This window comes from Microbulbifer echini, from assembly GCF_041447225.1.
Taxonomy (GTDB): domain Bacteria; phylum Pseudomonadota; class Gammaproteobacteria; order Pseudomonadales; family Cellvibrionaceae; genus Microbulbifer; species Microbulbifer echini.
The window spans coordinates 1-176,139 of sequence record NZ_JBGMEL010000012.1; the positions used below are offsets into that span (position 1 = coordinate 1).

Here is a 176,139-nt window from a genome sequence, read left to right on the forward strand (position 1 = left end):
TATTGGTACAGATGACACTCTCGGGCTCATACATAGTATCGATACAACAGCCGCTAATGAGCATGACATTACTGCAACAGGTCAATTGCTGCATGGCGAAGAAAAGCGAGTCTGGGGGGATTCTGGTTACACCGGGGCAGAAAAGCGCGAAGAACTGAAGTCTAAAGATGTGGAATGGCACATTGCAGAGAAGCCAAGTCGCTTAAGACATCGTCCAGGCCAGAATGCGTTACGAAAGGTGGAAAAGATTAAGGCGCAGATTAGGGCAAAAGTAGAGCACCCATTCCGTTATATAAAAAACATTTTTGGATATGGAAAAGTCCGCTATCGAGGTTTAAAGAAAAACACCCAGCGTCTGTGTATGCTGGCCGGCTTTACCAACTTATTGATTGGAAAAAAATATCTGCCGCACTAGGATCAGTGCATCTGAAATCTGCAAAACACAGATTTCAGGGAATGAAAATGAGGATAAATGCCTATGGAAACCTGACTTTTGACTAAAAAACAGTCATTTTTTTATTGTGTGATACCTAATTTAGAGCTAGAAAGCTATTTTTCAGAGCTTCCCTAGATAAAATGAAGAAGGGGAATGAGAGGCTTATTTCTACTAATGATTCAAAGAAGTAGCTGGCCGGATTTTATGTTTCTCATTATCCAGTTTTAGGGCTGAAAGTTGGGGGAGTACTTTATCCTCCCCCATAAAATCGAGAACCCTTTAAAAACTTTACAAAAACTGTAAATAATTAAAAGGTTTTCTTTTTAATAGTGCCCTTTAGACCGGCATCTAGCCCCCTTACGCGCCGCATTAAAGCGATCACGCAAACGCTCAATCATCGCTGTACGAGCGGCATTGTGATTGATGCCCATAACCACATTCACTTCCAGGCCCTCGCCACTTTCAGCAAAGGTAGTTTTGCCTACGGTGGGGTCGAAGGTAATGGGATCGTAGGGGGTCATGCTATCGGCCAGGCCAGCATTTAGCTGGTCTACGGCGATATAGCCGGGGACCAGATCCATTTCCAAGGTTTCAGGTTCCAGTAGCACCAGTGCGGCGATAATGTCCCACAGGCGAATGACCGCATCCATCGCGAAGTCACCATTACCCTGGAAATCCCCACCCTCAAATTCACGTATGGAGCTGAGGAGTTGGGAGGTGTAGCAGGCTTCCGGGGTTGCGCGACGCTCTGCGAGGGCTTCGATGGTGCTGCCCTGTACTTTGGCCATATCGGTGGAGTTGGTGGGTACCAGATAGGTTTCGATATTATTTTTGCTCAGAGCATCGAAAGTCCACTGTGCGCTCAAGGGGTCGAGTAGGATATTGAATTCTTGGTGGGTGCTGAAGTCGCTGTCACAGCCGAAGCTTGGGTGAGAGAATATATTACCACCCAGGTTACGTGATTTATCACCGAAGCAGGCCGCTTCGTGATCTGCGGTAAACGGTTGGTAATTTTCAAAGCCACCGCCCATCATAATTACACGGTCAATTTTCGCTAGCTGTTCTTCACTTGCCTTGCCGAGTACGCGGGCCAGGGTGGTCAGTTTACCAGTATTGAAAACTACTGGGCGTTGCTCCAGGTTATCCAGGGTTTCCAGGATAATGTCTTCGGCCAGTTCGAAATTAAAGGAAACGCCATTATTACCTTGATAGCGATAGTGATTTTGCTTTGCGCGGGGAATTAGGTGGTCGGTTCCATATAGGGTGGAGCCATTATCGCGCCAGGGGCCGGGTACATACTGGCCGTATAGGTTAATGCCCATGGCATTGCGGCGTTCCAGGTTCCAGGTGCCGGTACCAAAATCGGAGGAATTGGGCAGCTGGTAGTCGGGACGGTTGGCAATGGCCTTGTCATCAATGACCGGGCTGCCGGTAACATTACCGTTTGCACCATAGGCGACTTCCTCTGTGGCGAAGTAGGCACCGCGGATTACTTTGGTATTGTTATTTCCCAGCCATTCAAGGATGTTGTAAACCGTATTAGCTCCGTGGGCGACGGTATTAAAGGAATCTTCCACTACCGCTAGCTCCAAGGTGTAGCGCGGGTCCTTGGCGATTAGCATGAGGGCGACGGCATCGTCAAAGTTGTTGAAGTCACCGACCCAGATAATTGGTTGGGCGTCTTCGTTTTTGCTGGCTTGGTGTAGCCGCTTGCCGTGATGGCCACTGTCTGCGTGACAGGAGGCGAGAGTGGCAAAACTGCCCAATACCAGAGCCCCGGCAGAAAACCAGTGTTTTAATTTCATGCATACTTCCCTAATGTTCGAATGTTTTAAACCCGGCAATCCAAGAGCTCTTCCCTGATCTACTTGATTGCCACTTTTGTTATGCCTCTTTATTGGTGATTGAGAGGATAACAAAAGCCTGCGTCGGCAGATGGCCGACTGAGTAACATCCCTGTAGTGTGTATTAACCCGGCCGTCATGACGGCCGAATAAAAAACTATCGTTACCAGCGAATTTATCTTCTGGTAACTGTTTATAAAAGCTATTTAAATCAATTAGATTGGGTTTCAAGTAATAAATGGTTTTAAATTTCGGGCCAGCTGATGTTGAAGGGGCTCATGGCCTACAATACCCAATTCGGTAAGCCGGCATTTATCCAGCTGGCAATTATAGGGGCGCGGTACGGCAAAGTCGGGCTCAGTGTTCGCGCTTATGTGCGCAGCAATTAGGCCACAGGTGTTGGCGATAAGTTGTGCAAGTTCATAACGGGTGCAGGCGGTATCGCCGCTCCAGTGATAAACACCCTCAAAATTTGTGCCGTTAATAATTTTTAGCAGGCATTGTTCCAAAATTTCTGCCACTTCCTCGACGCTGGTGGGAAATCGAATTGCCCAGTGATCCAGTGTGATGGATTTTTGTTCCCGCAGTGTCTCTAGAAGGGCGGTGATGCCGGACTCTCCCAGATAGGCGACAGGCCCAAACAGCCAGGGTAATCTTAATACCCAATGGTTACTGTTTTTCAATACCGCTTTCTCTCCGGCCAGTTTGCTGCGGCCATAAAAGTTCACGGGGTTGGGGCTGTCATCTACGGCGTAGGGTGGAGCTGTACCATCGAAGACATAGTCGGTGCTGATATACACCAGCTGTGCGCCGATTGCGCTACAGTGATTTGCCAGGAATTCGGTGCTGCTGACATTGAGTTGCCAGGCGCTATCGGGATTGTCGGCACAGCGATCAGGCCATCGTTCGGCGGCGCAGTGAATGACAATATCGGGTTGCTCTGTCTGCAAACAGGCCTTTACGACTTCGCGATCGGATAAATCCAGGTGAATTAAATTATCTCCCGCGCGAGAAAAGGCCGTGCCGGTAACGGAAAAGATCGGATTGCCAGAAAGTTGTTTGAATACGCTGCGACCCAGCAGGCCGGAGGCGCCGGTAATCAGAATTTTCACAGGTTATTTTCCTTTGGTCAGGCCGGTGGGGGAAATGTGGCCTGTTTGGGCAAGAGCGGGGGCAGGATGGTTGAGCAGACGGCTAGGAGAGCCCGCCTGCTCGGATGCCGCCCGGCTCGCCAGCCTGCAAGTGTGCTGGAGGTGGCGCCGGGCAGAAGCAATTTACATCTGCTCCATCACTTCAATGCCGAGCAGGTCGAGGCCGGTTGCGATAGTGCTGGCCACAAGGTTACACAATTGCAAACGACTGTGCTTCTGTTGCTCGCTTACACCTTCTTTCAATACCGGGCAGGCTTCGTAGAAGCTCATATAGGCACTGGCCAGCTCATACAGGTAGGTGCAGAGCACGTGTGGGAAGGTGTCTTTGGCTACCTGATCCAGCACTTCGCCAAACTGGCTTAATTTAATGGCTAGGGCGCGCTCCTGCGGGCTTTCCAGTTGGATATTGCCTTTCAGTTCGCTGGGCTCAATACCGGCTTTACGGAAAATACTGCGTACGCGGGTATAAGCATACTGTAGGTAAGGGGCGGTGTTGCCCTCAAAGCTCAGCATGGATTCCCAGCTGAAGATGTAATCGTTAGTGCGGGTTTTGCTTAGGTCTGCATATTTCACTGCGCCGATGCCCACCTTGCGCGCGATTTCTGCACAGGTTTTTGTATCCAGCTCCGGGTTTTTCTCGGCTACCAGTTTTTCCGCGCGCTCTACCGCTTCGTTCAGCAGGGCGGCCAGTTTTACAGTACCACCGCTGCGGGTTTTAAAGGGCTTTCCGTCGTCGCCCATCATGGTGCCAAAAGTGCAGTGTTCCAGGGCGGTAGATTCTGGAGTAAAGCCCGCTTTGCGCGAGGCGACAAAGGTCTGCTGCAAGTGTAGGGATTGGCGCGCATCCACTACGTAGAGGATGCGGTCGGCATTGAGCTGGTTGGTGCGGTAGCGGATAGCGGCCAGATCGGTGGTGGCGTACAGGTAGCCGCCGCCTTTCTTCTGGATAATCATCGGGCTGGGGTTGCCCTCTTTATCGGCCATCTCTTCCAGGAAGATTACGATCGCCCCCTGGTCCTCTACGGCGATGCCACTATCCAGCAGCTCTTTAACCAGTACCGGCAGATCGTCGTTGTAGCGACTCTCGGCATAGATGTCGCCCTGCTCAAGGGTAACATTCAGTTTGGAATAGATTTCTTCACAGTGACTGATGGAGATATCGATAAACTGTTTCCACAGTTTCAGGCACTGCTCGTCGCCACCTTGCAGTTTTACCACGTAGCCGCGAGCGCGGTCGGCGAAGCCTTCCTCGTCGTCGAAGCGCACCTTGGCTTCGCGATAGAACACTTCCAGGTCGGCCAGCGCCACCTCTGCATCGCTGTCTGCCAGCTTATCGGACAGGTGCGCCAGCAGCATGCCGAATTGGGTGCCCCAGTCGCCCATATGGTTTTGGCGAACCACCTTGTGACCCTGGAACTCCAGCAGACGCGCCAGGGCATCACCGATAATGGTGGTGCGCAGGTGGCCTACGTGCATTTCTTTGGCGAGGTTGGGGGAGGAGTAGTCGATGACTACGGTCTTTGGTTCTTGCGCTGCGGCGACATTCAGGCGTTTGTTACTCTGGGCGGCCCACAGTTGCTGGCCCAGCCACTGCTCACTCAGGTGGATATTGAGGAAGCCCGGACCGGCGATCTCGACCTTTTCGATCATATCGCCCTTATCCAGTTGCTCCAGGATCTTGCCAGCCAGCTCGCGGGGGTTGGTGCTCATGCGCTTGGCGGCGCCCATAGCGCCGTTGGCTTGGTAGTCGCCAAATCCGGCTTTTTTCGCAGGTGCCACGACGGGGCCGCATTCTTCGGGGATACCGGCGGCGAGCATGGCGGCCTGGAATTTGTCGGAGAGGAGTTGGCGAATATTCATAGAGTGAAGCGCTGTCTTAAATTCGTGGAAACGCCGAATTTTAATGGGCGGTGGCGGCTTTGCAACCAACGTTTTCGGACTGAGGTGGTTGGCTGTGGTCCAAATCTGTGCCCAGGTGTCCAGATAGCGTGGCGCTCGGTGGTATGATGCCGCCAAATTATGGAGGTACCGTGAGTTCAAGCACACTTTATTGGCACGATTATGAAACCTGGGGCACAAATCCTGGTGCCGACAAGCCGGCGCAGTTTGCCGGTATCAGGACCGATGAAGCACTGAATATCGTCGGTGAGCCACTGATGATTTACTGCCGCCCCTCGGTAGACTGTCTGCCGCAGCCGATGGCGAGCCTGGTGACCGGCATCAGTCCGCAAAAAGCCCTGGCCAATGGCGTGCCGGAGATTGAGTTTATTCAGCGCGTTCTCGCCGAACTCGGTGCGCCGGGCACCTGTGGAGTGGGTTACAACAGTTTACGTTTTGACGATGAAGTCACCCGCTACGCCCTATATCGCAACCTACTCGATCCCTATGAGCGCGAGTGGCGCTCCGGCAACAGCCGCTGGGATATTATCGATATGGTGCGTCTCACCTATGCCCTGCGCCCCGAGGGCATTCAGTGGCCGACTCGCGAAGACGGTGCGCCGTCCTTCCGCCTGGAAGAGTTGACCGCCGCGAATAATATTGCCCACGAGGGTGCCCACGATGCGCTCTCGGATGTTCACGCCACTATCGATATGGCGCGGTTGATTCGCAAACAACAACCGAAGCTTTACGATTATGTGTTCCGCCTGCGCCGCAAGCAGGAAGTGGCCAAGATGATCGATATGCGCGAGCGTCGCCCACTGCTGCATATCTCCGGTAAAGTCTCCGCCAATCATGGGCATCTGACTTATGTCATGCCCCTGGCCAGCCATCCGGTTAACCGCAATGCGGTGATCGTCGCCAACTTGGCGATGGACCCCGAACCCTTGCTCAACCTGGATGCCGATAGCCTGCGCGAGCGCCTCTACACATCCCGCGACAAGCTCGGTGAGGGCGAATTGCCTGTGGGTCTGAAATTGGTGCATTTGAATAAGTGCCCGGTGCTGGCGCCGGCGAATATGCTTGACGACAAGCGCGCCGCTGAGCTGGGCATCGACCGTGCTGTCTGCGAAGCCAATTGGCAGAAACTCAAAGATATCGACTTGACCGAGAAATTGCACAATGTGTTCCTGGACCGGGAGTTTCCACCGAAAGATGTTGAGGCTGACCTGTATGGCGGTTTCCTCAATGATGCGGATCGGGATATCTGCCGTGAGCTGCACCGGGGCTTGGCTACCCGCGGGCCGGAAGCGCTGGCTGGAGAAATACCTTTTAGTGACAAGCGCCTGCCGGAGCTTCTATTCCGTATGCGCGCGCGCAACTTCCCAGAGACGTTGTCGGAAGAGGAGCAACAGCGTTGGCAGATTTGGTGTTTCCAGCGTTTAACCGATTCCACCGCTGGAGCTTCCATCACCCTGGAGGATTACTTCCGCCAGTTGTCTGAGCTGCGGGTGCAGCACCCGCAACGGGCGACTCTGCTTACCGAATTGGAAAACTGGGGTGATAGCCTGTTGGCTTGATTCCGGCTTTTCTACCCCGTTAGCGGTGTATCTGGACTGGGTTCTGTAACTGGGGCCGAGTAGAATGCCGCTCGCGAAGAACCGGCGCCCACAAGGCGCAACCACTGGAGTAACCATGGACTTTATCGGAGCCAATATCCTGTCCGTCAGCCAGTTTGAGCGTGCCGACATTGAGCGCGTCTTTAATGTTGCTGACGCCATGACCCCCTATGCCCAGCGTGAAAAAGTAACACGTGTGCTCGAGGGGGCGATTCTCGGCAATATGTTTATGGAGCCGAGTACGCGCACTCGCCTGAGCTTTGGCGCTGCTTTTAACTTGCTGGGCGGTACCGTGCGTGAAACTGTGGGAATTACCGCCAGTGCAATGGCCAAGGGGGAGTCTCTCTACGATACGGCGCGGGTACTGTCGGGTTACAGCGATGTGATCTGTATGCGCCACCCCAAAGAGGGTTCGGTGGCTGAGTTTGCCGAGGCGAGTCGTGTTCCGGTGGTCAACGGCGGTGACGGCGCCAATGAGCATCCAACCCAGGCGCTGCTGGACCTCTACACTATCCGCAAGGAGCTGGCGGGGCACAACCGTACTCTGGACGATTTTCGTATCGCCATGATCGGCGACCTCAAGCACGGTCGTACAGTGCACTCCCTATGCAAGTTACTGTGCTTGTTCGGCAAGGTACACATTACCCTGGTATCGCCGCCGGAACTGGCGATGCCCGAGGAAATCGTGGAGAAGTTGCGTGCGGTAGGGCACGAGGTGACCGTCACCGATCAGCTGGAGACCTCGATCGCCCATGTGGATATTGTGTACTCCACACGTATTCAGGAAGAGCGTTTTTCTTCTCAGGATGAGGCCAACCGCTACCGCGGGCGCTTCCGTTTAAACCGGGCGATTTTTACCCGCTATGCGGAGCCCAATACGGTGATCATGCACCCTCTGCCAAGGGATTCTCGCGCCGAAGCGAATGAATTGGATACCGATCTGAACGAACACCCCAGTCTGGCAATCTTCCGACAGACGGATAACGGCCTGCTGGTGCGTATGGCACTGTTTGCGCTGCTGCTGGGGGTGGAAGGTCAAGTGGACGAGTATGCCCGTGAGGTTCACTGGCACAGTCGCCGCAACCAGGTATAACGCCAGCAGAGCTTGTTTACGGATAGGACCGCACTTTTCTGTTAATCTGATTGGGTTGCCTGGCCATAACCGTTGAGGTTGGCCTGGGCACCTCCGCAATCGCATCAGGGAAAGATGCATGTCGAACTCGATAACGCCTGCGGTTTTCTTGCGCGGCGCGCTTATGTTGGCGCTGCTCTTTATCGTTTTAATGTCGAAAAGTGCCGCTCAGGAGGATACCTCTCCCCATGTAGCACTGCTGTCTATTGATGGTGCTATAGGTCCGGCCACGACGGATTATTTTAAGCGCGCTACCGAGGAGGCCGGAGAGCGCGGTGCAGCCTTAATCATTGTGCATATCGACACCCCTGGGGGGCTCGATGCCGCGTCTCGCGATATTATCCAGCACATTCTCGCCTCCCCGATCCCGATTGCCACTTTTGTCTATCCCTCCGGTGCCCGTGCTGCTAGTGCCGGTACCTATATCCTCTATGCCAGCCAAATAGCCGCTATGGCGCCGGCCACCACCCTCGGTGCCGCTACACCGGTGCAGATCGGTGGGCCACCGGGAACTCCGGGTCCGGGCAGCAAGCCACAAGAGAGTGAAGAAAAAGAGAAAAAAGAAAAGCAAGACGGTGAGGGAGAAAGCGAAGAGGGCAAGAAGGAAGAATCGCTGTCCGGCACGGCCATGGAGCGCAAGGTCGTTAATGATTCCATTGCTTTTATTCGCGGTTTGGCCCAGCGCCATGGGCGCAATGCAGATTGGGCAGAAAAGGCTGTGCGGGAAGCTGCGACCCTCACGGCTGCGGAAGCACTCGAGCTGAATGTGGTCGATATCGTCGCCAAGAATGACCAGGATCTGCTCAAGCAGATTGCTGGGCGCAAGGTTTCTCTTGATTCTGGGGAGATTACCATTTCAGCAGAAATTGCACAGCTGCCTATAAAAGAGTACGAGCCGGATTGGCGCAATGAATTGCTGGCACTGATTACCAATCCGCAAGTGGCTTATATTCTTTTGCTGATAGGTATTTACGGCCTGATTTTTGAAGGCTATAGCCCCGGTGCTTTTGTCCCTGGAATAGTCGGGGTTATCTGTTTGCTATTGGCATTTTATGCCCTGCAAGTTTTGCCAATTAATTACGTCGGTCTGGCGCTGATTATTGTTGGGGCACTATTGATTGTGGCAGAAGTATTCATGCCCAGTTTTGGCGCTTTGGGAATCGGCGGGATTATCGCCTTAGTGATTGGTTCGGTCATGTTGATCGATACTGATGTGCCTGGAATGCAGGTGTCGCGCAAACTGATCGCGGCTATTGCCGGAGTGAGTGGAATCTTTCTCCTGGGTCTGCTGCTGGCTGTGGGCAGGAGTTTGCGTAAACCACGACTCGCCTCAGATCAAGCCCTGGTAGGGCGTACGGCGCTTGTCAGTAATGTGCACGAAAGTGAAGTATTAGTGCATCTCGATGGAGAAATATGGCGTGCTCATTGTGAAACGCCTCTCGAGCCTGGGCAGCGGGTGCGAATTGTCGCCCAGCGCGGTTTGTTGCTTTATGTGGAGCCCGGATAGAAATAAGGTTTAGTCTTCAATAAGAGCATTTTTGCTCTATCAAATTTTGCAGGTGGTTACAGGGAGAGAGAAACATGGTCGGTTATTTTGTTGGGCTGTTAGTGCTCGCGATATTGTTGCTGCTGATGTATGCCATCCGCGTCTTGCGCGAATATGAGCGTGCGGTGGTATTTTTTCTGGGACGTTTCCAAACTGTTAAAGGCCCTGGCCTGATTATTATCATCCCTATCATTCAGACGATGGAGCGGGTGGATTTGCGCACGATCGTGATGGATGTGCCTTCCCAGGATGTGATTAGCCGCGATAACGTCTCAGTAAAGGTCAATGCTGTGGTTTATTATCGGGTGATTAATTCACAGTCGGCGATTATTAATGTCGAGTTTTATCACGAGGCGGTCAGTCAGTTGGCGCAGACTACCTTGCGTTCAGTACTGGGTAAGCATGAATTGGATGAAATGCTTTCCGAGCGGGACAAGCTTAATGTAGATATTCAGAAAATTCTCGATGAGCAGACTGATGCTTGGGGTGTTAAAGTCACCAATGTTGAAATAAAACATATCGACCTGGATGAGAGTATGGTGCGCGCGATTGCTCAGCAGGCTGAGGCGGAGCGGGCCCGACGTGCCAAAGTGATTCATGCGGAGGGTGAGGCGCAAGCGGCATTGAAATTGACTGAGGCGGCTAACCAATTATCGCAAAATCCGAATGCTATTACCCTGCGTTATATGCAAACGATGGTTGATATTTCCAGTGCCAATAACAGCTCAACAATTGTGTTTCCGCTACCTTTGGATCTGGTTGAGCCATTACTTAAAAATCGTATCGACGCCAAATAAACCATTTCATGGGTTATTGCTCAGTGAACAAGAATAAATTGGCATGCCAGTATTTGGTAAGCTGGTTGTGGGGGTAGCTATTGAGTGTGGCCGGTTACTCAGCCATTGAATAAGTGAATGGATTGTTTCCAGGAGAGTTTTGCAAAAAAAGGCCGCATTTTAAATACGGCCTTACTAGCTTTGAAAAATACCTTCTTACAGCAGTTTTTCCATCAGGCTGCGAGTAGAACTATCCCAATTTTCGGGTATCGCGGCTTCGGCAGATTGATAAATTTGGGAACTCAATTGCTTGCCCAGCTCTACACCCCATTGATCAAAAGGGTTGATTCCCAGCAGACATCCACTTGAGAAAACTTTATGTTCGTAAAGAGCGAGTAGAGCGCCCAGGTGGTGAGGATCGAGTTTTTCCAGGATCAAGGTGTTACTGGGACGGTTGCCGGGGATGGCTTTGTGCGGAGCCAGTGAATGAGCCTCGCGGTGTGTATAGCCGGCCTCTTCAAGTTCCTGGCGGGCATCGTGTAAGGATTTTCCACGCAATAAGGCTTGGCTCTGGCTAATACAGCAGGCCAATAACCAGCGATGCTGCTCGTGTAATTCGGAAGTGGGTTGCTTAATGGCGATAAAATCTGCGGGAATCAGGTCGGTGCCCTGGTGCAATAGTTGGTGGAAGGAGTGCTGTCCGTTGGTGCCCTCCGCGCCCCAGACCACACCGCCACTGGGGTATCCCAGCGGCTTGCCGTCTCTATCCACGCTTTTGCCCAAACTTTCCATATCGAGCTGCTGCATCCAGGCGGGAAATTTGGACAAGCGCTGTGCGTAGGGCAGGACCACTTGGCTTTTGGTGCTCCAGCACTGACGGTACCAGAACTGGATAAGAGCCAGCAGTACCGGCAGGTTTTCCTGCAGGGGAGCCTGGGCAAAATGGTTGTCCATACTGTGGGCGCCGGCCAATAACGCCTTATAAACGCTGTAGCCACAAGCGAGGATAATCGGCAGACCGATAGCGGACCACAGGGAGTAGCGGCCCCCCACCCAATCCCAGATAGGAAAAATATTTTCTGGAGTAATGCCGAAGTCCTGTGCTGCAACTATGTTGCTGCTAACCGCAACAAAGTGTTGGGCCAGTTGCTTCTCATTTGAGCCGGCGGCCAGTATCCAGCGGCGTGCGCTCAGAGCGTTTTCCCGTGTCTCCAGGGTGGAAAATGACTTGGAAGCAATAATAAACAGGGTTTCTTCCGGGTTCAGGTCCTCTAGGGTGTCACTCAGGTCGGCGCCATCAATATTCGCCACAAAATGTACGTGAATGCTATCCCTATGCCAGGGTGTCAGGGCTTCGACCACCATGCGTGGGCCGAGATCGGAGCCGCCAATACCGATATTGACAATATGGCGGATGGGTTTTCCGTTAAATCCCAGCCATTCTTTACTGTGTACCTTATTGGCAAATCGCTGCATTTGTACGCGGCAATCAGCTACGGCGCGTTCGTGTTCAGTCTTTGCGTCTCCTTGAAAGCGCAGTGCTGTGTGCAGCGCAGGGCGACGCTCAGTGTTGTTGATACTGGCTCCGCTGAGGAGGGCCGAAATTTTGCTGTTTAGATTCTGCTCTTCGGCATAGTCGATCAATAATTGCAAAGTATCCTGGCGCAGGTGGTTTTTACTGAAGTCCAAGTAGATACCCGCGGCCTCACAGCTGAAATTTTCTACGCGTTGCGGATCGGTAGCGAAAAGTTCACGCAGGGACCACTTTTGTTCTTCGAAATGTGCTTGCAGTTGTCGAATAGCTGCGGCGCGACTTAGGGCCAGGGTTTCACTTGTCATGGTGATCTTTGATTCGCTCTCTTGTGAGGAGTTTTTTTTGCAGTTTTGTGCGCGTTTACTGGTACTTGCTTTCAAAAGGTTGGCAATGCTATCGCATTCCCTGTGCCGGGCTGATACCTAAGGCGTTACAGTGTATTACAAGGGGGGAGTATTCGTTAAGAATGAGCTACCAAAAAAACAAATGCCGCTCGTTAAAGCGGCATTTGGTGGTGATTCATACTAAATAATGCTTAGTTATTTGTGTACCTACTAGGGCAAATTTTATCAAAACCTCATTTAGTATGAATCACCACGCTGTTCTGCTTGAAATGATTCTACTTCACCACTTTCATGCAGCGTACTCTGTCTGAAGCCATCCAGCAGTCAGCATCTGCAGGACAAGCCATAGAAGTTGGAATTTGTTCAGCGCCTGGTGGGCAGTAAGCTGGCGGTGCCGGAGGGCTACAGCAACCTGCTAGAACCAGTGCACTGATAATTCCGATTAAGTACTTGGCTGGAGTGAAATTCATCCCCTAACTCCTTTCCGTTGATGTTAGCCATTAGCATAGCCAATAAAACGTCACCTGTTGGTCAGCTTTGTAAAATGTGCTTTACAAAGATACCGCCTAATTGAGTGTAATAGGCGCAGGGAGAAAATAACGGTCAGAGGTTAAGTCAAGAAGAAAGCGATGCCAGTTTATTTGTTTTTGCGCTGTAAAAACTGTGTTTTCTGGGTATCTCGTTTTTTTTGGAACGGAATTGTCTTTCCAATATTGTTTTAGTGGTTTGCCTTTTGGGTTGGAGTATAAATTTTAGATGCTTTTCTTTTTTGCTGGGCAAAAGGTCCAAAAAATTGGCGGCTCTTTACCTATCGAAAAGCGGCTGAATGGGTCAGAAGAAAAGAGGCGCTGAGGAATTTCTGAGAGGACGATTATGCCGGTAAGGTAATGAAATAGATGGAGCCCCATCTATTTCATTGTTCACGCGTTAGTGGGTAGGCTTTGGACCGTGCAGGAAATTACCGAATGCCTGCGCCAGAGCCTCCTCCCGTGCTGGATTGCGCAATACGCCCAATAAAGAGGCGCGGACCAGGGGGAGAAACATCAAGTCGGAGAGCAGTAAGTTGAATGTGCTCTGGTTGTTACTGTGTGCCAGCGTATTCAACCACAACTTGGCCAATTCTTGCTCCTGAAGATCCTGTGGGCAGCGGCTGCCGATGGCAGCGAGCAACTCGATAGGGGGCGAAGTGGATTCGGGCCGTTGTTGCGTTTGTTGTTGTAACAGTTCCTGTAGCAGGGTGCGGCGCAGGCCCTGTGCGGGGGAGTGGGAAATACCGCGCACGGCCGCGGCGATTATCGTGTAGTCCGGGATGTCACTGTGCAAGGACGCACGTGCACACATGGCGATGGCCTCCGCCAACTGGTGATCAATCGATTCATTTTCCAAGCAGTGGCACAGGTTGATCAACACTGGTGCGGCAATGTGGGGTAACTGGCGCAGAAGGAGAGCTTTATTGTTCTTCCAGTGTACGGCGAGGTCGGCAATGCCCTGTAGTGCCAAGTTGTCCCAGCGGGATTCTTGCGGATTGTGCAAATAGCCGAGCGTAGCGGCATAGTGAGCGCTGGGCTCACGTTTCAGAAGCAGCCCTGTGTGGGCGTGAAAGGTGGCCTGTCGTTCAGTCGAGGGGGTGAACAGGAGGCCGCTTTGCTGCAGCAACTGGTCTAACTGTGCGGCAGATTCCGAAGCGGATCCCTGTTTAAGTTCTTGTGCCAGTGCGCGCAACAGGTTGTCGCGAGCGGACAATTGCAGCTTGCCCTGTTCATCGAGGGGGAAGCGCAGGAACCAGACAATCGGCTCCCCGCCCTCTGCGGGTTGTAGCAGAAGTCCGCACCAGGCCTGGCGTAAGTAAGGGTGGGGCCAAACCTGTTGCCCCGCCTCGAAGGCCTCAGCGGTGGACTTGGATACAGGCTGCAGGCGCCGGCCCATATCAAACCAATGCAATTTAAAATCCGCCTCTTGTATCAGGGCGCTCAGGGTACCGCTTTCACTCATGGGGGCTTGTCGATTTCCTTTTTCTTAAGTTGCCGTAGCCGCCACAGAGATGGGCTTTTGCTTAAAGTGCAACCAGCCGTAGGCGATTGCCAGCAGTGGGCAAATAATGTTGAACAGGGCGTAGGGCAGATAGTAAATAGTTTGGATGCCGAGGGTGGCGGCCATAAAGGCTCCACAAGTGTTCCAGGGAATCAGTACCGAAGTAATAGTGCCGGAGTCCTCCAGAGTGCGGGACAGATTCAGCCCGTGCAGGCCTTTTTCGGCAAAGGCCTCACGGAACATGCGGCCGGGAATAATGATGGCCATGTACTGGTCGCCGGCGGCGAGGTTCATGCCAAAACAGGTGAGTACTGTGGACGTGACCAAGCCACCGACTGTTTTGATTTGGGCTAGTGTCCAGTTGACGATTACCTGAAGGAAGCCAGCGCGCTCCATGGCGCCGCCGAAAGCCATGGCGGAGGTGATCAACCATACGGTATTGAGCATGCTGCTCATACCACCTTTAGATAAGAGTTCGGCCACATTTTCATTGGCGGAGGTGGACTTGTAGCCATCGAACAGGCTGTACCAAGCGCCTTTCAATGGGGCTAAAAAGCCCTCTCCGCCACCGAGGCGGCGAGCGCTTTCTGGTTCGATAATTAGGGCGATTACGCAGCCAACGAGGGAGCCAATGATCAGCGTCGGAAAGGCGGGGACTTTGCGCCAAGCCATGGCCAGTAGCAAGACTAGCGGTAACAGGCTCACCATAGAGATATTGAATTCACTTTTTAACGCGTTTAGTAGCGACTCGATATCGGTGGCGGAGGCAGTGCTGGTTTCGGTGGTAAAACCGAGGAAAGCAAAAACCGCCAGGGCAATGACGAAGGCTGGAATCGCGGTCGACATCATGTGGCGGATATGCTGGAACAGGTCGTTTGAGGTTACCGCTGCGGCCACGTTGGTGGTGTCGGATAGCGGGGACATCTTATCGCCGAAGTAGGCGCCGGAAATCACAGCGCCAGCGGTGACTTCCAGGGAGAGGCCCAGGGCACCGGCAATACCCATTAGTGCGACACCGAGTGTGCCAGCGGTGGTCCAGCTGGAACCGATACTGAGGCCCACCACCGCACAGATAATACAGCTGGCGGCATAGAACCACTGGGGCGACAGTATCTGTACGCCGTAATAAATCATGGATGGCACAGTGCCGGCCAGAATCCAGCTGCCGATCAGAGCACCCACTGCCAGTAGTATGAGGATCGCACCGAATACCAGACCGATGCCGTGTAACATACCGCCTTCCATATTACTCCAGCTATGGCCATTCTTCATGCCCATCAGAGCAACCACACAGGCGCATAACAGCAGTGCGATTTGGTTCGGACCGTAGGAAGAGTCGGCGCCGTAGAAGTAGACCGACAGCGAGAGGAGCGCGATCAGGACGCCCAAGGGGATCAGCGCATCCAGTAGGCTGGGTGTACGCGGTTCGTTATTGGGGCTGGCTTGAGACAAGGTGGACTCCTGCTTGACTGCGTGGCATGTGCCGTATTCGTTATTTTTGTCGTCGGCGACGGTTAATCCTCCTATTCTCTCGGCTTGGGGCGGTGAAGTCTACTTTCAATAACGAATAGAGCGGGAGGACCTTTTGGCTGACTGATTCGTCTAAGAGGGATTCCTACACTTCGGTCAGGTATCTGGTCAGGTGAGGTGCTGGCAGTTCGGCGAGGCTTCCGGTATGTTCTGCGCCGATTTCTTATCCCGGCCATCCTGTGGCCGCACAATAAAATGAGCCCGGGCCGCTAGTCGTAGGTCCGGCAGGTAGTGATTTCATGAGAGCAAGTGAGTTAGACCCCGCTCAATTTGAGGATATGCGCCCCTATCGCGATGAGGAAGTGCGCGATGTTCTGGACCGGTTGATTGCCGATCCGGAGATGTCCCACGCCGTAGCCCATTTCCTCATCCCCAAACTGGCGCGTTTGGAAGGGCCATTGGCCTGGCTGGTACGCCAATTCCTACGCTTTGAGTTTCGTAAAGTACACGACGTGCGCGGTGTGCAGGCGGTTGTAGAAAAGTACATCGACAAGGTTGTGAATCGCACCACCTCCGGGCTGACGATCAGCGGGCTGGATACTCTGCCGCGGGATCGCGCCTGCCTGTTTGTGAGCAATCACCGGGATATCGCCATGGACCCGGCCTTCGCGATTGTCTCTATGTACAAAGAGGGGCATGAGACTTCGCGTATCGCCATTGGCGACAACCTGCTCAGCAAGCAGTTTGCCAGCGATATCATGAAGCTCAATAAGTGTTTTACGGTCAAACGCAGCTCGGGCAGCCGCCGCGAAAAACTGCAGTCGGCCTCCAAGTTATCCAATTACATCTATCACTCCATTGTGAACGACAACGAGCATGTGTGGATCGCACAGCGCTCTGGGCGTGCGAAGGACGGCATGGATCGGACGAATCCAGCCTTGGCGGCTATGTTCGCGATGACTAAGGATCGAGATACCCCTTTTGCCGATTTCTGGCGCAAGCTGCACATCGTGCCGCTGTCCATTTCTTACGAGTGGGACCCCTGCGACGGTCAGAAAGCCAAGGAGCTCTACGTCACCGAGCACAAGGAAGAGTATAAGAAGGCGAAGAACGAGGACCTCGCCTCTATTGGCAAGGGTGTTATCGGCTTCAAAGGGCGTGTGCACACCGCTTTTGGCACGCCCATCGAGGCGGACTTCAATGATGTTAACAGCGTCGCCGAGGAGATCGATCGGCAGGTCGTCGGTAATTACACCCTGCACCCCACCAACCTGATCGCCTATGAGAAGATCTATGGTGAGGTGTCCGGGTTGCCGGTGGGTTACCCCCACAAGCCTTGGGATGCTGGGGAGCACCGGGAAACCTGCGAGAAGTTTGAGGCACGCATGGCCAAGATCGATGAGCGCTGGCGCGACAAGGCTATCCAGGCTTATGCCAATCCGGTGGTTTCGCGTTTGGCGTTTGAGTGATTGCCCCCCGGCAGTGATACTGCGGCGGCGCTGGTGGCGAGGGGACGCTTAGTAGATAATAGCGCCCCCTGCGCCACTCACTAGCGAATAGACCTCACTCCCCGTGCTCAATGACAAACACAAAAGTGCCATCCAGGCCGCCTACAGCCAATTCCTGTCCAGCCGTGGGCTAACAGCCCGCTATGGGCAAAAGCTTATGGTGGCGGCTATTGCCCGCACCCTCGGCGCTATTACCCAGAATGCCAGTGGCGAGCGCGATAGCGAAAAAACCGATGGGAAGCATATCTGTGTGGTGGAAGCCGGCACAGGCACCGGTAAGACGGTCTCCTACCTACTCGCCGCGATTCCCCTGGCCCAGGCCCAGGATAAAACCCTGGTGATTTCCACCGCGACGGTGGCTCTGCAGGAACAGATTATCCACAAAGATCTGCCCGAGGTAGCCCGCCACAGTGGTCTCAAATTTGAGTTCACCCTGGCCAAAGGGCGCGGTCGCTATCTGTGTTTGTCGAAGCTGGATCAATTGCTTTCCAGCTTTTCCGCCAGTGGCACCGGCCTCTCTCTCGGGCTCTATGAAGATGAGCTTCCCCAGGTCGAGGCGGAGAGTGTCGCCCTCTACCAAAAAATGACTGACAATTTGGCTTCGGGGCGCTGGGATGGCGACCGCGACAACTGGCCGGAGACCATCGAGGCCGAAGACTGGGGTCGGGTGACCACCGATCACCGCCAGTGCAGTGGCCGTCGCTGCCCCCATGTCACCAATTGCAGTTTCTTCCGCGCGCGGGAGAGCCTGAGTAAGACTCAGGTGATTGTCGCCAACCACGACCTGTTACTGGCGGACTTGGCCCTGGGGGGCGGCGCAATTCTGCCGCCCCCCGAGGAGACGATTTACGTCCTCGACGAAGCTCATCACCTGCCGGACAAGGCCCTAAATCATTTCTCGCATCACAGCCGTGTCGGCGCCTCCACGGGCTGGTTGGATCAAGCCAATAAGGCCCTCGGCCAGATGCTCGGCGAGATCGGCGACGGCGCTGAGCTGGATCGTTGTGGCGAACAATTGCCGGCGGCACTCACTTCCGCCAAGCAGGGGTTGGAGCAGATGTGGCCGCTGATCGAAGAACTCTGTGACTTTGAGGATGAGCGCGGCAATACCAGCCGCCACCGTTTTGAGGGCGGTGTCGTGCCGGAGTCCATGATGCAGTTGGCGGAAAAGCTGCGCGAGGACTTTGATGAGTTGGAAGGCTTGCTGGGCAAAATGTTGCAAACAGCCCAGCGCATGCTGGAGGACGCGCACTCGCCGGTACCCATTGTGGACCTGGAGCGCTGGTACCCACAGCTGGGTAGCTGGTATGGGCGCGCCGAGGCCAATTTGCTCTTGTGGGCTAATTACGCCCGCGCCGATGCCGATGGGGCCCTACCGCAAGCGCGCTGGATTACCCTGGTAGATTGGGGTGGCTCCACTGATTTTGAAGTGTGCAGTTCGCCGATCCTGGCGGGCAAAACACTGGAGTACAGCCTGTGGCGGCGCTGTTATGGCGCGGTACTTACCTCGGCGACGCTCACAGCTCTGGGTAAGTTTGACCGCCTGCGCATGCGCGCCGGCACCCCGGAGAATGCCAGTTACCAGGTGGTGCCGAGTCCCTTTGATTTTTCCCGCGCCACGCTGCAAGTGCCCGCCTGCGCGGTGGATGCGGGCAAGGCAGATCAACACACCGATGCGGTGATCGATGCCCTGCCGGAGTTGCTCAAAGAGGGGGGCGGTTCCCTGGTGTTGTTCTCCTCCCGCCGCCAGATGGAAACCGTGTACGAGGCGTTGCCGGGTACCTGGCGCAACCGTATCCTGATGCAGGGTCAGCAGTCCCGACAGCTGCTGCTGGACAGCCATCGTGAGATTGTCGATGGTGGCGGCAGCAGTGTGCTGTTCGGTCTTGCCAGTTTTGCTGAGGGCCTCGACCTGCCGGGGGATTACTGTAAGCATGTGGTGATAGCTAAGCTGCCGTTTGCTGTGCCCGATGACCCTATCGAGGCGGCCCTGGCAGAGTGGATTGAGGCCAAGGGCGGCAATCCCTTTATGCAGATCACGGTGCCCGATGCAGCCCTCAAGCTGGTACAGGCTTGCGGCCGCCTGCTGCGTGCGGAGGGCGATAGCGGCACCGTCACACTGCTGGATCGCCGGGTTGTGAGTCGCCGTTACGGCCAGGCGATTCTCAATTCACTGCCGCCTTTTAATCGCCGGATTGAGTAATGTCTATATTGGCATCCCGGTTTTTACCAGCAGGCCCGGCCTGTTTATCCGGGATGCCGGAGTCTTTTGCCGCCCAGAAAGGGTGGCCCCAGGTGCTGGATTTTATGCAAGCTATCTACTCTGAAGTCGCCGATCAATTGTTACAGCTCGAAGCGGAATTGCGCCTTATGGCCCTGTGGCAGGAGGAGATGCCGCCGGCGGAGGCCCTGGCCAGCAGCGAACCTTTCTGTGTCGATACCCTGACTCTGCCCCAGTGGCTGCAGTTCATCTTCCTGCCGCGTATGCGCCAGTTGGTCGAGGGGGAGATGCCGTTGCCGCAGCGGTGCGGTATCGCTCCTATTGCCGAGGAGTATTTCAAAAACCGCGGTGGTGCTGAGCCGCTGGTGGTTATCCTCAAAGGAATCGACGAGCGTCTGCAGCGCGGCTGAATCAGATTTTTCCGGCGCTCAAAGGGGCGCCCTTCCTGTGGCTCATCTACCTTCAATGCTGTAACGGTTCACGCGTAATATTCAAATTCTCAAGACTTGGCGCGCGTCACATTGTGGCGCTTGCATAGGTCGAGAGTAGGAACATCCCTGTTCACTGGGCTCTTTCATAGGCTAATATCGACCTTTTGCCTGGTGTGGGAAGGAATTTCTGCGCTTGCTACTGTGAACGCTGCGAAGACGGTGTGGTCGGACTGGAATGCTAATGGGGCTAGAGGTAATCGTTAGGATGCAGAAATTTTCCCTTCTGTGGTTATTGGTGACGGTGCAGTTGATGCTGGGCTGTCAATCGCTGATGTATCCCGAACAGAGCGGGCAGGGGGCTGCGCCCGCTGCTGCACCAGTGGGGCAGCCACAGGGCCAAATAGCGCAGTGCCCCGAGCTTGCAGAAGTGATTTGTGCGGAGCCGGAAATCCGGGTTGTTGAAAAAGTCATCGAACGAAGAGTTGAAAAAATAGTCGAAGTGCCCGTTGCTGAGGACAAGCTGGTGCTCGGGGCTGTGGAGGAAATCTCCATCGAACCCTCCGGCCTGATTATTGAGTCTATCGTAGATACCGGTGCGCCGACGACCACTCTGCGCGCCCAGACACTGACACGCTTTGAGCGCGATGGTGAAGACTGGATCAGGGTACAGCTGTTACCGCCGCAGGCAGATAGCAAAGCCAAGCCCGCTTCTATCGAGCTGCCGATAAAACGCCATATCCGCACGACACGTGTCGGATTTCCAAGCCAGCGGCGCCCGGTGGTGGAAATGAACCTGACCGTAGGGGAGGTCACCCATCTGGTCGAAGTCAGCCTCACCGATGAGGGTGGTACCGATGTAGTGATGCTGCTGGGACGCAATTTCCTAAAAGATGCTGCGGTTGTCGATGTGAGCCGACGCAATATCCAGGGGCAACCCCGGGTATTCGGAGTTAAATAGGCCGCTTATAAAGTTAGGTTCCCTTTTGGAACCATAGATTTACGGGGAATGGCGAATGTCGCCGCGCGTTCAAGTTTATGTAATTGCGGCACTGCTCGCATTGATCGGAGCGGGTCTCACCGCTTACAAACATTTCGAATTGGGTTTCCCGCTGCTGCCGGGTGAATACCGTACCGTGTGGACTATTGAAGCCAAAGTGGGATTCGATGCCGAGGGTGGTCCGGTGAAGGCGGCATTGACGCTGCCGCGCGAGCAGCGCAATATGGAAATTCTCGGAGAAACCTTCAGTTCTTCCGGTTTTGGCTTTTTTATTGCCCGCGAAAATGACGAGTATCGGGCAGTCTGGACGCGCCGCTCCGCCGAGGGTTCCCAGTCCCTGTTCTACCAGCTCGATGTGTATCAGACACCCGGTGCGGCGCTGGAGCAGCCACTGAACCTTAGTACCAAAGTGAAGAAGCCCTTCCTCGGTGCGCGGGAGCAGGAGGCCGTGCGCCTGGCCATCAATTCCCTGGTGAAGCAGGCCCGCGAGCGCTCTTCCGATGTGGAGTCCTTCACCACCCAGTTGCTGTTTGAACTCAATGACGACGGCAATCAGGACCGCAACCTTATCTTTCGCCACTATGCCGACAAGTCCCTAGTGGATGTGGCCCTGTTGATGCTTGCCACTGCCGATATACCGGCCCACCGTATTCGCGGCCTCTACTTGGAAGATGATCGCCGCCGCCTCGATCCCGAGGATCTGCTCGAAGTGTATGACGGTAAGCGTTGGATCGTATTCGAGCCCGGTAGTGGCTTGCCCGGTGTTCCCGACAATTTCTTTATCTGGCAGCGCGGTGGCAAGAGCCTGCTCGATCTGGAAGGTGGACGCAATTCCCAGGTGACCTTCTCGGTGATTGCCAATGACGTGCCTGCGCGGGATGTCTCCATGCGCAGTAGTCGGGATGAGAAAGACGCGCTGGTGGATTTCTCCATCTACAGTCTGCCTATCGAGCAGCAGAGCATTTTTAAATTGATTCTGCTGGTGCCGGTGGGTGCTTTGGTGGTGGTGCTATTACGCGTGTTTGTTGGCTTGCGCACCTCCGGTACCTTTATGCCGGTACTGCTGGCGATTGCTTTTATTGAAACCCAGTTGCTCACCGGTCTGTCAATTTTTGTGTTGATCCTGGTGTTGGGACTTTGGGTGAGGTTCTATTTAAGCCGGCTCAACCTGCTCCTTGTGTCGAGGATCGCCGCCGTGGTGGTCACGGTGGTGATCATTATGGGGGTGATCAGTGTGGTTAGTTACAAACTCGGCATCGAACAGGCGCTGACAGTGACGTTCTTCCCGATGATTATCCTGGCCTGGACAATTGAGCGCATGTCCATCGTTTGGGAGGAAGACGGCCCCTACGAAGTGGTCGTGCAGGCCGGCGGCAGTCTGTTGGTTGCGGTGCTGGCTTGGTGGGTGATGACCAACCGCTATGTAGAGCATTGGACATTTAACTTCCCTGAACTGCTGTTGGTATTGCTGGCGTTTATTCTGGTTGTGGGCAACTACACCGGTTATCGTCTCAGCGAGCTCATGCGTTTCCGGCCTCTGGTTAAGTAGGGGGATTGCGATGCTGCAGTTTTCTTTCCGGCACCTGATCAACAAAGTGCGCGGTGGAATAGTTTCGCCACTGGCGCTGAGTGAGATGGGCATACTCGGTATGAATGCACGCAATATCAATTACATTGCGCGCTATAACGACCGGGAAAAATTTCCCATCGTCGATGATAAGCTCAATACCAAGCACGCGGCCAAGCGTGTAGGGATTCCGGTACCGGAGTTGATTGCGGCGTTTGAAACTCCGGCTAGCCGCAAGCGCGTGATGGAGGTGATCGAACCTCTATGGAAGTTTGTGATCAAGCCGGCGCGGGGCTCCGGAGGAAAGGGCATTCTGGTGATCGCCGGGCGCGAGGGCGAAAAATACAAAAAGATTTCCGGTTCGGAAATTGAAGCCCTGGATATCTTGCGCCACGTCAACAATATTCACAGTGGCCTCTACAGTCTCGGCGGCAAGCCCGACCGGGTGATGGTAGAGGCCCTGGTGGATTTCGATCCGGTCTTTCAAGATTACTCGTTTGAGGGCGTGCCGGATATCCGCGTCATCGTGTTCCGCGGCTATCCGGTAATGGCGATGCTGCGCTGCTCAACGCACGATTCCGACGGTAAGGCCAATTTGCACCAGGGAGCCGTGGGTGTGGGAGTCGACCTGGCTACGGGCCGGAGCTGTCATGCGGTCCAGCGCGGGCTGCGGATTCAACACCATCCAGATACGGAGATGTCTTTTGGCGAGCTCAAGGTGCCCGGTTGGTACGACCTGGTGCGCCTGGCGGCAAGTTGCTACGAAATGACCGGTCTCGGTTATCTTGGCTGTGACATAGTACTGGACCGCGAGAGAGGCCCGCTGTTGCTCGAAGCCAATGCCCGCCCCGGCCTTGCAATCCAGGTGGCCAATGGGGTGGGTTTGCGTCAGCGCCTGGGCTTTATCGAGGGGCTGGAGCAGGAGATGTTCGAAAAAGGCGTGGACGAGCGGGTGGCATTTTCCATGCGCGAATTTGCTGTGGAAAAAACTCTTTGATTCGCCTTGCGGCAGTCATCCGGGAATTTACGTTATAGCTTTGCAGTAGCCCTTGCAGAGCGCTGCGTCAGGTGGCCGCCGTCGTGTCCGCCTGGCACTGTTTTATCAGTAGACCCAGGCGCTTGCTTTGCATTTTCAGGCTGTACTCCACCTCTTTAACCTTACTTTGAATGGTCATCCGGTTCCATTTCTCTGTGAGTTGCTCCCCGTGGCACTGGGTATTTTGTAATTGCAGCTTTTTCCAGTTGTCCAAGGTTTTAGAGAACTGTGCGGACTCATTTCTCAGGAGTTGCAGCCATTCCTCCTTACGCTTGCCAATCGCAAGTTTTCTCTCGGCCTGTCTGAATTGTACGCTGAGTTTTGCCTTTTGAATCTGTATTGGGGATGCAACTTTCAGATTGTAGGTAATCCGCAACCAGCTCAATAATTTGATTACCCATTTGGTCGGGTCGTAGTGGTACAAGTGAATGCCATTGCGATAGTCAGTTTGAAAAGTGTGGTGGTAATTGTGATACCCCTCTCCACATAAAAAAAAGTTGACAAGGTAGTTGTCCCTAGCGCTGATATCGTCTTTATAGGGACGTGGGCCCCACATGTGGGCGAGCGAATTGATCATAAAAGTTGTGTGGTGATTAACTACCAGACGAAGAACTCCGGCGAGCAGAAGCATGCCAATAACATCACCGGTGAGCAGACCCAGGACTAAGAGAATCCCCAGGTTCATCGAGATGATGATGGGGATGTAGTAGTTGTGTTGCCACATTACAATCTTATCCTGCTTTAAGTCTGCGACATTCTTGTAGTCGAGATGACTGCTCGGGTATTCGTGCATCATCCAGTCGATGTGAGAAAACCAGAAGCCGCGCCTCGCCGAATAGGGGTCGCGGTCATTGTCATCGGTATAACGGTGGTGATTTCGGTGGCCGGCACACCAATTTAGTATGCTGCCTTGTATGGCGGCTGCACTGAACAGGGCGAAAAACAGGCGTAGAGACCAGTGTGCATCATAACTGCGGTGCGACCACATACGGTGGGTTCCCGCTGATATAGAGAAAGCGCACAGGCCACCGAAAATGGCAAATGCTAACCACTGGTACCAGTGATAACCGTACACAACACCATAAATAGGCACGGCAGTCAGTGCCAGTATACCGGTGATGGCAAACAGTAATGTAGAAGGCCAGAAGCGCTTTAGTTTGGTGATGGTCGCTGGTGGCGTTGTGCGCATATTTCTAGCCTGGCTGCGAAATGGCTTTGAGGAAACCCGTGAACTAGCGGCGTAATTTTTCTGGGTGGTATTTGGCGGTAAAAGCCAGATACATAGAAAATATAGATAATGATTGGGTGGGGGTGCGTCCTGACTCCAAAGTTGCGCCTTTTACCTTGCCAGGAAAGGTGAATCTGATTTGTATGTCATAGGCCCAGGCCATTCCGTAGTTTTATTTACCGAAGCCTATTGAGCTGGCGGTGGCAGCGTTTAAGCGGGATTGCCGCACTAATAATCGCAGACGCCGGCTCTGCATTTTGAGGCGAAATTTCAAATCGCGGATTTTTGTCTGGATGGCCGCCAACTTCCATTTTTTGGCGGGACCGTCTTGAGCAATCTTACGGCGCTCTGCCAGTAGTACCCGCCACTCCTCCATGGTTTTACAAAAGTCCGCTCGCTCCCGATCTAATAGAGACCGCCAATTCTCCTGATCCCCCGCTTCCAGTTCTTTTAATTGCTGTTCTGTGTGTTCAAATTTTACTTCCTGTACGGTTTTCTGAACCTGCATATCCGTGGCGGTTCTCAGTTGCCGGGTGATGCCGAACCAACTGAGCACCTTTATCAGCCATTTGCTCGGATCGTAGGCAAGCCAACCAACGCCATTGCGAAAGTCTCCAGGAAAGGCGTGGTGGTAATTGTGGTAGCCCTCGCCGAAAGCAAAAATATTAATCAGTGGATTATCCCGAGCAGAGATATCGCTTTTGTATTTTCTGTGCCCCCAGCGATGCCCGAAGGAATTGAGGGCAAATGCGGCGTGGTGATTGATCACCATACGCAATACGACCGCGAGCAGGAACATGGCGATAATGTCACCGGTAATCCAACCGAATACCAAGCAGATAGCAAGATTCATCGCGATGGCGATCGGCAGGTAGTTACGGTGCTGCCACATCACAATCTTATCTCGTTGTAGGTCCCGCACATTGTCGTGACTTTTCATGCCGGAGGGGTATTCGCGCATCATCCAGTCCAGATGTGAAAACCAAAGTCCCCGCGCCGAGGAGTGGGGGTCCAGGTCGTTGTTGTCGGTATAGCGGTGATGCGCGCGGTGCGCCGCGCACCAGTTCAATGTGGTGTTTTGTAGGGTTGCTGCGCTAAAAAGGGCAAAAAGTAAGCGCATCAGCCAGTGGGTCTTGTATGTTTTATGGGTCCACAGGCGGTGGTTGCCCGCCGAAATAGAAATGCCGCACAGTCCGGTCACCAGCAGGAAGGCAAGCCACTGTTGCCAGGAGTAGCCGTACTCGAATCCATATAGGGGCACGGCGGTCAGAGCCAGTAAACCGGTGCTGGCAAAGAGAATCGTGGGGGCCCAATAGCGCTTTCTCTTCTCTGCGGCGTTTGCCGAAACTGTACTCATCCGCGTTACCCCGAAGATCAGCGAAGGATTTACCTGGGGCTGCCACATAGCCCTTCCGGTCTGTATCCAGAGGAGCCCCCAACAGATCTGTAAAAATTGTGGCACAAATTTTCGAATTGGCCTGATCTGTGGGTGTAGGTAAGATTGCGAGGCCTGGCTCTTGGCGCCTCTTTGTGGTGCAAAAAATAGGGAGGTTGGCATTTGTTGGGTCGTATAACTTGGGAAAAGAGGCTCTGGGGCAGGGGGCTTCCCGGTGAGGACCTCAAAAGCTGGCATAGCGCTTGCATTATTTAAAGCGTGTGGGACGCATGACCTGCACTTCGGGGAGTTTGCATGGGGTTATGGCAAACCGTTTCCACTGAGAAACTTCCCGTTTTCTCTCATCATCGCTGATTATGGCCCCGCAATGCGGGGCCTTTTTTATGCTTTCGCCTTCCCATACATTTCACAATGTCTGAAATAAATTTTATTTTTGTGACTCCGTGTGGAATTCTGCTTGGTACTAATGCCCAGTAAATAGACGCTCTATATCGGGCTGGGTATAAATGCCCCTTACGACTGCCAGCAAATGCCAACGAATCGAGTTAAGCGTGTCCGAATCACTAAATCCCGCTCCGCCCCATATTCCTTTTCTGCTGGCCACTCCCGAGGAGTTGCACTCCCTGTCTGGGGTGGAGCTCGCCCACCAGGTTGGTCACCTGCAGGGGTTGATGATGGATGTGGACTGCGGTCTGTGGGAGTGGCACTTAAACAGCGGTGTACAGCGTGCTCAGGGGGATATTTGGCATTTGTTTGCTGACAGTGCCGAGCGGGCCCTCGAAGCCCTGTGGAGTGGCAGCGAGTTGCACCCGGTGCACTCCGACGAACGCCACCGCCTCTTCGCCCTGCGCCATCGCATCGTCAGCCAGGGGGGCTATTTTGATATTACCTTCCGCGCCTATGATATTACCGGCCAGCTGCGCTGGCTGCGTTTTTGTGGGCGCGCAACCACCAGTGCCGATGGCACTGAGGTCATCGTTATCGGTCACTGTGCGGATTATAGCGAGGCCCTGTCCCAGCGCTACTTGACAAGCTTGCCCAGCGAGCGGCCACTGCAGGCACTTTCCGGGGTTGGGGACGGTTTGTGGGAGTGGGATTTACGCGCTGATGAGATGGTCCTCGATGATGCCTGTTGGGGGATTCTCGGCTACGAAGTGAGCCCGATTCGCAGTATTGGGCGCTCTGCCGCGGAGCAGTGGAAGGCCCGCATTCTCACCGAGGATATTTCCCGGGTGGAGCAATCCATGCTGGACCATGTGCGCGATCGCCTGCCGCTGGATGTAGAGTTTCGCCTGTGGCGCTCCGATGGCAGCCTGGTGTGGGTGCGTTGCCGCGGCAAAGCGCAACTGGATAGCCGCGGCCAGCCGGTGCGGGTACTCGGCACTTTGCAGGATATCAGCGCCAGTCGCGAAGCCCTGGCACGGCTGGAGCGGGAGTTACATCAGCAACGTGAGGAAAACGCCCACCGGGCCGATCTGTTGTTTAGCCTGAGTCACGAGCTGCGTACCCCGCTCAATGCCATTTTGGGATATAGCCAGATGGTGGAGCTGGATCAGAGCCTGAATTCGGAACAGCGCCAGCGCCTGGGGGAAATTCGCCGTGCTGGTCAGCATTTGTTGCACCTGGTGGGAGATGTCTTGGAGCTCGCTCGAATTGATAGCCGGCGACTCGGCCCCTCGATGGAATCGGTGCGCCCGGCGGAGTTGGTGGCTGAGTGTAAGCGCCTTTTGGAGCCGCTGGCGGAAACTCGGCGGGTGAGTTTGGTCTTCGAGCCTCTCGGCTGGGAGTCCGCCTATATCTGTGCCGACCCGGTGCGCTACAAGCAAGTGGTACTGAATCTCGCCGGTAACGCGATTAAGTACAACCGGGAGAGCGGTCGGGTCATTATTAATTTCACGCCGCAGGCGGAAGGGTGGCTGCGCTTGAGTATTCTCGATACCGGCAAAGGTATCCCGCCGAACCGGCGCGGTGAGGTATTCGAACCCTTCAACCGCCTGGGGGAGGAAAAGGGCCATATCGAGGGCACCGGTGTGGGCCTGGCGATTGCCAGGCGCCTCACGCAGGCTATGGGCGGGCGTATTAATTTTGACAGCCAAGAGGGGCAGGGCTCGGTTTTCTGGATCGAATTTCCCATGATTGATGCCCCCGATGCTCTAATGAGTTTCTCTGCCAATCCACAAGATCCGCCGCATTTACCCGAGGGGCGTTTGCTGCTTGTGGATAACCGTCCCTCGGCGGTGAGCCGTGTCAAAGGGATGCTGAAAGATACCCCTCAGGTTCAGTGCCTGGTGGCCACCGATGTGGTGGAGGCTATTTTTATGGCGCGTACCCAGCATCCGGATGTATTGCTGTTTCACAGTGAGGTGCCGGGGATGTCCGCCTCTGATCTGGTGGACATCTTGGGGGAAGATATTTCCACGAGAGCGATGCGTTTTGTACTGGTGGGGGAAAATCGCAGTGGTGAAAGCCACCCGGCCCTGCCGGCTCAGTTTGATTTTATGCAGCTCTCGAGAGTGTTGGCGGAAACGCTTGGGCGGGGCGGGAGGGCGGTTTAATCGCGGTGTAACAGAGCACTGGTCCGGCTACCGCCGGACCAGTGCGCGTGGATGGCTTAGCGTATGCTGCCCAGGTGTTTGCCCACGATTTGCACCAGCGGCTTGAAGACTCTGGGGGTGGCACATACCAGATTGCCGGAGTCCAGGTAATCTTCGCCACCGCGGAAGTCGCTGATCAGGCCGCCGGCCTCTTTAACCAACAGGGAGCCCGCGGCGATATCCCAGGTGTTCAAGTACATCTCCCAGAAGCCGTCGAAGCGTCCGGCGGCAACATAGGCCAGGTCCAGTGCGGCGGCGCCGGGACGGCGGATACCGGCGGTCTGTCCGGCGATTTCTTTTAGTGCGCGCAAATAAGGGTCGATATTTTCCAGTGCCGGACCGTTAAAGGGCAGGCCGGTACCGATCAGAGCGCCGCGTAAACCTTGGCGCGGGGAGACTCGGATGCGGCGACCGTTCAGCGCCGCGCCGCGGCCGCGGCTCGCGGTAAATTCTTCGCGTTTGATGGGGTCCAGCACCACCGCGTGTTCAATGCGGCCGCGGTAGCGACAGGCGATGGATACCGCAAACTGCGGTACGCCGTGGATAAAATTGGTGGTGCCATCAAGGGGGTCGATAATCCACTCGTAGTCGGGCTCGGCGCCTTCGATCAGGCCGCTTTCTTCCGCGCGAATGCTGTGCTTGGGGTAGGCTTTGCGCAGGTGGTAAATGATTTCCTGTTCGCTGGCCTTATCCACTTCGGTGACGAAATCGTTGCGCGATTTTTCCTCGAATTTCATCAGGTCGCCGCGCTCCCAGGCCCGTTCGATCAATTCTCCAGCCTTGCGCGCTGCGCGCAGGGCAATATTTAGCATGGGTTCCATAACTATTCCGCACTGAGTGGTTGAAGTGGTTAAAAAGCAGACTGCGGGTTAACCGCAGCGGACGCGATTGTAGGGATTCCCGCTCCTTTTTGCTACACTCGCGCGCCCCCATGACATCGAATTATTACTTTCAGTATGGCCAAGCCCCCTTTAGATACGACTCCGCCCAATGCGCTCGACAATGTGCGCGTGGTTCTGGTTAACAGCGCCCACCCCGGAAATATCGGTGGCGCCGCACGCGCTTTGAAGAATATGGGCCTGAGTCAGCTCTATCTGGTGGCGCCGCGCGAATTCCCCGCGGCCAATGCCGTGTGGCGCGCCGCCGGCGCAGCGGAGCTGCTCGACCGTGCCGTTGTGGTGGATACTTTGGAGGAGGCGGTGGCGGACTGCGGTTTGGTAGTGGCCACCAGTGCCCGCGAGCGGCGTATTCCCTGGCCCCTGCTCACGCCGCGCCAGTGCGGTGAACGCGCCGTGGCCGAAGCCTCGAGCCATCCGGTGGCGCTGGTATTCGGCCGCGAGGATCGCGGTTTGACCAATGAGGAGTTACAGGCCTGCAATTTCCACGTACATATTCCTGCGAACCCCGAATACAGCTCTTTGAATCTGGCTACTGCGGTGCAGGTACTGGCCTACGAGGTACGTATGGCGGCACTGGAGGCGGATAGAGGCGAGCCCTTGAGCTACGCCGATTGGGACCGCCCGCCGGCCAAGGCCAGCGATATGGAGCTCTATTTTGCGCACTTGCAACAGGCTCTTGGTGAACTCGGATTTATCGACCCCGATAACCCCCGTCAGACGATGACCCGCCTGCGCAGACTGTTTAGTCGGGTGCGTCCGGACGATATGGAGCTGGGCATCCTGCGCGGCATGTTGACCGCCATCCAAAACCATATACACCGCTCTGGTGGTAAGGGGCGCCCGGACTAGTTGAGTACCCGAGTACTGCGCTTGGTTATATACTTGACTAAGGTGCTGGGTTATTTCATACTCGCGCCCCATCGGAAAAGGCTGTACATCAGTTTGGAGCTGGTATGCGTTTGACAACCAAGGGCCGCTACGCGGTAACCGCCATGCTGGATCTGGCGTTGCATGCCGAGCGCGGACCGATCAGCTTGGCAGATATTTCCAAGCGACAGGGGATTTCTCTGTCTTATCTGGAACAGCTATTTTCACGCCTGCGGCAATCTGGGCTGGTGTCCAGTGTGCGCGGTCCCGGCGGTGGTTATCGCCTGGCTCGCGATGGCGAGGAAATTTTTGTGGCGCAGATCATTGATGCGGTCAATGAATCGGTGGATGCCACCAGCTGTGGCGGTAATGCCGATTGTGCCAATGGCGAGCAGTGCCTGACCCATTATCTCTGGTCCGATCTGAGTGACCAGATTCACGGATTCCTGAGCGGTATCAGCCTGGCGAACCTGGTGTCTCGCGCCGAGGTACAGGAAGTGGCGCGCCGCCAGGATATGCGCGAAGCACCGGAACAGCGGGTCGCCTTACTCGGCGGTCTGTAAGCATCGGCCACCTGAGTGGCCAAAGCGGAATATTTGAGAATTATTGAGCGGAAACGGTATGACTATGAAGCTTCCCATCTACCTGGATTATTCAGCTACCTGTCCGGTTGACCCGCGTGTCGCTGCAAAGATGGCAGAGCAGTTGACGATGGAAGGCAACTTCGGCAACCCGGCTTCTCGGTCCCACCTGTATGGCTGGAAGGCCGAAGAGGCGGTGGAAAATGCCCGTCGCCAGGTGGCCGAGCTGATAAATGCCGACCCCCGTGAGATTGTCTGGACCAGTGGTGCCACCGAGTCCGACAACCTGGGCATCAAGGGTGCCGCCCACTTTTATCAGGGGCGCGGCAAGCACATCATCACATCCAAGATCGAGCACAAAGCGGTTCTGGATACCTGTCGCCAGCTGGAGCGCGAAGGCTTTGAGGTGACTTACCTCAACCCCGGCAAAGACGGCATCGTGACGCCACAGCAGCTCGAGGAAGCGCTGCGCGAGGACACCATTCTGGTGAGCCTGATGCATGTGAACAACGAGATCGGCGTCATTAACGATATCGCCGCTATCGGTGAGCTGTGCCGCTCGCGCAAGGTGATCTTTCATGTGGATGCGGCGCAGAGCGCCGGTAAGCTGGCTATCGACCTGCAGGAAATGAAGGTCGATTTGATGTCTTTCTCCGCCCACAAAATTTACGGTCCCAAGGGCATCGGCGCCCTGTATGTACGCCGCAAGCCCCGCGTGCGCCTGGAAGCACAGATGCACGGTGGCGGTCACGAGCGCGGAATGCGTTCCGGAACCCTGCCCACCCACCAGATCGTCGGCATGGGTGAGGCTTTCCGCATCGCCAAAGAGGAAATGGCCGAGGAAAATACGCGCCTGGTGGCGCTGCGTAACCGCTTCTGGGATCTGATCAAGGATATGGAAGAGGTGCACATCAACGGTTCCGCCGAACAGCGTATACCGGGCAACCTGAATGTCAGTTTTGCCTTTGTTGAGGGTGAGAGCCTGATCATGTCTCTGCGCGATCTGGCGATTTCGTCTGGTTCCGCATGCACTTCGGCGAGTCTCGAGCCCAGCTATGTATTGCGTGCTCTGGGTGTGAACGACGAGCTTGCACACAGCTCCCTGCGTTTTAGCTTTGGTCGTTTCACCAGCGAGCAGGACGTGGATACCGCAGCGGCTGCCGTGCGCAAGGCGGTGGAAAAACTGCGCGAATTATCGCCGCTTTGGGATATGTACAAAGACGGTGTCGACCTAAACAAGATTGAATGGGCCGCTCACTAAGCGCGCGCATGAGTTAGGAGAAAAGTCATGGCCTATAGCGATAAAGTAATTGACCACTACGAGCACCCCCGCAATGTCGGTCGTATGGACGACAAGTCGGACAACGTGGGTACTGGAATGGTGGGCGCGCCCGCCTGTGGCGACGTAATGCGTCTGCAGATTCAGGTGAGCGATGAGGGTGTGATTGAAGACGCCAAGTTCAAAACCTACGGCTGTGGTTCCGCTATCGCCTCCAGCTCCCTGCTGACCGAGTGGGTGAAGGGCAAGACCATCGATGAGGCGGAGCAGATCAAAAATACTGCCATCGCCGAAGAGTTGGCCCTGCCGCCGGTGAAGATTCACTGTTCGGTGCTCGCGGAAGACGCGATCAAGGCGGCAGTGCGCAATATCCGCGAGAAGCGTGGCGAATCCGTTGAAGCTGGCGACACGCAGGAATCCGCTGCGGGTTAATCTACCGGGCCCCGAGCCCAACAGTAGTGAAGGTATTGTTTTGGCTATTACCATGACCGAGGCCGCCCAGGCTCATATTAAGAGTCAGCTGGCCAAGCGCGGCAAAGGTATCGGCATTCGTGTGGGGGTTAAAACCGCCGGGTGTTCGGGCCTTGCCTATGTTCTGGAATTTGTCGATTCGGCAGAAGCCGAAGACGAGGTGTTTGAGTACGGCGGCGTACAGCTGATCGTAGACCCCAAGAGCTTGGTTTACCTGGATGGTACCCAGCTTGATTTCGTCAAGGAAGGGCTCAATGAGGGCTTTACCTTCTCTAACCCCAACGTTAAAAACGAGTGTGGCTGCGGCGAGAGTTTTCACGTCTGACCGGGGCCCGCTACAGTGAGGCCGGGTGCGTTGCGCATGCCGGCCTTTTTATTGGCCCGGCAACCCATGCCGGGTGGGGGCGCCGCCGCCCAGTTTTTAAGGCCTAGTGCCGGCAGGTGAACTGAGATGGCAACCAATCTGACCCATTTCGAAATATTCGGGCTCGAACCCGCCTTTGAACTCGATCGCAGTGCGTTGGCCGTGCGTTATCGGGAATTACAGCGGGAATTTCACCCGGATAAATACGCTTCCAAATCCGAGCGCGAACAGCTGCTGGCTATATCTATGGCTGCACAGATCAATGAAGCTCACACGGTGCTGCGCGATCCAGTACAGCGCGCGGCCTATCTGCTCAAGCTCGCCGGTGTGGAAGTGCCGCCGGAGCAGACCACCGCCGATACGCAATTTCTCATGCAGCAGATGCTGTTGCGTGAGCGCCTCGAGGAAGTGCGCGAAGAGCCAAACCCCACCGCCGCGCTGGAAGAGCTCGCCGAAGAGGTCGATGGCCTCTGTCGCGGGGAGCAGAGGCGATTTGCCGAGACCTATGCGGCGGGCAAGCTCAGCGAAGCCGAGGATTCCCTGCGCAAACAGCAGTTCCTGGTGAAATTACAGTCACAAGTGGAAGAGCTGGAAGCCGACCTGTTCGGCGATTAAATAAGCGGTATCAGAATATAAACCGGGAGCTGGCACAGGCTGTGCCAGCGCGATTAATCCCGATGACAGAAGAGACAAGCAATGGCATTACTGCAGATTTCCGAACCGGGACAGAGCCCCGACCCCCATCAGCGCAAGCACGCAGTGGGTATCGACCTGGGCACCACCAACTCGCTGGTGGCCACGGTGCGCAGCGGCTCGGCAGAGGCCATTGCCGCTGAAGATGGCAGTGTCATTCTGCCCTCGGCGGTACATTACGCCAGCGAGGGGATTACCGTCGGTGCCCAGGCGCGCGCGCGCGCTGCCGCAGACCCCTACAACACTATGTTGTCGATTAAGCGCCTGATGGGGCGCGGAGTGGCCGACGTCAAAAGTCTGGGCGAACAGTTGCCCTACCACTTTTCCGATAGCGATGGCGGTATGCCCACGATTGAAACTGCCGCGGGTCCGGTGAATCCGGTGCAGGTGTCGGCGGAGATCCTTAAAAAGCTGGCCCAGCGCGGTCGTCAGGCACTCTACGGCGCAGAGGGCGGGGAACTCGACGGTGCGGTAATCACGGTCCCAGCCTATTTTGATGACGCCCAGCGTCAGGCCACCAAGGATGCGGCCAAACTGGCTGGCCTCAAGGTATTGCGTCTGCTCAATGAGCCGACCGCCGCTGCCGTGGCCTACGGCCTGGATCAGGGGGAGGAGGGCGTGATTGCCGTCTATGACCTCGGTGGCGGGACCTTTGATATCTCTATTATGCGCCTTTCCCGCGGTGTCTTTGAGGTGATGGCCACCGGTGGCGATACCGCTTTGGGTGGTGACGACTTCGATCGCACCATTGCCGCCTGGATTGCCGATCAGGCGGGACTGGGTACCAACCTGGACGCCATGACTCAGCGGGTATTGCTGGATAGTGCCTGCGCCGCCAAGGAATCCCTGTCCAGGTTTGAACAGGTGGAGGTACGCCACGGGGATTGGCAGGGCGTGCTCGACCGGGAAACGATGGCCTCGCTACTGGACCCGTTGATCGATAAGACTTTGCGCGCCTGTAAAAGGGCCTTGCGCGATGCCGATATTGGTGTTGACGAAGTACAGGAAGTGGTTTTGGTGGGGGGCTCCACTCGCACCCTGCGTGTGCGCGAACGGGTCGAGGGTTACTTTGCTCGTCCTCCCCATGCGGAAATTGACCCGGACCAAGTGGTTGCCATCGGCGCTGCCTTGCAGGCGGATGTGTTGGTGGGCAACAAGTCGGGTGACGATCTGCTGCTGCTGGATGTGATCCCGCTGTCGCTGGGTCTCGAGATCATGGGCGGGTTGACTGAGAAGCTGATCGCGCGCAATACCACTATCCCGGTGGCCAAGGCCCAGGAATTCACCACCTTCAAAGATGGCCAGACCGCGATGGCGATCCATGTGGTGCAGGGGGAGCGGGAACTGGTAAGCGACTGCCGTTCGCTGGCCCGTTTCGAGTTGCGCGGTATTCCTGCGATGGTGGCGGGCGCGGCTCATATCCGCGTCACCTTCCAGGTGGATGCAGACGGTTTGCTGTCTGTGAGCGCTATGGAGAAGAGCAGTGGAGTGAGCGCAGATATTACCGTGAAGCCCTCCTATGGCCTTGAAGACAAAGATATTGCGCGCATGTTGCAGGAGTCCTACACCCACGCAAAGGAAGATATTGCCCTGCGCGCTCTACGCGAGGCCCAGGTGGAGGCGGAGCGCACGCTCGAGAGCTTGCTGATTGCTCTGCGTGAAAACGGCGCCCAGCTGCTTGAAGAGCGTGAGTTGAGTGAACTGGAGCATGCCATGGAAGCCCTGCGCTTGGCGCATAACGGCGGCGATGCCGAGGAAATCCGTTTGCGAATGGAGTCACTCAACAAACTGTCCGAGCCCTTTGCCGCGAGGCGTATGGATGCCTCGATCAAGCGTGCCATGCGGGGGCACAGCCTGGACGAATTTGATAAATAAGAGGTGGGCGCATAGCCTGCACAACCTGCGGCCGGGGCTCGCCCCCGTCGGATTGAGACCATAGAGAGTCAGTACCTATGCCGAAGATAGTATTTTTACCCCATCCAGAAATGTGCCCCGAGGGTAAAGTGGTGGAAGCGAAGAGCGGCGTCAGTGTGATCGACGCGGCGCTCGCCAATGATATCGAGATTGAACACGCCTGCGAAAAGGCTTGCGCCTGTACCACCTGCCACGTGATTGTGCGGGAGGGCTTCTACTCTCTGGAAGAGCCCGATGAGCTGGAAGAGGATTTACTGGATAAGGCCTGGGGACTGGAACCCGAGTCGCGTCTATCCTGCCAGGCAATCGTAGAAGATGAGGACCTGGTGGTTGAGATTCCCAAGTACACCATCAATCAGGTGTCTGAAAAGCACTGATAACAGCGGGTGAGGAAGCCAAGCCGATGAAGTGGACAGATATTCACGATATTGCCATTGAACTCTGTGAAACGCATGAAGATGTAGATCCGCTCACGGTCAATTTTGTTGACCTGCGCAACTGGGTGGTGGCCCTGCCGGGTTTTGACGACGACCCCGGCCGCTGCGGTGAGAAGATCCTTGAGGCGATTCAGGCCGCCTGGATCGAGGAGCGCGAATAGCCAGACCGGGTTCAGTAGGGTATTGGTATTGGAGTACAAAAGTCGATCAATACCCCGTATAATCCGCCGGCCGCGAAAAGCGGTGATTAAAAATTGAGTACCCCGCGGTGGGTATGAAAGGAATATCACGGAAGAGCAACTGAGCAGGTTGCTCTTTCTATATGTAAGTTCAGTTACAAAAATTAATTTGGAGATAACCATGGCCCTGGAGCGTACTCTTTCTATCATTAAGCCGGACGCAGTAGCCAAAAATGTCATCGGTGAAATCGAGAGCCGTTTTGAAAAAGCCGGTCTGAGCATTGTTGCCATGAAAATGGTTCACCTGTCCCAGGAGAAGGCCGAAGGCTTTTACGCTGAGCACAAAGAACGCCCTTTCTTCAAAGACTTGGTTGACTTCATGACCTCCGGTCCGGTTGTTGTACAGGTTCTGGAAGGTGAAAACGCCATCCTGGCTAACCGCGATCTGATGGGGGCTACTAATCCGAAAGAAGCGACCGCCGGCACCATCCGCGCCGACTTCGCGGACAGCATCGACGCCAACGCCGTACACGGTTCCGATTCCGCTGAATCTGCTGCTCGCGAAGTGAGCTACTTCTTCGCAGATGACGAAATCTGCCCGCGCGCTTAATTCGCGTACTGCAATCGCATCGGCCCGCTCGGGCCGGTGCAATTCTTCCCCCGAGGTGAACCGAATGACCACTGAGAAAACCAACCTGCTCGGCCTTTCCGTTGAAAAGCTGGCCGCCTTTTTTGACTCATTGGGCGAGAAGCGCTTCCGCGCTGTTCAGGTTTTAAAGTGGATACACCAGAATGGGGTGGACGATTTTGCTGAGATGACCAATGTCAGCAAGACCCTGCGTCAGAAATTGACGGAAGTGGCTGAGGTTCGCGCACCAAAAGTGTTGAATCAGTGGGACTCCGCCGATGGCACGCGCAAGTGGTTGATCGAAGTCGAAGGTGGCAATGCCATCGAGACCGTTTATATCCCCGATGGTGAGCGGGGCACTCTATGTGTTTCTTCCCAGGTGGGGTGCTCCCTGGATTGCAGCTTCTGCGCGACCGGTAAGCAAGGTTTTAACCGCGATTTGACCGCGGCAGAAATTATTGGACAGGTGTGGATCGCCTGTAAATCTTTCGGCCAACTGGACCCGAAAGGTCCGCGCAAAGTCACCAACGTGGTGATGATGGGGATGGGCGAGCCGCTGCTCAACTTCGACAATGTGGTCGATGCCATGAACCTGATGATGGAAGACAACGCTTACGGTATCTCCAAGCGCCGCGTGACCCTGTCTACCTCCGGAGTAGTGCCGGCACTGGACCGCCTCGCCGATGTGACCGATGTAAGCCTGGCGATCTCTCTGCACGCGCCCAACGACGAACTGCGCAACGAGCTGGTGCCGATCAATAAAAAATACCCGATAGCGGTATTGCTGGATTCCGCCAAGCGCTATATCGAGAAGATGCCGGATACCCACCGCAAGATGACCATCGAATATACCCTGATGCGCGAGATCAACGACCGTCCGGAGCACGCCGAAGAATTGGCAGAATTGCTGCGGGAGATTCCGGTAAAGATCAACTTGATCCCTTTCAATCCGTTCGAACTCTCCGATTACCAGCGCGTGAGTAACAACGCTCTGCGTCGGTTCCAACAGATTTTGCTCGACAAGGGCTATACCGTTACCGTGCGCACCACCCGCGGCGACGATATCGACGCGGCCTGTGGGCAGCTGGCCGGCAGTGTGAATGATCGCACCCGCCGTTCCGAGCGCTATCGCAATGCCGAACGTCCGGTGCGTATCGTTGGCTGAATATCAACGCCTTTTCTAAGCCTGTGAAGCCGGTCCGTGGTTATTTTTCTGGCCGGCTCGTGAATATCCCTCCCGGTCTGGCCCCTTCTATTGGTGGCTTTTTCTGGCTGCGCTAAGTCAGAACTAAAAATATCCGATTCCCCGAATAGCTCTTCCCTGGCGACTGCCAACTTTGCCTACAATTTTGTTTTTAACTTTGACTTCTAACTGAGATTGATCCTGTCCAGTTGCCTGTGAGTCTGATTGCGCGGCAGTTGGCGATCTGGATGTGTGGAAGATCCTCTCCGTTTGTGTAGGAACTTCTCATTGCTGAAGCCCAATATGAGCCCTGCAGCGCTTTGCGACAGTTTCAACAGATTGTGGCAAAGAAACACTTTAGGGTAGCGTCAAACGCATTTAGCGGTAGTCGTCGGTCTTTCTTGATCTACGGTTACCCTTTGGTGTCAACCTGGGCACTTATCCCTGCGTTGATGGTCCAGATTTTTCTGATAATAATTCAATCGACGGGGTTAGCTGGGGTCTATGCAGGCTGCAACATTCCATTTCAAATTATCCACTTCATTACTACTCAGAGTATTGGTCTTGCCACTGTTTCTGTTGGCGGTTGGCTGTAGTTCCGGTTCCTCCGATGGAGGTGACAGCAGTGATGCGGAAACTGTGGAGGGCGATACGGGCTCCGGTGGCAATACCGGCACAGATTCTGATGATAATACGGGCACCGATACCGATACGGATACAGAAACTGGGCAGAGCAGTGCCCCGCAGGAGCTGATCGCCAACGCCTTTTCCGGGACCAGTATCGGCCTATCCTGGCAGCGCGACGGTGTGACTTACCGTATTTATCGCGGCGGTGAAAAAATTGCCGAAACCAGCAGCGCTTTCTATGTGGACCAAGGGTTGTCGGTCAATACCGAGTACAGCTACGCGGTGACCAGCGGTGATCTGGACAACGACGAACAGACGGCGCGGGCCAGCGCAAAAACCCTGATCAATAACAGCAATAGCGGTCTTAACAATGGTGCGGTAACGGTACCGGTCCTCGAGCGCCTGGTGAACTTAGACGAATGTAAAAATGTTCGCAGTGCCCTGGATTTATTGGATGAGGATCTGGATACCTGTCTGGAGGCTATGTTGGAATTGAATAACATGGCGGGGCACTTGCAGGATATGCGCGCTTTTGCCGCCAGGGTCCGCAGTGAACAGGACCCGGCCATGATCGAGCTGGGTATGCGCCTGTTTTACAGTAAATCCCTCAGTGCCAATGACGATGTGGCCTGTGCCTCCTGCCACCACGCCGCAGTTGGCTGTAGCGGTGACAATCTCTCTATGCCCGTTGGTGTGAATCCAGTGGATTCCGCACTGATTGGTCCCGGTCGCTCGGACGGTATCAACGAAGTGCCCATCGTTCCCAGAAACGCCCAGCCTATTTGTAACGTGGGGTTGTGGAGCCAGGGGCTCTTCTGGGATAACCGGGTTGCGCTCACCGATCGCGGAGTGCGCACCGATTCGCGGGATGTCAGCCTCAATACCGAAGCGGCGGTAGGCACAGGTACTCTGGCGCTGATGATGGCACAGGCACACTTTCCAATAACCAATCCAGCGGAGATGGGCGATGTCACCCAGTTCGGTTATGACGCGAGCAGCGATAGTGGCAACACCAATTATCGCGAGGATATAGTGGCGGCCAATCTGGGACGGGAGTCCTGGAGTGCATTGTTTAGCGCAGCTTTTGGTGATGACCAAATTACTTTCAGCCGCATAGCGCAGGCTATCGCGGCGTTTGAAGCGGTGCAGCTTTTTATAGATAACCCATTTTTCGATTATGTGGATGGTGACTCGAGCGCCCTCGACAGTGATGAGAAGCGTGGTGCGATTACTTTTATGTCGGGGAATTCCGGCTGTACTAATTGTCACGCGGGGGCATTTTTCACCTCGGAAGGCCCGCGTCCCGCAAACTATCCACAAATTGGTATAGGTACCGATGAGAATGGCAGTGGGGCAGATCTGGGGGCAAATGGTGCGGGTGCTTTCCGGCCGCCAACACTGCTGAATGTGGCGATCACAGGTCCCTGGGGGCACAGTGGTCAATTCGCTACCCTGCGCAGAAATGTCGAGCACTATCGTGATCGCGCGGCCTCCATTAACCAATACTACGCCAATAGTGAAATGTGTGATTTGGCGCAATTTGAGCATCTGGCAAACTGCGCCACTAAAGTGGCACCCAATGGCCTTGCGCTCTCCCAGGCCATTCTCGCGGCCAATGGTGGTGATGCGGGCAATAACCTCAGCGACACGGAGATCGATCTGGTCGTGCGCTTTTTGGGAACATTGACAGATCCAGATGCCGCCAACAGCGCATCCAACTCCATCCGCACATTGATCCCCCCCCGCGATGGTGGACCCGACGGCCGGCAGCTGGATGCAAAAGATGGGGCGGGCAACGCATTGTAGTACTGGAGTCCTACTTCAAAAGTTATTGATTTTTCTGGTGAGCCTGGGGCTCATCGGATTGTCATTTGTGGGGCTAGTCCACGATTTTCTTGATTTTCCAGTGGCTGGGGGCTGGGCTAACTGGAATTTATTAGGGGTACACTGCTGAAACTAACAGTACTTTGCGGCACTATAGATAAAGGGATCGGATTAAAGGACCGCTGGCCTAGACAGCATCGTGATTCAGCGAGTGGGTGACTCTGAAGCCCCCCTTTGCCGGTGAGGTATCATCATGGCTTCTATTCGGGCTTGCCCCGATTGTGATTGGAACCGGTCTTTTCTTGATCCCCAAACGGATAGATAAAAAATAAATTTACGGGTGATGTTGTGTCTGCAAAATTTTTTGGCCTGCCTTTGCTTGGGCTGATACTCGCCGCTTTGCTGGGGGGATGTGTGACCACCGGGATGCCTGAACGCCGGGAAGTTAATCTGGAGAATGCACTGGAAACCCACGTTCAGCTCGGTATTCGCTATCTGCAGAGCGATGAGAATCGCGAGCTGGCCCGCCGCCATTTCAATAAGGCTCTGGAATTGGGCAGAAAGAACCCCATGGCCCACCACGGCCTGGCTCTGTTGTATCAAGCTGATGGTGAACTGAAAGTGGCGGAATCCCACTTTAAAAAGGCCCTGCGCTACGATGATGACTTCTCAATGGCGCGTACCAATTATGGTGTTTTCCTCTATCAGCAGGAGCGATACGAGGCTGCGCTGGAGCAGTTTCGCCAGGCCTCTGCCGACCTGACCTATAACCGCCGCTTTTTTGCCCTGGTTAATTACGGCCGTACAGCCGGCCGTTTGGGTATGGTGGAGGAGGCCGAGAGGGCCTACACCCGTGCGTTGGCTCTCAATGGAAATCTGCCGGTTGCCTTATTGGAGCTGGCGGAGCTCAAATATGGGTCCGGCGATTATGCCGTGGCCAAGCAGTATCTCGATAAATACAGTGAGAGCAGCCGCCAGACACCGCAGTCCCTGTGGTTGGGAGTCCGGATCGAGAAGGTGTTTGGCAACCGCGACAAGGAGCTCAGTTACGCCCTTGCGCTGAAAAATTTGTACCCGTACTCTGCGGAAACACTGAAATATCAGGAGTTGAGTGGTAATGACGGATAGCAGTTCCGTGCACCGCGACAGCGGCCAAAGCGAATCCAATACACAGCTGTCTCCCGGCACTATGCTGCGCGCAGCGCGCGAGGCGGCCGGGTTATCCCGCGAGGAGCTTTCCCAGCGCCTGTGTATTATTGATAACACCGTGGAGTGGCTCGAAAGCGATCTCTATGAACGCCAGCCGGAGGCTGTTTATGCGCGGGGTTATATCCGCAATATCTGCCGGGAGCTGAGTATTGATTCTGTACCTGTGCTCTCTGCTTATGATGCTGCGCGTCCGAAGCGGCCGACGCGCAAAGATTCGAGTCGTATCGAAATCAAAGCCGATGCTCTGCGTCCGGCGCGCAAACGTGGGCAGGGCTTTTTGGCACTGCTGCCGCTAGTAGCGGTGGGCGGCGTTTTCTGGTGGCTCTACGGGGGCCCGGTGACTATTCCCGCTCTGCAGAACTCTGCCGAGCAAAGTGCGCCGGTTGCGCAAACCAATCAAATACGCTCCGTGCCCAGGGAAACCAGCCAAGAGGAGCCCACTTCGATTGACGTGTCTCTGGCCGAGGCTCCCGAATTGCAGCACCAGGCTGCACCGCAACCGGCGGTAGAGGCGGTGGCGGCTACAGAGGAATCGGCACCTTCTACTGCGGAGATCACCGAGCAATCGATAGAGTCGGCGGAGCAGCTTCCCGCAGAAGTCGCCCAGCTGGACAAACAGCTGCAAGGGGCTCTGTTGCTCAGTTTTGATGAGGACTCCTGGATTGAAGTGAAGGACGCCGAGGGCGTTGTACTACTTGCCGGCGTGCAGGCCGCAGGCAGCTCCAAGACCCTGGACGGACGCGCGCCCTTTGAATTGATGCTCGGTAACGCCGGCGCCACCAAGGTGGTTTACCGCGAGCAAACCATCGATAGTGGCCCCATCGGCAACCGCCGGACCCGCCGCCTGATCGTAGGCGATTAAAGGGATCTTCGCGGTTTGGGCGCGAACCCTGTAGGTTTGCGCCCAATCTCTCTATAATCTCTCCCTCGATTTTTTAGCAGCAATACTGCCAGGTCAGCCTATGCAATTTGAATCTCCCATTGTCCGCCGCAAGTCGCGCCAGATCATGGTAGGTAATGTGCCGGTTGGGGGCGATGCCCCAATCTCGGTGCAGAGCATGACCAATACCGAAACCTGTGATGTGCCCGCCACTGTGGGCCAGATTCAGCGCTTAGAGAACGCCGGTGCCGATATTGTGCGGGTCTCCGTGCCCAGCATGGAGGCCGCCGAGGCTTTCGGGGAAATAAAAAAACAGGTGAATGTCCCGTTGGTAGCGGATATTCATTTCGATTACCGCATCGCCTTGCGCGTGGCCGATTTGGGTGTAGATTGCCTGCGCATCAACCCCGGTAATATCGGCCGTGAAAAGCGCATTCGCGCGGTGGTAGATAAAGCTCGCGACCTGAATATTCCGATTCGTATCGGCGTGAACGCGGGTTCCCTGGAAAAAGACCTTCAGAAAAAATACGGCGAGCCCACTCCCGATGCCCTGGTGGAGTCCGCCCTGCGCCATGTCGATATCCTCGACAGCCTGAACTTTCAGGACTTCAAGGTCAGCGTAAAGGCCTCAGATATCTTTATGGCCACCGCCGCCTATCGCAAACTGGCGCAGCAGATTGAGCAGCCCTTGCACTTGGGGATTACCGAAGCTGGCGGCCTGCGTGCCGGCACGGTCAAATCCGCAATCGGTCTCGGTGCTCTGCTGCTCGATGGCATTGGCGATACCTTGCGCGTCTCCCTAGCGGCGGACCCGGTGGAAGAGGTCAAGGTGGGCTGGGACTTACTCAAGAGCCTGCGTCTGCGCAACAAGGGCATCAACTTTATTGCCTGCCCCAGCTGCTCGCGCCAGAATTTCGATGTGGTAAAAACCATGAACGAGCTGGAGACGCGCCTGGAGGATGTCACCACACCGTTGGATGTGGCGGTGATCGGCTGTATCGTCAATGGTCCCGGCGAAGCGAAGGAGGTGGATATCGGCCTTACCGGTGGTACCCCGAGTCACGCCGTCTATGTAGACGGACAGCCGGACCGAAAATTCAAGAATGAGAATCTGGTGGATGACCTGGAGCGCCTGATCCGTGAAAAAGCGGCAGCCAAGGCTGAGCGCGAAGCGGACATTATTGCCAAGGCGTAACGGGCCCAGCCTGGGGCGTCGCATCCGAATCGTTGTATTGAGAAATTAGATATTAAGGAACAGCGTTGAAACAACTTCGCGCAATTCGCGGCATGAACGACCTGCTGCCGGAACAGTCCCCGGCTTGGCAGTATGTGGAAGCCACCCTGAGTGAACTCTTTGGTCGCTACGGTTATAGCGAGATCCGCACGCCTACCCTGGAGGCGACCCAGCTGTTCAGCCGCGCGGTAGGCGAGGCCACCGATATTGTCGAAAAGGAGATGTACACCTTCGAGGACAAGAGCGGTGACAGTGTCACCCTGCGCCCCGAGGGAACCGCCGGCACCGTGCGCGCGGCGATCCAGAGCAATCTGCTGATCCAGCCCCAGCGCCTATGGTATTTCGGTCCCATGTTCCGCTATGAGCGCCCGCAGAAGGGGCGTCTGCGCCAATTTCACCAATTTGGTGTGGAAGTATTCGGCATTGAAGGCCCGGATATCGACGCGGAAATTCTGATTATGACTGCCCGTTTGTGGCGTCAGCTGGGTATCAGTGAACAGGTCATCCTGCAGTTGAACTCTCTGGGTAACTCCGACAGCCGCGCCGCCTACCGCGATGCCCTGGTGGTCTACCTGAGCGAACGCCGCGAGCTGCTGGATGAAGACAGTCAGCGCCGTCTGGAGCGCAATCCCCTGCGGATTCTCGATAGTAAAAATGCGCAAACCCAGGAACTGCTTGCTGATGCGCCCTGTCTACTGGACTTCCTCGACGAGGAATCCGCCGCCCATTTCACCCAGCTGCGCGCGTTGCTGGATGCGGCGGGAGTGAAGTACGAGATCAATTCCAAGTTGGTGCGCGGTCTCGACTACTACGGCAAAACCGTTTTCGAATGGGTTACAGACAGCCTCGGTGCCCAGGGTACCGTCTGTGCCGGCGGCCGCTATGATGGTTTGGTGGAACAGATGGGGGGTAAACCCACGCCAGCGGTGGGCTTTGGCCTCGGTGCCGAACGCCTGGTTCTGATGCTGGAGACCCTGAATGTGCTGCCCGAGAGCTTGGTGCAACAGGTAGATGCCTACCTGGTGGCTGTGGGTGATGTACAATCAGCCGCCTTGGCCGCTGCAGAGCAATTGCGCGACGATCTGCCCTGGCTGCGCCTGCAGGCGCACTGTGGTGGTGGGAGCTTTAAGAGCCAAATGAAGAAAGCCGATAAAAGCGGTGCCGATTACGCACTGATTATTGGCGAAGATGAGGCTGCAAACGGTCAGATAACCGTGAAGTATCTGCGTTCCGACCAACAGCAGCAGACTCTCGCACTGACAGAGCTGGCGGCATTGCTGCAGGGCTGATTCAAATACTCAGGGTGGCGGAGATCCCCCCGCCGGGAAAGTTAGAAAACCACAGGAAAGGCGATTTACCCAATGTCTGAGCATCTTACCGAACAAGAACAAATAGAAACGCTGAAGCGCTGGTGGGCGGAAAACGGCAGAGGCATCGTTACCGGTGTGGTCCTGGCTCTGGTTGGCTATTTTGGCTACCAGTGGTGGCAGGGCGACCAGCGCGCCAAGGCAGAGGCGGCTTCCGACCTCTACCAGGGCTTTATCGAAGCGGTTTCCGCCAACAATGGTCAGCCGGACAACAAGCAGCTGACCACCGCGAAATCCCTCGCCGAGCAGCTGAAAAATGAATTTGGCCGCCGCATTTATGCCAGTCAGGCTTCCCTGCGCCTGGCTGCCATCGCCGCCGACAACAATGATCTGGAGGCGGCACAAGCGCAGCTGGAGTGGGTACTCGATAATACCAAGGAAAGCGCCCTGGAGCTGCTGGCCAAGCGCCGCCTAGCCACCGTGATTGCCGCGCGCGGCAACCCGGATGAAGCGTTAAAAATGATCGGGGGCAGCGTGCCTCCGGCTTTTGCCGCCCTATACTCCGAGACTCGCGGCGATATTCTCAGGCAGAAAGGCGATGACGCCGGTGCGCGCAGCGCCTATGAGCAGGCGCTCTCTGAGCTACTGCCAGAGCAGGCGGGTAGTACTCAGCTGCTGCGGCTCAAAGTTGATAGTCTGGCCGTAGCCAGTGGTGATGAGCAGGAACAGAAGCAAAGCGAACCAGCACCTGAGGGAGACGAGTGATGGGATTTCTGAATCGCGCAGCGGGGCGCACGGCCGCGGTTGCCCTGGCGGTAGCCCTGGGTGCCTGCGCCTCCAATGAGAGCAAGGAAGATGTTGAGCCGGTGGAACTGGCGGATATCACCACCAGTGTTGAGCTACGCGAAGTCTGGTCCGCTGATGTGGGCAGTATCGATGAGAAACGCTACGCCATGCTGCAGCCCGGACTGGCCGATGGCAAGTTGGTAGCCGCTAGCAGCGATGGTGAGATCACCGCTTTCGATCGCAGTAGTGGTAGACCTCACTGGGAAACCGACCTGGATATTGAGTTGAGCGGTGGCGTTGGTGTCGGCCTGGGCCTTGCCGTGGTGGTGGACTACCGCGGTCGCGCTGTGGCTCTGGACCTGAACAACGGCGCAGAGCTGTGGAAATATCAGGTATCTGGTGAAGTGGTCTCCGCCCCTGCGGTTGGCTCCGGTGTTGTCGTTTTGCAAACCGTTGACGGCAAGCTGGTAGGGCTCGATGCGAGCAATGGTGAGGAGTTGTGGAGTCACAACACCACCTTGCCGGTTCTTACCCTGCGCGGCACCGCGGCGCCCGTAATCAGCGGTGGCCTGGTGATCGCCGGTCTCGACAACGGCAAATTGGTTGCCCTGGATGCGCGCGACGGTATTCCCCGCTGGGAGCAACGTGTCGCCATTCCCCAGGGTTCCGCCGAGCTGGAGCGGGTTGTGGATATTGATGGATCGCCGGTAGTACGCGGTGACCTGGTATTTGCTGCCAGTTACCAGGGGCGCGTTGTCGCTCTATCCAAGGAAAACGGACGTGGTCTCTGGGCGCGCGATGCCTCTACGCACCACGGGTTGGCTGTCGGTGGTGGTCACGTCTTCCTGAGCGGAGCCTCAGGCAGTGTGTACGCTTACAATGTGGGCGCGGGCCAGATTACTTGGAGCAACAACGAACTGTTGCGGCGTGAGTTGAGCGGCCCGGCTTACTTTCAGGATGTTGTTGTTGTCGGCGACCTCGAAGGTTACCTACATGTTCTCGATCCCAACTCCGGCCAGTTCATCGGCCGTGAAGAGGTCGATGGCGACGCGATTCGAATCCCCATGCTGGTGGATGGCGACCTGCTGTTTGTCCTCTCGGACGACGGTAAACTGGTTGCCCTGCGCCTCGCACAGAGTTAATCGCACAGTATTGACTTGGCGGGCGTGAGTCCGCCACCGGGCTGAGGCCCGCAAAAGGAGCCTGCACTGCAGGCGAATTGAAATCGCCCGCCCCGTGCGGGCGTTTGTATTTATTTATTAGGCTAAAGCCAGAATTCTATGCTGCCAGTTATCGCCCTGGTCGGGCGCCCCAACGTGGGCAAATCCACACTGTTCAATCGTCTTACCAAGAGCCGCGACGCCTTGGTGGCCAACTACGCCGGTTTGACCCGCGATCGCAAATACGGCGAGGCCGAAGTCGATGGGCACAAGCTACTCCTCGTCGACACCGGCGGTATTTCCGGCGGTGAAGAGGGTATCGATGCGGCCATGGCGCAGCAATCCATGCAGGCCATTGAAGAGGCCGATATCGTCCTGTTCCTGGTGGATAGCCGCGATGGCCTGACACCAGCGGATCAAATGATTGCCGAGCGGTTGCGCACCCGCTCTAAGCCGACCCTCCTGGTTGCCAACAAGGTCGATGGGGTCAACCCGGATATTGCCCTTGCGCCCTTCTATGAACTGGGTATTGGCGAACTATTCCCAACCACGGCCACTCACGGCCGCGGTGTACGCAGCCTGATGCAGCGTGTGGTGGAGGATCTGCCTGAACCGGCAGTGGAAGAGGAGGCCGAAGAGGCCACCGGTATTAAAATCGCCATTGTCGGGCGCCCCAATGTGGGTAAATCCACCCTGGTTAACCGTCTGCTCGGCGAGGACCGCGTGGTGGTTTACGACCAGCCGGGCACCACTCGCGACAGTGTCTATATCAATTACGAGCGAGACGAGAAGCCCTACACGCTGATCGATACCGCGGGTATTCGCCGCCGCAAGAATATCAAAGAGACCGTCGAGAAGTTCTCTATCGTCAAAACCCTTCAGGCGGTGGAAGACGCCAATGTAGTGGTTTTGGTGGTCGATGCCGGCGAAGGCCTGGTGGATCAGGATATGCACCTGATGGGCAGTGTGATTCAGGCCGGACGCGCTTTGGTGGTGGCCCTGAACAAGTGGGATGGCTTGGAGGCCGATCACCGCGACTATGTGAAAGCGGAATTGGAGCGCCGCCTGCGCTTTGTTGAATTTGCCGATGTGCACTTTATTTCCGCGCTGCACGGTACCGGTGTCGGACACCTGTACGAGTCTATCGAGGCCGCCTACCAGAGCGCTACGGACAAGCTTTCCACCAACCACCTCACACGTATCCTGCAATGGGCGGTTAGTGAGCACCAACCACCTTTGGTGCACGGACACCGTATTAAGCTGCGCTATGCGCACGCTGGGGGTCAGAATCCGCCAGTGATCGTGATCCACGGAAACCAGACCGAGCAGGTGCCGGCGCACTATGTGCGCTACCTGGAAAAGACTTTCCGCAAGGCCCTGGATCTGCATGGCACGCCGGTGAAAATCGAGTTCCGCACCGGAAGTAACCCCTATGCGGGCAATAAAAATAAACTGACCGACCGACAAAAGGCCAAAAAGCGTCGTTTGATGAAGTTTGTGAAAAAGAAAAAATAATGCTGTAAACGTCAGTCAGTCATAGTGTCGTCAATCCCCCCCTAGTGTTGCACTGCGGGGGGCACATTACGGGTTACTATCCTTAGCGGTTGATCGCGGTGTTGACCGGGATCAGGGAAGAGACCATAAGGAGATGGCGATGCTGGAGCTGAATAACCCCGCGCTGCTGCGCACCCAGTCTTATATTAATGGCCAGTGGATCGATGCTGATTCCGGCAACACTTTCGATGTTACCGACCCCGCTACCGGCAAGGTGGTTGCCAGCGTAGCTAACCTCGGTGCCGAGGAAACCCGCCGTGCTATCGAGGCGGCCAATGCTGCCTGGCCCGCCTGGGCCGCGACTCCGGTCAAGGAACGGGCCAAGTTGCTGCGGCGCTGGTACAACCTGATTATCGACAATACCGAAGACCTGGCTAAAATTCTCACCGCGGAACAGGGCAAGCCACTATCCGAATCGCGTACTGAGATTGTCTATGGTGCCAACTATATCGAGTGGTTTGCCGAAGAGGCCAAGCGCGCTTACGGGGACGTCATAGCCCCACCTGCCAACGACCGCCGTATCGTGGTGATCAAGCAGCCGGTGGGAGTCACCTGCTCAATCACTCCGTGGAATTTCCCCAATGCCATGATTGCCCGCAAAGTGGCTCCGGCACTAGCTGCCGGTTGCCCGTTTATCGCCAAGCCGGCTCATGAGACACCGCTGTCAGCCCTGGCGTTGGCGGTGTTGGCGGAAGAAGCGGGTATTCCCTCCGGTATTTTCAATATTGTGGCAGGAGAGTCTGCCAAAGATATCGGTATCGAGATGACCAGGAATCCCCTGGTACGCAAGTTCACTTTTACTGGTTCCACGGGGGTAGGCAAGCAGCTGCAGGCACAATGTGCCGAAACCATGAAGAAAACCTCCATGGAGTTGGGCGGTAATGCGCCGTTTATTGTCTTTGATGATGCGGATCTGGATGAGGCGGTGAAAGGCGCCATCATCTGTAAATATCGCAATGCCGGACAAACCTGTGTGTGCGCAAACCGTATTTTTGTTCAGGCAGGGGTCTATGAAGCATTTGCAGAGAAGTTTATCCAGGCGGTGAATAAGCTCACCATGGGTAATGGTTTTACCGATGGCACAGATATCGGGCCTATGATTACTGTCAAAGCGGTACAAAAAGTCGAGAGCTTGGTAGAAGACGCCTTACAAAAAGGCGCTAAGACTTTGGTTGCCGGCGGCCCAGCTTCACTGGGTGAACAGTTCTATGCGCCTATGGTGCTGGGCGATGCCAATGAAAAAATGCAGTTGTTTAAAGAAGAAATTTTTGGTCCGGTTGCGCCTTTGTTCAAATTCTCGACTGAAGAAGACGTAATCCGCATGGCCAATGATACTGAGTTCGGTCTCGCGTCTTATTTTTACTCGCGCGATATTGGGCGAATTTGCCGGGTGTCTGAGGCACTGGAGTACGGCATGGTGGGCGTAAACGAGGGGATTATTTCTAATGAAATGGCTCCATTCGGTGGTGTGAAGGCGTCCGGCCAAGGGCGAGAAGGCTCTAAATACGGTATAGAGGATTACCTGGAAATAAAATATCTGTGTCTTGGTGGTATTGATCAGTAAACCCCGGTAACTGGTTTAAAATGCCCGGCTCATTACTGCTTGCCTGGAAGTTTTATGGTTGTTGAGCCTATTGCGCGCGTGCACTCTTGTTTTGGTGAAAAATTTGGCGTTCCCCGGCAGCCCCAGCTTGCCGATGCCAGTCGCGCCTGTATCGAACTGCTGCCTCCGCTGAATATCGCGGAAGCAGTTGCCGGCCTTGAGGAAAACAGCCATATTTGGGTGGTTTTCCAATTTCACCAAGCCGCTGGGCAGTGGTCCGCCAAGGTGCGCCCCCCGCGCCTCGGCGGCAACAAAAAACTTGGCGTTCTCGCCACACGCTCCCCTTTTCGTCCAAATAACATAGGCCTCTCAGTAGTTCGTCTACTGGAGGTGCGCATCTCTCCAAAAGTAGAGTTGATCGTGGGTGGTGCCGATCTGGTAGATGGCACACCGGTGTTGGATATCAAGCCCTACGTGCCTTACGCCGATGCCCTGCACCATGCGGAAAGTGCTTTTGCTGATGCCGCCCCCACATTAACCGCAGTAAATATCCCAGAAGCGATTCTTCACCAAGCCAAAGCTTATAAAGATGACTGGGGTACCAATCTGCCGAGGTTAATTGAGCAGGTACTAGCTCAGGACCCCAGGCCTGCCTATCAGAAAAACGATCCACAGCGTATTTATGGTATGGCACTGTGCGGTTTCAATTTGTGTTGGCGTTATACAGAGAACGAAATAGAAGTAGTTTCTTTAGACGTGCTGTCAATAAGTTGAGGCTAACGAGCATCAGACTCTGCGTGACCAAAGTTTAAAGCCAATGAATAGAAATACAGTGATACACAACCAGTAGACATAGATCAGTAAATAGTGCTCTTTCACATACCGTAATAGGTTAATTAATGAAGGAGACAGATAGATGGTTAGTGCACTGACAGCTATACCTAAAAGAAGGCCGGCCAAAGCATCGCTGGGGTGATGAACACCCAGATAAGGACGTAGAAATAGTATTGCAGGAATTAGCCAGCCCAATACTAGCACCGACACCCAGCCTAATTGGCTGCAGATAACAATTACGCTGACTGATGTCCATAGTACATGGCCGGAGGGAAAGCTTTCTGACTCTTTAGAGCCGGTACTCAGATCTCTGTTGGTGATTTGAATGCCGAGTTTTTTTTGCAGGTCCTTGTTGGCGTAAGGACGTAACCTTTTAAAGTGAATTTTTATTGGATTAAATATAATATTGCTGACAATCAGGGCAAACATTAACAGGATGGAGATGTTTTCCAGGCGCATATTGCCAAACAGCTCACCGGCGGCGGCAAAAAAAACTACTGAAAGTATCCAGAAAGGTGCATCTCCAATTCGGATTAGTAGTTTTATAAGTTGGGGATTTCTAAAGTCGTGTTGATGAGCCCACTTAAGTAGACTTCGATCTAAGTGGGCTAAATAATTTCCCATTTGCTTAAAGGTACTTTTCATGAAGCTGAAATCTGACTGATGAGAAGTTTAATGGGGTACCTCTGCTTAATTGCTGTATAAAGACCATTGCCTATTGTAGGTTGCTTTTACTCCATGTCATGCATATCAATAGTGAATGTATGGGAATTGTTTTTAGGTGGAATAAATAATAATCAGACTGTTTGGGCATATAGCTAGCAGGAATTAATTCACAAAGGCTCAAAGCCCACATCAAACGAGGTGGAGTATTAATATGTCACTCAATTTCAAGGGAATTGCAATACCATCCGCTCTGTAATCGCATAAGAATAGCGTCCACTGATTTAGAGGGTACCCCATGTCTGTACGTGAATCTTTTCGCTACCAGGATCTCGATGCGCTGCGGGTTGGGCGCTTTAATCTGGGGGTCAATACCACATTTATTGTCTATAGGCTCAAAGGTACGGTTATCGATACTGGCCCCAGTAACCAATGGAAATATGTCAAGCCATTTATTCAAAGTGCGCCTCTTAGGCAGTTGCTGCTTACCCACCACCACGAGGATCACAGCGGAAACGCTGGCGCGATTCAAAAAATCACCGGTGTACAGGCTTATGCTCCAGAGTTGACGATAGATATATTAAAAAGAGGTTTCCGCATTCCCCCGATGCAAAAACTCTTCTGGGGTAGCGCCGGAAAAGCCGACGTTGCGCTTTTGCCTAGAGATATAAGCATTGGCCCAGATAAAGTGGAGCCCCTGTTTAGCCCCGGACATGCCAAAGACATGACCTGCTACCTTTTACCGGAACGAGGTTGGCTATTCAGCGCAGATCTGTTTATTGCCAATTACCTAAAGTTTTTGCGCATCGATGAAAATATTCCCACATTACTAAACAGTATTAAGAGTGTGCTGGAACACCCCTTCGACGTTATTCTCTGCCCACACCGGGGGGTTGTGGAAGATGGTTGGCAGCAATTGAATAAAAAGTATGAATATATTTTGAGCCTTTCCGCAGACGCCCAAGAGTTTGAAAAGCAGGGCCTACCATTAGACCAGATTACTTTCCGTTTATTAGGAAAAGAGGGGCTGCTCAGTATTATGACTGGTTATAATTTCTGCAAGAGAAATCTGATTGCCTCGTGTTTGAAGGTGGACTTAAATACAATGGCCCGTTTCTAACTTTCCTGCCCGGTGGGCTATAGATAATAAAAGTAAAATATATCCTGCCCTGATGTGCCTGGTTTTGCCTATCTGATCGGCAATGTTGATCAATTAGATGCGCAAGCAATCATTGACAGTGTCAAATATATGTAGGTTTTTTTATATATGCTGAATATCAATATCTTTGCGGGAACGAGCTAAAGTATTTTATGCATCGGCTTTAATAATAAATCGCTTAATTCGTACTCCCGCCTGTTCGCGCATCTGCGGATGAATTTTTTGATAGTAGGCATCCATCACCTGCTGGGAAAACTCCTGTCTTTGTGGCTTGTGCAGATGCCGAAATTGAGGCACCCAAGATAAGAAGAATGTGGTGAGTGTTTCTCGGGTGCCAAAGTTTTCCACATGGTGGATTTCATCAATTCTGGGGAGGTAAAAACCGGCCTCCTCAATAACATTACGTATTTCGCTGAGTGTATAGTGGTTGTAGGGATCGGAAAAATTCTCAAAATAAGGTTGCCACTGTTGACTGTTTTGGAATTCGTACACTGTATCCCAGAAATGTTCATGATCAACCTGAAAGCCGGCCACAACCTGGCCACCTTTTTTTAAGTGCTTGTAGAAACCATCCCAGACTTTTTTCTGGTCAGCCACCCAGTGTAAGCAGCTGAAAGAAAAAATAATATCGAATGGCTCGTCAAACTGAATGTCATCGGCACTCATCTGCTCAAAGGATAGATTGAGTAGCCCGTCGTGAGCAGTGCGTGCGTAGCGAATCATATCCTCAGTGAGATCTACACCGATAATCCTGCCATTGTTGAGGCGTTCGGCCAGGTAACGGGTGATTTTACCATCGCCACAACCCACATCGAGAATCATTGATGCATCTTGATAGTTACAGCGCTGAATGGCCTCCATAGCCTGGCGCCATTGCATGGTGGAGGACTTTACATACTCTTGAGCTTCCCATTTATCGTGTCTGACGGTTTTATCGATAGGCATGGCGGCATAAACCTTGATTATGGGACCGCTAACCAGTCTAGCCTAAATACAGGAAGGTCTTTGAACCGGGAGATTTGACCGTGAAACTCAATGGTTCCTGTCACTGTCAGGCGGTGCGCTTTAGTCTTGAGTGCCGACAGCCTTATCCCTTTTGCCGCTGTTACTGTTCGATTTGCCGTAAGACCGCCGGGGGCGGCGGTTATGCGGTAAACCTTGGCGGGGATTACCAATCGATGACGGTGAGGGGAGAAGAGTATATATCGGTCTATCAGGCTCGGCTTGAAAATGCCTCAGACGGCATTCACACCAGTCCGGCACGACGCCATTTTTGTTCAAAATGTGGCAGTGCCCTCTGGCTGTGGGACCCGCGCTGGCCCGAGTTGGTGCACCCATTGGCCTCTGCAATCGATACCGCCTTACCCGTCCCCCCCGAGCGAACTCATCTATTGCTGGCCTTTGCCAAAGAATGGGTGGAGCCGGATATTCGAGCAGGGGATAAGTTGTTCGATGGCTATCCAGATGAGTCGCTGGAGGAGTGGCATTGCCGCCACAACTTATAGGCAGGTGCTAAGGTTTGCGGGGCCGAAGTAAAGTCAGCGTCGATACAAATAAGCGGGGCAGGCCAGCTGGCCTGCCCCGCTTGCAGAGCGGATTTTTTGTGACTTATTCTGGAGCCAGGTAGAGCACCAGGTTATCCAGGAAACTTAAGAGATCGGCTTTGTCCGCATCGCTAAGGGCTTCAAACTGCTCCTTACTGGATCGTGCATCACCGCCGTGATACAGGATGGCTTCTGTCATGGTGGTGGCGCGGCCATCGTGTAGGTAGGGCGCAGTAGAACCTACCCCCCAAAGGTTTTCGGTGAGAAAGACAGAGGCTCCCACGTTCCCTTCATCAAACTCCTCGGCGAGAAATCTGCCCATATCGTGGCGTTTTAGGTCTCCATAGAGGCGTACGATTGCCCCACCACTTTCGGTTTCTTCAAATTGTCCCAGCGTTTGACCAGAGGGTAGTTCCTGGGGGTTATCGAGAATATCGGTAAGCAGGTTGAACTGCAGGGAGGTGCTGGGCAGCCCGGCGATATTCCCGGCGGGATAAGTTTCGTCACGATAACTGGCGTGCTTTGACGGTTCGTAGAAAACCGGAGAGGCTACTTCCATTTCCGGGGAGTGGCAGGAGGCGCAGTCAATAGAATTGAAAACTTCTTCACCATTTTGAATGCTGGCGATATCTGCCTCGCTGAGTGGGAGTCCGTAGGTCGCTTGTTCTTCTTCGTTGAGGGTATTGACAACAGTGTTGAGTTCCAGCTTAGTGACAGGGCGCGGTTGGGCTGCGTTATAGATCGCCAGTGCAGTGATATCCCCAATGCTCAGCTCATTGGTAATAGAATCGAAATCACTGTCGGCATCGCCCACTAGCTCGGTGGCTTGCATGCCAAGTTCCTGGTGTGCGGCACCCCGTACAAAAGCGCGCACAAAGCCGGTTAAGCCCTTCCACTCAAAGGGGCGTACAACGAGGTCTGTGTTGATGCCGACGAGGTTGTCATAGTTAACCTCTTCACAGGAGACGGCGATTTCACCAAAGTTTACCCCTTTAGCCACCATTTCCACAGTGGCGTCATTGCCAGAGGTACAGCTGTCTGCCACGGCTTGGTCTCTTAAAGAGTGCAGCTCTGTAGTCATTTCTTCGGCGACCAACTGTACCGCGCCCATACCAAACAGGTGGGGGGAATTCCGCTCAATGAAGCCCTTCTGTTTGCGCTCCGGATCCATACGGATCACATTGTCACTCACGCCACCGCCACCATCGGCGACAGGAACATTGTGGCAACTGATACAGGAGTCACCATTGGGGCCGGTTGCCCGGTGCGGTAGGATGTTAGCCCAGGCTTTTGGGCCCCTGAGGTCAGGGCGCGGGAAGCTGGTAAAGCGTTTGCCGTTGCCGACATTCACTCCCACGCCATCTAGGGCGTTGTAGTTCATTTCAAACAATTCATCACCTTCCTCAAAGGCGTGCACATAGGCTTCGATAGGGTCCATGGCCTCCAGCTCAGCCTGATCTATGTGGCCACCGAGATGAATTTCTACCGCGCCAGCCTCGAGAATCTGTACGGTGTTAAAGATGGCACTGAAATCAAAAGGTTGCTGTCTTTGCGGTCGCGGGCCTTTTCTCGCACTTTTAGGCACCCTGTGTTTATCGTGTTTGGAACCAAAATCCGCAAATGTCGGCGGTGCGGTAAATGTTAGGGCAGATATTGCCAGGGAAATAGGCAATAGGTGTCTTTTGGAAATCATCAGCGATATCTCCCGGTACTCAATAGATACATATGGAGTAGAATTCTTATTGAGATGCCCAGGTAGTCAGCATAAAAATTCTTCCTGTAGCTGCCCAGCCAGTCGCAGGAAAAAATGCTAAAGAGGCGGAAAGTGTAAACCTCTTTAATCTCACAAGGAGCATCTCGATAAAGTTAAAATGCATCCCTGCACGACACTAACGGTTTATTCGAAAGTGTTGTTAGGCACAAAAAATGGGAGATTTAGTGAGGGCGCCCTTTTCAGGTGGCGACTGCACTATGCTAGGGCTAATGCCCCGCGAACGACCCCGATTATTTATTTTTGCCCATAACCCTCTGCGCACTTGCACAGACCTGTTGTATTTTTCTTACATGTCTTAGTTGTCGTATCTGTATTTGGAGTTCCCAATTTTGAAGAAAATAAAAAAGTTGTTTTTCGGTGACAGGGAGGTCTGGTAAAGCTGCCTCGAGGCTGCCCCATCAGCAATGAGTCTCTTATCCAAGTGGAGATTAATTTGTGTTAAAAATCCTGGAGCAAGTTTCCCAAAATTAGTTTGCAAGGTTGTTCCGCTTATCGGGAGCCTTCCCAAAGGAGAGCTTGCCTGGGGACTAATGGTTCAGGCGGTAGAGTGGTTGTGTAACTATTGTTATATCAATTGCCATAATCAAAAATGATTGCCTGTCTTTAATAGAGGTTACGTTATCGAATAGCGCCCCCATTGGCGTATACCGCCGAAATGCGTGGCGTTCATTTTCAGAATGTCGGGCTTAATCCTTTGTCAGTTAATGGAAAATAAAAAATTGGCGTCATATTCCTTTCATTGGCGCAATTTCATTCTTTGTCGCCATATATTTCACACGGCAAAGAGTGAGATAGTTCTATTAGATTTAGCTGTCATGTTTGGCGGGGTAAACCGGTGCAAAGGCAGTCAATGAGAGTCACCAATAGGCGAATGGATTTTGCTCTTGGATTGGAAGCCGTAACAGTAGGGGAGATCAGGTCATAAATCCCTACTTACGGTGATAGCCGGAGGCCAGGTCAATTATTGATATAAAGCCGTATCGAGTATCTGGGGATTATCTGGGGCTGGTTAGGTGTTGGGGCCCACTCCGGGTATAAAGTCATTTCTTGTCAAAGGGAAGAGGTTAGGGTGAGAAAGGTACTAGTTCTTGGTGGGGACGGATTCTGTGGGTGGCCGACATCTCTCCATCTTTCTGAAGCGGGATATGAAGTAATTATTGTCGATGACTTTTCCAGAAGAAAAACAGATATAGAGTTGGAGGTTGAATCGCTGACACCTATTCGGCCTCTCGGTGAGCGACTTAAAGTTTGGCGGGACGTGTCGGGCAATAAGATTCGGCATATTACTATCTCAATTGGTAAAGAGTATCGCAGGCTTTTAGAATTACTGATTACGGAAAAACCAGAGGCTATAGTACATTTCGCTGAACAGCGATCAGCGCCTTATTCTATGAAGTCATCCGGCCACAGGCGTTTGACTGTTAATAAAAACCTAAGTGCAACAAACGATATTCTTGCGGCGATTGTCGAAAGTAAATTGGACATACATCTTGTTCATTTAGGCACAATGGGTGTCTATGGATACGGTACAGCGGGTATAAAAATTCCGGAAGGCTACCTTAAAGTACAGGTTGAAGAGGGTGGAAAAGTTACTGATGGAGAAATACTGTATCCCTCTAATCCTGGCTCTATCTATCACATGACCAAAGCTCAGGATCAGTTACTTTTTTCTTTTTATAATAAAAATGATGAACTGCGTATCACGGATTTACATCAGGGAATTGTTTGGGGTACTCAAACACCACAAACCCGGAGAGATGAGTATCTAATCAATCGATTTGATTACGATGGTGACTACGGTACCGTATTGAATCGCTTTCTCATGCAGGCGGCCATTAATTATCCGCTTACGGTACATGGAACAGGTGGTCAGAAACGTGCTTTTATCCATATACAGGATACGTGCCGCTGTATTCAGTTAGCGATTGAACATCCACCAGAAAAGAAAGACCGAGTAAAAATATTAAATCAGATGACAGAGATTCACCGGGTCAGGGACTTAGCTCAATTGATCGCAGAGAAAACCGGTGTAGGTATTGCTTATCTGGATAATCCAAGAAAGGAGTCCGCTGAGAATGATCTACTGGTAATTAATGATCAGTTGCTGGAGATGGGCTTAAAACCGACAACACTAAATAAAGAGCTTATGACAGAGGTAGAGCAGGTCGCAAGGAAATATTCCAGTCGATGTGATCAGGATAAAATTCCGTGTCTTTCAGAATGGTAGGTGTTAACTGACCTCAGGTTTTGGATTAGAGGTGTTAGATTGAATTGTCATTTTATCTAAGTGGATAGAGATTTCCAGGTATGAAGATATTGATTGCTACAGATACCTATCCAAAGCAGCTGAATGGTGTGTCAAGGGTTCTTGAGAAAACGATGAAAGAACTAGCTGTGCGGGGGCACCAGGTTAAACTTGTATCAGTAGATGAATTTTTCTCTATTCCCTTGCCGGGCTATCGAGAGATTCGTGTTGCCATATTTCCAGGATCACGGCTCACACGTATTGTTGATGATTTTGCCCCAGATGCGATTCATATTATGACAGAGGGGCCTATTGGCTTTGCAATGCAAGGCTATTGTAAAAAGCGGGAGTTGAAATTCACCACCTCCTGGCTTTCCAGGTTGTCGGAGTATGCTTCCCTTCGCTATAAAATCCCGGTCAATTGGTTGCACAAGCTATTGGTTAAGTTTCATCAGGCTGCATCTCAAACCATGGTGACAACAAAGAGTATGGAGAATGAAGCAAGAGCTCTCGGTATTGAAAGGGTTGTTCGTTGGCGGCGAGGGGTCGAGTTAGATAAATTTCATCCTATTAAAACAGATGTTTTTTCCGGTTTGCCTAGACCGATCATGTTGAACGTTGGTCGCGTTGCTGTAGAAAAATCTCTGGATAGATTTTTATCGATCAATACTCCTGGCACCAAAGTAATTGTTGGCGATGGACCTCAGTTGGGTGATCTGAAGAATAAATTTCCAGAGGTGATTTACCTTGGTGTCAAAGAGGGTAAGGCGCTGACCGAGTGCTATAGCGGAGCTGATGTATTTGTTTTTCCATCATTAACCGATACTTTCGGTTTGGTGAATTTAGAAGCGCTTGCTTGTGGGCTACCTATAGCCGCCTATCCCGTAACGGGGCCTAGGGATATTATTGGTGATGCCCCTGTAGGCGCTATGGATAAGAATTTAGCCGTAGCTATTCAGCGAGCTCTTTTGTACAACTCGGATGACTGCATTGCTCGAGCAAAAACATTTTCCTGGGATATAGCCACTGATGACTTTCTTTCTAATTTGGTGCCCATCAGCGTGGGGCAACCAGTCTCAGCTGAATATTAGGTATGCTGGGGCTAGAGGGGAGAGATGGATCCAGAAGTAACTCTTATATTACTGAGCTTAGTAGCTCGGACCAGTTATCCCGATTTAGGAATCCATAGTGGCCGGCTTTAGGCCAAGTATGTGTAGTACAGAGTGGGAGCATCTTGGCAAGATGCAGGGGCATTTTATAATCAAGGATATCGTCAGCATCTCCAAAAAAAATTTCAACCGGAATCTGGATGGCGTTAGGCTCAAAACCCCAATCCCAAAGCGCCATAATCATCTCGTAAAGTCCTTCTCCCTTTTGGTTCATGCCGGTGCTGAAAGATGCTTTGAACATTGCTGTGAAACTGGGGTCTCCCAATAGAGTAGCGGCATCCGAGGGATCTTCACGCGCAGTTTGCTGAATAAAGCGATTAATATCATTTCTGGCGCTTTTGGAGGCTACTTTACAAATCCAATTGATCAGAAAGGGAATTCTGTGCAGTCTTGCTATCAGTTTTAGATCGCGGTTCTTCAATAAAGCGGCAACTCCCGCTTTGCCCAATGGAGCAACAGGGGAAGCAAGGGATATCTTATGAACTCTATCAGGCAAATGGTAAGCCACAGAAAGCGCGTGGGGTGCTCCGCCAGAGTGTCCTAGCAAAGAGAAATAATCCAGCGCTAGGTGATTTGCTAATTCTTCCATATCCTTACCCCAGTCAACCATTTTTCGCCCCCTTTTTGGGGATGAACCGCCGACTCCGGGTTGATCGGCAGCTATCATTTTAACGCCAAGAGCCGTAGTGAGTGTGTTGTCGGGATTTCGTATTAATCTTGAATCAGAGAAGCCATGATTAAATATCACCGGAAATCCAGTGGGATCGCCGTAGATGTCGTATCGGAGATGGCGTCCATCTTTAAGTGTCAGCGTGGGCATACGGAAGATAATATTTGATTATATATTAATGATCTAAAGTGGTTATCTCGGAGTATAGTGTTGATATCTCCCTGGTAATAAATTCTTGGTTTACAGCGTTTAGGCATCGCAGGAGGTTCTAGGTATCTCGAAATTGCGCAAAGGTTCTTCAGCCTCAAGGAAAATCATGTGTATAACATCAAGTTTTTCTTGAAGATAGCCTTTACATTGTTGGCTTTTTACTGGACCTCCTTCACTTATGCACAGGAGGTGGTAACTGCCGATCATATGCAGATACGCTGGTTGGCGCCTTCCAGTTTTGCACGAGAATCTACTGAAAAAATTGGCCTCTATTTTATCTTAGAGTCAGGGTGGCATGTATATTGGCGAAACCCAGGCGATTCGGGTGCGGCACCCCAGTTTGTAATTGAGGAAGTGGGGGCAAGCGCTGGGCCAATAGAGTGGCCCTTCCCCACTCGAATTAAAATAGAGCACCTCACTAATTTGGGTTATGAGGGAAATGTAGCTTATCTGTTTGATTTGACGCCCAAGCCGGGTAGGGAACAAGTCTTACTGAGCGTTGATATTGAATGGTTGGTGTGCAAAATCGAATGCATACCTGGTTTTGGGTCAATGACATTGGCGCGCCCTGTAGGAGGTCAGTCTGAATGGTCTCCCGAAGACTTGAAGGTACGGAATTATTTTGCGCAACGAGTGCCATCCTCGGAAGAAAGTAGTCCCTGGAGGCTTGGCAATCTGGCAGCTCAAGGAAACAAACGCATCCGGTTGTTCATCGAGTCTGTAGAGTTAGATAAGCCAGCGGAAGTTTTTCCTGTCGATGGAAAAGTATTCTCGGCTGCCAAGCCGGTCCTGCAAAGAGATGATAAGTCTTTGATCTATGTCTTTGCGCGCCTACCGGACTCAACCTTACCAAAGGCGGCTAGCTTCGTATTAAGTGATGGAAATCGCGCCTGGCAATTAAATCAAGTACCGTTTTCAAGCCCTTTATCCGAGGCACAGTGGAGGCCATTGTGGTTAATTATTCTTACGGCATTCGCTGGAGGCGTGCTTTTAAATCTGATGCCTTGTGTTTTCCCTGTACTCTCTATCAAGTTGCTAGGACTGATCGGCGAGGGGGGGAATACCGGAACGCGACTGCGTGAAGGGATGTTATATGCCTCTGGAGTTATTTTTACCTTTACGCTCCTAGGTTTAATACTCTTAATCCTGCGTGCGGGAGGGGCCTCTATTGGCTGGGGGTTTCAATTGCAGTCACCCGCAGTGGTAATGAGTCTGATTGTATTGTTCTGGGTGATGGCCATGTCTTTTCACGGTGTCTTTGAATTTGGTAATCACCTGGTAAAAGTAGCCGGCCTTAGTCGAGGAGGAACCTTCGGCACCGGAGCGCTAGCGGTGTTCGTTGCGGCGCCCTGTACCGGGCCATTTATGGGGGTCGCTCTTGGCAGTGCAACTGTATTGCCCCCCATAGAGGCAATACTTATTTTTATTTGCATGGGGCTAGGTTTGGCGGCCCCATTTGTTATTCTTTGCGCAAGTCCCCCTCTCCTGGATCGGCTCCCATCACCAGGACCATGGATGGACAAACTTCGCCAACTATTGGCATTTCCCCTCTACGCCACAGTCATTTGGCTTCTTTGGATTTTTGGGCGCATGGAAGGGGAAGAGGGTTGGCTGCTGGGCACCTCCATGGTACTGCTGGTAACCGTCGCACTCTGGATGATCCGTAATTACACAGGTTTTGTTAGGGCCATTTCATGGGCGCTCTTGTTACTTAGCCTACCTGCTGGATTTTTGATCTTAGAAAGAAATGAACAGCAAACTATATCGGCCTCTATCGGCTGGCAGAAGTATGATCCGGCATTACTCAAACAAGCGCAAAAGGAAAAACGCTCTGTTTTTATCGACTATACAGCGGCTTGGTGTGTTACCTGCCAGGTAAATAAGCGGCGAGTACTGGATAAGGAAACCGTTTTACAGCTCTTTAAAGATAATAACGTTTTGCTCTTGCGAGCCGATTGGACTCGTGACGACCCACAAATTACCGAGTCTCTAGCCGCCTTGGGGAGAAATTCAATACCGGTTTATGCCTGGTATCCTGGTGGAGCCAAAGATCCGGAAATATTGCCGCAGATATTACAGGAATACATGATAGCTGATTTATTTGATGGTAGAAATGCGCCAAAGAAAGAGTAGGGGTTCGGTAATGAAAAGCTTGCAGGGATACTATTTTTGATAAGATTTTCAGGGTTAAATGCAATATAAAGGGAGGAGGTGTTAGTGGTGCAAATCCACTGGTATCGGATGTCAGTAAAAATATTGGTATTTACTATGCTGGCTATTATGGTGATGGCATCGGTCGCCTATTATCAGCAACGGGATGTTCCAAAAGAAAAGGCTCCAGGGTTAAAAGGCCATACATTAAATGGCAATTTTCTGGATCTTAAGCAGATGATTAAACAGGGACCTGTCCTTATATATTTTTGGGGGTCCTGGTGTCCTTACTGCCGGATAGTATCACCTAAAATATCTGAGCTGGCACGGGATTATCAGGTAATAGGAGTCGCTATGCAGTCGGGAGAAGAGCGGGTAGTGAAGGAGTATATGCAAAAGCATAATTTGAAGTTCCCAACCATTAATGATCCCCAGAGTAGAATCAGTGGACTTTGGGGAGTTAGAGTCACACCAACAATGATTATTGTCGGCAGCGATGGAAGGGTCGCATGGGTTACGAGTGGTGCCACGTCTAAAATTGGGTTAAAAATGCGCCTGGAGTTGACAGAATAGAGTATTCATTGAGCTGGAAGTTTTCAGGTTGCTTGACCTTGGGTACGAATGTTGTCGGCGCCAGTTATAGACCTTTCGACCTACCCTATTAATAAAGCTCTGTGTACTATGCCGAGAATGTCACTTTATTTATCGGAATGAACAGATATTTATGGTCGCTGATCCTGGGAGCTAACTATCTTAGAGCTTTAGTCTTATTGATTATTCGATTTTAAGTGTTGGAGGATGTGTGTCGGTCATTGACTCATTTGACTATAAAGATCTCGATGCGCAGAGGGTTGGTAGGTTTGATTTTGGAATCAACACTACATTTATTGTTTATCGTTTAAAAGACACTATTGTTGATACCGGTCCTAGTAATCAGTGGAAATACATCAAGTGGTTTGTAAGAAATAAGCCCTTTAAGCAGCTTTTACTGACGCATCACCATGAAGACCATAGTGGTAATGCCGGTTCCATTTATAAGTTAACGGGTATTCAACCCCGGGCCCCGAAAGCAACAGTTGAAATTCTTAAACGGGGCTTCCATATATCGCCATTGCAGCGCTTGATATGGGGTGCGGCGGGTCTGGCCGAAGCTGCGGTATTACCCAAGGATTTACGTATTGCCGGTGAAAAAGTGATCGCCATTTCTGCTCCAGGGCATGCTAAAGATATGACCTGTTACTTAATGGAGAACAGAGGTTGGATTTTTACAGCAGATCTCTATGTTGCCAGCCATCTGAAAATGCTGCGTAAAGATGAGAGTATTCCAATCTTAATGCAGAGTATACGTAGGGTACTTGAGTATGATTTTGAACTTATCCTTTGTCCACACCGGGGCATGGTGGAGAATGGAAAAAAGCGGCTTCAGGATAAGTACGATTACCTACTTAATTTATCCAGCTCCGCTCAGGAGTTAGGGAGGCAGGGAATTTCCCTTAAGGAAATTACTCGTCGTCTGCTCGGTAGAGAGAATATGATGGCGCTCCTTTCAGGCTATAACTTTAGTAAAAAAAATCTGATTGCATCCTGTATGGCCCTAGATTCCACTGAATCGATTGAGTAAGCATATGCTCTCGATTGTCGATCGTTTAAGGAAGGTTGTATCCCTCCATAAATTGACATAGCTTAAGTGCTCATTTTTTGAAGTCATGTGAGGGATCCATGAAAAAGGTGGGATTATTGGGGGGGATGAGTTGGGAGAGTACACAACTTTATTATAAGTTGATTAACCAGGGAGTTAATCGCTATCTCGGTGGTCTCCATTCTGCAGAGATTATTTTATACAGTGTAGACTTTGCCCGTGTGGAAAAGCTGCAGAAAAATGGCGACTGGCAAGAGGCTGGGCAGCTTCTGGCTGAGGCGGCCAGGTGCCTGGAATCGGCCGGTGCGGACTGTATTCTCATCTGCACAAATACTATGCATAAAGTGGCTAAATCAGTAGTTATGTCAGTAGATATCCCTCTCCTACATATCGCCGACGCTGTAGCAGAAATTTTGTTAAATAAAAAAATTACTAAAGTTGGCTTATTGGGAACCGCTTTCACAATGGAACAAGACTTCTATCGGGAGTACATACAGGATAAATATGGGGTAACCGTTATCGTGCCCGATTCCCCTGATAGGGCCGCTGTTCATAAAATAATCTTTGAGGAGTTATGTAAGGGGGTATTGCTGGATTCATCCAGGGAGTTGTATTTACAGGTTATTGATCGACTTTCAGCACAAGGAGCAGAGGCGGTAATCTTGGGGTGCACAGAGATTGGTTTGTTGGTTTCTCAAGACAATGTGACGGTTCCACTTCTGGATACAACCCAAATACATGCGAGTAAAGCTGTGGAATATGCGCTTAGCGACAGTCAGACGTTTTCTACTTGATCCTCATTGTGCAATGTGGATGAGGTTCAAAATTAGCTGGTAGAGGCTCCTTTCTATAATGCCGCTTATTTAGGATGAACTGTTTTATTTTGAGTGAAACTTCAGTTAGTATTCATTATATAGCCGGATTTATTGAGTTATATTTATTCCGGCTTCCTTCCTCTCTATTCACTTTTTTTCTGGTTTGGTCCAAGTTGCCTTAGTGTCACAAATGGCATTATTTTCTAGTTAGACATGATTTAAATTATCAATATCTGTTATTTAGGTATTTTAATTTTTCATTTTTAGTGGCATTTTCTACCTGTGTCACGCTTCTTGCAGTGATTGTGAACGAGGATAATCTTCATTCGAATTCTTCAACTCAAAGAGTGAATTATTCGAACTATAACGATCAATTATTGGGTGGGTACTTGTGTGTGTTACATAGGTTTTCCACACTGATAGAACTTGGTCTATTTGGCTTTGAAGATAAAACCAATAATCAACAGGGTAGCTATTTCATGACAGAAAATAAGAAGCGCTGGCTCGCGGCCTGTGGCGCTCCATCGCTATTGGCGATGACCATTGCCGCTGTATCCAGCCCTGCGGTTGCTGAGGATGCACTTCTGGAGGAAGTCATCACCATCGGTACCCGTGTCGAAGGGCGCTCTGCTACAGACTCCTCAGCGCCGATCGACATTGTTACCGGTGACGAATTTGTCAATCAGGGCGATGGTGATCTCAACAATTTGCTGCGCAATGTCGTGCCTTCCTACAATGTGAATGCTAAACCGATTTCGGATGCAGCATCGATTGTGCGCCCGGCGAACCTACGTGGCCTGCCACCTGATAGCACTCTGGTTCTGGTAAACGGCAAGCGCCGTCACCGTGCTTCAGTGATCTCTTTCCTGGGTAGTGGTGTTTCGGATGGTGCCCAGGGGCCGGATATTTCCGCTATCCCAGCGATAGCGTTGAAGCAGGTTGAAGTCCTTCGCGATGGCGCCGCAGCACAGTACGGCTCCGATGCGATCGCCGGTGTCATTAACTTCCAGCTCAAAGATGCCGCCGAGGGTGGCACTGTCGAAGTGAAGCATGCCACCACTGCCGAGGGCGATGGTGACCAGAGTATGGTTGCCGCCAACTTTGGCCTGCCGCTGACCGATTCCGGCTTCATCAACTTCAGCATGGAGTATCGTGAACAGGACTCCACCAGCCGCAGTACCCAACGGGATGACGCCGCGCAGTTGATTGCCGATGGTAATAGCTCTATTGCCAGTCCCGCTCAAGTTTGGGGTCAGCCGGAAGTGAATGATGACACCAAGTTCTTTGTCAACAGTGCCATTGAACTGAGCGATGCCCTTGAGCTATATGCTTTTGGTAACTATGCCAGCCGCTCTACCGATGGGGGATTCTATTTCCGTAACCCTGAAGATAGGGCAGGGGTCTTTACCTATGAGGAGAAGTATGATTCAAATGGAGATGGGGTTAAGGATAAAAAACTGATCTACCCCCTGATTGGTGATTTAGATCCCAGTAATGGTATTGATAATTGCAAGAACGTCAGTGTCTCAGAAGCTCGCGATCTCGATGAGTGTTTCTCCTTCACCGAAATGTTTCCCGGCGGCTTTACCCCTCGCTTTGGTGGTGATCTGGAAGACTACTCCCTATTTTTCGGTTTGCGTGGTGAGCTTTCCAATGGTATTGGCTACGATGTGAGCGCCAGTAGAGGGCAGAACAAGGTAGATTTCCATATCTACAATACTGTAAATGCCACTATGGGCCCGAATACGCCTACCAGCTTTAGTCCTGGTGGTTATGCGCAAACCGAAACCAATTTTAATATTGACCTGACCAAGGCTACTGAGATTTCCGGCAAGACATTGTATATGGCCGGTGGTTTCGAGTGGCGAGAGGAAGAGTTCGAAATCAATATGGGGGATGAGGCCTCCTGGACGCTTGGGCCTTTGACTGAGCAGGGCTTTATTATTGGCTCTAATGGTTTCGCGGGATTTGGACCGGAAGTCGTCGGTACTTTTGATCGCGATAATATTGCCCTCTATACCGATTTTGAGTTGGAAGCGACCGATAATTTGCGCTTGGGTGCAGCAATTCGTTGGGAAGACTTCTCCGATTTTGGTGATACCTCTAACTTTAAGTTATCGGGTCACTATGTAGTAAACGATAGGTTGGCTCTGCGCTCCACAATCAGCACAGGTTTCCGCGCACCCACGCCAGCTCAGTCAAATATTAGTAATGTGACGACAGCCTTTACCAATGGTCAGCTGGAAAATCTCGGTACTATCCCACCAACTAACCCAATTGCCCAGTTGAAAGGTGGTAAGCAATTACAGCCTGAAGAGTCAGAAAGCTTTACTATTGGTGCCATCATTGCTGCTGGAGATTGGGATATTACCCTCGACTACTTCCAGATTGCGGTAAGCGATCGAATTACCCAGTCAGCGGATCAGCTACTGAGTGATGCCGAGCGCGCGCAGTTGGTGGCTGATGGTATCAGTGGGGCGGATTCTCTGTCGTACTTCCGGTTCTACACCAATGATTTCGACACTAAAACTCAAGGAATCGATTTGGTCGCAACCTATCCATTGGGTGATGCTACAGACCTGAGTTTCGCTGCCAACTGGACAGATACCGAGGTTACGGACTTTAATCCAGACACCATGGATGATATGCGTCATCAACAACTGGAGGATGGTCTTCCCAATATTCGCGGCAATGCCACGGTCTCCCATGCCGGTGATGGCTGGCGCGGGTTAGTGCGTCTGAACTATTACGGTAGTTACTGGGAAGCGCACCTGGACGATTACAGCTTGCCTATCGATGCTGGTGATGAGTGGACAGTGGACATTGAAGGGGCTTACGACTTTAGTGATTCCTTGTCACTGATCGCTGGGGCTGAGAACCTGTTTAATAACTACCCAGACAAAAACCCCTGGTCCGGTGTTGCAGGCGCTGAATACCCAGAGACTGCACCCATGGGCTTTAATGGTGCGCTCTACTATCTCCGTGCACAATATGAGTTTTGACGGTTAAAGTAGCATCTGGGCATGATGTTTGGTTTTGAGTGACTTTGTCACCTGAAGCCAGGGCCCCAAGAAAAGCCCGCAAATTATGCGGGCTTTTCTTTTACATGTCCCAAAGGGAGTTGGTGGCCATTGATAAAGTAATACGCTCTTTGTCCTGAATTTGCTTCAGATCCTCGAAGACTTCTTTGACTTCCATAGACTCTATCGCACCATATACGGCTTCATACAGGCTTGAAAAGTAGCGGTCTACTTCACGTCCTAATTTGTTGATTTCTTTGATCGTGGGAGGATTGCTTAGCGATAGCTTCCGAATAAAGTCATCAGCACTTTCTTCATGAGTATATTGTAACCAGGTCCCCATGACCTTTTGCCGGACAATTTCTCCGTAGTTTGATAAATTTCTTGCCATCCGACGTTCGTGTTCCAACATATGTTGTAAGAGTAGCTGAGTTCGGTAATCCTCAGACTCATCATGTAAATCCTCATAAAGGTCAGCCATATCGAGATGAAATTTTTTTGCATCTCGAATGATTTCAAATGCCTGCTTGAAGGTTTTCATATTTTGCCCTTTGGTACCCAGTAAATGTAATTGGGCAGAAAAACAGGTCGTATATTTTGCGGCCATACCCTAATTTATCTTTATAGTGCATTTATCCAGTTGATCAAGATTTGAGGGAATATTCCAAATAATAATAGTGCTCCAGTCAAGGTTGCTATTAAAAATTGTCCAGAGGTTGCAATTACTAGAGTGCCATTACTGTTGGTTTCGGCAGTTTCATTGCGCTGTACCATGATAAGTAGCAGGCGCAGGTAGTAAAAAAGACCCAGTGCACTCCCGACCACAACACCACCTAAAAGTATCCACATTTGCCCTTCGACCCCCGCTGTGAACACATAAAATTTACCAATAAAACCTATAGTTAATGGAATTCCTGCAAGTGAAAGAAGCATGGCGGCAAAACAGCTAGCTAGCCAGGGTGAGCGCCATAGAAGTCCGCGGTAAAATTCACGGTGGTAGGGGTTTTTTGCGTCTATTAGAAATTCTTGAGGATGTTTTCCGCTAAGAATATTCTCTTCGGTTGCATCAGCTACTAACCCTACAACTGCGAAACCCCCTAACGTAGTAACAATATAAGCTACCAAGTAATAGATGACAGCCTCCGTACCAAAGGTACTTTTACCAATAAGAAACGCCACAATCAAATAACCAATATGACTAATAGACGAGTAGGCTAAAAGACGCTTTATATTGGCCTGCATTAGTGCTAAAAGATTTCCCACTAACATGCTGGCTATCGCTGCGATAGCCAGCATATCAATTAACACTTCGCTCCCAAAGAGATCCAGTGTGTTAAAAAATCGGAGCAAAAATCCTATCACTGCTCCTTTGCCGACAGTTGCAATCAAGGCGGTTGTAGGTGTTGGCGCCCCTTGGTAAACATCTGGAGTCCATATATGAAAGGGAACTAGAGATAATTTAAAGGCAACAGAAATTAGCAGTAAAGTGATTCCGGTTGCAAATAAAGTAGAGCTTTGAGAAAGCTCTGTCATCCTCGAAGCTATGGCATTAAAGTCGAGCGATCCGCTTGCACTATAGATTAGTGCAATACCAAACAAACCAAGGGCTGTGGATAATGCCGAGAGGATCAAATATTTAATGGCGGATTCAAGGGACTGTAACTGCTCCGACTTGGATGAAATTTCCCCAGTCACTGCAAACCCCAGCATTGGGTAAAGCGCTAAGCTGATTAGCTCTAATCCAAGAAAAAAAGTAGCAAAGTGGTTGGCGAAAATAAGTGTGCTAGCCCCCAGCATTGCGAGTAACAATAGGATATAAAATTCCTCGGGATAACTAGCTGAGACTCCTCTCGGATCGCAGCGCAGGCGTAGATAGTTGAATCCCATGATGCTGATGGAAACGGCAGTTAGAAAAAGTAATAGACAGAAGAATAAAGAGGTATGGTCAACAAGTAATAAGGCTGTGACTTGTATAGAGCTAACGTCTCCTAGCAAGTTACCTGTTACCCAGAAGCAAGAGATAATTGCTAACAATAAAGTCAGTATAGTGGTTGCCAATGCTCCGCGATGGCCTCTCCAAAAAGATACCTGTAATAACAAAATAACAATGCCGGCACTTATTATCAGTAGTGGCAGTATTGCTAAGAGTTCCTGCGCGCTCATGGAGTATTATCCTCTATAGAGGTGGGCTCAACCCTGGATGAGTGGACCTGTAAAGGTGAAATCTTGGGGGGGAACTTCTGAAAGCTCAATGCAGACTCAATTTTATTAACGGACATTTGAACGGTCTTATCAGAAATATTGAAAATGGGTTGTGGGTGTAACCCGATAAGTACGAGCAATGCGGCAACCACAAGCAGTGCGCCTGTTTCCCGCACGTTGAGATCTGCTGTGTTGCTCTCTTGGATAGGCTTCTCCAATCGTTTGTTAAGCTTACCAAAGAAGACTCTTTGCATCATAATAAGAGCATAGAGCGCAGCTCCAATAAGGCCGATAGCCGCGAGAGCTGTAAGCCAATGATTGCTGCGGAAACTTCCGACGAGCACCGTAAACTCGGCAACAAAATTACCGAGTCCAGGCAGGCCGAGGGATGCCACTGCAAAAAAAAGAGCGACGGCCGATAGCTTGGGTAGCTTGGACCAAACCCCTCCCAGTTGTTGCATGTCTCTGGTATGGAGGCGGTGCTGTAAAGCACCTACGAGTGCAAATAAAGCGGCAGTACTCAGTCCGTGCGCAATCATTTGCATAACAGCACCCTGTATGGCAATTGTGTCCAGCGCATAGAGGCCAAGTAATACAAATCCCATATGACTAACACTGGAGTAAGCTACCAGGCGCTTCATGTCATTTTGTGCAAAGGCTAGCATTGCACCGTAAATAACACTGAGTGCGCCAATGGTCATTGCAACGGGGGCGAATAATATGGAACTCTCAGGAAATAGCGGTAAATTGAAACGTAATAGGCCGTAAGCCCCTGTTTTAAGAAGAATTGCCGCGAGTAGGATACTGCCCGCTGTTGGAGCCTGTGTGTGAGCATCTGGTAACCAGGTATGGAAAGGTAATGCTGGGAGTTTGACAATAAATGCGATAAAGAAACCAAGCATTAACCAGTAGGCAATGTCAGAGGGTACCTGGGCCTCTAATAATATATTGTAATTGAAGGTCAACTGTCCGGAATTTATGTAGTGAATATAGGCTAAGCCCACAATTGCGATAAGCATCAACAGACTACTTGCCTGTGTGAAAATGAAGAACTTGATTGCAGCGTAGATACGTCGTTCATAGCCCCAAACGGCAATAAGAAAAAGCATGGGAATTAGCATGACTTCCCAGAAAAAGAAAAATAAAAAAAGATCGATAGCGGTAAAAACCCCTGCAACTCCAGCCAGAGTCCATAAGTAATTGAAGTAGAAAAATCCTCGGCGAAACTGGATGTCATTCCAGGTCATAATAAGCCCGAAAATTCCCATCGCAATGGTCAAAGAAAGCATTAAAAAGCTTAGCCCGTCAATAGCGAGATAAAAATCGATGCCAAACCTGGGGATCCATGGTATTTTCAAGCTATCCCACCAAGTATTATCAGTTATAGCTTCTGTTGAAGTGATAAATGAGGAATAGTTTGTGAGAAGTACAGTTGTAAATAAAAGGCTAATTAGGCTTATCCAGCGCCCCCCGGCTTGAAAGTAACGCTCTGCTAGCCAAGCGAGTAGGCCGCCTGCAAACAGTATAATAATGATTGCTAGAAGGGTCATAGAGCCACCAGAAGTGCCAGGAATAGGACGGAACCTACGGCAAAAGTAGCCAGATACCAGCGCACCTGACCATTTTGTGAGGAGCTGAGTAGAGCGTTCAACTGCCGGCTCAGCGTAGCAGTACCTTTGTAGAGGCTGTCAATAATATCGTTGTGATTAATCTTGGCCAGTGATTTAAAAGGTTTTACCAAAAGATGCTCGTAGAGCCAGTCAAAGCCCCATCCGGAGAACCAAAATTGCATAATGGACGAACGTTTCTCGCCAGATTTTTTTTGGTAAATAAATAGCTTCCAGGCGATGGCAAGACCAATTAATGGCATCGCAATAGCGACACCCTCAATCCAGGCTGAGTGATCCTCATCGGGGCGACTGCCAAATACTGCCTGTAGCGGTGGTGCTAATAGGCCACCAATCATTGCCAGTAACGCGAGAATACAAAGAGGTATAGTCATCACAGGTGTATTGGCATCGTTACAGTGTGATGAGGCTGATCCCTCTCGGCCTAGAAACACCAAAAATAATACACGGAAACTATAAATTCCAGTGACTAACGCCCCGAGTATTCCAGCGAGCCATAAAATGTTGACACCCTGGTGAAATTCCCAGGCGCTCAATAAGATATGATCTTTACTATAAAAGCCCGATGTAAAGGGTAGGGCTGCCAAGCAGGCGCAGCCAATGGTAAAGCATATAAAGGTCAGTGGAATTTTTCGGTAGAGCCCGCCCATTGAAAAAATATTCTGCTCGTGATGCAGACTCAAGATGACAGAGCCGGCTGAAAGAAAGAGTAGGGCCTTAAAAAATGCATGGGTTATTAAATGAAAGATTGCTCCAGACCATGCACCCACCCCTAAAGCCAGAAACATATAGCCGATTTGGCTGATTGTGGAATATGCGAGAACCCTTTTAATATCGCTCTGCGCTATTGCACTAAAACCAGCCAATAATAGTGTGAGAGCGCCCACAAATGCCACCGTGGTCATAGCCGTTTCTGATAAAAGATACAAGGGGTGCATACGTGCAATTAGGTATACGCCTGCGGTGACCATGGTAGCAGCATGAATCAAGGCGCTTACTGGTGTTGGGCCTGCCATAGCATCTGGAAGCCAGGTCTGTAGAGGTAGTTGTGCTGATTTTCCTACGGCCCCACCGAGTAATAGTAGGCAGGCGACTGTGACTACTTCGTTATTAATATCAGGACCATCGATCGCAGCGGTAAGTTGTGGAATATTCAGGGTGGAAAATTCATAGAAAAGTAAGAACAGACCTATGGCCATCGCGGTATCGCCAATACGGGTGACGATAAACGCTTTTTGAGCAGCAGCACCATTGGCTGGTTCTTTATACCAGAAACCAATTAATAAGTAGCTGCAAAGTCCAACACCCTCCCAGCCCAAATAAAGTAAGACAAGATTATCAGCCATCACCAGAATTAACATGGCGCATACAAATAGATTGAGATAGGCAAAATATCGGCGAAAATCCGCATCTTCTCGCATATACCCCACTGAATATAAGTGAATCAGGAAGCCGACTCCGGTGATGACCATCAGCATTACCAGAGTCAGCCAGTCAATATAAAAATTAAAGCCCAGCTCTAGGTTATCTACGAGCATCCACTGCCAGAGTGCGATATTGACAATCTCAGATGGGTTTTTCCAGAAAACAGATATTGCCACAATTGCGGTAAATAGGGCGGCAATACCGATGCTGCCTACACCAATGCAGGCGACTGTTCTTTGTGATGGTTCGTGCCGATTAAAGAGTGGAAAAGCAACCAATGTCAGGAAGCCAATCAGCGGTAGAAGCGGTACCCAAGCCAAAAGCCCCTGCATATCAACCTCTCAATTCATTTAGTTGATCAATATCGACAGTGTGTTTACGATGATAGAATTGCAGAACCAGAGCAAGCGCAATGGCTACTTCCGCGGCGGCAAGGGTTACAACAAATATAAACATAACCTGACCATCCGCATTCCCCCAGTGGGCGCCCGCCACTACAAACATGAGTGCTGCAGCATTTGTACAAATTTCCACACTCATCAGCATAAATATGACATTGCGCCGCATCATCAAGCCGGCCAACCCTAAGCAGAAGAGTATGGATGCTAGTAAGACGCCGGCCTCAAGGCCCGGTGCAGTTTCAATTGGCATTGCTCGACTCCCCTGGATTAATTTTTTTGCGTCGAGCAAGGTGGAAGGCCCCCACTAGCCCTGCAAGTAATAACATTGAGGCTAGTTCTACAGCGAGGACATAGTGGCTGAAGAGTGCAATCCCAACTTGTTTGGGGCCTATGTAGTGAAATGTTTGGGTGGAAGAAATTTGTCCATTACTCACTAATAAAATCAGTTGAACGAGTAATAATGCTGAAAGTAGTGCAGGACCAATCCATGTTCTGGGTTGTAGCCAGGCCTGCTCTTGTACAACTGTGGAATCTCCTTGATTAAGCATCATAATCACGAAAATAATCAGCACCATAATAGCTCCGGCATAAATAATCACTTCCAATGCGGCGGCGAGTGGCGCTCCAAATTGGTAGAAAATTACAGCAATCGCTAACAGCGAGGTGACAAGATAAAGAAGGGCATGCACAGCATTGCGATGAAAAATTACCATAGTGGTGGCTGCCACCGCTATAGCTGCTGTGATATAGAAAATGAAGTTCATATGGGCTCCCTCTTATGTATAGCTGTTATTGGTTTGAGAGGTTGCTGCACTACATGATCAGAACTTATGATCAAAAACTACAACCCTTATGCAAGATTCGGACTGTTGGTTGTATTTTTATTGATTTCTATAAGAGGCTATCTTTTTATGGTTAAATGGCTGACTGAAAAAGTGTCCCTGTTTCTTGGGGGTTGCATTTTTTTCGGCTATACAATCTGTCTCTATAAGTTAAGGCTCTTTATGTTAATTGGCTCTGCTTCATTATCAGCCTCTCCCTTATCTTTTCCGGCTATTGCCTTTCCGGCCACCTGGTAGAAACTATAGTCGTGATATTTTCCTGGTCCGTCGATCAAAAGGTCCTCTTTTTCATAAACCATATTTTGCCGATCGTATTCGCACATTTCGAAGTCTGGAGTGAGCTGGATGGCATAAGTGGGGCATGCGTCTTCACAAAGACCGCACATTATGCAGCGGGAAAAATTGATACGGAAATATTCCGGCCGCCACCGGCCATCTGGATCCTCAGTTTTTTGAAGTGAAATACAGTCAGGAGGGCAAGCTACCGCACAGAGATTGCAGGCAACACAACGTTCATCCCCATTGGGGTCGCGACTTAATATAATTCTTCCCCGGTAGCGGGGTGCCAAGTAGGGCTTTTCCTCAGGGTATTGAACCGTTACGTTGCGCCGAAAAAGGTGCTTGAAAACTAGCCACATGCTTCTAATTTGGCTTGCGATCATTTTTCCTCTCCGGTGTTTTTAAGGAAAAACGTAGAAGCTTCTAGGCAGTCCATAGTAGTACTCCAGCAGTTGCTAGCAGATTGGCTAGTGACAAGGGGAGCATGACTTTCCAGCCAAATTTCATCAGCTGATCGTATCTTGGGCGTGGCAATGATGCGCGTAACAGGATGAAAATGGCTACTAATAACGCAGTCTTCAGGCAAAACCAAATAATGGGTGGCAACCAGGGTCCATGCCATCCGCCGAGAAATAAAGTAGTGATTAATGCGGCGATCAGAATAACGGCGAGATATTCACCGACAAAGAACATTCCGAATTTCATGCCTGAGTATTCTGTATGAAAACCTGCTGTCAATTCATGTTCAGCTTCAGGCAGGTCAAAGGGGGTTCTGCGGCTCTCCGCGATACCAGCAATAAAGAAAACAAAAAAGCCTAGAAATTGAGGAACAATAAACCAGAGTTCTGCCTGCGCATTGACAATGTCTCGCAGGTTAAAGCTGCCGGACATCATCACAACCCCCATTAAGCTCAATCCCATAAATACTTCGTAGGATACCGTTTGTGCCGCGGCGCGTAGCCCACCGAGTAGAGCGTATTTATTGTTGGATGCGTAACCACCGAGAATGATGCTGTAAACCGCGATGGAGCTCATTGCCAGTACAAACAGTAGTCCAATATTGAGATCCGCTACACCAATATTTGGTGACATGGGCACAACCCCAAAGGCGATCAACATGGTTGCCATGACTACGGTTGGTGCAAGAACAAAAACTGGGATATCAGCAAAACGCGGAATAAAGTCCTCTTTGAAGAAAAGCTTGATCATATCGGCCATGACCTGCATTGTGCCGAAGGGCCCCACCCGATTTGGCCCTGGTCTATCTTGCCAGAAACCGAGAAGGCGCCGCTCCCCCCAGGTGAGTATTGCAGCCAGTAGTACCGTTACGATAAGTACGCCAAAAATATTTAGTAGTGTGATCCAAATTGATGTACTCATTAGTTCTCAACTCCAGCAATTGAATGAGTCGCGGCAGGCCTTAGAGTGGCATAACCGGGCATCAATGCTGCTAGGGTTTCAAGTCCTGGTAACCCGTACGGTACTCCAATACAACCTTCTGGGGTGGTATTGCACCTTCGTATCTCCGTACGATAGATGCCACTGCTTGTTTCAATATCCACCAGCTCCCCTTCGTTCACGCCGTGTTGCGTCATCTCTTTTGGGTTTATCAATACAAACGGCGCTTCAATAAGTTCAGAAATAGCCATTGACTGATTGCTGAGTTCCTCTGAACCGAACAGACGATAGATGGGCAGCATTTGCATAGAATTGGGTGATTGTGGTGATTTTTCTAAAGTGTTTGTCCAATCCGGTATAGGGTGCCTAGGTCGCTCGATCATTTTTCCTGAAGGACCACCCTTTCGTTCGCCACCAACTTGTTCCTGAAATTTAAAGATTGATTGGTTGGAATTCCAACCTGGTGACCAGATGTTGGCTTGCAGTTGGGTTTTATTTGGATTATGAATGCCTTCCATACTGAAGCTCATCGGAGCGTCAGGATCATTGATTGGCGGTGTTTCAGAAACATGCTCTTGGGCGTGGATCGCAGTGCGACCACTATAGCGGGAACTTTGACGAGCAATCCTAAGTCCATCAATGCGAAAGTTCTCATCTGGACCGAGTTCATCTAGTACGCGCAAAACCCGGAATTCTCTGGCAATGGCGTCGCTGATATCTGTACTGTGTTTCCATTCTTTGAGCACAGAAAGGTTTTCACATGTCTCTGTACAAAAATCCACAGCATTCACCAACCAACGCCAACTTTCCTGAATAAACCCTTTGCCTTCGTAGACGGCATAAAAGCGCTGAGCCAAGCCATTATTGTTTACAAAGGTTCCCTGGGACTCTGCTGTTGCCGATGCGGGAAAAATGCAGTTAGCGCGTTTCGCGGTAGGTGTCAGCAAGGTATCTAATAGAGTAACTTCATCCACTAGTGAAAATAATTTTTCAACGGATTGTTTATTCAATCGCCGATAGAGATCATTTTCCAATATGATCAGACTTGTGGGTATATTCGCCGATCTCTGATCAGTAAGCGTTTGCACAAGTTGTTGTAGATTTCCTTCTGTCCCATTAAAGAGCTGTGTAAGTCCCAGGCTGTTCGCTTCACTGCAAGCCAAATACAGTTTTGTTGGCGTCTTCTTGTCATCACTCAACGCGCGGGATAATTCCGCTACCGCCTGCAGAATGCCTGGATGTTTTCCGGATGTTCCAGAAATTATAAGTGGCTTACCGGCTTTGAGAAGTATCGCTGCTGTGCGTTTCACCATTTCCTGCAGGTGCGGGGGCATCTTCAGATCCGGTACTTTGTAACCGGAGATTTCCTGGGCGAGGGCATGGGTAAACAGTGCAGTTTTTTGCGGTGACTCAAACAGTGTGGCATCGGCAATATCATCGAGATTACTAAGGGCTGTTCCAATAAAGATGATTGGACTGTGCTCTTCCTCCAGCTGTCTTACCGAGGCATCCTGCCACAGGGGAATCTTTAATGATTGCGCAGCTTGTTTTTGACGATTGCGCGCTGCCTGGCGCACGGCAAGGGCAATGCGTGGTGCCGTGTTGTAAATATCTTCACCAATAATTAAAACTGCATCGGAGGTCTCTATTTCTGGTGTGCTGGGGCTTAGAATTCTGTCATCGCTTTGTAAGCTGTTGACCAACTGAAGCACTTCCTGGTCGAGATAATTCAGTCCAGAGTAAAAGTGATCTGCCCCCACTAACTGTCGGAGGGTAAAATTATTTTCTAGTGATGACCGTGGTGAGCCAATACCGATAATTCGCCGTAGTTGACGTTGTGCTGCCGTAATTTGTACCGATAAATTCAAGACAGCATCCCGTGGATTAATTTCCTTGTGTAAGATGTCTTTATTATCGGCGGTAGAACCGATGAGATCTTCATCTCGCACACTAAGCACTTTATCAATGCGTGTGGCGCTATTGACGTACTCATATCCAAAACGCCCACGGTCGCATAGGAAGTAACCGTTGATATCGTGATGGTAGAGATTGGTGATACGCCTCAGAATTGGATCAAGATTATTGCTGGATTCTCGTGCCCCAGGTGCGGTATTGCAGCCCACAGCGCAGTGTTCACAAATTGAGGGAGCGGTTTGCAGGTCCCATTTCCGCACGAAATGTGCACTGAAGGTTTTATCAGTAAACACTCCTGTGGGGCAGACCTCAACCAAGTTACCACTAAAACCGTTCTCAAGCCGCCCATCTTCTTGTCGACCAAAATAAATTTGATGATTTCTCCCAAGGGCCTGTAAATCGTTCCCCCCGGCGTAGTCATTGTAAAATCTGACGCAACGATAACAGGTGATACAGCGGTTCATTTCATGATTGATAAATGGTCCGAGATATTGATTGCGATGTGTGCGTTTGCTACCTCGATAACGGCGCATAGTGTGGCCTGACATTTCTGTCATGTCCTGCAGGTGACACTCTCCCCCCTCTTCACACACGGGACAATCGTGGGGATGGTTGGTCATCAAGTCTTCGATAATTCCTCCACGAAACTCCTTGGCCATCTCGGCATTCACGCTATAAATACCCCCATCCCGGATTGGGGTCATGCAGCTCATGATCAAACGGCCCGATTGATCTTCACTGTCTTTGTATTCGATCATGGCGCATTGTCGACAGGCGCCTATAGAGCCCATTTCGGGGTGCCAACAAAAATAGGGAATATTTAATCCTAGCGTCAGGCAGCTACTGAGTAGATTCTGATCACCATCTACTTGGTATTTTTCGCCGTCTATCGTAATGGTTGGCATCGCTAGTCCATTATTTTTGTACCGGTGTTGTCAGGTTTTATCGCAAACCCTGTGAGTACTATTTGTACGGACAGCACCGGTTGGTAATATGATCAATAAAATCCTGTTCGAACAGTTTCAATGCACTTTGTAGCGGTTCCGCCGCACCAGGGGCCAGAGCACAGAAGGTTTTTCCAGGACCAATCCTTTGACACTGTTCACGTAATAGATCTAGGTCCTCGGGTAAGCCCTCGCCATCTTCAATTCGCTGCAATACTTTGACAATCCATGGAAGACCATCGCGACAGGGGGTGCACCAACCACAGGATTCGCGAGCAAAGAACTGGGATAGGTTTAGTACCAGCCCGACAGGACAAGTTTTATCGTCCAGGACTATGATGGTACCTGTGCCCATACGACTACCAGCTTTGCCGATTACATCGTAATCCATGGGTAGATCCAGATGATCCGGTCCCAAGAAATCCGTGGAGCCGCCACCTGGTAGAAAGCCTTTAAGTCTCAGTCCGTCGCGCATGCCACCGGCATGCTGCTCAATGATTTCCCTGATCGGGGTGCCCATGGGCAGTTCCCAGGCACCTGGGTTCTTAACTTTACCGCTTACCCCAAAAATTTTGCTGCCAGCATCTTGCTCCAGTCCAAGTCCTCGATACCAGTCGATCCCGAGAGCAACCAAGTGGGGGATATTACAGAAGGTCTCTACATTGTTTACCACCGTGGGTTTGCCCCACAAACCGCTCACCTGCGGAAATGGTGGTTTAGCCCTGGGGATTGCACGGCGCCCTTCCAGGGCGTTAAGAAGCGCCGTTTCTTCTCCACAGATGTAATTACCAGCACTGCGGTGAATAAAAATATCCAGGGAAAAACCACTGTCGAGAATATTGATGCCGAGAAGACCTTGGGATTTAGCTTCATTGATAGCCAATTCCAAGCGCTCTGCCGCCAGGTGGTATTCGCCGCGAATAAAAATATAACCAATCGACGCCCCTATGGCATAGGCAGCAATGGCCATACCTTCAAGCAATAGGTGAGGATCCCTTTCCATTAGGAGTCTGTCTTTGAAAGTACCGGGTTCCATTTCATCGGCATTACAGACTATAAATTTTTGCTTCGGTGCGTCCTCACCATGGGGAACAAAACTCCATTTGAGACCGGTGTTAAATCCCGCACCGCCACGTCCGCGAAGCCCGCCATCCTTTACGAGAGTGACAATGTTATTCGGCTCCATGGTGAGTGCTTTACGCCACCCCGCATAGCCATCATTCGCCAAATAACTGGCGATGTCAGCTGCGATATTTTTCCCAGTGATATTTTTAGTCAGTGGATTTGTCAGCATGAAGTTGTTTCTTTTTATCGATTAACGTGTCGATAGTGTCTTCATCGAGATTTCTGTACATCTCCTCGCCCAACATCAATACCGGTGCTTTGTCGCAGTCCCCAAGACAGGGCATTTCCAACAGGGTAAATATCCCGTCCTTAGAGGTTTCACCGGGCTTTATTTCCAGACTCTGGCAAATATGTTTTTGAAGTTGGTCGCACCCCATTACCCAACAACTTGCGCTTTTACATAAGTAAATGACCTCCTTACCGACTGGCTGGCGAAATATCAGTTGAAAATAGGTCGCCACACTTTCCAGTTGGGTTACAGGAATCTTCAGATAGTTTGCAATGGCGTGAATGCTGTTGTCCGAAATCCAGCCCCGATGTTTTTGGACGATTCTGAGTGCTTCTAAACCCACGGAGGATTTTCCTTCATAGTGTTTGGCCTCCTCGTCAATTTCCAATTTTTCCTCATCGGTGAGGATTGCGGAGATTTTGTCTGGATCGCTGTTACTATGCTCCATTACTTCAATTGGTTCCGGTTCTAATAAGCTGGACATTTGCGCCTCCTCTGGCGATAACGTGGAGGCATTGAGAAAATTCTATTGCCGCCCGCTGGTTTCGCGGCCTTATGACATAGAACTGTGAGCTTCACTGGTCCTCTCCGCTTATGTGAGCTTTGGTCACTTTTTTATTAGCGGTCAACGTCAGCCATGACAAAGTCAATACTGGCAATAATCGCAATCAAATCGGCGATTAGCAGTCCCCGAGACATCAATGGAATCATTTGCAAGTGTGGAAATGAGGGCGTGCGTATTCTGGTCCTGTATGAAGTTGTTCCCCCATCACTCACAATTTGATAACTATTTAATCCCTTAGTGGCCTCAATAGGAAAGCACACTTCACCGGCTGGCATTACCGGACCCCAGCTATTGTTTACAAAGTGTTGGATGAGAGTTTCTATGTCCTGCATGGTCCGCCCCTTTCGTGGCGGCGTGGTGAGTGGGTGGTCGGATTTATACGGTCCCGCAGGCATATTTTCCAGACACTGGCGAATAATACGCAAGCTTTGCCACATCTCATCGACCCTCACCCGGCAGCGGTCGAAACAGTCACCTCCATCATAACTGGGAATATCAAATTCAAATTGTTCATAACTACTGTAGGGACGCTTTTTACGTAGATCCCATTCAAGCCCGGTGGCACGTAAGCCGGGACCTGTAACCCCCCACTCCATGGCTTCAGCGGTATTGTAGACACCTATCCCGCGAGTGCGTTTTTGTAGCAGTTTATTCTTGATCACCATGCCGTCGTAGTCGCGTAATCGTGCGGGCATGTAATCAAGAAATTCCCGTACCATTTTATCCCAACCTTCCGGAAGGTCCTGGGCCACGCCACCAATGCGAAACCATGCGGGGTGCATGCGCCCGCCAGTGATCGCCTCAACAATACCAAAGAGTTTCTCCCGGTCGATAAACATATAAAAGACCGGTGACATCTGCCCAACATCCTGGGCAAAGGTGCCAAAAAATACCAGATGGCTGGAGATTCGGAAAAACTCGCACAACATCACTCGGATAATCTGCGCGCGTTCGGGAACCTGAATCCCAGCGAGTTGTTCCAGGGCCATTACGTAGGGCAGGTTATTCATCACCCCACCCAGGTAGTCGATACGGTCTGTATATGGGACGTAAGTGTGCCAGGCCTGACGCTCAGCCATTTTTTCGGCGCCACGGTGGTGGTAGCCAATATCTGGTACGGCATCCACAATCTGCTCACCGTCAAGTTGCAGGGCTATACGAAAAACGCCGTGCACGCTGGGGTGATTGGGCCCAAGATTGAGAAACATAAACTCCGCATCTTCACTGGCACGGGCCATGCCCCAGTCTTCAGGGCGGAACAGCAAAGCCTCCTGCTCCTTGCGTTCCTTTTCTTCAGACAGGCTAAAGGGGTCTACCTCTGTGGCGCGGGCATGGTGATCTTTGCGCAGGGGATGCCCTTTCCAAGTTGTTGGCATCATGATCCGGCACAGATTTGGATGGCCGTCAAAGTGGATTCCAAAGAGGTCCCAGACCTCTCGCTCATACCAGTTGGCGTTTTCCCACTCAGCAGAAATTGATGGGAGTGAGAGGTTGGCTTCGGGCAGTGCTATCTTGATGCGAATAAACAAATTTCGGGTAAAAGACAGGAGTTGATAGACCACCGTGAAGTCGCTACTGGGTTGTTTTTCCGGTCCTTCGCCCCGGTTTACTCGCAGCCGCTCATCGATGGCGCTGATGTCGTAGAGCATGGCGAATGGGCGAGAAATTTCCAGCTTAAGGAAGCGCAAAAGAGGAATTAAGGATTGGGTATCAACCCACAGGGTTGGCATGTCCCCGCTGTCGGGCTGCAGCCAGTAGTTATGGAAACGATACTCCTGGTCGAGATTCCGTAGGAATACACCAGCCTCCTTGCTATAGGCCGTTTCACGATGCACGCTCTTCGCTATAACGCCAGTCATCGGTTTTCCCGTTGTTATTGTTTTGTATGAACAGTTAAAGTGCAGTTAGACCGTATCTGGCGCACGCAATATTTCTGTGCGCATCCGTTCCTCCCGGTGTAAATCACGCTGGCTCTGTTTAGGAATCTGCCTGGTACCCTGTTCATCTACAACCCAGCTGAGACTTCTGCGCTCAGCTGCGACCGATTTTTGTAGAAGGGTGAGGCCTTGCAACAACGCCTCGGGCCGGGGGGGGCAGCCAGGGACGTATACATCGACGGGGAGGAATTTATCGACGCCCTGTACAACGCTATAAATATCGTACATGCCCCCTGAGTTGGCGCAGGAACCCATGGAAATTACCCAGCGAGGCTCAATCATTTGTTCATAGAGGCGCTGGATTACCGGGGCCATTTTCAAAAATACCGTACCGGAGATAACAATCAGGTCTGCCTGTCGTGGTGTTGCACGGATAACCTCAGCACCGAATCGAGAAATATCGTGTCGGCTGGTAAACGCAGTGGCCATTTCTACGTAGCAGCAGGAGAGCCCAAAATTAAATGGCCAAAGTGAATTGGATCGGCCCCAGGCGACCAGCTCTTCCAGCTTACCGAGTAAGATATTTTTCTGCAGTTCCTCTCCCAGATCTTCGCTTTTCTCCTGGTGGGAGTCGGTGGCGATTACCTTTTCGGCTTTACTCAGCTGCCAGCGCATGATTTTTTCCAGTCAGTCTTTTATTGATGATTTTTATGGTCGCTCAGGCTCTTCTGATGACCACCCCATTCCAGGGCGCCCAAGCGCCAAAGGTAGATCAATCCCACCAACAGAATCACGATAAAAATAGTGGCTTCTATAAAACCGAGTAGCCCGGTTTCGTAGAACGCAATAGACCAGCTAAAGAGATAGATAGCCTCCAGATCAAAAACAATGAATAAAATGGCAACAAGATAGTAGGCGACTGAAATACGTAGGCGTGCGCTACCCTGTGAGATAATCCCCGACTCGAAGGGCTCATCGGTTGCAGGATCTCGGCGTTTTTGCCCGAGGAAATAAGATAGGCTGAGCATCAATACGATGAGAGCGATTACAGCGGCACAGTAAACGATGAGTGGCCACACTTCTGGATTGAGTTGCTCTGGGTAGTTCAACTTCCTTTTCCCCGCTGTTCTGCCGGGCCCTGGCCCGAGTGGATCATCGATACCGCAGTGAAAATCACTGAGTTAATTTTGATGGGAAACGTTTCTGGAAAATGAAAATAGATTGAATAAGGAATTTTTATTTTTTGGCTCTGCATCTGTTGTAGGGAAAACACTGTAATCCCAACGCGCTTGTCTGGCCGTTTACTGTTTATAAGACCTTGCGGCAGATTGCGCCAGTTTTGCGTTGGACCGTTTATTTATTACGGTTTATGTTTTTATGAGGGGAGATTCTGTAAAAATTAACGACAGTGAGATTGGTGGTCTAGGTATGGAGTTGAGATAAAATGGACGAGACAAAAAACTGAAGGAAAAAAGTAGCCGAAGCTAAACAGGCCAAACTAAAAAACTGGCAGGATGGAACAGGGAGTTGAGCCCCCTGTTCCGGTGTCATCCGGTTAATGGAATGAACCTTGGTTACAGATTGCTGATTTCCACTAACTGTTGCTACAGGCGATCCTAGGCATTTTTCATTTCTGTGAGTCTGTCTTTTTCTTTGGCAACGACGTCGGTCGGCACCTTGTCGACAACCTTTGGATTGTTCAGTTTGCCCTCGACCCGTGACAGATCTTTTACGAGCTTGTTGATTTCCTTTTGCAGGCGTGCGCTTTCGGCCTTGACATCGATTAGGCTGGCCATGGGTACCAGCAGTTCCATATCGCTCACCAGGGCGGTGGCGGAGGCTGGAGCGTTCTCACCGGCTTCCAGCCAAGTGATATTTTCCAGACTAGCCAGTTTGGTCAGAAGACTTTGCGCTTGGTTCAGCAACTCGTTATCTCGTGAGGAGCCGCCACGTAAAATCAGAGGGATTTTCTTAGCGGGGGAAATATTCATTTCTCTAGGGATATTACGCACCCCTTCGATCACCTGCTTCGACCAGGCAATGGCCGCTTCCGCCTCTTTATCGACTTTGTTGGCGTTGGACTCCGGGTGGTGCAGCAGCCTGATGTTTTCGCCCTCGGCGCCAGCCAGGGTTTTTACGCGCTGCCAGATTCCCTCGGTGATATAGGTCATCAGCGGGTGCGCCAAGCACAAAATGGTTTCCAGTACGCGGATCAGGGTGCGGCGGGCGCCTTTCTTAACTGCGTAGGAGGCGTTCTCGACCCAGACAAAGTCACATAGCACCCAGATCATGCTTCTCGCGCACAGCCTCTTCCTGCGGTTGCTTTCGCTGTCGTACTAGGCGGGGATGTGGTGGACCCACCACAGCTGACGGGAAATACCCCAGTCCTGGATATCGCGTATCCAGGAGAAATCCATGTTTTCGTAGTTTTCGGGATGAACTCAACGCGGCCATCTTCAATTGCGACGATGGCCTCACAGGTCAGGGGCTGGGTTTTTACATACTGCCTCAATAACTTGCAGCTGCAACGCTGCGAAGTGTAAGTTGTCGGGCGCCGAAGGCGCGTAGTTGGTTGGGTTGATACGCCCATAAGGCTTAGCCTGGAGGCGAGGTGACCAAGGGCACCGAAGCCGGGTGATCTAACGGGCGGAGTCAATGAGGCAGTTGTGTAGTGAAAGCTCACGTTCTTATCTGGGGAGATCTGTTTAACTTACTGCTATGAAGCTGTCAGAGTGGCCGCTGACTCAGAAGTAGCGCATTGCCATGATACTCTACTCAAGTGAAGAGCTGCTCGGCACAATCGTTGGGTAGAGATTCATACCTAATAGGAGCCGCCCATTGCGGACCCGTATGATGGGTGGCGTAGGGGCCGGTAGCTAGAAACCACCGGCCCCCCGATTTAGGACATTAAATACCCTCTCATTACTCTTCTTTCTCTAAGTGCCTACGAGCTACGCCTATAAAAAAGCGCTTCCATATTTTGGTTGATTCATCGAACGTTAGAAACTCCTTCACTACCGAACCATCGGCTTGCCGTGAATAAACTCCCCTTATGGCAGATACAGGTTCACCATTATTCGGATAGATGCGACCCTCTAATACAAAATCACCGTTTTCAACTAAACCACCAGAGTAATCTATATGATAGCGAGGGCTCATCCATACTTGTCGCCACTTTCCGGTAGCAGGATCCACAAAATTCATCCCTGTCCCAGTACCACCGAATAATGTCGACCAGTCTTCATGGATAAGGCAGCCTTGCTCTTTTTTAGAATAAACTTGATCAGCGATTTTTTTTCCATCCATCGTAAAAAAATCCCAGCGGCCAACCAAAAAATCCAGGTCGCGGTATGGTGAACGATTTTCACTGCAGACGGGTGTCTGAGATTGAATTTTCGATTTAGGGAGAGAGTTGCCGAATACTATAGTTGTATATAGAAAAAGAAATATTGAAATTACAATGCTTGCTGTTCGAGCTAATTTATTCATTATACCCTCATATTTATGCCCTAATGCCTCAACAACCGGCTGGCGGTATGCCGGTCCGACGCCAAAGGCACGTAGTTGATTGAATTGGTACGCTTAGTATGGGCGTGGACTAATGGGGTAAAAGTCTCCTATAGGTGGATCACTATTTAATGGATTCCATTAAATGCTAACTACTAGTGAATGGCAACTGCAATGTCGCGAGGTCTTGTGGGGAGGAAGCCGCTAGCAAAGCTACGAGCTGGCGAATAGAAAAATTCTATAAAGCTTAGCCTGGAGGCGAGGTGGTCAGGGATACCGAAGCCGGGTGATCTAACAGGTAGAGTCAAAGATGCAGTTGTGTAGTGAAAGTTCATGCTCTTAACTGGGGAGGTCTGTTTAATTTACTACGGTGAAGCTGTCAGGGCGATAACAGACTCATATATAGGCTTAACCAGTTCGAGACTATCGTTAAGTATATGGATAGGGAGCGGCCTATTACGCACCCCCGCGATGGCTGGTGTAGTAGCCGGTAACTAGAAACTGCCGGCTACTCGATTTGAGCTGCTCAACAACATTGCCAGAGGAACTTACCAATCGTTCCCTCTTTATTTATGAATGCGTATGAAACACCGGAGTCTCCAAAATTGATACTAAATGGAACTGCACAGGAATCTAGCTGCATAAGAAGTGACCAGTCGTCCGCATTTCCGGGAAATTCGTCACCTTGTAGAAAGCTAGGTGTCCCACTAATTTTATTTCCTCCCAGTTTATTACAGTATTTTTCATAGTCCTCGTCAGCTAGGGCTAAGCGTTCTGCTTCTGGAATGAACTCTGGGTCTTTTGAGGCTGAAAGATCAACAGCTAATTCGATGTCTATTGGGTAAAGACCAGTTTTCCCCTTTACTTCAACATAGTTCTGTAAAGTTGGTCCAGTGGTGATATTTCGTACCTTAATTTGAGGCTTACCACCCGGTTGAATAATTACTGCATTCTCGCCACCATCTGGTTCCCATGTTCCATCAACGTACTCATCATCATCTGTCATGAAGATATAGGCCATTTTTCCCTCACAGCCTGGAAATAGATCATTTGTAAGTTTGATCTGACAAATAAAGCGCATGGGAGAATCCATTTCAGAGCTTATTGGCCATTGAGCTTCCTCAAGCCAATTGGGCTGACCGCCAAATTTTGTAACAACATCAGAAATCGGTAATTCAGTTACTTTGAATTTTATTGTATTCCGAGTAATCATACTTATCCTTGTGTACTCTAAACCCTTGCTAATAGGCAGCTGAAATTCAATGTAGGCTGTCTCGTGGAAGCGGAACGGAGTGTACTTGAGCAACTTGGTACGCCCGACGTGGGCGTGAACTAATGGGGTGAAAGTCCCCTGTAGGAAGATCACCGTTTAATGGGCGCCATTAAATGCTAACTACTAGCGAATGGCAACTGCAACACCGTGAGGTCTTGTGGGGAGGAAGCTGCTAGTAAAACTACGAGCTGAAGAATAGGAACATCCTATAAGGCTTAGCCTGGAGACGAGGTGGCTAAGGACACCGGAGCCGGGTGATCTAACGGGTAGGGTAAATGATTCGATTGTGTAGTGAAAGTTCACGTTCTCATCTGAGGAGATTTGTTTATCTTAGTGGTGTGTCCGTTGTTGATGGGTAGGATCACTCCGCTAGCCACCATCGTGGGGGTAGAGTAAAAAGTGGTGGAACACAGCAGCGCCTCGGTCAGTAATGACCAAGATGATTAAATAGAAGTTAGCCGACGGTATACTAGCCAAATGCCAAGATTAATACCTTGGAAACGGCGAAGGTCTGAACCCTAAATCCACGAGTTAAAAGACAGGACTAGCCTACCGATATGTTTCCAGTCCGATAAAGTTGAGGTAGCGCACTGCCATGACACTCAACTCAAATGTAGAGATGCTCGATACTATCGTTGGGCAGAGATTCATAACGGATAGGGTGTCGCACATTGTGGACTCGCTGATGGGCGGTGTGGGGGTCGGTAGCTAAAAACTACCGGTTACCCGATTTAAATGCCTCAATCTGTGCCGCCGCCATCCATACCATGTGAACCGCCACCAAAGTCAGAGCCAACAGATACAACATCGTTACTACTAAAGTTTGCATTTACGTAAAAATGAAGATTTCCTACTTCTCCACGCATTGCACCGTAATCACACACCTCACCAATTTGATGATGATATGCATCAAATTCCTTCTTTGAGCAAAAAATTGAAATCGCGTAACAGGTATAAATAATTGAGAGCCCTGACCTCTCAATCGTAGCCCTTACTTGTTTTGGGCGATACCTTTTAGATTTCCCATAATCTTTCGCTAGTAACCTAGGCAATTTCCGCAAGTACGATTTTATCGCTCTATTTCGTTTTATTCTTCGGATGAACTGCATTTCGTCTTCCTTGTGCGCATTTAACGCCTTGCCAAGCGGCGGCCCTGTAGGGTCGTCGCGTTTGGGCAACTTGTTATGTATTGTATTATCTGTATTGTAGGCACGATTTTAATTTTTATTGAAATCAATGTTTACCCTTAATCTTGGTAACTATCTCGTTAATTAATTCAGCAGGTAATAACGATTTAGACAAGTACTGCTGCCCCCCAGATTTGGCCACCAAAATAAGCCCTAAATCGGTTTCAATAATACGCTCGATATCTGCCCACAACAGAGCTGTTATCGTATAAGAATTCTGTGTTTGGATTCCATCCTTATCTATGGTTAATTTCACTTCACTACCGGCACTTTTCCCAAGCATCTGCCGTGCTAACCACCAAGCTCGTCGAAATCGAATGTGAATCAGTTCCAGCACGCCTAATGCAATTAACATGCAACTTGCGATCTTAGGTTGCTCAGTAAATAACAGTAATCCCGCACCAGAAGATAATAATAATGTAGGAAGAAGATAATTGGGCTTAACGTTTTTCCCATAGGGTAGAGACTGATCATAGCATTCGGCAAGGTAATTTCTAGATAAGGTAAATTGAGTGTTAAAAGGCTGCATAAAAACAACTTATTGTATCTGGTAAATTTGTCGTATCACTACAGTGAGTGTCAGGATGATTCTTTAAGCTAATGTCAATTACTCCACATCTCTCAATAAGACCTCGACTTAGCCCCACATAATTCCTTTAGCAACGGCAAATTACGGAATCGAAGGCGTAGTAATTTGTCCGCTTGCCTAAATTTGGTACGCCCAGCATGGACGTGAACTAATGGGGTGAAAGTCCCGTGTAGGAAGATCATCGTTTAATGGGCGCCATTAAATGCTAACTACCTGCGAATGGCAACTGCAATACCGTGAGATCTTGTGGGGAGGAAGCGGCTAGCAAAGCTACGAGTTTACGGACAGAAACATCCTATGTGGCATAGCCTGAAGGCGAGGTGGCCAAGGTCACCGAAGCCATATGATCTAACGGGTAGGGTCAATGATGCAGCTGTGTAGTGAAAGTTTACGTTCTTATCTGGGGAGATCTATTTAGCTTGCTGCTGTGAAGCTGTCAGCGTGGCTGCTGACTTATAAGTAGGCCCAACCCATTAGCCACCATCGTGGGGTAGACAAAAATGGTGAGACATAGCAGCGCCTCGGTCAGTAATGGCCGAGGTGATTAAGCTGAATTCAGCCGACGGCATAGCAGCCAAATGCCAAGACTAACACCTTGGACAGGGTGAAGACCTGAACCTAAATCCACGAGTTGTAAGACAGGGTTAGCCTGCCGATATGTTTCCGGTTGGATAAAGTTGAGGTATCCCACTGCCATGACACTCAGCCCAAATGAAGAGCTGTTCGATACTATCGTTGGGTAGATATGTATAAAGGGTAGGGAACCTCCCATTGCGGACCCGCACGATGGGTGGTGTGGGGGCCGGTAGCTAGAAACTACCGGCTACCCGATTTATGCTGTTAACTATCTTACAGCGACTTTACATTGTTGGCGCACGGCCCTTTTTGGCCTTGCCCCACAACATATTCTACTTTTTGCCCCTCCTCCAGAGATTTGAAACCACTCATTTGAATTTCTGAATGGTGAACAAATAGATCTTTGCTTCCATCATCCGGAGTAATAAAACCAAAACCTTTGTCACCATTGAACCACTTTACCGTACCTGTACTCATACTAAATATGACTCTTTTTAGGTGATTGCTATTACCTATTTTCGTTATCACCATCACGAAAAAGGTGTCTTAACTATATTTACACATTCACCCAGCACACGGGTGGCCGAAACAGAGCGAAGCGACGTGTAGGCCTTCCTGCCCGTTTTTTTGCTTGGCTAACGTGCTGCTGCTTGGTTCTCCCAGTATGGGCGGGAACTAATGGGGCCCATTAAATGCTAACTACTAGCGAATGGCAACTACAATACCGCGAGGCCTTGTGGGGAGGAAGCCGCTAGCAAAGCTACGAGCTGACGTACAGAAATATCATACAAGGCCTAGCCTGGAGGTGAGGTGGCCAAAGACACCGAAGCCATGTGATCTAACGGGTAGGGTCAATGATGCAGCTGTGCAGTGAAAGTTCACGTTATTATCTGGGGAGATCTGTTTAGCTTGCTGCTGTGAAGCTGTCAGCGTGGCCGCTGACTCATAAATAGTCCCAACTCGCTAGCCACCATCGCGGGGATAGAAAATAAGTGGTGGAACACAGCAGCGCCTCGGTCAGTAATGGCCGAGGTGATTAAGCTGAAGTCAGCAGACGGCATATTAGCCAAATGTCAAGATGAATACCTTGGACAGGATGAAGGCCTGAACCTAAAATCCACGGGTTAAAAGACAGAGCTAGCCTACCGATGTGTTTTCAGTCGGATAAAGTTTAGGTAGTGCGCTGCCATGATACTCAACTCAAATGAAGACCTGCTCGAGATTATCGTTGGGTAGAGATTTATTACGGATAGTGTAAGGGTCGGTAGTTAGAAGCTACTAAGGCATTAGCCAAAATTGGTGTCCATCATCTCTCCATCGTAGTCGAGAAGGTATGAGTTAAATTTCTTGTATAGCTGAGACAGTATGGCCTTGTTGCCAATAATGTCCATGCCTCGAACATCATAAGGCCAAACTTCAACTCCTTTAGTTAGTTCAAAGAGGTAGATGTTTACTAGCGGACATGGCTTGATGCCTAAGCCTTGCGCCATGCTACACCAAAGTAGCTTCTTCAGACTTGATTTGGGTAGCTTTATCGCAATTGTATGCCAGTAATCTTCACTTTCCCCCTCAATACAGCCTTCATCTACCGCTACATGCTCAAGCCAGTGCTCTTTCTCTTTCTCGGGAAATAATCCAATATCTCTAAGTTCACGAAAAGTGGAGATAGAAGAAACTAGGGGTTTGTCACTAAAGATACGGTAACAGGCAACAATCTCTTTATCGAACACTTCTTCACATATCTCGTGAGATTTACGTAATGCTAAGTCAAATTGATCGAGCCAATCTCCACCTAAGGAGAGCTCAAAACGAAGACCTCCTTCGTGGATATAGAACAAAGGTCTTTCGAAAGCTTTTCCGGAAAATTGAGACTGGATAGATTCTCGAATATTCATTGTAGCCTTAACGCCGTCATAACCGGCCGGAGCACACAGTGTGGAGGTCCAGGCAGCTTTGCTGGCAATGGTTGATGGCCCTGGTAGGCCCAGCATGGGCGTGGACTAATGGGGTGAAAGTCCCCTGTAGGAAGATCACCATTTAATGGGTGCCATTAAATGCTAACTATTCGCGAATGGCAACTGCAATACTGCGAGGTCTTGTAGGGGGAAGCGGCTAGTAAAGCTACGAGCTGATGAACAGAAGCATCTTATATGGCTTGGCCTGGAGGCTAGGTGGCCAAGGACACCGAAGCCGGGTGATCTAACGGGTAGAGTCAATAATACCGTTATGTAGTGAAAGTTCACGATCTTATCTGAGCAGATCTGTTTAGCTTGTTGCTGTGAAGTTGTCGGTGTGGCCGTTGATTCAGAAGTAGCGCACTGCCATGACACTCAACTCAACTCAACTCAACTCAACTCAAGTGAAGCGCTGCTCGACACTATCGTTGGGCAGAGATTACGGATAGGAACCGCCCATTGCAGACCCGCACGATGGCGGGTGTGGGGGCCGGTGGCTAGAAACTACCGGCTACCCGGTTTATATGACTGTAAGCGTCATTTGGTAAAATTTATCATCTTCATTTTCTGTGAAAAACCCTAGGCGACCATAAAGTCTATATGCTGGACTACGTTTAAATACTCGTAGATCAATGAACCCTAGATTTTTTTGCCTTGCAAGCTCGGTTACTTTAGAGATAACTAAAGCGCCTAACCCATTGTTTTGTTGATTAGATACAATTTGAATATCTCGTAGTTGACAGCGATTGTTTTCAAATGAGAGTCTAACAATCCCAAAAACTCCATCATCATTCACTACATCATAATTCTCAAGATTTTCAATTGCACTGCGTACATCTGATAAAGTCCAGTCAACGCCATACATGCCATAGTACTCCTGCATGTTGGCAAGAGTAAGTTTTGCAGATTTATCCAAGTCTTTGGTTTTAATAAATTGTATCATTGGTCAAGTCATAACGTCTCAAACACCGGGCGTCGCGACAGTGGCGTCCGAATGATTTAACTTATTAGAAGTGAAGTGGTCAGCAATTTGAGCTTCCACTTCTTTTCTACAAATCTCAATTACTTTATCGCCCACCTCGTCATTGAATGAAGATTTAAATATGCATTGAATAAATACGCCTTTTTCACCAGAACTAAAAGACACATTTTTGTAGCGAAGACCTAAAAATTTACTTAAATCTTGATCTTGGAGCTCTACAACTTCTTTTTGAATTTGATGATGTAAATTGCCATTCCAGACAAGGTTAGCTATGACAGGGGCGGCCTTGAGGTTCTCCTCATGATTCTGACCTCCCTCAACTTGAATAGTATAATTCTTTGAAGTGGATACTTCGCAAGCACCAAGAAAAAGAACGGTTATTAATAAAATGGCTCTCATTTGAAACTCCTTACCTCTAACGCCTAAAGCATCTGTGGCAAAACCAGAGCGAAGCAGCGGTTTTGACATCGGGTGCCTTTACTTGATGAGCCCAACATGGGTGTGGACTAATTAGGGTGAAAGTCCTGTGTAGGAAGATCACCGTTTAATGGGCGCCATTAAATGCTAACTACTAGCGAATGGCAACTGCAATACCGTGAGGTTTGTGGGGAGGAAGTTGCTAGCAAAACTACGAGCTGACGTACAGAAACATCCTATAAGGCTTAGCCTGGAGGGGAGGTGGCTAGGGACAGCGAAGCCGTGTGATCTAACGGGTAGAGTCAATGATGCAGCTGTGTAGTGAAAGTTCACGTTCTTATCTGGGGAGATCTGTTTAGCTTGAAGCTGTCTGTGTGGCCGCTGATTCAAAAGTAGGCCCACCCTGCTAGCTACCATCGTGGGGTGGACAAAAGTGGTGGGGCATAGCAGCGCCTCGGTCAGTAATGATCAAGGTGATTAAACAGAAGTTAGCCGACGGCATAGTGGCCAAATGCCAAGATTAATAACTTGGACACGATGGAGGCCTGAACGTAAATTTATGAGTTAAAAGACTGGGCAGCTTACTGATATATTTCCAGTCGGATAAAGTTGAGTTGGTTCTCTGCTATGTCACTCAACTCAAATGAAGAGTAGCCGGTAGCTAGAAACTATCGGCTACCCGATTTAGCTATGTTTTCATGCATCAGTGTAAATATCAAAAAAAGATCCAAAAATTTGAAGAACAAATCCAATTAGTAAAAAAACGACACCAAGTATCTTTAGACGTTTTTCGGGCGTGTATGAAACACCAGCTACTGGCTCGAATACAAGGCTACCAAACAACCATGTAATAGGAATTATTGTTACTGCTACATATACGTACAAGTAGTATTTGATGGCATTGAAAGAGTTCGAGTCAAATAGACTATTAGCATCTTCTGCACCAATATTTACGATCATGAAAGCCATAATGTAACCGCCAGTTAGAGCTGCAGGAAATACGCCCGAAAAAACTATTATAAATAGTGAAAGTTTATGGGCTATATGATATTGAATCTCTCTAGGAGCAAGAATAGCGTATGACAATATTGATACAGAAATTATATCGTACAGTAGCCCAGTAAGATTCAGTAGTTTATGGGCTTGTAAATTCTCAAGGCTGTTAAAACTATAGCCTACGGCTAAACCCACAGAGATGCTTACGCCGTATACAAAATTCACCAAGTTGTTGATTGTGAACATCCGCTTCACTCCCCTGACATAGCTAACACTTAAAGCACCGACGCAGCTTTACCACGTCCGGTGCCTTTATTTGGTACGCCAAGCATGGACGCGGACTAATGGGTGAAAGTCCTCTGTAGGAAGATCACCGTTTAATGGACGCCATTAAATGCGAACTACTAGCGAATGGCAACTGCAATACCGTAAGGTCTTGTGGGGGGAAGCCGCTAGCAAAACTGCGAGCTGGCGAACAGAAACATCTCATAAGAGTTAGCCTGGAGGCGAGGTAGCCAGGGGCACCGAAGCCGGGTGATCTAACGGATAGAGTCAATGATGCAGTTGTGTAGTGAAAGTTCACGTTCTTATCTAGGGAGATCTGTTTAGCTTGCTGCTGTGAAGCTGTTAGTGTGGCCGCTGACTCATAAGTAGGCCCAACCCACTAGCCACCATCGTGGGGTAAACAAAAATGGTGGGACATAGCAGCGCCTCGGTCAGTAATGACCAAGGTGGTTAAACAGAAGTCAGCCGACGGCATAGTAGCCTAATGCCAAGATGAATACCTTGGACAGGGTGAAGACCTGAACCTAAATCCACGAGTTAAAAGACAGGGGTAGCCTAATATGTTTCCAGTCGTATAAAGTTGAGGTGGCGCACTGTCATGACACTCAGCTCAAATGAAGAGCTGCTCGATACTATCGTTGGGTAGAGATTCATTATGGATCGGGAGCCGCCCATTGCGGACCCGCACGATGGGTGGTGTGGGGGCCGGTAGCTAGAAACTACCGGCTATCCGATTTAGGTGGGGAAACTAAATGCGAAGCGCTACCTTTTTTTGATAGCGATAGATTGAATTTGTTTTAAATCCACAGATTGCTTCTCAGATTTCTGAAAGGTATACAGAAGTTTTTCATAAAACAGTAAATCTTCTTGAAGATCCATTCTTTCATCATCATCTGTTTCTTCAGATTCAATATCTAGCTTCAAAAGACCAATATAGCCTTCCAAGGCTGATCGGATATATGATATTTCTTTATAAGATAATTCTCTTAACTCACTCATACCTTTCTCATCTGTGTTCCGATTTCACTTAGTTTATCAGTGAATTCTGATAATTTCATGCTGTATGCAGGCTGGAAGGCATAGTGAAAATGCCCATGTGCGTCAGGCTCAACATCCTTGGCGATAAGAATTCCCTCTGGTATAACGACATTCTTTGGCACATAATACCAACAGTCATTTTTTCCCATTTTAAGTTTTGGGCTCATAGCATCAAATAAAGAGACACCACCTGATTTTTCTAATACATAAAGCTCATCGTTTTCTTTGAAGGTGATTATTTCATTCCTCTTCGAGGTTTCAATCCCCGTTCTTTTATTAACACTCTTCATTGGGCGGCTATCTTCATGATGCCTTAATCTAGTTATTCTTGTAGTATCATTTTTTCCCATTCGATAAATCATTCGTTTATCAAGTTGCTTTAGATAAACAACCGGTTTAGCTATCCGATGTTGCTCCCTAAATTTAGACATAGCTTCATGTCTAGTTAGTGTAGTTTCCAATATCACTATTTTTTCCTTGTTATATTGTTGATGACGTGATTGCCTAACGAGCCGGCGGCAAAGTCGTCAGATTGTGCGCTTTGGTACGTCCAGTATGGGCGCGGACTAATGGGACGGAAGTACCCTGTAGGAAAATCGCCATTTAATGGATTCTATTAAATGCTAACTACTAGCGAATGGCAACTGCAATACCGTGATGTCTTGTGGGGAGGAAGCCGCTAGTAAACTACGAGCTGACGAACAGAAACATCCTATAAGCCTTAGTCTGGAGGCGAAGTGGCCACGAACCCTGAAGCTGGGTGGTTTAACGGGTAGAGTCAATGATGCAGATGTGTAGTGAAAGTTTACTCTCCTATCCGGGGAGATCTGTTTAGCTTGCTGCTGTGAAGCCGTCAGTGTGGCCGGTGACCGATAAGTAGGCCCAACCAGCTAGCCACCATTGCGGGGATAGATGAAAGTGGTGAGACACAGCAGCGCCTCGGTCAGTAATGGCTGAGGTTATTAAGCTGAAGTCAGCCGACGGCATAGTAGACAAGTGCCAGGATTAATATCTTGGACATGGTGAAGACTTGAGCCTAAATCCATGAGTTAGAAAACAGGGTTAGCCTACCGGTATATGTCCAGTCGGATATAGTTGAGGTAGCGCACCGCCATGACATTAAACTCAAATGAAGAGCTGCTCGACACTATCGTTGGGTAGAGATTTATTACGGATAGGGAATCGCCCATTGCGGACTAGCAAAATGGTTGGCAGCTTAAAGCTGCCAACTACTCGATATGTCTTATTTCTTGACTTTGTGTTCCCTTATTATCTCACCTGTTTCAGAATTCTTTATAATAAATTTTATAGGCTCAAATTTTTTCTCTTCTCGCATACATTCAATATATTTCTCCTGAAGGCTATTAATAGTCTTAATCTCAGTCGGTTTCTCCAGAGTCATATATTCTTTCGAATAATCTTCATATGTTTTGGGGTTACCCTTAGACTGATAAGAGGGGGTATCACTTTCAATTGGGATAGATAAAGCCGCACTGGCCAAATTAAATGATCCATTAATGCCTAAACGCAGAGATAATCTATTTTTAATATATTCAGACATGTGTTTGGTGGATATTCCGTTTAGCTTTGATCGATCATGTACAAATATGTCATTAATTTTGACCCCGTCAGCGTAAACAGTATTTTCACACTCCTTCTGGGCCTTTAAATATTCTGGATGTTTACTAGTCACCTCGCCAAATACAGGATTGAATTGTATACTTTCATATGTATTTTTTACTGGCTTAAATGATTTTTTCAACTCGGTTGAAGCACACCCAGCTAGCCCCAGAAAGGATATTACTAACACCACATTCCTAATAATCACAACTCTTCAATCTCCTGAGATATCATGCCCTGTACAAGGGTAGGCAGATAAGCGGTAGCGTGGCTGTACCAGCGACCAAGTAGAGTGGTTGGTGCAGTTTGGTATGCCTAGCATGGACGCGGACTAATGGGGAAATTCCCCTCTAGGAAAATCACCATATGATGGGCGCCATTAAATGCTAACTATTAGCGAATGGCAACTGCAACATTGTGAGATTTTGTGGGGAGGAAGCCGCTGGCAAACTACGAGCTGACGAACAGATACACCCTATAAGGCTTAGCCTGGAGGCGAGGTGGCCAAGGGCACCGAAGCCGGGTGATCTAATAGGGAGAGTCGATGATGTAGTTGTGTAGTGAAGGCTCACTTCTTATTTGGGGAGATCTGTTTAGCTTGCTGCTGTGAAGCTGTCAGCGTGGCTGTTGACTCATAAATAGGCCCAGCCCGCTAGCCATCATCGTGGGGATAGGCAAAAGTGGTGGGACATAGCAGCGCTGCAGTCGGTAATGGCCAAGGTGATTAAACAGAAGTCAGCCAACAGCATAGTAGCCAAATTCCAGGATTTAAAAGACGGGGCTAGCCAACCGATATGTTTCCAGTCGGTTAAAGTTGGGGGCGCGCATTGCCGTGACAATCAACCCAAGACTTGCTCGACAACTTCGTTGGGTAGAGATTTATTACGGAAAGGGAGCCGCCCAATAACGACTCGCGCGATGGGTGGTGTCAGGAGCGGTAGCTAGAAACTATCGGCTATCCGATTTAGTGCATTTATTCCTCATCTGACATGTCGTAACACGATATAGCAAAATCTACATCAAGTTTTGCTATTGACGACAACTCCTCCCTGCTAAAGCCAAAATTGCATTGATCTTTATAGAAGTAACCTGCATAAATTCTTGTCTCTTCAGCACCACATTCATATAGCTGTTTAAGGTTTACTTCGAGGGCTCGAATTATCCACATCAACCTATCTTCATATGGTATTTCGGCGGGAACTTCTAGCTGAGCAGTACCATAGGGTACAGGCTTACCTCGATAGCGCCCCCTCGGAGAAATCTCACCAAGCTCTAATTTGTCTTGAAGTCTAAGCCCTGTGACATTCTCTGCTTCCTTTGGAGAAAACTTTTCTCCTCGAAGTAGAACACTCAATCTAAGTTCTGAGATCATTAATTCAAAACTCCTATCAAAAAAGACCGCAAATGGGTAGGCAAATAACCAGAGTCCACTGCCATGACACTATCGCTGGGTAGAGATTCATTAAGGATAGGGAACCGGCCATTACTGGCCCGAACGATGGGTGGTCTAAGGGCCGGTAGCTAGAAACTACCGGTTACCCAATTTACATTTATTTACTTGAAAAATAAGTCTTAAGTCTTGCCTCTCTAAACGCCTTTAGAATTTCTTGAGATTTCTCAAGTGGCACAAGGATTAATGGCAAGGAATCAGAATCTTCATCAATAGCAAGAAGCTTAAAGCCTGCTTCGTTTGCGCATTTAAACAAAGAGGGCCATTCACCATCCTGTAGGAAAGTTGCAATGCCATACTTACTTGATCTATAGGAATCCATGATCTCATTGTATGAGTCTGCTGTCTGTAGTTTTTCCTTTGAAAGGATGTTTAATTGTAACAATGCATCATTTGGTTCATGAGCGCCATCTACGTATATAAGAAATTTATTCTTCAGTAAAATTTCTACTACAACGACGGAATCAGACATCTCATCTACTGATTCAATATCTCTCTCTCTGAGTTCGAGCTCATATTTTTTTAAGAATGATTCAGGTGAATTTAAATACAGATTTATATCGGTACTTACCTTCTCACTAGAGTTAGAAATTAATGATACCAAGCTACTTAATGGATGTGTTGGTTTACCAGCCTTCTTCATGCTGGAATAGAGAACATAAGAAGCTAAGAATATGCCAATGATTATGAGTAGTTTCAATGTTGTACCTCATTGTATATATAACACCTCAATCAGCCGAGGCTTTTGCGGTCGGCTGATTGGTACGCCCAGCATGGGCGTTAACTAATGGGGTGAAATTCCTCTGTAGGAGGATCACCATTTGATGGGTTCCATTAAATGCTAACTACTAGCGAATGGCAACTGCAATACCGTGAGGTCTTGTGGGGAGGAAGCCGCTAGCAAAACTATGAGCTGACGAACAGAGCATCCTATAATGCTTAGCCTGGAAGTGAGGTGGCCAAGGGCACCGAAGCTGGTTGATCTAACGGGTAGAGTCAATGATGCAGTTGTGTAGTGAAAGTTCACGTTCTTATCTGGGGAGATCTGTTTAGCTTACCGCTGTGAAGCTGTCAGCGTGGCCGCTGACTCATAGGTAGGTCCAACCCGCTAGCCACTATAGCAGGGATAAACAAAAGTGCTGGGACACAGCAGCGCTTCGGACAGTAATCACCACGATGATTAAACAGAAGTCTGCCGACGGCATAGTAGCTTAATGCCAAGATTAATACCTTGGACAAGGTGAAGGCCTAAGCCCCAGATCCACAAGTTAAACGACAGGACTAGCCTACTGACTGATATGTTTCCAGCCGGATAAAGTTGAGGCAGTGTACTGCAATGACACTCAACTCAAATGAAGAGCTGCTCGACACTTTCGTTGGGTAGAGATTTATTACGGATAGTGAACCGCCTATTGCGGACCCGCATGATGGGTGGTGTGGGGGGCGGTAGCTAGAAACTACCGGCTACCCGATTTATACGCTTTTCGCTAACAGTTAAGCACAGGTGCATATTTATTTTGATCTATTCTAAAGGTAATTAGTGGGATTCGAATCTCTTCCCCATTCACATATACAGTTGGAAATTTAACTGTGAACGCCTCAAGCTTTTCTGTAGATATCACGACTTCCGGCCCCCAGATTCCATAATATTCACTCGTTGAGTAATTATAAGGTTGAGAAAAAAATGGAAGTTCAACTTCAGTCTCAATCCCATCAGAGAAAATAATGGTAGCCAATGAGCTAGAAAAAGTTATTTCTATGGTTTGAGACTTATGCTCAGCAGCCAGCTTCTGCATAAACAATTTTTCATCTTTTGACCTAAAGAGAGGTCGAGAGTAATTTGGATCTGGATGTTTGTAAATTAAAGGGTGTACATAAGCAATCAGTTTAGTTCCTTCTGGGTGACGTTTTGTTGGATGTTTGGCTAAAACTCTAAATACCAGCCAATCGTAATCACCAAGACTAAACTCCAGAACCTGCATTGCTCCAGGACATGCTGGATTCTCTGTACTGTACCATCCAATTGGTGCGTGGGGCTTAAGGTACGGACCAGTACTGCAACCTGATATCACAAAAAACGTGCACAGAATTAGTAATAAATACTTAGTTTTCAAATGTACTCCTGTGTATAACGCTTTTAGCACCAGCACCAGCACCAGCACCAGCACCAGCACCAGCACCAGCACCAGCACCAGCACCAGCACCGCCGGCGTCGGGTGCCTAAACTTGGTACGCTCAGCATGGGCGTGAACTAATGGCGTGAAAGTCTTCTGCAGGAAGATCACCGATTAATGGTTTCCATTAAATGCTAACTACTAGTGAAAGGCAACTGTAACACCACGAGGTCTTGTGGGGAGGAAACTGCAAGCAAACTACGAGCTGATGGGCAGAAACATCCTATAAGGCTTAGCCTGTAGGCGAGGTGGCCAAGGACATCGAAGCCGAGTGATCTAATGGGTAGAGTAAATGGTGTAGTTGGGTAGTGAAAGTTCACGTTCTTATTTGGGGAGATCTGTTTAGCTTGCTGCTGTATTGCTGACCCACACGATGGGTGGTGTGGGGGCCGGTGGCTAGAAACTACCGGCTATCCGATTTATATGTGTACTACTCAATTCTTTGACCTATTGTGACGGGTAACTCAAGTAAAACCTCCCAAAAACAATACGGAAATGGTCCTTGTTGTCCTTTCCAGTAGGCGTGCGCAAATTGGGAGCAAACCAATGATGTTTGGTCATTATTGAGTAAGTTAATATTACCTCTAAAATGCCTATTTTCAGTATACACCTCGAATATGCCTCCTTCTCCACCGCCAAAATTATTTTTAAATAGGCGGGCATCTTCAATACTCTCACAGGCAAAGAAACTTTCGAAGCGAGAGAATAACTCAGGGAAGTGGGCTTGTCTTACATACTCGAAGAGTAGCTCAATCGTTGGGCTAGCAAAACCACCTCTGCTGCGTAGTTTATCGCTTAAGAGAGTGTCCGTCGTTGGTGGGTAGGATCATTAAATCAACATGACCCTATAAGAATGCCGGATTGATATCGTTGTGTTTGGTAAGGGAAATCTCCATTCCCGTAGTCAATCTGTTTAAACGATTTACTGTAAAAAATGTGACCATGTTAGCTCCATGCTGGTGTGAACATATATCGCTCGTACTGTGTTTTATACACATCTTTTAACACTATTCGAAACCTATGTAGAAAAATAGTCCAATCCCCCAGTTAAAGTGTATAAAGTTAAGCCAGTTGGGCTACTTGTTAGCCTGAAATCCCTTGAATTTTACGATAAACCTAGAAGCTTCCATGGTGTAGTGTGCACATTGATTAGATAATCGCCAACAACTCTCGCTGCTTATGTATCTGAGCTTGACTATAATAGATAGTGTCGAAATTCTAGATACTCTTGTAGTGCTTATTGGAGTTGTGATTTATATAGCAATATTTGTGTATAAAACTTAGCTGAGCATTTTGTTATGTATTTTCATTGTGCCCAATCATTGGATTAGGAGAATTGCTCGGAAGTTCTTCTGTACGAGCCTGTGTTTTCCAAACTATTTCTGCTACTTCCTTCACGCGATCAACTATCGGCTTGGCATCTTTACCAAGCTTACCTAAAACAACACCGGCATCTCCAACCATACCCCAGAATCTATCAAGATCTGATACTCGCTTATGCAGCTCACCCTGTAGGTTTTCTAGGCGCCTTAAAAGTCTCTGCTTATGATCTTGCTCTAAATGGTTATTTGCCACAATGTGATCACGAATTTCGTTGATAAGGCTTTGTATGCGATCAAAGTCTCCTTGTGAAAACTCATAAGCAAATGCAGCTTTGAATGCTGTTTGATAGCGTCCTTTATAAGAATCAATTTTTAACTTTATTGAGTGTCCTTCAAAGTGCTCTTTTACCATATTGACATAGCTGCTAAGATTCTTACAGTTTGTATCAATTTCACCTGTCGCTTCTGGAAAAACTATATCTATATAGAGCTGGTTCGTTTCAATTACTAATTCTAAAAAAGAAGCTACCTCCCATAAAAGCTCGTGCTCACTCTCATTCCAGCCGTCATGGCTTTCTAGTTCTCGTAGACGCTGATTTCCCATATTGCAGGCTTCCACAATACCCACAATTGGATTTTCCTCGACTGACCTTATGAACTCTTCACTGAAAAACATTCGTACTCCTTATTAGGGCTGAGACATAACAGTGTATTCAAAAGCGGCTGCATTATATCACCACTCAATATATCCCAAGAGTAGTAAACGCCTCTAGCTAGAAGAGTACATTTGAATTAGCATTCTAGTTAGAGTTGACTAAAAATTACTCTAGTGGATAAATTGCGGATGCATTATATCCAAAAATTTTCCACTCGTGACCTTCGATGTTGACAGTGGAAGAAAACAACAAGATGTATATAAAATCAGCAAAATGAAGCCGCTAGGGATGATCTATTGTTTCTGGGCTCTAAAGTGAAAGGCGAGGGAAGAGTACCAGTCTTAACGGCTATTTTTATACACAACCGAAATTTTCAAAGCGTAAGCCGCGAAAAATATAGGCACGAAAATAATCTTATTGGATTTTATTCAGTTTGTTTCAGTGTCAAAGCTGCGTAAAATCGGTGGATATTTATCGATATTTGGGTCGACATTAAGCAGCCTTCTAAAGGCCGATGCCCAAAGAGCTTCATGAAACCCAAGAATTTTCTAAAAACCATTTCTTCAAAGGAGAACGGTAGCGTGACGTAAGAGTAAGTAAAAGGCGCTGACCCAAGGTGGTGGAACACCCGGGGCCAGCTAACCAAATTGATAATCGACCTATCAAAATGGCTATATGGATCATACGCTAGAAACCCGCTCGTCTTCAATAAAGTGGAGTCCATTCAGTAGTTTGGGGTGTGTCCCCTGGCTCTGGAAGCGTTGCGTCTGCCTTTTCTACCTCTATGCCTACCGTTCTCGCGCTCCACCTGATACTCCCTTAACAGTTACTTTCAAATCCTTCCAATAAGGGAGGTCTACGCATGGTTTGAGTATTCATAGGAAGCAATTATGTTGATCTTAAAGCGCCGGATGGGTGAAAACTTACGGATTGGATCGAGCGTCTCAATTACGGTATTGGAAGTTAAGGGTAATCAGGTAAAGATAGGCATACGTGCTCCCAAATCTCTACCCGTTCACCGTGAGGAAATCTATAGACGTGTCTAAAAGGAGAGGGTGCTGGGGGATGGAGGTGGTTGAGATTACGGGGCGCCCTAAGCAAGGGCGCACGTTGGCGTGTTCAGTTCGCCGGGTGATAGGGTTAACGCCCCTCTTGCCTTGCGTTATTATTGGCCGCGCTTTCATGGCAGATCGCCCTTTATCTTGAGCCAATCACTGTAAACACTTGGCAAAAGAACACCCTGACCAGACAACAATTCGATAGGACCAAGCAGGTTTTTGATAACACGTAAATTTTGCATTGAGCCCATTACAGATTTACCATTACCAAAAGCCATAGCGCTTTTAACAGAAATTGCTTCTTCCCTCGCTGATTTGGGCGTATACGCACCGGCACCAGATCTGAACAATTCGAATATTCTATTAATTGCACGATCACGATCTATCTCATCACCCTGTCTAGACTTTATTGCACGCACCAAAAGATACATTTCCTGCGTGGCAAATGAGCGGCTTTCATTTGGATAGTTTGATTGCAAATGTCGAAGCAACAAAAGTGCGCTGTTTAAAAAATTTAAGCTTACTTTTTCTTCTGGAAATATTCTTGAATATATTGCTGCATAGAGGAAAAGGAAATCGTTTACACCACGACTCAAGTGATTATCTGATACAAGCATAGCTTTAACATAACTATCGACTTGATCAGCCATACCCGCTTCCAACAGTCTAATAATTTCTTTATCCATATTTAGGCAGGATGGGCTTGCGTATAATGCCCACAACAGCGGCGATTGAAGCGGCGGGAGCTTTGCAGGAGCAAAGTGTCCGGTGGGTCAAGTGTACGATGCTTGTGCTGGATATAGGAATTCACATCCTTCCCCCCGCCAAAAAATAGACCAACCACACACCGATGTAGCCAATACAAAGCAAGCCAAAAAAAATCACCGTTGAGAATAGAACTGATCGTTTAACATCGGCAGCACCTTTCACCCAAATAGCGCTAACAACGAATACAATCATCTGGACCGGAGCTGAATACAAATAGTAAACAGTGGCCCATGAATCATGTTCGTCGGCACTTGAAAGAAAGAATTGAGTAGCTACGGCGACTAGGAAAACCGGTAGCCAAATAAGTGCTACGAGCCTGATTGGAGTCAAGATCATGATACTGCGAAAGCCCTATAACACCCGTAGCATGGGCGAGGAGCGCAGCGACGAGTCCAGCCGGAAGGGCGTTTATGGCTGCGTTGGTTATATGATTTATGCCACACTTTCTCGTTCCTTATTTGTGATCAGACCACCTGTGTTACTGATAAGTTTTTGTTTTATCTCATCAGATGATGTTTCTTTTGCAGCCTCTAATTCTGATGGTGTGATACCCACAACCTGAATAAGATCGACTGCCCCAGATTTAATGGCAAAGTTTTCTGGGAAATTCACAGGGTGAGTAAACATCATCGTTTTTATGGAAGTAGAAAGTGCAAGGGGAACACGGTGCCCATAATAAAGGGGTGGAAAATCGCCCATCTGACCGGAAATGAGAAGTAAATTATAAGCCATTAAGGTTTGTAAGACTCCAATTGCCCAATCCGCCTCTTCGTCTGTTTCCAGGACAAACTCTACGCCCAATCCAGAAAACTCTTCTGGTTCCTCAGTCTCCCAAGGGTTGGACATACCAGATGTTACATAAGCCCAGGTATTCCTTGTTTCGGATGGCTGACTCTTGAAAACTCCATGCGTTAACCAGCGAGGATCAACAGCCTTAGCATTCATGCGATCAAAGGTTTCGTTTGATAAAGTATAAATTCCGGGTCCTAGGTCACCAAATATTCCCCTGTATATTGTTTCTTCTCGATCTTTCCAGGAGTCTTCAAGGAAGCTCATACTTTTTCCTTCATATAACAATTATATAGTAATCAATCTGATCACTATTATCATGATTACCATACTGGAATCAATCTAACGAGGAGGTGCGTAAGACCCTGAGGAATCAGAAAACTACATAAAAGCCTGAACTCTCGTCCCAAATGCAAAATGATCACTTTGCCTACTATCCCCAATGAATAGACTTTCTCTAACTCACTGTTAGACCTAGAGCTTCAATTAATCAGGATCTTTATAAAAAATAACAGCCAACAAGCCGATTGAAAATCATGTTGATTTCTTATCAGGTACTTTGGAGGGTTGAAAAATGGAGCGGTGCCTGAAGCGTTTTCGCGGGCTTTAGGTCGTATACCATTTCGGTAAAGCTGACAAATTCATAAGCGATGCAGGTACATTGAGCACATACTCGGGTTCTGAAGTTGATAGAAAATCGAAAGGCACTAGGGCTAGAAGGGGTTGTTTGATTTATATCAAAAAAAGAAAAGGGGGCAGAGCCCCCTTTTTTAAATCAGATCCGCTCTTTAATGGAGCGGATTACCAGAACCATTAAAGGTTACTGATTTCTTCAAGTTGCTGTTGCAGACGCTCGTGAGCACCTTTCATTTCCGCGAGTTTGTCCTTTTCCTTGGCAACAACGGCTTCGGGGGCTTTGTCCACAAACTTGGGATTGTTGAGCTTGCCTTCGACCCGTGCGAGTTCTTTGGAAAGTTTATCAATCTCTTTTTGTAGACGGGCGCTTTCGGCTTTAACGTCGATCAGGCCGGCCATGGGCACTAGCAGCTCCAACTCCCCTACCAGGGCGGTAGCGGAAGCGGGTGCGGATTCGCCGCTTTCCAGCCAGGTTATCCCCTCAAGGTTTGACAGTTTGATTAGAAGATTGCGAGACTGCTCTAGTAGTTCTTGATCTCTCGGAGAGCCATTTTTGAAGAAGAGAGGAATATTCTTTTTCTCTGCGATCTTCATTTCACCACGGATATTACGGATGCCGTCAGTTACCTGCTTCAACCAGGCAACAGCCGCTTCCGCTTCTTCGTCGATCTTGCTGTTATCGGCTTCCGGGTACTGCTGCAGCATAATGGTGTCACCGTTGGAACCGGCGAGGGTTTTTACACGCTGCCAGATTTCTTCAGTGATAAACGGCATCAGTGGGTGAGCCAGACGCAAAATGGTTTCCAGTACGCGGATCAGGGTGCGGCGGGTGCCTTTCTTCACTGCGTCGGAGGCGTTGTCGTCCCACAGTACCGGCTTGGATAGTTCCAGGTACCAGCTGCAGTACTCACTCCAGATAAAGTCGTACAGTGCCTGGGAGGCGAGGTCGAAGCGGTAGGTGTCCATGGCTTCGCGCACGGTGATTTCGGTGCGCTGCAGTTGGGAAATAATCCAGCGGTCGGCAACAGTCAGCTCGAAGTCGCTACTGTTGTCCTGGCCACAGTCCTGTCCTTCACAGTTTTGCAGAACGTAGCGGGAGGCGTTCCAGATCTTGTTACAGAAATTGCGGAAGCCTTCGATACGGCCCACGTCAAACTTGATGTCACGGCCGGTGGATGCCAGTGAGTAGTAGGTGTAGCGCAGGGCATCGGTACCAAAAGCAGAGAAACCTTCGGGGAAGTCCTTGCGGGTTTGCTTTTCGATCTTCTCGCGCAGGTGAGGTTGCATCAGACCAGAGGTACGCTTCTCTACCAGGGGCTCCAGGTCGATACCGTCGATCAGGTCGATGGGGTCGATCACGTTGCCCTTGGATTTGGACATCTTCTGGCCGTGGTTGTCGCGCACCAGGCCGTGTACGTACACGGTGTTAAACGGTACTTCTTTCTTGAAGTAGAGGGTCAGCATCATCATGCGCGCGACCCAGAAGAAAATAATATCGAAGCCGGTGACCAGTACGGAGCTGGGGTGGAAGGCTTTCAGTTCTTCGGTATCTTCTGGCCAGCCCAGGGTGCCGAAGGTCCACAGGCCGGAGGAGAACCAGGTGTCGAGTACGTCGTCGTCCTGGCGCAGGCTGATATCGGCGCCCAGGTTGTGCTTCTCGCGCACTTCCTCTTCGCTGCGGCCAACGTAGACTTTGCCGTCGTTGTCGTACCAGGCGGGGATGCGGTGGCCCCACCACAGCTGACGGGAAATACACCAGTCCTGGATATCGCGCATCCAGGAGAAGTACATGTTTTCGTAGTTTTTCGGTACGAACTCAACGCGGCCATCTTCAACGGCGGCGATGGCTTCATCGGCCAGAGGTTGGGTTTTTACATACCACTGGTCGGTAAGCCAGGGCTCGATCACGGCGCCGGAGCGGTCCCCGTGGGGTACCTTGAGGGTGTGGGGCTCTACTTTTTCCAGCAGGCCGAGGGCGTCCAGGTCATCGACAATTTGGGTGCGCGCGGCAAAGCGCTCCATGCCCCGGTATTTTTCTGGTACCGCATCGTTCAGGTTGGCGTCGGCATCGAGAATATTAATCATCTCGAGATTGTGACGCTGTCCCATTTCGTAGTCGTTAAAGTCGTGTGCCGGAGTGATTTTTACACAACCGGTGCCGAATTCGCGATCGACATAATCGTCGGCGATGATGGGGATTTCACGGTCGGTCAGAGGCAACTTGATGGTTTTGCCGATGAGCTTTTTGTAGCGCTCGTCTTCGGGGTGTACCGCTACAGCGGTGTCGCCGAGCATGGTTTCCGGGCGGGTGGTGGCCACCACCAAATGGCCGGAGCCATCGGAAAGCGGGTAGCGGAAGTGCCACAGGTGGCCCTGCTTTTCTTCATTGAGCACTTCCAGGTCGGAAATGGCTGTATGGAACTTGGGGTCCCAATTGACCAGGCGCTTACCGCGATAGATCAGGCCGTCTTCATACAGTTTGACAAAGACTTCCTGGACCGCTTTGTAGAAGCCGTCGTCCATGGTGAAACGCTCGCGGGACCAGTCGGGACTGGCGCCGAGTCGGCGCAACTGGCGGGTGATGGTGCCGCCAGATTTTTCTTTCCACTCCCACACTTTTTCAATGAACTTGTCACGGCCCAGGTCGTGGCGGGAGACTCCCTCTGCCGCCAGTAATCTTTCTACAACCATTTGCGTGGCGATACCGGCGTGGTCGGTGCCCACTTGCCACAGGGTGTTGTCCCCCTGCATGCGGTGGTAGCGGATCAGGGCATCCATGATGGACTCCTGGAAACCGTGCCCCATATGCAGACTGCCGGTGACGTTTGGCGGTGGGATCATAATGGAGTAGGGCTTGGCCTCAGTATCCCCGGAAGGCTTAAAGTAGCCGCTCTCCTCCCAGGTCTTGTACCACTGCTGTTCTATGGCGTTGGGCTGGTATGTTTTGTCCATGCGGGTGGGAAACCTTGTGTTGACTGACTGCGGGCGCAGCATTTTGGCTCAGGGTAGCCTGGCGATTGCTTTGTCTGCGCGGAAAAGGCGGCAATTATACCGCTGGGAATATGGTGGGCAAAAGGCGGGTTTGAGGCTAAATCGCAATCAGTCCCAGATCTCCAGGCCGTCGACGACTTTTTCAATCTGCGCGCGCAGCTTTCGTTCCAGCGGTGGGAGCTGTTGTGCCACCAATTCTTCGATCAGGGCATCTCGCTGGCGTTCTTTCTCCGAGGGCTCCAGTTTCTCAGCGGGGCCTTCCCGCTCCGCCAGGGCCTGCGCCATCACCAGTGCCTGGGTGCGGGTGCCGGCACTGGTGGCGTCGATGGCCTCGGGCTTGTCTGGGACTTGCTTTTCGCTCGCGGGGATACGGCCGCCGGTTAAGCGTGAGCGTATGTGGGCTGGCAAAAAGGGATTCTCGGGAGCAGGTTTGGCGCTCTCCTGGGAGGCCGCTTCGGCGGAGGCGGCATCTTGTTCAGTTTGCCCATTGGTCGACTGGGGGGCACTCTCCGGATGCTGATCGTCTTCAATAGATGGGTTGCCGGAGGGAGCTTGTGCCTGGGGCTTTTCTGCTTCACTCGAGAGGTTTTGCAGGGGGCGCAATAGAGCCAGGTCGGATTCCGCCAGCTGAACATCGCGATTCTCGGGAAGCTGCTCATCAATCGGGGCGAATAAAATCGGTAGATCTGTCTGTTCTAGAGGCACTTCTTCCTCCCCCCCTTTTTCCACGGCCTCTTCCTTCACCGAGGGGAGAGATGCCTCGGAGCCAGCCTGTAGCTGTGGCTCAGCGGAAAGAAAAGCCATATCTGCAGGAGAGGTCGGTTTTTGTACTTGCGGCTTGGCCGAGCCGGCTATCTGATTGAGCAGGGGGATTTCCTCGAGGTCATCACTGTTGAGGAGATCGTGCAGTGAATTCAGCTCATCGAGAAGTTCGCTGGACTGCTTGCGAGGTTGTCCGCGTTGCTTGTGCTTGTTCTTTCGACCGGACATGGGGTAGTCAGTGATTACAGGCTTTGGTTGATCTTATGGGATTGTAACGGATATCCGCGATCGCGAAAGTGACTAAATCGTGATCGTGAGCGCTGCAGGGAGTGGGTTTCCTGTACAACGATTTCGGCATGGCGCTCAAAGCGGCTGAACCAGTTGGGGACTTTGCGGCAAAGGTTGATGAGTAAACCGTGGTGAACACCTGGATCCTCACCGCAGTTAACCTCAATGGCGGCTTGCTCTCCCTTTGCCTGGCTGGCGTGGGGCAGGAAACTATCCTCGCGAAAGGTCCACAGCAGTTGATCGAGCTGTTCTGCGCGCTCCTGGTTGTCGACCGCCAGCAAAACTCGTAAGCCACTGCGATAGGCCTTTTCCGCCAGGCGGCAGGCGAAGAGATCCGCTTGCTGGGCTTGGTCGGAGGCGAGGATGTAAAAATCGATTCGGGTCATGCTGGTTTACATTTGTACTGTGACGACAACGGCCCACAAGGGGCCGTTTCGTCAGCCACTCGGGGGCGGCTATTGTGCGCTCTTAGCACTTATTTTCCCAGCAGGTATTCCACCAGAAGGGGGACTGGACGGCCTGTGGCACCTTTGGCTGCGCCGGATTTCCACGCACTGCCGGCGATATCCATATGTGCCCAGTTGTATTCTTTGGCAAAACGGGACAGGAAGCATGCCGCGGTAATAGAGCCAGCTTCGCGGCCACCGATATTTTGCATGTCGGCAAAGTTGGAATCCAGGGAGGGCTGGTACTCGTCCCACAGGGGCATTTGCCAAGCGCGGTCACCGCTGGTCTCGCCGGCTTTGAGTAGGTCCTGAGCGAGCGCTTCATTGTTGGCGTAGAGGCCGGTGGCATGGTGGCCCAGTGCGATCACACAGGCTCCGGTGAGGGTGGCGATGTCGATCACCGCGCGGGGCTTGTACTTGCCCGCATAGGTGAGAGCATCACAGAGTACCAGGCGACCCTCGGCATCGGTATTGAGGATCTCAATCGTCTTGCCGGACATAGAGGTGACGATATCACCGGGCTTGCTGGCGCGGCCGCTGGGCATATTCTCTGCGGCGGCCACCAGGCCCACCACATTGATGGCCGGCTGCAGCTCAACCAATGCGTTGATCACACCGAAGACGCTGGCGGCGCCGCCCATGTCGTATTTCATCTCGTCCATGGCCTGGCCGGGTTTGATGCTGATGCCGCCACTGTCGAAGGTGATGCCCTTGCCCACGAGCACGATGGGTTTCTCGCTGGTTTTGCCGCCTTTGTAGTGCATGGCGATCAGGGCTGGGGGTTCGTCGCTGCCCTTGGCTACGCTGAGTAATGCACCCATGCCCAGGGTCTTCATTTTTTTCTCGTCGAGAATGGTGGTTGTCAGCTTGGTGTGTTTTTTGGCCAGTGCGCGGGCCTCGGAAGCCAGATAGTTCGGGGTGCAAATATTTCCAGGCAGGTCGCCCAGTTCACGTGCCACGTTGCTGCCCACTGCCTGGCCCGCGCCGATCTCCATGCCCTTTTGGATGGCTTTGAGTTGCTTGCGTTCAGGGGCGTGCAGGGTGAACTTTGTCAGCGGGTAGGGCTTGGCATCGGTGAGACACTGGGTGAAACGATAGGTGGCCAATCCCGCGGCCAGGGCAATTTGCTGGGCTTGCCAGGTTTTATCGGCACCTTCCACTTCCAGTTCACACAGATAGCTGGTGGCATCTTTGAACCTTTTAACCGCCGTGGCGCTGGTACTGGCCAGTTTGCGAAATTCCACCTGGGTGATATCGCCCTTGCCGGTGCGCACAACCAACACGCGTTCACTGGGGCCATCCAGCAGGTCGATCAACTGGGTGCTGCCGGGTTTTACGCCCAGGTCGCCGCGCTTGAGAATTTTGCTGATAACGCCCTTGCTAAGCTGGTCGAGAGCTTTTCCGCTAGGGCTTAAGCCGTTTTTGGCATCCGCTGAAATAATGGAACAGGCTGCGCGCTGCTTGGCGATATCCGAGACCTTTGCGGAGAACTGCATTTTTCGCTTTCCTTAAAATCTGACAATAGATTGCATGGCTCTGGGCCGAGACATAGCAAGAATTTTTAGTGATAATGCGTCGCACAAGTTTAACCTGCTCGCTTATGGATTGCTGTAGCCAATGGGAAACTTGTTCAGTTTGAGTCCAGATTTCGTCACACCGCTGTCACCAAGGAATTCGTTCGCACTGTGATTATTTTCCGCTATCTCTGCCGTGAGCTGCTGTTTGCCACGCTGGCAGTCAGCGCAGTTCTGCTGTTAATGGTGATGAGTGGCCGATTTGTGAAATACCTTGCGGAGGCTGCTGCAGGGGATATTTCGGCTAATATCCTTTTTTCCCTGATGGCATTCCGCCTGCCGGGGTTCCTTGAATTAATCTTGCCGCTGGGATTATTTGTGGGAATCCTGCTGGCCTATGGGCGTCTCTATGTAGAGAGCGAAATGACGGTGCTGCACGCTTGTGGTTTCAGCGAGTGGCGCCTGTTGTTTTATACCATGGCGCCGGCTATGGCCGTGGCTTTGTTCGTGGCCTCTATGAGTTTGTACCTTACTCCCGCCGGTGCAGAGCGCTCCAACCTCATGCTCAATGCGGAAAAGGCTCGCAACGAGTTTGATCACCTGGTACCTAAGAAATTTATATCCACCAGCGGTGGCCAGGCGGTGTATTACGCCGAGGCCCTGAGCGAAGATAAGTCCACCATGTTGGGGGTGTTTCTCGCTGAGCTGGGAGCCACCGATGCGGAGACAGAAGCGAATCACCAGGTGGTGATTCGCGCTCGTGAGGGCGTGCAGCAAGTCGATCAAGAAACAGGACTGCGCTACCTGGTATTACGTGATGGGTATCGTTATGAAGGTATTCCAGGGCAGCGGGAATACCGGCAGATGGCATTTTCCAGCTACGAAGTCTTGATGGAGGCGCCTCAGCTGCGCAACCGTTGGCGCGACCAAATGGAGTCGGCACCTACTCTACAGCTGGTCGGTAGCGATGACCCGAAGGAAACGGCCTTTCTTTACTGGCGCCTGAGCTTGCCGGTGTTGGTGCTTGTGGTTGCCGTATTGGCGGTGCCACTGTCGCGCACCAACCCTCGTCAGGGGCGCTTTATCAAAATGTTTCCCGCCATACTCTTGTATCTCATTTACCTGGTAATTTTACAGGGGGTTCGCGGGGCTATTGAGGATGGCAAGTACACCAACCCAGCGGTGATCTGGCTGGTACATCCGCCGTTCCTTCTTATCGGACTTTTGCTCCTGGCGATGAGGAATTGGCGTCGCAAACCCAGACCGTTGCCGGAAGGTGTTAAGGAGTCGGCCGATGCTTAAATTGGATTTGTACATTGGTCGTACCATTGCCCTGGCGGTTTTTGTGGTACTGCTTATCATTCTCGGCCTCGATATTATCTCTGCTATCGTGGACCAGCTGGGCGATCTCAAGAAAGACTATGGCTTTGCTGAGGCCGTGCAGTACGTTCTGTGGAAGCTGCCCGCGCGCATCTACGAGCAGCTGGGTTTCTCGGCTTTGGTAGGCTGTATGGTGGGGCTCGGGACACTTGCCGGAACCAGTGAGCTCACGGTGATGCGCGCTGCCGGTGTATCTATAGGCCGAATTGCCTGGGCGGTGATGAAGCCGATTATCCTGCTTATTTTTATCGGCTTGGCCCTGGCTGAATTTGTGATTCCCAAGACCAATATCATCGCTGAGAGCAATAAAGCGCGGGCCCTGGGTGAACTCGAGGCGAGCGGTCTGGAAAGTGGATTATGGCTAAAAGACAGCGGTGAATTTGTACACTTCAATGCCGCCCTGCCGGATGGCGAACTCTATGGTGTCACGCGCTACAATTTTGCCGACAACCGCGAACTTAAGTGGGTGGAGTTTTCTGAAAGGGGGCACTTCCAAAGAAAGCAGTGGCAACTGGAGAACAGCCGCAGCACCAGGTTCCAGGAGGAAAATACACAAAGTGAAGTGCTGCCAACAAGCGTTTGGAAGGCGGAAATTTCCCCGGAGCTGTTTGCGCTCATAGTGCCTCTACCCTCGGATCTGTCGCCGCGTAGCCTTTGGGCTTACGGTACGTTCCTAGACCGCAAAGGTGAGGACTCCGGTCGCTACTGGCTGGAGTTTTGGAAGAAGCTGTTGCAGCCGCTGACCATTGCCAGCTTGGTGATGGTGGCAATTTCCTTCATTTTTGGTCCGCTTCGTGAAGTCACCACAGGCCTCAGAGTCTTCACCGGTATCATGGTAGGGATCATTTTCCAGACGGTACAGGGGATGCTTGGTCCCTCATCACTGGTGTTTGGCTTCCCTCCGCTGCTCGCTGTTTTGGCCCCCGTGTTGCTGTGCTTTGCTGCGGGCTGGCTGTTACTCAGGCGAGCCCGCTGAAGCGCTTACTTTTTCCTCTTGGGCAGCACACGTACCTGCGATTCAGAAATCAGGTCGTGCCAGCTGGCTTTGTCCGACCGGGCCCAGGCGGAAAAATAGCCGAGCCCCAGGCAGGCAATAGATAGCGGAGCGACGATGGCTCGCAGGATACATTGGCGCCAAGTGAGCTGTACCCCGTCCGGGTTGGCTAAAATCAGGCGCCAAGCACGCATGCCAACCGTCTGCCCGGCTACACGCCAGGACCAGAAAAAATAGCCGGCGATGACCGCCACAGCCCCCAACTGATAGATCGGACCGCCCACGCAGGGGCGGTAATCCATGGCTTCCGGCTGACAATTCAATCCACCCAGCACTGACGCGATGGGCAGGGCAATAAAGCCGTAAACCATCATCAATCCCATCAGGATCAATAAGTCGTACATCAGTGCTGCTAAGCGCCGGCCAATACTGGCAATCGGCAGCTCTGGAAATGAGGAAGGGGTCTTCGAGGTGCTCACGGCTATCTCCGCCAAATTCAATTGGCGGAGATTCTAACAAACCTGGAGGAGGGCAAGGATAAGTCGTCTGCCAGAGTTAAAATTCGTACTCGAAGGAAACCTTGAACTTATCGTCAGATAGGCTGATCCCGTAATCGACCGAATTGCCTATCTTGCCGCTATTAGTGGTATAGCGCAGCAGGCTCCGCTGAACCGTGCGCTTGTTGCGCTGCTTGTAGGTTTCCCAGCCTATCTTGAGGATTTTTGATAGCGCTCTACCGCCCGAGGTTGGGCGATACTCACTGGGGTAAGTATGCATTTGCAGCCATTGGTAATTGAGGCGCCGCTGTGTACTGTTCATGGAATTATTGCGGAGAAAGTCTGCGGCCTGAAACAGTGCGGCATTGTCCATAGCGAATGCACTGTCGCTAAAAAACAAATTCACCGATTGTGTATTCAGAGCTTGCTGGGAATCGGGAATAAATAATTCATCGGCGGTGCAGAAGCAGCAGGTGGGTAATAAGAGCAATCCAGTGGCCTTGGCTAAGGCATTGCTCGGTCTGATTCTGAAACTGCAGAGTGCCATTATTTCTACCCCAGGGTGTTACATCTCATTTGGATAGCCGCAAGCGGTCGTTAAATTTATTATGGGACACCCAAATCAAAGCGTTGCCCCATAGAAAATAGGCGGCTTCTACTACTTCACTTACTGGACAGTCGGAAATTAAGAGGTATTTCCCGGAAAGCCGCATGGATTGGATGCTTTTCTATTTTTGTCCAAGCAGTCGGGCCTGTGAGTAGCGGGACGACAATGTTTTTTTATTATTATTTTGATATGGCCACACAAAAGTTAATGAAAAATTAGTATTGAAGTGAAGCCTATTTAATTAAGTCGGTAGCGGATTCGACGGGACCTAAATACTGGGGTGTCGCTGGAAATATCTATACTGCATATTTGGCGCCACGCATTTATTCAATCAGTGTTGTGTGGCAAAGGGCGAAATTGCCCGATCAGTATCAGTGAGGCGGGTTTGTTTGTTACGGGGTTGATGGGTTCGCGTAATGAAGAAAGCGTCAAACCGTTTTCACAAAACAGGTTGACCCAGCTGGCGAGAGTGCGGAAATACCAGGGCGCCGCTTCCTGAAAATTGCCGTCTATTCCCTCCCAGCTACCGGGTCGCCAACCATCGTGGTAGCCCTCGTCACCACAGGAGGTGAGTGGATGCAGGGTTTGCACAAGAAAATAGCCCTGCGGATTTAGCAGAGAGCGGGCTCTGCTGAAGACAGCATTTGTGGCTTCCCGGCCGATGAGTGAGAAGTTGCATACGAGTACATCGAATTTATGCCCAAAGGCTTGTGGTTGGAGATCTTCGTAGCGCAGAGTGCAAAAGTGTTGTCGTACTTGCCCGCGACGTTTGGCTTCAGCGATTAATTCTGCGACGCCATCGATACCACAGACCTCTATCCCCTCTGCCGCCAGGCAGCGGGCGAGCCAGCCTTCACCACAGCCAATATCAAGCACATTGGTGGGGTTGTGTGTCAGGATGGCCTCCATAATGGCGCGGTCGGTGGCTAGCCTACGGCTGGGTATCTCCGCTCGATCTATAACCTTGACCCACGCCTTTGCATTGCTGTGCCAACTTTGCAGGACTTTAATGTCGCTGAATTCGTAATCCTTCACCTTTACCATTGCAGATCCCTGTAATTTTATTCGTGTTGAGTGTACCGTCGTGTGAAATCCAGCTGCAAAGGTGCTGAGGTCCCATGTCCACTCAAATGGTGTTTGATTATGTGATCGTAGGTGCCGGCTCTGCCGGCTGTGTATTGGCCAACCGGTTAAGCGCTGATGAGCAGCACCGGGTTTGTCTATTGGAGGCGGGGCCACCGGATCGTAGCCCACTGATCTCCATGCCCCTGGGGATAGGAATGCTGCTCTCGGGCACTAACTATAATCTCCACCACTTCACTGAACCACAGCAACACCTGCATAAGCGGCGCCTGTTTTGGCCGCGAGGCCGGACTCTCGGTGGTAGTAGCTCTATTAATGCAATGGTTTACATTCGTGGTCAAGGTGAGGACTATGATGCCTGGGAAGCCACCGGTAATCCGGGCTGGGGATGGCGCGATATCCTGCCTTATTTCTTAATGGCCGAGGGCAATGAGCGTGGTAGCGATGCTCACCATAGTGGCTATGGCCCACTTACCGTTAGCGACCTGAAGTGGAAGACCGAGTCTGGCCATGCATTCTTGCGTGCAGCGCTGTCTGCGGGACACCGAGCAAATAGTGATTTTAACGGCGGTCATCAGAGTGGCGTTGGTTTTTACCAGGTCACTCAGCGAAGAGGGCGGCGATGCTCGGCAGCCGCAGCCTATTTACACCCGATAAAGAAGCGCCCTAATTTACGTGTGCTAACTCGCAGTCCTGTGGCACGCCTGATACTGAAAGGTGATAGGGCAGTGGGGGTGGAGTTACTCAATGGCAAAAAAATCCTGGCCAATAAGGAAGTATTGCTCAGCGCCGGAGCAATCCAGACTCCGCACCTACTACTGCTCTCGGGCATTGGTCCTCAAGAGGAGTTACGCAAATTTAATATTCTGCTACAGAATCACCTGCCGGGAGTGGGTAAAAACCTCCAGGACCATTTGGATATCACTCAGGTGGTGGAAACTTCGGCTCCAGTTACTTTTGCCAATGACTTGTGGGCGAAACTGAAGCATGCGGTGCGTGCGCCTGAATGGTTCTTCCTGAATCGTGGTCCAATTACCAGTAATGTCGCTGAAGCTGGTGGCTTCGCCAGTTCAACCTTGGCTCATGGCCGCCCAGATGTACAGTTCCACTTCTCTGCAGTGCCAACTTTTGATCATGGTTTCAATAAGCAATCGGGGTATGGTTACTCGCTGCACGCATGTGCATTGCGTCCCAAAAGCCGCGGTGAAGTAACGCTCAATACCGAGGATCCAAAGACACTGCCGAGTATCCAGCCCAATTATCTGAGTGATCCAGAGGATATGCAGGTGATGCTTGAGTCGTTCGAAATGGCTCGGGACATCATCCATCAGGAAGATCTACAGCGTTACCAGAAGCGCCTCTGGTTACCGGAACAGAAGCTCACCAGCAAGGCTTCCATCAAGCACTACATTCGTCAGCATGCCGAGACGATTTATCACCCGGTGGGAACTTGTAAGATGGGCAATGATGATCTCGCTGTTGTCGATGCGGAGCTAAAAGTACACGGTGTGGATGGACTGAGGGTTGTAGACGCCTCCATAATGCCGGCCTTGATCAGTGGCAATACCAATGCGCCGGTGATCGCCATTGCGGAGAAGGCGGCAGATCTTATCTTGCGGCGCACTCCACCATCGTTGATGAAGAATACACAAGTTCAGGAAGTTGAATGATCTGGCAATGTCCCCTCTGCGCAAAGCCATTGACGCTGGGTAAAGATGCCTGGCTCTGCAGTAACCGGCACAGTTTTGATCGCGCTCGGGAAGGTTACGTAAATTTATTACCCGTTTATCGCAAGCGCCGCAAAGATCCTGGGGATTCCACCGAGATGTTGCATGCGCGTCGCCGTTTCCTCAAGGCGGGCTACTATCGTCCTTTGGTCGAGGCGATTACCGCACTACTGCCGTACCGGCCGGGGCGCCGGCTTTTGGATATCGGTTGTGGGGAGGGCTACTATTTACGCCAGCTGGAGTCTGCCGGCTGGCATGGGCACGCCCTGGCCGGGGTGGATATCTCCAAGTCCGGAGTGCGCATGGCGGCGAAATCGGATAGCGCGGCCCAGTTTGTCGTGTCCAGTAATGCCAATTTGCCGGTTGCCTCAAACAGTGTGGATCATTTGCTGCGTATTTTTGCGCCGGCACCGGATACTGAGATGCTGCGGGTAATAAAGGAAGGGGGGCATTTACTGGATGTCTCTCCCGGACCGGATCATCTGTGGACCCTGAAAGGGCATCTCTACCGGGAAGCACGCAAGCATCCCGCGCCTAAGCTGGTGGAAGGTTTATACCCGGAAGTCGACTTACGCTGCTGTTTTCCCTTCGAGCTGCGTGGGCACGCAGCGATTTCGGACTTTCTTGCGATGACGCCTTTTGCCTGGAAGGGTAACCGGGAGGCGCGAGCGGAACTGGAGCAGCAGGAGAGTCTGATACTTGAGGCGGACTTTATTGTGCGCCGCTTTATCAAGCGCAATTAACTTGGCAGCGATTGGCGTACGCTGTATGCGCGCGCTGGCATTTTGTGTCGTAGAGGTATAAGAAAGATTTATGGCAACACCGAAAGACTATGCATTTATGCGCAGAGCGCTGGAGTTAGCACAGCTTGCTGCAGAAAGGGGAGAGGTGCCGGTCGGGGCGGTACTGGTGCGCGAAGGCCAGGTCATCGGTGAGGGCAGCAACCGGCCTATTGGCAATTGCGATCCCAGTGCCCATGCGGAAATTGTCGCACTGCGCCGTGCCGCTGACGCTGAGCAAAACTATCGTCTGCCAAACACTACGCTTTACGTCACTATTGAGCCCTGCACTATGTGTTTTGGCGCTCTTATGCATGCGCGGGTTGGGCGTTTGGTCTTTGGCGCCAATGAGCCTCGTGCAGGTGTGGTTGAGAGTCAGCTGAAATTGAGCGAGGCCGGCTTCTTCAATCATAAAATTTCGGTGGAGTCGGGTGTAATGGCAGAGGAGGCCGGTAGGCTGGTTCGCGAGTTTTTCCATGATCGACGCTGAAATGTCTTTTGCATTTGCGGTGAACTGCATCCTCGTTGCCACCGTTGTGCTCATCCATCACGAGGTGCTCAACGCCCTGGTACACCTTGGGCGCTGGCTGCATGTGCGGCATAACCTGGCCATTGTGGTGGGTGTGTTTGGCGCACTCTTGGCGCATATCGCCGAGATCTGGCTTTTTGCCTATGGTTATTACTTTATGGTCAACTCGCCTTATTTCGGCACCCTGGAAGGGAATTTTAGCGGCAGCCTGCTCGACTGCGCCTATTTCTCTTTCACGACCTACACATCACTGGGTTTTGGCGATATTGAACCCCTGGGACATCTGCGCTTTACCGCTGGACTCGAGGCCTTGACCGGACTGGTGATGATCACCTGGACCGCCTCTTTTATGTTCCTGAAGATGCAGCGATTTTGGGATATTTAAGCGCGCCCAAACTCAGGATAACAATTAGAGCTTCATTCGTGCGGTACGCCCTGGGCGCTGCTTGGGCTTGCTCGCCGGGTAGAACTCTTTTTTGTAGCGATACAGGTAGACATGACGCTCAATACTGCGCCACAGCTTGCCAAAGGGGTGTAGCCAGTAGAGCCAGCGGGCAACTTTAGCCCTAGCGATATTGGATTTTTCGATACTGGACGTGTGTGCGGTTTCCCACAATATATGGGGTTCCACCCCATAGAGCTTCAGATCAAACTGCCAGAAGTGATCAAAGACCTTATCGATAGGTTCGAACAGTTGGCTGGCATGCCCAAGCACTTTTTCCATACCTCTGCGGTTCACCAGGTAACCCTGGGCACCACACCAACCCCGTTCCGGACGTACGAGTTTGTGTATACCGTCGTTTAGGACGCGGATGACTTTGCGTTTTCTTACCTTTAAGCCCATTAACCGCACCATCTCCACCTCTGGGGGCAAGCGTTCGAGTTCGGCCAATACCCTGCCGAAGTCCTCTTCCAGTTGGACGTCGTCCTCGAGAATACAAACTCGCTGAAGACCAGCTTGGTACGCTTGGCGAATAGCCCGTAGGTGGGCCAGGTAGCAGCCGATTTCGGAGTTTTTTAATTCACAGAGGTGCCGCCAACGGGTGGTGGCATTGGCTAGGGTCTCGCCGGTTTCGAACCTGGGTATACCATTGCGTCCATCGACACCAGCGACCTGATTGGCACGTAAGCGCTGAGATTTGAGTGAGCCTAATAACTCGTGCACATCGCCCCCCTCCGGGTACAGAGTGATCACCCAACAGGGCGTGTGGGCAATAAGAAAAGGGGTTTTTTGTTGTCTGCGCTCAAGGGGTGAGCGGGTGCGTAGCGGAAGCCTCGCGGCCAAGCGTTGACGAGGGCGCGGTTGCAGTCTCTCAACCTTTAACTTTGCTAATGACCTGGCCGGTGTACTCTTACTCCTGTGAGTTTTCCCCTGTGTCATAGTCTGCCGCCAATTTGTAAGCGGTAGGAGCTTCTGTTGAGATCGGCCTGCTCAAGAGGTGAGATATTGCGTCGGTGCATATTCACAGTCTCATAGAGAAATAGAGCTAAATGAGTACAGGAGTTGATAGCATAATTGCCTTGGGCGAAGGGTTTTCATGTTTTTGTGCCCAGTTTTCGACCTGTGGGCACTACTCTCCTGTACCAAGCCTGTTGAAATTGTTGCTAATGGTGGATCTTAGTGTCCGACTTTTGGGTCGGCACGGATGTTGGTTGGTCTGTGGTCAGGATGCTTGGCGGAAAACATTTTTGAGGGGGCTGGAGAGTTTTGTACCCCTGAGTAAGGGCCGGCAAGGGGCATGGGTACCCAGGCTAAGAAATTGGGCAGTTTGGGCCGGAGGCCTATGAGGCATGACGGAGAATTAAGGCGTATAGACGTGTATTCGCAGTAGCTCGCAAGAGAAGGGTATTCTCTAGAGTTCCTACGTGAGCGAGAAAATAAGCTGTTGTTACATTTAGGCTCGGAATTTTCTCTAGTGGGGAAAGTATATTCTCTGGGCGTTTTACGCTGGGCGTTATGTTAAGTTTTTGGAACCTGGTATTGGGAACCTGATATGAAGTTGGATTTTTTTAAGATGGCCCTCATTCTTGGGCTGCTGAGCTGCGTTGGCCCTATTGCCATCGATATGTACTTGCCGGCTCTGCCCGATATTGCCCTGGGGCTAGGTGCACCGGTGGAGGCTGCGCAGTACACCCTGATGTCCTATTTTATTGCCTTTGGAGTGTGTCAGCTATTTTATGGCCCTGCATCGGATATGTTCGGGCGAAAACCGCCACTCTATTTCGGTTTGGTACTTTTTACACTGGCGTCTGTTGGCTGTGCTTTAGCGCCCACGATAGAGTCGCTGATTGTACTGCGATTTTTACAGGGGGTTGGTGCCGCTTCAGTGATGTCGATCCCAAGGGCGGTAATTCGTGATTACTACACTGGCACCCAGGCCACCCGATTGATGACAACTGTGATGTTGGTGATCTCTATATCGCCGATGCTTGCCCCACTGATAGGGAGTGCTTTGATTATTCCTTTTGGCTGGCGTAGCGTGTTTTTACTTATTGCCCTGCTAACCCTTGCCAGTTTAATACTGGCGATAACCAGCCTGCCCGAAACCCTGCAACGAGAACACCGGGTGCCTTTTCGCTTAAATGCCATGTTCGGTGCTTTTTCCACATTGCTACGCGATCCTGTTTATGTGGGCTTGACTTGCATTGGTGGTCTGGGTATCGCCAGCTTTTTCTCTTTCCTGGCTACGGCCTCTTTTTTATACACAGACTTTTACGGACTGACACCAACGGAATTTAGCCTTGCCTTTGCCTTAAATGCGCTGGGGTTTTTTACCTCAAGCCAGTTTGCCGCAAACCTTGGTGTTCGCTATGGCTCTGTGGCAGTGGTTAAGTGGGCCACCGCTGGCTTTGCCGTCAGTTCCCTGGGAATGTGCATGGTGGTTTTTTCAGGCTTCGACCAATTTATCTTGCTGGTGGCGATGTTACTGACCTGCAATATTTTTCTGGGGTTAGTGATTCCCACGTCCATGGTTTTATCCCTTGAAGAACATGGCCCTATTGCCGGTACTGCGGCCGCTTTGGGGGGCGCCCTGCAAATGTTACTCGGCGCACTGGCTATAGTTGTGACCAGCTTGGTATTTGATGGCACACCCCTGCCGCTGACTGCAGCCATAGCCGTTTGCGGTATTAGTGCACTGGCTATATCCCGCTTAACTTTGCGGGGCATTGCTCACTTGGCGGTGCCATACTAGAAGCCGATTTTGGGCCCTGGTGGCAAGGGGCCAGATTTGAAGCTTCTTTTCAGAACAGGCTGAGGTTCGGCTAGATGGAAAATATTCTGGTTTATTCCGATAGTGTCTCCTGGGGAATCATTCCCGGTACCCGCAAACGCTTGCCATTTAGTCAGCGCTGGCCGGGTGTTTTGGAATCTTGCCTAAATAGAGACGGCCGCAAGGTGCGGGTGATTGAAAACTGCCTCAATGGACGTAGGACCGTTTGGGAGGACCCGTTCCGGGCAGGCAGGCGGGCGGTGGACGGCCTGGCGCAAGTGATTGAAATGCACTCTCCGCTGGATTGTGTGCTTTTAATGCTGGGCACCAACGATTTCCAGGATACCCACGATAACCGGGCCTGGATGTCCGCTCAGGGAGTGGCAAAATTAGTGTCAATAATCCGGGAGGCCCCCACAGAACCTGGTATGCCAGTTCCTCAGATTCTAATTATTGCTCCCCTTGCGATTGTTGATCCCAAAGGTATGATCGGGAATAAATTTACCGGTGCTGAACAGCGCTGCAGAGGGTTTCCCCAAGAATTGGACAATGTTTCCCGTGATTTGAACACTTTATTCTTGGATGCAAACGCCTGGGTAAAAGTCAGTGAACGGGATGGTGTGCACCTGGATGAAGATCAACACGAGATACTCGGAAAGGTGATTGGCGACTTCCTAGTGAAAAGTCCTGTTTTTGATAGGAAGAAATAACACACCGGGTGGGACATCTCTTCATGGGCACCGGATCTACCGGTGCCAGATACCGCCGGGGTTAACTGTAGGCACCACTACTGTAAACCAGCTCGTAACTATGGCTGTAGAGCTCCAGGATGTTGCCAAACGGATCTTCCATATACATCATTCGGTAGGGCTTTTCTCCAGGGTAGTAATAGCGGGGTTTAGACATGCGTTTTTTGCCCCCCGCAGCCACGATACGCTCGGCTAGCTCTTCCAGGTTGGGGTCCTGCACACAAAAATGGAATATGCCGGTCTTCCAGTATTCAAAATTATTCTCGGGATTTTCCTGTTGAGGGAATTGAAATAATTCGACCCCGATGCGGTCTCCTGTCGATAAATGCGCTATACGAAAACTGCCCCAGCCCCCGCCAAAAACATCCGTACACATATCACCGATGGCACTGTGATCTTCCTGAATCTCCGTGGGAGACATGATTAGGTACCAGCCCATCACTTCGGTGTAAAACTTCACTGCGGCCTCTAAGTCCGGAACCGAAATACCAAGATGGGAAAAATTCCGCGGGTAAATGCCTTTCATAAGCTTATCTCCAGTGTTTGTGGTGGGGATAAAGTTACACTGTAGAGTCAATTACATATAATTATGATTGTTAATCATTTTAAGTAACTATTGTAATGATAAATCCGGTATGGCTGCGTAGCTTTTGTACTCTGGTAGAGCTGGGCCACTTCACACGCGCTGCCGAGCGCTTGCATATGACACAGTCTGGCATCAGTCAGCATTTACGTCGGCTGGAGGACTTTCTAGGATTGGCATTGATCCAGCGTCAGGGGAAGCAATTCACACTGACCGAGGCCGGTGAAAAGCTCTATCGCGAGGCCCAGGATCTCGTTGATTCCCTCTCGACACTGGGGCAACGCCTTGGCGAAGACCCCGCTTATGAAGGATTGGTGAGAATCCACTCTCCTGGCAGTGTCGGCCTTAAGCTCTACCCCAAATTACTGCGTGTGCAGAGAGAACATCCGAAACTGGCCGTAGACTATCGTTTTGCGCCTAACCAGGGAGTAGAAGAATCCATACTTAGATACAAGGCGGATATTGGGTTTATGACTATGCCTTCAACACTCACAGAAATCGCGAGCCAGCCTGTGGGTAGTGAAGAGCTCCTATTGGTGACTCCTGCGTCAGTCAAGCGGGTCGATTGGAGAGCGCTGTTGCAGCTGGGTTATATCGGTCACCCGGATGGCGCCCATCAGGCGGGGTTGCTACTAGGCGCGAATTTTCCCGAATTTCAACATGTAGATATGTTTAGGCTAAAAGGGTTTTGTAACCAAATTAGCTTGATCCTAGAACCTGTCAGCTTGGGGTTGGGTTTTACAGTGTTACCTGCTCATGCCGTAAATGCTTTTCACAATTTTGAGCAGATTAAGTTCCATCGTATGGAGTATTCTATCAGTGAAACACTATTTCTGATTACCCGTCGTCACAAGGTTATACCGGCACGGGTAAAAACTGTGATTTCTTTAGCCAGGGAGTGGCTTTAATCAACTGAAATGCTTCGGGCGTTGTATGTTGCGTTTTATTTTCGTTTTATATTTTACTGTGCTTGCCTTGGGGGCTCGGGCTGAAGTACCGCCTAACTCTCCTATACAACAGGAAAAAGACGAGATACTCATGTTGCTTGCCTACTCGGTTGCTTATCTGGGCTGGGTAGATCCAAAAGACAAGCCAAAGCGCGGTTACAATATTGCGGCAGTCCTCTATGACAATACTCAGGAAAAAATCGTAGGTGTGCAACGCAATGCTGTAGGTTTGTGCCGAGATAAAACTCAGCATGCCGAGGTGCGGCTAATGCAGCAGTGTATCCATAGTAAGTGTCGTGGAAAAGATACTGATTACCTGGGCAATGCCACGATTTATAGCACTCTGGAACCATGCATGATGTGTGGGGGTATGATGATTTTTCTCGGTGTCTCCAGGGTTATTTATGGTCAGTCCGATCCGGATTTTGGTAAAAATATAGAAAGACTACAGCAGGATTTTAGATCTGATTGTAAATATAAGGCAGAGTCAGTAATAGGTATAGAAAGAGTTTGCAAAATAGATGTCCCGGCTAATTATAGATCCAGAAAGATAATTTCAGAGCCTTCCACCTTGTTGCAGAGAGCCCAGTTGGATGGGGCATTTGCCAGCTACCGTTTAATATTTGGCAGTATAATTACAGAGTTTTTGATGGGTGATGAGGCTGAGAATATTTATCGAGTTGCCCACCAGCGTTTGTTGGAGTACAAGCCTGATTACCAAGAAAATAGTGCCGTACTGTTAGAAAGTCAAATGCAATTGAAGAAATTAAAAGGTAATGTGGGAGACCTTGATCGCTGTTTAATAGGAGGTCAGCACAAACATTAATGTTGTAAAGTGTTTGTCTTTAGGGGGGGCTTAATGGTTGATTTTCTGAGAGTGAATATTGGATTTGTGGGCAGCCTAATTACTAGTTACATTTCGAGAGATGCGTCTTTATTTTTTTAAATTTTGGAGAAGGTCAAATTCTCAATGTTTCCATAGCAGAAATTTAGCCTATAACGCCATTAAAGCTCTTAGATAAAATACCAAGCCTATAAGGGTGCCAGTTGATAGTCATGGAATATGTGTTCCAGGTTGATCGGAAAATCTATGGGGCGGGCTGAAGATAAAACAATTCATAGTCGTATATCTCGCTATCATCCAGGGGCATACTACTCGATTTTATGGGGGGGCACCTTGGCAAATAAATTATCTTTCAGGAATAATTTCTCCCTATTAACTTTGAGTTTAATTTTTTGGTTTGTCAGGCTAAGTAATATTCCAGCGTTTGCGGGAGTCTTCAAGCGCTATAGTTGTTGAAAATCCTAAGGCTTTTGCAATTTGCGTTGCATCCATAGATTGGACATCTAGTGAATTAAATTTCTCCCTTCGAGCTGCATCTAGTATGCGCCTGAAAGATGTATTTTGTTCATTAAGGCGTATCTGCAAGGAGCGCTTATGCACCTGAAGGATGTCTGCTAGGAAGTCCAGGCTAGTAGCGCCCTCAGGTAAATAATTTTTTATGATGTCTTTGCAGCGATCAGGTAAAGATTCATCAGACTTCATTTCTTTAAGCTGTTTTTTAGCAGTCAGTTTATTCAGGTCGAGAGAGGGTTTTCCGGGGCTGCATAATTCTTTGTTGAGAATCGTGTTTTCAAAACTGATGCAGTTTTTGTTGTGTCCGAAAGCAATGGGAACATTAATCAATGAGGCAGCACGACTCATCAAATCGGGATTATGGTGAGTGAAGTGAATCATTGGATGACAGCTTTCATAATCGACAATAATATCAGAAATCAGCTTGAAGATAACTCCAATATTCAATTCGACTTGGCATGTGGTGAATGGCGAAAAGCTGGGGATTAAAATATCAAAGCTGGAGCGCACGGTCCCCTTGCTAAATAATCCTTGATAACCTTGTGTGCCAAGTTGCTGGAATTGGGTGCCCAGGCTAACAAGATGACGAACGGTAGGACAAGTCATCAAGACATGTGCAAAGGCCTGAATGCTGGAGATTGAAACATCCAGACCGGTACGAAATGCTATAGTGTTATCACAGAAATAGTTGGATACTTCCTGAAGCGCCTGCCCTGTCAGTCTAACCGGTACACGATGTTGTAGGTTTTTTAGCTTGGGGTAATGCTCACCATATATTTTTTCTAGCCTGTCTTTTGGGAACCCCAGATGTTGCCAGTACAATACATGACGATAAGTGGAAGTTGCCAATCCTGTTGGCTCAGAGCTATACAGTTCCTGGATATTGATGGCCATATTAAAATTATTTTTTCACGTCATTAACAATCTATTTCATCGGTTGATGAATATAAAATTATGTATATCGATTTCTTGAGTTAAGTTATTTATAGCATGAAGTTAGCGTCAAAAATGTGAAGTTGAACCGATTTTTGCCGGATAACCATTTACGTTATGATAAGATCAGAGTCTTTCTGCTTGTGCGGCTGATAACACATCAATGTGCTGTCGAGCTATTCCCTGTTTTAGGGGGGAGGCAAAAATTTATGTTTCAACTGGCTGCTGTAAGGGGGAGGATAGTGTCTACTTACTTTTAGTAGTCTAATGAATTTATCTATTGAAGTTTTACCGCAGAAATTATAATAATAAACCAAGTCTTGAGTTATACGATAAAGCCATCATTGATACCAAATTAGATGTGTTTACTTCTGAGTAGATTGTTTTAAGCGAAGTATAATACCGTTCAATTTTTTTCCGATTCCTGGTCGCTGTAGATGCCTTTACCGTCCTTATGATATCAAGCTATCTAATATGACTCATTTAATTCTTCTTTGATAATTGGATTTTATTGTTGGAGTGAGGTCGTACTAATATGAGTCAGTAAAGATATAAATGTTGTTGCCGGCAAGAATTGATTTTTTGTTTCCAGTTTAACTGGGGGGATACAGGCTCATTATACAGGGAGCCTAGGCTGCTGCATTTATTCTCTTAGGATCGTTTGATTAATACTATGTCCCCATCAGTTTCTAAGTCGTTTTAGGCCTCTAGAGCTTGTATGGGTAGTAGGTCTGCACACCCGTGTATGGTAATCTGGCAGATATTTTGAAAAATTATTGGTTGTAATCTAAGTGCTATCGCAACAGAAAAGATAATATTCCTTCCTTTTTGAAAGTATGAAAAAAAATAATTTTTTTCGTTAATCTTTATACTGTGTCATCAGTCCAGGATACATGTGATTAACTTCACGGCCAGTATATTCCTATTCAGTTTAGTATCTATGCAGTGCTGCGAGTTGTAGCCGTTTCTGCATGATTATTAAATTCTGTAATTAGTAAACCATTGTGTGTTTTTAAACTAGAGAATACTGGAAATGAATAACAGTAGCTTGCCTTTGGCAATTCTGATTACCGCCACATTGGCTGGTTGTGGTGGCGATTCGTCATCTGGGGAGTCTGATAATGAGAGCCCGCCTCCTTCGACAGGTTCTGATATAGCGGACCCTGGGAATGGATTAGAAATATCGTCTTTCACTCTGGTCAATTCACAGGGCAACTCGGATATTTTTTCACTTACCGATGGTGCAGAGATATATCTAAGCCAGGTTGGAAGCCAGTTAAATATTAGAGCCAATAGTGATCAGGCAGAGAGTGTAATATTTGAGTTGGCAGGGGCTCAGACGCACAATATGACTGAAAATGTCTCGCCCTATGCTCTATTTGGTGATGATCAGGGCGATTTTAATCATTGGACCCCCGCAGTTGGAACCTACACCCTTACCGCAACACCTTATTCCCTGGATGATGGGGCAGGCACTGCTGGAACCAGTGCCTCAATTACATTTACTGTAAAGCAGAATGATGGAACCGATCCGACAGATCCAGATCCGACGGATCCTCCGGGTCCAGTTGACCCGGATGATATCGGCCATAGTGAACATTGTACTGTTTCCGGGACACTGGAAAAGTGGCACCGTATAACGATCACTTGTGATGATGTGTATGCATCAGAAAATGATGATACTACATTTACCGATTATCGATATAACGTGATATTTACACAAGGTGACTTGTCTTACACAGTGCCTGGACATTTCGCCGCTGATGGCAATTCAGCAAAAACAGGTGCAACTGAAGGAACTAAGTGGCGTGCCTACTTTTCACCGCCAACTTCAGGTAAATGGTTCTTCGATATATCTATGAGACAAGGGAGCCAGGTTGCGGTTGATCTAGATACAAATGCAGGCAATGCTATTTCATTTGATGGTGAAAATGGTTATTTCCCGGTATTGCAATCCTCAGCCCCTGAACTTGATATGAGGAGTAAGGGGTTACTGGTACATAAAAAAGGAACCCGCTACTTGCAGCATCTGGGGGATAAGTCAGTATATATAGAAGGTGGAATGGATAGCCCTGAAAACATTTTTGGTTATTCAGGCTTTGATAATACAGAAAAACACTATAACGTAAATTCCTGCAAAGGCATATTACACAGTTTTGAGCCCCACCTTGGTGATTGGAATAATGGAGATCCCACCTGGAAAGACGGTAAAGGAAAAAGTCTTATTGGTTTAGTGAACTATATAGCTGAAAAAAACGTCAACGCAATTTATATCATGGCAAACACCGAGAGTGGTGATGGTTGCGATGCCCATCCTTGGACGGTATATGATGGTAACCATCGGGCTTTTGATGTCAGCAAATTAGACCAGTGGGAAGTCGCAATGGATCACATGACCAGTAAAGGCATGCTGATTCACTTTATGACGCAGGAAACAGAGAATAATAAAGTTCTGAATAACGGTGATTTAGGGCTTGAACGTAAACTATATTATCGAGAGATGATTTCCCGCTTTGGGCATCACCCGGCACTGCAATGGAATATGGGTGAAGAGACCACTCTTAGCCAAGAGCAACACAAGGCAATCGCTAAATATTTAAAAGACGTAGATCCCTACGATCATCCCACTCTACTCCATACGTATGGCGGCCAATGGGATCAGCACTATCGGCCATTGTTGGGAAATAGTCACTTTGATGGACCGAGTATTCAAATTTATGATATTCCTAGCGATGCAAACCATCGCAACGCCCCTTATCAAATGAGTAGAAAGTGGCTGACAGAATCCCAGAATAATAACCATCTTTGGTATGTTACTTTCACTGAAGCTTCTGGCGGGCAAGCGCCTGTGCCCCATTCTGAGGTTACCCAAGTTCAGAGGATCAACTGGATGTGGGGCAGTGTTATGGGAGGCGGTGCAGGATTTGAGTGGTATTTAAAAAACCCTAATTCCGGCCATGCGTATGACTTAGCAGTAGAGAACTTAAGGGAGTTTGATAACCATTGGGAGCAAACAGGCCACTTTGTTAAATTTTTTAATGATATTTTGCAAAACCAAATTGAAGTTAATCTACACAGTCTGAATGTAGATAATGAGGTAACTTCAACCAATAACGATTGGGTACTTTCAGATAGCGGGAATGTTTATCTAATTTACTTGCGTGAAGGTGGCACAACGAATATAGAGATTCCAAATGAGGATACCTATAAGGTTTACTGGTTCAATCCAAGAAGTGGCCAGTTGACATCGGGCAATCAACTTGACGGAATAGGTACTCATAGTATTGGCACTGCCCCAACAGAAGCTAATCAGGACTGGGCAGTAGTGATCAAAGCGGAAGGTAGAAATAGCAATGTTCACCCAGATATTGTAAAAGTTCTTCCAATTAACCCTAATGATGTTTTACTCGAACCTCAAACTAATTGGATGGATAGCTATTCTATTGGCGATCAATGTTTTTGTGAGTCAAACTTTGACCACAATATTGCCGATATTATGGTTTCGACCGACCATGGAACAATAACGGTTAAAGAAGCTTGTGACCTAATTGGCCCGGGCCCAGGATCGGCTGGCCGTCCCAAATACAATGATATTCAGTGCGGTAACGGCCCGGCAAATGATGCCGGTGATGAGGATTACTGTCCAGGTCGTGTGGATATAGGTAAAGAAGGGTGTGGCCATATTGGCCCGAGGTGGAATTTTGATAAGTTAAACCCAGATCAACCTGAAGGTGACTACACGGAAAAAAACGGTCTGGTAATTATGGAGGCTGAAAATACCTACTCAAATCTAGATGAATGGACCAAGAAAAATGATATTGGCGGGCATACAGGGAGCGGTTATCTTGAGTTTAATGGTAATACGCCACTAAACGGTCCACCTAAATCTCCCTTGGAGTACACGTTCAATATAACAAGAAGTGGTTTGTACTATTTACATCTGCACGCTGCGAAAGAAAACCTAGTGTATGAGGGTGAGTTTCGTACAGACCTAGCAAATGACGCTTACTTTCGACTTGAAGGAAACTATGAGGCGGGACCCAATGCGGGAGATAGTCACGGTAAAGATGCTACTCTGGAACTATTGAAAAAAGATACAAAGTTCTTTGGTGGAGAGCATAATAAATTCATCTGGGAATCTGGTAATAAATTAGATCCTGGTGGTCATAACAATAAACGCGTCGCCATTTATAAGCTAAAATCAGGTGAAACGTATAAACTGGTGATGTCAGGTCGCTCGCAGAAATTTAAGGTAGACAGAATAGTTTTTCGGCACATTGATGTGCCTGAATCTGATGCAGTGAATATAAATAATCCAGAAACCGTAAAGTAGTAACTGTTGAAGTAAGAGCCATGGATGGCTCTTACGATTGGATGAGTATAATTAATTCAATTGTGGTCTACTTCACTGCTAAAGGCAGTAAGTAAGGCTGTATGAGGTTTGGGCCCACATGGATCATTAGATTGTTAAATTACACGATTGGTGGATAATGAAATTTCAGATAATAAAAAACCTATTTTGGTTGTCGATTGCTTTTAATTCTGACCAGACTCAAGCTTTTAAGCCGAAGTCGGATTTTTCGGTGAATTTGGAGCGGGTCCGGTATTGCCAGGAATTTTGGTGTCTCCAGCAAGACACTCCATCTGAGTATCAAGCTTGGGAGGTAGAGGGCGTCAGTAATAGCCGTCAGCTTCATACTCAGATTGCTAGAGTGCAAAGCCCAGAACGCGATAATGTAAAAAACTTGGTATTTGTTGCTGCGGGACAACAGCCACCAGGAAATGGTGCAGAAAATTCTGTGACAGGCCAGAGGGCTGGCTATAAAAAGGACTGTGGAGTTTTAAAGAAATCTTGCTCTCGCAGTATAGATGGACGCTCACTTGCTCGACAGTTGCTAGATTCAGAGCATTTCCCAACAGATGAGACCTTTCTGGCGATTGCTTTTGATACGCAATTTAATCAGATGATTAGTGGTAATGAGAAGTCTCGTATAGAAAAGGCATACCTCAGTTGGCTAAAGTCAAAGGCTTATGCCTCCAATCTTGAGACTATTTACTTGGCGGGTTCTTCTCGTGGTGGTTGTCTCGTTATGAGATTGGCGAAAGCTATGCGAGCTGATCCGGATTTTCGTAATATACGAACTGTTGTTCACAGTTTTGATGGTGTTTGTAAATGGACCCAAAATGAGTTGGGGGTAACTTCTTCATTCCATCGTAATCCCATGAATTCTAGATACTTAAGCTATTATACTGATCTCCATACCCAGTTTCCTTATAAAGATAATTTATATCTTCGGCAGTTGACTGGTGGGGCTGAGGTCATTGAGTTATCTGGGGTTCACTCTTTTGCCTATACAGCTCAAGATACTGACTTAGGATGGTATTCACAGAGATGGGTAAATTTAGATCATACTAGCATCGGTCGAGATATGAGTCAGGATGTGAGGAATCAAACAGTAGTACCCTTCTTACAGCACTTAGATGATGTGCTTTAGTTTAAGAATTTTCTTTCCCTTATCTTAAGCTGTTAGTAGGTATTAAACCCCTACCATGATAACTACATTGAGGTAGTTATCATGGAGGCTGCCTTCTTTTCTAAGGAACCTCTGAATAGTTCGGATCAAATCTAGCAGTATTCAGTATTCAGTATTCAGTTATTAGTCAAAATTACGATAGATCATACATCAAGTCACTCCTGCCGAAGCAGAATACAGCCTTGAGTGCCGTAAAATCCACTGGGAAAATTTCTTTCAAATAGATGACCTCCCATGGCCTAGGCTCGAAGCTCGTATAGCTCCCTATTACCATCGGGTAAGCGTGGGTGACAACCTTATCCACTTAGAGTCATGCTAAGAATTCACCGCATGCAGCTTTCAAAAACCTTAGTGATCCAGCCATGGAAGACGCGCTCTACGAAATTAAAACTAGACGAAACAACTATTCTTAATTTTCGTCACTTACTGGAGGGAAATCATCTGGGCTCTGGACTTTTTGAGGAAATCAATAAATATCTTTCTGAGAAGAACATGTTATTGCGTGAAGGCACCATTGTATATGCAATCATTATCTGTGCTCCAAGTCACATATAGAATAGGAAGAGAGAGCGAGATCCTGAAATGTACCATACCAATAAAGGAAGTCAGTGGCACTTTTGAATGAAAATACATATTGGAACAGATGACGGGCTTGGATTGATTCACCATATCGACACAACAGCGGCCAATGCCTATGATTATTACCGTGACAAAAAACCTCTCAGAGGGCGATGAGAAAAGAGTTTGAGGTGATTCCGGTTATACAGGAGTGAAAAGACGCAAAGAGCTGGATGATAAAGAAATAGATTGGCATATCGCGATTTTTCTAATTAAAAGCGGGGTAGGGAAATTATGCTGTATTCTCAAGAGGTTCCTTAGAGCCGTTCTAGTGGATTCCGACTATAGAAAGGCTAAATTTATGATTTACCATGACGAGTAAAATAGTTATCCGCGGGTAAAGGTCGATAAACTAATGAGCCAGATCATAAAGGTACGTATTGAGCTACAGTTTTTATTACGAAGAGCAACACTTGAGACTCTTACTTGGGCCTACCTACACTAATTATTCTATCTGTGATAATTGAAGTAGATAGGCCCTAATAACGTCCTTATTTCTTGAGGAATCAAACGCCCTATTAGGGCCTTGTAAAATTAATCAACAACTATATCCAGATATGCTGGCTGACTTCTTTGATCAGCATGATCCACTGCAATTATTTTATATCTATATAATTTTTTCTGACCTATATCAGAGTCACTGTAGGTCAAGTGGCGAGTTTTCCCTACAAACTCCTCGTCGCGGAATATCTTATAGTGATGTGTGCCACCATTTTTAATGGCTTCATTCCATGACAATATTACTTTCCCATCAGAAAGTTTATATTTGAACCCTATTACCTGGGGTGGAACACCCTCATTATCATAAAAGCTACAAGGTACAATATCTCTGCCCAAGCCATCGGTACACTGATCTACATCTTTATTTCTTTTTTCTGAGGCATTCCAATTTTTGGCTATCCCTCCAGTACACATGTTATCAACACAGTAGGGAAGGTCGTAGTTTTGGCATGTTCTACAGGTTTCATATCCCCAGCCGTTAGTGAAAGGTATACGTCGGCCCTTATCTAATGAAGGAAAGTAATTACATACCACCACATGTGCGCCATCGTTATAGGCGGGGTTACTAGAACCAATAATACTATCGCATTCCGCTACAGCACAGCCGACATAACGGGTTTCCCCATGGCATACTTGGGCCCAATGGCCACATGTTTCCGCATGACAGTATTCATTACCCCAGTCATATCCATAGCTTTCATCATACCAGGATTTTACTGAGCCAGCCCAGGTCTCGGCATCATACTGCGATGCAGGTGGGTTAAAAATATTAATTGAAACATTTTCTCCGATTTCAATATTGCCTGCGGGCAATACAAAAGATATTTCACCTTTAACTTTTTCAAATGCTTCTCTAATACCGGTTGCCTCATTTAAGTGACCGAAATAGCAGGCTGATGCTCTTTCTTTGGCCATTTTGGCCAAAGCATCGTCCCAGAAAAGGGTCTGCATATTTCCGGCAGATTCTGGGCCGTTACCTTCTCCAGATTCACCCTTCGCACATCTCTCACGGTACTCATTATGAGTGTCTAACATGATGCGTTTTTGTTTCAAAGAGAGTTCAAAGGAACCATCTTCACTTGGATCGGGATCGGGATCGGGATCGGGATCGGGATCGGGATCGGGATCTGGATCGGGACCAAGACCAGGAATGGGGTTTTGGCTCATCTCACCACCATCACTAACCTCAGGAATGCCTTTATTGTCATTGACGGAATCACCCCCGCCACCTGAACAGGCTGCCAGGAGGGCGGATAAACAGATAACTGTTATTAGCTTGAAGGAATCATTCATATCAGACTCAATTTATGCGTTGTACTTTTATAAAATCGAGCGAATTATAGAGAGGCATTTTCGTTATTCTGTGAAGTGTGGCATGTATTTTATTGCAATATGATCGGTGGTTAATGGGCTGTTAAGAAAGTTAATTAATTAGTGAAATTATTTTTTAATTTTCGTTTTTTAATTTTTATACTTGACTTTTGTAAGGTTGGCAGTTGAGTCAATGTGATATTAACTGAATGGCTTCATAGAGTTATTTTACATTAACCAGTCCAGGTTTATTTTGAGGCCTGGGGTCGAAATCTCAAGGTGAGTACTAGCTGCTATTAAATCAAGTATGGATTAATGGCGAGTACCCAGTGAAAATTCCAATCTGTTTTTAATGAATGTTGCCCTAGTTCTTTGGGAGGTTAATTTTAATCAATGGATGTATGTCAAACGTTTGTTTGTTGGTAAAGGTCCGGTTGATGTCCCATTATTGTGAAAAGGATTCATAAAGTGATCTGAGCTTAATTAATTTTAATGTTGCCATTCTTAAAGATATTGATTTGTTAATTGATGTATTTTACTTGAGCGGTAGTCTAAATAAGCAGCCTTTATTTATGTGGATTGGATCTCCAATTAAAGATGCTTAGTGGTGGGAGGTGATTTGTACCATGCTTGTCTATGTAGGGTGTGGAACAATATGTCACCCTATGGATATGTTTACTGTATTTTATCAATGGCAATGCTGTCAGGTGGCAACAAGTGAGAATGCGAGCTGAATACCTGCAGTAAGCTTTTAATAGTGTTTGTGTTGATTTAAATGACTTTTTTAAGAATAAAATTACAAAGTATTGTGTGTTAGGCCTAGCTCTGTAATATTACACAAAAGGTATCTCAAAACTAATGACGTAATATTCACTATGTATCAGTTTACCTATGAGCCTACCCCCAAAAATATTCTATTGGATTTGATGGGAGTTAATAAACGACATGAACTGGCAACCAGTCAGCTGGGTTTCATATCTGATGCATTTGATGTTTCCACTAATAACCTACGGGTGACACTAAATAGGTTGGTGGGTAATGGCCTGATCACTCAAAATCGGCGTGGCATCTACAGTTTGACGGAAAAAGCACTGTCCAAACGTGCTTTTATAAACCGCTGGAAAAACAACACGTTTCAATACAATAACTGGGATTTCAGGTGGCTAGCCTGCCACTTACCTAAAAGAACAGCACGTGCAGTTCGCAAGAAATCATTAACAGTACTTGAGTGGTATGGATTTGCTGCAGGTTTAGATCACCTGTTGGTAAGACCCAATAATCTAACACTGAGTCATACGAAATTAACGGACATGCTGATTAAACTAGGTCTTGAAGCCAATGCGCACTGCTTTGTCTTGCAGGATGTATCGGACACCCTGGTTAATCAATGGGGGCTCCATTTGTGGGATATTGCACGTTTAGATAGAGAGTATGATGCCTTGATACATACTCTTGAGAGCAGTCTTACAAACCTGGCATCAAAGCCTGTTAAAGTCTCGTTATCTGAAACATGCCGCTTGGGTGGCGAGGCTATCCATCGTTTAGCGACCGATCCTTTACTACCAAAAATAATCAGGCCACAAAATAAATATCAGGAACTTAAAAATATTGTACGCAAGTATGACCATACAGGTCGCAATATTTGGTTGGAACAGTTGCAGAAGTTAGGCGTTGACACATAATCACAAAATGGTGACTTGCAATGAATATCCCCCTTAGTAAAGAAGAGGTTAAGCCGTTCCTACAGCGCAGTGATGCCAAGGCCTGGTGGATAGTGGTTAGTAATTGGCTCGGTATAATAGGAATTTTTACCATGGCAGCGCTATTGCCACACTGGGCAACTTATGTTCTTGCTGTATTTTTGCTTGCTGGGCGGCAGCAGGCTCTGGCAGCCATTATGCACGAAACCGGGCATAAAACACTTTTCGCAACTCGAGCCTATAACAATTTCGTTTGTAAGTGGTTGTCTTCACCGTTTTTGTTAATGGATGGAGAAACCTATATAAAAAGTCACATGATGCATCACCGCAAAGCAGGCACAGATCAAGATCCAGACCTGCAAAACTATAAGGATTATCCCGTCAGCAAGATGAGTTTGGTTAGGAAGTTTTCCAGAGATTTTTTGGGGTTAACTGGTTTAAAAGCGAATTTATATTTATTTCTGAGTGGACGAGACTTACTCAGCCGAAAAAAGCGAGTGAATTTTCAGTTAACACGAGGTTTATTCGTTAATAGTGTTATGTTTGCCATATTGTGGGCTTTTGGTATCCCACAGCTATATTTATTGTGGATTGTGGCATATCTAACCGTGTATATGGCTATTATTCGGATGCGTCAGATCGCCGAACATGCTGGAGTCAAAGATCTTTACCACTTGGAACCAAAATACAACACGCGTTCGATTCCCAGGGGTATTTTGGGACTCCTGTTTGTCAGCCCCACCGAAGGCTTGAGTTACCACTGTGAACATCATGCCTTTATGGCAGTACCCACTTATAACCTCAGGGCTTTGCATAAGTTGTTAAAGAATCGTGGTTACTACGATGATGTTGAGTTGGCCAGTAACTACTTCGGTGTTTTGAAACAGGTAGTGAGATGAGGCGTTACTAAGGTCAAGCATTTATTTGCACCAGTGCTGCTTACTGGTGCAATGCTTTATGGGCATATTCAGCTAAAGTATGAGTAATTTCTTTAATTAATTTGGATTTCAAATTCCAAACATGCCAGTACAAGGGGATTTTCAGGTGCTGATCTGGAGTCAGCTTGATCAGTTTCTCTTGTCTTAATAAATCCTCCACTTGTATATCTGGTGCCATTCCCCAGCCCAATCCCAGCGTCAAGAAATTAAGAAATCCTTTCGATGAGGGAATCTCATGGGACGGATATTGTCCGGCCTCAATCCCCCAATACTGTTTCAGGTAGCGACTTTGCAGTTGGTCTTTGTAATTGAATTCAACAGCAGGTGCGTAGCGGAATTCGTCCACATTGACGGGGTTGGAGAAGTAGTGCTCCTTAAAGGCCGGCGTACATACCGGATAGTAGGCCATGTGCCCCAGTAAGAGTGACTGGCAGCCCTGCAGGTTGCTGGTGACCGAACTGATGCAGCCTATGACTTCACCGTTCTTCAGCAGCTCCAAGGTCGCATCCTGGTCGTCTACTTTCAGGTCTACCAGCAGATGGTGAGAGCGGATGATCGGTGTTACTGCTTTTAGAAACCAGGTATCCAGGCTGTCTGAGTTAAGGGCGATACGCACCTTGTTTTGATTGCTGTAGCGGGTCTTGCTGCCTTCTGGGTCAATATCGGCCAGTAGCTCGTGCTGTAAGAGGTGCATCTGCTGAAAGTAGCCCAGCACCTTGAGCCCGGCGTCTGTAGGTCGTAGAGGCGTGGAGCGAATCAGCAGAGCCTGACCCACTTGTCCCTCTAGGGCCTTAATTCGCTGGGATACCGCCGATTGACTGACGTGGAGTAATGCGGCGGCTTTATCAAAACTTTGCTCCTCCACTACGAAAGCAAAGGCCTGGAGCTGTTTCAAATCAAGCATAAGTAAATCTTATGGGGTATCAAAATAATTAAATTTACTTATTTTAGCTTGCCTCTTAATCTCCTGCCACTTTCTCGACCCGCTCACCGCGGGCAGACCCCAAAGACCACAGGAGGCAACGTGATTTCGGGTTTGCTACTAGCTCCTTTCACCAAGGGCTTTATCACCACAATCAGCTTGATTATGGCTATTGGCGCACAGAATGCGTACCTGCTGACACAGAGTATACGCCGCCAGTACCACTACAGCATCGCCGCGCTGTGTATCTTGATGGATGTTGTCCTAATCAGCAGTGGTGTTTACCTGGTGGCGCACCTGGCCCAGGCTGGCGGCAATTGGATGCTCTGGCTGACTTGGCTCGGAGTGGCTTTCCTGTTTGGTTACGGTGCTATGGCATTCCGTTCCGCTTTCACGAATAAGGGACTGGAGGACAGTAAGGAGTGGGTGAAGTCCAGGCGTTCGGCCCTGATTACCGCAGTGGCCCTGACCCTGTTAAACCCCCATGCCTATGTGGATACCGTAGTCCTGATCGGCTCGGTCGGCGCACAATACGCGGGTGAAAGCACCCTGTTCTTCGTGCTTGGGGCCTGCAGCGCCTCGGTACTCTGGTTTGCCCTGTTATCCGTTGGCGGCAGCATGATGCAACCATTGTTTAAGAATCCAAAGACCTGGCGTGTCCTGGATGTTTTGGTGGGCATTATGATGTGGTCGATTGCTATTAGCCTGCTGTGGGCGCAGTAAGGCATCCTGCCTAGTAACAGGCCTGGATAACAGGGAATTTCCAGGCCTGATCAACACTCCCTAGTTTCTGTATCTCAGCGTTTGTATCTCTCCTAGGCTATAGCCATTTCTCTGCGCTCAGCTCCGCTACTTAAACGTCGCCCCAGTGTGATAGCCGGTTTCTCGATGAATTTATATATCAGGATGCTTAGAGCAATACTGACAAGCGTTGTAGCCAGAATATAGATCTCTACAGGATAGGCCGAAACCGGCTGAGCCCAGGCCTGCTGTATTATCCAGTTCAGCCCACGCATCACTGCTGGGTGGAAAAGGTAAACTGAATAGCTAATGGTCCCTAAAGATACCAGGCTGCGCCATGGTTTAAAGGGCAACAGTAAGACTATAAAGAAAACAGCCAAAGCAATGAGGTGAGGTAATGCAAAACGCAGAGGGTCTTCAGTTACTGGTTTACCTAAGAAAAAGAGAAATAGCACCATCAATGGAATAGAGAAGGTGGCAGCCACAGCGAGAATGGCATACCAATAGTTTGCTTTCCTAACATAGCAATGCCTGATGAGTGTTCCGCAAAACATAACAGCGATACAGAAAGGAATGTAAGTGATGCTTGGGGCCAGCTCTGGCAAAGTAATTGGTAGCTTCTCAAGCAATTGCCAGCCAATAAAGAAGGATAACCCACCCCAGCAAAAGAGTAGCAGGACCATGGGGTTGGCGAGTTGCCGCTTGGCAAAAATGAGTGCGCAAAGGCAGTAGAAAATTAATTCTACGGTTAGTGTCCAGTAAAGTCCCTGAACATTATCAACACCCATTAGGCCCTGCAGCATGGTTGCATTTGCGGCAATGGTCGCCATGGGATACATCCAATCACTGATTAGCCAAGTCAATCCTACCGCTATAAATAGTGATGACCAATAGGCTGGATAAAGCCGAAAGAAGCGGCGAATGGCAAATTTTTTTAGGGAGCTTCGTGTGCCGGAAAGGCTAAAAGGGATAACAAAACCGGATATTAAGAAGAAACAGATTACCCCAATTCTGCCGAAATCCACCTGACTGATAAAGCTTGCTAGCTCGGTGCCATGTTGGGCAACACTGGCGTTGTGTATAAATACTTCACTACTGTGTTGCCATACAACAAGAATTGCTGCAAGGCCACGTAGAGCATCTAGGTTAAGTAAACGACTATTCATCTGGCGACTGTAATCCTTTAACCAGCGGTGATAAGCCTTTGGGCCCATTATCTTCCGGGGGGTTGTTCTAAGAGTTAAGTTAGTAGCTATTCACTAGCTCGAAAGCTGCGTTATATCTTATATATAAGAGGCACAAATTGTCTGCTACTTATAAATGAAAGGGAACTGAGGCAAGGCTCACTGTTATTAGGTGTAAATTTTCTATTACCGATGGTCCCACAGATTCCTGTCTCACCCGAAGGACTCTACCATAATTTAATCAACAAGTGGCTAATGCCCCTCAGCTTTACTCCACCAAGTGCGCTATGTGATCAGTTGATAGCTAAAATCTTATAGGAAAAATATGATTGGTTAAAAATAGTGTAAATAGAAGAAACAGAATGGTGCCGACTACCCAGGCGCTAGAGGTCGCCAAAGGTAAAGAGCTCATTTCCATTTGGTGTTCATTGTGGCTTTTAGCCTGTGAATGCCCTGCTAAAGAATCCGTCAACAAGTTCGTACCTCCTGAAGGCTTCTCTGGTGAGCAGAACCCCAAACAGGGCGCTGGCCTATCCCGCCCTGGTAAGGTCATACAGCCATGTTTAAGGTGGTTCTTTACCAGCCAATAGTTAATGGGGTAGGCAATAATGCCACCAACGATAGCGGCAAGGCTCATGCGGAACCAAAATGTAGCTCTTGTAGGATCTTCCGACTCAGGCCAAAGTGAAGCCAGTATCACCATGGTCGGAATCATCCCAGCCATCACCATATTCATTGAAACGGTTTCCGCAAAAAAAGTTTTGCGTACGGCTTTCAGATAGTTGCCTTGGTACATGTTAAGCATCATCAATGCCTGGAAAATAAAGAGTCCGCAGATAAATCCTGAAATATACTCAATAATGGCATCCCACCCATTGGTAAGCCCCAAGAGGGGTACGATGGAAGCTGCAATTACAATGCCGGTCGCATCACCTGCAAGGCAATGCATCTCGCTGTTAACACTCTGCTTCCAGGTGGCACGGGTAAAGGTATCGTGACCACCGGGAAAGGGGCGTCTACAGGTAATTAGATAAAGTAATAGCCCAACAACACCCGTATATACAACCACCAAAATCCATGCCAAGCGCTGTACCCAACTGGTCGGTGTATTGGTGAAAGAGTCCCAAGTAACAAAGATCACACTAATAGCCGCGAATATAAACCAGACCAGCATTGCCCCATCTAGCATAATAATTTACCTGGAAAAGGAGAGGTATGCATATATCGCTAACAATTTAGCCGCTGGTAATTGAGTAGTATGTCGCAGTAATTAACTTATCGATATTTTGAGATGAAAAATGATTAACGTGAAAAAATCAGGAATTTCAGTCGTCAAATTTTTGATATGTTATTATATTTAGTGTAGAGGATTTTAGAGTGATTCATAAAGAAGCGTACCTTCTTGGCACGATAGCATTCTTGGAACCAAGGATGTTTCAAGAATAAATTGAGGACAAATGATTCTTTACCCTCAGTTTTATTTACCGCAGACTCCTTACTTTACCCACAATGCTCAAAATAATCTTCAAGCGTTCACCTCTAGAAAGGCTTGATATTAGCGTAATTTTTTACTCATTATCAATAATCACAGCTAACTTGCTGTTTAAATAACGTTGAGCCCCCAAGGCTTCTATCTAGAAGGGCATAAAATAATTAAGAGCCAGATCACGCAATACCAGCAGTGGCAAACTAAGCGTAATGGGACTCCGGAAACCTCTGGTCACTTCTGTGACTGATGTTGGGGGTTTCCGGCTTGAAGATTTTTAGTGAGAGCAGAGCTGACATAAAAGCCAAAACAAACAAGGCGCTAAATAGCATTCCTCCAGTAATTACCGTAGCCAGCCCTCTATAGATAGCTGCGCTACTTCCAGGATTAAGAACGAGAGGTAGGTTGCCAAAAATACAGGTAATCGTTGTTAGCATTATTGGGCGTATTCGTAATCTGGCTGCCGTTTGGATTGCCTCAAATTGGCCGGCACCATTTTGTAAAGTTAGCTGGAATTGATTTACGAGTAATATTGAATTGTTCACTACGAGCCCCATTAAAATTACGAACCCAATCATGGTTATCACATCAAGGCTTTGAGGGGTGAAAACATTTAATATCTGTAAACTGAGCATACCCCCTGTAAAGGCTAGTGGGATTGCACAAAGCACAGCGGCAGCCAGCTTTGCTGACCTTAGTGCGAAGTACATAAGTAGGCTAAGGACTACCAATGCTGCCAAAAATATCCTCAAGAATTCACCTAAGAATAGGTTGAGCTCATTAGCGCTCCCCCTAAACTGGGTGTGTAAGTCATTATAAGGGCTCGTTGCCAAAAAGGATTTTACTGATTGATCTACATCTTCAGTAAATGACTTCATTGCTACCCCTTCTGGGGGCGTAAGATTTAATGAGGCACTTACTTCCTGCCCAACTCGTAAAATGCTGCCAGGTGCTTGGGTTATTTGAGCCTCGGTTAGCTCACGCACGGGGATCATGCCGTGGCTCTCAATAAAAATTTCAGTATCTAGAAGTGTCTGCAGGTTTTGGGGCTCTTTTGCTTTGAGGTAAAAAGGTAGGGTATTAGTTCCTGTATAGAAGTGTCCAATATAGATTCCATCGGTCAAAGCCATCAAGTGACGATTTAATTCTGAGATTGTAATACCTAGGTGAGTTAGTTGGTCTAGACGAGGCTGAAACTCTATCCTCACGGCTCGATTTTGAAGCGCACTACCCTCCCGTATTTGTGCTTCTGGAAATTCTGAATGTAAATAGTTCATAAGCTCAACTCCGGCCTCTTGCAGCCTGGAAAGTTCAGCCCCCTTAATATCCAGTTGGCTGATACGGTTGTTGGGCATGGCAAATCGCAACAAGCCATTGTGGCTGAAGTGAACTTGTGTACCTATTAATCCATAGAGCACCTTTTTGTTCAGCCATTCCTGTAGCGTTTTAAAACTCCAATCTCCATGGGTATATAAGTAGAGATTGCAGTTGTTTGGATTGCAGATAATGCCGTAAGTAGAGACGTGGTCTTCAATTTCCTTCATGTTGGTAGTTATTCTATTAACCACCCTTTCTCCAATTTCTGTTTTAATGATTTCTGTGGATAATGGGTTTTCAAAATTTATATAAACAGAAACCATATTCTGTTTGGGGTCAGGTAGAACATCTATGGACGGTGTGGAAAGGTAGGTGGCAATAAGTGCGATAGGTAACCCTAAAATGATGACGGCGATAGATCGTTTAGGGTCGCTTGCTGCCCTCATTGAAAGGTCAACCCATTTTCTAAGCACGGTATCGATTGTTGCACTGTTTGAATTTTTTTTAAGAGTAGTGGATTTTCCCAGTAAATACCTTGCTAGTGAGGGAAGTATAATTAAGGCGAATAGCAGTGAGGCGAGTAAGGCGCTTGAAATTGTAAAGGCGAGATCTCGAAAAAGTTGTCCTGTTGCAGATTGCATTGTAATGATTGGTACAAAAACAATGACACTTGATATTGTAGATGATGCCAAAGACCCAGTAACTTCTCGAGTTCCATTTATAATGCTGTCTTGAATACTAAAACCCTTAAATCGTAATCTTTGAATATTTTCCATCACAATAATCGCAGCATCGACCATTAATCCAATGGAAAGCGCAATCCCGGCAAGTGATACAACATTCATACTTCTACCCCCTAGATACATGCCTAAAACCACGAGGGATATACACACGGGAATGCTGAGAAATATTAGAGTTAAAGTTCTAAAATTACGCAAAAACCAAAAAAGTACTAGGCAGGCTAGTAGAGAGCCGAGTAGAAGGCTACCATATACTAAATTGAGGGAACTTCGAATTCCCTTTGAGTCATCGCGACTGATAGCCAGCTCCATTCCTAAGCGTCTCAATTCTCCGCTGTTCAGTTCACCCATCGTTGATTTAAGCTGTGTAATGGTTTCAAGAACATTGACATTTTCAGTAGGCAGCAAATAAAAATAAAAGGATCGATTTCCTTCAAGTGCAAAATACGCCCAATCTGAAGCGGTACGAGCTTTTACAGAGGCAATATCGGAGAGCCGAATAATCTGATTTCCCCGTGAAGTGATGGGTATTTGTGAAAGTTCTCCCAAGGGAATCTGACCCTTAAAGTGTAAAGCATAATCTTTCGAGCCTATTTTTAGGTTTCCACCTGAACGATCCACCAGGTTACTCAGCTGTGCGGTTACTTCGGCAATACTTAAAGAGTTCTGAGCCATCTTTTCTGGGTCGAATTCAATATCAACGCGCCGGGCAATTGGTGTACCAGCCTCTTCAATGGATGAAACACCGGGGACTTTACTAAAAGCTGGTTTTATATGATTGATAAAGGCATCAATTAACTCTAATTCACTTGCGGATTTCTTGGAATAGAGAAAAAATGAGGCCAATGTAGCACCTGCGCCATTGGAAAAATTGAAAACTTGAGGTGTTCGGACTTGTGTTGGCCAGTTTGGTACTTGATTAATTCTGGAGAGAACCTCAATATACATCTGTTCCATATCTGCTTCTGAATGGAAGTCAACTGTGGTCCAAGCTAAACCACTGTTGATATTAGTTTGTACCTCTTTAAGATAGCTAAGGCCTGAAAGCTCCTGCTCCAGTGGCGCAATAAGTATTTGTTCAATTTCTTCTGCTGTTTTCCCTGGCCAGGAAGTTGCGAGTGCAATTTGTGGGCGTTTGATAGTGGGGAGTAAGGCGTTTGGTAAATTTAGGCCGGCGATAATTCCGGCAATGATTAGACTGAAAGTACAGCTTATAATTATTGAGCTGTATTTCTCCAGGGTTTTCATGTGCTCTCCCTCTCTGTCGGAGTAACAGTCTCATTGGGTTGTAATCCCTCATGGCCCAGTACCACTAAAAGATCTCCAGGTTCAATAGTTGAACTCACGATAAAGTGATCTCCCAGGGTGTCTATTATTTGCACATCTACACGAACAGCCCTTTGATCGCTATCTAAAGTCCAAACTTTATATTGACCGTCCTCAAGTCTTACCGCATCACTTGGTACTTTGGTGATAAGTTCCTGTTTATTGTTGCTCGAGAATGGAGTCAGCATAGTGATTTCGAATCGTTGCCCAACTAGCAAAGGCTTAAATTTTTCCCTACTCGCTTCAAAATAGAGGTTAAGATTTTGTGTTTCTGGAATGACGGTATAGCTGATATTTCTAAGGTGGATATCTCGATTTTTTAATTTAAAAGTGCTATTGCTAAGCAAGTTTTCACTATCTAAATGTTCTTCAGGCAAGCTGCATTCAATTTGATTCTCTGTAAGGGGGAGCAGCTGCATAACCCTTTGCCCTGGGTTAAGTCTCTCTCCAGGATTTGCGTCAATATTTAATACTTGGCTATCCGTTTTTGCGAAGTGTTGTAGTCGCTCATGGCGGTATTCAGCAGTTTTAAGCTGTTGCTCGAGCCTTTGCCTGTTTAATCGGTGGGTATCTACATTCAGTTTAAGATGGTTTAGGTGTGACGGGGATACCATGTCGGCAGCACGCAGCTTTGTTAGTCTGCTCAGCTCTTCTTCTGCATAGGTCAGCTGACTCTGTGTAATTTCTAAATCCGTTCGAATAATTTCTATTTCCTGAGAGAGGTAAAAGCCATCTTGTTCAGCTACCAATTCTCCCGCTTTAATAATAGATCCTACTGGTTTTACTTGTGTGAGTTCGGCTTCGGTATGGCTTGAAATCTGGTGAAGAGGCGGAGATGATACGGAGCAATAAAGTTTTGTACTGACCGCTTGATTCCAGGGATATGCAGGTTCCACTAATACTATGGGGCTATCATTAGAATAAGTATTACAGCTAAGAAGTAAGGCTATGGAAGAAATGCTATTGGCAATGAAATTTCTAATTTGACGGTTTCTCATCCTGAGACTCGGCTCGATGTTGCGCTTGGTTTATTGGTGAGGAGGGAGCTAATTTTTTGAGAATGCTTAAGTGTCTTTGTTGTTATACTTCTAAAAAAGATATGTTGATGATGGAGTTCCTGCAATCTGTATGCGATAAGTTGATGTTTGCAGGGGGTGAATGGTTTTTGACCTGAAAGCGCAGTCTCTATTATTCCAGTGGGATCGTTGAATATCAGGTATGTACTTATCGATTAGACTTCAAAAATATGCTGTTCAACCATGTTAATTCTGGAAGTTGGCCTATATCGAAAATCAATGAAAAATGCGAGCGCCTATGAGAACATAGGATTACTGTGTTTTTTCGATGATATATGGCTTTAGTCACTTGCGTAGCTAAGGTTTGCGGAGAAATACCTACAGTCTTCAGGCCTTTATTTATAGTGGTTAGGCATTTATATGGCAGGGTTGCTATAAAAACTACCTACTACCTGACCTAATTTTAGATAACTAACCATTATGTTGCCTAGAGCTTGTGGGTATTCTCCCAATATAGAAACCTATGCTTTATTCGTAATTAGTCGAGTAGTAGCCTGCCTTCAATTGGAGTGAATTCACTCGCCGCATTCATCAATGTGGCAGCTGTTAAATCTGGTACGCCATATACTTCAACTCTCTTACCTCTGTCTAATCTGAGTTTCTGAGCAAGAATATCAAAGTCACCATCTCCTGAAACTAAAACTACGGTATCTACTAAGTTTGAATATTCCATTGCATCTATAGTGATCCCCACATCCCAGTCACCTTTGGCAGAGCCATCAGATCTTTGCGTAAAGGGTTTTAACTTTACTTCAAAGCCAATAGATCTCAAGATATTCTGAAATTCATGCTGTTTTCTATCACCGCGGTCGATGGCATAAGCCATTGCTTTTATTACTTCTCTTCCACCTGTAGCTTGCCGCCAAAATTTATTGTAATCAAAGTTTCTTTTGTAGATTTGCCTACATGTGTAATAGACATTTTGCACATCAATAAATACGGCAATTTTTTCCATTTGATAATCCATTCATGTTATAAAACCTAATGCTTAAAGCAGCGATAGAACCTGCTAATACTAGTGTGAACACTTTATGTTGTTAGTTTTTCATATTCAAGCAACGATTGATAGCTAATGGTGTGAAGTAAATCCTGGTTATTGTGGAGGCTTGCGGAAGGGTTCGATTCCCAGAAATAGCGAACAAATTCTATTTTCTAGTAAAGGCAAGAGCGATGGCGATTAATACTCCAATGGAGAGACCGGAACTCGCGGAAGCCTTGCGCGCCTGTTATGTGGTGGGCGTATGGGTACTCTCACTCGAAGGTAAAGTGGATAATTGGTAGTCCATATTACGTAGTGCACTGTTACTCCTTCGATTACCAAAAGTGAGTACGGGATCGTTGGTTTCTTAAGTCGAGCACAGATGTGAATTGGGCGGTTGCTATGGATAACCTGGCCAGCCATTTTTCGCTCAATCCTCCCGCGCTGATTAGGGGCCCCGGCTCTCGACCGTGAGAATTTAATTTTGCAGTAAAGCGAGTCAGTACGGTAAATAGTGAATGTCGGAGCAGAATGAATCAGGGATATTCACGCCGATATATGCGAGAAAGAATTGCTCAGATTTAGGGAGGCTGCCGAAATATTGCTCACATTGACGGGGAATAGCAACAAGTGTGGAAATCACTTTCTCAAAAAGGTTCCCAGGATAAAAAATAGAGACCCTCATTGTATTTTACCTGGTGAAGAATTTTTCATGGATACCAGTCACATTCCCACAAACCATCTAACTCCAGAATCAAAAATCCTCATATTTACTACCCAATAGGAAGTGACAAACGACCCTGCCGTTACTCCCAGTGCCACTTTGAGTTGATTGAATCCCCACTGCTCTCGAACCCCCAAATACACCAATATTCCTATGGTAATCATCATCATTGGTTCGTAAAAATATCTAATTGGCGCATCGAAGGGAAATAGGAATACGCCGTAGATTAATCTACCTAGACCTGGGGGAAGTATGGTGACTAAGCTTAACATCATACAGAGCATATGTTTTTTGGGGGATTTGCGGTGCAGAAAGCCAGAGAATAGAAAAAATACGAAGAGTGGTAACAAGAATAAATCAACCCAGTATACAAGTCGGAATATATCGCTCTTAGCCAGAGTTGACTCAATCGTACTAAATAATAGCCATGACGAGGTGCCTATGAAGAGTATTGCTACAGGTAGAGATAGCCAGCCTAGATATTTGTGAAGAGATCTGTTGCCTTTGAGCATTAAGTATGGCTGACCACACATGAGCGTGATCCAAAGAAAGGAAGCTAGTCCATGTATATGATGCAGCGAAGATAAGCTTTTATAAGCTATAAAATAGCTGGGAGCAAAGCCAAGAATAATTACTACGGATAGACTACACATCCAAAAGAAAAGAGATCTGGGGCTCAAATATTAGTCCTTTTGTTTTAAATACTTAAGTTTTTTGTTACTGCTTACTATGTGACTCACGGTAGAGGAGTCTTGTCGGTCCATGTCTTATAATACTGGTTCGATTATCATGAGGCATGGCCTTGCCGATCTATCTAGACTTGAATTGAGGGGGAAGTTGATCGACTCGACAGTCATACTGCTTGACTCTGGTCTAATTAATTCTGAAGGGATATGTTATCGGAGCTTCGATGATAATGCCAATTTTGATAAAGTTATCAAAGTGCTTGGTGGGAATATGAGGGCTGATCGAGAAGCTCTAGGAATCTTATTAAAGGAGGTCATATTAAGAGAGGCATCTAGCAGTTAGTATCATGCTAGGGATGGATGAGAGTTATCGGCTCGAATTTACCGGCTGTTCTGGGAGCGGCGCCACAAGCACATAATTTTTGTTCGCTGAATTTTATGTAGCTTGGTTTCAAGTAATAACGTCTGAATCAGAGTTTTTGATGATTACCTATTGTATTGCTGATACTCATGGCTGCCGTGAGTGTTTACCAATGTGAACGCAATTTCATCTAATTCATGATCAAAATCCTTTGCATTCTGTTGTCCCGATTTTTTTAATTTCCTTAGGTTTTCTGCTGAGGCATTATCCATTGCGGGATCAGCATTATATAGGTTGGGCTGAAGCCTATAATACTCAGTGTTTTCTACCGTAGATGTAATTTGTTTTAGGTAGTAGTGGGTCATCTGGGCCCCTCCGTTCAGTGCAATATCAATGGTAGGTCTGGTCCAGTTAAAAATGCCCCAATCTTTTACTTCTTTGTATTTGTAGCTTTTTAATTGTTTGCCAGTCCCAAGGGAAACAATGATCATATCCTTAATTCCGGAGATGCCAGTAAACTTAATGGCTTCTGAATAGGCGCATAAAGCTGGATCACTGGCTACCATGCCGCCATCGACCAGGGCATATTTTTTATTTAGTGGCGGTAGTGAATAAATGCGTGCGGGTTCAAAGTAGGTTGGTGCAGCGGTACTACCTCTCAGAAGGTCTCTTACCAGAAAGTCTTCCTTCCTTACTATGGCACAGTGCTGCCTGAATATGATTTGTTCACGCTTGTTGATGTCATAGGAAACAAAACAGGTGGGTTTTAACAATTTGCTTAGCGTTGTTTTACCAAAATACTTCTTTAATACTCTTTCGAGCTCATGGGTAGAGTATTTTTCTCCCCTTAAAAGTTTCAATTTATCGAAATAAGGCCAGGTTCCACTTTCAAAAACCTTATCACCTTCTTTCAGGTAGATATTGACTGCCTCCTGAGCTGTAAATTTTGGCTTTCCTTTCTTATTGGGGCATACATATGCGGCGCCCAATACTGCGCCGGTGCTTGTTCCGGCTATCAAGTCAAAATATTCCCCTATTCTGGCGTCAGGGTTTCCTGATTTCACTTTGAGCTTATGTTCTAGTGAGACCAATATCTCTCCAGGTAATATACCCCGGATACCCCCTCCATCAATAGATAGAATTCTTATCGCCACTGTTTTCTCTCCTCGACACCATTGATTGAGTACGATTCCAGAAAGATAGCACTAGGATCAATAGCTAATACTGTATTTGTCTGCATGCTAAATATGTGTCGAAAAGTTTGTTTAGATCAATAGTATATATTTAACAGTAGTATTTTATTAATGAAGTGGCTGTATAAACATCAACTCTATGGGGAAATTACTCAGTGCAGAAGATAGTTGATCTGCACATAGTATGGAACAGGGGGTGGCTATGAGTCTATTGTGAAAATATAATAGACTTTCCCTACTTTTTTCTAAGCAGACTACAAGCCCAACACATCAAGCTCGCCGAGGTAAAATTCATTCTCATCTTATGGCCGAAATAGGAAACGGATATAATTCCTTTTTATCCCAGAGATATGAACAGTCGACAATCCTATCCACACAGCGCCATGTTGGTGGATAGGTTCAGTCCATAATAATAAAGAGAGAAAATATTGATATCCAAGGTGCTGATTAAGTTAGTGCCTCTTCGCGATGACAGAAGGCTGAAGGATATCGCTCAGACGCCTATTTAGCCTTATGAATAGGTCAGAATAGATAAGCCAACATAATATCTATCAAAGGTCGAACTACAATGATCATGGTCTGGAAGCGTCGCAGGAGGCGTTTCCCAACTTAAGGCGTTTCACTTAAGGGTATCCATTATGGCTATGAATCTCGCGCAGAAACTGATCCAGAGCCATCTCGTGAATGGCTCATTAGAGCCCGGCAGCCCAATAGAGATAACGATAGATCAAACGCTGGCACAGGATGGTACCGGTACTCTGGTCATGTTAGAGCTAGAGGCGCTTGGTTTATCACAAATCAAGACTGAGCTTTCCGCACAGTATGTAGACCATAACCTTCTACAAACGGACTACAAAAACGCCGATGATCACCTGTTCCTGCAAAGCGCCTGTCGCAAGTTTGGACTTTGGTTTTCACGTCCTGGTAATGGCGTAAGCCACCCGGTGCATATGGCTTGCTTTGATATTCCCGGAAAGACGTTACTTGGCGCCGATAGCCATACCTGTGCAGCGGGTTCTATGGGCATGCTGGCCATTGGTGCTGGTGGCCTACAGGTGGCCATGGCCATCGCTGGGGTCCCCTTCGCGCTGAAAATGCCGAAAGTACTCGGCGTAAAGCTTGAAGGTACATTACCGCCATGGGTTAGTGCCAAGGACATTATCCTGGAAATGTTACGCCGGCAAACGGTCAAGGGCTGTGTGAATAAGATTGTTGAGTACTACGGCCCAGGCCTCGCCAATTTGACCGCGATGGACCGCCATGTGATCGCTAATATGGGGCAGGAGATGGGTACCACTGCCAGTGTGTTTCCTGCCGATGAAGCTGTCAAAGCCTTCCTCAAACAGCAGCATAGAGAAAGCGATTATGTAGAAATGAAAGCCGATGAGGGTGCGAGCTATGACGAAGAGGATACTATCAATTTATCTGATCTTGAGCCGCTAATCGCCTGCCCATCCAGTCCAGACAAAGTGGTAACCGTACGTGAGGTGGCGGGCCGTCCTATTTACCAGAGCTATATTGGCTCTTCTGCTAACCCGGGGCTGAGGGACTTCGCTATACCGGCGCGTATTGTCGCAGGTCGTCGTTTAGCCGACGATGTCTCTTTTGATATCAACCCAACCTCGCGCCAATTACTCGAAGAGCTTAGCCGGAGTGGCGATCTCACAAAACTACTTGAAGTTGGTGCGCGCTTGCACCAGACAGGCTGCGGCGGCTGTATTGGCATGGGGCAAGCCCCCGCCACTGGCCGTATCAGCCTACGTACTGTGCCACGTAACTTCCCTGGTCGATCCGGCACAGCAGATGACCAAGTCTATTTATGCAGCCCTGAAACCGCCACTGCTAGTGCACTGAAGGGCGTGATTACCGATCCTCGTGATCTGGACATGGACTATCCCAGCTTTAGTGAGCCGGAGTATCTGCCAGATATAAGACCTTTACTTCAGCCACCCCAAGAAATCCCTGTAGCAGTTGAGCTGATTAAAGGTCCAAATATCAAGCCGTTGCCAAACTTTGAAAAGCTTCCAAAGACCTTAACGGGCCCGCTATTACTGAAAGCGGGTGACAATGTTTCGACAGATGAAATACTGCCTGCCGGAGCTGAAATTTTACCTTTGCGCTCAAACATCCCCGCCATTAGTCGCTATACATTTTCACGTATCGATGAAACATTTTACCAGCGGGCGATAAAACTGAATGGTGACTGTTTTGTTGTTGGTGGTGAAAATTATGGGCAAGGCTCCAGCCGTGAACATGCAGCGGTATCATCACGATTTCTTGGCGTAAGGTGCATAATTGCAAAAAGCATGGCTCGTATCCACCGCCGTAATCTCATTAACTTTGGTGTGCTGCCACTACTTTTTGAGAGCTTTGATGATTACGATCGACTTGAGCAGGATTCAATCCTTGAGATTGATAAGCCAATAACACAACTTAAATCAAACAATTCTGTAAAGCTTTTGATTAAGTCATCTGGCGAGAGCATTACTCTGCGGAGTGATTTGTCAATAGATGAACTCGAAGTGCTAGAGGCTGGTGGCATGATTAATCAGGTGCGAGAAAAGTATCTGAGTAATGGAAAATAGTAGATTTTAAGCGATCGAAATTTCTATTGGTTCATGCTATATCCCGATAGAATCCTCTGTAGAAAACCGGTTACTGTCAGATAAAGTTAAAACTACTTTACGAGTAAGTATTTGTTGCCTGATACACCTGCGACTAAAAAGTTAGGGTTTGCGCTGATTTATCTCTTCAAGAATTGTGCTGGGTTCTACAAAAATTCTTGATTTTTTCTTGATAAGTTTTTGATGTGCAAATTCAAAATGCAATAGAGATTAAAGTGTGCTTCTGTACTCAATTATTTAGACGTAAGAATTGTATTTTATACGTAAAAATAATTTTATTGCCATACAGCCTTTTCACAAGAATAACTATTCCTCACCGTCTGGAGCGCGATTTCTCGTTTCCATCAAAGAAGTGGTACCATGGTATTATAAATTTGATCGATATTTACTTTCCAGTCAGACTTGTAGGAGAAATACATGGCGGTAACAAAAGAGGTGGAGCAGGGGCAGGCTGTTTACTCCAAGCCCGTGCTCTGGTTATATGATCTTTGGGTTCTAGGATTATCCAATCGATACATCTGGCGGTGTCCTACTGCAGATATTCTCAAGCACTTCAATCGGCATATTACGTCAAACCATTTGGATGTTGGTGTTGGAACAGGGTATTTTCTCGACAAGTGCCAATTCCCTCCCGGTGATGTAAGGCTGGGTTTGATGGATTTGAACCAAAATAGCTTGGATGTTACTGCCGCTAGGGTTGCTCGGTATAATCCGCTTCAATTTCGCTGTAACGTGCTAGATGAAATAGACATAGCCGCTGGAAAATTTGAGTCAATTTCTCTAAATTACTTGTTGCATTGTCTTCCTGGAAAATTATCTGATAAGCTGTCTGCCTTAGATCACGTTAGTACACTGCTTGCTGAATCAGGTGTTGTATTTGGCTCAACTATTTTATCAGCGGGTGTGCCTAGAAATACTGTGGCGAAGAAATTAATGCACATCTATAACCAAAAGGGTATTTTTTCAAATGTTGAAGATTGCCAGGGAGATCTTCAAACCTATCTTGCGAATAGGTTTGAAGAGTATCAAATAGAAATAAAAGGCTGTGTCGCGCTATTCAGTGGAAAAAGAAAAATCTAATTTGAGTTAGTTCAAAGCCGAACTGACAAGTCACCATTTTAAAACAGGTAACTTTCATATCAGGTCTGAACGACCAAAATGTAACTTTGCTCGATAGTTGTCGCTATTTAGGCCGGCATCCACCTGTGGTCTCTATGACATATTGGTTAATTTCAAGATTAGTTTTAAAGGTTGTGCTTGGTAATAATTGGGGCAGTGTAATATTAGTTAATTAACACATCTATAATCTTGTACGCTTAAAATTTACACTACCCTCTAAGAATTATTGCTATTCGCATTAGATGGTATCCTATTGTTCTAACCACTTTAAAATTACTTGATTTGTTTCTTCTGGCTCCTCCTGTTGAATCCAATGGCCACAATCTAGGCTGACAACATCAACATTAGGAACGAATTCTTTTAGATTGGCAGACTTCGAGATCAAATCACGATCGCCGTAAATCATCAGTGTTGGCTTTTGAATGATTGGCTTTACATCCGCCAAGATCTGCCAATTGCGGTCAAGGTTTCTATACCAATTAATGCTACTCATGAACCCTGTTTTCTCAAATGCAGAAATAAAAACAGCCAGTTCGTTATCACCCATTAAGGGCTCGCCAACTGGCGCTTCTGCTCTGGCGAGATCGATCACTATCATTCCAGGTTCTGGTGGTGCTGGAGGCATATTCTTACGGAATATATTGCGAAGGAATTGGGTAGTATTTGCGTCTAACACAGCGTCCGCGATGCCTGGCTGTCGGTTAAAGTGAACGATGTAATAGTCGTTTCCTAGAAATTCTTCCATAAACTCGATCCAAGGTTTTTCTGTTCGGGCTTGATAGGGCAGTGCTAGGTTTATAATTTGTTTAATACGGTTTGGATGTAATAGCGCTATGCCCCAAACCACCATTGCACCCCAATCATGACCGATAAAGGCGGCATCTTGGTATCCGTAATGATCGAGAAGTGCGACAAGATCGCCGGTTAAGTGTTCAATGTCATAGCTGGTTACTTCCGTTGGGCAGGATGAGTTGCCATAGCCACGCTGATTGGGAACGATAACGTGGTAGCCCGCTGTGGCGAGAGCGGGTATTTGGTGGCGCCAGGAAAAGGCATGTTCTGGCCATCCGTGACAAAGCACAATGGGGTTTCCTATGTTCTGTTGGCCTGCTTCAAAGACCTCTAGCTCAATGCCATTGACTGAGATAAGAGTAGGTTTGGGGAAATCGGGTATTCTAGACAATTTACTTTCTCTTTTTTGGCGAGGCCCAGAGAGCTGCTATTTACCAGCAGGCTCCGCTTTCTATCCTTGAGGGTTGTTTCAACTTCAACATCCCTTTGCTGGATCGTTAGTGCATAGGCTAGAATCTAATGGTGCCAAAAACTGTCACCATTAATTGATGTCCATGTAAAATGAATGTACGTCTCCGACAAGACGCCATAGTGCGGAGCCTTCGCCGAAAGGGCACTTTAACGATTGCCGATTTAGCCGCTGAAGTTGGCGCATCCAGGCGCACAGTGCTGCGTGATATCAGCTCATTGCGGGATGAGGGCTTTGTTATCCATTCTGAGCCTGGCCCGGGGGGCGGCCTGCAACTTGATCCGCAATCGGTTCAAACCACAGCTCGGCTCTCGGTCGCCGAGATTTTTGCGCTGCTCATTAGTGTTGCATCCGTGCGTGCAGCAGGGAGTTTGCCCTTTTCGGATCTTGCGGATGCCGGGCTTGCAAAAATAGAGAAGGCTTTGCCTGTGGATAAAGTACGTGACCTACGCAGGTTTATGGATTGCCTGTACATCGGTAAGCTATCACCGGAGGTAGACATATCTAATGTCGGAGAGATGTCGCCCTTACTACTGCCTATATTTGAAACAGCTTTTCTCCAGCGACTATACCTGAGCTTCCAATATCGTGATGCGAAAGGGGCAGTAACTAACCGGGTTGTTGAACCGCAAGCTATGTTGATCTTGCCACCCTTATGGTATCTGGTAGCTTGGGACCCTGCTCGTAATGGCTTTCGTCATTTTCGAATGGATCGGATTAGTCAACCGGAATACATTCAGGATAAAAAATTTCGAAGACGACATATAGTCTTCGAAGATAGCGTATCTCCAATTCGTAATAATCGCTGAGTTTCAAGCTGATTGAGCTTTTGGCGGTAAGTATGATCGCTCGCGCGAAAGGCCAATAATTGGTGGCAGTGTACCCCTCAGCTTACTCGACTCTGCCCCCAATAATTGGTCCACGTAATAAGGTGAGTTTTCCGCTCACAGAGTTTACTTGCCGATCTTGTGTTCCTTCTGGATACGTTTATAAATTTCTTCCCGATGAACGGCTAAAGATTTGGGGGCCTTTATTCCTACTTGTACTTGATTGCCTTTAACATTCAATACAGTGATTGAGACATTAGCCCCAATTATGAGGTTTTGCCCAATTCGGCGAGTCAAAATCAACATATGTTATTCCCTTATGATACTCAAACTATGGGTGGCCTTTCCGCAATGGGAGAGCTTTGAAAGAAAGTTGAAGAGTGGTTGCGGGGTGGGGCACGGGAACGGTAGGCATAAAAGTAGAAAAGACGGACACAACGCTGCCAGAACTTGAGAAAGTGCCTCAAGTTACTGAATGTGCTCCACTTTATTGAAGACGAGCGGGTTTCTAGCGTATCATCCATACAGCCATCTTGATAGGTTGCTTATCAATTTGGTTAGCTGGCCCCTGGTGTTGGTAGCACCTTGGGTCAGCGACTTTTACTTACTTTTATCTCACGCTACTGTTCTCCTTTGAGGGAATAGGCTATTTATAAAGTTCTTCAATATTTTGAATTCGACTTGCTCACAAATAACGCCGCTCAGCAGCGATCAAAATATCGAGAAATATTCACTTACCCTACGCAGTTTTGTTACTGAAAACAATCTGAATAAATTCCAATAAGATAATTTCTGCGCCTATCTTTTTAGCTGTATTTATGTTTTTAAAATGTATTAGCTATTGTTCGAGGATAATATTCTTGGGAACATATTCGGCGAGATAAAATTTTTCAGAATAGCTTAAATAATCGGTATAAATCGCAAATATCTCCTTTGATTGTTGTAAACAAGTAGCCGCCTAAGTTCAAGGATGGTTTTTATCTTTCTGTTTTATGTGTGGGACTTCTGATCGCAATAAATATAGTCGCGAATTGAGATTAACGAAATGGCGCAAATTGAAGTGGTCTCTTTCATCGTAAGGTTACAGCGGGGCAGGATGTGGAGGAGGTACTTCAGTCCTTGAGTTAAAAGTTATAATCTAGGCAACAATATAATTTATAAATGTTTAAAAAATAGACGATATGGGTATGCAAGATATAGAAAGCCGGCTTCTGAGCATCAAACAACAACTTAAACAGCTGAGACGTTTGGATAAGGATTACTCTCTCTTTGGTGCAGAGCGCTGGAAATACAACTTCCGTCGGTTTTCGGAACAAGAAGTTAACGGTATCGAGAAGTAGTACAACATTTCTCTGCCGCAGGAATTTCGAGCCTTTCTTCTTGAGATTGGCTTTGGGGCTGCGGATTCTTATGGTGCTAACGTAGAGGGTATTCCGTACTACTACCAGGATGACGAAGATGAATATCCGATGTCAGCAGGCACCATTGATATTGCAGAAATAGGCTGTGGCATTGAATTTATGTTAGTTATTAACGGTGCTCATAGGGGAGAAGTATGGGTTACTCAGAGTTACCGGGAACCACAGCCGTGGTCTAGTAGCTATCTGGACTGGTATGAAGGCTGGCTCGTTAAAAGCCTCCAGAGCTTAGAGATACCGCAGCATACCCCCAAAGACTGACCGCCAAAGCCTCCCATAAACCACTACCGATAGCAACTTGCTACACATGTCCAGGCATATTCTTTCTGCTATTTCCTAGGGTGGGTTGATCCATGCACCCATATATTCCTTATCGTCACTTCTTCACTTAATCAGGTTTTAATCAATACAGCAGGCCGTTGATCATTTGTTGTTCGGTATGCACTAAGAGCCTTGACTGTGGTGTACAAAGCGATTGCCAGTACTGCGGAAGTCTACATCCGTGGCTATAGCAAAACAGTTAACTTCCACCCCAACTGCTTGATAAGACAGGTAATTTTTATTCGGAGAAGGGTGATACCGACGAAGTGGATTCTGAACTGGCGCCGATGTTGACTTGACAGTTCCCGACCCTCTTACCGTATACTGTATGTATGTACAGTAAAAAGGGGGTGAATATGAGGGCCAGAAATATCGTCATCGACGGAGATCCGATTCAGATATGCCGTTACCGATCGGGTTATAACAACCGGCCAATGTACGCTATCTGTATCCTTAACTATACAAAATATGTACGCAGCTTTTCGGTATCAGTAGATATGGATCTACGTAAGGAGTTAGAGCTGACTTTAGTGCAAATGCGGAGAGTTGAGCGCAGTATCAATTATATGGCAGTCCCAGCTTAAGGATGTAAGACCTTAAGCTGTTTTTACTGAAAGGGAGAAATATTATGGGAAGAAAAATCAATCAGTTCGCAATTTTTGCCGAGCGGATACATTTAATGAACGGTGGAGCAAAAAGCTTTAGGGATTCTGCACCCACAGAAGAAGCCGCAAAGGAACTGGCAGAAGAAATTGCTAAATCTGACAAAGCGCTATTTTATTCTTGGTTACAAATTCTCGATATAATGACCGGGAGTTATACAGAATACTCAATCAAGAGAGGTGGGGTATTGGAAGAAAGGGAGTGCCAAGAAAAATAGGAGCCTGGTAACTAAGATAGACTTAATGAAGGAAGACAAAGGATAGGAAAAGTAAGTAATAGTTACATGTATAGCGTGAGTAATTTAAGGTTCAGGTTAAGGTAGGTTGTGGTTTGATAATCTCCCGAGTGACCAGAGCTATTTGCAGGTGGTAAAATTGAGTAGCTCTGGCTGCAGCACCGCTAGAGAAGTCCAAAGCTGAAATTGATTAAAATCAATTTTCTGAAAAATATCGTTAAAATAAAGCCCCTTTGTACATAATCAGGCTCAGTAGTGGTAGAGTCTAGTTCTAACAGAAATAGAACACTGGCGGTCAGTACCTAACTGACCCATCTACTCAATTTTACGAACGAATCGATGGTTATTAACAACTAACTGGGTGGTTGGCACATAAAGTTAATTTCACGCTCGACTTTCTAAGCCCAGGAAGTTTCAATCCAATAACTTTTTAAGCAGAAAAGGCATGACAACGATAACGTTGTGCCGTTGGCAGTATTTATAGGGAGCCTCAAAATGGCAAATCGTTCTTATCTTTATAGCCTTAGTAATCAACCTAAATCCTATTCAGACCGCCCCGAGAGTATCTCAGGCTTATCTGAATGGCCATATAGTATTCCCTTCACTTATCGCGTGCTAATGTCTGGGAATCCCAAACTGTGCGCGTCACTGGTCTCGGATGGCTTTGAGGACGATTCACCCGATAATAAAACTCAACTTTATGCTATTAGTAGTGACTTTGAGGCAGGATTTGCGCGGTTAAAGAAATTTGTTGAAATTCTACGATTTATCAGCAAAGACATTACGGATCTGCCGGATTCAATGCTAAATGAAACGTTAGAATTCCTTCAAAAACATAAAAATAGGTATCTACTGCTTGAGACTATCGAGCTGGACTGTATGGATGAATCTGAAGAGTCAGTCCTGCGTGGCTACGTTGAATCCGAAATTATCGCTTGCCGTGAAGCTGGAGCTGCTATTGATGCACTTCCTGAAGACCCAAAGGTTTCGGCTGATATCGTAAAGAGGGTAGCAGAAAACAATTCAGAATCTACTTTAAGTCCATTTTATGGGCTCCAGTTCAATGGTAAATTTGACAACGTTGAGAGTGAGCCTCCGCTGGGTTTGTATTGGAGTGATGTTCTTTATTACGAATTAGAGAGCAAAAAGGAATTTGAAGAGTCTCTTGAATAATTGAATATCGAGACTCTTGTTTCCACTTAAAGAAATGCTGATCCGGTTTAAAAGACTTGTATATCTTTACCAAGGTAATGAATTGGGCCAGCGCTACATCTTTGTCCATATAAAGTACGATATGGAAATGGTTGCTTGATACTACCTATGAGGTGGTATCAAGAACTAACTTTCCAACATCCCATACTAAACTCAGCCCAGTTATCATTTATGGTAGAAAAAAGAATGAATAGTGTAAGAATAAAGAAATACATCTTCTTCACAGTTGGATTCTAGCCTCTATAGGTTTAGGGTTGAGGTGGCCACAATTGACTGTAATAAGGAATGACCTCTAGTGATATTATGGCACTGTGAGGAAGAGGCATTGGTTGCCTCCCCCTATTTATCAGGCTGTTTATACAGTGCGCGTCCTGTATTTATGTGGTGTCGATATGAGGACGTTTGTTGTTACTGTTCTTGTGGATATGTAGAATTGTTATTTTATACACCATTCAGTTTGTTAATGATCGCTTGGGCTAGTTTTTTGGCAGATGCGGGGTTTTGTCCGGTAATAAGTCGATCAGATACAACGACATTTTCTTTCCATGCTTCGCCGTTTACATGAATAGCACCTTGCTCTACTAGCTTGTCTTGTAATAAAAAAGGAATAATATCAGTTGTACCCAGGGAAGCTTCTTCTTCATTGGTAAAAGCAGCAATTCTTCTATCTTTAATTAAGAGACTTCCGTCAGATAGCGTAATATTTATCAGCGCTGCATTGCCGTGACATATGGCGGAGACAATACCTTTACTTTCATAGATGGCTGAAGAGATTCGGTTAATGTCGGGGTTGTTGGGAAAATCCCACATAGGACCTGAGCCGCCACTAAACAAAACTGCCTGATATTCACTGGCGTTGATATCGGCCAGTGCAATGCTTCGTATTACCTTTGACATTAAAACCGCATCATTTAGAAAAATCTCGTGATAGTCGTCGTGCTCCTCAAAAGCGTTGCTGTCTATGGGTGCCACGCCGCCATCAATGCTGGCCACATCTACCTTGATACCTGCGTTGACAAATTCATAATAGGGGTGAGTAAGTTCCGGCAACCAGAATCCAGTTTTCTTGCCAGTATTGCCGAGGTCACTATGGCTAGTTAATACAATGAGTACTTTCTTTTGTTCATCTGCCTGGTTATACCCGCACATCAAAATTAGTAACATTAACGCGCTTAAATTAATGATTTTCTTCATGACATATTCCTATTAAATTGGCCTTTATATGTTAGGTGTTGCTCCAACAGAGGGTTCTAGTATACGAAGCCCGGAAGGGAATCTAATTAACCTAGGTTTATTGCGCTAAAATCTACAGAAGATAAGAGATCTGACGGGATTAGATGTGCGATTGGCCTGTCAATTTGGGCTTGATCCATGTATGTAAATGAGTAAGTGATTGTCCACTGCATATATTGATTCACTTATAGTTAATGAACGTGATTTAAAGGCAGTGTAGGAATTTTGTTGGCAAAATCAGGCTCTTGTTGACAAGTGTGAGCTAGCTGCCTACTAAATCTGGAGACCAATTCCTGGGGAAAGTTACCACTTGAGACAGCGGTACTTGATGAGTGGGCGAGGCAGTGAGAGCCCAGTCAAAACTTCTCGTGCCGAAGCAGGAGAAAATAAAAGAGCTTGAGGACCGGAATTAGCAGCTGGCGCGGGAGATGGAGAGGCAAAAAAAGCCACCGCCCTGTTGATATCCAAGGGGCCTTTCACCGTTGCCAAGTAACCAAATCATGTTTGGTGGTGTGGTGAAACTTCATTTAGCTTGATTCATTTACGCTGGTGCTATCGCGCAGCCTGTTTACGTATCCCTTGTTGCGTAGGCAATCACAGAATGGCTGGGTTTAGCGTCGATGCTAAAGGCCTCGGAAATGACCTGGTGGAGTGTAGTCATCTTGTATAGCGTTCACTGTGATCAAGATAGTTGGTACACAATCCGCAAGTTGCAGCAGTATTGGATACCATCACTTGGATTGGCTTCCATCGCCAGGCAACTAGGGGGGCCTCGATATCTAATCTTCTAATACGCTATGGCAGGTCTCTATCCACACAATGCCGGTATACCGCCCGCAAAGGTGGGGACGTACCAAGCCAGCTGCTAGGAAACAGGTAATCAATACATGCTGTACTAAACCTAGGTTAAGGATGGTGAGCCATGGGTACATTATTATGGCTTAAAACTGAAGTAATGAGGAAAAAAATGACAGGCATCAATTATTCACGCCAACAAATAACCTCTAAATACCTTGCAGATCTTGGGTTGTCTCTCGAAATTAGAGATATAGATTTTCTCGCTAAGCTTCAAAGTAAGCATATTGCACGTTACAGCTTCAATAGCTTAGCCGTTGTTTTAGGCCAAAAAATCTCTTTAGACCTCCCGATGATCTTTGACAAAATTGTTGAAAGGAAACGTGGAGGGTATTGCTTTGAGCATAACAAGTTGGTATTTAACATATTGGAAGAGCTTGGGTTTGAAGTTCGACTACTGTTGGCAAAAGTCGTTAACGGCAAATCTCTAGATGTACCCAGAACACACAGAGTCAATTTACTGAACTTCCAAGGAGATAAGTATATTGTTGATGCCGGTTTTGGGTTCCAAGGCCCTTTTTATCCTATAAAGCTGGAAGTGGGCTTAGAACAGAGGCAGGGCGATACTTGTTACCGTGTACTAGCCCACGAAAATGGTGACTATTGCTTTCAGATATTAAAGGATAATGAATTTCTGACTCTGTATACATTCGATCTTCGCAATTATAGTGAGGCTGAGTGTTTGCCTGCACATTTTTATTCTTGTAACTATCCAAGTGCTGTTTTTGTCCAAAATCTAGTGGTCAGCCGCAAATGCTTTGATGATGTGAAATCGCTGCGCAATGGTGATTTTTATAGAAGGCATAAAGGTAAAGCGCAAATAACAAAAGTATCAAGTTCTAAAATTTTGCATCGAATTCTTTCTGAGGATTTTGAATTGGATCTGGATTTTGCAGTGGCTGAGTTTCTATATTCCAAGTTTATAGATGAGTAACTGTTTATTTTCAGGAAATTTAAGTTTAACATTTAAATGAGTTAGATAAGCTGTAAGTAGTGCTAAGGGCTCTCTAAATAATTCGATCCTATTTTTTGGTATTCAGTTAACCTTCAACATGACGAAATACTAACTCACTCTGAGAGTGTGGCTGGCATGATTGCTGTATTTATGGCATTGTGCCGACTATCCGCCAGTAGAGATGTAGTACTATGAATATACAAAAACAGATGAATAATTTTATTGACTATTTTTGTAGCCCTGGTAGTAGCTTGGAAGCTTCTGATTTCAGGAAGTATGGTTTAAGTGGTGAACTAAGACATTTAAAAAAGGGGCAGTATCTAATCAGGCAAGGGCAGCCAGCGCCGAAAATATATTTTATGCTAAGTGGATATGCTCGATATATGAGTGTTTCCTCGGAAGGAAAAGAGTTTACACAGTCTTTTGCCTGTGCTCCTTGTGTAGCAGGGTCAACTCGCGCCATGGCCAGGCAGGCCAAAGCGTTGTTCAGTATTGAGGCTTTGGACGATGTACTCTGTTTGGGCTTCGAATGGCCTGATTTTTTTGAGAAAATGAAAGATCAACCTGGCTTTTTGTTGGCTCATAGCACTTTGCTAGAAAGTATGTTTATTAAAAAGGAAGAGCGAGAATATTCATTCGTTCAGCTAAGTGCTGAACAGCGATATCTTGATTTTCTGGAACAGAATCCTCAGTTACGTGAAAGGCTTCCGCTAAAAATGATAGCGTCTTACATCGGTATTACACCTATTGCATTAAGCCGTATCCGTAAAAAGATCAATGGCTAAAGATATTTTCTTGGTGCCATCATACTATTCTAGTCTGTGGTGAGGAAGTTATATCCTAGCTTTATGGTAGGATATTCAGGGAAGCTATAGATCAAGTTACCTTTTATTTGGTGAGCTATTGATACAGTATTTGATCCAGTATCAATATGGGTGACGATTGAAACTACTACTTTTATGGGTGCCCCAAATTATTATTGTCGCTCTTGTAGGTTTGGGGTACGATTTCTCTAATTATTAGTTTAATAAGTATATTTGGATGAAATTTAGGAGGGTCCTTGATAATAATTTCAAGCCCAGGCAGTTTAGTGAGTTTGCTTTCCTAGCTTCCCTGTTCGAATATCATTTTCAATCGGTCGGCTCCGGATCGGCTAGATATTAAAATAGTTTTATGCTCATCATCAAGAATCACCGCCAATTTTCCGTTTAAATAACGCTGAATTTCCGAGACTCTGTCCAGGTTAATCAGATAGCTGCGATGTAGGCGCAGGAATTGATCTGGGTTAAGCTTTTGCTCCAGTTGATCTAAGCCCATTTGTAAGGGTTTGATGCCTTTCTCTGTATGAGCAATAATTGAACCTTGTTCAGATTTAATATAAGAAATATCGTTCAGATCAATAAAGGTCATACGATCATCGCACTTACTTACGAGACGCTTCAGTGCTATCGAATCCCCCCTAACTTGAGTACTGTTATAAATAAGGTTGATTCGCTTCTCAGCTTTTTCGATGGCAGCTTTTAAGCGTTGCAATGGGAAGGGTTTAAGCAAGTAATCAATTGTATCGTGGTTAAAAGCATCAATTGCAAATTTTGAATACGCTGTTGTAAAAATAATATAGGGTTGGTAAGTTAGGGCATCTAGTACATCCAATCCACTAAGATGAGGCATTTCAATGTCCATCAGTAGTAGTTGTGGTTGATGCTCCTCAATCAATGTTAATGCTTCCAGTCCAGATTTTGCTTCTGCAACCAATTCAATAGATTTGATAGTTGCCAGTTGAGCTTTTAACTTATGTCTTGCCGGTGCTTCATCTTCGGCAATAATGACCCTTAAATTCATACAGACATCTCAACTTTAACGTGGGCACCGCTTTGATTGCTTAGAGTTAGTTTTCCATTTGGTTGTAGCTCAATGCGCTGGCGTAAATTATGGATTCCAGTTCCCTGTGAGTGGATAAAACTAAGAACACTTTCCTGAAATCCATATCCGTTATCTACGACTTCAATAATTACCTTGTCATTCTTTAAGTAGATACGACATTGAATATGCAAGCTTTCTATGATACGGCAATGTTTGAAGCAGTTTTCAAAAATTGGCTGTAATAATAGGGGAGGGATAGAGATATTACTGGCTCTTGGGTCTACCGTAATCTCTACTTTCAAGTGATCACCAAAACGTATTTTTTCTATTTCTAAATACTTATTAATCAGTTCAATTTCTTCTTTGATTGTTGTTTCTTCTAGCTCGCCAGTGTCGAGAGAATACCTCAAAATATCCGCCAGTTTATGTAAAACTTCATCAGCGAGGTGTGGATCGCTATGAATATAGGAGGAGATAGTATTAAGACTGTTAAACATAAAATGTGGATTTAGCTGATAGCGTAATGTTTGTAATTTTGCCTTCTGCATGGCGAGCTTTTGCTCAGAGGCTTTATGGCGGTATTCCAGCATGGCGTAAGAACAGTATAAACAGGTAGCCCACATTAGCCCATTAAAGATAATTCCCAGTCCCATATTCAAGCCGCCTTCGACATTAAAGGCGTACTCTATAAACCAGCTAACGCATTGGTTGCCAATAGTCATATGGACTACCAGAATCATCCACTCTATTAACAATGAATGATACCCTCTGCGTCTAAGGCGCAATACAATGAGAGCGGTGGACCAGGTGGGTAGCCAATAAAAGAAAACAAACCATATCGGAGCACCAGTGAGAGCACTGCTAATCGAGCTTATATCTCCTGATTCAAAAAAGACAAATACGCAAGCTATGTCTAGTAATAGAACGACGACAAATGATTTCGCAAAGAAAGGATGCTTAAGATCTTTTAGTATTGACATAAAATAGTGATGAGCAATAGCTATCATAACTTATTCTAGAATGGCCAATTATATTGCGAATAAATAAGATAAGATAGTTTTAATTCGGCCCTGTTTGATATGTTTTCTTATTTTCTAAAGGTGAGTGTCAGCACCCATAGTCACAACTTAAATGGGTGCTGATGCTATGAGGTTCTTTTATATTCTGTGGCCTTAGTTCTCCGATGAAGATTCACAACTAAAACCGATAGGGGTAGTGGCGTAATTCTTCTCGATGAGCTTTGTTCTCTTTACCGCTGAACCTGCAAGATAGATTTTTTCTGGGTTTGTAATTGCTTGTATGTTCTCAATAGGGTTTTTATTTAGCAGGATGAAGTCTGCACGTTTCCCCTGGGATATTGACCCCATATCCTCACTTGCATTTAGAGTTTGAGCTGCAAAATATGTCGTGGCGAGTAAAACTTGTTGATTGGATAGACCCGCTTTGTGCAAGGCTAATATCTCGCTGATTAAACCCAGTCCGTGTGGTGAATAGGGGTTGCCGGAGTCAGAGCCTGCGCTAATTCTAATACCAGCTTTAGCTAGCTTAATCACGTTATTATAGGCTATGGATTTTTTCTGCCAGGCTAGTGCTCTAATGGTCTTTGGTGCTTTGACTTCACTAAATAAACAGGCTTTCATTTTTGGGTGTATGGGCGCCAGGTCTAATTGGCCGATCGATTGATTTTCATGTTCATCACCCTGATTATGATACACCGATAGAGTGGGTATATAGGTAACCTTGTTTTGTTGCATAAGCTTTATAAATTCATTGTCCACCGGTTCAAAATTAATACCGTGGGCTAAAGCAGTAGCACCAGCCCTGATTGCTCGTTTCCCATCTTCCAGGGTGGAGACATGAACAAAAAACGGCAAGTTGGCGCTTTGGGAGCGTTTTCCAATCTCTTTTAGTACATCATCTGAGAGCGGGATGGCAGTACCATCAAATGTCTCTATGATGGCTTTGGTTAACTTTGGCTGATAACTTAAATGTGCATCCCAGCTCGCGCTGATTTGCTCGATACTATCAATCTCATGAACTTTTACCCCGAATTGGGTACCGTGACCTTTGGGGTTGGTGAAGGCGGGACCGGATGCAAATACTCGTGGGGCCGAATTGGTCAGTTGGAGTACAGACCGCATCATATCGCTCGACATCAGAAGATCTGTGACAGTGGTAACGCCATAATAGAGGTGATTATTTAAATTGGCTTCTAGTGGAAGATGCTGATAATTCTCATAAGTTGACCCTGATGCACTCAGGTGTACATGCAAATCGATTAGGCCCGGTATCGCATATTTGCCCTGTGCGTCGTGGGTATTCTCGGCAGGTAGGGCTGTCCTGGTCATTGGAGTGATTCTGGCTATACGGTCACCTTGAATGTAGATACGGCTTTTCTCACTGAAGCCTTCCGCATTGCGGGTCAATATTTGTACATTGTCGATTCTCAAATCATAGTCATTCTTTTTTGTTTCAAGAGCGAAGCTAATGCTTGAGGCTAATAGTAAACTAGAGGCAATGGCTGTAGCTTTCATGAAAGCTTCCTTTCCTGTTGAGTTTTGACCTAGCTTATAGCGACAGTAATCTCGGTGTTATAAAAAAGGGCCAATCGACATATTCGTAGATGAACGAACAGTTTAAGCCTGTGAGTGGTGTGGTATTGAGTTGAGTTGTGGCAGCTCCTCCCGAACTTTCAGTGCTAACCATTTGGGGGGGGGCAGCTAGACCGATACAAGTGGCTATATGATATCGCTGCTTATTACCGTACAAATAGCGATATCCAGGGAAAATTGCCACTCGAATTTTGTTAGCTCACTTGAGGCGATGCTCATAGTTTTACCTGGCGCTATTTCTTTACCACACAGAAATGTTCTTCGCATACAGCTGGAGACGCTATGGTAATAGGGGGGTGCCTCTAGTAAGACTTGAGTACTACATGGAAGAGGCATTGCTTACCCCCTACCTCTCTGTCTCAATAATAACTCACCTGTAGTCGTTGACTAACTACCCATTTGATGACGCCTTGATTTGAGGGTGTTCGTCATCAATTTCGTAAAAATTAGATTTCTCGCCAGTGAAAATATGCCCCATCGTTTTCAACCTGGTTGGGCCATCTAGTGATCCTGCAATAATACCAGTTGCATCGAGATTAAATGGCTCCCAGAAGAGGCTTGGGCCAAATTTTCTGGCAATGAGCGTGGGGCCTTTGGCTTTCCACAACCGTGCACGGTGGTTGAATTGCCTTTTGCCTTTTGTCTATGGCCAACCGGACCAGCCTTTTATTCGTACTGTACTATCGCGCGGGGTAGGGGTTCCGACACTCGGCCGTGAGGATTTACTTTGGCAGCAAAGCGACTCAGTACGGCAAAAGATGGACGCCAGCGCAGAGTGGAGAAGGGAAACACACGGATATATTCGCGAGAAATCATTACGCAGGATCACAGAGGCCGCAGAAATTCAATCGAGCTGCGACAGTGAACACCGCCAAGTACGTGAACATTCTGTGGAAGAAGTAGCCGGCGTAAAAATAATTGAAGCCCTTGGAGCTTTACGTTTCTTATCTGCTGGTGGCCTGAACTTGTCAGCCCTAGACAATCTAAATATTACAAGCGGCATTGATATTAATATTTCAGCGGGCCGTGACATAAAGGAACAAATCGGAAATATTCGCGAATCAGTGGCCAAGGTCCGCCAAACCATCGAGTAAAAGACGGCGGCAAGGTTTGGTTAGGTAGTGAATCTTTAAACGTGCTGAAAGTGCTAGAGGATTTAATCGGCGTAGTGTCTGCCCTGGCCGCCACCCTGGCGACGCACTCACACCCAGGGAATGGCCAGAAGCCAACCCAAGAGGCGGCCATTAATGGGCACAAGAGCAGTGCGAACAGTTTGAAATCTCAGCTTAGCGCGGTGCGGGCTTAAGCTGGTTATACACTTAAAAGGAGAGAAGTTATGAAAAATAAGGTAAACAGATTTGCAATTTTCGCTGAGAGGGTCCACCTGATGAATGGTGGTGCGAAAAGCTATAGAGACTCTGCGCCAACTCAAGAGGCAGCAAAGGAGCTGGCGGAAGAAATTGCTAAATCCAAAAAAGCGCAGTTTTATTCCTGGCTGCAAATTCTGGATATTGTGACAGGCAAGTTTACTGAATACTCGATTGAGCGGGGCGGGGTACTGGTGGAACGATGCCCGGATACTGAACACCAGATCAAAATTTAACCTACCCTGGTTGGGGTTGACAGCTCTTGGTTACTGTAAACTATACTGTATAGGTATACAGTGATCAGGGGGCCACTATGGGCACTAGAAATATTTTTTTTGATGGAGAGCCAGTACAGATCAATCGTTATCGGTCGAGCTATGACAATAGACCGATGTACGCTATTAGCATCTTGAACTATAAAAAATACGTTGGAAGCTTTTCTGTTGCCGTGGGCGTGAATCTGCGAAAGGAGTTAGAACTAACGCTTACGCAGATGCGGGGGATTGAGCGCAGTATGGATTGGTTGGCAACCCATACTGAGAGGACTAGCTCAAAGTAATATTATTCTAATATAGAAAATGTTTGCAAAATTGGTAAGGTGTAGTTACCTAAAACGTATTTTTGAAAGAGCTACTTCGAAGCTTGATGAAGTCTGAAGTTTGTACTCGTACAGTGCTGAATAATTTTGCTCAAAGTCACCTAGTGGTCCAACTATTATTTCTCCTATGCATTTTTTAATACCTTTCAATTTTATGTAAGGTACAAGTCTTCCTTGAGATGGTCTGAAGCAAACTTCATTTAAATTATTAGCCAAGGATAGGTTTTTATATAGTCGGATTTCTTTTTCTTCATGGTAACCGGCGTCTTTAGCTGTGAGCCTTAAGTGGCTTCCGGTAACTGCTAGGTTGAAGCTGTCTTCGAAGCCCTTCGAACCTAACAGTTCGCTAACGCTAAGTTTATAGCCTTCTTTGAAGAAGTTGTTATATTTCCCTGCAAGTTCTTTCCACCTTGATACTATTTGGTCGGCATCATATATACATTCTGTGAATTCGAATGTGGATGCAAGCTGGCGAAGTTCCTGAAGCTTAAAGCCTATGCAATAGCCCTCATTTTTTGAGCAATACCCGCGCCACTGACTTAATTGGTCTGCGGCATTTGAGAATGATCCTACATAGGCACGAGAAAGACCTGGATCACTGCCTATATATGTACTTTTTAGGCCACGATAAATTTTTTCATGTTCTGTGGGGTCGCAGTCACTAAGGATTGTATCCTTGTTTTTCTCAAGTAGCTCTTCAGCATAAATGGCCTCTGAGGGATCGTTAAGAAATCGATAGTCAGTTAGCCAGAATTCATCTTTATCTAATACTCCAAAAAGTCCATGTATGTCAGTATAGTGGTAGATGGTTTTCATGCTGGAAATTCCATTGCCGAAAAAGTAAATATTTAGCCTTTAGTGGTTTTAGGTTTTTTTGAGCTTCTGTGTTTATAGGGATTGTTTGTTTCTTTAGGAGTTAAAGTTCATGATGTCAGTTAGTTTTGATGTTACCTTGGGCTTGTACTCTTTTGATCTGGATAGCAAATTACACATTTGTTTTTCTGTGATTACTAGATCTTAGTAGCAAATTGCAGCTCCAATATAAATCCAGTCGTTGAGATCCGATTGCTTGGGTTTAAGTTGGCCGTTTTTTGCCCACTGCTCTCTTAAGTGCATGTCCACTTTTCTTGTTGGCATTGCATTTAATAAAAAATATGCACCTTTGTCACCAATGTTTTCTAGTTTCTTTAATGGTATTTTAAGCTGGTATACCGCTTCGCAAAGCGGTTTGTAGATGTCTGTGAATGTTATGGAGTATATTTTTCTTTGTAGTTCATTTGCAGTCATGGATGAGGCGCAGCCTTTCCATTCCTCTAGGTGGGCTTTGAACTTATTTTCTGGGGAAAAGTCTATTTTCTTGTGGAAAGGGTATTTATTGTTGCCTATCTTTAGAACGCCACTCAGAAAAGCTTCCTCTAGAATGTTCCAGAGATCATTTTCAATTTTTAATCTTACGTCTTCTGGTATAAGTTCTGGGGTTGGCCAACTTAAACTCCACCCAAATGACTTCCCTAATGCGTGCTCAAATCCTTTCCCCAAAAAGTTAAATTCTTGATCTGAATAGTCAATCTTTATCAGTTTGGCCAAAGCTTTTCGACATTCGTGAGCTACAATTTTTTCGGTGCTGGCAATAGTGAAGTTATGAGACAGCAACTTCATTGTTTCAGCGAGGCGTTTTCTGTTTTCATGATTAAGATGTTTTAAGGTTTCATAATAGTGAGATAGGGATAGGGGAAATACAGCTTTTTTAGATGAACTCAATTCTTTCATGTATGAAAGTGCTTCTCTAGTTCCGGGTTTGCAGCTGGCACCATTGATATGTTTAGCAACTTCTATCCAATGTAGTTGATCTAAATAAACTATTTTCATCTCTCTATTATTCCGTTTGGGGTTGTGTAATTGCTAGTTTCGTCGCAAATGTATACTTGCTCAAAATATTGCTATCACTTCGTGTTCATCTTCCATAATTGTGGTGCAATTACTCTTGATTTCGATTGGGTCATCTATCGTTGAAAAGATTTCATTTCTTTTCAATGAATCCTGACGGTCGAAAATATAGGCAAACACACACCAGTCTTTAAAAACCCCTTGAAAATTCGCATAACCAACTCCTTCTGATTGTCCGTGATCAATAATTGTGCAGTAAAAAGGGGCGCCGGTCACTCCTCCCCACGCCTGCCGATTTTGGGCGCTCTTTTAGTTGATGAAATGAGTCTGGCGGGCCTGGCTTGAGATGGTGCGGGGTTTGGGGATGCTCGGGATTTCACACTTTGAAGAGTTGCGAAGAGAAGTGAAAGGATATTGCACAGCCGGAAGGTTTACGGGATAGCAAAGTGTCAACGTGATTTTGCGTTGACACTTTGGCGCTGAAACCAACAAATGAGTCTTTTACAAAGTTGTCTGTGCAGAAATAAAAAACCCGCGAAAGCTAGCGCTGGCGCGGGTTTGAGAGATGGTACAGAGGCCGGACTCGGAAAACGGCTGGAAAGCTAGTGATTCCAGGGCCTCTGGATACAATCCTGAAAAAAGTAGCACCAAATGTAGCACCACTTTGAATTCCTGCTCCTCAATTAAAGGCACTCAACAATAGGGCATACCACTAAAAAGAGCCTCTATACACACCCTGCCATTTCATCTGATTTGACCTTAGTCTTGGCCAGTATCCATATACCTCAAACCGCGAATCTGGCGGTTTGGCTAGCATTCGACAGGGGATCGGCTTGAGCAGGAACGGCTTCTTGAGCGCATAAGATGGAGCCGCGAATCGCGACGTCACCTCAGCATTCAGGTCGCCTATGTTTCATCACCTCCAAAACCACAGGGCTGGTGGTTTTGAGAGTTAAACCAAAACCGGCAAATCACCGGTTTTCACTGCCAGACCAAAACCGACGCTTTGTCGGTTTGAAACGCCCAGAACAACTACCTAATTATCACTCCCCCCTACCTGAATTAAGCCATTGTGAAATCTAAGCTAGGACGGCAGTGCCGGATACAAGGCTGCCAGATATCCAACCTACCCCCCGTGGGTTCAGCTGGTCAGAACACCAAACCCCGAACTAGGGGTTTGCCCCTAACTGGCTCTAAGGAGGGTATAACCCCCCTAGGAAAAATCAGATATCTGTTAACAGAGCGGGGTCCGAATTACCCGTGTGTTAGCCTCTCAGGAGGACCCGTTGAACCCTAAGCTTGGCTTAGAGTTCAGCCATAGCCATCAAGCCAACTAGTGGGCGGTTAATCTACACGCTGTCCCAGAAGTAGAGATATCGGATGCCCTGGCCCGCCAAAGACTCAGCCATAAACGGGAGCTACCCCATTACGCCAGGTAGATATTCACAGCCTGAGCCACCATGTATGGAAGTGAATTAAACCCACACCTTTACCGTCCAGGGTACGCACAATCTGCGTACTCTAAACGAGAAGTAAGCACAGTCGAATAGATTCCCCACGCCGTCACGGATAGAGACCATGAAACAATTCAGTAATGCCCTCTCAATATTCTGCTGAGATATACCGCCCCCACATCTCACACGTTGATGATATCCCCCTGGTCCGCAGTCTCAGCCCAGTCAAAGGGGCGAGGGGAAGGCGAACTTCCACCACTTAAAATAAAGGTGTTACAGGTGTACAGGTGTTACAGATTCGCTGTAAGCCGCATGGTTATTGGCTTTGTACTGTCACACCTTTCTGTTACCCCTAATGTTTCACAGCCCAAAGGTGTTACAACATACTTCTAAAGTGCGGCAATTGTGGCTACGTACAACTAGTAATCTTTTGACCAAACATCTAGGCACGCGATAGCGTCTTACAGCAAATCAATCAATAGAAAACAGAGTACTTGAGGCAAGCCAGCCCTCACTATGGTCAAACCACTGAGGCAGGCAGATTTTGAGCAGGGCCAAATTAAGAAAGGAGAGTAAGAATCCACGCGAAGCGAGTCCATGATCCCAGTAGCTGCATGACCGCAATAATTGCCAGCCCGACAGCAATACTGAAAGCAATATGCAATGGATGAAATGACTTGTTCTGCGCAGGTTGACCACGATACATACCTTTACTGCAATCTTGACACTCAACAAGGGGGTACCCCCTTCATTTCAACTTAGCCCCTTTACTTTTCATCCGGCCCTTAATCTGAGCCGCAAAGATAGTAGCCTTAGTACGGGCATCTTCCGGGGATACTTCCCCCTTTTGGGGGGTGAACTGCTTCTCCGTATCAGACAGAGGCTTAGTCGTCTTTGTCGTCATCCTTGCATATCTCTTCGATGGTTTTTTGGGTGCCAGAGGCGAGGTGATCAGGCTCCTCAGTATCCTCGGAAATTTTCTTTAGTTCATGGCTGCGGCGCTTGGCAAATTCTTCGATCTCCTTTTGCGTCCAGCCTTTCTTTTGTCTGGCCTCAGCCAGGCGTTTCACTTTATCTTTATCAGTCATCACAATATATCTCTTGTCAGGTAGTTGCCCTTGGCGATGTACTGATATCCGTATCTCTCGTAGAAGGCTCTCACCGTTTCATTAACCGGATTCATGATCCTAATATGATTGGCATTGATCATCCGCGCATAGATTTCATACGCTAGGATAATTGTATCGAATACATTGGAGCGTTCGCCTAGGTCGCGCGGCATGGCTTCCACCACGTCCAGGCGCATCCCTGTGGCGTGGTAGGTGGGGCGGCCTATGGAGATAGCGATTAAGGTGCTGTTTTCCCATAGTGCTATCTCAAAACGCTTGGGGTAGCTCTTCTTGTAGTAGCTGTAGTTTTGCGGCCAGTCCCAGTTGTACTGCCGAAGCCTTGAGGATTCCCAGCTTTGGGTGGCCTCTAGGGCCCGAGGGGTTATCTGAGTTAGTTTCAAATTACCCGTTAGTGAATTCTGTGTAACTTCCAAAGCGAGTGCGCGCAGCTTTTCGTAGCGCTGCTCTGCCTCGATCCTTGAGGGTAGTGACATTGTGTTACCTCACTCCTTGAAGCTGTTAATCCTTTTTTCCACGATACCACAGGCTTGCCGTACGACTCAGTGGGCCTTGCGCTGGGTAGTGAATCATCTTGGGATTTCATGTATTCGGCAAGCCCGTATTGGTAGGAAAATTACTATTACTCCCAATAGATGTCAGCCTTCAAAAGGCTGAACAAACACACCAGTTTCCCCTTCAAAGCGAACACGACCAGTAGCAAGTAGAGCCCGCTCAATAGCTACAAGATTCTGAATACGCACAGAAGGGATTCCATCCTCTCGATCAATCTTGTTAACGGTCGAAAGACCCACTCCACTTTTTTCTGCTAGATCTTGGGCGCTCCATTTCAGGCCACTTCTAGCCATCCGTACCTGTATTCCCGTAATCACTTGTTTATTCATCCTGTCTCATGATTCCAAGATGGTAACAATAAAAGTTAACAAGTTAATAATTTTTGTTGACATTATAATATAAACAACCAATACTGTTAGAAAGTTAACAAAAATTATTACTTTCGATGGATTCAGGGGGAGCTATGGGAAATCTTCTAGCGGATTATTCAACAGTACCTACTCAAGTTTTTCTATCTCAATTACAAGAGTTGGAGGCACTCTGCCTTGCCCGAGAGTTAATCATGGAGTGGCCCCAACCAGGACCTCGTGAAGTAGCCCTTAAGGCTATCACCCAGGAGGAAAAGGCCATCCTCCTAGGGCTAATCTTTCCACTTAAACGCTCTCTACAGGAAAATGAATCATCCTAGCTCAATACTAAGAGGAAGATGTATACAGGAAGGCTAATGGGAAACATCAAACAAGAAAATGAGTCAATTATCAAAATTGAATCACCAGCAGACACCGCCTAGTTGTTCCTAGATTCCCATAACAACCGGCACACTTGGCAATAGCGAGAGAGGCCAGCTGGCTGTAGGCTAGTAAGCTTCCACACAAACAAG

Annotated in this window: 147 protein-coding genes; 69 read left to right on the forward strand and 78 right to left on the reverse strand. The window is 48.4% G+C overall.

Features of this window, described 5'->3' with window-relative positions:
* Window positions 1-415 (forward strand): transposase (locus tag ACCI51_RS12730; protein WP_371843889.1); only part of this gene is annotated, 415 nt, incomplete at its 5' end.
* Between the two features lie 344 nt (window positions 416-759).
* Here the strand turns inward: ACCI51_RS12730 and ACCI51_RS12735 are convergent.
* The 3 genes from ACCI51_RS12735 to argS all read right to left on the reverse strand — a co-directional run bounded on the left by ACCI51_RS12735 (window position 760) and on the right by argS (window position 5,291).
* Window positions 760-2,241, reverse strand: coding sequence for a nucleoside hydrolase (locus ACCI51_RS12735; RefSeq protein WP_371843890.1), 1,482 nt, complete (start codon window positions 2,239-2,241; stop codon window positions 760-762).
* Window positions 2,242-2,507: 266 nt separating this feature from the next.
* Entirely contained in the window at window positions 2,508-3,392 is an 885-nt protein-coding gene (locus ACCI51_RS12740) for a dTDP-4-dehydrorhamnose reductase family protein (RefSeq protein ID WP_371843891.1), read from the reverse strand.
* Window positions 3,393-3,554: 162 nt separating this feature from the next.
* Complete coding sequence (gene argS / locus ACCI51_RS12745) at window positions 3,555-5,291, reverse strand: arginine--tRNA ligase (protein ID WP_371843893.1); 1,737 nt, start codon at window positions 5,289-5,291, stop codon at window positions 3,555-3,557.
* Window positions 5,292-5,437: 146 nt separating this feature from the next.
* On the opposite strand from argS, the gene sbcB reads away from it, so the two are divergent.
* The 4 genes from sbcB (at window position 5,438) to ACCI51_RS12765 (ending at window position 10,403) form a co-directional block, all read left to right on the forward strand.
* Complete coding sequence (sbcB, locus tag ACCI51_RS12750) at window positions 5,438-6,889, forward strand: exodeoxyribonuclease I (RefSeq protein WP_371844025.1); 1,452 nt, start codon at window positions 5,438-5,440, stop codon at window positions 6,887-6,889.
* A gap of 115 nt (window positions 6,890-7,004) precedes the next feature.
* Entirely contained in the window at window positions 7,005-8,021 is a 1,017-nt protein-coding gene (locus ACCI51_RS12755; RefSeq protein ID WP_299581985.1) for an aspartate carbamoyltransferase, read from the forward strand.
* Between the two features lie 118 nt (window positions 8,022-8,139).
* Entirely contained in the window at window positions 8,140-9,567 is a 1,428-nt protein-coding gene (locus ACCI51_RS12760) for an NfeD family protein (protein WP_371843895.1), read from the forward strand.
* Window positions 9,568-9,641: 74 nt separating this feature from the next.
* Window positions 9,642-10,403 carry a slipin family protein gene (locus ACCI51_RS12765; RefSeq protein WP_299581670.1) on the forward strand — a complete coding sequence of 254 codons (762 nt, stop codon included), beginning with the start codon at window positions 9,642-9,644 and terminating at the stop codon, window positions 10,401-10,403.
* Window positions 10,404-10,598: 195 nt separating this feature from the next.
* On the opposite strand, the gene pgi is transcribed toward ACCI51_RS12765, so the two are convergent.
* From pgi to nhaC, 3 genes are all read right to left on the reverse strand, one after another.
* Complete coding sequence (gene pgi / locus ACCI51_RS12770) at window positions 10,599-12,221, reverse strand: glucose-6-phosphate isomerase (protein WP_371843896.1); 1,623 nt, start codon at window positions 12,219-12,221, stop codon at window positions 10,599-10,601.
* Between the two features lie 966 nt (window positions 12,222-13,187).
* Window positions 13,188-14,252, reverse strand: coding sequence for a DUF3549 family protein (locus ACCI51_RS12775; protein WP_371843898.1), 1,065 nt, complete (start codon window positions 14,250-14,252; stop codon window positions 13,188-13,190).
* A 24-nt stretch (window positions 14,253-14,276) separates the two neighbouring features.
* A complete protein-coding gene (gene nhaC, locus ACCI51_RS12780; RefSeq protein ID WP_299581679.1) occupies window positions 14,277-15,743 on the reverse strand; it encodes a Na+/H+ antiporter NhaC in 1,467 nt (488 codons plus the stop codon).
* Between the two features lie 317 nt (window positions 15,744-16,060).
* Here nhaC and ACCI51_RS12785 point away from each other — a divergent pair, with 317 nt between their 5' ends.
* From ACCI51_RS12785 to ACCI51_RS12810, 6 genes are all read left to right on the forward strand, one after another.
* A complete protein-coding gene (locus ACCI51_RS12785) occupies window positions 16,061-17,230 on the forward strand; it encodes a 1-acyl-sn-glycerol-3-phosphate acyltransferase (protein ID WP_299581682.1) in 1,170 nt (389 codons plus the stop codon).
* A gap of 103 nt (window positions 17,231-17,333) precedes the next feature.
* Window positions 17,334-19,472, forward strand: coding sequence for an ATP-dependent DNA helicase DinG (dinG, locus tag ACCI51_RS12790; RefSeq protein WP_371843899.1), 2,139 nt, complete (start codon window positions 17,334-17,336; stop codon window positions 19,470-19,472).
* Window positions 19,472-19,900, forward strand: coding sequence for a YqcC family protein (locus ACCI51_RS12795; RefSeq protein WP_371843900.1), 429 nt, complete (start codon window positions 19,472-19,474; stop codon window positions 19,898-19,900). Before dinG ends, ACCI51_RS12795 begins: the two co-directional genes overlap by 1 nt.
* Before the next feature lie 286 nt (window positions 19,901-20,186).
* On the forward strand, window positions 20,187-20,879 hold the full coding sequence (locus ACCI51_RS12800) for an ATP-dependent zinc protease family protein (RefSeq protein ID WP_371843901.1): 693 nt from the start codon (window positions 20,187-20,189) through the stop codon (window positions 20,877-20,879).
* Between the two features lie 55 nt (window positions 20,880-20,934).
* On the forward strand, window positions 20,935-22,467 hold the full coding sequence (locus tag ACCI51_RS12805) for an inactive transglutaminase family protein (protein ID WP_299581694.1): 1,533 nt from the start codon (window positions 20,935-20,937) through the stop codon (window positions 22,465-22,467).
* 10 nt (window positions 22,468-22,477) lie between these two features.
* Window positions 22,478-23,482, forward strand: a complete 1,005-nt coding sequence (locus ACCI51_RS12810; RefSeq protein ID WP_299581698.1) for an alpha-L-glutamate ligase-like protein — start codon at window positions 22,478-22,480, stop codon at window positions 23,480-23,482.
* A gap of 67 nt (window positions 23,483-23,549) precedes the next feature.
* Here the strand turns inward: ACCI51_RS12810 and ACCI51_RS12815 are convergent, their stop codons facing one another.
* Both ACCI51_RS12815 and ACCI51_RS12820 read right to left on the reverse strand, forming a co-directional pair.
* Window positions 23,550-24,710 (reverse strand): acyl-CoA desaturase, encoded by a 1,161-nt coding sequence (locus ACCI51_RS12815; RefSeq protein ID WP_371843903.1) that lies wholly within the window; start codon window positions 24,708-24,710, stop codon window positions 23,550-23,552.
* A gap of 211 nt (window positions 24,711-24,921) precedes the next feature.
* Window positions 24,922-26,106, reverse strand: a complete 1,185-nt coding sequence (locus tag ACCI51_RS12820; protein WP_371843904.1) for an acyl-CoA desaturase — start codon at window positions 26,104-26,106, stop codon at window positions 24,922-24,924.
* Window positions 26,107-26,696: 590 nt separating this feature from the next.
* Between ACCI51_RS12820 and ACCI51_RS12825 the strand changes: the two genes are divergently transcribed.
* Window positions 26,697-28,700, forward strand: coding sequence for an ATP-binding response regulator (locus ACCI51_RS12825; protein ID WP_371843906.1), 2,004 nt, complete (start codon window positions 26,697-26,699; stop codon window positions 28,698-28,700).
* Between the two features lie 56 nt (window positions 28,701-28,756).
* Here the strand turns inward: ACCI51_RS12825 and ACCI51_RS12830 are convergent, their stop codons facing one another.
* The gene (locus tag ACCI51_RS12830; protein ID WP_299581712.1) at window positions 28,757-29,560 is read right to left on the reverse strand and encodes an inositol monophosphatase family protein; all 804 of its coding nucleotides are present in this window, start codon (window positions 29,558-29,560) and stop codon (window positions 28,757-28,759) included.
* Between the two features lie 135 nt (window positions 29,561-29,695).
* Here ACCI51_RS12830 and trmJ point away from each other — a divergent pair, with 135 nt between their 5' ends.
* The 21 genes from trmJ to tsaA all read left to right on the forward strand — a co-directional run bounded on the left by trmJ (window position 29,696) and on the right by tsaA (window position 51,132).
* Window positions 29,696-30,487 (forward strand): tRNA (cytosine(32)/uridine(32)-2'-O)-methyltransferase TrmJ, encoded by a 792-nt coding sequence (gene trmJ / locus ACCI51_RS12835; protein ID WP_299581715.1) that lies wholly within the window; start codon window positions 29,696-29,698, stop codon window positions 30,485-30,487.
* Window positions 30,488-30,591: 104 nt separating this feature from the next.
* Window positions 30,592-31,068: a Fe-S cluster assembly transcriptional regulator IscR gene (gene iscR / locus ACCI51_RS12840; protein WP_299581718.1), complete on the forward strand. Its 477-nt coding sequence runs from the start codon at window positions 30,592-30,594 to the stop codon at window positions 31,066-31,068.
* Between the two features lie 64 nt (window positions 31,069-31,132).
* Window positions 31,133-32,347: an IscS subfamily cysteine desulfurase gene (locus ACCI51_RS12845; RefSeq protein WP_371844026.1), complete on the forward strand. Its 1,215-nt coding sequence runs from the start codon at window positions 31,133-31,135 to the stop codon at window positions 32,345-32,347.
* Window positions 32,348-32,374: 27 nt separating this feature from the next.
* Window positions 32,375-32,797: a Fe-S cluster assembly scaffold IscU gene (iscU, locus tag ACCI51_RS12850; RefSeq protein ID WP_299581721.1), complete on the forward strand. Its 423-nt coding sequence runs from the start codon at window positions 32,375-32,377 to the stop codon at window positions 32,795-32,797.
* A complete protein-coding gene (iscA, locus tag ACCI51_RS12855) occupies window positions 32,760-33,161 on the forward strand; it encodes an iron-sulfur cluster assembly protein IscA (RefSeq protein WP_455363779.1) in 402 nt (133 codons plus the stop codon). Before iscU ends, iscA begins: the two co-directional genes overlap by 38 nt.
* Before the next feature lie 126 nt (window positions 33,162-33,287).
* Window positions 33,288-33,815, forward strand: coding sequence for a Fe-S protein assembly co-chaperone HscB (gene hscB, locus ACCI51_RS12860; protein WP_299581723.1), 528 nt, complete (start codon window positions 33,288-33,290; stop codon window positions 33,813-33,815).
* A gap of 81 nt (window positions 33,816-33,896) precedes the next feature.
* A complete protein-coding gene (hscA, locus tag ACCI51_RS12865; protein WP_371843908.1) occupies window positions 33,897-35,768 on the forward strand; it encodes a Fe-S protein assembly chaperone HscA in 1,872 nt (623 codons plus the stop codon).
* 77 nt (window positions 35,769-35,845) lie between these two features.
* Window positions 35,846-36,184: an ISC system 2Fe-2S type ferredoxin gene (gene fdx / locus ACCI51_RS12870; RefSeq protein ID WP_299581730.1), complete on the forward strand. Its 339-nt coding sequence runs from the start codon at window positions 35,846-35,848 to the stop codon at window positions 36,182-36,184.
* Between the two features lie 26 nt (window positions 36,185-36,210).
* On the forward strand, window positions 36,211-36,405 hold the full coding sequence (iscX, locus tag ACCI51_RS12875) for a Fe-S cluster assembly protein IscX (RefSeq protein WP_299581733.1): 195 nt from the start codon (window positions 36,211-36,213) through the stop codon (window positions 36,403-36,405).
* A gap of 199 nt (window positions 36,406-36,604) precedes the next feature.
* A complete protein-coding gene (gene ndk / locus ACCI51_RS12880) occupies window positions 36,605-37,033 on the forward strand; it encodes a nucleoside-diphosphate kinase (RefSeq protein WP_299581736.1) in 429 nt (142 codons plus the stop codon).
* A gap of 64 nt (window positions 37,034-37,097) precedes the next feature.
* A complete protein-coding gene (rlmN, locus tag ACCI51_RS12885; RefSeq protein WP_371843910.1) occupies window positions 37,098-38,216 on the forward strand; it encodes a 23S rRNA (adenine(2503)-C(2))-methyltransferase RlmN in 1,119 nt (372 codons plus the stop codon).
* Between the two features lie 582 nt (window positions 38,217-38,798).
* Window positions 38,799-40,667: a cytochrome-c peroxidase gene (locus ACCI51_RS12890; RefSeq protein ID WP_371843911.1), complete on the forward strand. Its 1,869-nt coding sequence runs from the start codon at window positions 38,799-38,801 to the stop codon at window positions 40,665-40,667.
* A gap of 366 nt (window positions 40,668-41,033) precedes the next feature.
* Window positions 41,034-41,813, forward strand: coding sequence for a type IV pilus biogenesis/stability protein PilW (gene pilW, locus ACCI51_RS12895; RefSeq protein ID WP_371843912.1), 780 nt, complete (start codon window positions 41,034-41,036; stop codon window positions 41,811-41,813).
* The gene (locus tag ACCI51_RS12900; protein ID WP_371843913.1) at window positions 41,803-42,756 is read left to right on the forward strand and encodes a RodZ domain-containing protein; all 954 of its coding nucleotides are present in this window, start codon (window positions 41,803-41,805) and stop codon (window positions 42,754-42,756) included. Before pilW ends, ACCI51_RS12900 begins: the two co-directional genes overlap by 11 nt.
* Window positions 42,757-42,856: 100 nt before the next feature.
* Window positions 42,857-43,969 carry a flavodoxin-dependent (E)-4-hydroxy-3-methylbut-2-enyl-diphosphate synthase gene (ispG, locus tag ACCI51_RS12905; RefSeq protein ID WP_371843914.1) on the forward strand — a complete coding sequence of 371 codons (1,113 nt, stop codon included), beginning with the start codon at window positions 42,857-42,859 and terminating at the stop codon, window positions 43,967-43,969.
* Between the two features lie 65 nt (window positions 43,970-44,034).
* Window positions 44,035-45,297: a histidine--tRNA ligase gene (hisS, locus tag ACCI51_RS12910; protein ID WP_371843915.1), complete on the forward strand. Its 1,263-nt coding sequence runs from the start codon at window positions 44,035-44,037 to the stop codon at window positions 45,295-45,297.
* A 72-nt stretch (window positions 45,298-45,369) separates the two neighbouring features.
* Window positions 45,370-46,080 (forward strand): YfgM family protein, encoded by a 711-nt coding sequence (locus tag ACCI51_RS12915; protein WP_299581757.1) that lies wholly within the window; start codon window positions 45,370-45,372, stop codon window positions 46,078-46,080.
* Window positions 46,080-47,243, forward strand: a complete 1,164-nt coding sequence (gene bamB / locus ACCI51_RS12920; protein WP_299581760.1) for an outer membrane protein assembly factor BamB — start codon at window positions 46,080-46,082, stop codon at window positions 47,241-47,243. The genes ACCI51_RS12915 and bamB overlap by 1 nt, the downstream gene beginning before the upstream one ends.
* 138 nt (window positions 47,244-47,381) lie before the next feature.
* Window positions 47,382-48,776: a ribosome biogenesis GTPase Der gene (der, locus tag ACCI51_RS12925; RefSeq protein ID WP_371843916.1), complete on the forward strand. Its 1,395-nt coding sequence runs from the start codon at window positions 47,382-47,384 to the stop codon at window positions 48,774-48,776.
* Between the two features lie 139 nt (window positions 48,777-48,915).
* The gene (locus ACCI51_RS12930) at window positions 48,916-50,379 is read left to right on the forward strand and encodes an NAD-dependent succinate-semialdehyde dehydrogenase (RefSeq protein WP_371843917.1); all 1,464 of its coding nucleotides are present in this window, start codon (window positions 48,916-48,918) and stop codon (window positions 50,377-50,379) included.
* 54 nt (window positions 50,380-50,433) lie between these two features.
* Window positions 50,434-51,132 carry a tRNA (N6-threonylcarbamoyladenosine(37)-N6)-methyltransferase TrmO gene (tsaA, locus tag ACCI51_RS12935; protein ID WP_299581768.1) on the forward strand — a complete coding sequence of 233 codons (699 nt, stop codon included), beginning with the start codon at window positions 50,434-50,436 and terminating at the stop codon, window positions 51,130-51,132.
* Between the two features lie 12 nt (window positions 51,133-51,144).
* Here the strand turns inward: tsaA and ACCI51_RS12940 are convergent, their stop codons facing one another.
* Window positions 51,145-51,837, reverse strand: a complete 693-nt coding sequence (locus ACCI51_RS12940) for a phosphatase PAP2 family protein (protein WP_371843918.1) — start codon at window positions 51,835-51,837, stop codon at window positions 51,145-51,147.
* A 316-nt stretch (window positions 51,838-52,153) separates the two neighbouring features.
* Between ACCI51_RS12940 and ACCI51_RS12945 the strand changes: the two genes are divergently transcribed.
* Entirely contained in the window at window positions 52,154-52,975 is an 822-nt protein-coding gene (locus ACCI51_RS12945) for an MBL fold metallo-hydrolase (protein WP_371843919.1), read from the forward strand.
* Window positions 52,976-53,164: 189 nt separating this feature from the next.
* On the opposite strand, the gene ACCI51_RS12950 is transcribed toward ACCI51_RS12945, so the two are convergent.
* Window positions 53,165-53,959 (reverse strand): class I SAM-dependent methyltransferase, encoded by a 795-nt coding sequence (locus ACCI51_RS12950; RefSeq protein WP_371843920.1) that lies wholly within the window; start codon window positions 53,957-53,959, stop codon window positions 53,165-53,167.
* Window positions 53,960-54,039: 80 nt separating this feature from the next.
* Here ACCI51_RS12950 and ACCI51_RS12955 point away from each other — a divergent pair, with 80 nt between their 5' ends.
* Complete coding sequence (locus ACCI51_RS12955; protein WP_371843922.1) at window positions 54,040-54,519, forward strand: GFA family protein; 480 nt, start codon at window positions 54,040-54,042, stop codon at window positions 54,517-54,519.
* A gap of 103 nt (window positions 54,520-54,622) precedes the next feature.
* On the opposite strand, the gene ACCI51_RS12960 is transcribed toward ACCI51_RS12955, so the two are convergent.
* Window positions 54,623-56,251, reverse strand: a complete 1,629-nt coding sequence (locus ACCI51_RS12960) for a di-heme oxidoredictase family protein (RefSeq protein WP_371843924.1) — start codon at window positions 56,249-56,251, stop codon at window positions 54,623-54,625.
* A 1,150-nt stretch (window positions 56,252-57,401) separates the two neighbouring features.
* Between ACCI51_RS12960 and ACCI51_RS12965 the strand changes: the two genes are divergently transcribed.
* A complete protein-coding gene (locus tag ACCI51_RS12965; protein ID WP_299581786.1) occupies window positions 57,402-58,559 on the forward strand; it encodes an NAD-dependent epimerase/dehydratase family protein in 1,158 nt (385 codons plus the stop codon).
* A gap of 80 nt (window positions 58,560-58,639) precedes the next feature.
* On the forward strand, window positions 58,640-59,668 hold the full coding sequence (locus ACCI51_RS12970; protein ID WP_371843926.1) for a glycosyltransferase family 4 protein: 1,029 nt from the start codon (window positions 58,640-58,642) through the stop codon (window positions 59,666-59,668).
* A gap of 43 nt (window positions 59,669-59,711) precedes the next feature.
* Here the strand turns inward: ACCI51_RS12970 and ACCI51_RS12975 are convergent, their stop codons facing one another.
* On the reverse strand, window positions 59,712-60,566 hold the full coding sequence (locus ACCI51_RS12975; protein WP_371843928.1) for an alpha/beta fold hydrolase: 855 nt from the start codon (window positions 60,564-60,566) through the stop codon (window positions 59,712-59,714).
* A gap of 168 nt (window positions 60,567-60,734) precedes the next feature.
* Between ACCI51_RS12975 and ACCI51_RS12980 the strand changes: the two genes are divergently transcribed.
* From ACCI51_RS12980 to ACCI51_RS13000, 5 genes are all read left to right on the forward strand, one after another.
* Complete coding sequence (locus ACCI51_RS12980) at window positions 60,735-62,759, forward strand: protein-disulfide reductase DsbD family protein (protein WP_371843930.1); 2,025 nt, start codon at window positions 60,735-60,737, stop codon at window positions 62,757-62,759.
* A gap of 84 nt (window positions 62,760-62,843) precedes the next feature.
* Complete coding sequence (locus tag ACCI51_RS12985) at window positions 62,844-63,350, forward strand: protein disulfide oxidoreductase (RefSeq protein WP_371843931.1); 507 nt, start codon at window positions 62,844-62,846, stop codon at window positions 63,348-63,350.
* A gap of 229 nt (window positions 63,351-63,579) precedes the next feature.
* Window positions 63,580-64,398 carry an MBL fold metallo-hydrolase gene (locus ACCI51_RS12990; RefSeq protein ID WP_299581801.1) on the forward strand — a complete coding sequence of 273 codons (819 nt, stop codon included), beginning with the start codon at window positions 63,580-63,582 and terminating at the stop codon, window positions 64,396-64,398.
* A 98-nt stretch (window positions 64,399-64,496) separates the two neighbouring features.
* Window positions 64,497-65,210 (forward strand): aspartate/glutamate racemase family protein, encoded by a 714-nt coding sequence (locus ACCI51_RS12995; RefSeq protein ID WP_371843933.1) that lies wholly within the window; start codon window positions 64,497-64,499, stop codon window positions 65,208-65,210.
* Between the two features lie 500 nt (window positions 65,211-65,710).
* Window positions 65,711-68,233: a TonB-dependent receptor plug domain-containing protein gene (locus ACCI51_RS13000; protein WP_371843935.1), complete on the forward strand. Its 2,523-nt coding sequence runs from the start codon at window positions 65,711-65,713 to the stop codon at window positions 68,231-68,233.
* Between the two features lie 100 nt (window positions 68,234-68,333).
* Here the strand turns inward: ACCI51_RS13000 and ACCI51_RS13005 are convergent, their stop codons facing one another.
* The 33 genes from ACCI51_RS13005 to ACCI51_RS13165 form a co-directional block, all read right to left on the reverse strand.
* Window positions 68,334-68,858, reverse strand: a complete 525-nt coding sequence (locus ACCI51_RS13005) for a hypothetical protein (protein ID WP_299581809.1) — start codon at window positions 68,856-68,858, stop codon at window positions 68,334-68,336.
* 14 nt (window positions 68,859-68,872) lie between these two features.
* Window positions 68,873-70,414, reverse strand: a complete 1,542-nt coding sequence (locus ACCI51_RS13010; RefSeq protein ID WP_371843937.1) for an NADH-quinone oxidoreductase subunit N — start codon at window positions 70,412-70,414, stop codon at window positions 68,873-68,875.
* Entirely contained in the window at window positions 70,411-72,003 is a 1,593-nt protein-coding gene (locus ACCI51_RS13015; RefSeq protein WP_299581815.1) for a complex I subunit 4 family protein, read from the reverse strand. Before ACCI51_RS13015 ends, ACCI51_RS13010 begins: the two co-directional genes overlap by 4 nt.
* A complete protein-coding gene (nuoL, locus tag ACCI51_RS13020) occupies window positions 72,000-73,838 on the reverse strand; it encodes an NADH-quinone oxidoreductase subunit L (RefSeq protein ID WP_371843939.1) in 1,839 nt (612 codons plus the stop codon). Before nuoL ends, ACCI51_RS13015 begins: the two co-directional genes overlap by 4 nt.
* 1 nt (window position 73,839) lies before the next feature.
* A complete protein-coding gene (gene nuoK, locus ACCI51_RS13025) occupies window positions 73,840-74,157 on the reverse strand; it encodes an NADH-quinone oxidoreductase subunit NuoK (protein WP_299581821.1) in 318 nt (105 codons plus the stop codon).
* Window positions 74,147-74,671, reverse strand: a complete 525-nt coding sequence (nuoJ, locus tag ACCI51_RS13030) for an NADH-quinone oxidoreductase subunit J (RefSeq protein ID WP_299581824.1) — start codon at window positions 74,669-74,671, stop codon at window positions 74,147-74,149. The genes nuoK and nuoJ overlap by 11 nt, the downstream gene beginning before the upstream one ends.
* 221 nt (window positions 74,672-74,892) lie before the next feature.
* Complete coding sequence (gene nuoI, locus ACCI51_RS13035) at window positions 74,893-75,411, reverse strand: NADH-quinone oxidoreductase subunit NuoI (RefSeq protein ID WP_299581827.1); 519 nt, start codon at window positions 75,409-75,411, stop codon at window positions 74,893-74,895.
* Window positions 75,412-75,451: 40 nt separating this feature from the next.
* Window positions 75,452-76,408 carry an NADH-quinone oxidoreductase subunit NuoH gene (gene nuoH, locus ACCI51_RS13040; RefSeq protein ID WP_371843940.1) on the reverse strand — a complete coding sequence of 319 codons (957 nt, stop codon included), beginning with the start codon at window positions 76,406-76,408 and terminating at the stop codon, window positions 75,452-75,454.
* Entirely contained in the window at window positions 76,408-79,245 is a 2,838-nt protein-coding gene (nuoG, locus tag ACCI51_RS13045) for an NADH-quinone oxidoreductase subunit NuoG (protein WP_371843941.1), read from the reverse strand. Before nuoG ends, nuoH begins: the two co-directional genes overlap by 1 nt.
* 58 nt (window positions 79,246-79,303) lie before the next feature.
* Window positions 79,304-80,578 (reverse strand): NADH-quinone oxidoreductase subunit NuoF, encoded by a 1,275-nt coding sequence (nuoF, locus tag ACCI51_RS13050; RefSeq protein WP_371843942.1) that lies wholly within the window; start codon window positions 80,576-80,578, stop codon window positions 79,304-79,306.
* Window positions 80,556-81,122, reverse strand: coding sequence for an NADH-quinone oxidoreductase subunit NuoE (nuoE, locus tag ACCI51_RS13055; protein ID WP_299581838.1), 567 nt, complete (start codon window positions 81,120-81,122; stop codon window positions 80,556-80,558). The genes nuoF and nuoE overlap by 23 nt, the downstream gene beginning before the upstream one ends.
* A 134-nt stretch (window positions 81,123-81,256) precedes the next feature.
* Complete coding sequence (nuoC, locus tag ACCI51_RS13060; protein ID WP_299581841.1) at window positions 81,257-83,062, reverse strand: NADH-quinone oxidoreductase subunit C/D; 1,806 nt, start codon at window positions 83,060-83,062, stop codon at window positions 81,257-81,259.
* Between the two features lie 45 nt (window positions 83,063-83,107).
* A complete protein-coding gene (locus ACCI51_RS13065; RefSeq protein WP_371843943.1) occupies window positions 83,108-83,755 on the reverse strand; it encodes an NADH-quinone oxidoreductase subunit B in 648 nt (215 codons plus the stop codon).
* Between the two features lie 20 nt (window positions 83,756-83,775).
* On the reverse strand, window positions 83,776-84,189 hold the full coding sequence (gene ndhC, locus ACCI51_RS13070; RefSeq protein WP_299581846.1) for an NADH-quinone oxidoreductase subunit A: 414 nt from the start codon (window positions 84,187-84,189) through the stop codon (window positions 83,776-83,778).
* A gap of 507 nt (window positions 84,190-84,696) precedes the next feature.
* Window positions 84,697-85,371 (reverse strand): class I tRNA ligase family protein, encoded by a 675-nt coding sequence (locus ACCI51_RS13075; protein WP_371843944.1) that lies wholly within the window; start codon window positions 85,369-85,371, stop codon window positions 84,697-84,699.
* A 45-nt stretch (window positions 85,372-85,416) separates the two neighbouring features.
* A complete protein-coding gene (locus ACCI51_RS13080) occupies window positions 85,417-85,497 on the reverse strand; it encodes a class I tRNA ligase family protein (protein WP_366525550.1) in 81 nt (26 codons plus the stop codon).
* Window positions 85,498-86,002: 505 nt separating this feature from the next.
* The gene (locus ACCI51_RS13085) at window positions 86,003-86,569 is read right to left on the reverse strand and encodes a hypothetical protein (RefSeq protein ID WP_371843945.1); all 567 of its coding nucleotides are present in this window, start codon (window positions 86,567-86,569) and stop codon (window positions 86,003-86,005) included.
* A 544-nt stretch (window positions 86,570-87,113) separates the two neighbouring features.
* Window positions 87,114-87,800: a DUF1963 domain-containing protein gene (locus ACCI51_RS13090; protein ID WP_371843946.1), complete on the reverse strand. Its 687-nt coding sequence runs from the start codon at window positions 87,798-87,800 to the stop codon at window positions 87,114-87,116.
* Window positions 87,801-88,600: 800 nt separating this feature from the next.
* Window positions 88,601-88,969, reverse strand: a complete 369-nt coding sequence (locus ACCI51_RS13095; RefSeq protein WP_371843947.1) for a DUF6559 family protein — start codon at window positions 88,967-88,969, stop codon at window positions 88,601-88,603.
* A 124-nt stretch (window positions 88,970-89,093) separates the two neighbouring features.
* Complete coding sequence (locus tag ACCI51_RS13100; RefSeq protein WP_371843948.1) at window positions 89,094-89,576, reverse strand: YcxB family protein; 483 nt, start codon at window positions 89,574-89,576, stop codon at window positions 89,094-89,096.
* Between the two features lie 909 nt (window positions 89,577-90,485).
* On the reverse strand, window positions 90,486-90,689 hold the full coding sequence (locus tag ACCI51_RS13105; RefSeq protein ID WP_299581885.1) for a cold-shock protein: 204 nt from the start codon (window positions 90,687-90,689) through the stop codon (window positions 90,486-90,488).
* Window positions 90,690-91,498: 809 nt separating this feature from the next.
* On the reverse strand, window positions 91,499-92,107 hold the full coding sequence (locus tag ACCI51_RS13110) for a DUF3885 domain-containing protein (protein WP_371843949.1): 609 nt from the start codon (window positions 92,105-92,107) through the stop codon (window positions 91,499-91,501).
* A gap of 580 nt (window positions 92,108-92,687) precedes the next feature.
* Window positions 92,688-93,110 (reverse strand): GNAT family N-acetyltransferase, encoded by a 423-nt coding sequence (locus tag ACCI51_RS13115; RefSeq protein WP_371843950.1) that lies wholly within the window; start codon window positions 93,108-93,110, stop codon window positions 92,688-92,690.
* An 18-nt stretch (window positions 93,111-93,128) separates the two neighbouring features.
* Complete coding sequence (locus ACCI51_RS13120) at window positions 93,129-93,617, reverse strand: hypothetical protein (RefSeq protein WP_371843951.1); 489 nt, start codon at window positions 93,615-93,617, stop codon at window positions 93,129-93,131.
* Window positions 93,618-94,262: 645 nt separating this feature from the next.
* On the reverse strand, window positions 94,263-94,808 hold the full coding sequence (locus ACCI51_RS13125; protein ID WP_371843953.1) for a hypothetical protein: 546 nt from the start codon (window positions 94,806-94,808) through the stop codon (window positions 94,263-94,265).
* 801 nt (window positions 94,809-95,609) lie between these two features.
* Window positions 95,610-95,846: a hypothetical protein gene (locus ACCI51_RS13130; RefSeq protein WP_252472607.1), complete on the reverse strand. Its 237-nt coding sequence runs from the start codon at window positions 95,844-95,846 to the stop codon at window positions 95,610-95,612.
* Window positions 95,843-96,352 carry a Tse2 family ADP-ribosyltransferase toxin gene (locus tag ACCI51_RS13135; protein WP_108732065.1) on the reverse strand — a complete coding sequence of 170 codons (510 nt, stop codon included), beginning with the start codon at window positions 96,350-96,352 and terminating at the stop codon, window positions 95,843-95,845. The genes ACCI51_RS13130 and ACCI51_RS13135 overlap by 4 nt, the downstream gene beginning before the upstream one ends.
* 776 nt (window positions 96,353-97,128) lie before the next feature.
* Window positions 97,129-97,713: a hypothetical protein gene (locus tag ACCI51_RS13140; RefSeq protein ID WP_371843954.1), complete on the reverse strand. Its 585-nt coding sequence runs from the start codon at window positions 97,711-97,713 to the stop codon at window positions 97,129-97,131.
* A 765-nt stretch (window positions 97,714-98,478) separates the two neighbouring features.
* On the reverse strand, window positions 98,479-98,877 hold the full coding sequence (locus tag ACCI51_RS13145; protein ID WP_371843955.1) for a hypothetical protein: 399 nt from the start codon (window positions 98,875-98,877) through the stop codon (window positions 98,479-98,481).
* A 178-nt stretch (window positions 98,878-99,055) separates the two neighbouring features.
* Window positions 99,056-99,655 carry a DUF6630 family protein gene (locus ACCI51_RS13150; RefSeq protein ID WP_371843956.1) on the reverse strand — a complete coding sequence of 200 codons (600 nt, stop codon included), beginning with the start codon at window positions 99,653-99,655 and terminating at the stop codon, window positions 99,056-99,058.
* A gap of 787 nt (window positions 99,656-100,442) precedes the next feature.
* Window positions 100,443-101,240, reverse strand: coding sequence for a hypothetical protein (locus ACCI51_RS13155; RefSeq protein ID WP_371843957.1), 798 nt, complete (start codon window positions 101,238-101,240; stop codon window positions 100,443-100,445).
* Between the two features lie 319 nt (window positions 101,241-101,559).
* On the reverse strand, window positions 101,560-101,883 hold the full coding sequence (locus tag ACCI51_RS13160; protein ID WP_371844027.1) for a DUF2441 domain-containing protein: 324 nt from the start codon (window positions 101,881-101,883) through the stop codon (window positions 101,560-101,562).
* A 542-nt stretch (window positions 101,884-102,425) separates the two neighbouring features.
* Entirely contained in the window at window positions 102,426-103,127 is a 702-nt protein-coding gene (locus ACCI51_RS13165; protein WP_371843959.1) for a hypothetical protein, read from the reverse strand.
* Between the two features lie 870 nt (window positions 103,128-103,997).
* On the opposite strand from ACCI51_RS13165, the gene csrA (ACCI51_RS13170) reads away from it, so the two are divergent.
* The gene (gene csrA, locus ACCI51_RS13170; protein WP_371843961.1) at window positions 103,998-104,153 is read left to right on the forward strand and encodes a carbon storage regulator CsrA; all 156 of its coding nucleotides are present in this window, start codon (window positions 103,998-104,000) and stop codon (window positions 104,151-104,153) included.
* Between the two features lie 134 nt (window positions 104,154-104,287).
* On the opposite strand, the gene ACCI51_RS13175 is transcribed toward csrA (ACCI51_RS13170), so the two are convergent.
* From ACCI51_RS13175 to ACCI51_RS13200, 6 genes are all read right to left on the reverse strand, one after another.
* Window positions 104,288-104,815, reverse strand: coding sequence for a hypothetical protein (locus tag ACCI51_RS13175; protein ID WP_371843962.1), 528 nt, complete (start codon window positions 104,813-104,815; stop codon window positions 104,288-104,290).
* 550 nt (window positions 104,816-105,365) lie between these two features.
* Window positions 105,366-105,989, reverse strand: a complete 624-nt coding sequence (locus tag ACCI51_RS13180) for a suppressor of fused domain protein (RefSeq protein ID WP_371843964.1) — start codon at window positions 105,987-105,989, stop codon at window positions 105,366-105,368.
* A gap of 546 nt (window positions 105,990-106,535) precedes the next feature.
* The gene (locus tag ACCI51_RS13185; protein ID WP_371843966.1) at window positions 106,536-109,310 is read right to left on the reverse strand and encodes a valine--tRNA ligase; all 2,775 of its coding nucleotides are present in this window, start codon (window positions 109,308-109,310) and stop codon (window positions 106,536-106,538) included.
* 147 nt (window positions 109,311-109,457) lie between these two features.
* The gene (locus ACCI51_RS13190; protein WP_371843968.1) at window positions 109,458-110,339 is read right to left on the reverse strand and encodes a hypothetical protein; all 882 of its coding nucleotides are present in this window, start codon (window positions 110,337-110,339) and stop codon (window positions 109,458-109,460) included.
* Between the two features lie 14 nt (window positions 110,340-110,353).
* Window positions 110,354-110,785 (reverse strand): DNA polymerase III subunit chi, encoded by a 432-nt coding sequence (locus tag ACCI51_RS13195; protein WP_299581932.1) that lies wholly within the window; start codon window positions 110,783-110,785, stop codon window positions 110,354-110,356.
* Between the two features lie 89 nt (window positions 110,786-110,874).
* On the reverse strand, window positions 110,875-112,341 hold the full coding sequence (locus tag ACCI51_RS13200; RefSeq protein ID WP_299581935.1) for a leucyl aminopeptidase: 1,467 nt from the start codon (window positions 112,339-112,341) through the stop codon (window positions 110,875-110,877).
* A gap of 189 nt (window positions 112,342-112,530) precedes the next feature.
* Between ACCI51_RS13200 and lptF the strand changes: the two genes are divergently transcribed.
* Together lptF and lptG are read left to right on the forward strand one after the other, a co-directional pair.
* Window positions 112,531-113,661, forward strand: coding sequence for an LPS export ABC transporter permease LptF (gene lptF, locus ACCI51_RS13205; protein ID WP_371843969.1), 1,131 nt, complete (start codon window positions 112,531-112,533; stop codon window positions 113,659-113,661).
* On the forward strand, window positions 113,654-114,715 hold the full coding sequence (gene lptG, locus ACCI51_RS13210; protein WP_299581939.1) for an LPS export ABC transporter permease LptG: 1,062 nt from the start codon (window positions 113,654-113,656) through the stop codon (window positions 114,713-114,715). The genes lptF and lptG overlap by 8 nt, the downstream gene beginning before the upstream one ends.
* Before the next feature lie 5 nt (window positions 114,716-114,720).
* Here lptG and ACCI51_RS13215 read toward each other — a convergent pair whose 3' ends face one another.
* From ACCI51_RS13215 to ACCI51_RS13225, 3 genes are all read right to left on the reverse strand, one after another.
* Window positions 114,721-115,212: an RDD family protein gene (locus tag ACCI51_RS13215; RefSeq protein ID WP_371843970.1), complete on the reverse strand. Its 492-nt coding sequence runs from the start codon at window positions 115,210-115,212 to the stop codon at window positions 114,721-114,723.
* A gap of 76 nt (window positions 115,213-115,288) precedes the next feature.
* Window positions 115,289-115,777, reverse strand: coding sequence for a hypothetical protein (locus tag ACCI51_RS13220; protein ID WP_299581944.1), 489 nt, complete (start codon window positions 115,775-115,777; stop codon window positions 115,289-115,291).
* A 387-nt stretch (window positions 115,778-116,164) separates the two neighbouring features.
* Window positions 116,165-116,881 (reverse strand): class I SAM-dependent methyltransferase, encoded by a 717-nt coding sequence (locus tag ACCI51_RS13225; protein ID WP_371843971.1) that lies wholly within the window; start codon window positions 116,879-116,881, stop codon window positions 116,165-116,167.
* A gap of 74 nt (window positions 116,882-116,955) precedes the next feature.
* Between ACCI51_RS13225 and ACCI51_RS13230 the strand changes: the two genes are divergently transcribed.
* The 4 genes from ACCI51_RS13230 (at window position 116,956) to ACCI51_RS13245 (ending at window position 120,340) form a co-directional block, all read left to right on the forward strand.
* Window positions 116,956-118,590 (forward strand): GMC family oxidoreductase, encoded by a 1,635-nt coding sequence (locus ACCI51_RS13230; RefSeq protein ID WP_371843972.1) that lies wholly within the window; start codon window positions 116,956-116,958, stop codon window positions 118,588-118,590.
* Window positions 118,587-119,390 (forward strand): putative RNA methyltransferase, encoded by an 804-nt coding sequence (locus ACCI51_RS13235; protein ID WP_371843973.1) that lies wholly within the window; start codon window positions 118,587-118,589, stop codon window positions 119,388-119,390. The genes ACCI51_RS13230 and ACCI51_RS13235 overlap by 4 nt, the downstream gene beginning before the upstream one ends.
* A gap of 70 nt (window positions 119,391-119,460) precedes the next feature.
* Window positions 119,461-119,916, forward strand: coding sequence for a tRNA adenosine(34) deaminase TadA (gene tadA, locus ACCI51_RS13240; RefSeq protein WP_299581956.1), 456 nt, complete (start codon window positions 119,461-119,463; stop codon window positions 119,914-119,916).
* Entirely contained in the window at window positions 119,903-120,340 is a 438-nt protein-coding gene (locus ACCI51_RS13245) for a potassium channel family protein (RefSeq protein WP_299581959.1), read from the forward strand. The genes tadA and ACCI51_RS13245 overlap by 14 nt, the downstream gene beginning before the upstream one ends.
* Window positions 120,341-120,364: 24 nt before the next feature.
* On the opposite strand, the gene ACCI51_RS13250 is transcribed toward ACCI51_RS13245, so the two are convergent.
* Window positions 120,365-121,120: a glycosyltransferase family 25 protein gene (locus ACCI51_RS13250; protein ID WP_299581962.1), complete on the reverse strand. Its 756-nt coding sequence runs from the start codon at window positions 121,118-121,120 to the stop codon at window positions 120,365-120,367.
* An 829-nt stretch (window positions 121,121-121,949) separates the two neighbouring features.
* Between ACCI51_RS13250 and ACCI51_RS13255 the strand changes: the two genes are divergently transcribed.
* Window positions 121,950-123,149: a multidrug effflux MFS transporter gene (locus tag ACCI51_RS13255; protein ID WP_371843974.1), complete on the forward strand. Its 1,200-nt coding sequence runs from the start codon at window positions 121,950-121,952 to the stop codon at window positions 123,147-123,149.
* Window positions 123,150-123,223: 74 nt separating this feature from the next.
* Window positions 123,224-123,877 carry an SGNH/GDSL hydrolase family protein gene (locus ACCI51_RS13260; protein WP_371843975.1) on the forward strand — a complete coding sequence of 218 codons (654 nt, stop codon included), beginning with the start codon at window positions 123,224-123,226 and terminating at the stop codon, window positions 123,875-123,877.
* A 61-nt stretch (window positions 123,878-123,938) separates the two neighbouring features.
* Here ACCI51_RS13260 and ACCI51_RS13265 read toward each other — a convergent pair whose 3' ends face one another.
* Entirely contained in the window at window positions 123,939-124,442 is a 504-nt protein-coding gene (locus ACCI51_RS13265; RefSeq protein ID WP_299581971.1) for a lactoylglutathione lyase family protein, read from the reverse strand.
* A gap of 95 nt (window positions 124,443-124,537) precedes the next feature.
* On the opposite strand from ACCI51_RS13265, the gene ACCI51_RS13270 reads away from it, so the two are divergent.
* Both ACCI51_RS13270 and ACCI51_RS13275 read left to right on the forward strand, forming a co-directional pair.
* Window positions 124,538-125,407, forward strand: coding sequence for a LysR family transcriptional regulator (locus tag ACCI51_RS13270; protein WP_371843977.1), 870 nt, complete (start codon window positions 124,538-124,540; stop codon window positions 125,405-125,407).
* Window positions 125,408-125,432: 25 nt separating this feature from the next.
* Window positions 125,433-126,272 (forward strand): nucleoside deaminase, encoded by an 840-nt coding sequence (locus ACCI51_RS13275; RefSeq protein ID WP_371843979.1) that lies wholly within the window; start codon window positions 125,433-125,435, stop codon window positions 126,270-126,272.
* Window positions 126,273-126,695: 423 nt separating this feature from the next.
* Here ACCI51_RS13275 and ACCI51_RS13280 read toward each other — a convergent pair whose 3' ends face one another.
* Complete coding sequence (locus tag ACCI51_RS13280) at window positions 126,696-127,697, reverse strand: AraC family transcriptional regulator ligand-binding domain-containing protein (protein WP_371843981.1); 1,002 nt, start codon at window positions 127,695-127,697, stop codon at window positions 126,696-126,698.
* Window positions 127,698-128,769: 1,072 nt separating this feature from the next.
* On the opposite strand from ACCI51_RS13280, the gene ACCI51_RS13285 reads away from it, so the two are divergent.
* Complete coding sequence (locus tag ACCI51_RS13285) at window positions 128,770-132,069, forward strand: DUF5060 domain-containing protein (protein WP_371843983.1); 3,300 nt, start codon at window positions 128,770-128,772, stop codon at window positions 132,067-132,069.
* Window positions 132,070-132,226: 157 nt separating this feature from the next.
* Window positions 132,227-133,231 carry an alpha/beta hydrolase family protein gene (locus ACCI51_RS13290; RefSeq protein ID WP_371843984.1) on the forward strand — a complete coding sequence of 335 codons (1,005 nt, stop codon included), beginning with the start codon at window positions 132,227-132,229 and terminating at the stop codon, window positions 133,229-133,231.
* A 1,191-nt stretch (window positions 133,232-134,422) separates the two neighbouring features.
* On the opposite strand, the gene ACCI51_RS13295 is transcribed toward ACCI51_RS13290, so the two are convergent.
* A complete protein-coding gene (locus tag ACCI51_RS13295) occupies window positions 134,423-135,682 on the reverse strand; it encodes a CAP domain-containing protein (protein WP_371843986.1) in 1,260 nt (419 codons plus the stop codon).
* Window positions 135,683-136,575: 893 nt separating this feature from the next.
* Between ACCI51_RS13295 and ACCI51_RS13300 the strand changes: the two genes are divergently transcribed.
* The gene (locus tag ACCI51_RS13300; RefSeq protein WP_371843987.1) at window positions 136,576-137,382 is read left to right on the forward strand and encodes a hypothetical protein; all 807 of its coding nucleotides are present in this window, start codon (window positions 136,576-136,578) and stop codon (window positions 137,380-137,382) included.
* A gap of 20 nt (window positions 137,383-137,402) precedes the next feature.
* Window positions 137,403-138,299 (forward strand): fatty acid desaturase family protein, encoded by an 897-nt coding sequence (locus tag ACCI51_RS13305; protein WP_371843989.1) that lies wholly within the window; start codon window positions 137,403-137,405, stop codon window positions 138,297-138,299.
* Window positions 138,300-138,339: 40 nt separating this feature from the next.
* Here the strand turns inward: ACCI51_RS13305 and ACCI51_RS13310 are convergent, their stop codons facing one another.
* Entirely contained in the window at window positions 138,340-139,242 is a 903-nt protein-coding gene (locus tag ACCI51_RS13310) for a LysR family transcriptional regulator ArgP (protein WP_299588849.1), read from the reverse strand.
* 120 nt (window positions 139,243-139,362) lie between these two features.
* Between ACCI51_RS13310 and ACCI51_RS13315 the strand changes: the two genes are divergently transcribed.
* Entirely contained in the window at window positions 139,363-139,983 is a 621-nt protein-coding gene (locus tag ACCI51_RS13315) for a LysE/ArgO family amino acid transporter (protein WP_299588846.1), read from the forward strand.
* Between the two features lie 92 nt (window positions 139,984-140,075).
* Here the strand turns inward: ACCI51_RS13315 and ACCI51_RS13320 are convergent, their stop codons facing one another.
* From ACCI51_RS13320 to ACCI51_RS13345, 6 genes are all read right to left on the reverse strand, one after another.
* Window positions 140,076-141,167, reverse strand: a complete 1,092-nt coding sequence (locus ACCI51_RS13320; RefSeq protein WP_371843991.1) for an acyltransferase family protein — start codon at window positions 141,165-141,167, stop codon at window positions 140,076-140,078.
* A 322-nt stretch (window positions 141,168-141,489) separates the two neighbouring features.
* Window positions 141,490-142,374, reverse strand: a complete 885-nt coding sequence (locus tag ACCI51_RS13325; RefSeq protein WP_371843993.1) for a DUF4396 domain-containing protein — start codon at window positions 142,372-142,374, stop codon at window positions 141,490-141,492.
* A gap of 500 nt (window positions 142,375-142,874) precedes the next feature.
* Entirely contained in the window at window positions 142,875-145,976 is a 3,102-nt protein-coding gene (locus ACCI51_RS13330; protein ID WP_371843995.1) for an efflux RND transporter permease subunit, read from the reverse strand.
* Window positions 145,973-147,052: an efflux RND transporter periplasmic adaptor subunit gene (locus tag ACCI51_RS13335; protein ID WP_371843996.1), complete on the reverse strand. Its 1,080-nt coding sequence runs from the start codon at window positions 147,050-147,052 to the stop codon at window positions 145,973-145,975. The genes ACCI51_RS13330 and ACCI51_RS13335 overlap by 4 nt, the downstream gene beginning before the upstream one ends.
* Window positions 147,053-147,608: 556 nt before the next feature.
* A complete protein-coding gene (locus ACCI51_RS13340) occupies window positions 147,609-148,085 on the reverse strand; it encodes a LabA-like NYN domain-containing protein (RefSeq protein ID WP_371843997.1) in 477 nt (158 codons plus the stop codon).
* 1,920 nt (window positions 148,086-150,005) lie between these two features.
* A complete protein-coding gene (locus ACCI51_RS13345) occupies window positions 150,006-151,034 on the reverse strand; it encodes a patatin-like phospholipase family protein (protein WP_371843998.1) in 1,029 nt (342 codons plus the stop codon).
* A 677-nt stretch (window positions 151,035-151,711) separates the two neighbouring features.
* Here ACCI51_RS13345 and ACCI51_RS13350 point away from each other — a divergent pair.
* Complete coding sequence (locus tag ACCI51_RS13350; RefSeq protein WP_371843999.1) at window positions 151,712-153,658, forward strand: aconitate hydratase; 1,947 nt, start codon at window positions 151,712-151,714, stop codon at window positions 153,656-153,658.
* A gap of 456 nt (window positions 153,659-154,114) precedes the next feature.
* Complete coding sequence (locus tag ACCI51_RS13355; RefSeq protein ID WP_371844000.1) at window positions 154,115-154,777, forward strand: class I SAM-dependent methyltransferase; 663 nt, start codon at window positions 154,115-154,117, stop codon at window positions 154,775-154,777.
* Window positions 154,778-155,066: 289 nt separating this feature from the next.
* Here the strand turns inward: ACCI51_RS13355 and ACCI51_RS13360 are convergent, their stop codons facing one another.
* Window positions 155,067-155,999, reverse strand: coding sequence for an alpha/beta fold hydrolase (locus tag ACCI51_RS13360; RefSeq protein ID WP_371844001.1), 933 nt, complete (start codon window positions 155,997-155,999; stop codon window positions 155,067-155,069).
* A 170-nt stretch (window positions 156,000-156,169) separates the two neighbouring features.
* On the opposite strand from ACCI51_RS13360, the gene ACCI51_RS13365 reads away from it, so the two are divergent.
* The gene (locus ACCI51_RS13365; RefSeq protein WP_371844002.1) at window positions 156,170-156,886 is read left to right on the forward strand and encodes a helix-turn-helix transcriptional regulator; all 717 of its coding nucleotides are present in this window, start codon (window positions 156,170-156,172) and stop codon (window positions 156,884-156,886) included.
* A gap of 144 nt (window positions 156,887-157,030) precedes the next feature.
* Here the strand turns inward: ACCI51_RS13365 and csrA (ACCI51_RS13370) are convergent, their stop codons facing one another.
* Complete coding sequence (gene csrA / locus ACCI51_RS13370; protein WP_371844004.1) at window positions 157,031-157,210, reverse strand: carbon storage regulator CsrA; 180 nt, start codon at window positions 157,208-157,210, stop codon at window positions 157,031-157,033.
* A gap of 881 nt (window positions 157,211-158,091) precedes the next feature.
* On the opposite strand from csrA (ACCI51_RS13370), the gene ACCI51_RS13375 reads away from it, so the two are divergent.
* The 3 genes from ACCI51_RS13375 (at window position 158,092) to ACCI51_RS13385 (ending at window position 160,714) form a co-directional block, all read left to right on the forward strand.
* Window positions 158,092-158,244 carry a hypothetical protein gene (locus tag ACCI51_RS13375; RefSeq protein WP_371844005.1) on the forward strand — a complete coding sequence of 51 codons (153 nt, stop codon included), beginning with the start codon at window positions 158,092-158,094 and terminating at the stop codon, window positions 158,242-158,244.
* 1,027 nt (window positions 158,245-159,271) lie between these two features.
* Window positions 159,272-159,523, forward strand: coding sequence for a hypothetical protein (locus ACCI51_RS13380; RefSeq protein WP_299589323.1), 252 nt, complete (start codon window positions 159,272-159,274; stop codon window positions 159,521-159,523).
* A 513-nt stretch (window positions 159,524-160,036) separates the two neighbouring features.
* Window positions 160,037-160,714, forward strand: a complete 678-nt coding sequence (locus tag ACCI51_RS13385; protein ID WP_371844006.1) for a DUF7822 domain-containing protein — start codon at window positions 160,037-160,039, stop codon at window positions 160,712-160,714.
* A 480-nt stretch (window positions 160,715-161,194) separates the two neighbouring features.
* Here the strand turns inward: ACCI51_RS13385 and ACCI51_RS13390 are convergent, their stop codons facing one another.
* Window positions 161,195-161,947 carry a type 1 glutamine amidotransferase domain-containing protein gene (locus ACCI51_RS13390; RefSeq protein ID WP_371844007.1) on the reverse strand — a complete coding sequence of 251 codons (753 nt, stop codon included), beginning with the start codon at window positions 161,945-161,947 and terminating at the stop codon, window positions 161,195-161,197.
* A gap of 961 nt (window positions 161,948-162,908) precedes the next feature.
* On the opposite strand from ACCI51_RS13390, the gene ACCI51_RS13395 reads away from it, so the two are divergent.
* Window positions 162,909-163,775: an arylamine N-acetyltransferase family protein gene (locus tag ACCI51_RS13395; RefSeq protein ID WP_371844009.1), complete on the forward strand. Its 867-nt coding sequence runs from the start codon at window positions 162,909-162,911 to the stop codon at window positions 163,773-163,775.
* A gap of 212 nt (window positions 163,776-163,987) precedes the next feature.
* On the forward strand, window positions 163,988-164,581 hold the full coding sequence (locus ACCI51_RS13400; RefSeq protein ID WP_371844010.1) for a Crp/Fnr family transcriptional regulator: 594 nt from the start codon (window positions 163,988-163,990) through the stop codon (window positions 164,579-164,581).
* A gap of 319 nt (window positions 164,582-164,900) precedes the next feature.
* Here ACCI51_RS13400 and ACCI51_RS13405 read toward each other — a convergent pair whose 3' ends face one another.
* From ACCI51_RS13405 to ACCI51_RS13415, 3 genes are all read right to left on the reverse strand, one after another.
* Window positions 164,901-165,638, reverse strand: coding sequence for a LytR/AlgR family response regulator transcription factor (locus ACCI51_RS13405; RefSeq protein ID WP_371844011.1), 738 nt, complete (start codon window positions 165,636-165,638; stop codon window positions 164,901-164,903).
* Complete coding sequence (locus tag ACCI51_RS13410) at window positions 165,635-166,666, reverse strand: sensor histidine kinase (RefSeq protein WP_371844012.1); 1,032 nt, start codon at window positions 166,664-166,666, stop codon at window positions 165,635-165,637. Before ACCI51_RS13410 ends, ACCI51_RS13405 begins: the two co-directional genes overlap by 4 nt.
* Window positions 166,667-166,831: 165 nt before the next feature.
* A complete protein-coding gene (locus tag ACCI51_RS13415) occupies window positions 166,832-168,193 on the reverse strand; it encodes an amidohydrolase family protein (protein ID WP_371844013.1) in 1,362 nt (453 codons plus the stop codon).
* Window positions 168,194-168,903: 710 nt separating this feature from the next.
* On the opposite strand from ACCI51_RS13415, the gene ACCI51_RS13420 reads away from it, so the two are divergent.
* From ACCI51_RS13420 to ACCI51_RS13430, 3 genes are read left to right on the forward strand one after another with little or no spacing between them, the layout of a single operon-like run.
* The gene (locus ACCI51_RS13420; protein ID WP_371844015.1) at window positions 168,904-169,365 is read left to right on the forward strand and encodes a hypothetical protein; all 462 of its coding nucleotides are present in this window, start codon (window positions 168,904-168,906) and stop codon (window positions 169,363-169,365) included.
* 41 nt (window positions 169,366-169,406) lie between these two features.
* Window positions 169,407-169,577, forward strand: coding sequence for a hypothetical protein (locus ACCI51_RS13425; RefSeq protein ID WP_371844016.1), 171 nt, complete (start codon window positions 169,407-169,409; stop codon window positions 169,575-169,577).
* A gap of 30 nt (window positions 169,578-169,607) precedes the next feature.
* Window positions 169,608-169,874, forward strand: a complete 267-nt coding sequence (locus tag ACCI51_RS13430; RefSeq protein WP_371844017.1) for a hypothetical protein — start codon at window positions 169,608-169,610, stop codon at window positions 169,872-169,874.
* 368 nt (window positions 169,875-170,242) lie between these two features.
* Here the strand turns inward: ACCI51_RS13430 and ACCI51_RS13435 are convergent, their stop codons facing one another.
* From ACCI51_RS13435 to ACCI51_RS13460, 6 genes are all read right to left on the reverse strand, one after another.
* On the reverse strand, window positions 170,243-171,052 hold the full coding sequence (locus ACCI51_RS13435) for a DUF2971 domain-containing protein (RefSeq protein ID WP_371844018.1): 810 nt from the start codon (window positions 171,050-171,052) through the stop codon (window positions 170,243-170,245).
* Window positions 171,053-171,253: 201 nt separating this feature from the next.
* Entirely contained in the window at window positions 171,254-172,105 is an 852-nt protein-coding gene (locus ACCI51_RS13440) for a hypothetical protein (RefSeq protein WP_371844020.1), read from the reverse strand.
* Between the two features lie 60 nt (window positions 172,106-172,165).
* On the reverse strand, window positions 172,166-172,399 hold the full coding sequence (locus tag ACCI51_RS13445) for a hypothetical protein (RefSeq protein WP_371844022.1): 234 nt from the start codon (window positions 172,397-172,399) through the stop codon (window positions 172,166-172,168).
* Between the two features lie 2,062 nt (window positions 172,400-174,461).
* On the reverse strand, window positions 174,462-174,665 hold the full coding sequence (locus ACCI51_RS13450; protein ID WP_143730618.1) for a helix-turn-helix domain-containing protein: 204 nt from the start codon (window positions 174,663-174,665) through the stop codon (window positions 174,462-174,464).
* Window positions 174,665-175,180, reverse strand: a complete 516-nt coding sequence (locus ACCI51_RS13455) for a hypothetical protein (RefSeq protein ID WP_371844024.1) — start codon at window positions 175,178-175,180, stop codon at window positions 174,665-174,667. The genes ACCI51_RS13450 and ACCI51_RS13455 overlap by 1 nt, the downstream gene beginning before the upstream one ends.
* Window positions 175,181-175,342: 162 nt before the next feature.
* Complete coding sequence (locus ACCI51_RS13460) at window positions 175,343-175,588, reverse strand: helix-turn-helix domain-containing protein (RefSeq protein ID WP_143730616.1); 246 nt, start codon at window positions 175,586-175,588, stop codon at window positions 175,343-175,345.
* Between the last annotated feature and the right edge of the window lie 551 nt (window positions 175,589-176,139).

Excerpts from the sequence above, each read along its gene's own strand:
- ACCI51_RS12735 (WP_371843890.1), bottom strand. The coding sequence starts at position 2,241 with ATGAAATTAAAACACTGGTTTTCTGCCGGGGCTCTGGTATTGGGCAGT.
- argS (WP_371843893.1), bottom strand. The coding sequence starts at position 5,291 with ATGAATATTCGCCAACTCCTCTCCGACAAATTCCAGGCCGCCATGCTC.
- sbcB (WP_371844025.1), top strand. The coding sequence starts at position 5,438 with ATGCCGCCAAATTATGGAGGTACCGTGAGTTCAAGCACACTTTATTGG.
- ACCI51_RS12755 (WP_299581985.1), top strand. The coding sequence starts at position 7,005 with ATGGACTTTATCGGAGCCAATATCCTGTCCGTCAGCCAGTTTGAGCGT.
- ACCI51_RS12760 (WP_371843895.1), top strand. The coding sequence starts at position 8,140 with ATGTCGAACTCGATAACGCCTGCGGTTTTCTTGCGCGGCGCGCTTATG.
- ACCI51_RS12765 (WP_299581670.1), top strand. The coding sequence starts at position 9,642 with ATGGTCGGTTATTTTGTTGGGCTGTTAGTGCTCGCGATATTGTTGCTG.
- pgi (WP_371843896.1), bottom strand. The coding sequence starts at position 12,221 with ATGACAAGTGAAACCCTGGCCCTAAGTCGCGCCGCAGCTATTCGACAA.
- ACCI51_RS12775 (WP_371843898.1), bottom strand. The coding sequence starts at position 14,252 with ATGAGTGAAAGCGGTACCCTGAGCGCCCTGATACAAGAGGCGGATTTT.
- ACCI51_RS12785 (WP_299581682.1), top strand. The coding sequence starts at position 16,061 with ATGAGAGCAAGTGAGTTAGACCCCGCTCAATTTGAGGATATGCGCCCC.
- ACCI51_RS12795 (WP_371843900.1), top strand. The coding sequence starts at position 19,472 with ATGTCTATATTGGCATCCCGGTTTTTACCAGCAGGCCCGGCCTGTTTA.
- ACCI51_RS12800 (WP_371843901.1), top strand. The coding sequence starts at position 20,187 with ATGCAGAAATTTTCCCTTCTGTGGTTATTGGTGACGGTGCAGTTGATG.
- ACCI51_RS12805 (WP_299581694.1), top strand. The coding sequence starts at position 20,935 with ATGTCGCCGCGCGTTCAAGTTTATGTAATTGCGGCACTGCTCGCATTG.
- ACCI51_RS12810 (WP_299581698.1), top strand. The coding sequence starts at position 22,478 with ATGCTGCAGTTTTCTTTCCGGCACCTGATCAACAAAGTGCGCGGTGGA.
- ACCI51_RS12815 (WP_371843903.1), bottom strand. The coding sequence starts at position 24,710 with ATGCGCACAACGCCACCAGCGACCATCACCAAACTAAAGCGCTTCTGG.
- ACCI51_RS12820 (WP_371843904.1), bottom strand. The coding sequence starts at position 26,106 with ATGAGTACAGTTTCGGCAAACGCCGCAGAGAAGAGAAAGCGCTATTGG.
- ACCI51_RS12830 (WP_299581712.1), bottom strand. The coding sequence starts at position 29,560 with ATGGAACCCATGCTAAATATTGCCCTGCGCGCAGCGCGCAAGGCTGGA.
- trmJ (WP_299581715.1), top strand. The coding sequence starts at position 29,696 with ATGGCCAAGCCCCCTTTAGATACGACTCCGCCCAATGCGCTCGACAAT.
- iscR (WP_299581718.1), top strand. The coding sequence starts at position 30,592 with ATGCGTTTGACAACCAAGGGCCGCTACGCGGTAACCGCCATGCTGGAT.
- ACCI51_RS12845 (WP_371844026.1), top strand. The coding sequence starts at position 31,133 with ATGAAGCTTCCCATCTACCTGGATTATTCAGCTACCTGTCCGGTTGAC.
- iscU (WP_299581721.1), top strand. The coding sequence starts at position 32,375 with ATGGCCTATAGCGATAAAGTAATTGACCACTACGAGCACCCCCGCAAT.
- hscB (WP_299581723.1), top strand. The coding sequence starts at position 33,288 with ATGGCAACCAATCTGACCCATTTCGAAATATTCGGGCTCGAACCCGCC.
- hscA (WP_371843908.1), top strand. The coding sequence starts at position 33,897 with ATGGCATTACTGCAGATTTCCGAACCGGGACAGAGCCCCGACCCCCAT.
- fdx (WP_299581730.1), top strand. The coding sequence starts at position 35,846 with ATGCCGAAGATAGTATTTTTACCCCATCCAGAAATGTGCCCCGAGGGT.
- iscX (WP_299581733.1), top strand. The coding sequence starts at position 36,211 with ATGAAGTGGACAGATATTCACGATATTGCCATTGAACTCTGTGAAACG.
- ndk (WP_299581736.1), top strand. The coding sequence starts at position 36,605 with ATGGCCCTGGAGCGTACTCTTTCTATCATTAAGCCGGACGCAGTAGCC.
- rlmN (WP_371843910.1), top strand. The coding sequence starts at position 37,098 with ATGACCACTGAGAAAACCAACCTGCTCGGCCTTTCCGTTGAAAAGCTG.
- ACCI51_RS12900 (WP_371843913.1), top strand. The coding sequence starts at position 41,803 with ATGACGGATAGCAGTTCCGTGCACCGCGACAGCGGCCAAAGCGAATCC.
- ispG (WP_371843914.1), top strand. The coding sequence starts at position 42,857 with ATGCAATTTGAATCTCCCATTGTCCGCCGCAAGTCGCGCCAGATCATG.
- ACCI51_RS12915 (WP_299581757.1), top strand. The coding sequence starts at position 45,370 with ATGTCTGAGCATCTTACCGAACAAGAACAAATAGAAACGCTGAAGCGC.
- bamB (WP_299581760.1), top strand. The coding sequence starts at position 46,080 with ATGGGATTTCTGAATCGCGCAGCGGGGCGCACGGCCGCGGTTGCCCTG.
- der (WP_371843916.1), top strand. The coding sequence starts at position 47,382 with ATGCTGCCAGTTATCGCCCTGGTCGGGCGCCCCAACGTGGGCAAATCC.
- ACCI51_RS12930 (WP_371843917.1), top strand. The coding sequence starts at position 48,916 with ATGCTGGAGCTGAATAACCCCGCGCTGCTGCGCACCCAGTCTTATATT.
- tsaA (WP_299581768.1), top strand. The coding sequence starts at position 50,434 with ATGGTTGTTGAGCCTATTGCGCGCGTGCACTCTTGTTTTGGTGAAAAA.
- ACCI51_RS12940 (WP_371843918.1), bottom strand. The coding sequence starts at position 51,837 with ATGAAAAGTACCTTTAAGCAAATGGGAAATTATTTAGCCCACTTAGAT.
- ACCI51_RS12945 (WP_371843919.1), top strand. The coding sequence starts at position 52,154 with ATGTCTGTACGTGAATCTTTTCGCTACCAGGATCTCGATGCGCTGCGG.
- ACCI51_RS12950 (WP_371843920.1), bottom strand. The coding sequence starts at position 53,959 with ATGCCTATCGATAAAACCGTCAGACACGATAAATGGGAAGCTCAAGAG.
- ACCI51_RS12960 (WP_371843924.1), bottom strand. The coding sequence starts at position 56,251 with ATGATTTCCAAAAGACACCTATTGCCTATTTCCCTGGCAATATCTGCC.
- ACCI51_RS12970 (WP_371843926.1), top strand. The coding sequence starts at position 58,640 with ATGAAGATATTGATTGCTACAGATACCTATCCAAAGCAGCTGAATGGT.
- ACCI51_RS12975 (WP_371843928.1), bottom strand. The coding sequence starts at position 60,566 with ATGCCCACGCTGACACTTAAAGATGGACGCCATCTCCGATACGACATC.
- ACCI51_RS12995 (WP_371843933.1), top strand. The coding sequence starts at position 64,497 with ATGAAAAAGGTGGGATTATTGGGGGGGATGAGTTGGGAGAGTACACAA.
- ACCI51_RS13000 (WP_371843935.1), top strand. The coding sequence starts at position 65,711 with ATGACAGAAAATAAGAAGCGCTGGCTCGCGGCCTGTGGCGCTCCATCG.
- ACCI51_RS13005 (WP_299581809.1), bottom strand. The coding sequence starts at position 68,858 with ATGGCCGCAAAATATACGACCTGTTTTTCTGCCCAATTACATTTACTG.
- ACCI51_RS13010 (WP_371843937.1), bottom strand. The coding sequence starts at position 70,414 with ATGAGCGCGCAGGAACTCTTAGCAATACTGCCACTACTGATAATAAGT.
- ACCI51_RS13015 (WP_299581815.1), bottom strand. The coding sequence starts at position 72,003 with ATGACCCTTCTAGCAATCATTATTATACTGTTTGCAGGCGGCCTACTC.
- nuoL (WP_371843939.1), bottom strand. The coding sequence starts at position 73,838 with ATGCAGGGGCTTTTGGCTTGGGTACCGCTTCTACCGCTGATTGGCTTC.
- nuoK (WP_299581821.1), bottom strand. The coding sequence starts at position 74,157 with ATGCCAATTGAAACTGCACCGGGCCTTGAGGCCGGCGTCTTACTAGCA.
- nuoJ (WP_299581824.1), bottom strand. The coding sequence starts at position 74,671 with ATGAACTTCATTTTCTATATCACAGCAGCTATAGCGGTGGCAGCCACC.
- nuoI (WP_299581827.1), bottom strand. The coding sequence starts at position 75,411 with ATGATCGCAAGCCAAATTAGAAGCATGTGGCTAGTTTTCAAGCACCTT.
- nuoH (WP_371843940.1), bottom strand. The coding sequence starts at position 76,408 with ATGAGTACATCAATTTGGATCACACTACTAAATATTTTTGGCGTACTT.
- nuoG (WP_371843941.1), bottom strand. The coding sequence starts at position 79,245 with ATGCCAACCATTACGATAGACGGCGAAAAATACCAAGTAGATGGTGAT.
- nuoF (WP_371843942.1), bottom strand. The coding sequence starts at position 80,578 with ATGCTGACAAATCCACTGACTAAAAATATCACTGGGAAAAATATCGCA.
- nuoE (WP_299581838.1), bottom strand. The coding sequence starts at position 81,122 with ATGTCCAGCTTATTAGAACCGGAACCAATTGAAGTAATGGAGCATAGT.
- nuoC (WP_299581841.1), bottom strand. The coding sequence starts at position 83,062 with ATGACTGGCGTTATAGCGAAGAGCGTGCATCGTGAAACGGCCTATAGC.
- ACCI51_RS13065 (WP_371843943.1), bottom strand. The coding sequence starts at position 83,755 with ATGCGCTGGCAGCTGAGTAAAGCCGAAAAGGTAATCGCCACCGACTCC.
- ACCI51_RS13075 (WP_371843944.1), bottom strand. The coding sequence starts at position 85,371 with ATGATCTGGGTGCTATGTGACTTTGTCTGGGTCGAGAACGCCTCCTAC.
- ACCI51_RS13080 (WP_366525550.1), bottom strand. The coding sequence starts at position 85,497 with ATGGATTTCTCCTGGATACGCGATATCCAGGACTGGGGTATTTCCCGT.
- ACCI51_RS13085 (WP_371843945.1), bottom strand. The coding sequence starts at position 86,569 with ATGAATAAATTAGCTCGAACAGCAAGCATTGTAATTTCAATATTTCTT.
- ACCI51_RS13090 (WP_371843946.1), bottom strand. The coding sequence starts at position 87,800 with ATGATTACTCGGAATACAATAAAATTCAAAGTAACTGAATTACCGATT.
- ACCI51_RS13095 (WP_371843947.1), bottom strand. The coding sequence starts at position 88,969 with ATGCAGTTCATCCGAAGAATAAAACGAAATAGAGCGATAAAATCGTAC.
- ACCI51_RS13100 (WP_371843948.1), bottom strand. The coding sequence starts at position 89,576 with ATGCAGCCTTTTAACACTCAATTTACCTTATCTAGAAATTACCTTGCC.
- ACCI51_RS13105 (WP_299581885.1), bottom strand. The coding sequence starts at position 90,689 with ATGAGTACAGGTACGGTAAAGTGGTTCAATGGTGACAAAGGTTTTGGT.
- ACCI51_RS13110 (WP_371843949.1), bottom strand. The coding sequence starts at position 92,107 with ATGAATATTCGAGAATCTATCCAGTCTCAATTTTCCGGAAAAGCTTTC.
- ACCI51_RS13115 (WP_371843950.1), bottom strand. The coding sequence starts at position 93,110 with ATGATACAATTTATTAAAACCAAAGACTTGGATAAATCTGCAAAACTT.
- ACCI51_RS13120 (WP_371843951.1), bottom strand. The coding sequence starts at position 93,617 with ATGTCAAAACCGCTGCTTCGCTCTGGTTTTGCCACAGATGCTTTAGGC.
- ACCI51_RS13125 (WP_371843953.1), bottom strand. The coding sequence starts at position 94,808 with ATGTTCACAATCAACAACTTGGTGAATTTTGTATACGGCGTAAGCATC.
- ACCI51_RS13130 (WP_252472607.1), bottom strand. The coding sequence starts at position 95,846 with ATGAGTGAGTTAAGAGAATTATCTTATAAAGAAATATCATATATCCGA.
- ACCI51_RS13145 (WP_371843955.1), bottom strand. The coding sequence starts at position 98,877 with ATGATCTCAGAACTTAGATTGAGTGTTCTACTTCGAGGAGAAAAGTTT.
- ACCI51_RS13165 (WP_371843959.1), bottom strand. The coding sequence starts at position 103,127 with ATGTTTTTCAGTGAAGAGTTCATAAGGTCAGTCGAGGAAAATCCAATT.
- csrA (WP_371843961.1), top strand. The coding sequence starts at position 103,998 with ATGTTGATCTTAAAGCGCCGGATGGGTGAAAACTTACGGATTGGATCG.
- ACCI51_RS13175 (WP_371843962.1), bottom strand. The coding sequence starts at position 104,815 with ATGGCTGATCAAGTCGATAGTTATGTTAAAGCTATGCTTGTATCAGAT.
- ACCI51_RS13180 (WP_371843964.1), bottom strand. The coding sequence starts at position 105,989 with ATGAGCTTCCTTGAAGACTCCTGGAAAGATCGAGAAGAAACAATATAC.
- ACCI51_RS13185 (WP_371843966.1), bottom strand. The coding sequence starts at position 109,310 with ATGGACAAAACATACCAGCCCAACGCCATAGAACAGCAGTGGTACAAG.
- ACCI51_RS13190 (WP_371843968.1), bottom strand. The coding sequence starts at position 110,339 with ATGTCCGGTCGAAAGAACAAGCACAAGCAACGCGGACAACCTCGCAAG.
- ACCI51_RS13195 (WP_299581932.1), bottom strand. The coding sequence starts at position 110,785 with ATGACCCGAATCGATTTTTACATCCTCGCCTCCGACCAAGCCCAGCAA.
- ACCI51_RS13200 (WP_299581935.1), bottom strand. The coding sequence starts at position 112,341 with ATGCAGTTCTCCGCAAAGGTCTCGGATATCGCCAAGCAGCGCGCAGCC.
- lptG (WP_299581939.1), top strand. The coding sequence starts at position 113,654 with ATGCTTAAATTGGATTTGTACATTGGTCGTACCATTGCCCTGGCGGTT.
- ACCI51_RS13220 (WP_299581944.1), bottom strand. The coding sequence starts at position 115,777 with ATGGCACTCTGCAGTTTCAGAATCAGACCGAGCAATGCCTTAGCCAAG.
- ACCI51_RS13225 (WP_371843971.1), bottom strand. The coding sequence starts at position 116,881 with ATGGTAAAGGTGAAGGATTACGAATTCAGCGACATTAAAGTCCTGCAA.
- ACCI51_RS13230 (WP_371843972.1), top strand. The coding sequence starts at position 116,956 with ATGTCCACTCAAATGGTGTTTGATTATGTGATCGTAGGTGCCGGCTCT.
- ACCI51_RS13235 (WP_371843973.1), top strand. The coding sequence starts at position 118,587 with ATGATCTGGCAATGTCCCCTCTGCGCAAAGCCATTGACGCTGGGTAAA.
- tadA (WP_299581956.1), top strand. The coding sequence starts at position 119,461 with ATGGCAACACCGAAAGACTATGCATTTATGCGCAGAGCGCTGGAGTTA.
- ACCI51_RS13245 (WP_299581959.1), top strand. The coding sequence starts at position 119,903 with ATGATCGACGCTGAAATGTCTTTTGCATTTGCGGTGAACTGCATCCTC.
- ACCI51_RS13255 (WP_371843974.1), top strand. The coding sequence starts at position 121,950 with ATGAAGTTGGATTTTTTTAAGATGGCCCTCATTCTTGGGCTGCTGAGC.
- ACCI51_RS13260 (WP_371843975.1), top strand. The coding sequence starts at position 123,224 with ATGGAAAATATTCTGGTTTATTCCGATAGTGTCTCCTGGGGAATCATT.
- ACCI51_RS13265 (WP_299581971.1), bottom strand. The coding sequence starts at position 124,442 with ATGAAAGGCATTTACCCGCGGAATTTTTCCCATCTTGGTATTTCGGTT.
- ACCI51_RS13270 (WP_371843977.1), top strand. The coding sequence starts at position 124,538 with ATGATAAATCCGGTATGGCTGCGTAGCTTTTGTACTCTGGTAGAGCTG.
- ACCI51_RS13275 (WP_371843979.1), top strand. The coding sequence starts at position 125,433 with ATGTTGCGTTTTATTTTCGTTTTATATTTTACTGTGCTTGCCTTGGGG.
- ACCI51_RS13280 (WP_371843981.1), bottom strand. The coding sequence starts at position 127,697 with ATGGCCATCAATATCCAGGAACTGTATAGCTCTGAGCCAACAGGATTG.
- ACCI51_RS13285 (WP_371843983.1), top strand. The coding sequence starts at position 128,770 with ATGAATAACAGTAGCTTGCCTTTGGCAATTCTGATTACCGCCACATTG.
- ACCI51_RS13290 (WP_371843984.1), top strand. The coding sequence starts at position 132,227 with ATGAAATTTCAGATAATAAAAAACCTATTTTGGTTGTCGATTGCTTTT.
- ACCI51_RS13295 (WP_371843986.1), bottom strand. The coding sequence starts at position 135,682 with ATGAATGATTCCTTCAAGCTAATAACAGTTATCTGTTTATCCGCCCTC.
- ACCI51_RS13300 (WP_371843987.1), top strand. The coding sequence starts at position 136,576 with ATGTATCAGTTTACCTATGAGCCTACCCCCAAAAATATTCTATTGGAT.
- ACCI51_RS13305 (WP_371843989.1), top strand. The coding sequence starts at position 137,403 with ATGAATATCCCCCTTAGTAAAGAAGAGGTTAAGCCGTTCCTACAGCGC.
- ACCI51_RS13310 (WP_299588849.1), bottom strand. The coding sequence starts at position 139,242 with ATGCTTGATTTGAAACAGCTCCAGGCCTTTGCTTTCGTAGTGGAGGAG.
- ACCI51_RS13320 (WP_371843991.1), bottom strand. The coding sequence starts at position 141,167 with ATGAATAGTCGTTTACTTAACCTAGATGCTCTACGTGGCCTTGCAGCA.
- ACCI51_RS13325 (WP_371843993.1), bottom strand. The coding sequence starts at position 142,374 with ATGCTAGATGGGGCAATGCTGGTCTGGTTTATATTCGCGGCTATTAGT.
- ACCI51_RS13330 (WP_371843995.1), bottom strand. The coding sequence starts at position 145,976 with ATGAAAACCCTGGAGAAATACAGCTCAATAATTATAAGCTGTACTTTC.
- ACCI51_RS13335 (WP_371843996.1), bottom strand. The coding sequence starts at position 147,052 with ATGAGAAACCGTCAAATTAGAAATTTCATTGCCAATAGCATTTCTTCC.
- ACCI51_RS13340 (WP_371843997.1), bottom strand. The coding sequence starts at position 148,085 with ATGGAAAAAATTGCCGTATTTATTGATGTGCAAAATGTCTATTACACA.
- ACCI51_RS13350 (WP_371843999.1), top strand. The coding sequence starts at position 151,712 with ATGGCTATGAATCTCGCGCAGAAACTGATCCAGAGCCATCTCGTGAAT.
- ACCI51_RS13355 (WP_371844000.1), top strand. The coding sequence starts at position 154,115 with ATGGCGGTAACAAAAGAGGTGGAGCAGGGGCAGGCTGTTTACTCCAAG.
- ACCI51_RS13365 (WP_371844002.1), top strand. The coding sequence starts at position 156,170 with ATGAATGTACGTCTCCGACAAGACGCCATAGTGCGGAGCCTTCGCCGA.
- csrA (WP_371844004.1), bottom strand. The coding sequence starts at position 157,210 with ATGTTGATTTTGACTCGCCGAATTGGGCAAAACCTCATAATTGGGGCT.
- ACCI51_RS13375 (WP_371844005.1), top strand. The coding sequence starts at position 158,092 with ATGCAAGATATAGAAAGCCGGCTTCTGAGCATCAAACAACAACTTAAA.
- ACCI51_RS13380 (WP_299589323.1), top strand. The coding sequence starts at position 159,272 with ATGGGAAGAAAAATCAATCAGTTCGCAATTTTTGCCGAGCGGATACAT.
- ACCI51_RS13385 (WP_371844006.1), top strand. The coding sequence starts at position 160,037 with ATGGCAAATCGTTCTTATCTTTATAGCCTTAGTAATCAACCTAAATCC.
- ACCI51_RS13390 (WP_371844007.1), bottom strand. The coding sequence starts at position 161,947 with ATGAAGAAAATCATTAATTTAAGCGCGTTAATGTTACTAATTTTGATG.
- ACCI51_RS13395 (WP_371844009.1), top strand. The coding sequence starts at position 162,909 with ATGGGTACATTATTATGGCTTAAAACTGAAGTAATGAGGAAAAAAATG.
- ACCI51_RS13400 (WP_371844010.1), top strand. The coding sequence starts at position 163,988 with ATGAATATACAAAAACAGATGAATAATTTTATTGACTATTTTTGTAGC.
- ACCI51_RS13405 (WP_371844011.1), bottom strand. The coding sequence starts at position 165,638 with ATGAATTTAAGGGTCATTATTGCCGAAGATGAAGCACCGGCAAGACAT.
- ACCI51_RS13410 (WP_371844012.1), bottom strand. The coding sequence starts at position 166,666 with ATGATAGCTATTGCTCATCACTATTTTATGTCAATACTAAAAGATCTT.
- ACCI51_RS13415 (WP_371844013.1), bottom strand. The coding sequence starts at position 168,193 with ATGAAAGCTACAGCCATTGCCTCTAGTTTACTATTAGCCTCAAGCATT.
- ACCI51_RS13430 (WP_371844017.1), top strand. The coding sequence starts at position 169,608 with ATGAAAAATAAGGTAAACAGATTTGCAATTTTCGCTGAGAGGGTCCAC.
- ACCI51_RS13435 (WP_371844018.1), bottom strand. The coding sequence starts at position 171,052 with ATGAAAACCATCTACCACTATACTGACATACATGGACTTTTTGGAGTA.
- ACCI51_RS13440 (WP_371844020.1), bottom strand. The coding sequence starts at position 172,105 with ATGAAAATAGTTTATTTAGATCAACTACATTGGATAGAAGTTGCTAAA.
- ACCI51_RS13450 (WP_143730618.1), bottom strand. The coding sequence starts at position 174,665 with ATGACTGATAAAGATAAAGTGAAACGCCTGGCTGAGGCCAGACAAAAG.
- ACCI51_RS13455 (WP_371844024.1), bottom strand. The coding sequence starts at position 175,180 with ATGTCACTACCCTCAAGGATCGAGGCAGAGCAGCGCTACGAAAAGCTG.
- ACCI51_RS13460 (WP_143730616.1), bottom strand. The coding sequence starts at position 175,588 with ATGAATAAACAAGTGATTACGGGAATACAGGTACGGATGGCTAGAAGT.